The 230686-nt window shown below is 70.1% G+C and carries 218 protein-coding genes and 5 tRNA genes (2 of these 223 running past the window's edge); 87 read left to right on the forward strand and 136 right to left on the reverse strand.

Features of this window, described 5'->3' with window-relative positions:
- A protein-coding gene (locus tag BMY07_RS21120) for a S8 family peptidase (protein ID WP_143073575.1) crosses the window boundary here: on the reverse strand, window positions 1–964 show its 5' portion. Its footprint begins 137 nt before the window's first position; only the first 964 of its 1101 coding nucleotides appear in the window; the start codon lies at window positions 962–964; the stop codon falls past the left edge of the window.
- Window positions 965–1110: 146 nt separating this feature from the next.
- Here BMY07_RS21120 and BMY07_RS33785 point away from each other — a divergent pair, with 146 nt between their 5' ends.
- Entirely contained in the window at window positions 1111–1950 is an 840-nt protein-coding gene (locus tag BMY07_RS33785) for a hypothetical protein (RefSeq protein ID WP_143073576.1), read from the forward strand.
- Window positions 1951–2259: 309 nt separating this feature from the next.
- Here BMY07_RS33785 and yczR read toward each other — a convergent pair whose 3' ends face one another.
- Window positions 2260–3702 (reverse strand): MocR-like transcription factor YczR, encoded by a 1443-nt coding sequence (gene yczR, locus BMY07_RS21125; RefSeq protein ID WP_092781355.1) that lies wholly within the window; start codon window positions 3700–3702, stop codon window positions 2260–2262.
- A gap of 59 nt (window positions 3703–3761) precedes the next feature.
- Here yczR and yczE point away from each other — a divergent pair, with 59 nt between their 5' ends.
- From yczE to BMY07_RS21140, 3 genes are all read left to right on the forward strand, one after another.
- Window positions 3762–4403, forward strand: coding sequence for a membrane protein YczE (gene yczE, locus BMY07_RS21130; RefSeq protein ID WP_092781358.1), 642 nt, complete (start codon window positions 3762–3764; stop codon window positions 4401–4403).
- A 10-nt stretch (window positions 4404–4413) separates the two neighbouring features.
- Window positions 4414–5496 (forward strand): calcium:cation antiporter, encoded by a 1083-nt coding sequence (locus BMY07_RS21135; RefSeq protein ID WP_092781361.1) that lies wholly within the window; start codon window positions 4414–4416, stop codon window positions 5494–5496.
- An 85-nt stretch (window positions 5497–5581) separates the two neighbouring features.
- Window positions 5582–5944, forward strand: a complete 363-nt coding sequence (locus BMY07_RS21140) for a VOC family protein (protein ID WP_092781364.1) — start codon at window positions 5582–5584, stop codon at window positions 5942–5944.
- Between the two features lie 64 nt (window positions 5945–6008).
- Here BMY07_RS21140 and BMY07_RS21145 read toward each other — a convergent pair whose 3' ends face one another.
- Window positions 6009–6554, reverse strand: coding sequence for a Clp protease N-terminal domain-containing protein (locus BMY07_RS21145; protein WP_092781367.1), 546 nt, complete (start codon window positions 6552–6554; stop codon window positions 6009–6011).
- On the reverse strand, window positions 6555–6764 hold the full coding sequence (locus tag BMY07_RS21150; RefSeq protein ID WP_092781370.1) for a sigma factor-like helix-turn-helix DNA-binding protein: 210 nt from the start codon (window positions 6762–6764) through the stop codon (window positions 6555–6557).
- Window positions 6765–7086: 322 nt separating this feature from the next.
- On the opposite strand from BMY07_RS21150, the gene BMY07_RS21155 reads away from it, so the two are divergent.
- On the forward strand, window positions 7087–7896 hold the full coding sequence (locus tag BMY07_RS21155) for a hypothetical protein (protein WP_092781373.1): 810 nt from the start codon (window positions 7087–7089) through the stop codon (window positions 7894–7896).
- 77 nt (window positions 7897–7973) lie between these two features.
- Here the strand turns inward: BMY07_RS21155 and BMY07_RS21160 are convergent, their stop codons facing one another.
- Together BMY07_RS21160 and BMY07_RS21165 are read right to left on the reverse strand one after the other, a co-directional pair.
- Entirely contained in the window at window positions 7974–9281 is a 1308-nt protein-coding gene (locus BMY07_RS21160) for a UDP-glucose dehydrogenase family protein (protein WP_092781376.1), read from the reverse strand.
- 29 nt (window positions 9282–9310) lie between these two features.
- Window positions 9311–10696 carry a glycosyltransferase family 4 protein gene (locus BMY07_RS21165; RefSeq protein WP_092781379.1) on the reverse strand — a complete coding sequence of 462 codons (1386 nt, stop codon included), beginning with the start codon at window positions 10694–10696 and terminating at the stop codon, window positions 9311–9313.
- A gap of 197 nt (window positions 10697–10893) precedes the next feature.
- Between BMY07_RS21165 and BMY07_RS21170 the strand changes: the two genes are divergently transcribed.
- From BMY07_RS21170 to BMY07_RS21180, 3 genes are read left to right on the forward strand one after another with little or no spacing between them, the layout of a single operon-like run.
- Window positions 10894–12132 (forward strand): MFS transporter, encoded by a 1239-nt coding sequence (locus BMY07_RS21170; protein ID WP_092781382.1) that lies wholly within the window; start codon window positions 10894–10896, stop codon window positions 12130–12132.
- Window positions 12129–13094, forward strand: a complete 966-nt coding sequence (locus BMY07_RS21175; protein ID WP_092781385.1) for a TolB family protein — start codon at window positions 12129–12131, stop codon at window positions 13092–13094. The genes BMY07_RS21170 and BMY07_RS21175 overlap by 4 nt, the downstream gene beginning before the upstream one ends.
- 50 nt (window positions 13095–13144) lie before the next feature.
- The gene (locus BMY07_RS21180) at window positions 13145–13861 is read left to right on the forward strand and encodes a hypothetical protein (RefSeq protein WP_143073577.1); all 717 of its coding nucleotides are present in this window, start codon (window positions 13145–13147) and stop codon (window positions 13859–13861) included.
- A gap of 122 nt (window positions 13862–13983) precedes the next feature.
- Here BMY07_RS21180 and BMY07_RS21185 read toward each other — a convergent pair whose 3' ends face one another.
- On the reverse strand, window positions 13984–15153 hold the full coding sequence (locus BMY07_RS21185; RefSeq protein WP_143073578.1) for a right-handed parallel beta-helix repeat-containing protein: 1170 nt from the start codon (window positions 15151–15153) through the stop codon (window positions 13984–13986).
- Between the two features lie 263 nt (window positions 15154–15416).
- Here BMY07_RS21185 and BMY07_RS21195 point away from each other — a divergent pair, with 263 nt between their 5' ends.
- The 5 genes from BMY07_RS21195 (at window position 15417) to BMY07_RS21215 (ending at window position 22021) form a co-directional block, all read left to right on the forward strand.
- Window positions 15417–17048, forward strand: coding sequence for a hypothetical protein (locus BMY07_RS21195; protein WP_143073579.1), 1632 nt, complete (start codon window positions 15417–15419; stop codon window positions 17046–17048).
- 167 nt (window positions 17049–17215) lie between these two features.
- Window positions 17216–18208, forward strand: coding sequence for a YveK family protein (locus tag BMY07_RS21200; protein WP_143073580.1), 993 nt, complete (start codon window positions 17216–17218; stop codon window positions 18206–18208).
- A gap of 2 nt (window positions 18209–18210) precedes the next feature.
- Window positions 18211–19653: an O-antigen ligase family protein gene (locus BMY07_RS21205; protein ID WP_245782549.1), complete on the forward strand. Its 1443-nt coding sequence runs from the start codon at window positions 18211–18213 to the stop codon at window positions 19651–19653.
- On the forward strand, window positions 19650–21203 hold the full coding sequence (locus tag BMY07_RS21210; RefSeq protein WP_092781403.1) for an oligosaccharide flippase family protein: 1554 nt from the start codon (window positions 19650–19652) through the stop codon (window positions 21201–21203). Before BMY07_RS21205 ends, BMY07_RS21210 begins: the two co-directional genes overlap by 4 nt.
- Entirely contained in the window at window positions 21200–22021 is an 822-nt protein-coding gene (locus BMY07_RS21215) for a glycosyltransferase family 2 protein (RefSeq protein WP_092781406.1), read from the forward strand. The genes BMY07_RS21210 and BMY07_RS21215 overlap by 4 nt, the downstream gene beginning before the upstream one ends.
- A gap of 19 nt (window positions 22022–22040) precedes the next feature.
- Here BMY07_RS21215 and BMY07_RS21220 read toward each other — a convergent pair whose 3' ends face one another.
- The 19 genes from BMY07_RS21220 to BMY07_RS21310 all read right to left on the reverse strand — a co-directional run bounded on the left by BMY07_RS21220 (window position 22041) and on the right by BMY07_RS21310 (window position 42947).
- Window positions 22041–22847: a hypothetical protein gene (locus tag BMY07_RS21220; RefSeq protein ID WP_092781409.1), complete on the reverse strand. Its 807-nt coding sequence runs from the start codon at window positions 22845–22847 to the stop codon at window positions 22041–22043.
- 11 nt (window positions 22848–22858) lie between these two features.
- Entirely contained in the window at window positions 22859–23356 is a 498-nt protein-coding gene (locus BMY07_RS21225) for a SigE family RNA polymerase sigma factor (protein WP_092781412.1), read from the reverse strand.
- Window positions 23357–23891: 535 nt separating this feature from the next.
- Window positions 23892–24935 (reverse strand): glycosyltransferase family 2 protein, encoded by a 1044-nt coding sequence (locus tag BMY07_RS21230; RefSeq protein WP_092781415.1) that lies wholly within the window; start codon window positions 24933–24935, stop codon window positions 23892–23894.
- A gap of 18 nt (window positions 24936–24953) precedes the next feature.
- Entirely contained in the window at window positions 24954–28904 is a 3951-nt protein-coding gene (locus BMY07_RS21235; RefSeq protein WP_177215686.1) for a DUF4082 domain-containing protein, read from the reverse strand.
- A 500-nt stretch (window positions 28905–29404) separates the two neighbouring features.
- Window positions 29405–29983 carry an acyltransferase gene (locus tag BMY07_RS21240; RefSeq protein ID WP_092781421.1) on the reverse strand — a complete coding sequence of 193 codons (579 nt, stop codon included), beginning with the start codon at window positions 29981–29983 and terminating at the stop codon, window positions 29405–29407.
- Window positions 29980–31086: a DegT/DnrJ/EryC1/StrS family aminotransferase gene (locus tag BMY07_RS21245; RefSeq protein ID WP_092781424.1), complete on the reverse strand. Its 1107-nt coding sequence runs from the start codon at window positions 31084–31086 to the stop codon at window positions 29980–29982. The genes BMY07_RS21240 and BMY07_RS21245 overlap by 4 nt, the downstream gene beginning before the upstream one ends.
- Before the next feature lie 112 nt (window positions 31087–31198).
- Entirely contained in the window at window positions 31199–31840 is a 642-nt protein-coding gene (locus BMY07_RS21250) for an acetyltransferase (RefSeq protein WP_092781427.1), read from the reverse strand.
- Window positions 31837–33690 (reverse strand): asparagine synthase (glutamine-hydrolyzing), encoded by a 1854-nt coding sequence (gene asnB / locus BMY07_RS21255; protein ID WP_177215687.1) that lies wholly within the window; start codon window positions 33688–33690, stop codon window positions 31837–31839. The genes BMY07_RS21250 and asnB overlap by 4 nt, the downstream gene beginning before the upstream one ends.
- A gap of 2 nt (window positions 33691–33692) precedes the next feature.
- Window positions 33693–35825 (reverse strand): glycosyltransferase, encoded by a 2133-nt coding sequence (locus BMY07_RS21260; RefSeq protein ID WP_092781430.1) that lies wholly within the window; start codon window positions 35823–35825, stop codon window positions 33693–33695.
- Window positions 35822–36949 carry a DegT/DnrJ/EryC1/StrS family aminotransferase gene (locus BMY07_RS21265; protein ID WP_245782550.1) on the reverse strand — a complete coding sequence of 376 codons (1128 nt, stop codon included), beginning with the start codon at window positions 36947–36949 and terminating at the stop codon, window positions 35822–35824. Before BMY07_RS21265 ends, BMY07_RS21260 begins: the two co-directional genes overlap by 4 nt.
- Window positions 36949–37968, reverse strand: a complete 1020-nt coding sequence (locus BMY07_RS21270) for an NAD-dependent epimerase/dehydratase family protein (protein WP_092781433.1) — start codon at window positions 37966–37968, stop codon at window positions 36949–36951. Before BMY07_RS21270 ends, BMY07_RS21265 begins: the two co-directional genes overlap by 1 nt.
- Window positions 37965–39032 (reverse strand): Gfo/Idh/MocA family protein, encoded by a 1068-nt coding sequence (locus BMY07_RS21275; protein WP_092781436.1) that lies wholly within the window; start codon window positions 39030–39032, stop codon window positions 37965–37967. Before BMY07_RS21275 ends, BMY07_RS21270 begins: the two co-directional genes overlap by 4 nt.
- Window positions 39033–39124: 92 nt before the next feature.
- A complete protein-coding gene (locus tag BMY07_RS21280) occupies window positions 39125–40645 on the reverse strand; it encodes a sugar transferase (RefSeq protein WP_245782551.1) in 1521 nt (506 codons plus the stop codon).
- Between the two features lie 732 nt (window positions 40646–41377).
- Window positions 41378–41599 (reverse strand): type II toxin-antitoxin system HicA family toxin, encoded by a 222-nt coding sequence (locus BMY07_RS21285; RefSeq protein WP_092781439.1) that lies wholly within the window; start codon window positions 41597–41599, stop codon window positions 41378–41380.
- Window positions 41596–41817: a type II toxin-antitoxin system HicB family antitoxin gene (locus tag BMY07_RS21290; protein ID WP_092782231.1), complete on the reverse strand. Its 222-nt coding sequence runs from the start codon at window positions 41815–41817 to the stop codon at window positions 41596–41598. Before BMY07_RS21290 ends, BMY07_RS21285 begins: the two co-directional genes overlap by 4 nt.
- An 80-nt stretch (window positions 41818–41897) precedes the next feature.
- A tRNA-Phe gene (locus tag BMY07_RS21295) sits at window positions 41898–41971 on the reverse strand.
- 157 nt (window positions 41972–42128) lie between these two features.
- Window positions 42129–42202, reverse strand: a tRNA-Asp gene (locus BMY07_RS21300).
- A 30-nt stretch (window positions 42203–42232) separates the two neighbouring features.
- Window positions 42233–42305 (reverse strand) — tRNA-Glu (locus tag BMY07_RS21305).
- Window positions 42306–42701: 396 nt separating this feature from the next.
- Window positions 42702–42947 (reverse strand): hypothetical protein, encoded by a 246-nt coding sequence (locus tag BMY07_RS21310; RefSeq protein WP_092781442.1) that lies wholly within the window; start codon window positions 42945–42947, stop codon window positions 42702–42704.
- A gap of 232 nt (window positions 42948–43179) precedes the next feature.
- On the opposite strand from BMY07_RS21310, the gene BMY07_RS21315 reads away from it, so the two are divergent.
- The 4 genes from BMY07_RS21315 (at window position 43180) to BMY07_RS21330 (ending at window position 46601) form a co-directional block, all read left to right on the forward strand.
- Entirely contained in the window at window positions 43180–43476 is a 297-nt protein-coding gene (locus BMY07_RS21315) for a metal-sensitive transcriptional regulator (protein WP_092782234.1), read from the forward strand.
- 74 nt (window positions 43477–43550) lie between these two features.
- Window positions 43551–43724 (forward strand): heavy-metal-associated domain-containing protein, encoded by a 174-nt coding sequence (locus BMY07_RS21320; protein ID WP_425426338.1) that lies wholly within the window; start codon window positions 43551–43553, stop codon window positions 43722–43724.
- Window positions 43721–45934: a heavy metal translocating P-type ATPase gene (locus BMY07_RS21325; protein ID WP_092781449.1), complete on the forward strand. Its 2214-nt coding sequence runs from the start codon at window positions 43721–43723 to the stop codon at window positions 45932–45934. The genes BMY07_RS21320 and BMY07_RS21325 overlap by 4 nt, the downstream gene beginning before the upstream one ends.
- A 325-nt stretch (window positions 45935–46259) precedes the next feature.
- Window positions 46260–46601 (forward strand): hypothetical protein, encoded by a 342-nt coding sequence (locus BMY07_RS21330; protein WP_092781452.1) that lies wholly within the window; start codon window positions 46260–46262, stop codon window positions 46599–46601.
- A 93-nt stretch (window positions 46602–46694) separates the two neighbouring features.
- Here the strand turns inward: BMY07_RS21330 and BMY07_RS21335 are convergent, their stop codons facing one another.
- Window positions 46695–46898, reverse strand: a complete 204-nt coding sequence (locus tag BMY07_RS21335; protein ID WP_026425160.1) for a cold-shock protein — start codon at window positions 46896–46898, stop codon at window positions 46695–46697.
- Window positions 46899–47278: 380 nt separating this feature from the next.
- On the opposite strand from BMY07_RS21335, the gene BMY07_RS21340 reads away from it, so the two are divergent.
- Together BMY07_RS21340 and BMY07_RS35905 are read left to right on the forward strand one after the other, a co-directional pair.
- Window positions 47279–48487 (forward strand): L,D-transpeptidase, encoded by a 1209-nt coding sequence (locus tag BMY07_RS21340; RefSeq protein WP_092781455.1) that lies wholly within the window; start codon window positions 47279–47281, stop codon window positions 48485–48487.
- Between the two features lie 145 nt (window positions 48488–48632).
- Window positions 48633–49397: a helix-turn-helix transcriptional regulator gene (locus BMY07_RS35905; RefSeq protein ID WP_092781458.1), complete on the forward strand. Its 765-nt coding sequence runs from the start codon at window positions 48633–48635 to the stop codon at window positions 49395–49397.
- Here the strand turns inward: BMY07_RS35905 and BMY07_RS21350 are convergent.
- From BMY07_RS21350 to BMY07_RS21370, 5 genes are read right to left on the reverse strand one after another with little or no spacing between them, the layout of a single operon-like run.
- Window positions 49390–49908 (reverse strand): hypothetical protein, encoded by a 519-nt coding sequence (locus BMY07_RS21350; RefSeq protein WP_092781461.1) that lies wholly within the window; start codon window positions 49906–49908, stop codon window positions 49390–49392. The genes BMY07_RS35905 and BMY07_RS21350 overlap by 8 nt on opposite strands.
- On the reverse strand, window positions 49905–50645 hold the full coding sequence (locus BMY07_RS21355) for a hypothetical protein (protein WP_143073581.1): 741 nt from the start codon (window positions 50643–50645) through the stop codon (window positions 49905–49907). The genes BMY07_RS21350 and BMY07_RS21355 overlap by 4 nt, the downstream gene beginning before the upstream one ends.
- On the reverse strand, window positions 50642–50908 hold the full coding sequence (locus tag BMY07_RS21360) for a hypothetical protein (protein WP_092781467.1): 267 nt from the start codon (window positions 50906–50908) through the stop codon (window positions 50642–50644). Before BMY07_RS21360 ends, BMY07_RS21355 begins: the two co-directional genes overlap by 4 nt.
- Complete coding sequence (locus BMY07_RS21365) at window positions 50905–52122, reverse strand: WXG100 family type VII secretion target (RefSeq protein ID WP_092781470.1); 1218 nt, start codon at window positions 52120–52122, stop codon at window positions 50905–50907. Before BMY07_RS21365 ends, BMY07_RS21360 begins: the two co-directional genes overlap by 4 nt.
- On the reverse strand, window positions 52122–52574 hold the full coding sequence (locus BMY07_RS21370) for a hypothetical protein (protein ID WP_092781473.1): 453 nt from the start codon (window positions 52572–52574) through the stop codon (window positions 52122–52124). Before BMY07_RS21370 ends, BMY07_RS21365 begins: the two co-directional genes overlap by 1 nt.
- Window positions 52575–52789: 215 nt before the next feature.
- Between BMY07_RS21370 and BMY07_RS21375 the strand changes: the two genes are divergently transcribed.
- The 3 genes from BMY07_RS21375 to BMY07_RS21385 are packed head-to-tail and all read left to right on the forward strand — an operon-like array spanning window position 52790 to window position 55827.
- Window positions 52790–54061, forward strand: coding sequence for an MFS transporter (locus BMY07_RS21375; RefSeq protein WP_092782237.1), 1272 nt, complete (start codon window positions 52790–52792; stop codon window positions 54059–54061).
- Window positions 54062–54104: 43 nt separating this feature from the next.
- Window positions 54105–54686, forward strand: a complete 582-nt coding sequence (locus tag BMY07_RS21380) for a PaaI family thioesterase (protein ID WP_092781476.1) — start codon at window positions 54105–54107, stop codon at window positions 54684–54686.
- A 10-nt stretch (window positions 54687–54696) separates the two neighbouring features.
- Complete coding sequence (locus BMY07_RS21385) at window positions 54697–55827, forward strand: metallophosphoesterase (RefSeq protein ID WP_092781479.1); 1131 nt, start codon at window positions 54697–54699, stop codon at window positions 55825–55827.
- On the opposite strand, the gene BMY07_RS21390 is transcribed toward BMY07_RS21385, so the two are convergent.
- Together BMY07_RS21390 and BMY07_RS21395 are read right to left on the reverse strand one after the other, a co-directional pair.
- Entirely contained in the window at window positions 55824–56873 is a 1050-nt protein-coding gene (locus BMY07_RS21390) for an RICIN domain-containing protein (protein WP_092781482.1), read from the reverse strand. The two genes, BMY07_RS21385 and BMY07_RS21390, sit on opposite strands and share 4 nt — an antisense overlap.
- A gap of 126 nt (window positions 56874–56999) precedes the next feature.
- On the reverse strand, window positions 57000–59189 hold the full coding sequence (locus BMY07_RS21395; RefSeq protein ID WP_425426339.1) for a serine/threonine-protein kinase: 2190 nt from the start codon (window positions 59187–59189) through the stop codon (window positions 57000–57002).
- A 204-nt stretch (window positions 59190–59393) separates the two neighbouring features.
- Here BMY07_RS21395 and BMY07_RS21400 point away from each other — a divergent pair, with 204 nt between their 5' ends.
- Entirely contained in the window at window positions 59394–60323 is a 930-nt protein-coding gene (locus tag BMY07_RS21400) for a hypothetical protein (RefSeq protein WP_177215683.1), read from the forward strand.
- Here the strand turns inward: BMY07_RS21400 and BMY07_RS21405 are convergent.
- Window positions 60257–61231 carry a glutamate ABC transporter substrate-binding protein gene (locus BMY07_RS21405; protein WP_245782554.1) on the reverse strand — a complete coding sequence of 325 codons (975 nt, stop codon included), beginning with the start codon at window positions 61229–61231 and terminating at the stop codon, window positions 60257–60259. The genes BMY07_RS21400 and BMY07_RS21405 overlap by 67 nt on opposite strands.
- 11 nt (window positions 61232–61242) lie before the next feature.
- Window positions 61243–62565 (reverse strand): hypothetical protein, encoded by a 1323-nt coding sequence (locus BMY07_RS21410; protein ID WP_245782555.1) that lies wholly within the window; start codon window positions 62563–62565, stop codon window positions 61243–61245.
- 227 nt (window positions 62566–62792) lie between these two features.
- Between BMY07_RS21410 and BMY07_RS21415 the strand changes: the two genes are divergently transcribed.
- On the forward strand, window positions 62793–63020 hold the full coding sequence (locus tag BMY07_RS21415) for a hypothetical protein (protein WP_092781492.1): 228 nt from the start codon (window positions 62793–62795) through the stop codon (window positions 63018–63020).
- A gap of 13 nt (window positions 63021–63033) precedes the next feature.
- Window positions 63034–63627, forward strand: a complete 594-nt coding sequence (locus tag BMY07_RS21420) for a DUF5134 domain-containing protein (protein WP_092781495.1) — start codon at window positions 63034–63036, stop codon at window positions 63625–63627.
- 293 nt (window positions 63628–63920) lie between these two features.
- Here the strand turns inward: BMY07_RS21420 and BMY07_RS21425 are convergent, their stop codons facing one another.
- Window positions 63921–64730, reverse strand: a complete 810-nt coding sequence (locus BMY07_RS21425; RefSeq protein ID WP_092781498.1) for an MFS transporter — start codon at window positions 64728–64730, stop codon at window positions 63921–63923.
- A gap of 569 nt (window positions 64731–65299) precedes the next feature.
- Here BMY07_RS21425 and BMY07_RS21430 point away from each other — a divergent pair.
- Genes BMY07_RS21430 through BMY07_RS21440 form a run of 4 tightly spaced genes read left to right on the forward strand, consistent with a single transcriptional unit; the run spans window position 65300 to window position 67889 of the window.
- Window positions 65300–65683: a hypothetical protein gene (locus BMY07_RS21430; protein WP_092781501.1), complete on the forward strand. Its 384-nt coding sequence runs from the start codon at window positions 65300–65302 to the stop codon at window positions 65681–65683.
- Window positions 65683–65847 carry a hypothetical protein gene (locus tag BMY07_RS34455; protein WP_177215689.1) on the forward strand — a complete coding sequence of 55 codons (165 nt, stop codon included), beginning with the start codon at window positions 65683–65685 and terminating at the stop codon, window positions 65845–65847. The genes BMY07_RS21430 and BMY07_RS34455 overlap by 1 nt, the downstream gene beginning before the upstream one ends.
- A 12-nt stretch (window positions 65848–65859) precedes the next feature.
- A complete protein-coding gene (locus tag BMY07_RS21435) occupies window positions 65860–66546 on the forward strand; it encodes a response regulator transcription factor (RefSeq protein ID WP_092781504.1) in 687 nt (228 codons plus the stop codon).
- A complete protein-coding gene (locus tag BMY07_RS21440) occupies window positions 66543–67889 on the forward strand; it encodes a sensor histidine kinase (protein ID WP_092781507.1) in 1347 nt (448 codons plus the stop codon). Before BMY07_RS21435 ends, BMY07_RS21440 begins: the two co-directional genes overlap by 4 nt.
- Before the next feature lie 307 nt (window positions 67890–68196).
- Here the strand turns inward: BMY07_RS21440 and BMY07_RS21445 are convergent, their stop codons facing one another.
- The 3 genes from BMY07_RS21445 to BMY07_RS21455 all read right to left on the reverse strand — a co-directional run bounded on the left by BMY07_RS21445 (window position 68197) and on the right by BMY07_RS21455 (window position 70103).
- Window positions 68197–68937 (reverse strand): maleylpyruvate isomerase family mycothiol-dependent enzyme, encoded by a 741-nt coding sequence (locus BMY07_RS21445; RefSeq protein WP_092781510.1) that lies wholly within the window; start codon window positions 68935–68937, stop codon window positions 68197–68199.
- Window positions 68938–68971: 34 nt separating this feature from the next.
- Window positions 68972–69523: a hypothetical protein gene (locus BMY07_RS21450; protein ID WP_092781513.1), complete on the reverse strand. Its 552-nt coding sequence runs from the start codon at window positions 69521–69523 to the stop codon at window positions 68972–68974.
- Window positions 69524–69632: 109 nt separating this feature from the next.
- Window positions 69633–70103, reverse strand: a complete 471-nt coding sequence (locus BMY07_RS21455) for an Lrp/AsnC family transcriptional regulator (RefSeq protein WP_177215690.1) — start codon at window positions 70101–70103, stop codon at window positions 69633–69635.
- A 147-nt stretch (window positions 70104–70250) separates the two neighbouring features.
- Between BMY07_RS21455 and BMY07_RS21460 the strand changes: the two genes are divergently transcribed.
- From BMY07_RS21460 to BMY07_RS21470, 3 genes are all read left to right on the forward strand, one after another.
- The gene (locus tag BMY07_RS21460; protein WP_092781519.1) at window positions 70251–73682 is read left to right on the forward strand and encodes an indolepyruvate ferredoxin oxidoreductase family protein; all 3432 of its coding nucleotides are present in this window, start codon (window positions 70251–70253) and stop codon (window positions 73680–73682) included.
- Window positions 73683–73749: 67 nt separating this feature from the next.
- Window positions 73750–74265, forward strand: coding sequence for an OsmC family protein (locus BMY07_RS21465; protein ID WP_092781522.1), 516 nt, complete (start codon window positions 73750–73752; stop codon window positions 74263–74265).
- Window positions 74266–74445: 180 nt separating this feature from the next.
- Window positions 74446–76530, forward strand: a complete 2085-nt coding sequence (locus tag BMY07_RS21470) for an NB-ARC domain-containing protein (protein WP_092781525.1) — start codon at window positions 74446–74448, stop codon at window positions 76528–76530.
- A gap of 8 nt (window positions 76531–76538) precedes the next feature.
- Here the strand turns inward: BMY07_RS21470 and BMY07_RS21475 are convergent, their stop codons facing one another.
- From BMY07_RS21475 to BMY07_RS21485, 3 genes are read right to left on the reverse strand one after another with little or no spacing between them, the layout of a single operon-like run.
- Window positions 76539–77468, reverse strand: a complete 930-nt coding sequence (locus BMY07_RS21475; protein WP_092781528.1) for a carbohydrate kinase family protein — start codon at window positions 77466–77468, stop codon at window positions 76539–76541.
- Window positions 77465–77761 (reverse strand): hypothetical protein, encoded by a 297-nt coding sequence (locus tag BMY07_RS21480; RefSeq protein WP_143073583.1) that lies wholly within the window; start codon window positions 77759–77761, stop codon window positions 77465–77467. The genes BMY07_RS21475 and BMY07_RS21480 overlap by 4 nt, the downstream gene beginning before the upstream one ends.
- Window positions 77754–78866, reverse strand: a complete 1113-nt coding sequence (locus BMY07_RS21485) for a hypothetical protein (RefSeq protein WP_143073584.1) — start codon at window positions 78864–78866, stop codon at window positions 77754–77756. Before BMY07_RS21485 ends, BMY07_RS21480 begins: the two co-directional genes overlap by 8 nt.
- Window positions 78867–79155: 289 nt before the next feature.
- On the opposite strand from BMY07_RS21485, the gene BMY07_RS21490 reads away from it, so the two are divergent.
- Entirely contained in the window at window positions 79156–82053 is a 2898-nt protein-coding gene (locus BMY07_RS21490; RefSeq protein WP_177215691.1) for an AfsR/SARP family transcriptional regulator, read from the forward strand.
- 368 nt (window positions 82054–82421) lie between these two features.
- Here BMY07_RS21490 and BMY07_RS21495 read toward each other — a convergent pair whose 3' ends face one another.
- The 3 genes from BMY07_RS21495 to BMY07_RS21505 form a co-directional block, all read right to left on the reverse strand.
- Window positions 82422–82880, reverse strand: coding sequence for a hypothetical protein (locus tag BMY07_RS21495; protein ID WP_092781539.1), 459 nt, complete (start codon window positions 82878–82880; stop codon window positions 82422–82424).
- 92 nt (window positions 82881–82972) lie between these two features.
- Window positions 82973–83689, reverse strand: coding sequence for a Crp/Fnr family transcriptional regulator (locus BMY07_RS21500; RefSeq protein ID WP_177215692.1), 717 nt, complete (start codon window positions 83687–83689; stop codon window positions 82973–82975).
- Window positions 83690–83831: 142 nt separating this feature from the next.
- Window positions 83832–84695 carry an exodeoxyribonuclease III gene (locus tag BMY07_RS21505; RefSeq protein ID WP_218150721.1) on the reverse strand — a complete coding sequence of 288 codons (864 nt, stop codon included), beginning with the start codon at window positions 84693–84695 and terminating at the stop codon, window positions 83832–83834.
- 43 nt (window positions 84696–84738) lie between these two features.
- On the opposite strand from BMY07_RS21505, the gene BMY07_RS21510 reads away from it, so the two are divergent.
- On the forward strand, window positions 84739–85338 hold the full coding sequence (locus BMY07_RS21510) for a nitroreductase family protein (protein WP_092781548.1): 600 nt from the start codon (window positions 84739–84741) through the stop codon (window positions 85336–85338).
- Here the strand turns inward: BMY07_RS21510 and BMY07_RS21515 are convergent.
- Window positions 85335–86900 carry a methyl-accepting chemotaxis protein gene (locus BMY07_RS21515; protein WP_092781551.1) on the reverse strand — a complete coding sequence of 522 codons (1566 nt, stop codon included), beginning with the start codon at window positions 86898–86900 and terminating at the stop codon, window positions 85335–85337. The two genes, BMY07_RS21510 and BMY07_RS21515, sit on opposite strands and share 4 nt — an antisense overlap.
- A gap of 151 nt (window positions 86901–87051) precedes the next feature.
- Entirely contained in the window at window positions 87052–87828 is a 777-nt protein-coding gene (locus tag BMY07_RS21520) for a helix-turn-helix domain-containing protein (RefSeq protein ID WP_092781554.1), read from the reverse strand.
- A 102-nt stretch (window positions 87829–87930) separates the two neighbouring features.
- Between BMY07_RS21520 and BMY07_RS21525 the strand changes: the two genes are divergently transcribed.
- The gene (locus tag BMY07_RS21525) at window positions 87931–88341 is read left to right on the forward strand and encodes a hypothetical protein (protein WP_092781557.1); all 411 of its coding nucleotides are present in this window, start codon (window positions 87931–87933) and stop codon (window positions 88339–88341) included.
- Window positions 88338–89255, forward strand: a complete 918-nt coding sequence (locus tag BMY07_RS21530; protein ID WP_177215693.1) for an LLM class flavin-dependent oxidoreductase — start codon at window positions 88338–88340, stop codon at window positions 89253–89255. Before BMY07_RS21525 ends, BMY07_RS21530 begins: the two co-directional genes overlap by 4 nt.
- A gap of 142 nt (window positions 89256–89397) precedes the next feature.
- Here the strand turns inward: BMY07_RS21530 and BMY07_RS21535 are convergent, their stop codons facing one another.
- Both BMY07_RS21535 and BMY07_RS21540 read right to left on the reverse strand, forming a co-directional pair.
- On the reverse strand, window positions 89398–89943 hold the full coding sequence (locus BMY07_RS21535; RefSeq protein WP_092781563.1) for a snapalysin family zinc-dependent metalloprotease: 546 nt from the start codon (window positions 89941–89943) through the stop codon (window positions 89398–89400).
- Between the two features lie 569 nt (window positions 89944–90512).
- A tRNA-Lys gene (locus BMY07_RS21540) sits at window positions 90513–90585 on the reverse strand.
- Window positions 90586–90832: 247 nt separating this feature from the next.
- Here BMY07_RS21540 and BMY07_RS35910 point away from each other — a divergent pair.
- The 12 genes from BMY07_RS35910 (at window position 90833) to phoU (ending at window position 105334) form a co-directional block, all read left to right on the forward strand.
- Window positions 90833–91747, forward strand: a complete 915-nt coding sequence (locus tag BMY07_RS35910; protein ID WP_092781566.1) for a DMT family transporter — start codon at window positions 90833–90835, stop codon at window positions 91745–91747.
- Between the two features lie 36 nt (window positions 91748–91783).
- Entirely contained in the window at window positions 91784–92608 is an 825-nt protein-coding gene (locus BMY07_RS21550) for an isocitrate lyase/PEP mutase family protein (RefSeq protein ID WP_092781569.1), read from the forward strand.
- A gap of 20 nt (window positions 92609–92628) precedes the next feature.
- Complete coding sequence (locus BMY07_RS21555) at window positions 92629–93657, forward strand: saccharopine dehydrogenase (protein WP_092781572.1); 1029 nt, start codon at window positions 92629–92631, stop codon at window positions 93655–93657.
- A complete protein-coding gene (locus BMY07_RS21560; protein ID WP_092781575.1) occupies window positions 93650–94744 on the forward strand; it encodes a saccharopine dehydrogenase family protein in 1095 nt (364 codons plus the stop codon). Before BMY07_RS21555 ends, BMY07_RS21560 begins: the two co-directional genes overlap by 8 nt.
- 9 nt (window positions 94745–94753) lie before the next feature.
- Window positions 94754–95641, forward strand: a complete 888-nt coding sequence (locus BMY07_RS21565; protein WP_092781578.1) for a phosphotransferase family protein — start codon at window positions 94754–94756, stop codon at window positions 95639–95641.
- Between the two features lie 87 nt (window positions 95642–95728).
- The gene (locus tag BMY07_RS21570; RefSeq protein ID WP_143073585.1) at window positions 95729–96406 is read left to right on the forward strand and encodes a hypothetical protein; all 678 of its coding nucleotides are present in this window, start codon (window positions 95729–95731) and stop codon (window positions 96404–96406) included.
- A gap of 97 nt (window positions 96407–96503) precedes the next feature.
- Window positions 96504–97016 carry an O-acetyl-ADP-ribose deacetylase gene (locus BMY07_RS21575; RefSeq protein WP_092781584.1) on the forward strand — a complete coding sequence of 171 codons (513 nt, stop codon included), beginning with the start codon at window positions 96504–96506 and terminating at the stop codon, window positions 97014–97016.
- Between the two features lie 10 nt (window positions 97017–97026).
- Window positions 97027–98160 (forward strand): tRNA dihydrouridine synthase DusB, encoded by a 1134-nt coding sequence (gene dusB / locus BMY07_RS21580; protein ID WP_092781587.1) that lies wholly within the window; start codon window positions 97027–97029, stop codon window positions 98158–98160.
- Entirely contained in the window at window positions 98160–98606 is a 447-nt protein-coding gene (locus BMY07_RS21585) for a hypothetical protein (protein WP_092781590.1), read from the forward strand. Before dusB ends, BMY07_RS21585 begins: the two co-directional genes overlap by 1 nt.
- Before the next feature lie 164 nt (window positions 98607–98770).
- Window positions 98771–99703, forward strand: coding sequence for a GGDEF domain-containing protein (locus BMY07_RS21590; RefSeq protein ID WP_092781593.1), 933 nt, complete (start codon window positions 98771–98773; stop codon window positions 99701–99703).
- A 230-nt stretch (window positions 99704–99933) separates the two neighbouring features.
- A complete protein-coding gene (locus BMY07_RS35915; RefSeq protein WP_092781598.1) occupies window positions 99934–104598 on the forward strand; it encodes an LCP family protein in 4665 nt (1554 codons plus the stop codon).
- Between the two features lie 70 nt (window positions 104599–104668).
- Window positions 104669–105334: a phosphate signaling complex protein PhoU gene (gene phoU / locus BMY07_RS21600; RefSeq protein ID WP_092782248.1), complete on the forward strand. Its 666-nt coding sequence runs from the start codon at window positions 104669–104671 to the stop codon at window positions 105332–105334.
- A gap of 55 nt (window positions 105335–105389) precedes the next feature.
- Here the strand turns inward: phoU and BMY07_RS21605 are convergent, their stop codons facing one another.
- From BMY07_RS21605 to BMY07_RS21655, 11 genes are all read right to left on the reverse strand, one after another.
- Window positions 105390–106151: an ESX secretion-associated protein EspG gene (locus tag BMY07_RS21605; protein ID WP_092781601.1), complete on the reverse strand. Its 762-nt coding sequence runs from the start codon at window positions 106149–106151 to the stop codon at window positions 105390–105392.
- A gap of 6 nt (window positions 106152–106157) precedes the next feature.
- Window positions 106158–107834, reverse strand: a complete 1677-nt coding sequence (locus BMY07_RS34460; protein ID WP_177215694.1) for a hypothetical protein — start codon at window positions 107832–107834, stop codon at window positions 106158–106160.
- A 19-nt stretch (window positions 107835–107853) separates the two neighbouring features.
- On the reverse strand, window positions 107854–108408 hold the full coding sequence (locus BMY07_RS21615; protein WP_177215695.1) for a DUF3558 family protein: 555 nt from the start codon (window positions 108406–108408) through the stop codon (window positions 107854–107856).
- Window positions 108409–108440: 32 nt separating this feature from the next.
- Window positions 108441–108821, reverse strand: a complete 381-nt coding sequence (locus tag BMY07_RS21620; protein ID WP_092781611.1) for a hypothetical protein — start codon at window positions 108819–108821, stop codon at window positions 108441–108443.
- Between the two features lie 98 nt (window positions 108822–108919).
- Window positions 108920–109462, reverse strand: a complete 543-nt coding sequence (locus BMY07_RS34465; protein ID WP_177215696.1) for a DUF3558 family protein — start codon at window positions 109460–109462, stop codon at window positions 108920–108922.
- Window positions 109463–109921: 459 nt separating this feature from the next.
- On the reverse strand, window positions 109922–110698 hold the full coding sequence (gene pstB, locus BMY07_RS21630; protein ID WP_092781617.1) for a phosphate ABC transporter ATP-binding protein PstB: 777 nt from the start codon (window positions 110696–110698) through the stop codon (window positions 109922–109924).
- 8 nt (window positions 110699–110706) lie between these two features.
- Window positions 110707–111618 (reverse strand): phosphate ABC transporter permease PstA, encoded by a 912-nt coding sequence (gene pstA / locus BMY07_RS21635; RefSeq protein WP_092781620.1) that lies wholly within the window; start codon window positions 111616–111618, stop codon window positions 110707–110709.
- Window positions 111615–112544, reverse strand: a complete 930-nt coding sequence (pstC, locus tag BMY07_RS21640) for a phosphate ABC transporter permease subunit PstC (protein ID WP_245782556.1) — start codon at window positions 112542–112544, stop codon at window positions 111615–111617. The genes pstA and pstC overlap by 4 nt, the downstream gene beginning before the upstream one ends.
- Before the next feature lie 184 nt (window positions 112545–112728).
- Entirely contained in the window at window positions 112729–113856 is a 1128-nt protein-coding gene (pstS, locus tag BMY07_RS21645; protein WP_092781626.1) for a phosphate ABC transporter substrate-binding protein PstS, read from the reverse strand.
- Between the two features lie 206 nt (window positions 113857–114062).
- A complete protein-coding gene (gene mshD / locus BMY07_RS21650; RefSeq protein ID WP_092781629.1) occupies window positions 114063–114989 on the reverse strand; it encodes a mycothiol synthase in 927 nt (308 codons plus the stop codon).
- Window positions 114990–115018: 29 nt separating this feature from the next.
- Window positions 115019–115747, reverse strand: coding sequence for a winged helix-turn-helix transcriptional regulator (locus tag BMY07_RS21655; RefSeq protein ID WP_092781632.1), 729 nt, complete (start codon window positions 115745–115747; stop codon window positions 115019–115021).
- A gap of 463 nt (window positions 115748–116210) precedes the next feature.
- Between BMY07_RS21655 and BMY07_RS21660 the strand changes: the two genes are divergently transcribed.
- The 8 genes from BMY07_RS21660 to BMY07_RS21695 all read left to right on the forward strand — a co-directional run bounded on the left by BMY07_RS21660 (window position 116211) and on the right by BMY07_RS21695 (window position 121749).
- A complete protein-coding gene (locus BMY07_RS21660) occupies window positions 116211–117101 on the forward strand; it encodes an LmeA family phospholipid-binding protein (protein ID WP_092781635.1) in 891 nt (296 codons plus the stop codon).
- Entirely contained in the window at window positions 117101–117514 is a 414-nt protein-coding gene (locus tag BMY07_RS21665; RefSeq protein ID WP_177215697.1) for a thioredoxin family protein, read from the forward strand. The genes BMY07_RS21660 and BMY07_RS21665 overlap by 1 nt, the downstream gene beginning before the upstream one ends.
- A 260-nt stretch (window positions 117515–117774) precedes the next feature.
- Window positions 117775–118233, forward strand: a complete 459-nt coding sequence (locus BMY07_RS21670) for a DUF4395 domain-containing protein (protein WP_092781638.1) — start codon at window positions 117775–117777, stop codon at window positions 118231–118233.
- A complete protein-coding gene (locus tag BMY07_RS21675) occupies window positions 118230–119063 on the forward strand; it encodes a sulfurtransferase (protein ID WP_092781641.1) in 834 nt (277 codons plus the stop codon). The genes BMY07_RS21670 and BMY07_RS21675 overlap by 4 nt, the downstream gene beginning before the upstream one ends.
- Window positions 119064–119103: 40 nt before the next feature.
- A complete protein-coding gene (locus BMY07_RS21680; protein ID WP_092781644.1) occupies window positions 119104–119409 on the forward strand; it encodes a DUF1416 domain-containing protein in 306 nt (101 codons plus the stop codon).
- Window positions 119410–119622: 213 nt separating this feature from the next.
- Window positions 119623–120264, forward strand: a complete 642-nt coding sequence (locus tag BMY07_RS21685) for a heme-binding beta-barrel domain-containing protein (protein WP_092781647.1) — start codon at window positions 119623–119625, stop codon at window positions 120262–120264.
- 13 nt (window positions 120265–120277) lie between these two features.
- Window positions 120278–120892, forward strand: a complete 615-nt coding sequence (locus BMY07_RS21690) for a 5-oxoprolinase subunit B family protein (RefSeq protein ID WP_092781650.1) — start codon at window positions 120278–120280, stop codon at window positions 120890–120892.
- Window positions 120889–121749: a 5-oxoprolinase subunit C family protein gene (locus BMY07_RS21695; RefSeq protein WP_092781653.1), complete on the forward strand. Its 861-nt coding sequence runs from the start codon at window positions 120889–120891 to the stop codon at window positions 121747–121749. Before BMY07_RS21690 ends, BMY07_RS21695 begins: the two co-directional genes overlap by 4 nt.
- Window positions 121750–121752: 3 nt before the next feature.
- On the opposite strand, the gene BMY07_RS21700 is transcribed toward BMY07_RS21695, so the two are convergent.
- Both BMY07_RS21700 and BMY07_RS21705 read right to left on the reverse strand, forming a co-directional pair.
- Complete coding sequence (locus BMY07_RS21700) at window positions 121753–122040, reverse strand: hypothetical protein (RefSeq protein ID WP_092781657.1); 288 nt, start codon at window positions 122038–122040, stop codon at window positions 121753–121755.
- A 111-nt stretch (window positions 122041–122151) separates the two neighbouring features.
- Window positions 122152–122997 (reverse strand): aminodeoxychorismate lyase, encoded by an 846-nt coding sequence (locus tag BMY07_RS21705; protein WP_092781660.1) that lies wholly within the window; start codon window positions 122995–122997, stop codon window positions 122152–122154.
- Between the two features lie 107 nt (window positions 122998–123104).
- Between BMY07_RS21705 and BMY07_RS21710 the strand changes: the two genes are divergently transcribed.
- From BMY07_RS21710 to BMY07_RS21730, 5 genes are all read left to right on the forward strand, one after another.
- Window positions 123105–123485, forward strand: coding sequence for a transcriptional repressor (locus BMY07_RS21710; RefSeq protein ID WP_170224338.1), 381 nt, complete (start codon window positions 123105–123107; stop codon window positions 123483–123485).
- Window positions 123482–124600 (forward strand): CAF17-like 4Fe-4S cluster assembly/insertion protein YgfZ, encoded by a 1119-nt coding sequence (ygfZ, locus tag BMY07_RS21715; RefSeq protein ID WP_092781666.1) that lies wholly within the window; start codon window positions 123482–123484, stop codon window positions 124598–124600. The genes BMY07_RS21710 and ygfZ overlap by 4 nt, the downstream gene beginning before the upstream one ends.
- Before the next feature lie 241 nt (window positions 124601–124841).
- Window positions 124842–125690, forward strand: coding sequence for a beta-keto acid cleavage family enzyme (locus tag BMY07_RS21720; RefSeq protein ID WP_092781669.1), 849 nt, complete (start codon window positions 124842–124844; stop codon window positions 125688–125690).
- A 55-nt stretch (window positions 125691–125745) separates the two neighbouring features.
- A complete protein-coding gene (locus tag BMY07_RS21725; RefSeq protein WP_092782254.1) occupies window positions 125746–126315 on the forward strand; it encodes an RsiG family protein in 570 nt (189 codons plus the stop codon).
- Window positions 126316–126332: 17 nt separating this feature from the next.
- A complete protein-coding gene (locus BMY07_RS21730) occupies window positions 126333–127274 on the forward strand; it encodes an asparaginase (RefSeq protein ID WP_245782557.1) in 942 nt (313 codons plus the stop codon).
- An 843-nt stretch (window positions 127275–128117) separates the two neighbouring features.
- On the opposite strand, the gene BMY07_RS21735 is transcribed toward BMY07_RS21730, so the two are convergent.
- The gene (locus BMY07_RS21735; RefSeq protein WP_092781675.1) at window positions 128118–129002 is read right to left on the reverse strand and encodes a DUF8083 family protein; all 885 of its coding nucleotides are present in this window, start codon (window positions 129000–129002) and stop codon (window positions 128118–128120) included.
- Window positions 129003–129219: 217 nt separating this feature from the next.
- Between BMY07_RS21735 and BMY07_RS21740 the strand changes: the two genes are divergently transcribed.
- Window positions 129220–129402, forward strand: a complete 183-nt coding sequence (locus BMY07_RS21740; protein WP_092781678.1) for a DUF3073 domain-containing protein — start codon at window positions 129220–129222, stop codon at window positions 129400–129402.
- 117 nt (window positions 129403–129519) lie between these two features.
- Here the strand turns inward: BMY07_RS21740 and BMY07_RS21745 are convergent, their stop codons facing one another.
- The 4 genes from BMY07_RS21745 to BMY07_RS21760 form a co-directional block, all read right to left on the reverse strand.
- On the reverse strand, window positions 129520–130578 hold the full coding sequence (locus BMY07_RS21745) for an NADH:flavin oxidoreductase/NADH oxidase (protein WP_092781681.1): 1059 nt from the start codon (window positions 130576–130578) through the stop codon (window positions 129520–129522).
- 95 nt (window positions 130579–130673) lie between these two features.
- The gene (locus tag BMY07_RS21750) at window positions 130674–132146 is read right to left on the reverse strand and encodes a tripartite tricarboxylate transporter permease (RefSeq protein ID WP_218150729.1); all 1473 of its coding nucleotides are present in this window, start codon (window positions 132144–132146) and stop codon (window positions 130674–130676) included.
- Between the two features lie 21 nt (window positions 132147–132167).
- Window positions 132168–132695, reverse strand: coding sequence for a tripartite tricarboxylate transporter TctB family protein (locus tag BMY07_RS21755; protein ID WP_092781687.1), 528 nt, complete (start codon window positions 132693–132695; stop codon window positions 132168–132170).
- Window positions 132692–133672 carry a Bug family tripartite tricarboxylate transporter substrate binding protein gene (locus tag BMY07_RS21760; protein ID WP_245782558.1) on the reverse strand — a complete coding sequence of 327 codons (981 nt, stop codon included), beginning with the start codon at window positions 133670–133672 and terminating at the stop codon, window positions 132692–132694. Before BMY07_RS21760 ends, BMY07_RS21755 begins: the two co-directional genes overlap by 4 nt.
- 150 nt (window positions 133673–133822) lie before the next feature.
- Between BMY07_RS21760 and BMY07_RS21765 the strand changes: the two genes are divergently transcribed.
- On the forward strand, window positions 133823–135376 hold the full coding sequence (locus BMY07_RS21765) for a sensor histidine kinase (RefSeq protein ID WP_092781693.1): 1554 nt from the start codon (window positions 133823–133825) through the stop codon (window positions 135374–135376).
- Window positions 135373–136032 carry a response regulator gene (locus BMY07_RS21770; RefSeq protein WP_092781696.1) on the forward strand — a complete coding sequence of 220 codons (660 nt, stop codon included), beginning with the start codon at window positions 135373–135375 and terminating at the stop codon, window positions 136030–136032. Before BMY07_RS21765 ends, BMY07_RS21770 begins: the two co-directional genes overlap by 4 nt.
- Here BMY07_RS21770 and arfB read toward each other — a convergent pair whose 3' ends face one another.
- The 6 genes from arfB to purF form a co-directional block, all read right to left on the reverse strand.
- The gene (gene arfB / locus BMY07_RS21775; RefSeq protein WP_092781699.1) at window positions 136033–136461 is read right to left on the reverse strand and encodes an alternative ribosome rescue aminoacyl-tRNA hydrolase ArfB; all 429 of its coding nucleotides are present in this window, start codon (window positions 136459–136461) and stop codon (window positions 136033–136035) included. It lies immediately after the preceding gene.
- A 38-nt stretch (window positions 136462–136499) separates the two neighbouring features.
- The gene (locus BMY07_RS21780) at window positions 136500–137276 is read right to left on the reverse strand and encodes an ArsR/SmtB family transcription factor (protein ID WP_092781702.1); all 777 of its coding nucleotides are present in this window, start codon (window positions 137274–137276) and stop codon (window positions 136500–136502) included.
- A 71-nt stretch (window positions 137277–137347) separates the two neighbouring features.
- The gene (locus BMY07_RS21785) at window positions 137348–138124 is read right to left on the reverse strand and encodes a hypothetical protein (RefSeq protein ID WP_092781705.1); all 777 of its coding nucleotides are present in this window, start codon (window positions 138122–138124) and stop codon (window positions 137348–137350) included.
- Between the two features lie 60 nt (window positions 138125–138184).
- Window positions 138185–138694 carry a SigE family RNA polymerase sigma factor gene (locus tag BMY07_RS21790; protein WP_092781708.1) on the reverse strand — a complete coding sequence of 170 codons (510 nt, stop codon included), beginning with the start codon at window positions 138692–138694 and terminating at the stop codon, window positions 138185–138187.
- 411 nt (window positions 138695–139105) lie between these two features.
- Complete coding sequence (gene purM / locus BMY07_RS21795) at window positions 139106–140188, reverse strand: phosphoribosylformylglycinamidine cyclo-ligase (RefSeq protein ID WP_092781711.1); 1083 nt, start codon at window positions 140186–140188, stop codon at window positions 139106–139108.
- Window positions 140189–140221: 33 nt separating this feature from the next.
- A complete protein-coding gene (gene purF / locus BMY07_RS21800) occupies window positions 140222–141754 on the reverse strand; it encodes an amidophosphoribosyltransferase (RefSeq protein WP_177215698.1) in 1533 nt (510 codons plus the stop codon).
- A gap of 119 nt (window positions 141755–141873) precedes the next feature.
- Here purF and BMY07_RS21805 point away from each other — a divergent pair, with 119 nt between their 5' ends.
- Window positions 141874–142527, forward strand: coding sequence for a TVP38/TMEM64 family protein (locus BMY07_RS21805; protein WP_092781714.1), 654 nt, complete (start codon window positions 141874–141876; stop codon window positions 142525–142527).
- On the opposite strand, the gene BMY07_RS21810 is transcribed toward BMY07_RS21805, so the two are convergent.
- Genes BMY07_RS21810 through BMY07_RS21825 form a run of 4 tightly spaced genes read right to left on the reverse strand, consistent with a single transcriptional unit; the run spans window position 142524 to window position 145438 of the window.
- The gene (locus BMY07_RS21810; protein WP_092781717.1) at window positions 142524–142898 is read right to left on the reverse strand and encodes a sterol carrier family protein; all 375 of its coding nucleotides are present in this window, start codon (window positions 142896–142898) and stop codon (window positions 142524–142526) included. The genes BMY07_RS21805 and BMY07_RS21810 overlap by 4 nt on opposite strands.
- Before the next feature lie 8 nt (window positions 142899–142906).
- Window positions 142907–143704 carry an ESX secretion-associated protein EspG gene (locus BMY07_RS21815; protein ID WP_092782260.1) on the reverse strand — a complete coding sequence of 266 codons (798 nt, stop codon included), beginning with the start codon at window positions 143702–143704 and terminating at the stop codon, window positions 142907–142909.
- A 14-nt stretch (window positions 143705–143718) separates the two neighbouring features.
- Entirely contained in the window at window positions 143719–145047 is a 1329-nt protein-coding gene (locus BMY07_RS21820; RefSeq protein ID WP_092781720.1) for a PPE domain-containing protein, read from the reverse strand.
- 46 nt (window positions 145048–145093) lie between these two features.
- A complete protein-coding gene (locus tag BMY07_RS21825; protein WP_092781723.1) occupies window positions 145094–145438 on the reverse strand; it encodes a hypothetical protein in 345 nt (114 codons plus the stop codon).
- A 251-nt stretch (window positions 145439–145689) separates the two neighbouring features.
- Here BMY07_RS21825 and BMY07_RS21830 point away from each other — a divergent pair, with 251 nt between their 5' ends.
- A complete protein-coding gene (locus BMY07_RS21830) occupies window positions 145690–146286 on the forward strand; it encodes a type VII secretion system-associated protein (RefSeq protein ID WP_143073586.1) in 597 nt (198 codons plus the stop codon).
- Here BMY07_RS21830 and BMY07_RS21835 read toward each other — a convergent pair.
- The gene (locus BMY07_RS21835) at window positions 146228–147076 is read right to left on the reverse strand and encodes a helix-turn-helix domain-containing protein (protein ID WP_143073587.1); all 849 of its coding nucleotides are present in this window, start codon (window positions 147074–147076) and stop codon (window positions 146228–146230) included. The genes BMY07_RS21830 and BMY07_RS21835 overlap by 59 nt on opposite strands.
- Before the next feature lie 115 nt (window positions 147077–147191).
- Between BMY07_RS21835 and BMY07_RS21840 the strand changes: the two genes are divergently transcribed.
- The gene (locus tag BMY07_RS21840; RefSeq protein WP_342741549.1) at window positions 147192–147659 is read left to right on the forward strand and encodes an SRPBCC family protein; all 468 of its coding nucleotides are present in this window, start codon (window positions 147192–147194) and stop codon (window positions 147657–147659) included.
- A gap of 13 nt (window positions 147660–147672) precedes the next feature.
- The gene (locus tag BMY07_RS21845; protein WP_092781729.1) at window positions 147673–147852 is read left to right on the forward strand and encodes a hypothetical protein; all 180 of its coding nucleotides are present in this window, start codon (window positions 147673–147675) and stop codon (window positions 147850–147852) included.
- Between the two features lie 30 nt (window positions 147853–147882).
- Here the strand turns inward: BMY07_RS21845 and BMY07_RS35920 are convergent, their stop codons facing one another.
- The 6 genes from BMY07_RS35920 to BMY07_RS21875 form a co-directional block, all read right to left on the reverse strand.
- Complete coding sequence (locus BMY07_RS35920; RefSeq protein WP_177215700.1) at window positions 147883–148701, reverse strand: hypothetical protein; 819 nt, start codon at window positions 148699–148701, stop codon at window positions 147883–147885.
- 5 nt (window positions 148702–148706) lie between these two features.
- Window positions 148707–150032: a hypothetical protein gene (locus BMY07_RS21855; protein WP_092781735.1), complete on the reverse strand. Its 1326-nt coding sequence runs from the start codon at window positions 150030–150032 to the stop codon at window positions 148707–148709.
- Window positions 150029–150817, reverse strand: coding sequence for an ESX secretion-associated protein EspG (locus BMY07_RS21860; RefSeq protein ID WP_092781738.1), 789 nt, complete (start codon window positions 150815–150817; stop codon window positions 150029–150031). Before BMY07_RS21860 ends, BMY07_RS21855 begins: the two co-directional genes overlap by 4 nt.
- Window positions 150818–151336 (reverse strand): WXG100 family type VII secretion target, encoded by a 519-nt coding sequence (locus BMY07_RS21865; RefSeq protein ID WP_092781741.1) that lies wholly within the window; start codon window positions 151334–151336, stop codon window positions 150818–150820.
- Window positions 151337–151427: 91 nt separating this feature from the next.
- Window positions 151428–152342, reverse strand: a complete 915-nt coding sequence (locus BMY07_RS21870; protein ID WP_342741550.1) for a pentapeptide repeat-containing protein — start codon at window positions 152340–152342, stop codon at window positions 151428–151430.
- A 22-nt stretch (window positions 152343–152364) separates the two neighbouring features.
- Complete coding sequence (locus BMY07_RS21875) at window positions 152365–153156, reverse strand: lysozyme (protein WP_092781744.1); 792 nt, start codon at window positions 153154–153156, stop codon at window positions 152365–152367.
- A 335-nt stretch (window positions 153157–153491) separates the two neighbouring features.
- Between BMY07_RS21875 and BMY07_RS21880 the strand changes: the two genes are divergently transcribed.
- Window positions 153492–155582 carry a putative bifunctional diguanylate cyclase/phosphodiesterase gene (locus BMY07_RS21880; RefSeq protein ID WP_245782559.1) on the forward strand — a complete coding sequence of 697 codons (2091 nt, stop codon included), beginning with the start codon at window positions 153492–153494 and terminating at the stop codon, window positions 155580–155582.
- 72 nt (window positions 155583–155654) lie between these two features.
- On the opposite strand, the gene purL is transcribed toward BMY07_RS21880, so the two are convergent.
- From purL to BMY07_RS21900, 4 genes are all read right to left on the reverse strand, one after another.
- A complete protein-coding gene (gene purL, locus BMY07_RS21885) occupies window positions 155655–157928 on the reverse strand; it encodes a phosphoribosylformylglycinamidine synthase subunit PurL (RefSeq protein WP_092781747.1) in 2274 nt (757 codons plus the stop codon).
- Window positions 157925–158596: a phosphoribosylformylglycinamidine synthase subunit PurQ gene (purQ, locus tag BMY07_RS21890; RefSeq protein ID WP_092781750.1), complete on the reverse strand. Its 672-nt coding sequence runs from the start codon at window positions 158594–158596 to the stop codon at window positions 157925–157927. The genes purL and purQ overlap by 4 nt, the downstream gene beginning before the upstream one ends.
- Window positions 158593–158832 carry a phosphoribosylformylglycinamidine synthase subunit PurS gene (purS, locus tag BMY07_RS21895; RefSeq protein WP_092781753.1) on the reverse strand — a complete coding sequence of 80 codons (240 nt, stop codon included), beginning with the start codon at window positions 158830–158832 and terminating at the stop codon, window positions 158593–158595. Before purS ends, purQ begins: the two co-directional genes overlap by 4 nt.
- A 243-nt stretch (window positions 158833–159075) precedes the next feature.
- A complete protein-coding gene (locus BMY07_RS21900; RefSeq protein WP_092781755.1) occupies window positions 159076–159618 on the reverse strand; it encodes a hypothetical protein in 543 nt (180 codons plus the stop codon).
- A 111-nt stretch (window positions 159619–159729) separates the two neighbouring features.
- Here BMY07_RS21900 and BMY07_RS21905 point away from each other — a divergent pair, with 111 nt between their 5' ends.
- Both BMY07_RS21905 and BMY07_RS21910 read left to right on the forward strand, forming a co-directional pair.
- Entirely contained in the window at window positions 159730–160719 is a 990-nt protein-coding gene (locus tag BMY07_RS21905) for a Rossmann-fold NAD(P)-binding domain-containing protein (protein ID WP_143073588.1), read from the forward strand.
- Between the two features lie 124 nt (window positions 160720–160843).
- Complete coding sequence (locus BMY07_RS21910; RefSeq protein WP_177215701.1) at window positions 160844–166474, forward strand: Ig-like domain-containing protein; 5631 nt, start codon at window positions 160844–160846, stop codon at window positions 166472–166474.
- Here the strand turns inward: BMY07_RS21910 and BMY07_RS21915 are convergent.
- Together BMY07_RS21915 and BMY07_RS21920 are read right to left on the reverse strand one after the other, a co-directional pair.
- Window positions 166460–167149: a DUF2334 domain-containing protein gene (locus tag BMY07_RS21915; protein ID WP_092781765.1), complete on the reverse strand. Its 690-nt coding sequence runs from the start codon at window positions 167147–167149 to the stop codon at window positions 166460–166462. The two genes, BMY07_RS21910 and BMY07_RS21915, sit on opposite strands and share 15 nt — an antisense overlap.
- Before the next feature lie 50 nt (window positions 167150–167199).
- A complete protein-coding gene (locus tag BMY07_RS21920) occupies window positions 167200–168081 on the reverse strand; it encodes a phosphoribosylaminoimidazolesuccinocarboxamide synthase (protein WP_092781768.1) in 882 nt (293 codons plus the stop codon).
- Window positions 168082–168120: 39 nt separating this feature from the next.
- Here BMY07_RS21920 and BMY07_RS21925 point away from each other — a divergent pair, with 39 nt between their 5' ends.
- The gene (locus BMY07_RS21925) at window positions 168121–168933 is read left to right on the forward strand and encodes an SAM hydrolase/SAM-dependent halogenase family protein (protein WP_092781771.1); all 813 of its coding nucleotides are present in this window, start codon (window positions 168121–168123) and stop codon (window positions 168931–168933) included.
- Here the strand turns inward: BMY07_RS21925 and BMY07_RS21930 are convergent.
- The 3 genes from BMY07_RS21930 to BMY07_RS21940 form a co-directional block, all read right to left on the reverse strand.
- On the reverse strand, window positions 168930–170693 hold the full coding sequence (locus BMY07_RS21930) for a S8 family serine peptidase (protein ID WP_245782560.1): 1764 nt from the start codon (window positions 170691–170693) through the stop codon (window positions 168930–168932). The genes BMY07_RS21925 and BMY07_RS21930 overlap by 4 nt on opposite strands.
- Before the next feature lie 187 nt (window positions 170694–170880).
- On the reverse strand, window positions 170881–172629 hold the full coding sequence (locus BMY07_RS21935) for a S8 family peptidase (protein WP_092781774.1): 1749 nt from the start codon (window positions 172627–172629) through the stop codon (window positions 170881–170883).
- A 127-nt stretch (window positions 172630–172756) separates the two neighbouring features.
- The gene (locus BMY07_RS21940; protein WP_092781777.1) at window positions 172757–173401 is read right to left on the reverse strand and encodes an MBL fold metallo-hydrolase; all 645 of its coding nucleotides are present in this window, start codon (window positions 173399–173401) and stop codon (window positions 172757–172759) included.
- Between the two features lie 49 nt (window positions 173402–173450).
- Here BMY07_RS21940 and BMY07_RS21945 point away from each other — a divergent pair, with 49 nt between their 5' ends.
- Entirely contained in the window at window positions 173451–174893 is a 1443-nt protein-coding gene (locus BMY07_RS21945; protein ID WP_092781780.1) for an aldehyde dehydrogenase family protein, read from the forward strand.
- A 355-nt stretch (window positions 174894–175248) separates the two neighbouring features.
- Window positions 175249–175491, forward strand: coding sequence for a hypothetical protein (locus BMY07_RS33800; RefSeq protein WP_177215684.1), 243 nt, complete (start codon window positions 175249–175251; stop codon window positions 175489–175491).
- Between the two features lie 4 nt (window positions 175492–175495).
- On the opposite strand, the gene BMY07_RS21955 is transcribed toward BMY07_RS33800, so the two are convergent.
- The 7 genes from BMY07_RS21955 to BMY07_RS21980 form a co-directional block, all read right to left on the reverse strand.
- Window positions 175496–177109, reverse strand: a complete 1614-nt coding sequence (locus BMY07_RS21955; RefSeq protein ID WP_092781786.1) for an Eco57I restriction-modification methylase domain-containing protein — start codon at window positions 177107–177109, stop codon at window positions 175496–175498.
- Between the two features lie 109 nt (window positions 177110–177218).
- Complete coding sequence (locus BMY07_RS21960) at window positions 177219–177872, reverse strand: hypothetical protein (RefSeq protein ID WP_092781789.1); 654 nt, start codon at window positions 177870–177872, stop codon at window positions 177219–177221.
- A 75-nt stretch (window positions 177873–177947) separates the two neighbouring features.
- Complete coding sequence (locus tag BMY07_RS21965; protein ID WP_092781792.1) at window positions 177948–178409, reverse strand: DUF4365 domain-containing protein; 462 nt, start codon at window positions 178407–178409, stop codon at window positions 177948–177950.
- A gap of 181 nt (window positions 178410–178590) precedes the next feature.
- Window positions 178591–178968, reverse strand: a complete 378-nt coding sequence (locus BMY07_RS21970; RefSeq protein ID WP_092781795.1) for a helix-turn-helix domain-containing protein — start codon at window positions 178966–178968, stop codon at window positions 178591–178593.
- A gap of 1267 nt (window positions 178969–180235) precedes the next feature.
- Window positions 180236–180397, reverse strand: coding sequence for a hypothetical protein (locus tag BMY07_RS34475; protein ID WP_177215702.1), 162 nt, complete (start codon window positions 180395–180397; stop codon window positions 180236–180238).
- Between the two features lie 411 nt (window positions 180398–180808).
- Window positions 180809–183331 carry a GmrSD restriction endonuclease domain-containing protein gene (locus tag BMY07_RS21975; protein ID WP_092781798.1) on the reverse strand — a complete coding sequence of 841 codons (2523 nt, stop codon included), beginning with the start codon at window positions 183329–183331 and terminating at the stop codon, window positions 180809–180811.
- A 19-nt stretch (window positions 183332–183350) separates the two neighbouring features.
- Window positions 183351–185519 carry a DEAD/DEAH box helicase gene (locus BMY07_RS21980; RefSeq protein ID WP_245782561.1) on the reverse strand — a complete coding sequence of 723 codons (2169 nt, stop codon included), beginning with the start codon at window positions 185517–185519 and terminating at the stop codon, window positions 183351–183353.
- Between the two features lie 1287 nt (window positions 185520–186806).
- On the opposite strand from BMY07_RS21980, the gene BMY07_RS33805 reads away from it, so the two are divergent.
- Window positions 186807–189236, forward strand: coding sequence for a hypothetical protein (locus BMY07_RS33805; RefSeq protein ID WP_143073590.1), 2430 nt, complete (start codon window positions 186807–186809; stop codon window positions 189234–189236).
- Between the two features lie 637 nt (window positions 189237–189873).
- Here BMY07_RS33805 and BMY07_RS21985 read toward each other — a convergent pair.
- Window positions 189874–190245, reverse strand: coding sequence for a signal peptidase I (locus tag BMY07_RS21985; RefSeq protein WP_092781801.1), 372 nt, complete (start codon window positions 190243–190245; stop codon window positions 189874–189876).
- Between the two features lie 187 nt (window positions 190246–190432).
- Between BMY07_RS21985 and BMY07_RS21990 the strand changes: the two genes are divergently transcribed.
- A complete protein-coding gene (locus tag BMY07_RS21990; protein ID WP_218150723.1) occupies window positions 190433–191140 on the forward strand; it encodes a creatininase family protein in 708 nt (235 codons plus the stop codon).
- A 14-nt stretch (window positions 191141–191154) separates the two neighbouring features.
- Here BMY07_RS21990 and BMY07_RS21995 read toward each other — a convergent pair whose 3' ends face one another.
- The 6 genes from BMY07_RS21995 to BMY07_RS22020 are packed head-to-tail and all read right to left on the reverse strand — an operon-like array spanning window position 191155 to window position 194424.
- Complete coding sequence (locus BMY07_RS21995) at window positions 191155–191577, reverse strand: hypothetical protein (protein ID WP_092781807.1); 423 nt, start codon at window positions 191575–191577, stop codon at window positions 191155–191157.
- 29 nt (window positions 191578–191606) lie between these two features.
- Complete coding sequence (locus tag BMY07_RS22000; RefSeq protein WP_092781810.1) at window positions 191607–192464, reverse strand: helix-turn-helix domain-containing protein; 858 nt, start codon at window positions 192462–192464, stop codon at window positions 191607–191609.
- Window positions 192465–192488: 24 nt separating this feature from the next.
- Entirely contained in the window at window positions 192489–192860 is a 372-nt protein-coding gene (locus BMY07_RS22005) for a hypothetical protein (protein ID WP_092781813.1), read from the reverse strand.
- The gene (locus BMY07_RS22010; RefSeq protein ID WP_092781816.1) at window positions 192857–193312 is read right to left on the reverse strand and encodes a hypothetical protein; all 456 of its coding nucleotides are present in this window, start codon (window positions 193310–193312) and stop codon (window positions 192857–192859) included. The genes BMY07_RS22005 and BMY07_RS22010 overlap by 4 nt, the downstream gene beginning before the upstream one ends.
- A gap of 2 nt (window positions 193313–193314) precedes the next feature.
- Window positions 193315–193911 carry a hypothetical protein gene (locus tag BMY07_RS22015; protein ID WP_092781819.1) on the reverse strand — a complete coding sequence of 199 codons (597 nt, stop codon included), beginning with the start codon at window positions 193909–193911 and terminating at the stop codon, window positions 193315–193317.
- Between the two features lie 54 nt (window positions 193912–193965).
- Window positions 193966–194424, reverse strand: a complete 459-nt coding sequence (locus BMY07_RS22020) for an Imm1 family immunity protein (RefSeq protein ID WP_177215703.1) — start codon at window positions 194422–194424, stop codon at window positions 193966–193968.
- Between the two features lie 225 nt (window positions 194425–194649).
- Between BMY07_RS22020 and BMY07_RS22025 the strand changes: the two genes are divergently transcribed.
- Entirely contained in the window at window positions 194650–196308 is a 1659-nt protein-coding gene (locus BMY07_RS22025; protein WP_245782562.1) for a helix-turn-helix domain-containing protein, read from the forward strand.
- Between the two features lie 9 nt (window positions 196309–196317).
- Here BMY07_RS22025 and BMY07_RS22030 read toward each other — a convergent pair whose 3' ends face one another.
- Window positions 196318–197232: a phosphotransferase family protein gene (locus BMY07_RS22030; RefSeq protein ID WP_177215704.1), complete on the reverse strand. Its 915-nt coding sequence runs from the start codon at window positions 197230–197232 to the stop codon at window positions 196318–196320.
- A 514-nt stretch (window positions 197233–197746) separates the two neighbouring features.
- Between BMY07_RS22030 and BMY07_RS22035 the strand changes: the two genes are divergently transcribed.
- The 3 genes from BMY07_RS22035 (at window position 197747) to BMY07_RS22045 (ending at window position 201799) form a co-directional block, all read left to right on the forward strand.
- Window positions 197747–197965, forward strand: coding sequence for a WhiB family transcriptional regulator (locus tag BMY07_RS22035; RefSeq protein ID WP_342741551.1), 219 nt, complete (start codon window positions 197747–197749; stop codon window positions 197963–197965).
- A 788-nt stretch (window positions 197966–198753) separates the two neighbouring features.
- Window positions 198754–199842, forward strand: coding sequence for a hypothetical protein (locus tag BMY07_RS33820; RefSeq protein ID WP_143073592.1), 1089 nt, complete (start codon window positions 198754–198756; stop codon window positions 199840–199842).
- Window positions 199843–200056: 214 nt separating this feature from the next.
- The gene (locus tag BMY07_RS22045) at window positions 200057–201799 is read left to right on the forward strand and encodes a recombinase family protein (protein WP_092781835.1); all 1743 of its coding nucleotides are present in this window, start codon (window positions 200057–200059) and stop codon (window positions 201797–201799) included.
- On the opposite strand, the gene BMY07_RS22050 is transcribed toward BMY07_RS22045, so the two are convergent.
- From BMY07_RS22050 to BMY07_RS22090, 9 genes are all read right to left on the reverse strand, one after another.
- Window positions 201778–201864, reverse strand: a tRNA-Leu gene (locus BMY07_RS22050). The two genes, BMY07_RS22045 and BMY07_RS22050, sit on opposite strands and share 22 nt — an antisense overlap.
- A gap of 16 nt (window positions 201865–201880) precedes the next feature.
- Window positions 201881–202693, reverse strand: a complete 813-nt coding sequence (locus BMY07_RS22055) for an MOSC domain-containing protein (protein ID WP_092781838.1) — start codon at window positions 202691–202693, stop codon at window positions 201881–201883.
- An 18-nt stretch (window positions 202694–202711) separates the two neighbouring features.
- On the reverse strand, window positions 202712–203440 hold the full coding sequence (locus BMY07_RS22060) for an amino acid ABC transporter ATP-binding protein (RefSeq protein ID WP_177215705.1): 729 nt from the start codon (window positions 203438–203440) through the stop codon (window positions 202712–202714).
- Window positions 203412–204155 carry an amino acid ABC transporter permease gene (locus BMY07_RS22065; RefSeq protein ID WP_092781844.1) on the reverse strand — a complete coding sequence of 248 codons (744 nt, stop codon included), beginning with the start codon at window positions 204153–204155 and terminating at the stop codon, window positions 203412–203414. The genes BMY07_RS22060 and BMY07_RS22065 overlap by 29 nt, the downstream gene beginning before the upstream one ends.
- Entirely contained in the window at window positions 204155–204952 is a 798-nt protein-coding gene (locus BMY07_RS22070; protein WP_092782271.1) for an ABC transporter substrate-binding protein, read from the reverse strand. The genes BMY07_RS22065 and BMY07_RS22070 overlap by 1 nt, the downstream gene beginning before the upstream one ends.
- Before the next feature lie 160 nt (window positions 204953–205112).
- On the reverse strand, window positions 205113–206555 hold the full coding sequence (gene purB, locus BMY07_RS22075) for an adenylosuccinate lyase (protein WP_092781847.1): 1443 nt from the start codon (window positions 206553–206555) through the stop codon (window positions 205113–205115).
- Between the two features lie 11 nt (window positions 206556–206566).
- On the reverse strand, window positions 206567–207148 hold the full coding sequence (locus BMY07_RS22080) for a TetR/AcrR family transcriptional regulator (RefSeq protein WP_092781850.1): 582 nt from the start codon (window positions 207146–207148) through the stop codon (window positions 206567–206569).
- A 27-nt stretch (window positions 207149–207175) separates the two neighbouring features.
- Window positions 207176–207937: a hypothetical protein gene (locus tag BMY07_RS22085; RefSeq protein ID WP_092781853.1), complete on the reverse strand. Its 762-nt coding sequence runs from the start codon at window positions 207935–207937 to the stop codon at window positions 207176–207178.
- A gap of 17 nt (window positions 207938–207954) precedes the next feature.
- Entirely contained in the window at window positions 207955–208473 is a 519-nt protein-coding gene (locus BMY07_RS22090) for a SigE family RNA polymerase sigma factor (protein WP_092781856.1), read from the reverse strand.
- A gap of 134 nt (window positions 208474–208607) precedes the next feature.
- Here BMY07_RS22090 and BMY07_RS22095 point away from each other — a divergent pair, with 134 nt between their 5' ends.
- Window positions 208608–209645: a threonine aldolase family protein gene (locus tag BMY07_RS22095; RefSeq protein WP_092781859.1), complete on the forward strand. Its 1038-nt coding sequence runs from the start codon at window positions 208608–208610 to the stop codon at window positions 209643–209645.
- Here the strand turns inward: BMY07_RS22095 and BMY07_RS22100 are convergent.
- The 10 genes from BMY07_RS22100 to purD all read right to left on the reverse strand — a co-directional run bounded on the left by BMY07_RS22100 (window position 209611) and on the right by purD (window position 217781).
- Complete coding sequence (locus BMY07_RS22100) at window positions 209611–210360, reverse strand: potassium channel family protein (RefSeq protein ID WP_092781862.1); 750 nt, start codon at window positions 210358–210360, stop codon at window positions 209611–209613. The genes BMY07_RS22095 and BMY07_RS22100 overlap by 35 nt on opposite strands.
- Before the next feature lie 33 nt (window positions 210361–210393).
- Window positions 210394–210561 (reverse strand): hypothetical protein, encoded by a 168-nt coding sequence (locus BMY07_RS34480; protein WP_170224071.1) that lies wholly within the window; start codon window positions 210559–210561, stop codon window positions 210394–210396.
- Window positions 210562–210651: 90 nt separating this feature from the next.
- Window positions 210652–211806, reverse strand: coding sequence for a pyridoxal phosphate-dependent aminotransferase (locus tag BMY07_RS22105; RefSeq protein ID WP_218150724.1), 1155 nt, complete (start codon window positions 211804–211806; stop codon window positions 210652–210654).
- 46 nt (window positions 211807–211852) lie between these two features.
- Window positions 211853–213019, reverse strand: a complete 1167-nt coding sequence (locus BMY07_RS22110; RefSeq protein WP_092781865.1) for a WXG100 family type VII secretion target — start codon at window positions 213017–213019, stop codon at window positions 211853–211855.
- A gap of 10 nt (window positions 213020–213029) precedes the next feature.
- Window positions 213030–213329, reverse strand: a complete 300-nt coding sequence (locus BMY07_RS22115; RefSeq protein ID WP_092781868.1) for a hypothetical protein — start codon at window positions 213327–213329, stop codon at window positions 213030–213032.
- 64 nt (window positions 213330–213393) lie between these two features.
- A complete protein-coding gene (locus BMY07_RS22120) occupies window positions 213394–214158 on the reverse strand; it encodes an ESX secretion-associated protein EspG (protein WP_092781869.1) in 765 nt (254 codons plus the stop codon).
- A gap of 1 nt (window position 214159) precedes the next feature.
- On the reverse strand, window positions 214160–215407 hold the full coding sequence (locus BMY07_RS22125) for a PPE domain-containing protein (RefSeq protein WP_092781872.1): 1248 nt from the start codon (window positions 215405–215407) through the stop codon (window positions 214160–214162).
- 10 nt (window positions 215408–215417) lie between these two features.
- Window positions 215418–216023 (reverse strand): DUF3558 domain-containing protein, encoded by a 606-nt coding sequence (locus BMY07_RS22130; protein ID WP_177215706.1) that lies wholly within the window; start codon window positions 216021–216023, stop codon window positions 215418–215420.
- The gene (locus tag BMY07_RS22135) at window positions 216016–216429 is read right to left on the reverse strand and encodes a PE domain-containing protein (RefSeq protein WP_092781878.1); all 414 of its coding nucleotides are present in this window, start codon (window positions 216427–216429) and stop codon (window positions 216016–216018) included. The genes BMY07_RS22130 and BMY07_RS22135 overlap by 8 nt, the downstream gene beginning before the upstream one ends.
- An 83-nt stretch (window positions 216430–216512) precedes the next feature.
- A complete protein-coding gene (gene purD, locus BMY07_RS22140; RefSeq protein ID WP_092781881.1) occupies window positions 216513–217781 on the reverse strand; it encodes a phosphoribosylamine--glycine ligase in 1269 nt (422 codons plus the stop codon).
- 338 nt (window positions 217782–218119) lie between these two features.
- Between purD and BMY07_RS22145 the strand changes: the two genes are divergently transcribed.
- A complete protein-coding gene (locus BMY07_RS22145) occupies window positions 218120–219244 on the forward strand; it encodes a glycerophosphodiester phosphodiesterase (protein ID WP_177215707.1) in 1125 nt (374 codons plus the stop codon).
- 52 nt (window positions 219245–219296) lie between these two features.
- Here the strand turns inward: BMY07_RS22145 and BMY07_RS22150 are convergent, their stop codons facing one another.
- On the reverse strand, window positions 219297–219554 hold the full coding sequence (locus tag BMY07_RS22150) for a UBP-type zinc finger domain-containing protein (RefSeq protein WP_092781885.1): 258 nt from the start codon (window positions 219552–219554) through the stop codon (window positions 219297–219299).
- Window positions 219555–219568: 14 nt separating this feature from the next.
- On the opposite strand from BMY07_RS22150, the gene BMY07_RS22155 reads away from it, so the two are divergent.
- Window positions 219569–221161 carry a Na+/H+ antiporter gene (locus BMY07_RS22155; RefSeq protein WP_092781888.1) on the forward strand — a complete coding sequence of 531 codons (1593 nt, stop codon included), beginning with the start codon at window positions 219569–219571 and terminating at the stop codon, window positions 221159–221161.
- 136 nt (window positions 221162–221297) lie between these two features.
- Here BMY07_RS22155 and BMY07_RS22160 read toward each other — a convergent pair whose 3' ends face one another.
- The 6 genes from BMY07_RS22160 to BMY07_RS22180 all read right to left on the reverse strand — a co-directional run bounded on the left by BMY07_RS22160 (window position 221298) and on the right by BMY07_RS22180 (window position 226710).
- Complete coding sequence (locus tag BMY07_RS22160; protein ID WP_092781891.1) at window positions 221298–222443, reverse strand: LLM class flavin-dependent oxidoreductase; 1146 nt, start codon at window positions 222441–222443, stop codon at window positions 221298–221300.
- Window positions 222440–223507 (reverse strand): ABC transporter substrate-binding protein, encoded by a 1068-nt coding sequence (locus BMY07_RS22165; RefSeq protein WP_092781894.1) that lies wholly within the window; start codon window positions 223505–223507, stop codon window positions 222440–222442. Before BMY07_RS22165 ends, BMY07_RS22160 begins: the two co-directional genes overlap by 4 nt.
- Window positions 223488–224195: an ABC transporter ATP-binding protein gene (locus tag BMY07_RS22170; RefSeq protein WP_092781897.1), complete on the reverse strand. Its 708-nt coding sequence runs from the start codon at window positions 224193–224195 to the stop codon at window positions 223488–223490. The genes BMY07_RS22165 and BMY07_RS22170 overlap by 20 nt, the downstream gene beginning before the upstream one ends.
- Complete coding sequence (locus BMY07_RS22175) at window positions 224180–225004, reverse strand: ABC transporter permease (protein WP_425426335.1); 825 nt, start codon at window positions 225002–225004, stop codon at window positions 224180–224182. The genes BMY07_RS22170 and BMY07_RS22175 overlap by 16 nt, the downstream gene beginning before the upstream one ends.
- Before the next feature lie 75 nt (window positions 225005–225079).
- On the reverse strand, window positions 225080–225157 hold the full coding sequence (locus BMY07_RS36245) for a putative leader peptide (protein WP_121390957.1): 78 nt from the start codon (window positions 225155–225157) through the stop codon (window positions 225080–225082).
- Between the two features lie 266 nt (window positions 225158–225423).
- Window positions 225424–226710: an adenylosuccinate synthase gene (locus BMY07_RS22180; RefSeq protein ID WP_092781900.1), complete on the reverse strand. Its 1287-nt coding sequence runs from the start codon at window positions 226708–226710 to the stop codon at window positions 225424–225426.
- 101 nt (window positions 226711–226811) lie between these two features.
- Here BMY07_RS22180 and BMY07_RS22185 point away from each other — a divergent pair, with 101 nt between their 5' ends.
- From BMY07_RS22185 to BMY07_RS22195, 3 genes are all read left to right on the forward strand, one after another.
- Window positions 226812–227489, forward strand: a complete 678-nt coding sequence (locus tag BMY07_RS22185) for a hypothetical protein (protein ID WP_092781903.1) — start codon at window positions 226812–226814, stop codon at window positions 227487–227489.
- Window positions 227490–227703: 214 nt separating this feature from the next.
- Complete coding sequence (locus BMY07_RS22190) at window positions 227704–228330, forward strand: HNH endonuclease family protein (RefSeq protein ID WP_092781906.1); 627 nt, start codon at window positions 227704–227706, stop codon at window positions 228328–228330.
- A gap of 282 nt (window positions 228331–228612) precedes the next feature.
- Entirely contained in the window at window positions 228613–229137 is a 525-nt protein-coding gene (locus tag BMY07_RS22195; protein ID WP_092781909.1) for a hypothetical protein, read from the forward strand.
- On the opposite strand, the gene BMY07_RS22200 is transcribed toward BMY07_RS22195, so the two are convergent.
- Complete coding sequence (locus BMY07_RS22200) at window positions 229134–229544, reverse strand: DUF3151 domain-containing protein (RefSeq protein ID WP_092781912.1); 411 nt, start codon at window positions 229542–229544, stop codon at window positions 229134–229136. The two genes, BMY07_RS22195 and BMY07_RS22200, sit on opposite strands and share 4 nt — an antisense overlap.
- A gap of 104 nt (window positions 229545–229648) precedes the next feature.
- On the opposite strand from BMY07_RS22200, the gene BMY07_RS22205 reads away from it, so the two are divergent.
- Window positions 229649–230686, forward strand: partial view of a hypothetical protein gene (locus BMY07_RS22205; RefSeq protein ID WP_092781915.1) — the 5' portion only. Its footprint extends 99 nt past the window's final position; only the first 1038 of its 1137 coding nucleotides appear in the window; its start codon is at window positions 229649–229651; its stop codon lies beyond the right edge, outside the window.

The raw sequence follows: 230686 nt of genomic DNA on the forward strand, positions 1-230686 counted from the left end.
AGACCCGTTCGCCGTCGACAAGCCGCACATGGGCACTGACGATGTCGACGCCAGGTGCCGTGCGATCGACCCACTCACCGCAGTTGGAGAACGGCGCGATGCTGCCATCCGGACCTGTTGCGGCTACCGCTGTCACTGACGGCAACGCGGCAGGCCAGAAGGGCCTCGTTGTGCTGGAGTTGCCCGCTGCGGCCACGACAGTGGGCCAGAAAGCGAGTTCTTCGGCCAAGACCGGTGGACAACGATCATCAGCGGTATGACAACCCGCGCTGATCAGCAGAACGTCTATGCGCTCTCCCCGGGCAGCCGCCAGGTAGCGCGCTCTGCGCAAGGTGGTCGCCACGGTCCGGTCATCGGTTAGACCATGTGCCGACAGGACTGGGTACTGGCGAATCGTCACGCCAGGGGCGTGTCCCAGCAGGACGCCCGCGACGAACGTACCGTGACCAGCCTGCCGATCGGCGATCCCGTCACCATCGCCATCAAGCACCTCTAGACCCCATTGGCCGAACCAGGAGCGCCCGACGAACCACGGATGGGGATCGATACCGCTATCCAGGATGAGCACAGTCGCCTGTTTCGCCCACGTCTGTCGTGGGGGTTCCGCCGGTAGGTCTACCGGAATCGCCTGTGCTCCGGTGCCGTGCAGGACAGGTGCTCCTGTCAGGACCGTGTGGACGTGGTTGACCGATACCGGTACGCGATCGGCCATGTCAGCGGCCACTTGGACGCAGTCGACACCCGCGCGTAGTCGCACAACCGCGTGCTCGCTGGGGTCGACGGACTCGATCCAGCGGTCGAGTGCCCGAACGGCGGCGGGCAGGGACGCGCGCGGGACAACGAGTTGACCCCGACGGAGCAAGCATTCGCCCGGGCCATCCGGATCGTGCAAGACCAAATCGTGTTCGCGTTCGGCCAGACGGGACAGTGCCCGCGCGCCGCGGTCGGTGTGCACAACGGACACCGTGACGTCGTACCGGCGCACCCGCACGGAAGAGGCGCCACGTTCACCCGGTCCGGTGGAATCCACCGTGGGTGATCAACGCGATGGTGGGTTCGGCACAGCTGGCGCCGCGCACCGTCTTTCCGGGTGGAACACACGCGGTTAGGGTGCAGAAGGACGACCCGGTACTGGATAGTGGCCTGGTCACACCGGTCGGTGGCGGCTCGACGATGGGAACCGGGATGGCGGTGATGCACGTGGCGCGGTCACTCCGCTGGCCTCGGCTGCTGCTCCGGCTCGCCATCACCGGTGGGCTGATGGTGGCCGCGTGGGTGATGACCGTGCTCCTGGCGGGCACCGCGGCGGCCGACACGGGTGTCGAGATCTACCCGCTCTCGGTCGAGGTCGGGTCCACCCACGCCGGTGCCGTCACGAGCTCCTCCACCAGGCCACGCCCGATAAGCATGTCCGGTAGCGCGGCATCCATCGCGATTGCGTCGGCCAAGCCGACCGACCTGGCAGGCGCGGTCGCCAACCCGGTCGTGCTCGCACCACTAGTGGTAGAGGCCGTCGTTCTACCTCCCTCCGCCCCTCCAGCCGTCGCGGCTACCGAACCTGTCAAACCACAGGTCGCGCCCGCACGTAAGAGCGCGAAGACGCACAAGCACGCCACCAAGGCGCCACGCGCCGTTGTCGCGCATAGACCCAGCGCGGTGCCCCCACCTCAGGCGGCACCGCCTGCCAAGCCTCCGGTACCCGCTGATGGACCGCAGGCAGAGTCAGGGAAGACGCCCAAGCCACCTACCCCACCAGCGCCTGCGTGTCCGGCAGCTCCGGGGTCGGCAGCGTCACCGACGTTCGACAACAGCGGTCACGGCAGGACGCTGCTAGGCGTTCTCGGCGATCGTGCGCGAGTTCAGCCGCCCTACGCGACCGGCGTGGCGACGGCGAGCGTGACGCAGGACCCCGGTGATGTCACCGGCCTGCTCAGCTCCTCACCCGACTGACCCGGTCGGTCCCACAGGACTGGTCTGCCCACGACCGGTCATCCCCCAGGCGGTCGACCCGCCGCAAGAGCCATTCCCAAACCCGATCTGCCGACCGCGCCCGGTCAGATCGGGACCTGGCCCCGGCGCCGCGATGCCCCCGCGGCGCCGGGGCTCCCCCCTCGGCCACCCCTGGTGGTCGGCACAACGCGGGGCTGTGCCGACCACCGGGGTGCTACCGAGGTCGAGCCGCGGGTGGTGGCGAAAGGTCCAAACAACTACACCATCCAGCGCATTGGCTTTGTACCGCCTCGGCACGACCGAGGCCAGCTAGGCGACCGGGATTAGACCGTCGGAACCGAGCGTTCCAGGCGATCCGGTGACACGGGCGGCCACTGCTGCCAGTCTGCGCACGGCCTCGACCAGGGATGGCGCCGGTAGCGTGTACGGCAGCCGGAGCCTGCGTTCGAGGCCACCGTGAACGCTGAACCGGGACGCGGGCGCGACGCGAACCCCCACCGATTGCGCCGCCACGGCGATCCGGGTCCCGATCGCCGCGGGCAGCTCGCACCAGAGGCTGAGCCCGCCGCGCGGCACCTCGAAGGACCAGTCCGGGCAGTGCTCGCGCAAGGCGCCGACCAGCACCGACCTGGTGGCCGCCATCTCCGCTCGGCGCTCCCGCAGCATCGGCTCGGGGTCGGCGTAGAGGTGCGCGAGCACGAGCTGCTCGAAGACCGGGGACCCGAGGTCGAACGCCCGCCGCGACGCCGCCAGCCGTCCGATGACCTCCTCGGACGCCCGCACCCAGCCCAGGCGCAGGCCGCCCCAGTGCGACTTGCTGGCCGAGCCGACGGTGATGACCAGGTCCGCCTCGAAGCACCCCATGGGCGGAGGGCCGTCCATGGGGTCCCCGTCGAGGTCGAGTTCGACAAGGGTCTCGTCCACCACCGCGGAGGTGCGCGCCCGGCGCAGGATCGCGGCCAACCGCTCCCGGCCTTCGGCGTCCAACCTGCGTCCGGTGGGGTTCTGGAAGTCGACGATGAGGTAGGCCAACCGAGGCGCGGCCTGCCGAAGGACCACCTCGACGCCCTCTAGGTCCCATCCCTGCTCCGGCATGGGCACGGGAACCGGCATGACATGAGCCGAACGGATCGCCTCAAGCGAGTTGTTGTAGGTCGGCTGCTCCACCAGGACGCGGTCTCCCGGCACCGTCATGGCCCGTAGGACCAACGCGAGGGCATGGTGGGCGCCGTTGGTGACCAAGATCTGATCTGGCGTCGTAGGGAGGCCACGAGCGGTGAAGCGCTCGGCCAGGCGTTCGCGCAAGATCTCGACGCCGTAGCCCATATAGCCGTGGCGAGATAGCTCCAACGCGAAAGCCCCACGCACAGCGTCAACAGCGAGCCCCACGCCGGGTAGAGCGCCGGGTGCGGCCGTGGCCAGATCTAGAGGCTGTAGACGCTCAGGGAAGGGCGCGTTGGCGGGGGCGGCAGGCAGCGTTGTGCGCGACCCAGAGCCCCGCCTGCTGACGATGAGGTCTTCCTCCCGGAGTTGGTCCCACGCGGAGGCGACAAGGGTCCGGCTGACGCCGAGCGCGGCGGCGAGTTCACGCTCGGCGGGCAGGGTCGTGCCGGGCGCGAGCTGACCGTCGAAGAGCAGTAAACGGATCCCGGCAGCGAGACCGGCAGATCCGGCCTTGTTGCCTTGGTCACGCCACTCGCCAAGCATGCGGACCAATCTCGCAGCTGAGACCCGTCCTCCAGGGGGAAGCATGGGCCAATTATCGCAGATTGGCCCTCGATGAGAGGCCAATCTTCAGCAACGATGGGCGCATGGCCCCCACCAACCTGTCCCCCATCCCCGTGCGCATCAGCCCCGGCAGACGTCTACCGCAGCTGTTCGTGGGTCTCGTCCTCTACGGCGTCAGCACCGGACTGCAGATCGAGGCGGCGCTCGGGCTGTCGCCGTGGGACGTGCTGCACGAGGCTCTGCACAAGATCACCGGGTTGAGCTTCGGCACGGTCACCGCGCTCGCGAGCCTCGTGGTCCTGCTGTGCTGGATCCCCATCCGACAACGCCCCGGCCTGGGGACTGTCGCCAACGTCTTACTCGTGTCGAGCTCGGTTGACCTCACGCTGTGGTTGGCGCCAACACCGAGCAACATGGTCACCCGCATCGTGCTGATGGTGGTCGCCGTTGCACTCAACGGGCTCGCTACCGCCGCCTACATCGGCGTGCGCCTAGGACCTGGGCCACGCGACGGGCTCATGACCGGGATCGCCAGTAAGACCGGCTACTCGATCCGATGGGTGCGCACCGGTATCGAGGTGATCGTGCTCGCGTCGGGGTGGCTGCTCGGTGGCACTGTCGGCGTCGGCACGCTGCTCTACGGCCTCACGATCGGGCCGCTCGCGCAGGCGTTCCTCCCGCTGGTGACGTGGCGTCCGCAGGCCGAGGCCAAAATCGGACACTAGGGTCAGCGGTATGACCACCGCTCCCACATTGCCGCGCTGGAGTCTGGCCGTTCCACCGATCGCCCTCCTGATCCTCCTGTTCTCCTACGGCCGCGATCTCGGGCCGGTGCTGATAACCCTGGTGTGCCTCGGCTTGGGCGTGGCCGTCACCGCCGCCGTGCACCACGCCGAGGTGGTGGCGCACCGGGTCGGCGAGCCGTTCGGCACGCTCATCCTGGCCATCGCGGTGACGGTGATCGAGGTCGCGCTGATCCTGACCCTGATGGTCTCCGGCGGCGAGAAGGCGGCGTCGCTGGCGCGGGACACGGTGTTCGCGGCGATCATGATCACCACCAACGGGATCGTGGGTCTCGCGCTGCTGGTCGGCTCGCTGCGGCACCGGGTGCAGGAGTTCCGCGCGCACGCCTCCGGTGGCGCGCTGGCGGTGATCACGGCGATGGTGACGCTGAGCCTCGTGCTGCCGACCTTCACCCTGAGCACGGCAGGGCCCACGTACTCGGGGTCGCAGCTGGCGTTCGCGGGTGTGGCGTCGTTGGTGCTGTACGGGGTCTTCGTGTTCATCCAGACCGTGCGGCACAGGGACTACTTCCTGCCTAAGACAAGCGTGACCGAGGAAGACCACGCGGAAGCGCCTTCCTCGCGCACGGCGATTTCGAGTCTGGTTTTGCTCTTGGCCTGCCTTGTGGCGGTCGTGGGCCTGGCTAAGACGGTGTCGCCGACGCTAGAAGCCGCAGTGGAATCTGCCGGCGCGCCAGTGTCGTTTGTCGGAGTGGTCATCGCATTGCTGGTACTGCTACCGGAGACCGTTGCCGCTGTCCGGGCTGCATTGCGCAACCGCCTTCAGGTCAGCCTGAATCTGGCCCTTGGTTCGGCGTTGGCGAGCATCGGGTTGACCATCCCGGCGATCGCCGTCGCGTCGCTCTGGCTCAGCGGGCCGCTGACGCTCGGCCTGGGGCCCAAGGAATTGGTGCTGCTCGTGGTGACCCTGCTGGTGAGCATGTTGACGCTGGTCACCGGCCGAGCAACGCTGCTGCAGGGCACCGTGCACCTGACCGTGTTCAGCGCGTTCCTGTTCCTCGCCATCACGCCGTGATCATGCCTGTGGACAGGAGAACACGGGCTTGACAAAACTCGTGGAGACTCGGACTCGACACACCACAACCGGCGAGGAGATCACGATGTTCACCGAGACCAAGGCCTTCAGCGGCTTCTCCGTCGACGACATCCCGACCGCGGAACTGTTCTACGGCAGCACGCTCGGCCTGCGCGTCACGGAGGAGAACGGGATGCTGACCCTGCACCTCGGCGGTGGCGGCACGGTGCTGGTGTACCCGAAGCCGAACCACGCGCCCGCCACGTTCACCGTGCTGAACTTCCCGGTCGCCGACATCGAGTCCGCTGTGGACGAACTGGTGGGGAAGGGGGTGCGGTTCGAGCGGTACGAGAGCACTGATGAGCGGGGGATCATGCGGGGGTACGGGCCACCGATCGCGTGGTTCACGGATCCGGCGGGCAACGTCCTGTCGGTACTGGAGGTCTAGCGCGACGTGAGGTCTGTCGCGCCGGCTCTCGCTCCCCTGCCGCTGGGGGTGGGCTGCGACCGGGTCAGGTGGTGCTGAGGTAAGTGCTGACCTTGTCATGGGTGACCCCCAGGGACGTCAGTGCTTCCGCGGCTACCCCGCCTGCCTTGAGCAGGGCGAGGAGGACGTGCTCGTCGCCGATGGACTTGTCGCCGCGGGCCAGGGCCTCGCGGAGGCTGTACTCCAGGACGCGCTTGGCGTCGCGCGAGAACGGGACCCGCCACCGGGGGCCGATCGACCGGGGACGCTTGGGCGTGCCGCTGAGCGCACCCGTTCCGTGGGTCTGCTCGACCGCGGCGACGACCGCCTCGACGTCGATGCCGAACTCGCCGAGTGCGGCCGTGTCGGCCTCGGACAACCCGCCGCGCCTGCGGATGGCGTCGATGGCCGCCTTGGCCGAGGCCGTGGTCACGGCGTGGTGGGCGAGGACGTCGGTGCCGCGGCTGCCGTCCTGCTTGAGGAGCGCGAGCAGCAGGTGCTCGGGCTCGATCCGCGCCGCCTCGTCCTGCTCGGCGAGGTAGACCCCATCCCGCACGATGACCCTGGCCGCTGTGGTGAACCGCTCGAACATCTAATTCCTCCCGTACTTCTTGTGCACGGCCTGCTTGCTCACACCGAGCTCGGCCGCGATCTCCTGCCATGACCACCCATTGAGCCGCGCGCTGCGCACCTGCACCGCCTCCAACTGCTCGAGCAGCTTCCGCAGTGCGGCAACCGCGCGGAGCCCCACCCGGGGATCCCGATCACCAGCCGCGCTGGCCAACTGTGTCGCTTCAGCCATGCCGTCAACCTATGTTGACGGCGGCTATTTGTCAACCACAGTTGACGCCCGGAGATGGGGCCGCGAGGCGTGGATGCCGCATGTCCGCCAGCCAGCTTGGGCACGCAGCGCCGGGAATCGAGCTGAGGTGGCTGCCGCGCGCCCGGGGCGAGGGGTGGCGACGGGTGGGCGGGTTTCGTTCGGTCGGGGTGAGGCGCTGGGCGGGGTTGGGAGGTTGGGTGAGGGGAGGGATGGACCGAATGGAGGGTTGGCGCGGGTGGGAGGTGTTGATCTCGGGGTGAGTGTTGGGCGAGGTGATCAGGATGGTGGGAGCATCGGGGGTATGCCGGAGATCGCGGTGGCGGAGGCGGCGGGTGTGGGGCTGGGTGGCCAGTGGCGGCCCAGTGAGGACGTCGTGTTGGTGATGCCGGACGCGGTGGTGCTGTTGGACGGGGCCACTTCGATGCGGGATGACCTGCCCAGCGGGGGTGTGTTCGCGGGGGAGCTCGGGGCCCAGGTCGTGGCGCGGATGGCGGCGGCGCCGGAGTTGGACCTGGGGGACCTGTTGGCGGGGGCCATTCGGTCGGTCGCGCGGGGGAATGGGTTCACGCCGGGGGACAGTCCGTGTAGCACTGTGGCGATTGTCCGGTGGGACGACGAGGTGGTCGAGGCACTCGTGTTGGCTGACAGTCCGGTTGTGGCGTTCGCCCCTGAGGCGGATGTCTTAGCCGATACGCGATTACGGCACGTGCCGCGTGGGAGCTACCGCGACCGGTTACGTAGAGGTGGCGGCTATTCGGCAGACCACGTGGCCGCACTACGGGCCTCGGCTCGCAAGACCTCGGCTTTGCGGAACCAAGAGGGTGGTTACTGGGTGGCGGAGGCCGTGCCCGCGGCGGCGCACCGGGCGGTGCGGCGGGTGTGGCCGCGGCAGGACGTGCGGTCGGTGCTCATGGCCAGCGACGGAGTGTCGTGCGGCGTTGACGACTACCGGTTGTTCGGGTGGGAACAGGTGCTCGACCTGGCCACCGCCTCTGGCCCGCAGGCGGTCCTGGACGTCGTGCGGGAAGCGGAGCGGGAGGACCCGGAGGGCCTGAAGTGGCCCAGGCCGAAGCCGCACGACGACCAGGCCCTCGTGGTCATCTCCTTCTAGGAACACCGCGAAAAGGCCGGACCGCCGAGGGGGGAGGTCTCGGCGGTCCGGGAGAGGGAGAGCGGTGCTCAGCAGGCCTACGGCTTGCCCAGGCCGATCCACTCGAAGCCCGCCCGGCGAGCCACGGCCGGGTCCAGCAGGTTCCTGGTGTCCACGACGATCGGGTTGCGGACCGACTCGGCCAGGCGCTGCCAGTCCAGCGAGCGGAACTCGGGCCACTCGGTCAGCACGATGACGGCCTCCGCGTCCTTCGCCGCCTGGTACGGGTCGTCCGACACGGTGACCGAGGACAGGTCCGGGTTCTGGGTGTCCGGGCGCAGCGCCGGGTCGTAGCCGACCAGGTCGGCACCCGCCTGGCGGAGCAGCGCGGCCACGGCCAGGGCCGGGGAGTCGCGCAGGTCGTCGGTGCCCGCCTTGAACGTCAGGCCGAACAGGGCCAGCCTGCGGCGCGAGAGCGAGCCGTTGCGCTTGCCGGTGACCGCGAGCCTGACCTTCTCCACCATCCGCTGGCGCTGGCGGGTGTTGGTGTCGATGGTGGCCCTGATCAGCCGGAACTCGAAGTCGGCGGCGTCCGCGAGCTGCAGCATCGCCGAGGTGTCCTTGGGCAGGCACGACCCGCCCCAGCCCGGGCCGGGCTGGAGGAAGGCCTGGCCGATGCGCTTGTCGTAGCCCATGCCCTCGGTGACGTCGGTGATGTTCGCGCCGAGCCGGTCGCACAGCTCGGCCACCGCGTTGACGTAGGACAGCTTCATCGCCAGGAAGCAGTTGGCCGCGTACTTGACCAGCTCGGCGCTGGGGGCGTCGGTCAGCACCGTCGGCGCGCCGAGCTTGGCGTACAGGGCGGCCACGCGCTCGGCGGCGTCCTGCTTGCTGCCGCCGACCACGATGCGGTCCGGGTTGAGGAAGTCGAAGACCGCGCTGCCCTCGCGCAGGAACTCCGGGTTCGACACCACGGCCACGTCGGTGCGGTCGAGCAGCTCCTCGGTGCGGTCGGCGGTCCCGACCGGCACGGTGGACTTGTTGACCACCACGCAGTCCGCGGGCAGCAGCGCGCGGACCTCCTCGATCACCGACTCGACGATGCTCAGGTCCGCCACGCCGCCCACGCCCATCGGGGTGGGCACGCACAGGAACATGACCTCCGGCTCGTGCCGCACGGCCGAGGCCGCGCCGAGCACGAAGGTGAGCCGACCGGCGGCGATGCCCTCGGCGACCAGGTCGGCGAGGCCGGGCTCCAGGATGTCGACCTCACCGCGGGTCAGCCGGGCGACCTTGTCGGCGTCGACGTCGGCGCACACCACGTCGTGGCCGAGGGAGGCCAGGCAGGCCCCCGTGGTCAGCCCCACATACCCGGTGCCGATCACGGCGATCCGTCGTACGAACATCAGTACCTCTCCCCTGCGCTGGTGCGCAGTCAGCTCTGGCCGCGGACCGGCTCGGTCGCGATGATGCGAGTCGCGGCGAACTCGCGCAACGCCGCGTCGTCCCGCAGGTCGACGAGCTGGTTGCCCCACTGGTCGCGCAGCTCGTCGGTGGTGATCCCGGACCTGCGGTCCACGCTCGGCCAGCCGTCCGGGAAGGGTCCCGCCGACGGGAAGCCGAGAAGTTCGTCATACACCCCGACGTAGGCCTGCGCCTGCGGGCGCCAGTCCAGCACCTGCTCGGCCCGGCGGCGACCCGCGCTGCCCAGCTCGGCCCGGCGCTCGGGGTCGTCGGCCAGTTCGAGCACCGCGTCGGCGAGGCCGTCGCTGTCGCCCGGCTCGACGTAGACCGCGCAGTCGCCGCCGGAGACGACCGTCTCGGTCAGGCGGTAGGCGACGACCGGTAGGGCGTACGCCATGTACTCCATGGTCTTGTTCATCGTGGACACGTCGTTGAGCGGGCTGCGCGGGTCCGGCGAGAGGCCGACCGACGCCGCGGACAGGTAGCCGGCGATCTTCTCCGGCCCGACCCGGCCGGTGAACTCGACGTAGTCGTCGAGGCCGAGGTCGGTGCTCTGCTGCTTGAGCTCGTCGAGGCAGTCGCCGAAGCCGAGCAGCACGAAGCGGAAGTCGCGGCGGCCGTGGTGGTGCACGATCCGGTCGGCGGCGAGCAGCACGCCGTCGACGCCGTCCTGCGGGCCCATGATGCCCAGGTAGGCGACCAGGTGCTTGCCGCCGCGGCGGAGGTCCTGGTCGGCGTACACGGGCCGCATGACGGACGTGTCGGGGCCGGAGCGCACGACGGTGGTGTGCTCGCGCTTCACCCCGCCGCGGTTGACCGCGATGTCCTGGTAGGACGTGTTGGTGGAGATAACCCGGTCGGCCGTGCGGAAAGTCCGGCGCTCCAACCACTTGAGGACGGCGAGCTGGACCTTGCCCGCGAGCTTGGTCGGCTCGCCGAAGCGCGACCGGAACACCTCGGGGTTGAGGTCGTGGTGGTCGAAGACGAACTTCACCCCATCGAGCTTCCACGGCAGCGCGAGCGCCCAGTACGTGTCCGGCGGGTTGCACGCCTGCATCACGTGGAAGCGGGCGCGGCGGCGGACCTTGAGGCTCAGCGCCGCGGTGCGCAGCCAGCAGTAGACGAACTCCCATGCGTACCCGGCGACGCCGTCGGCCTGCTTGGGCGGGGCGTACTTGTAGAGGTGGACGCCATCGAGCACGGCGTACGCCGGGTCACCCGGCCCCTTCGGGCAGATGACCGACACCTCGTAGCCCGCGGCTCTGAGCGCCTTGCACTCCAACCACACCCGCCGGTCTAGCGGGACGGGCAGGTTCTGCACGATGATCAGGACGTGCGGGGCCCTCTGACGGCTCACGGGGACCTCTTCCTGGGATGGACCACTACAGCTGAGTTCGCTCGATCGGGTATATCGGTTACCGGCGGTGCGAGTTGACCGCGCGACTACCCACCAAAGATTCGGTCCAGTTCGGCACCTTGTTACACACCGTGGTCGTTTTCCGATACGCGGGTCGAGGCGCCGCGGCGAAGCGGTCTAGCTGCGGAGGTGTTCGGGTGTACGTTGCGTCGACCAGGCAGACCAAGGTGTCGCCGTCGGACGGTGGAGTCAGGCCGAGCCGGGTGCCGACCACGGTGGTGCTGCTGGGCACGGTGAGCCTGCTCACAGACATCTCCTCGGAGATGGTGACGGCGTTCCTGCCGATCTACGTGATCTTCAACTTGCAGATGAGCTACCTGCAGCTCGGCCTGCTCGACGGCATCTACACCGGCGCGACCGCGGTGCTGCGGCTGGTCGGCGGGCACGTCTCCGACCGGGTGCACCGGCACAAGGCGGTCGCGGTCGTCGGGTACGGCATGTCGGCGGTCACCAAGCTGGCGTTCCCGGCGATCGGCGCGTCCTCGGTCGGCCTCGGCGGCGTGCTGGCGGTCGACCGGGCGGGCAAGGGCCTGCGCACCGCCCCCCGCGACGCGCTGATCTCCCTGGTTACACCCAAGGAACGGCTCGGCGAGGCGTTCGGCGTGCACCGCACGATGGACACCGTCGGCGCGCTGCTCGGTCCACTCGCGACCTTCGCGCTGCTGAGCTGGGTGACCACCAGGCCGGACCCGATCTTCATGATCAGCTTCTGCTTCGCCGCGCTCGGTGTGATCGTGCTCATCTTCTTCGTCCGCCAGCCCAAGCTCGAGCGCGTCCCCGGCAAGGTGGTCACCCTGCGTGCCACCGCGGAACTGCTGCGCAACAAGGGCATGCGCCGGACCACCATCGCCGCCGGGCTGCTCGGCCTGGCGACGATCTCCGACGCGTTCGTGTTCGTGGTGCTCCAGCGGGTGTCCGGGGTGTCGCCGACCTGGCTGGCGCTGATGCCGGTCGGCACCGCGCTGACCTTCCTGCTGGCCGCGACCCCGCTGGGCAAGCTGGCCGACCGGGCCGGGCGCTGGCGGATGTTCTTCGCCGGGCACGTGCTGCTGCTCGCGGTGTACCTGCTGCTGCTCGGGCCGATCTCCGGGGTGCCGCTGGTGCTGGTCACGGTCGCGCTGCACGGGCTGTTCTACGCCGCCACCGACGGCGTGCTGATGGCGCACGGGGCGACCCTGGTGCCCGAGCACCTGCGGGCGAGCGGCCTGTCGATCGTGCAGACCGGCCAGGCCCTCGCGCGGTTCGCCTCGTCGGTGTGCTTCGGTCTGTTCCTCACGAGCTTCGCCTTCAGCACGGCGGTGCTCATCTCGATCAGCACGATGACGATCGCACTGGTCGGCGTGTTCCTGCTCATCCGCCCGGAGGTCTCGCGGTGAAGGACTGGTTCGTACGGAACCGGATCGTGGTCGGGGTAACCGCGATGGTCGTGGTGATCGCCCTCGGGGTGGTCTACGTGGTGGCGACGGTGCGCGACCAACAGGCAGCGGCGACGCAGCCCGGGGCCGCGGTGGCCAGCGGCCTGACCTTCGTCGACAACGGCGGGGGCCAGAACCTAGTGTCGACATTGGACGCTTCCGGCAAGAGGACGCCAGGGTCCCTGAAGTGTCTACGCGTGTACACGGCCGCTGGTACGACCGTCTGCCTGCGGATGGGCCTACCTGGCGCGTACGAGGCCGCGGTGTACGTCGACGGCAAGGAGGTCCGGACGGTGCCACTGCCTGGTACGCCTTCGCGCGCGCGGGTGTCGGCGTCCGGCAAGATCGTGTCGTGGACCGTGTTCGTGACCGGTGACTCCTACCTGGCGCCGGGCGGGTTCTCGACCCGTACTGGGGTGCTGGACCTGCGCTCTGGCGAACTGGTGGAGTCGCTGGAGGCCTTCTCGATGACGATCGAGGGCGTGCCGGACAAGCGCGTCAACGAGAACTACTGGGGCGTCACAGTGGCCTCGGACGACAACACGTTCTACGCGACCCTGGGGTCGAGCAACACCACCTGGCTGATCAAGGGCGATCTCAAGGCGCGGTCGATGGTGACCGTCCGCCAGTCCGCCGAATGCCCGTCGCTGTCCCCGGACCAGACCCGGGTCGCGTACAAGAAGCGCGGCGGACGGCTGGGGACTTGGCAGTTGTTCGTGCTCGACCTGGCGTCGGGCAAGGAGACGCAACTGCCCGGGTCCGATGGGGTGGACGACCAGGCTGCTTGGCTGAACCCGACCACTTTGGCTTACGCGAAGGTCCAGCAGGGCGGCGCTCCCACGATTTACGAATCGGCCGCGGATGGCTCGGGGCAACCACGGGAATTGGTCGCAGCCGCTTCTTCGCCGGGACCGGTGGCTTAGCAGTTTCGGCCGGCAAGGCCACACAAAGCGATGAATTGAGAGTCGAACCCGTGTCATCAGCGAAGACCCTGGACTTGCAAGGACTCCACGTGCAGGAGTCCTTCGCAGGCCTCGATGTGGACCACTTCGACGCGATGTCGGCACGGTTCGACCGGTGCGCTTTCGACAACACCAGAATCCGTCGCGCCTGCTTCGGGTCGGGGATCGAGGTCACCGAGTACGTGGACTGCTCGTTCGACGGCGCTCACATCAGCGCCCCGTCGCCTGGGGTGGCCCGCTTCGAGCGGTGCACGTTCCGCGGCAGTCGCTTGGTCAAGTGGCTCTGCGACTCGGTCGAGTTCATCGACTGCGTGTTCACCGGGCGGATCAGCGAGGTCAACTTCACCGCGGCCGTCCCGCCGATGGACGCACGCCTCATCGGTCGAACGACCAACCGCTTCGAGCGCAACGACTTCAGTGCCGCCACCCTGGCCCACGTCGCGTTCCGCGACGGCATCGACCTGCTCGACCAGCGGTTGCCCACGACTGGCAGCTACCTGGTGGAGGACGGCGATGTCGTCATCCCGAAGATGCTCGCGCTCGCCAGGGCCTGGCCGGAGTCTCGCGCCAAGGACGCGGTCGTGGCCCACCTGGAAACGAAGTCGCTCTACCGGGGCGTCAGACAGCGGCATGTCCTGTTCACGGCCGCGAGCTGGGAGGGGAAGGCCTTCGCCGGGCTGGACGGGTACGAAAGGCTGGTGGACCTCGCCCGCCTCGCGGGCGCGTGAAACGCAGTCCGGAGGTCGTCCCCGGCTGACACGTACGCCCACGGGACGTGGCAGAGGTAGGCACAGCAGAAAGCCGCCGTCACCCGGGGGAAAGTGACGGCGGCTTTCGGGGAGCCCTGGACTCAGCTGGGCTTGTTGATCTGCTTGTTCGACGAGCTGACGTTGTTCGACCAGGCGGCGATGGTGGCGCCCTTGTCGACGAAGGTCTCGCCCCAGCCGCCTGCTGTGGTGCCGAACTTGTTGTCCGTGATGACCGCGGCGCGGGCGGAGGCGCCTACTCGCATGATGTAGCCGCCGCCTGCGAGGTAGTTGCCGACGATCTGGAGGCCGGTGGTCTGGCCCGCGTCGCCCTCCATGATGAACACGGCGGCGTTCTGGTGGGTTCCGTCGTAGGCCTTGCCGTCCGCGCTGATGTCGATTCGGTTGAACCGGATCACCGTGTTCGGGCCGCCGTAGGACTGGATGCCGTCGTTGTGGGTGTTGTTCGGGTAGGTCCCGGCGCGGAGCAGGTCGTGGATGTAGTTCTGCTCGATGGTGCTGTTGCCGGGGCCGTTCTGGATGCCGTCGGGCGTGCCCGAGATGTCACAGCGCTGGACGGTGACCGTGGCGTCACCGTGGATGGCGCCGTTGCCCCACTGCGGGCCCGGCCACTGGTCGTCCTTGTACGTGATCGTCGTGTCGCTCACGTTGATGTGGCCGCTGTTGCCCAGCAGGGGCGCCCAGCTGTTGTGGTTGCCCTCGATGACCGAGTTCTTGATGGTCAGCGTGCCCTTGCCGTTGTACTCGATGCCGCCCTTGACGTAGACGTTCTCCAGGGTGACGTTGCCGCTGAAGCGCAGCGCGCCGGAGTTCCACGTGGTGCCGGGCGGGGCGGAGCCGGGGCCGTCGACGACCTTGAGCTTCGCCCGGTCACCCCGGAAGCCGACCTGGCCGGGCTGGGGCGCCGAGCCGTTGGGCGGTGGCGTGCCCGGCTGCGGGGCCGTCGGCTTGGGGGTGGATGGCTTGAGGGTCGACGAGGCGGTCGGTGAGCCGCTCGACACCGTCGTGGTGGACGGTGGAGCACTCGTGGTCGTCGGCGTCTCGGTCGACGTCGGCGCGGAGGTCGGCGCCGGGATGGTCGAACTCGTCGGGATGGTCGGTACGGGCGGAGCGGGCTTCCCGGCCACGGGCTTGCACCCGGATGCCAGGACCAGCGCCCCCAGGGCCAGTCCGGTCGTCAGGGCGATGTCACGCGCCCGTCTCAGACCGTGCCGCTTGCCTAACTCCGCAGACGTGTGATGTCGAGCGGACATGAGATCCTTCCGGTTGGCAACAAGTCGCCCCCGTTACAGGACAAGGGTTTCAGCTCGGGACAACGTGCCCCGGAGCCGCTGGAACTCTAGGCACATCCACCGCCAGATCACAATGGAGTCACGAAGCCGGGCGGCTCTTGATTACCAAGCGTGGGATCCGTCACTCATCCGAGCGAGGCGACGCTGCGTAACGATTCCGCCCGGCACGCGATGCCTGCACCGAGCACATCTGCTCACCCCCCACCAGGCAGCCGGGAGCTGGGATGCGCACGAGCGCCCGACCGACACCCGCCCCGGACCGGCCCGCGGCCGGGCCAGGGGCCAGCACGCGATCGCCCGTGTGGCTCACCGCCACGGCGGTGGCCTGCGTACTCGCCGTCATCCGGATCGCGGTGGTCGCGGTCACCCCGTACTCGACCGCGGTGGGCCTGTTCGACGACGACGCCTTCTACTACTTCGGCGTAGCCGGACATATCGCCGCGGGCGACGGTTCGACCTTCAACGGGCTCGACCCGACCAACGGATATCACCCTCTGTGGCTGTTGATCCTCGTACCGGTGTTTTCGATCACGAACGGTAAGGCCGCGTTGGTTGCTGTGACGCTGGTCTCATCGGTGCTGGCGATTGCCTCCGGACGGCAGATCGACCGAATCGGGGTGATCACCGGCCGTCCGGTCGTGGTCACGCTCTGCGCGGCCCCGCTCCTGGTGGTCGGCGCCGCGGGTCCCTCGTTCTGGTACTCGGGCATGGAGACGGGCCTGCTGCTGTTGGCCCTGCTCTGGCTCGCCGCGACCTACCTGCGCACCGACGGCTTCACCGCGGCCGACTTCGGCCCGGCCGCCGCCCGCAAGGTGGGCGTCCTGGTGGCCATCGCGGTCCTGGCCCGGCTCGACACCGTCTTCCCGATGGCCGTGCTGGCTGTCGTGGCCGTCGTCTCCTGGAACCGCGCGGGCAAGCCCTGGCTGCGGCTGGGCCTGTCGATGGCCGCCGTGCCCGCCGCCGCCCTGGTGGCCTACCTGGTGGTCAACCAGGCGCTGTTCCACACGCCGCTGCCGGTGTCCGGGCAGGCCAAGGCGATCGGCAGCAGCGGGTTCAACACCGACACGATCGGGCAGTTCCTCACCTCGCCGGTCCTCTTCGGCCAGTCGACCTACCTCGACGCGATCGGGCTGGCCGTCGTCATCGGCGCGCTGGTGGCCAGGGCGACCGGCGGGATCGGGCTCGCGGCCCGGTTCGGCGCCGTCGTCCTCGCAGGCGGTGTACTCACGGTCGGTTACTACGCGTTTACCTCCTCTTGGCAGCTGTGGCCCTGGTACTTCTCCTCCGCGCCACTCGCCGTCGCGCTCGCCGGACCGGCCGTTGTGGACAAATGGGCGAAGTGGGTGCCCGCGCGCAAGGTCGCCGCGCTCGCCCTGGTGCTCGTGGTCGTCGCCGCGGTCGGTGCCAACGCGGTCCGCTCCGGCAAGGGCGGTGTGGCCCGCTCGGCGTTCATCGAGGCCGGACCCGCCGTCGCCGCGCAGATCGACGCGCTCGCGCCTGCCGGGGAGCCCATCGCGATGGGCGACCGCGCGGGCAGCGTGGGCTACCACCTGCACCGACCGGTGGTCCACTTGGAAGGGCTGGTCAACTCGGCGGAGTACCTCGACGCCCTCAAGAACGGCACCGTGCACCACTTCCTCGCCACGCGGGGGGTCGCCCTCTACGCGCGTGGGGACAACGATCCGGGCACACCGGACGAGAACAACCCGGGTTGCGTTCGGTTCACCGAGCCGCAACAGGGTGGCGGGACGAAGGTAGACATAGTCGTCTGCGATAAAGACCTGTTGCTTACAACCCCGGTGGCAGACGGTACGTCCTACCGGGTGTGGAGGTACGAGGTGAACCTGAACCGGTAGATCGGTCGCTTAGACCGTTCAGCGGAGCAGGTGCGCGCGTAGCATCACCTGGAGTAACGACTTTCTTCGCATAGCGATGAACCTACAAGTAGGCGACCGGACCGGTAGCTCGTGTCACGTCGTGTGTTGGGGCGCAGATGATGGATTTCTTCAAGACACTGCTGCTGATGTTGAAGCGGTGGTACATCGCGCTCCCGGTGTTCGCCGTGACCGTCGGCGCCGCCGGGGGCGCCTACGTGGCGATCCCGCTGCATTACGAGTCGGTCGGCACGATGGTCCTCACCTCGCCCGCAGGCGGGGCGACGAGCGTCACCGACAAGGTGCCCGGGCAGACGAACCCGCTGTTGGCATTCGAGACCAGCCTGACCATCTCGGCCGCCATCGTGATCCAGAGCATCAACACCCCCGAGGTGGTCAAGTCGCTCGGCGGTGACTCCCCGGACCACAAGTTCGTGCTGACCGGTGGCGGCGACGGCGGCCCGTTCATCACGGTCAAGACCGAGAGCGCGTCCGAGCCGGGTGCCCGCGAACTCGCGGTGAAGGTCCTCGACCGGGTGAAGGCGGAGCTGGCCAAGCGGCAGCAGGCGCTCAACGCGCCGCCGAGCACGTTCATCGGCGTCGACGACGTCGTCCCGCCGACCAAGCCGGAGCCCCTGCGCGGCGGCAAGCTGCGCGGTGCCGCGGTGGCCCTGGTGCTCGGCCTGGCCGCGAGCCTCACCGTCGTCTACTTCCTGGAGACCCGCCGGGAGCGCAAGCGCCTGAAGGACAACCCGGACGAGGACGAGCTCGACGGCTACGACGACGAGCTGGACCCCGAGGACGACCGCGCCGAGCCCGCCCGACCGGCCCGCCGCGAGCCCGAGCCGCCGCGCCCGAACCTGCCGCCCGTGACGCGCACCCCGCAGACGTTGGGGTCGTCCGCGTCCGAGCGGACCCAGATGCTGCGCCCGGCCCAAGTGGAGCCCGGCACCAAGAGCACGCCCAACGGCCGCCCGGCCAACGGTGCCCCCGCGACCGGTTCCAAGAGTGGACAGTTGCCCGCGCCCGGTAGCGCTTCCAACCGCCGCCCGGGACAGGGCAACCGCTCGCCCGAGGAGTACCGCGAACCCCCGACCGTCCGCGTCAAGCCCGCGCAGGCACCGCAAGAACCGCGTGGCTGACCGTGTCGGCCGACCAGCTGCCTGACCAGACCGGGGGCAAGGCTCGGTTCGACGGCGCCACCATCGCCTGCGTCTACGCGCTGGCGATGACCGTCATCCCCGCCGCCCTGGTGATCAAGGGCCTGCCGATGTCGCTGACCCCCGGGGTGGCGATCGGCCTGCTGATGGGCGTGCTGTGGTTCCTCGCCCAGATGGTCAGCACGCTCGGCGTGGCCAAGGGCCGCAACGCGGCGCGCACGGCGCTGTTCCTGTTCGTCTGCTCGCAGCTGGCGACCTACGGCTACGCGACCTACGGCTACCTGCCCGGTGACGAGCTGGCGGCGGCGGACCGGACGCTGATCACGGTGATGGCGGTGGTCGCGGTCGGCATCGCGGTCACCGACGGCGTGCGCGGGCTGGCCAGGATCGACCGGGTGCTCAAGGCGATGATCGTCGGCGCCACCTTCATGGCGTTCGTCGGCATCCTGCAGTTCATGGCCGCGCTCGACCTCACCCAGTACCTGGTGCTGCCCGGTCTGCGGGCCAACGGCTCGATGTCCTACGTGCTGGAGCGGTCGAACTTCCGCCGCCCCGCTGGCACTTCCGGCCACCCGATCGAGTTCGGCGTGGTCTGCGCGATGACCGTGCCGCTGGCCCTGCACTACGCGCTGCGCGGGGTGGACCACGGCGGTCAGACGAAGCGGTGGTGGCTGTGCCTGGCGATCCTGGCGGTCGCCTCGATGCAGTCGCTGTCGCGGTCGGCGATCCTCGGCCTGGCCATCGCGGCGATCTTCATCATCCCGGCGATGGCGCCCAAGCGCCGGGTCAAGGCCCTGTGGGGGATGCTCGGCTTCCTCGTCGCGATGCGGTTGATGGTGCCCGGCCTGGTCGGCACCCTGCTGAGCCTGTTCACCAGCATCAGCGTCGACCCGAGCGCCGAGAGCCGCCGCCGCGCGGTCGAGCGGGCGGGCAAGGAGATCCCCGAGCACCTGTTCCTCGGCCGCGGTCTCGGCACGTACCTGCCGGAGAAGTACGGCTGGCTGGACAACCAGTACCTGGGCACCCTGGTGCAGAACGGCGCCATCGGGCTGGCCCTGCTGATCTTCCTGTACCTGGCGGGCATGTACTGCGCGTTCCGGGCGCGGCTGGCGAGCAAGGACCCGCGGATCAAGGACCTGGGCGTCACGCTCGCGGCGTGCATCGCGGTGCCGGGCATCTCCTCGGCGACCTTCGACCTGATCGGGTTCGCCGTCGCCACCGGCTACACCTTCCTGCTGATCGGCATCGCGGGAGCGCTGTGGCGGACGGTGCAGGAGCAGCCGGGTGGGATTCCGCCACTGTTGACGCCTCCGGCGCAACGCCCGAGGCGGTTGCGACGACGACAAGACCGGGGCGGGCCGACCACCCGGTCGAGACCTGATCGTCCCCGCACACGAACTGACAAGAGACCTGAGGTGTCCGCGTGACCGGTGACGCCCCCAAGGCGCCGCACCAGCCGTCCGGCAACGAGTCGGACCCGCCCGCGGCCAGAGCGGTGGCGACCGAGCTGGGACCGGCGGCGCCCCCGCTGTCGAGCGAGCCCGCTCTCGCCGAACCGACGGTCGGCAGCAAGGTCGGCCGCGGCATCATGTGGAGCCTGCTCAACACCGTGGTGCTGCGGCTGGGCATCTTCATGGCGGGCATCGTCATGGCCCGGCTGCTCACCACCGCCGACTACGGCGTGTTCGCGATCGCGGTGACCGCGCTGACCGTGCTGCAGGCGTTCAACGAGCTGGGCGTCAGCCTGGCCGTGGTGCGCTGGGAGCGCGACGTGCGCGAGTTCGCGCCGACCGCGATGACCATCGCCGTGCTCAACTCGCTGCTGATCTACGGGCTGCTGTTCGTGCTGGCGCCCTGGTACTGCGACCTGATGGGCAACCCCGAAGCGGTGCCCGTGGTCAACATCCTGTGCCTTGCGGTGGTGATCGACGGCATCGCGATCGTGCCTGCGACCATCCTCAACCGCGAGTTCTTGCAGCGCACCAGGTTCTTCTGCGACGCGGCCTCGTTCGTCGTGGTCACCACGCTGACCATCACCCTCGGCGCGTCCGGCGCGGGCCCGATGAGCTTCTCGATCGGGCAGGTGGCCGGGGCGCTGGTGTCGATGAGCTGCTACCTGTGGCTGTGCCCGGTGCGGGTCCGGCCGGGCTGGGACCCGGTGGTGGCCAAGGAGCTGATCAACTTCGGGTTGCCGCTCGCCGCGGCCAGCCTGCTGACGCTGTCGGTCACCCAGGTCGACAAGCTGGTGGTCGGCGGCATCATGGACGCCGCGGCGCTCGGCCTGTACCTGATGGTGTTCAACCAGTCGAGCCTGCCGCTGCAGATCTTCTCCGAGGCCGCGCGCCGGGTGTCGCTGGCCGGGTTCTCCCGGATGGCCGACGACAAGCGGCAGCTCGAGCAGGCGCTGGCCCGCGGCGTCGGGCTGATGATGGCGGCGGCGCTGCCGGTGTGCGCGCTGCTGGCCTGCTACGCGGCGCCGATGCTGGAGATCATCTACGGCGCCAAGTGGGTGCCCGGCTCGGTGGCGCTGCAGTTCCTGGCGATCCTCGGCCTGGCCAGGATCCTGCTGTTCATCGGCTACGACCTGATGGTCGCGCTGGACGGCAACCGGGTGCTGATCGGGTTGCAGGGCCTGTGGCTCGGCGCGGTCGTGCCCGCGCTGTTCGTCGGGACCTACCTCGACGGGATCCGCGGCGCGGCGATCGCCCAGGCGGCGGTCGCGGTGCTGATCGTGCTGCCCGCCTTCGCGTCCATGGTGGCGCGGCGCGGGATCCGGCTCGCGCCCTCGCTGCGGGCCTGTGTGCGGCCGCTGCTCGGCGGCGTGCTGCTGGTGGGCTCCGCGGTGCTGGTGCGCGGGGTGTTCACCAACGTGTACGCGCAGATGTTGATCGGCGGCCTCCTGGCCGCAGTCGTCTACCTCCCGGTGGTGTACCCGATGCGCAAGATGCTCCCCGGCCGCTCGGGGGTGGCCGCGTGACCGCCCCCCTCAAGGACCGCAACGGCGTCTCCGCCACGGTCCGCCGCGCCCTCCGCGACACCTTCGGGCTGTGGCCGATGCACGAGGCCAAGACAAAAGTCCACTTGGGACGCAAGGTGCCCGCGCTGCGCAAGTTCGAGGACGGCGAGGTGGCGCGGCTGCGGTCGGTCGTCGGCGACCGGCCGCAGGCGCTGGTGGCGACGGTGATGCCGACCTACAAGCGCCCGAAGCTGCTGCCGCTGGCCGTCGAGTCGGCGCTGGCGCAGACGATCGACGACCAGGTCGTCATCGTGGTCGACGACGGCGCGGGCCTGCCGACGCTGCCGTCCGACCCGCGGTTGGTGGCGGTGAGCCTGTCGCGGAACTCGGCGGTGCTCGGCCTGGTGCGCAACGTCGGCATCCGGCTGACCCGCTCGAAGTACCTGGCCTTCCTCGACGACGACAACACCTGGCGCGAGGACCACCTGGAGCAGACCCTCGCCGCGCTCAGCCGCGGCGCGGACCTGGTGTACTCCGCGGTCGAGCGGCGCAGGGCGGACGGGTCGGTGCTCGACGTGCTGTCCGAGGAGTTCGACCGGCGCACCATGGTCGACGACTCGCCGTACGTCGACTCGAACTCCATCGTGCTGCGGCGCGGCGACGACGTGCTGTTCAGCCGGATCCCGCGGGTGAAGAAGACGCTGCCCAAGGAGGACTGGGAGTTCGTGCACCGGATGGCGCGCACGCGGGTCGTGCAGCACGTGCCGGAGCCGACGGTGCGGTACCTGGTCAACGAGGACAGCTACTACACGGCCTGGACGCCGGAAACCCCCGCCTGAGCCAGGCGGGGGTCCTCGGTCAGCGCAGGGTGAGCCTGGGGTCCATCGCCAGGGCGGCCAACTGCTGCGGGGTGAGCGGGTAGGCGGCGAGCGGCTTGACCGCCGGGGTGAACTCCTGGGCCTGGGTGACGAGCACCCGCACGCCGTCCGGGTGCAGGTAGGTCGCCCACTGGAACGTCCCCCTGGTCGCGGTGTGGACCGGGATGTAGTTGTCGCCGACCTTGGTGGTCTCGCACGACGCGTCCATGCCCTCGCGCGGGACGTCGCACCCGACCGCGCCCTGGAACGACGGGATCACCTCGACCACGAGCCTGCCCCAGCGGTCGTCCTTGCCGATGGCCGTGTACGCGGTGTACTCCCACACCTCGGCGTTGTCGTCGACGACCTGCGCCTGGTGCGCGCGCGCCGGGATGTCGCTGCCCGCGACCCGCGCCGGGGCCGAGTAGCCGCCGGGCACGACGGCGAGGACCCGGTCGAGCAGGTCCTTGCCGAGATCGGCGTGCGGCCCGCTGGTCTGGGTGCGGTCGGTCTGCCCCTCCGGCAGCTTCGGCCTGGTGCCGGAGGCGGTCGGGCCGGTCGTCGTCACGGTCGGGGTGCTGCGGTTGCCCACGGTGATGGTGTCGCCGCCACCCAGCCCGGACAGGGCGAAGGCGCCCACGGCGACCACCACCACGGCGGCCGCTGAGGCGAAGCCCGCGAACTTCGCCCGGTGCGCCCGCTTGGCCTGGCGCGCGTCGTGCAGCACCTGCTCGCTGTCCATCGCGGGCGGCGTCGGGGTCCCGCTCATGGCCTCGTGCAGCGCGGTGCGCAGGGAGTGCTCGTCCATGTGGTCCTTCTTCAGAGAGTCACGGTGGGGGCGGGGAGCAGGCCGCGCAGGTTCACGAGCCCCCGAGCGGCCTGGCTCTTCACCGTGCCCTCGGAACAACCCATGACCCGCGCGGTCTCCTCCAGCGAGAGGTCTTCCCAGTACCGCAGGACCAGTGCGGCACGTTGCCGGGCGGGCACCCTGGCCAGTGCCCGCAACAGGACCACCCGGTCTTCCACGCTCCCGCCACTGGGCGAGGCGTGGTCCCCGGGGTCCTCCGTCACCGTTTCCCGTTTGAAGAACCCACGACGGGTCTCATCGAGAAACGACCTGACCAGGATCTGCCTGGTGTAACCATCGAGCTTCCCGCGCTCGGCGATCCTGTCCCAGACCCGATAGAGCTTGACGAACGCGGTCTGCACCAAGTCCTCCGCCCGGTGCCAGTCGCCGCACAGCAGGAACGCCGTACCGCGCATACTGGTCGACCGCGCCGCGAAGTACTCGGCGAAGTCGCGATCCCGATCGCTCATCGAACCCCCTGGCCAGCCTGTAGCTACCCACTACTCACGCCCGGACCTACCACGAGGGTTGCACGGCTTCCAACCAACGTTGCCCCCACCAACGTTGGCCCACACGTGCCCCTCACGGGCGATGGTCCTCAACGTGCCCTTCTACGACGTTGGCCGAACATCGCTCCTCGGAGTCGCTGGTGCCAAGCCGGCTCGATGGGGTGGACTTGTTTTGTGTGGGGGGGACGGCACCCGTAGCGTCGTTCGCGGCAGGGCCTGCTTTTCGGCCCCTGCTTTGTGGTTCTGCCCGGGTGTCGTAGGGGCCCCGCGCAAAACGAGTTCGCCCCATCGAGCACAGCTCGAAACTCGCGCCCGGACCAATGCCGCAGGCGAGGCGTTCCCGTCGACGCCGCAGGCGAGACCGAGAGCCGGAACACCCCCAGCCCAAGATCAAACCCGCCAAAGCACCCCCCAATACACAGCCTACCGAGGAGTGGAGACCAAACAGGGCGGCCCGAAGGCCGCCCTGTGGACAACTCACGATCTTCAGCGCCTGCTAGATGCCCTCACGCTGCCACTTCAGTACCCGCGCGTGCTGCCGAATACGCCGAGCAGGCGCCGTCAGCACCAGCGGGGACAGCGCACGGGACCGCCGCGCACCAAGCCGCTGGCGGAGGCGCAGCGTGTGCCACTCGGGCAGTCCCTCGATCTCGCCGTAGGACTCGCGGGCGAAGTCGATCAGTTCCTCGACCGGGTCGGTCTCGCTGCGGCCCTTGTCGAAGGCTCGGCCTGCTCGGCGGAGGGCATCGCGGGCTAGGACCCTGCGTACGGAGCGGTCCATGTCGAGGCGGTCGGCGAGGTTGTTGTCCGGGCGGGTGGTGATGGCCGTGTAGGCAGCCAAGCGCTGGCGGAGGTCGGCGACCACGGATGCGTAGTACGCCGCGGACATGTTGTTGCCGTGGACGCGGTAGTACGCCTGGTCCACGCCCTTCAAGTAGCCGACGTCGGCGTGCAGGGCGAAGCGCATCCACATCTCGATGTCGCCGGTGTGGCGGAGTTCGGGGTCGTAGCCGCCGAGCTTCTTCTGCAGGGTGGTGCGGACGACCACCTCCGGGGAGGTGATGCAGCCCTCCCCGAGGGCGAAGCGGCGGCGGAGCCAGGAAGGTCCGTTGTAGACGGTCCAGCCCTGGTCCTCGGTGCGGGCCTGCGGCAGCGGGGTGCTGCCGTCCCAGTGCAGGGGGCGGCCGTAGACGAAGCCGACCTCCGGGTGCGCGTCGAGCAGGCGTGCGGCCCGCAGGAGCGCACCCGGGGTCAGTGCGTCGTCGGCGGACAGGAGAGCGCAGTAGTCCGCGCTCGCCCAGTCCATCAGGCCCTCATTGTACGTGGCGATGTGGCCCTTGTTCCGCTCGTGCTCCAGAACGCTCACCCGACTGTCCTGTGCGGACAGTTCGCGGGCCACATCGGCACTGCCGTCACCGGAGCAGTCGTCGATCACGAGCACCCGGACGTCCACGCCCGGCTGGTCGAGAACACTGCGCACGGCGGTCGGCAGGACCGACCCGTACTTGTAGCACGGGATCACCACGTCAACGCTGGCCACTGCAATAGCCCCCTCGTACTAGGACAGACTCGTCGCGAACACTGCGTCGACCCAGTAGTTGGTTCCGTTACCGGAGCCGTTGGGGAACAGGCCTCCACTGCCGTAACGGTAGACGCCGTTGGGCGCTGCCTCCGTGCTCGCGGGCGCGGTGAGCGGCCCGTTCGTCCGGTCGGTGGTGAAGTACTGCGTGGTGTAGCCGTAGTGGCCCGCCGAACCCCAGTAGGAGACCACGTACGTGGTACCCGCCGTCACCTGGACCGGGGTGTCGAAGGTCAGCGTCTGCCACCCGCTGCTGGTCTCACCGACGAAGGTGCCGGTGGCCAACTGGGCGCCCGCGTTCGTCCACAGGGTTCCGGTGTGCGTGCCCGGGTCACCCGCGGGCTTGTAGAACCGGACCCCGCGGATGTAGCCGTTCTGGCTCGGCGTGATCCGCATGCCCAGCTCGACCGTGGCGTCCGAGGCGGAGTTCGCCGGGGCGTCGGTCGGGCGGAACAGGTTGCACGGGCACTGGCCAGCGGCACCGGTGGTGAAGTTCCACGTGTACGGGGCCGCCATCTGGTTGCCCCAGGCGTCGGAGGCCCGCACGCTCACCGCGTACTGCGTGGTGCCTGCCAGCACGTCGGTCGAGGCGAAGGTGACGCTCCGGTTGTCCGCGGCGATCTGGGTGGTGCCCGGGACCGTGGTGCCGTTGCGGGTGACGCTGAACTGCAGCGTGGCCGGGTTGATCGGCTCGGAGAAGTTCGCCGTGACGCCGGTGCCGGTGGAGACGCCGGTGGCGTTGGCCGCCGGGGTGGAGGAGCTCACCGACGGCGGGGTGGTGTCCGCGCCGAAGGTGTCCACGACCGGGTCGACCCAGTAGTTGTTGGCGTTGTAGCTGCTGTTCGGGAAGCCACCGCCGTAGACGTACACGCCGTTGCCGTTCGCCGCGGGGGAGCTGGGGGCGGTGAGCACACCGCGCCCGGCGCCCTGGTTGGCGAAGTAGCCGGTGTCGACCGAGTAGTGCCCGCTGGGCGCCCGGTACGAGGCGATGTAGGTCTGGCCCGCCTGGATCTGCACCGGGTCGGCGAAGGTCAGCGTCTGCCAGCCGGTCGCCGTCTCGTTGGTGAAGGTGCCGTTGGCGATGCGCTGGCCGCTCGTGGTCCAGATCGAGCCGGTGTGCGTGCCGGTGTTGTTGAAGTTCTTGTAGAACCGGACGCCGGTGACCTTGGCGCTGGCACCCACGGTGAACTTCACACCCAGCTCGACGTCGCTGGCGTCGCCTGCGTCGGCGGTGGCCGGGGTCCGCGAACCGAACAGGTTGCACGGGCACGGCTGCAACGTGGTGCCGGTGGTGAAGCTCCACGTCTTGGGCGCGGCGAGTGCGTTGCCGTAGCCGTCGGTCGCGTTGAGCGTCACGTTGTGCACCGTGCTGGCGGGCAGCAGGTCGGTCGGGCTGAAGGTGACCTTCTTGTCGTCCACGCTGACGGTGCCCGGGATCGGGCTGCCGTTGGCCTGGACGGTGAACTGCACGCTGCCCGGGTCGACGGCCTCGTTGAAGGTCGCCGAGACGCTGCCGTCGCGGTAGGCGCCGGTGCCGCCCGAGGTCGGCGCGGTCGAGCTGACCACCGGCGGGGTGTTGTCCGCGCCGTCGGTCGTGATGACCACGTCGACCCAGTAGTTGCCGCCGTTGTAGGAGCTGTTCGGGAAGCCCGAGCCGTAGCGGAACAGGCCGTTGCCGCCCGGGGTGTTCCCGGTCGCCGGTGCCGTCAGCGGGACGATGCCCGCACCCTTGGTGTTGAAGAACCCCGGGTCGACCGAGTAGTGGCCGTTGGGCGCGGTGTAGGAGACGACGTAGGTCTGCCCGGCGCGGATCTGCTGCGGGCTGCTGAAGGTCAGCGTCTGCCAGCCGGAGGCCGACTCACCCGAGAAGGTGCCGGTCGCCAGCTGCTGGCCCGCCGAGGTCCACAGGCTGCCGGTGTGGGTGCCGGTGTTGGTGGCCGCCTTGTAGAAGCGGACACCGGTGACCGTGGCGTTCACCGAGGTCGTGAACTTGGTGCCGACCTCGATGGCCGCGGCGTCGCCGCCGTCGACGGTGCTCGGGGTCTGCGTGCCGAAGATGGTGCACGGGCACTGCTGCGAACCCACGGTCACGTCGCGGGTGACGGTGGCGCCGAGGGTGGCGCCGTCGTCGGAGGCGCGGACCTTGATCGAGACCGGGCCGAGCGTGCTCGGGGTCCAGGCGTACGACCAGGTGTCCAGGCCGGTGGCGCGGTGGTAGGTGGCGCCGCCGTCGACGGAGACCTCGACCGAGCCGACCTTGCCGCCGCCGGAGTCGACCGCGGTGCCGGTGATGGTGCGCGGGGTGCCTGCCGGGACGGTCGAACCCGCCGCGGGCGAGCTGATGGTCACGACCGGGCCGGTGGTGTCCGTCGACTTGGTGGCCAGGGCCAGGCCCGCCATCAGCGTCTTGGGCTGGGCGCCCATGTCGGCGAGGAGGTTGACCGTGGCCTGCTGCATCGCGGTGCTGGTCGGCGCGGTCGCCGGGGCGCCAGCCGGGAAGGTGTGGTCGGCGTCGAGGCCCCACGCCCACTGCACGGTCGCCGCGGAGAACACCAGCGCCTTGCTGACCTGGTCCCGGTAGATGATGAGCTTGTGGTTGGCGGGTCCACCGCCGTAGATGTGGCCGTAGTCGAGCAGCAACTGCCCGTTGTCAACGGTCACGGTGGTGTCCGACAGCGGGACCGAGCCTGCGGGCCGGTAGCCGTTGTCCGGGTCGCCGTCCCACTCGTAGCCGAGCGTGCCCTGCGGCAGCACGGTGGTCGTGTTCGCCGTGGCGATGGAGGTACCGCGCCAGAACCGGTTGCGACCGAACGAGGACGGGACCTCGATGGAGTCGGCCCGGTAGCCGTTGACGTTGAACAGCGTGCCGACGAGCTCGTTCTCCGGGCGACCGGCGTCCGAGGGCGGCGACTGGCGCGGGTCGCGCCAGGTGCCGGTCCACAGCGGGCTCGGGTCGATCTTCGCGCCACCGGTGGCCTTGGTCTCCTTGTAGCAGACCATCGTGCGCAGCGCGGTGTTCGACGAGTCGATGGAGTTCTCGAACCGGGTCTTCCAGAACATCGTGTTGCCGGTCGAGAAGAACAGGTTCACGCCTGCGGCCTTGGCCGCCTCGATGCCCGCGCGCTGGGTCGCGTTGACGTACTCGTCGTGGCCCGAGGAGAGGTACACCTTGTGGTTCTTGAGCAGGTTCGGGTTGCGCGTGATGTCGACGCCGGTCAGGTAGCTGACGTCGTAGCCGTTGCGCTCGAGGAACCGGATCATCGGGTACTCGGCGTTGAGGAAGTTCGAGGTGCCCGCGTTGCGGTACGGCCGGTTGTAGCTGACCTTGAACGCACGACCGTCCGGCGAACCGGAGAAGCCGCCCTCGTACAGGTTGTACTCGTTGACGCCTTCCTTGTCGCCGTACTTGTTGTAGGCCTGCCACGTCTGGTCGGAGGTCTGCACGACGATGTCGGAGGTCGAGGAGTCGTTGCGCACGACGAACGGGTACTGGCCCGCGCCGTTGCCGTCGTTGCGGATGAAGTTCGCGACGTAGAAGCCGGGGACCGCGGTGCTCGGCACGTACCAGGACGCGGAGACGCCCCAGTTGCCGCAGTCCACCATGCCGGTCGTCGACTGGTAGAGGCACGCGGGCTGGGTCTGCGGCAGGTGCGCGGTCGGGACCAGCGTCTGCTGGAGGCGACCACCGGTACCGCCGTAGTAGCCCAGGCGCACGATGTCGATCTGGTAGTCCGTGCTGGGGGTCTTGACCTTGAAGTCGAGGCGCTCGCCCGGCTGGATGCTCGGCGCGGTCGCGTAGCCCTCGATGTCGCCGTAGTGGCTCTCGATGAACCAGTCGGCACGCGGCGTGCCCGGCTTGGAGTTCTCACAAACAATGGGGTTGACCGGTGCGTCGCACGGACCGGCGGCAGCCGGTGACGCAACGAGCACGGGGAGTCCGACAACGACAAGTAAACCTGCGAGGGCAGCGCGCACTGTGCGCCCTGCCCGACCCCGAGCGCGTGCGGCTAGCCTCGCACGGTCCATCCGAGCCTCCACGGTGAGTAACCGCTGTTAGGTAAAATCTGAAGTTGGCACCGAATAGGGGACGCGCGACAGGGTTCGCGGTTCCTATTTACCTGCACATCGTCACATACGATGACACCGTTACCCCCATCTGGGGTAGAGCCAGCCAAAGTCCAGCCAGCAACCGGGTTGTTCACCGTCCCGAGTGGATCTGTTGCCGCGGGTGAGCCAGGCCGCTCCCAGCGAACACCCAGTGTCCTTTGGGGAATCCGTTACCCGCTCGACTGTCCGGTGAGGCCGGTCACCCACCGGCAGCCCCCGACCGGTAATCACCTGATCGGCGCACAGGATGGCGCTCGGCAACACCGGGAAAACCCGAATGGCCGCCGATGGTGATCGGCGGCCATTGGGTGAAACGTGAAAGCTCAGGCTCGGGTCAGGCCTTTGCCCGCTCCGGCGGCGCGGAAGTCCAGCCCGCACTCGGCGCAATGCAGATCTTCGTCGAGCCGGGCTGCGCATTCGCAAACCCAGCCCTTGCGGGTCGCGGGGTTGCCCACGACAAAAGCGTGCGGCTCGACGTCCTTGGTCACGACCGCGCCCGCACCGGCGAAAGCGAAGGCGCCGATCTCGATCCCGCAGACCACCACGGTGCCCGCGCCAAGGGTCGCGTTGTGCCTGACCACGGTGCCAATCAGCTGGTCAGGGCCCTTGCGGATGTGCGCGCGGGGCCGGAAGTCATTGGTGAACAGCACATTGGGGCCGAGGAAGACCTCGTCCTCGCAGGTGACCCCGCCGAAGACCAGCGTGCCGTTCTTGACCGTCACCCGGTCGCCCAGGACCGCGCCCGTTTCGACGAACGCCCCGTCGCAGATGTTGCAGTCCTTGCCGACCCGCGCGCCGGGCAGGACGTGCGCGAAGGCCCAGACGCGGGTACCCGCGCCGACCTCGTCGCTCTCGCACAGTCCACGTTCGTGGACGAACACGCTCGATGACACCGCGGTCACCGCACGGCCTCGGAGAGCACTGACACGACCCGCTCCTGCTGCGCCTCGGTGATCTCCGGGAACAGCGGCAGGGACAGGATCTCGGTACCGAGCCGCTCACTGGCCGGGAACGCGCCCTCGCCGAGCCCGAGGTCGGCGAACGCCCCGGTCAGGTGCACGGGCGTCGGGTAGTGGATGCCCGCGCCGATGCCCTCGGCGTGCAGCTTGCCCAGCACGGCGTCGCGGTCGGCGACCCGGATCACGTAGAGGTGCCACACCGGCACGTTGCCCTCGGCGACCACCGGGGTGGTCACACCATCCACATCGGACAGCAACGCGGTGTAGCGGTCGGCGGCGACCCGGCGCGCGGCGTTCCAGCCTGCGAGCCTGCGCAGCTTGGCCGAGAGCACGACGGCCTGGAGGGTGTCGAGCCGGGAGTTGAAGCCCAGCACCGGGTGCTCGTACTTGCGGGGCGAGCCGTGCGCGCCCAGCAGCCGGACCCGCTCGGCCAGGTCGGCGCGCGAGGTGGTGACCGCGCCCGCGTCGCCGTAGGCGCCGAGGTTCTTGCCCGGGTAGAAGCTGGTGGCGGCGATGTCGCCGAACGACCCGGCGGTCTGGCCGTTGCGGGTGGCGCCCTGCGACTGGGCCGCGTCCTCGACGATGGCGACGTTGGTCGGCAGCACCGCGCGCAGCTTCTCGATCGGCGCGACCTGGCCGTAGAGGTCGACCGGCAGCACCGCGCGGGTGCGGGTGGTGACGGCGGCCGCGGCGGCGTCGACGTCGATCAGCGCGGTGTCGAGGTCGCAGTCCACCAGCACCGGGGTGGCGCCGGTGCGGGCGACGGCCTCGGCGGTGGCGATGAAGGTGTTGGCCGGGACGATGCACTCGTCACCGGCGCCGATCGACAGCGCGCGCAGCGCCAGCTCCAGCGCGTCGGTGCCGTTGCCGAGGCCGATGCAGTGCTCGACCCCGGCGAACGCGGCGTACTCGCCCTCGAACGCGGTGACCTGCGGGCCGCCGACGAACGCGGTCTTGGCGAGCACGGCCGCCCAGCCCGCGGCCACCTCGTCCGCCACGGCGGCGTGCTGGGCGGCCAGGTCGACCAGGGGGATTGGGCCGGTCATGGTGAGCTCTCCTCGGGTTTCAAGGCGGGTTGGGTGGGGTGGATCAAGGGCGGTCGAGGCGACGGGCAAGCGGGTCACCCGCCACCGCGGTCGAGGCAGGCGAAGGGGTGGTTCAGGACGGGGTGAGCGGTCTGGCCGGTACCCCGACCCAGGTCTCGCCGTCGGGCACGTCGGACAGCACCACGGCGCCCATGCCGACCACGGCGCGGGAGCCGATCCGGACGCCCTGGCGGACGAGCGACCCGGCGCCGAGGTAGGCCGACTCGGCGACCACCACGCCGCCCGCGAGCGTGGCCCGCCCGGCGCAGGTGGCGAAGTCGCCGACTAAGTCGTCGTGGGTGAACAGCACGTGCGGCATGGCCAGCACGTGCGCGCCGACCCGCTGGGGCGCGGTGATGACGGCCCCCGCGAGCAGGACGGTCCCCTCGCCGAGTTCGACGCCGTGGGCGACGGAGGCGGCGGGGTGGACCAGGGTCGCGTAGCGCTCGGCGGGCAGGTCGAGCCTGCGGACCACGTTCGCCCGGCCCTCCGGTCGGCCGGGCGAGGCGACGCAGACCAGCACGAGCGCGTCGGTGTGCTCGTGCACCAGCTCGGACCCGCCGAGCACCGGCACGCCGTCCACTTCGGACCCGTGCCTGCCCGGGTCGTCGTCGAGCAGGCCGATGGTCGTGAACTCACCCGGCAGTGCGCGCGCGGCGGCCAGGACCTCCCGCGCCAGACCACCCGCACCGACGAGCAGCAGCGGCTGGGTCATGCGCCGACCTGGGAGGCCTTGGCGAACTCGCGGTGCCAGACCTCCAGAGAGAGCAGCGTCCACAGCCGGGGCTGCTCGTTGCGGGTGCCCGCGTGGTGCTCGTCGAGCAGCTTGCGCACCGCGGCCGGGTCCAGCTGGCCCGCCACGAACGACGACGGGCCGGTGAGCAGGTCGTTGGCCATCTCGCGCAGGCCGTCGCGGAACCAGGCGTCCAGCGGCACCTTGAAGCCGGACTTGGCGCGGTCGACGACGTCACCGGGCAGGTGCGCCCTGGCGACCTCCTTGACCACCCACTTGGTCACCCCGTTGCGGACCTTGACCGAGCTGGGCAGCGAGAACGCCAGCTCGACCAGCCGGTGGTCCAGGAACGGCGGCCGCAGCTCCAGCGAGGCGGCCATGGACATCCGGTCACCGCGCTCGAGCAGGTTGTCGGCCAGCCAGGCGTGCGAGTCGGCGTAGAGCATCCGGCTCAGCGCGTCGCCGCGCCCCCGCTGGTACGGGGCGATGGCGCTGCGCACGGCGGGACCGCCCAGCAGGCCGTCGCGCTCGCGCTCGGTGAACGGGGCGAACCAGCCGCGCATGCGCTCGGCGGAACTGCCCTCGCCCATCGCCCGCACCGCGACACCGAGCCGCGACTGGGACGCGGGCAGCGCCCGCTCCAGCCGGGGCAGGATCCGACCGCGCAGCGGCGCCGGGATCAGCCCGGCCCAGCGGGTCGCCTGGGCGAAGCGGTACTTCGGGTACCCGCCGAACAGCTCGTCGCTGCCCTCGCCGGACAGCACGACCTTGACCTGGGTGCGGGCCAGCTCGGCCAGCTTGAACACCGCCACGTCGGCCGGTTCGGACAGCGGCGCGTCGCGGTGCCAGCTGAGCTTGTGCCAGTTGTCCTTGAAGTCCTCGGCGGTGACGATCACCTCGTGGTGCTCGCTGCCGACCAGGTCGGCGACCTTGCGCGCCCAGTTGAGCTCGTCGACCCTCGGGTCGCCGAACCCGGCGGAGAAGGTGTGCAGGCCCTCGCCCCGCTTGGCCTTGGCGGTCAGCGCCGAGATCAGGCTGGAGTCGATGCCGCCGGACAGGTAGGCGCCCACCGGGACGTCGGCGACCAGGGCGTCGGCGATGGACGCGTCGAGCGCGTCGGCGACCAGCCGGACGGCGGCCTCCGGGGTGACGTCGCGGTGCGCGGCGTCGGCCGGGATCTGCCAGTAGGCGCGCAGCCGGACCTGCCCGTCGCGGCCGAGGGTCAGCCGGTGGCCCTGCGGGACCTTGCGGACGCCGTCGACCAGCGTGTACGGGGCGGGCACCGACCGGTGCGCCAGGTAGTCGTGCAGGCTGGCCACGTCGACACCGCGCTGCCCGATCGCCGGGAGCAGGGCCTTGATCTCCGAGGCGAAGGCGAAGACCTCGTTGTCGATGTAGTAGTACAGCGGCAGGATGCCGAGCCGGTCGCGCACCAGGTGCAGCTCGCCGGTGTCGGCGTCGCTGATGGCGTAGGCGAACTGGCCGCGCAGCTTGGTGACGCTCTCGACGCCGTGCCGGTCGTAGAGCGCCAGCAGGGTCTCGGTGTCACCGCTGGTGCGGAACGGGTAGTCCAGCTGGTCGCGCAGCTGCCGGTAGTTGAGGATCTCGCCGTTGAAGGCGATCACCTTGCGCCGGTCCGGGGTCGCCATCGGCTGCACCGAGGCGCCCAGGTCGATGATGGAGAGCCGGGTGTGCGCGAAGCCGGTGGACCCCTCGATCCAGGTCCCCGCGTCGTCCGGGCCGCGGTGGTGCAGCCGCCTGGCCATCTCGACCAGCACGGCCGGGTCCACCGGCGCCCCGTCCAGCCTGCGCACTCCGGCGATTCCGCACATCGCTACCGCTGCCCTTCGGCCAGGTCCATCAGCTGCCGCGCCCGCGAGTCCCACGAGGCCGGCAGCACGGCTTCCCGCCTGCCCTCCACAGTGGACAAGCCGCCGTCGGTGAGAGTCTGCCGGACGGCCGCGACGAACGCGTCGTGGCCCTGGGCGATCCTGATCAGCTCGGGGTACTGGTGCACCTCGGGGAAGTCGGTGCTGACCACGGCGAGGCCGAGGGCCAGGTACTCCTTCATCTTGATCGGGTTCGCGTGCTTGATCCAGTCGTTGTCCAGCCACGGCATGATCGCCACGTCGAAGCCGGTGCCGTAGGCCGGGATCTGGGCGTACGGGCGGAAGTCGAGCCAGTGCACGTTCGGGTACTTGGCGAAGCGCTCCATCGACAGCGTCGCGTCGCCGATGAGCACCAGCGAGGCCTCGGGGAACTCCTGGGCGAGGCGCTCGAGCAGGTCGAAGTCGACCAGGTAGTCGTCGAGGCTGCCGAAGAACCCGATGCGCGGGCCGGGGATGCTCGCGATGTCGGCGGGCAGCTCCGCCCGGCGGCGGAAGTGCTGCAGGTCGACGCCGTGGTCGAGGAAGTGCGCCCGGTCCTGGGTGAGGCCGGACTCCTCGCCCTGGAGCTGGCGGCTGACGTAGAGGACGTGGTCGCTGCCCGCGAGCAGCTTGTCCTCCAGCGCGGCGATGGTGCTCTGGTCGGCCTCGGGGAACGCCGAGTGCCGGTCGGAGCGGTTGAACACCAGCCGCCGGTGCTCGAAGCCCTGCACCACGTCCCACGCGGTCGGGATGGTCGCCACCACGATCGGGTTGGGCATCCGCAGCACCGCGCACACGGCCCGCACCTGCGCGCGGACCAGCTTGGCGCCCAGGGCGCGGACCCGCTCGCTGCCGTAGAAGGGCAGCGGCAGCGGGGTCATCACGTAGTAGCCGGGCACGTCGGGCAGCGGGCGGCGCACCAGCTTGGCGACGCTGCCCGCCTTGCGCAGGATGCGGCGGACGAACTGGGTGCTCTTGCCCGGCGTCGGCATCCGCAGGCCGATGCTGTTGACCAGCAGGACCTTGCGGTGCTCGGCGACCCGGCGCATCAGCTGGAAGTCCGAGTGGGCCTGGTTGTGGTACCACCAGTCCTGCGCGGAGAAGCAGACGTACGGCGGAGCGTCCTTCGAGGGCTTTGCTGGGGCGGACAAGGGCGCGGGCCAGGCGCGCTGGGTGAGCAGCGCCTTGACGGCGGCCTTGTGCGTCGCCGAACCGCGCGCGGCCCTCGGCAGGCTGTTGAGCAGGGACGCGGCCCACATACCGGCGGCGGCGACCTTGCCGTGCCGCTCGCGGTGCAGCCGGACCTTGTTGGTGACCAGCAGCGACCACAGGCGCGGCGACGTGCCGGACTCGCCACCGAGGTGCACGGCGCGCGCGGCGGGCTCGTAGTAGGTCTTGAAGCCCTTCGCCCCGGCGCGGAGCATGAACTCGGTCTCCTCCGAGTAGAGCAGGTAGCGCTCCTCGATGGGCCCGATGGCCTCGATGCACTCGCGGGTGACCAGCCACGCGGCGCCGGTGGCCCAGTCGACGAAGCCCGCGCGCTCGTAAGCGGCGGGCTTGGTGACGGTCTCGCCGAGCGGTCCGAACCGCCCGGCCCTGCGGCCGCCGAGGACGGCCTCGCCGAGGGTCCGCAGCACGGTCGGGGTGCGGCGCAGCGAGTGCTGGATGCTGCCGTCCGGCTCGGTGAGCTTCGGCGCGACGACCCCCACACCCGGCTGGACCGCCGCGCGCAGCGCCTTGACCGCGCCGGGGGCCAGCCGGATGTCGGCGTTGAGGACCAGCACGTCGCAGCCGTCGGCGTGGGCGAACCCGGTGTTGACGCCCGCGGCGAAGCCGTCGTTGCCCGTCCGGTGCACGACCTTGACCTCGTTGTCGGTCAACGCGACCACGTCGGCGGTGCCGTCCTGGGACGCGTTGTCGACCACGATGATCCGCGACTCGCCCGCGCCCTCAAGGGCGGCGGGCAGGGCGCGCAGGCAGTCCGCGATCACCTCGGCGCTGTTGTAGGTGACGATGACGATCGCGATGGGGCGGGAGGGCTGGGTGGAACCAGCGACAGGGCGGGAGGGGAGTCCAGCACCGCCCCGAGCGGAGGTCATGACGCCACCAGGCCCAGGGCGTCGGCGAGGGCGCCGACGATGTGCTTCTGGTCGGCGTCGGTGATCTCGTGGTGCAGCGGCAGGATCAGCGAGCGGGTCGCCAGCTCCTCGGTGCCGGGCAGCGGGGCGTGCGGGTGACCGGCGTAGGCGGGCTCCATGTGCGCGGCCATGATGCCGCGGCGGGCGGAGACGCCGGCCTCGGCGAGCTTGCCGAGGACCACCAGCAGGTCGGGGGCGCCGTCGGGCAGCGCGACCCAGAACGACTGGTAGTTCGTGGTGCCGTGCGCCGGGTCGGTGACCGCGCGCAGGCCGAGCGGGGCGAGCAGCTCGTGGTAGCGGGCCGCCAGCGCGCGCCGCTGCTCGATGATCCCGTTCAGGCGCCCGAGCTGCACCAGGCCCATGGCGGCCTGGATGTCGGTCATCCGGTAGTTGAACGCGGTCTCCACATAGGACTCGACGACCGCGCCGCCTGCGGCGTGCCGGTCGGCGGCCGACATGCTCATGCCGTGCTCGCGCAGCCTGCGCAGGCGGGTGGCCCACTCGGCGTCGTCGGTGGTGATCATGCCGCCCTCACCGGTGGTGAGCAGCTTGCGCGGGTGGAACGACCAGGCCGCGAGCAGCGCGCCGGTGCCGACCGGGTTGCCGTCCAGGGTGGACCCGGCGGCGCAGGCGGCGTCCTCGACGACCGGCACGTCACCGGCGATCGCGCGGATCGCCTTGACGTCGGCCGGGACCCCGCCCTGGTGCACGATCATGATCGCCTTGGTGGCGGGGGTGATCGCGGCCGCGACGGTCTCGGCGGTCAGGTTGCCGGTCAGCGGGTCGATGTCGGCGAACACCGGGGTCGCGCCGCAGTAGCGGACGGCGTTGGCGGTCGCGATGAACGACAGCGACGGCACGACGACCTCGTCGCCGGGGCCGACACCCAGCAGGTGCAGGCACAGGTGCAGGCCGGTGGTGCAGTTGGACACGGCGACGCCGTGCGCCGCGCCGACCCGCTCGGCGAAGGCCTTCTCGAACGCGGCGACCCGCGGCCCCTGCGCCACCCAGCCGGACCGGACGGTCTCCGCGACGGCGAGGGCCTCTTCCTCACCGAGCAGCGGCTTCATCACGGGAATGGCCATCAGGCGGCACCCCCAGCAGTGTCGACAACTGCGGCCTTCGCTGTGTTGATCTTCTCCGTACGCCACCACTCGACGAGCCCACGCAGGCCCTCGTCCAGCTTGATCTCCGGACGCCAGCCCAGCTCGCGCTCGGCGGCGCTGATGTCGGCGAGGCGGCGGGTCACGCCGTTGACCTTGCGCTCGGGGCCGTGCTCGACACCCAGGTCCGAGCCCATCGCCGCGAGCAGCGCCTCGGCCAGCCCGAGCAGGCTGGTCTCGGACGAGCTGGCGATGTTGTAGACGGTGTCGGTGACGTCCGCGCGGGCCGCGAGCAGGTTGGCCCTGGCGATGTCGTGGACGTGCACGAAGTCCATCGTCTGCGCGCCGTCACCGAAGATCAGCGGCGCCTTGCCGTCGACGATGCGCTCCATCCAGCGGATGAGCACCTCCGTGTAGAGGCCGTGCACGTCCATACGCGGACCGTATACGTTGAAGTAACGCAACGCGACATAGTCCAGGTCCTGCATGGCCTTGAAGCTGCGCAGCATGCCCTCGTTGAACGCCTTCGCGGCGCCGTAGAAGGTGTCGTTGTTGTACGGGTGGTGCCGCTCGTCGGTCGGGAACGTCTCGGCCAGGCCGTAGATCGACGCCGAGCTGGACGCGATGACCTTCTTGACACCCTCGGCCGCGGCGGCCTCGATGATGGTGAAGGTGCCGTCGACCAGGCTCTCCAGCGCCAGCCGGGGCTCCTCGGCGCACTGGGTGATGCGGATGGCGGCCAGGTGGAACACCAGGTCGACACCCTTGGTCAGCGAGCCGACCAGCGTGCGGTCGTTGATGTCGCCGTCGACCACCTTGAGCCGGTCACCGGCGGCGGCAGCGGCGTCGGCCAGGTTCTCCCGGCGGCCGCGCACGAAGTTGTCCAGCACCGTCACCTCGGCGGCACCGGCGGCGACCAGCTGGTCGACCACGGACGAGCCGATGGTCCCCGCCCCGCCGGTGACCAGGATGCGCTGGCCCTCGATCGGCTGCGCGCTCATGCGTTGACTCCCTCGGTGCTTGTTTCGACAGAGCGGATCGGCAGGAAGACCCCGCCCTTAGCGAGGCTCGCGGACGCGGCCTCCAGGATGGAGAGCACGCGCAGGCCGGAGCGGCCGTCGGTCAGCGGCGGGCGGCTCTGGGTGATCGAGTCGCGGAACTCGGCCATCACCGCGCGCAGCGCCTCCTTCTCGGGCAGCGCGGGGGCGACCATGTCGCCGGTCCGGTAGGACACCATCGTCTGCGCGCGGGTCTGCTCGCCGATCTCGGTGGCGTCCTTGCGGTCGACGCCGCGGTCGTAGATGGCCAGGCGCTGGGCCGGGTTCAGGTCGTCCCACACCACGGTGCGCGAGGAGCCGCCGATGATCATCGTGCGGACCTTGGTCGGCGACAGCCAGTTCACGTGCACGTGGGCCATGGCCCCGCCGGTGAGCTCGATGGTCAGGTGCGCGACGCAGGCCCGACCGGCCCCGATCGGGTCCGACCCGTGCGCGGCGACCGCGATCGGCTGCACGCCGTCGGGCAGGATCGACAGGAAGATCGACAGGTCGTGCGGCGCGAGGTCCCACAGCACGTCCACGTCCGGCTGCACCAGGCCCAGGTTGATGCGCACCGAGTCCAGGTACTGCACCGACCCGATGCCGCCGCCGCGGACCAGGTTGCGCAGGTGCTCCACGACCGGGGTGTAGCAGTAGGTGTGGTCGAGCATGAGGGTCAGGCCGCGCTTGTCGGCGGCCTCCACCAGCAGGCGGCCCTCGTCGTAGGTCGCCGCGAGGGGCTTCTCGACCAGCACGTGCTTGCCTGCCTCGAGCGCCTTCATGGCGACCGGCAGGTGCGTCGCGGCCGGGGTCGCGATGGCCACCGCGTCCACCGCCGGGTCGGCGAGGACCTCGTCGAGGGAGTCGGACACCGCGACGGTGGAGTACTCGCCGAGCACCTTGCGCGCCCGGTCGGCGTCGAGGTCGCACAGGTACTGCAACCGCAGGCCGGGGGTGGCCTGCGCGTTGCGCACCAGGTTCGGCCCCCAGTACCCCGCGCCGATGACGGCTAGCCCGATGGTTCCCACGCTGAATCCCCTTAGTCAGTGCTGATTCCCACCCGCACCGGCCCCTGCGCCGGTGCGGGCGTGTCGAGTTGGATCCCCGGGTCGCGGGGGTGTTAGTAGGCGCCCTGGCCGGTGAACACGGCCCGGAACGTCTTCCACAGGATGACCGCGTCCAGCGCCAAGGACCAATCCTCGACGTAGCGCAGGTCCAGTCGGACCGCTTCCTCCCACGGGAGGTCGCTGCGGCCGCTGACCTGCCACAACCCGGTCAGGCCCGGCTTGACCAGCAGCCTGCGGCGCACGTCGGGGGCGTAGCGGGCGCTCTCCTCCGGCAGCGGCGGGCGCGGCCCGACCAGCGACATCGGGCCTGCGAGCACGTTGAACAGCTGCGGCAGCTCATCGATGGAGTAGCGGCGCAGGATCGCACCCACCCGGGTGACGCGCGGGTCCTTGCGCATCTTGAACAGCAGGCCGTGGCCCTCGTTCTGCTCGGCGAGCTGGGTGACCAGCTTGTGCGCGTTGACGACCATGGTGCGGAACTTGATGATGGTGAACTCGCGGCCGTCCTTGCCGACCCGGCGCTGCTTGTAGAACACCGGCCCGCGGGTGTCGATGGCGATCGCCAGCATCACCGCGATCATCACCGGGGACAGCAGCGTCAGCAGGAGCGCGGCGCCGACCTTGTCGAAGACGTCCTTGACCACGCGGCGCACACCGGTGAACGAGGGGGCCGACACCCGCAGCAGCGGCATGCCGAGCACGGCGTCGACGTGCAGGCGGGGACCGGCGACCTCCATGAGCACGGGGGCGACGACCATCTCGGCGCCGGAACCCTCGAGCTTCCAGGCGAGCTGCTGCAGGCGCTTGGGGGTCCAGTAGGCGTCCGGGGTCACCGCGACGATGCGGTAGCCGCCACGGCGCGCGTGGGTGGCCAGGTCGCGCAGCTGGCCGACCACGGGCACACCGTCGATCTCGGTGACGTCCTCGCCCATGCCGTCGGTGGTGCAGACCGCGGCGACCCGCCAGCCCAGGTGGGTGGCGCCGCGGGTGCGGGTGATGAGGTCGCGGATGGTCTCGACGTTGCCCGCGGCCATCACCGGCAGCAGGCAGCGGCCCTCGCGGCGGGCGCGGTGCAGGAACTGGCGCAGCACGTAGCGCATCGGGAAGACGAGCAGCGCGGTCGCCGGGACCACGATGAACACCCACGGGCGGATGCGGGTGATGTCGAAGAGCAGGCCACCGAGGGCCAGCACGACGGACGCGGCCACGAAGGCGCGACCGAGGCGGCGGAACTCCTCGGCGCCCTGGCCCAGGATTGCGAGATTCCACACCCGGTTAACCATCAGGGACACGACGAGGACGCCGAAGGTGACGACAGCAGTCGGCGTGAGGAGCGGGCTGGTGGGGTCGACCCGGTAGGTGACGAATCCACCGACGACCAGAACCCCGAACAGCACGGAGAACAGGTCCGACAGCAGGACGCCGGTGCGGTAGCGAGGCTCCCATCCCGCCACGGGCGGGTACGAGGGCTCGCCCGCAGGCAGGCTGCGACGCGGCTTGGTGCCACGGCGCTGGCCGCCTGGCGCTGGCCAGAGGGACGTTCTGCGGCGCGGGAGGCCGACTTGGTCACGCATCGTGTATCCCCCGTTGTGGGTGGATCGGGCATGCACGGGCACGGGGCATCCCGTGACTCGTAGCGGTGGTCTTGAAGAGGGGTGAGCTGGCCCCCGAGCTGCGGCGATCTGGGGCGTGGCTGCGATAGCTCATTCGTTTGGTTACCCGGGGCCGTTACACGGAGGGTTAGTTCTTATGTAACCCGTTCGGCGTGGTCTCTGGTGTGTAGGCAACCGATTACACAGCGCGTAGCAATCGCTGATGCACAGCCGTGACCTGCAACTGGTCTCCGCCGCAGGTGGGGTTACATCCCGTGAGCACATGGGACAGTCCACGCTGGACAGCCAGGCAGGTGACAGAGCGTATAACCTGCGCCCCAGTTGACTGGTGAATTCGCACCAGCGAGTGAGTTCCCAGCCGTCCAGCGTGACACAGGCAACGTCCCCCGCCTGCCGCCGTCCAGCCCCACCGCCTTTGCACCAATCGCGAACGCGGATAGCCCTCATCAGGTCAATTACCCCCGTGACCTGCCCAATCGCACAAAGCAGCCACACCGTTCACTGATCACACAACGTGCCGACCCCCCGTGCCGCCCCGGGGTGTTCCATACCACTCCCCTTATAGGCAACACCTATCTGTGTCCCGCCTCACACATCAACTTCCCCCAACCCGCCCAACCCCCACTACCACACCCAGCCCCATACCACTCCCAACGAATCCCCAACCCGAAACACAGGGGGATCGTCCAGGCCCTAGAGCGCCTCGAGGAGCTCGGCAGGCGTCAACCCGGCCTGCCGGACGATGGAGGCGAGGGTTCCGCGCTTGACGGTGCCGTGCATCGGCACGATGACGGTGCGGCCGTCGCCGCGGCGGTAGACAGAGTGGCTGCCCTTGGTGCGGACGTGCTCGAAGCCGAGCGACTCGAGGACACGGATGACCTTGCGGACGGAGAGGTCCGACAGGGCAGGACTCACGCGGCGGTCCCGGGAACCTGGAAAGAGGTCACGAGCGGCGTGGCGGACACCTCGGCCTCGGGCACCTCGGCGAGATACAGCTCGACCGCTTCCCTGAGGTTGCCCAGTGCCTCGGGGATGCTCGCCCCCTGACTGGCCACATCCACCTCAAGGCACTGCGCGATGAACCAGTCTTCTTCCTGGTGCACCGCAGCCGTCAACGTCCGCAGCTCACTCATACCCACAGTGTCGCACCCCTAACACGAAGAAGGCCGACCCAGGTTCGCGCTCTCCGCGAACATGGATCGGCCGTCGTCCGTGGCCAGGGGCGGGGTCGAACCGCCGACCTACCGCTTTTCAGGCGGTCGCTCGTACCAACTGAGCTACCTGGCCAAGTAACACAACACCCCCACCAGCAGCAGCTGATGAGAACCCAGACGAGCTGGGTCAGTCACCAACCGCACCGTGGGGGTCTGGGGGGTCGCCCCCCAGAAGCTAAAGCGAGCGCCCATGCCTACGCTCTCCGTAGGCATGGGTACGCCAAAGCTTGCGACCCTGACGGGACTCGAACCCGCGACCTTCGCCGTGACAGGGCGACGCGCTAACCAACTGCGCCACAGGGCCTTGCGTCACTACTTCTACTACCGTACTACGTGCTCCCAACGGGATTCGAACCCGCGCTGCCGCCTTGAAAGGGCGGAGTCCTAGGCCGCTAGACGATGGGAGCCCGACCAATTCCGGGCGAACCGATCGACCGCGCTTCCAGGTTCCCCGGTGCTACCGACCCGGTTCCTCTGGGAGCACCGATAGCTTAGGGCACGTACCCCGATCCTCCAAAACGGCCCCCCTCAACGGGGTCCTACCTGCACAAACACCGCTGCGGTCGATCTCGTCGGGAGGTCCGGCGGAGATCGTCTCCAGCGGGGGTGGTCGACCCCCGTCCGCGGCACCGGACGAGGGTCACGCTGGGTTACCTGCTTGATCGAATTGCGCGATTCCGGGGAATCGCACCGGGCGGACGGGTGGAGCCGGTTCGCGGCGCTGACGGTAAATGATCTTCGGGGGCACCCGGTGGTCATTTACCGACGGTCGGATCCGATCTTGGAAACCGTACGGAAAACGGTCAGCGGCAGACGGCGGGAGTGCCGTCGTCGCCGTCGACGAGGCCGAGCATTTCCAGCAGCTCACGGCAGTCCTCAACGGACTGGGCGCCCATCGCCACGGCCAGACGGGCGCGGTGGACCTGCTCCTCGGAGACGCGTGCGCTTTCCCCCGAACGGGGGGCCGGGACGCCGGTCGAGAACTGGTTCGACCCTCCAAGGCTGTCTTGCTGGAGAAGGAAACTGCGCACTTCGAGTGACCCGCTCATGGTGCCTCCCCGGCTTTTGTTTGGCGTGAGGCTATGAGACAAGTCGCCGCGCACACAGCCCCCCGAGGAGTGAACCGCAGTGCACCCTCGGTAGCCGTCCGTGACATCTTTTCCGACAGCGGCCGATCGAGCGCCAGGAGTTGACCACGGCAGACCACCCGACAGGGGGTTGCCGGGAGATGATCGACACAGCCGCCACCCACCCCTACCCCCTATGGGTATCCTCGACGGCATGGAGCACGAGCACACGCACCGCCCCAGCGCCAAGAAGGACGCCCACCTGCGCAGGCTGCGCCGGGTGGAGGGGCAGGTCCGCGGCCTGCAGCGGATGGTCGACGAGGACGCGTACTGCATCGACGTGCTCACCCAGGTCTCCGCCGCGACCAAGGCGCTGCAGGCCTTCGCCCTCGAACTGCTCGAGGAGCATATGGCCGGCTGCGTGGTCGACGCCGCGCGCCAGGGCGACGAGGCCGCCGCGGCGAAGGTCAGGGAGGCGGCCGACGCGATCGCCCGCCTGGTCAAGTCCTAGAGCGCTCCAGACAGAAGAGTCCTACGGGGAGGAACACCGAAGTGTCCGAGCAGACCACCTACACCGTTGCCGGGATGACCTGCGGCCACTGCGCCGCGTCGGTCACCGAGGAGCTGACCGCGATCGGCGGCGTCTCCGGCGTCGAGGTGGACCTGGCCACCGGCGCGGTCACCGTGACCAGCGCCGCCCAGCTGGACCGGGGCGCGGTCGCCGCCGCGGTGACCGAGGCGGGGTACCAGCTGACATGACCACCGTGGAGCGGCCGCCCCAGCGGGTCGAGCTCGCCATCGGGGGGATGACCTGCGCCGCGTGCGCCGGTCGGATCGAGCGCAAGCTGAACAAGCTCGACGGGGTGCGCGCGTCGGTCAACTACGCCACCGAGCGCGCCACCGTCGAGGTCCCGCCCGGGTACCCGACCACCACGCTGGTCGACACGGTCAGCAACGCCGGCTACCAGGCGAGCCCCGTGCCGGACGAGCCAGCGGAGGACGGCGCCAGCGTCGACGACGCGAAGCTGCGGTTCTTGCTGTCCGCGGGCCTGAGCGCACCGGTGATCGCGGTGTCGATGGTCCCGGCCTGGCAGTTCCCGACCTGGCAGTGGGCCGCGCTGGCCCTGTCGTACGTCGTGGTGCTGGTGTGCGCGTGGCCGTTCCACCGGGCGGCGGCGGTCAACCTGCGGCACGGCGCGGCGACGATGGACACGCTGGTGTCGATGGGCGTGGGCGTCGCGTTCCTGTGGTCGGTGTACGCGCTGCTCTGGGGCGGCGCGGGCGTGCCGGGGATGACGCACGAGTTCAGCCTCTTGCCCGCGGACCACGGCCGGGCCGACATCTACTTCGAGGTTGCCGTCGGCGTCACCACCTTCCTGCTGCTGGGTCGCTGGCTGGAGGCCCGCTCGAAGCGGCGGGCCGGGGCGGCGCTGCACGCGCTGCTCGCGCTCGGCGCGAAGGACGTGGCGGTGCTGCGCGACGGGGTCGAGGTGCGGGTGCCGGTGGGCGACCTGCGGGTCGGCGAGCTGTTCGTGGTCCGGCCCGGGGAGAAGGTCGCGACGGACGGGGTCGTCGAGGACGGCTCGTCCGCGGTGGACCGGTCGCTGGTCACCGGGGAGTCGGTGCCGGACGAGGTCGGGCCAGGGTCGGCCGTGGTCGGCGGGGCGGTCAACACGAGCGGTCGGCTGGTGGTGCGCGCGAGCAGGGTCGGCGGCGACACCCAGCTGGCCAGGATGGCGCGGCTGGTCGAGCGGGCGCAGACCGGCAAGGCCCAGGTGCAGCGGCTGGCGGACCGGATCTCCGCGGTGTTCGTGCCCGTGGTGCTCGGGATCGCGGTGCTGACCCTGGCGGGCTGGCTGGTCGCGGGCGCCTCGGCGGACAACGCGGTGACCGCCGCGGTCGCGGTGCTGGTCATCGCCTGCCCCTGCGCGCTCGGGCTGGCGACGCCCACGGCGCTGCTGGTGGGCACCGGGCGGGGCGCGCAGCTGGGGATCCTGGTGAAGGGTCCCGAGGTGCTGGAGTCGACCCGGCGCGTGACGACCGTGGTGCTGGACAAGACCGGCACGATCACCACCGGGCGGATGTCGGTGGTCGACGTGGTGCCCGCGCCCGGGGTCGACGCCGAGCGGCTGCTGCGGCTGGCCGGGGCCGTCGAGTCGGCATCGGAGCACCCGATCGCCCAGGCGATCGCGGCCAGGGCAGTGAGCACGGCGCGGGTCGAGGAGTTCCGCAACGCGGAGGGGCTCGGGGTGACCGGTGTGGTGGACGGCAGCCGGGTCGTCGTGGGGCGGCCGGGGCTGTTGGCGCGGCACGGGATCGAACTGCCCGAGGTGCTGGTGTCCGCGATGGCCGAGGCGGAGGCGAGCGGTCGCACGGTCGTCGCCGCGGGTGCGGACGGCGTGGCGCTCGGGCTGGTCGCGGTGGCGGACACGGTCAAGCCGACCAGCGCGGAGGCGGTCGCCCGGCTGCGCGCGCTCGGGCTGCGACCGGTGCTGCTGACCGGCGACAACGAGCGGGTCGCGCGGGCCATCGCGGCGGAGGTCGGCATCACGGACGTGGTCGCCGGGGTGCTGCCCGCGCAGAAGGTGGCCGAGGTCGAGCGGCTGCGGGCCGGGGGGGCCGTGGTCGCGATGGTCGGCGACGGGGTGAACGACGCGCCCGCGCTGGCCGCCGCCGACCTCGGGTTGGCCATGGGCACCGGCGCGGACGCGGCGATCGAGGCGGGGGACCTGACCATCGTGCGCGGCGACCCGCGGCTGGTCGCCGACGCGATCGCGCTGTCGCGGCGGACCCTCGCGACGATCAAGGGCAACCTGTTCTGGGCGTTCGCCTACAACGTCGCGGGCATCCCGCTGGCGGCCCTCGGACTGCTCAACCCGATGATCGCGGGGGCGGCGATGGCGTTGTCAAGTGTCTTCGTGGTCGCCAACAGCCTGCGGTTGCGCGGATTCCGCCCGGCAGCGGATTGACAGCTGGGGTCGGCCGGTGCCGTCGGAAGATCATTTCCGCAGGTCACTACCGGTGGGAAGGCCACAAGGCAAGGCGAACATCAGGTGAACATTGCCGGCAAATTTTCGCACTGAGGCCTCCCGTGGAGACCCGTGCGCGTGCAACAATCGTGGCGCTGACACACCCCCGGTCAGCACCTGTGGAGATCCCCTCCGGCCCCCGCGTTCCTCCCCCTGGCGCGGGGGCCTCTCCATACCCGCAGGTCAACGCGCCGGGGCCGCCGAGGTTGCTGTGTCGCCAGTCACACCCGCTGCGGCCTCGCGACCGAAACGTTATCGTGTCCCGGTGCCTTTTCCCTCTTTCGGACGCAGCCGGACCGATCTCAAAGCGGTCGGCACCAGCACCGGGCGCCACCGCACGGTGGGGCAGCAGCAGGTCGAGGACACCCTGCCCGACCACGAACTGGAGTCCTACCTCGCGGCGCTGTCCCCGGACTCCGACGCCGAGACCACCGGCTCCGGTCGCCGCTTCGGCTCCGCCGAGGTCTTCCAGCTGCGGCTGTCGCTGATGGCGACCGAGCAGCTGCGCGAGCTGGCCGCCTACCGCCAGACCTCCCCGATGGCGCTGGCCCAGGAGTGGGTCATGCAGCGCCTCGAGTGGGAGGCGCAGCAGCTGCAGCGCCGCTAGCCCCCGGACGAACCCACCACGAGACCACGACGGTGCGAAGGCCCCGAACCCACGCGCGGGTTCGGGGCCTTCGCCGTTGTCCAGCGCGGTGAACTACAGCGGGACGACGTTCGTCGCCTGCGGGCCCTTGGTGCCCTGCCCGACCTCGAACTCGACCCGCTGGTTCTCCTCAAGGGTGCGGAAACCCTTGCTCTGGATCTCCGAGTAGTGCACGAAGACATCGGCGCCGCCGTTGTCCTGCGCGATGAAGCCGAAGCCCTTCTCGGAGTTGAACCACTTGACAGTGCCCTGTGCCATAAACCTGCCTCCATCGCAGGAGCATGGGGCTGCACCGTGCAACCCCGGGCCGCCCTCGGGCGATACTCCCGCCTACCTCAGCGGAAAAGCAGCGCGCCCGCGTAGTCGTTCCGCGAGCGTGAATCGCACGAACACAGAAACCACGGCCTGCAAACGAAAGCGTATCGGCTCGGCAGGGGCCGCACTACTGCCTGACGGGCGCTCGGCTAGCCCAAGCGGGTGATCTGCTCCAGCACGCTCCGAAGTGGTCGCATCGCTCTCCGGATTCGGGTGTCCGGCAATGGAAAGTGACACGAGTCACACTTGTTCCGGTCAACGATCCTCCCCGCCGCGGCGTCGTTATCAGTGTTCGAATGGCTTGTGGGGGAAGGGAAGTCGCGATGGGTGCGTGGGGCGGACGACGGCGGGGGCCAGTGGTCGGGTTGGTCGGCGCGGCGCTGGTCGCCGTGCTCGGCCTGAGCGGCTGCACGACGGGGGAATCGATCGCCGCGACGGGGGGACCCGGCGCGGTCGAGCAGACCACCCAGGCACCGGCGAAGCCGTCCGCGAAGGTCACCGCGACGCCCGCAGCCGACGCCAAGGACGTCAGCCCGGGCGGCCCGATCACCGTGGCGGTCGCGGACGGCGCGCTGGAGGCGGTCACCCTGACCAACCCGGATGGCAAGCAGGTCAAGGGAGAACTCGCCGCCGACAAGAAGTCCTGGGCGGTCACCGAGCACCTCGGCTACGGCAAGACCTACACCTGGGCGGGCACCGCCCTGGGCACCGACGGCAAGAGCGTCGCGCTCGCGGGCTCGTTCACCACGGTCAAGCCCAAGCGGACCGCCAGGGCGAGCCTCAACACCGGTGACGGCCAGACCTACGGCATCGCGATGCCGGTCGCGGTCGTGTTCGACGCGCCGGTGAAGGACAAGGCCGCCGTGGAGAAGGCGATGACGGTGACCACGACCCCGGTCAACGAGGGCGCGTGGGCGTGGCTGGACGAGAGCACCGCGCACTGGCGCCCCAAGGAGTACTGGAAGCCGGGCACCAAGGTCGAGGTGGCCGTCGACATCTACGGCGTCGACCTCGGCGGCGGCACCTACGGCCGCGACGACGTGACCTCGGCGTTCACCATCGGTCGCGCCCAGGTCGTCAAGGCCGACACCAAGACCCACCGGATGCTCGTCTACCGCGACGGCGTGCAGACCCACGACTTCCCGGCCTCGATGGGCCTGGAGTCCGACCCCGGCCGCGTCACCAAGTCCGGCACCCACGTGGTGATGAGCAAGCACGCCACCTACGGCATGACCAACCCCAAGTACGGCTACGAGAACGTCGTCGTCCCCTGGGCCGTCCGCGTCTCCAACAACGGCGAGTTCGTCCACGGCTACGCGGGCTCCATCCCCGACCAGGGCAAGCGCAACGTCTCCCACGGCTGCGTCAACCTCGCCCCCGCCAACGCCAAGATCTACTACGACACCGCCCTCGTCGGCGACCCGGTGGAGATCACCGGCAGCACCCAACAACTCAGCAAGGCCGACGGCGACTACTACGACTGGGCCCTCTCCTGGGACAAGTGGACCTCCATGTCGGGCGCCGCGAACTGACCACTGCGGTACCCGAGGGTGGCTTCCACTGCGGAAGCCACCCTCGGTCGCGTTTGAGGGCCTTGTCGCGGCCGGATGGGGTCGCCCGACGCCTGGTTGTGCGTGTTCCCGGGCTGGTGCTCGCGCGGCGGCTAGGTTGTTCGGTATGGAGGCTGAGGTTGCTGCCGGGGAGTTGGTGGTGCGGGCTTCTGGGGCGGCCGCGGCGGTGATGGCTATTGAGGGGCGCGAGCGGGCGGAGCCGCGGCAGGTGCAGGTGTTGTTGCGGGCCGGGGTGGGGCGGGTGCCTGCGGCGGGGGTGGCGTTGGGGTTCGGGGAGTGTTCGGTTCGGGTGCGGGGTGGGGTGGTGCTCATCTCGGTGGCGGCGGGGAAGTTGTCGGTGGGGTTCGGGGAGTTGCGGCCGCTGTTGTTCCAGCCCGTGCCGTTGGGGCGGGGGTTGCAGGCGTTGGTGGCGGCTTCGGTGGGACACCTGGTGGCGGCGTCGGGGACGTTGGACCCGCACGGGGCTCGGGCGTACGTGATCGGGTTGGCGGAACTGGTGTTGCGCAGCGCCTTGCGGACCGAGCTCGACCGGGCCGACGCGCTGGCGACCCGGCGGCGGGCCGCGGTGGACTACATCCGCGAGCACCTGTCCGATCCGGCGCTCGCCGCCGACCGCATCGCCGAGGCCCTGTTCATCTCCCGGCGCAGGCTCTACCAACTGTTCGACGACGGCGACGGCGTCTCCGGCCGCATCCGCGCGATGCGGATCGAACGGGCCAAGGAACTGCTCGCCGACCCCGCGCAGGGGATTCGTGGGATCGGCGAGATCTCGCGGCAATGCGGTTTCGCGAATGCCGCCCACTTCTCGCGGACGTTCCGCAAAACGGTCGGTGAGTCCCCCAGTGACTACCGGGACAAACTGCTCAGGTGAACTCCAACGAGGTCACCAATTGGCCGAGGAGTCCAGCCAGTTCCCACCAACCCCGCCCCGTCGCCGAGTGCAGGGTGAACACCGCGACCCGGCGGGTTCCCGGGTCGAGCACGACAGCCTGGAGTTGGCAGCCGGGAGACGCGGTGATGCGCTCGACCACCACCACCGGGTAGCCGCGTTCGGTCTGGGACTCGGTGACGTCCGCGATGTCGTCCTGGCCGAGGTGGGCGCAGAGATCGGCGGCGGTGCTGGAGGCCGTGGGTGCGTCCGTGGTGGTGAGGAGCGCGGTGAGGACGGCCGGGTCGGCCGCCGGGTGGGTGATGGTGGCGACCAGTCCGGCGCCGCTGCTGTGCGCGAGGTCGGCGGCTTCCTGAGCGGACTGGGCGACGCCGGGGTCGTGGCAGGCCTCTTGGCCGCGGGTGGCGAGCATGAGCGCGGTGAGCTCGGCGGCGGTGCGCTCCGGGGAAGCGAGCGTGACCGGCGTGATCCCCTCGACCGCGGCCAGTCTCACCGCGGGCGCTCGACGACGGTGATCGTCCCGCCCGCCGGCGGCGCCGACCGCAGCCCGGCGGCGAACGCGCCCACGGCCCCGGTCGGTCGTGACGCGCTCGCGGGGGCCGCGATCAGACCCGCCATCGCCGACGAGGTGGTGGACATCCGGTGCAGCAGGTCCGCGATGGACCGGACGGCCGAGGTGGCCTCGATCGCGTTGCCGCGCAGGGAGTCCAGCTGGTCCGCGACCCGGTCGGCCGCCAGTTGGTGGTCGGCGGCCAGGGTCCGCGCCTCGCGGAGCACGGCGTCGAGGCGGTCGCGCAGGTCCCCGAGCGCGGACTCGGCCGCGGCGTGCTGGGCGGCGGCATCCGCGGACCGGGTGAGGTCGACCTCGTCGCGCCAGCGGTCCACATCGTCCTCCGCACTCGCGATCCGACGACGCAGCGCCGTGGCCTCGCGGTCGAGTCGCTCGGCAGCCGCCTTCGCGGCCACCAGGGTCTGCGCCCATCCCATGAGGACAGTCGCCGCTTCACGCAACACACCCACCCGCGCCGCGGTACCACCACCCCGCACCCGGTCGGCGAACCCCGATGCCGCGGCACCGGTCCACCCGGAGGCCGCCTCGCGCCCCCGCTCAGCAGCCAAATCCCCCTGCTCCAACGCCTCCGCCGCGGCGAGGTATCCCCGGGCCAGATCCGCAACGGCCTCCGGATCGCCAGCAGCCGGATCAAAACCCAAGCCGGAGTAGGTGCTCATCGGAGGCGGTTTGTGGTGGTGGTGTCGTCCTGCAGGTAGGCGTCCCGGGCTGTGGTGATGGTGTCGGCGGTGGCTCCGAGTGTGGAGGCTAGGGAGGTCAGGGCGTCCTGGGTGTCGGTGGTGAAGGCGGCGACTACGCCGTTCAGCCTGCCGGGGCCTGCGTTGATGTGGTCTAGGTGGACGTCGGCGAGCGAGGTGGTGGCGTCGCGCAGGATTGTGGTTGCGGTGGTGAGTTCGCCGGGGTCGACGGTGTAGCCGGTCATGCGCCGAACACCTCGGGGTACGCGGGGGGCAGGTCGTCGAAGAAGTCCATGCCCTCCATGTAGCGGTTCTTGTGTTCGAGGTCGTCCTCGCCGTTGGCGCCGGCGCCGCCCATCGGTGGGTACATGCCACCCGCGGCCCCCGCACGTCCAGGCGTGCCCTCAACTAGACCGCCGCCTGCACGGCCACCACCGAGTCCGCCCGTGCCGGAGAAAGCGCCCCCACGCGGCACCGCGTCACTACCGGTCCGCGCCCCGCCGAAGCCGGGCCCGAAACCGCCACCGCCGTACGCGCCACCAGCCTGACCAGCGCCGTAACCAGTCGCGCCGGGGCCGTAGCCGGACGACGCGTTGGGCCCGTAGCCCGTGGTCGACGGCGGCGCGTAGTTGGACACGTCAGTCCCGCTGTCCGGACCGTTCGGGTCGTTCGACTCAGGCGGGTTCGGGGGCGGGACGGGCGGGACCGGTGGGACCGGCGGCTTATTGGGCCCGGGGGTCGGCGGCGGCCACGGCGTGGGCTGGGGGATCGGGGTGTAGTTGATCTTCGGGACCTGGTTGTCGCCGGGGCGCGGGGCGGGGGCGGCCGCGGTGTAGTCCGGCAGCGCGGTCCGCACCTCCTGGCTGTGCGCGGCGAAGGTGTTCATCACGCGCACGGCCTCGGCCTTGGCGTTGTCGTGCTCCGCCTGCTTGGGCTGCTGGTCCTCGGTGAGCGCCTTGAGCAGGATCGCGTCGCTCGGGTCGCGGTCGACCTTGATGTCGTAGCCCGCGTCGAAGTGCTGCCGCGCGTAGTAGAACACCGGCTCCGGCATGGTCTTCTGCGCGTGGACCACGGCGTCGGTGAAGTTCGACAGGCCCTCGCCGATGCGGTCGGTGGTGTGCGCGGCCTCGCCCGCCCACTGGGTGAGCCGGGTGTTGGACTCGGCCGCGTTGCGGGCCGCGGGACCGCGCCAGGTGCCGAGCAGGTTCTGCAGGATGTCCTGCACCTCGCCGGTGGTGCCCGCGATCCGCTTGGACAGCGCCGCCCACTGCTCGGCGCGCTCCCCCAGCCGCCCCGGCTGCGCCTTCATGACCATGTTGTAGAGGCTGGCGTGGTCGTAGTAGTCCCAGTTGACCTCGTTGAGGTCGTCGAGCTCCCGGTTGCGCGCGCGACCCTGCTTGTCCCGCAGCTGGGCCGCCGTGGGTCCGTGGTCGTCGCCGTACGCGTGGTGACCCGCCATCAGAGCGCACCTCCCGCGTGCCGGATCGCGTTCTCGGCGTGCTCGTCGACGCCGCGGTAGGCGGCCAGCGTCGCGCTGATGGTGGCGCGCACCTCGGCGAGCTCCTCCAGGTAGTTGGCCAGGACCTTGCGCAGGCCGTCGGTGGTGTCGGCGCGCCCGAGGAACGTCCGCGACATCGTCGCGGCGATCGGACCGGCACCCGCTGCGAGCGGCTCACCGAGGTCCTCGGCGGCCCGCAGGTGGGCGACGAGGTCCCTCTGCAGTGCGGCCAGCTCGGTCTCGGCCCGCTGCAGCGCCGCGTAGTCGACCTCCAGCCCGTCAGTGCCCGACCCCGTGATGGTGAAGTCCCCCCGGGGACCGGCCACCACATCGACCACGAGCTCTGCCCGGGTCACCGGTTTGAGCTGGGCGCGAAGCGCCTCGGCCTCGCGCGCGTTGTGGACCCACGTCATGTCTTTCCTCCACCCGCCTCTCCACCACCAGCGTGACCGACGGTGAACCCGCGTTCTACCCAACCCGGGCGCTTGTGCACAACTGGGCACGTCCGGCGCTCACACGGTCATCAGCGCCGGTGAATCAGTGACGTTACCCTCCACGAGTGAGTGAATCAGACACGACGGAGAAGCCGGGGACCCCCGCAGTGCGCCGCGCGGTGGCCGCGTCGGCGATGGGCAACTGCATCGAGTGGTACGACTTCGGCGTCTTCGGGTTCATGCCCGCCGTCCTCGGCGCGGTGTTCTTCGACGCCGCGACCCCGACGGAGAACGTGCTGGGCACCTTCGCGGTGCTGGCGGTCGCCTTCGTCGCCCGGCCGTTCGGCGGGTTCGTGTTCGGCCCGCTCGGCGACCGGATCGGCAGGCGCAGGGTGCTGGCGGCGACGATCGTGCTGATGTCCGGGTCGACGTTCGCGATCGGACTGTTCCCCTCGTACCAGACGGCCGGTGTGCTGACCCCCATCCTGGTGGTGCTCGCCCGGCTCGTCCAGGGCTTCTCGGCGGGTGGTGAGTACGGCGGCGCGGCCACGTTCATCGCCGAGTACGCCCCTGACCGGCGGCGCGGCTTCCTGGGCAGCTGGCTGGAGTTCGGCTCGCTTGGCGGGTACCTGCTGGGCGCGGGCGTGGTCACCGCGTGCACGATCGCGCTCGGCGACGCGGCCATGGCGGACTGGGGCTGGCGGGTCCCGTTCCTGCTCGCGGGTCCGCTCGGGCTGGTCGGGCTGTACCTGCGGACCCGGCTGGAGGACACCCCGCTGTTCGCCGAGATCACCGCCAAGCAGCAGGTGGAGGCGTCGCCGCTCAAGGCCGTGCTGCGCACCCAGTGGCGGCCGATCCTGCACCTCATCGGCTACATCGTGCTGCTCAACATCGCCGACTACGTGGCCCTGACCTACATGGAGTCCTACCTGACCACCACGTTGGGACTGTCCGGTCGGACACCGCTGCTGGTCATCATGGCCGTGATCGTGGGGATGATGGCCCTGGTCGGCCCGGTCGGCGCGCTCACCGACCGCCTCGGCCGCAAACCGTTCCTCTACGCCGCGTGCGCCGGGTTCCTCGTCCTGCCGATCCCGGCCTTCACGCTGATGGACGCGGGCAGCACCATCGCCCTCGTCGCGGGCCTGGCACTGATCGCGCTGCCACTGACGTTCCTGCTCGCGACCATCCCCTCCGTCCTCCCCGCGATGTTCCCCACCCGCGTCCGCTACGGCGCGTTCGCCATCGGCTACAACCTGTCGACCGCTCTGTTCGCCGGGACAGCGCCGTACATCGTGACCAAGCTCGTGGCCTCGACCGGCGACCAGCTCGTCCCCGCGTACTACCTGATGGGCGCCGCCCTGATCGCCGCCGTGCCCATCCACCTGCTGCCCGAGACCGCGGGCAAACCCTTGCGCGCCCTCGACGACGACCCGGCCCCGGCGGAACCCGCGCGGGCCCGCTGACCGTGTGCGCGGCCACAGCGGGGTCGTTGCCTACTCTTCGGTAATGAGTCGAACCGCTGATGCGTGGCCGCCCGTGGCGGTGGAGTTGCCGGAGCGCCACGAGGACACCCCGGCGCCGGGGACGGACCTGCCGCCGCACTACGCGTACTGCTTCGGGTGCGGCGATCGGCAGGAGGACGGGCTGCACCTGCGGGCGTCGGTCGGCGAGGGGCACCACATCCGGTCCCGGTTCACCGTCACCGAGGCCCACCAGGGCGCGCCGGGACTGGCCCACGGCGGGCTGCTGGCGTGCGCGTTCGACGAGGCGCTGGGCACGACCGTGGGGAACCTGCTGCGCAGGCCCGCGGTGACCGGCAGGTTGGAGACGGACTTCCTGCGGCCGGTCCCGGTGGGCACGACGCTGGTGATCGACGCGCGGCTCGACGGGGTCGCGGGGCGCAAGGTCTACGTGAGCGCGGAGGGCCGGATCGACACCGAGGACGGGCCGGTGGCGGTGCGGGCGCGGGCGCTGTTCGTGCTCGTGGAGTTGAAGCACTTCATCGACAACGGGCGCGCCGAGGACCTGCGGGCGGTCGCCGCCGACCCCAGCCTGCTCGGGTCACGGCCGGTGGAGCTCAATCCGTAGGCTGGGCAGCATGTTCATGGCCGTGGTCGGGCTCGGTGTGCTGGCGCTGCACCTCTACCTGTGGAAGCGGCTGGTGCGCGACACCACCAGGACGGCGCGGGCCAGGCGGATCGGCACGGTCGTGCTCGGGGTGTTCGCGCTGCTGGCGGTCGCCGCGCTGGTGCTGCCCCGGTTCGTGGGGATCGCGGCCGCTGAGTGGTTCGCGTGGCCGGGCTACCTGTGGCTGGCGGTGTTCTTCTACCTGCTCCTGCTGCTGGCCGTGCTCGAACTGCCCCGGTTGGCGCTGCGCAAGTGGACCAAGCCCAACGGCGAGACCGACGAGAGCAGGCGGCTGTTCCTGGCGCGCGCGGCGGGCGTGGTGGCGGGTGCGGCGTCGGCGAGCATCGTGGGCGCGGGCACCGTGTCGGCGCTGGGCCCGCCCGCGGTGAAGCGGGTGGCGGTACCGATCGGCGGGCTGGCGCCCGGGCTGCGCGGGTTCCGGATCGCGGTGGTCAGCGACATCCACCTCGGCCCGCTGATGGGCCGCGCGCACACCGAGCGGATCGTGCGGATGATCAACGAGACCCAGCCGGACCTGGTCGCCATGGTCGGCGACCTCGCCGACGGCACGGTCGCCGAACTGGGCGGTGCCGCTGCCCCGCTCGGCGACCTGGAAGCGCCGACGTACTTCGTGACCGGCAACCACGAGTACTACTCCGGCTACCAGCCCTGGATCACCGAACTGGAACGGCTCGGCCTGAACTACCTGCACAACGAGAACACCCAGATCGTGCACAACGCCACCGCGTTCACCCTCGCGGGCGTGACGGACGTGACAGGCAAGACCTTCGACGACGGCCCGGACATGAAGAAAGCCCTGGCAGACAAGGCAGGCGCGACCGTCCTCTTAGCCCACCAACCCGTCCAGGTCGAACAGGCCGCCCACCTCGGCGTCGACCTCCAGCTCTCCGGCCACACCCACGGCGGCCAGCTCTGGCCGTTCCACTACGTCGTGCGCGCGGCCCAGCCCGCGGTGTCCGGCCTCTCCAAAGTGGACAACACGTGGCTCTACGTCACCAACGGCGCGGGCACCTGGGGTCCGCCGGTCCGCGTCGGCGCCGCGCCCGACATCTCGGTCGTCGAGCTGACTCCGGGCGCCTAGCCCTTGCAGTCGGTCGGCGGGGTCTTGGCCGCTTTGAGCACGATCGAGCTGAGCTTGGAGTCGGTCCCGTCCTTGGCCGGGATGATGATCGCGGCCTTCTGCGTCCAGCTCTGACCGCCGATGTCCAACGTCCAGGTGCCGGTGACCTTCTTGACCAGCGCCGCCCGCGTCACCCAGCCGTACTCGCCGGGCGCGAGGGTGATGGACACGGTGTCGGTCACCGCTTCCGAGCCGATCCAGCTGTGCGCGTAGTTCGCCTGGATCTGGGTGGTGACCTGCGCCTTGATGCCCAGGCTGACCCCGACCTGGACCGACACGGAAACACTGCCGCCCACGGTGTTCTGCCACCCGACGGTCTGGTTCCACGCGCGCGAGTAGGTGGCGTTGTTCGGGGTGCCGTTCTTGACCAGCAGGCTGACGCAGGCGACCGGGGCGAGGTGCGCCGGGTACTTGGTCTTGTCCTCCTTCCAGCCGCAGGTCTGCGGGTTCTTGTCGCACCGGTCCATGGCGTACTTGACCGCCAGCGTCTTGGTGCCGGGGAGGTTGCTGGTGACGCCGAGCTTGAAGGACTGCTGCGCGTTGCCCTTCACGCAGTCGTCGACGTAGACGTACCCCTCGTCGTCCAGCGTCCAGCAGTAGCCGGTGTCCTCCTGCTTGAGGTAGAAGCTGGAGAAGTCGTCTGCGAAGGGCACCAGGTGCCAGCGCTGGCTGGACTGGCCGACGCACTCCCACTGGTCGAGGTAGTCGTTGGTCCGCCAGACGTCGACGCAGTTGCCGCTGGCCAGGTTGCGGATCCGGAAGGTGAAGTCGGCGTTCTGCTCGACCTTCCAGAACGACCGGTCACCGAGCGCGCCGCCGAACTGGAGGTAGGAGTGCGCGTCGCCAGGATCCTCGATGTCGAGCCCACCGGCGAACGCGGCGCTGGTGAACTGCAAGCAGTTGAGCGAACCCGGCGACGCACACCCGGCCGGGGCCGCCGTCGCCGCCGTGGGGGTGATGACCGCCGCCACCAGGACGAGCAGCACGAGCATCGCCAGTCTGCGCATCGCCGACCCGCTTTCGGTTGTCCTATCCGGACTTCCGATCGTGGGCTCCGCGAGGAGGGGCAGCAATCCCCGGGAAGGGTCGCTGAACCACCTCTTCTAGCTACAGCGCCCACCTTGCGGGGGACATCAGGTCAGCGTTCGCGGGCGGATGGCGTTGGCCTGGTCCACCAACGCATGCCGCTGCTCCGGTGAGCTCGCGAGCCGCGCCAGTGCCCGGTAGCAGCGTTCGAGGCCGAAGCGCAGCTCCCGTTCGGACAGTTCGCAACCCAGCACGGTGCGCTGCGCGTTGGACGGGTTGGCGCCCGGCTTGCCCGCCTTCACCCAGCCGTACGCGGCCTCCAGCACCTCCGCCGCCAGCCGGGTCCTGCGCTCGGCGTCCAGCGCCAACCGCTCCAGCCGCTTGGCGGCGTCGTGCAGCTCGTGCTCGACGACCCGCTCCACCTCGTGGCCGCGCGCCTTGACCTTGATCGCGGCGACCTGCGCGGCGACGTGGTGGCTGGAGGTGTCTGGCACCGCCTCCAGCACCTCGATCGCCCCGGCCCGGCCGCCCTGCGCGAGGTACACCCTGGCCAGCCCGAACGCGGCGCTGACGAAGGAGTGGTCGGTGCGCCAGACCAGCTCGTAGAACCGCGCCGCGGCGAAGTGGTCGCCAGCCAGCTCGGCGCTGACCGCGAGGGCCAGCTTCGGCGCGATCTCGCCCGGCACCGCGTCGTAGACCCGTGCAAACGCCTCCCGCGCCGCCTTCGGGGCGTTGTTGGCGAGCGCGAGCAGGCCGTGGAACCAGTCAGGCCGCCAGTCGGCCGGGGACCTCGGCATCCGGCGCACGGCGTCCAGTTCGGCGCCCGCCGCGCGCAGGTCGCCCTGGTCGAGCCGGGCCTTCACCATGCGCAGGCGGACCTCGATCGAGTCCTGCGGCGCGCTGGCCAACGCGGCGACCAGCTCGGCGGGTTCGGTGGCGGTGATGCTCGCCAGCGCGACCGCGGCCGGGTCGTCGGCGTCCACCAGCGGTAGGGGCAGCACGGTGGCCACCTCGGCCGGGCTGGGCACCGGCAGTGCGTCGGACGCACCGAAGGTCTTGGTCTCCAGACCGAACACAGTGGACAGACCGGGGCGCGGTTTCCCGCTGCCGAGCGCCATCACCTCGCGCAGCACGCCGGTCAGCTGGTCGGCCATCTCCTCGGCGGAGGTGAACCGGCGGGCCGGGTCGGCGTGCGTGGCGCGGTGCAGCACCCGGTAGTAGCTGCCGAACAACGCGAACAGCGGCTCGGCGTCCGGACCGGGCAGCGTGTGCTTGTAGCGGGTGGTGTAGCCGGCGAACTCGATGGACAGCACGGCCAGGGTCCTGCCGACGGTGTAGATGTCGGAGGCGATCGTGGCGCCCTCGGCGGCCAGCTCGGGGGCGGCGTACCCGGCGGTGAAGAACAGCGGGCTCTCGTAGTCGTCGGTCTTGCGCACCGCGCCGAGGTCGATGAGCTTGAGCTGCTCGCCCGCCTGGATCACGTTGTCCGGCTTGAGGTCGCAGTAGAGCATGTCGATGCTGTGCAGGTAGCCGATGGCGGGCAGGATCTCCAGGCCGTAGGCGATCACCTGGCCGATCGGCAGCGGCTCGGCCCGACCGGTCTGCCGGTGGTGCTCGAGGGCGAGCTGGCGCAGCGACTGGCCGCCGACGTACTCCATGACGATGTAGCCGACCATCGAGCCGGTGTTGGGGTCCGGGTGCTCGACGAAGTTGTAGATCTTGACCACGTTCGGGTGCTCGACCTCGGCGAGGAACCGGCGCTCGGCGACCACCGAGGCCATCGAGGTCGCGTCACCGGTGTCGATCATGCCCTTGAGCACGACCCAGCGGTCGCTGACGTTGTGGTCCTTGGCCAGGTAGATCCACCCGAGGCCGCCGTAGGCGATGCTGCCGAGCACCTCGTACTGGCCGCCGACGAGATCGCCGCGGAACAGGCGGGGCCGGAAGTTGAAGTCCTGCCCGCAGGTCGCGCAGGTGCCCTCCGCCTCGCCGGGCGCGCCGTCGACACCGCGACCGACCTGGGCGCCGCAGTTGGTGCAGAACCGCTTGTTCTCCGCGACGACCGGGTTCTCCAGCACCGCGCTGGCCGGGTCCTTCACCGGGACGACCGGCACCTCGACCAGACCGGCCCCCAACCGTCCCCGGCCGGACGCGCGCGAACCGGTCCGCCTGCCGGTGCCGGGGAACGAGCCGGACCCGGTGTCGGACCGGGTGAGCAGCTCGGTCTTGGGCGGCTCCTGCTCGTCCTCCGGCTTCGGCGGCACGATGCTCTGCGTCAGCGTGGTCTCGGCCAGCACACTGGTCAACGGCGAGTCGTCCGGCGGGGCGAACGGGCTCGCCTCGTCCGGGATGGAGTGCCGATCGGTGACGTCGGCCGCGCTGGTGTCGGGCCTGGGGCGCGGACGAGCGGGCGGACGGGTGAACTGTCCTGAGTGGCCCCCGGGCGGCGGCGGGATCGGGTGCGAACCGGTCCGCGAACCCGGCCCGGCGGGCGGGAACGGGTGCGGCCCACTGGAGAACTGGCCCTGCTGCGGGAAAGCGTGCGGCCCGGTCGACTGACCACCTGGGGCAGCATGCCGACCCGGCCGCCGCGCGGGCGGGAGCTGGGACTGCCCACCAGGCACCCCTCCGGGCGGCGGATACTGCTGCGCCTGCCGAGGCCGGGGCGACGGCCGAGACCGCGGCCCCTGCTGACCTGGCTGCGCAAGCTGACCTGGTGGGAAATGCGGCATCGGCTGGGATTGCTCACCCGGGGCAAGCGGTCGAGAGTGCGGCCCTGGCCGCACGTGCGGCATCGGCTGCGACTGCTCACCGGGCGCAGGTGGCCGGAACTGCTGTCCTGTCTGCGGCGGTCGGAACTGCGCCGCAGGCTGGGACTGCTCGGCGGGGGCAGGCTGCCAGGCTTGATCGCCCTGCCCCTCGGGCCGCACCTGCGCTTGCGGGAAGTGAGCGACCGGCTGGGGTTGCCCATCCGGCACCTCGGGCCGCACCTGCTCGTCCACCTGCTCAGCGGGCAACGGCTCCCCCACCGGAACCCGCTCATCGGCCTGTTCGGTCTGGTCATGCCCAGCGGGCTGAGACTGCGTCGCCAGTGGCTCGTCGGTCTGCGCCGGGGAGGGCTGAGCGTCCGGGAGCGAGCCGGGCGCGTGCTCGGTCAGCGGTACCTGCTGTCCACCCGCGACCTGGCCCGCAGGCACCTGCCACACCGGCTGGGCCGGGCGGACGACCTGGGTCGGGGGGGCGGGGTCGTCGATGGGGGACTCCTCGCGGGGGTGGGCAGGCGCGTCGAAGTTCCAGCGGGCCGGTTTTGGGGTGGGTTCCGGCTCGCCCGGCGTGGTCCTGTGCGTCATCGCGGCACCTCCGCTCAGTCCCGGTACCTGGCGGGCGGCGGCGCGGCGCGGTCGCCAGCCTGGGCCAGCCACTTGGTGTAGCTCGACACCCAGGAGCCGTTGGTGACCGAGCGCTCCAGCACCCCGTTGACGAACCGCACCATGTCCTCGTACTGCTTGGGGATGCCGATGCCGTAGGGCTCCTCGGTGAACCGGGGGCCGACCATCTTCACGTTCGGGTCCTGGGCGACCATCCCGGCCAGGATGGTGTCGTCCGTGGACACCGCGACGACCTGGCCCTGCTGGAGCATCACCAGGCAGTCCGACCAGTTGTCCACCGCCACGATCTCCGGCGGGGCAGGCGACTCGCGCAGCCGGGCGATCGAGGTGGACCCCTTGCTGGCGCAGACCCGCTTGCCGCCCAACTGGTCGATGCCGGTGATCGGCGAGGCGCGGTCGACCAGCACGCGCTGGCCCGCCACGTAGTAGGTGGTGGAGAAGTTGATGTCGACCCAGCGCGAGCAGGTGGCGGTCATGGTCCGGACCACGATGTCGACCTCGCCCTTCTTGAGCGCGTCGATGCGCTCGGCCGAGGTGATCACCTTGTACTGCACCTTGTTCGGGTCGCCGAAGATGGCGGCGGCGACGTCGCGCACCCGGTCGATGTCGAAGCCCTCCAGCGCGTTGCTGGTGGGGTTGCGGAAGCCGAACAGGAACGTGTTCTGGTCGACGCCCGCGATGAGCCGCCCCCGGTCCTGGATGGCGCGCATGGTCGACCCGGTCGGCATGTTGCCCGGCTGCGGCAGCGTCGTGCCCGGGCGCAGGCTGGCGGTCGGGTCGCACGGCGGGACCTGGGTGGCGGCGCCGGTGGTGGTCGGCGGGTTCACCTCGACCCCGACCGGCTGCGGTCGGTCCACAGAGGACACCGTGGCCAGGTCGACCGGCCTGCCGGAGGACGCGCAGGCCGTCGCGCCGAACGCCAACACCAGGGTGAGCAGGACACCCCTCATCGCAGTGCCCCTCATCGGTACTCCCGCAGCCGCTCGCGGATGCCGAAGGTGATCCCGGCGGCCGCGACCACGGCGAGCACCGCGATGCCCGGCACCAGGCCGGTGAGCGCGTTGCCCGCCCGCGTGGTCTGGGTGAAGAACTCCTCGCGCCCGGCGTTGAGCGCGGTGATCAGGTTCTTGTCGAGCTTGCCGAACGCGACGGCGGCGCTGTCGGGCGCGTCGCCGATGGCTACCTTGACCGCCTCCTCGTACTGGCCGCCGTCGTCGAGCTCGCGGATCTTGCGGTGCGCGTCGGCCCAGGCCTGCGCGTTCTGCACGGCGAGCTGGACCTCGCCTGCCATCGCGTCGCTGGAGGCGAGGTCCTTGGCCTGGCGCAACAGGTTCCCCTGCCCGTCGCCGGTGATGGACGCGGCCAACTGCTGCCACTCCTGCTCGTAGCCGGGGCCGTCGCCGCGGGCAACCAGGGTCAGCGTCTCGTCCGCGCGGCACTTGAGCGAGTTGATCCTGGCCTGGACCAGCACGTCGACCTGTTGGGCGCCACCGCGTTCGGCGTCGCCGACGTGGCTGGACAGGACGATCATCGCGATGGTGCCCCAGATCATGGTGAGCGCCACCGCCGCGGTCGCCGCGATCAGGCCGATGTTGAGCAGCCGGTTGGTCCGGCGGGTCAGGTACCGCTGGGTGAGCACCAGGGCCACCACCAGCGCGGCCATCAGCAGGATCGGCGCGAGCGGGATGGAGCGGGCCGACTCCTGCTCGGCCTGCAACCGGTCGTAGTTGATCTCGTAGAGCTGCTCGGCGGCGGGCAGCAGCTTGGACCGCATCAACCCGGACGCCTCGCGCAGGTACGCCGCACCGGCCGGGAAGCCCTGCCGGTTGTTGGCCCGCGCGGTCTCGACCAGTCCGGCGTAGACGGGCAGCTGCTGCGACAGGATCTCGACCTGCTCGGCGGCCTTGAGGTCACCGCCGACGTCGGCGGAGGCCTTGCCGAGCGCGGTACCGGCCTGCGAGATGTCGAACTCGTAGCGGGTGCGCAGCGGGGCGGGCTCGACGCCGCCGGAGAGGAACGCGCTCGCCGCGGTCGCGTCCGCGTCGGACAGCGAGCGGAAGATCTGCTGGGCCGCGGTCGCCAACGGCTCGCGGTGGGCGACCAGGTCGTCGAGGGTGTCGCGCTTGGCCTGGGCGGTCAGCGCGGCCACGATCCCGGTGACGGCGGTGAGCACGAGCAGCGCGACGGCCACCAGCGACAGCCGCCCGGGGGTCGTGTTCGCCGAGCGGGTCACCCGCCCGAGCGCCGAGGGACCTGCCGACCGCTGCGGCGCCGCCGTCACCACGGGGTCACACCCAACCGCACGTCCCCGCCGCCTTCCCCTCCGCTGCCCGGTCGAGTCGAACTTAGTGCAGCGGTATGCCCCGAGCCACCAAGTCGGCGATGTCGACGACCAGGTCGTGATCCGGCGGGGGTGGACACAGGCGGTCACCGGGGGGTCCCACTTGTGCGCGCGGTAGTCGCTCGGTTGCTGTCTGGATCGCCGTCCGCCCTGGTGGGACCGTGACTGGCATGAACGGGAACACTGAGCACAGCATGAAGCACATCGCGACGTTCTGCGGGCAGTGCAACTGCGGCTGTCCCGAACTGTGGATCGACCCCGACGCGCCGGAGGAACGCCGCGTGGTGATCACCGACGACTTCGGCCAACGCATCCAGATGAGCCTGGGCCAGCTCAGCGACCTCGTCGACGACGTCAAGAACGGCGTGGTCGACCAGGTGCTGGTGGCGGGCAGGTAACCGGCCGGACGACGTGGCGGACCCGGTATGGCTCGGCTGGCTGCTCACCGCGGCGTTCCTCGCGATCGCCGGGTACGGCGTTGCCCGGCTGGTCGTCGCGGCACGGCTGCCCGCCGCCGGTTACCGGGGCTGCCACCGGGCGGTCGACACCGCCCACACCACCATGGCCCTCGGCATGGCGGTGATGTGCTCCCCGGTCGGCGGCCCGCTGCCCGCCGCCGGGTGGCAGGCTGTGTTCACGCTGGTGACCGCTTGGTTCCTCGGTGCGACCCTGCTGCGTGGCCACCGCACCCCGATCGGCTGGCACGGCCCTGACTGGCAGCACGCCGTCGCCGGGCTGGGCATGCTCTACATGCTGCTGGCGGTCCCCCACACAGCGCACTCGATGTCCGTCTCGTGGACCGGTCCGCACACGGGCTCGGCGGCGCTACCCGCGCTCGGTTGGGCTTTCGTGGCCTTCTTCGCCGTCCAAGCCGTCCGGTTGGGACCGGCGGTCCTGCGCGGCGGTGACCGGGGCACCGGTCTGCTCGCGGACGGCCGCGTCGCCGCCGCGTGCCAGTTCGTGATGGCCCTCGGGACGGGGTACGTCATCTTCGTGATGCTGTAGCCCCCTGGCCAACAACGCAGCGCCGACTCCGAGCGCCGCGAGCAGGGCGAACGCCAGGACGGGACTGCCGAGCAGTGCTCCGACGGCGAGGGACACCACCACGCCGCCCGCGTTGCCGGTCATCCAGATGAGGGACGTGACCGGCCCTGCCGTGGCCGGGTCGGCGCGTTCGACCATGGCCAGGGCGACCGGGAGCGCGGAGAGCAGCAGGAACCCGAGCGGCAGGCTCGCGGCGATCCCCGCCGTTGGAGCGAAGCCGAGCGCTATGCACGCGAGCGCGGTGACGAGACCGGTCAGTTGCAGCACACGCGGCTCGACAGCCTTGCGGGCGGCGAACGGTGGCACGAGGACACACCCTGCGACCCCCGCAACCAGCATGACCAGCAGCATGAGCCCCGACGTGTCGGCGGTGACGTGCGCGGGCGCGAGCAACGGCTCCAACCAGGTCGCCAGCGCGACGAAGATCCCATCCCGAGGAACACGATCGCGGCCAGCACAGGCACCCCGGGCACCCGAACCACCCTGAGCGGCGAGACCTCGGACGCGGGACGCCACGGCGGCTCACCCCGCAGAGCGAACAGACCCGCGACAGCGGCCGCGACCGAGATCGCCCCACCGACCGCCACGACAGCGGGCACATCGGTCGGGATGGCCGTGCCGACCCCAATGGCGATGATCATGCCGAGGTAGGTGGCCCCGGCCCCGACCGCAATCCCCAGCGGCCGGTGTTCTGGCCTGAGGTACGCGGCCGCGACCCTGGTGATCGCATTCGCCAAGATCGGCTGTGCCACTGCCGCCAATGCCTGCCCCACGAGCGCGGCCCAATAGGCATCTTGGGCAACCCTCAGCACCGCCCCCGCAGCAATGAGCACCGCCCCCACCGCAAGCGTCGGCCTGAGCGCCCGATCAAGCGCCATCCCGGTCGGCACCGCGAGCACCACGAAGAGCAACGGGAACAGATTCGCCAACCACCCGACAGCCTCCTCGGACACCCCGAAATGCCGCGCGGCAACAGTCGTGGTGGCCGCATAAGCCAACCAACTCACCTGCGTAGCCACACCGAGCGCGGCAAACGCAACCACAACCGGCCACCGAGAAGACATGGGCGAGTATCAAATATCCCTCATGCCCCCGTCAACGCCCAACAAGACTCGGCGACGTCGGCCCCGAACACGCCCCTCCACAGCGTTGGTCCAACGTGCCCCCAAACGACGTTGGCCCGAAACCGCTCCTCGGATCCGCTGGTGCCAACCCGGCTCGATGGGGCGGACTTGTTTTGCGTGGGGGGACGGCACACGTAGCGTCGTTCGCGGCAGGGCCTGCTTTTCGGCCCCTGCTTTGCGGTTCTGCCCGGGTGCCGTAGGGGCCCCGCACAAAACAAGTTCGCCCCATCGAGCAAAGCTCGAAACTCGCGCCCAGGCCAATGCCGAAGGCGAGCCGTTGACCGTCGACGCCGCAGGCGAGACCGAGAGCCGGATCCACTCAGCTCAAGATCAAACCCGCCACAGCAGCCCCCGATATACAGCTTACCGTGAGGCACCCACAGAACGCCCCGATCAAGCAGGCAGCCTGTGGACAACCGGCCTCCTTACACAACCCGAACCTCGCACCCCCACCACCCTTAACCGCCACCCACCAAGGTCATCCCCATCACCACAGCGGGAGGACCCACATGCGAGCCAAGTCAGCCGCCATCATCGCCGCCATCACGATCGGGGTCGGTCTCACCGGAGCCGGGACGGCAGCAGCCCAGCCCAGCACGCCGGTGACCATCACGCTCAGTCCGGAGCAGGTCACGAACATCTGCCAGAAGCGGATCCCCAAGATCGAGCAGCGAACCACCAAGCTGCTGGACCGAATCAACGGCACCGCCGACGTCAAAGGCTCAGCAGCATGGCTCCGAGCGCGGGCCGACAAAGAGCAGGCCGCCGGAAGGGAGACATCAGCCAGCCTGCTCCGGGAGCGGGCTGAGCGGCGGGCGGGCAGGGTGGATCAGCTGAACAAGGTCAAGCAGCGGGCTGAGGAGTTCAAGGCCAAGTACTGCGGGTCCAAGTGATGCGACGGGCGCTCGTCGCGGCCGTGCTGCTGCTCGGGTGCGCGGCCTGCCAGGACACCGGGCCCGCGGGTACCGGCCCCGGGAGCAGCGGGTCGGTGGAGCAGGAGCTGGGTGGGATCGAGTCCACACTGGACAACGTCGAGTCCGAGTTGGCAGGCGACTAGTACGGTGCGCGCATGACCGCCGATGTCGGACGTGGGCTGGTGCTCGTCGTCGAGGATGACCGGGCGATCGCGGAGTTGGTGACGCTCTACCTGCGCCGCGACGGGTTCGGGGTGCACGTCGAGGTGGATGGGCTGGGGGCGATCGCTGCTGCGCGGCGGTTGCGGCCGGTTGCGGTGGTGTTGGACATCGGGCTGCCCGGGGTGGACGGGGTCGAGGTGTGCAGGCGGATGCGGGCCGCCGACGACTGGACGCCGGTGTTGTTCGTGACGGCGCGGGACGACGAGGTCGATCGGGTGCTCGGGCTCGAACTGGGCGCCGACGACTACATCACCAAGCCGTTCAGCCCGCGCGAGCTGGTCGCCAGGGTCCGGACGGTGCTGCGCCGGGCGAGCGGTCCGGTCGGCGGTGAGGTCCTGCGCGCGGGCGGCACCCGGCTCGACCTCGGGCAGCGGCGGGTGTGGAGCGGGGACGCCGAGGTCGCGCTGACCACGACCGAGTTCGACCTGCTCGCACACCTGATGCGCCGACCGGGGCAGGTGTTCGAGCGCGCGCAGCTGCTCAGCGCCGTCTGGGGGTACGCGGCGGCCGCCGGGACGCGGACGGTGGACGTCCACATCGCGCAGCTGCGGGCGAAGCTGGGCGCGGGGAGTCCGATTCGGACGGTGCGCGGGGTCGGCTACGCGGCGGACCGCGGGTGAGGGGCACGCTCGCGGTCCGCGTCACCGCGCTCTGCCTGGCGGTGGCGGGCGTGGTGGCGGTGGTCGGCGGGCTCATCTCGGCGCGGCTGGTGGTGTCGACCGCCCGCGAGGTGACCCAGCAGACCCTGTCCGACCAGGCCGACGTGTTCGTCAGCCAGTTCGCCGACAACCGCATCGGCCTGCGCCGGATGGTCGAGGTGCTCAACGGGCAGGGCGTGGCCGTGGTGCAGGCCAGGCCGAACGGGGTGGTCGTCACCGGGGACGCGACCGCGGAGAAGGCGGCGCGGCAGGCCGGGCTGCTGGACCTGACCGGGCCGGCGCACCAGGTGGTCGAGGTGGGCAACCGGACGCTGCTGGTGGAGCTGCGGCCCGCCGACGCGCGGGGGGCGATCGCGCTGGTGCGGGAGGCGGAGACGGTCAAGGGGTCGGGGCGCAAGCTGATCCGCAACATCGTCGTCGCGCTGGGCATCGGCCTGCTCGTCGCCGCGGTCGCGGGCCTGGTGCTGGCCAGGCGCCTGGCGCGGCCGCTGAGCCGGACCGCCGCGGTCGCGTACTCGATGACCCACGGCCGCCGCGACCTGCGCGCCCCGGTCGACGGTCCGCGCGAGGTGGCCGAGGTCGCCGCCGCGGTGAACGACCTGTCCGACGCGTTGCACCGCAGCGAGTCCCGGCAACGCGAGTTCCTGCTGTCGGTGTCGCACGAACTGCGCACCCCGCTGACCGCCGTGAAGGGCTTCGCCGAGTCGCTGGCCGACGGGGTCGTCACCGGTCCGGCGGCGACCGCGGCCGGGCGCACCATCGAACAGGAGGCCGACCGCCTGGACCGCCTGGTCGGCGACCTGCTCGACCTGGCCCGCCTCGGCGCGGACGACTTCCGCCTCGACCTGGTCCCGGTGGACCTGACCGCGCTGGTCGCCGAGTCCGCCCGGGTGTGGTCGACCCGCTGCACCGCGGCCGGGGTCCGCTTCGCCGTCGAATCCCCGCCCACGCCGGTCTGGGCGACCACCGACCCCCGGCGGCTGCGGCAGGTGGTCGACGGCCTCGCCGAGAACGCCCTCCGCGCCACCCCGCCGGGGCGCCCGATCGTCCTGTCGCTCACGAGCACCGCCACCGAGGCAGTCCTGCAAGTGCGCGACGGCGGCCCGGGCCTGGCGCCGGAGGAGTACCCGATCGCCTTCGAACGCGGCGTGCTCAACGCCCGCTACGCAGGCACCCGCCCCGTCGGCACCGGCATCGGCCTCGCCCTCGTCCACGGCCTGGTGACCCGCATGAACGCCACCATCACCGCCTCCCCCTCCCCCGAAGGCGGCGCCGCCTTCACCGTGCGACTGGCCACCCAGTAGCCACCAGCACCGGTACCCAGCCAAGCCCCGGTAACCCCCCACCACCAGACCGCCCCAACGGCCGCAGGTACCCCCACCAAACCCGCCTCGCGCGCGGTCCCGACCCTGCCCAGCCCCCACCCTCACCGGGGGGCGTCCCAGGTCCCACTCTACCGGCACCCCCCGACAGTGGATCTTGAAACGGGGGTCGACAAGATCCAGATGTGGATAACTTCTGTCGCTGAACCGGGTGAATTGACGGCGGGCGGCGCCCGTCACGCCAGACGCGAAGGACCCGGCCAGCGAGGTGAACAAGCGCGGGGACCGGCTACTGGGTGGCCGACTTCAGCAGGTCGTACAGGGTCGACACCAGGAGTTTGTCGCCTTCGACCGTGACGTTCTCGTCGTCGGTGCGGCGCCAGAGCCAGCGGAGGATGGTGTCGGGTTCGCCGCGGAGGGTGGCGGCGGCGGTGCCGCTGGGGGCGACGGTGATCGTGGGGGCGAGGGTGACGTACCAGGACGAGGCGCCTGCTTCGACGCGGACGGTGCGGCCGTCGAGGGTGTCCAGGGCGCCGCCGAAGCCGGTCGGGTAGGCGGCGGAGGCGAAGGAGAGGAAGGTGATCAGGACCTCGTCGATGCCGTCGGTGGCCAGGTCGGCGGGGACCACCGCGGACTCGACGCCCGCGGCGAGTTCGGCGTCGATGCGGTGGATGACCGCTTCCTGCGCCATCCGCCTGCCCCAGAAGCCGACCGTCTGGTCCGGGTCGTACCAGGTCAGGCTGTGCGCGGCCGGGTCGCGGCCCTCGAGTTCGGCGATGACGTCGGCGGCGGCCTCGTCGAAGGTCGTCAGCGGGTCCTTGCCGGTCAGGTCCGGCGGCCACGGCTGCGGGTAGGCGCCCAGGCGCATGGTCTGCGCCTTCTCCAGGTACACCTCGGCGACGTGGTTGAGCAGGTCGGCGCCGGTCCACCCGGGACAGCTGGGCACCGGCCGGTCGAGCGCGTGCGCCGCGGCGACCCGCAGCCTGGCGTTGTCCGCCCGCAGGTGGGCGAGGTACGTGGCGTGATCCATGGCCCGACTCAACCACGCCGCACCGACACCCGCCCTACGCCGTGATCCAGAAGAACCCGCCGCGCCGGTCGTACTCCGCGATGCGCGCCGTGGCCCCGGTGCGCAGCGGCCGCTCGCCCGCCTGCCGCACCTGGACCAGCACCGTCCGACCGTCCGCCGTGGTCACCTCGGCCGCGCCGAAACTGCCGTCGACCCGCCCGGTGCGCACGACGCAATCCGTTCCCACGAGATCGAGTCGGGCGGGCAGCAGCGCGTTCAGCACCGGAATCGTGAATCGGGTTCCGATCACCGCGGCCGCCAATGCCACAACGAGAACGGCGACCCCGGGAAACAGCGGTGACGGTTCGGCGGAACCGAGCACCAAATCGCCCGCCATGCTGGTCACCCAGGCGAGGACCGTCACCATCGACAGCGCCACGCTCAGTGGAACCCGCCCCAGGCCGAAGGCCTCCGGGTCCGCGGCGCCAACGGCGTCCACACTGGACACTCCTAGTGCGACCAACAGCCAGTACCCGGCGACCACCACGAGGAGGAACGTGAAAACGACTGCAGGAAAGCTGAAAGCCGCGACCAGGAGACGGTCCACAGGCGGATCCCTTCGCCGGATGTGGCTCGAAAACCTACTGCAGCCGCGGAGAACGGGACCGGCGATTTGCCGAACGATATCCGGATGTGACCAAACGGGACGGCCGCGCTCACCCGTCGATCGACCGCTCCACCGCGTCGAGCAGGGGCGCCACCCGGAACGGGATCTGCTCGGTCATCGCGACCGCGGTCGTGCTGCGGATGACGCCCCGGCAGGCGAGCACCGCGTTGATCACCTCGTGCAGGTGCCTGGTGTTGCGGGCGGCGACCCGGACCAGCAGGTCGCCGTCGCCCGCGATGCCGTGCGCCTCCAGCACGAACGGCACCGCGACCAGGTCCTCGATGGCCGTGACCAGCCGCCCCTGGGCGACCTGCACGGTCACGAACGCGGTCACCTCGACCCCGATCCGGGTGTAGTCGACCGCGCGGCCCCTGGTCCCGACCACGCCCTGGCGCTCCAGCCTGCCGACCCTGGCGTGGGCGGTGTTGCGCGCGATGCCGAGGCGTTCGGCCAGCTCGGTGATGCCGACGCGCGGGTTCGCGACGAGCTCCCGGATGACCCGCAGGTCGAGACGGTTCACCATGCCCACGATGCGCAACCTTCCCCTATCGAGCGACTTGCTTTTGAGCGATCCGCTCAAGTATCAGGGCAGACTCTTGCACAGCGCTCATAGAGAGCCGTCTCCTTGCCAGAAGCGCGCAGGGCGCACGGAAGAGGTGTGGACGCGATGACCGGGTTGCTCCCCGAGCTGGCCAGCGACTACCGACCGGGTGACGTGGTCAGCCGCGACAGCGGGCGCGGCGCGATGACCGGGGTCCAGGCGCTCGGCAAGCTGCTGGTCGACCAGCACCGGGCCGACCAGGCGCGCGGCTGGAAGACCGCCGGGCTGGTGTCGGGCTACCGCGGGTCGCCGCTGGCAGGCCTCGACCTGGTCCTGGACCGCAACGCGGAGCTGCTCGCCGCGCACGACATCGAGTTCATCCCCGGCGTCAACGAGGAGCTGGGCGCGACCGTCGTCTACGGCTCCCAGCTGGCCCCGCAGCTGCCCGGCTCGCGCTTCGAGGGCGTCTTCGGCCTCTGGTACGGCAAGGCCCCCGGCGTGGACCGCTCGGTCGACGCGTTCAAGCACGGCACCTGGATGGGCACCACCCCCAAGGGCGGCGTGCTGGTCGTGGCCGGTGACGACCCGGCGAGCAAGTCGTCGTCGCTGCCGTCGAACTCGACGATGGCGCTGGCCGAGTCGTACATGCCGGTGCTGGCGCCGGTCGACGTGGCCGACGTGCTGCGGCTGGGCCGCTTCGGCTTCGAGATGTCCCGGTTCAGCGGCGCGTGGACGGCGTTCACCGTGGTCACCGCGATCGGCGACGCCTACGAGGTGGTCGACCTCGGCGCGGTGCCGGACATCGTGGTGCCGGAGTTCGAGTGGAACGGCCGCCCGTGGCAGCCGACGTTCAAGGCCGGTGTCGGCATCCCCGAAGCGCTGGCCCTGGAGCGGGAGGTGCTCGAGGGCAGGCTCGCCGCCGCGGTCGCGTTCGGCACCGCGAACGGGCTCAACCGGATCGAGGGCGCGGTCAGGGACGCCCGGATCGGGCTCATCGCCTCCGGCCACACCTACGCCAGCCTGCGCGACGCCCTGGGGCGGATGGGCCTGACCGAGGGTGAGCTGGCGCGGCGCGGTGTGCGGCTGCTGCGGCTGGGCATGGTGCACCCGCTCGACGAGGCCCTGGTCGGCCGGTTCGCCGACGGCCTGGACGAGGTCGTGGTGGTCGAGGACAAGCGCGCGTTCATCGAGACGCTGGTCAAGGAGGCCCTGTTCGACCGGGCCGTGCGGCCGAGGGTCTACGGCAAGCGCGGGCCGGACGGCAAGGCGCTCATCCCGGTCACCGGCGCACTGGAGGCGGACCGGCTGATCACCGTGCTCGGCCCGCTGCTGGCCGACCGGCTCGGCAGCGACCACGTGCGGCTGCCGCAGCGCAAGACCCGGTCCCAGATCGCGCTGACGGTGGTCAACCGCACCCCGTTCTTCTGCTCCGGCTGCCCGCACAACCGGTCCACCGAGATCCCCGACGGGTCGCTGGCGGGCGCGGGCATCGGCTGCCACGCGCTGACCACGTTCATGGACCGCAGCGTCGGCTTCACCCAGATGGGCGGCGAGGGGGTCAGCTGGGTCGGTGCGGCGCGGTTCACCGACACCCCGCACTTCTTCCAGAACCTCGGCGACGGCACGTTCTTCCACTCCGGCAGCCTCGCCGTGCGCCAGGCCATCGCGGCGGGCACGAACATCACCTTCAAGCTGCTCTACAACGCCGCCGTGGCGATGACCGGCGGCCAGCACGCGGACGGCTCGGTCGACCCGGTCGCGGTCACCCGGATGCTGCACGCGGAGGGCGTCGCCAAGACCGTCGTGGTCACCGACAACCCCCGCAAGTACCCGCGCGGCACGTCGTGGGCGCCCGGGGTGCGGGTGCGCCACCGCGACGACCTGGACGAGGTCCAGCAGGAGCTGCGCGACACCGCGGGCGTCACGGTGATCCTCTACGACCAGGAGTGCGCGGCGGAGAAGCGGCGCAAGCGCAAGCGGGGGCTGGCGCCGGACCCGGTCACCCGGGTGCACATCAACGAGTCGGTCTGCGAGGGCTGCGGCGACTGCGGGCGCAAGTCCAACTGCCTGAGCGTCGAGCCGGTGGAGACCGAGTTCGGCCGCAAGACCCAGATCGACCAGACGTCCTGCAACAAGGACTACTCCTGCTTGCTCGGCGACTGCCCGTCGTTCATGACCGTGGTGCCCGGCGACGGCAAGAAGAAGCCCGCCGCCCGCACCGAGCTGCCCGCTGACCTGCCGGAACCCGCGTCCCGGCCGACCTCGGCGGCGCTGGTCATGGTCGGTATCGGCGGCACGGGCGTGGTCACCGCGAACCAGGTGCTCGCCACCGCCGCGCTGATCAGCGGGATGGACGCGCGGGCACTGGACCAGACCGGCCTGAGCCAGAAGGCGGGCGCGGTGGTGTCGCACCTGCGGATCTCGCCGGTGCGCGACGAGCTGCCCGGCCTGGTCCCGGCAGGCGCGGCGGACGGGTACCTGGTGTTCGACGCGCTGGCCGCGACGACGGAGGCCACCCTGTCGAGGTGCGCGCCGGACCGCACGGTCGCGGTGGTGTCGACCGCGCAGGTCCCGACCGGCCGGATGGTCGTCGACCACACCGTCGCCTTCCCCGGCGACCTGGTGCCCAAGATCGCCGCGAAGACCAGCGACCTGCGCGCCTTCGACGCGCTCGACCTGGCCGAGCGCCTCTTCGGCGGCACGGCGGCGGCGAACTTCCTGGTGATCGGCGCGGCTTACCAGCTCGGGGTGCTGCCGCTGACGGCCGAGGCGATCGAGAAGGCCATCGAGATCAACGGCGTCGGCGTGGCGACCACCACGCAGGCGTTCCGCGCGGGCCGCAAGGCGGTGCTCGACCCGTCCTGGCTGGACGAGTCGACCCCCGACTCCGTCCCGGCGCACCCGCTCGCGGAGGGCTTCTCCGGGGAGCTGCGCAGGCTGCTGGACGTGCGGCTGCCGGAACTCGTGGCCTACCAGGACGAGGCGTACGCCCGGCGCTACCTCGGCGTCGTGCGGCGGGTGGCCGAGGCCGAGCAGTCGGCTGGGCTGCCGACCGCGCTGTCGGAGGCGGTCGCGCGGAACCTGTTCAAGCTGATGGCCTACAAGGACGAGTACGAGGTCGCGCGGCTGCACCTGGCCGCCCAGGCCGAGGTCGAGGCGAAGTTCGGCGCGGGCACCCAGGTCGGGTTCGCGCTGCACCCGCCGGTGTTGCGGGCCATGGGGATGCGCCGCAAGATCACCCTCAAGCGCACCGCCCGCCCGGCGTTCGGGGTGCTGCGGGCGATGCGGCGGTTGCGCGGCACGGCCGTCGACCCGTTCGGGCACGCGCACCTGCGCAAGGTGGAGCGGGAACTGGTGACCGAGTACGTGGCGCTGGTGCCGAGGCTGGTGTCCGCTGTGGACCGCTACGACCTCGCGGTGGAGATCGCCGGGCTGCCGGACGTGGTGCGCGGCTACGAGGAGATCAAGCTGGCGAACGTGGAGATCTATCGCGAACGGTTGGCGCAGCTGCTTTCCCGGCTCGACTCCGTGTCAACCGGAACGCCCGCCGTCCCATAACGCGGTCCGCGGTTGCGCCGGGTCGCCCACCGCCGGACGCTGTCGTCACCTACCTCGGGGAGTGACGATGACGGTGGAAACCCGGCTCAACGACGTCAACATCGAAGCGGTCGGCGCCCTGGTCGCCGCCATCACCGAAGACAGCGCCAAGGCCAGGACGACCTGGGCGTCGCACGTGCGGTGGCAGGGCGGTTTCCAGTCGACCGCCCGGGTGCGCGGGTTCGCCGAGACACCCTCGGACGAGCCGACCACCCTCGGCGGCGAGGACACCGCGCCCAACCCGGTCGAGCAACTGCTCAGCGCGCTGGGCAACTGCCTGGCGGTCGGCTACGCGGCGAACGCCACCGTGGCGGGCATCCCGCTGGACTCGGTGGCCATCGACCTGCGCGGCGACGTCGACCTGCACGTGTTCCTCGGCCTCAAGCAGGGGCACGCCGGGTTCGACTCGATCACCGCGAAGGTCCGCATCTCCTCGCAGGCGCCCGCCGAGGACATCGCGGCGTTGCACCAGAAGGTGATCGCGTCCTCACCGGTCGGGCACACCCTGGGCAGCGCCGTGCCCGTGTCGGTCGACCTGGTCTGACGGGCCGCGAATCACCCGCTCAGCGGTTCCACTGGGCCGACGGCACCAACGCCGCTGCCCCGTGTGAGCGGAATCGCTGCCGCCGCACCGGAAGAACACCACCCGGTTCACGCCAATCCACCCCCGCGGTGCGATCCTGCTGCGTTACGCTCGGCTTTCCGCTGAAAGCCGGGGGGCTGGATGGGAGAGGACAGGCCTGAGACCGGGAACACCATCTCCGGTCCCGTCGGTGGTTCCACCGTCCAAGCCGGACACATCCACGGCGACGTCTACTTCGGTCCGGTCGCGCCTGCCCCGATCGTGCCGCGGCAACTGCACCCACCGCCGCCGCACTTCGTCCCCCGGCCGAGGGAATTGACCGAACTCGGCGACTCGATCAGCGGCGAGAACACGGTCGCGCCCAGGGTCGTGGTGCTGCGCGGGGTCGGCGGGGTGGGCAAGACGGCGCTCGCCCTGTGGTGGCTGGCGACGATCGCCGACCGGTACCCGGACGGGCAGCTGTTCGCCGAGCTCACCCAGTCGACCGGGGAGCCGATCCCGGTCGAGGACGTCCTCGGCCGGTTCCTGCGCGCGCTGGGCGTCCCCGCCGGGTCGATCCCGCCGTCGCTGGCCGAGCGGGCCGCGCTGTACCGGTCGCTGACGGCGGGCAAGCGGCTGGCCGTGCTGCTCGACGACGCCACCTCCGCCGCGCAGGCCAGGGTGCTGATCCCCGCCGCGCCGGGGAGCCTGGTCGTGGTGACCAGCAGGCGCCAGCTGATCGCCCTGGCCGCCACCGGCGCCGTCGCGATCCGGGTCGACCCGCTGGACCAGGACCGGTCCCTCGGGCTGCTCGCCGCCTTCGTCGGCCGCGACCGGGTCGACGCCGAACGGCCCAACGCGAAGCTGCTCACCCGCATGTGCGGCGGCCTGCCGATCGCGTTGTGCGTCACCGCCGCGCTCATCGCCGCCCGCCCCCGCCGCTCGCTGGCCTGGATGGTCGACCGCCTCCGCGACGAACACCGCCGACTCGACGTGCTCTCCACCGAGGAGGACTACTCCGTGCGTGCCGCCTTCGACCTCGCCTACCAGGACCTCCCACCCGGCGCCGCCACCGCCTACCGGGCCATCGGGCTCAGCCCCGGCATGATCACCCCCGAACTGGTGGCGTGGACGACGGGGACGACGACCCAGGACGCCGCGGACGCGATCGACGACCTCGTCGACGCCGGTCTGGTCGACCCGCTCGACGAAGGGTGGTACCGCCCGCACGACCTCGTCCACGTGCACGCCAAGGCACTGGCCGCCGACCGCGGCGACACCACCGCGGTCCTGCGCCGGACGGTCGACTGGTACGTCGCCGCCACCCGGGCCGCCAGCGCCGCGCTGATGCCCAACCGACCGCTACCGGAGTGGCCGGGGCACGTCCAGGTCCCCGTCCCCGGCAGCGCGCAAGACCACACCCGTGCCGTCGAGTGGGTCGACCGGGTGCGCAACGACGTGGTGGTCGTGATGCGGACCTGCCTCGACCAGGGCTGGCCGGAGGAGGCATACCTGCTCGGTCACGCCATGCAACCGTTGTTCGCGATGACCAGGCAGCTGATGGCGGCCATCGAGGTCTGCGCGCTGGCGAAGTCGGCGGCGGAAGCGTTGGGGGACGCGAGGTTGACCGCCAAGATGCGCAGGCGCCTGGCCAGGCTCTACACCAGCACGGGGCGCCACGACAGCGCCGAGCGGGAGATCACGATCTCCTTGGCCGACGCCCGCGATCGCGACGACCAGCGGGCCTTGGCGAGCGCGTACAAGAACCTCGGCCTGCTCCACCACACGCGTGGGGCGGGCCAAGCCGCGATAGCCGCGTTCGCCGAGGCCCTGGTGGCGATGCGGCAGTGCGGTACCGCGCGTGAGGTCGCCCTGCTGCTGATCGAGTTCGGCGTGGGCGAACTCGCGGCCGGGGTACCCGAGGCAGCCGCGGCCCACTTGGACGAAGCGGTGGCACTGCTGGACGGGTTGCCCCAACCCGACCCGTACAACGCCGCACGCGCGCGCCGCGGGCTCGGCCGAACGCGGCTCGCGCTCGGGGAACACGACGCGGCGGCGGCGCTGCTGACCACCGCGTTGGCCGTCTTCGACCGGTACGCGGCCCGGCACGACGCCGCGACGACCCACCAGGCACTGGCCGAGCTGGCGCGCACGCGCGGCAACCCGGAAGCCGAGCGGCAGCACGACGAGCGGGCGGGAGCACTGCTCGGCCACGGTCAGGCCCCGCCCAGCGCGGACGAGGCCTGACCGTGGTGTCACCGGAGCCTGCGGACGGCGGGGAGCCCTAGAGCGGCCACCAACTCCTCCAGCACCGCTGCTGTGGGCGACCGTTCGCTGTCCGGATCACCTCCGATCGCCCAGCCCGCACCGAGTACCGCGTGGCGCAGGGCGGTTACCGCGTCGCCGGTGGTGGCGTAGTGGTGGGCGAAGGAGCCGACCAGGGTGTCACCGGCGCCGCTCTGGTAGCGGATGCCGCGTGGTGTCACCGCGGAAACCTGCCAGATCCGGCGGCGGTCGCGTAAGCCGATCACCGAGCCGTCGGCGCCGCAGCCGACCACGACGACCGGGGTGCGGTGCGTGCGCCACATGTCCTCGACCCAGGCGACCGGGCCGTGCGGCAGACGCTCGTGCGAGCTGGCGACGACGTGCGCCGCCGCCATCCACTCGCGGTTGTGCCGACTGTCCACTGTGTCCACCACGTGCGTGTCGGTGATGAACGGGACACCGCGGGCGGCGGCCGCCCGGATGAGCGGCCGGGTGAAGGCGATGTTCGACAGCACGGCGAACGCGCAGCCGTCGAGCATGCCGTCGAACACCGGGACCGGGTAGCCCAGGCCTGGGGTGTCACCCAGGTCGGTGGTGCCGGACCTGACGCCGGTCGAGTCGAAGAGCGTGACCGACCTCGGCTGCTTCGCGCACACCTGCACCCCGGGACCGTAGAGGCCCTGTTCCCGAAGGTCCTGCGCGGCCATGAGGCCGAGCAGGTCGGATCCGACGTAGGTGGCGAACGCGACCTGGGAGCCGAGCAGCGCCGCCGTCTTCGCCACCGTGTAACCGGTGCCGGAGAGCCGGAAGTGCACGCCACCGGTGAGCCGCCTGCTGGAGACCAGCGGCACCGGGAACGACGGGACGAGGCAGGCGGCGCCCGCGGTGACCACGCCGGCGACCGCGATCTTGGCGGTCACGCGACCACCTCGCCCAACGCGGTAGCGGCCGCCGACGCCAGGTCGGTGTCGACGGGTCCGGTCAGTTCAATCCACAACGGACGTCCACTGTGGAGTCTTGCGACGGCCACGAGCCCGCCGTCGTGGTGAGCGGCGGCGACCAGGCAGCCGGGGAACTCGGCGAGAGCCCGTTCGGCCCACTGGCGCGACCGTTCCCGGTCCTGCCGCTCGGACAGCAGCACGTCCGCGCTCTGCCGCGCGGCGCGGCTGGCGTTCGCCCAGTGGACGAGCACGATTTCGGTGCGGTTAGGCAAAGTTCCTCCCCTCGAAGGCCTGATCCGGGACCGGGATCGGCTCTGGACCTCGGTGCCTGCCCTCGACCGGGAGGTCGAGCAGTTCGTAGAGCCGTTCGCGAAGCACGCGGTGCGTGGCGCTCGGCCGGGACGTGAGCCTGGCGGCCACGGCGGCTGCAAGGTCCGGGTCCGCCTGCCGGAACTGTTGTCCCACTGGGCGACACGGCTCCCACCTCGGTGCCGCGCCCGCGAGCAACGCCTGCGGCGAGTCCGGGTCCAGCCCGTCCGCCGGGCCGCCGGTGATCAGCACGGACCTGCCGATCGCCGCCGCGTACACCCCCGTCGAACCGTGGTCGGTGATGACGTGGTCCGCCGCGATCACCGCGGGCCGCCAGTCCTGTTGCGGCTCGACCAACACCATCCCGCGCGCCAGCGGCCGCGACAGCCAGGACCGCAACTGCCGCTGCCCGTGGCCGAACCACACCGCGGGGTGCACGGTCGCGGCGACCTGGTACCGCCGCGGGTCCAACTCCTGGGTCACCCGCGCGTACAGCGGCAACTGCTCCCGCACCAAGGAAGACGCCCCCCAGGTGGACGCCACGACGACGAGTTCCCGCCCACGCCGCACCCCCAACGCCGCCCGGTACCGCGCACGCAGACCGGAACTGGCGATCATCCGGTCGTAGCACGGATCCCCGGCCACCAGCGCCACGTCGACCGCCTGCGGGCACTGGTCCCGCAACACCTCGCGCTGCCGCTCGTGCGACAACACCAGTACCGACGGCAGAACCCGCCCATCCCGCACCAACCGCGCGGCGTCGAGCCCGTAGACCGGACCACCCGCACCGGTCCTCTTGCCATACGCCGCACCGTGCGGCAACAACACCAGCGGCCCGTGCACCCGCTCGACCCCACCACCCGCCGCGGCGAGCACGAGGTCGAACCGCTCCCGCACGGCCTGCGCCCACGGGATCCGAAAAGCCCCCGCCTCGGCCAAAAGCCGGTCAACACCCCCACCGAACACATCCGGCGCCCGCGTGTAGACCACCTGCACCCTGGGATCCGCCTCAACCAACCCCACGACGTCGAGCAACCGCTGACCCGACACGACGGTGTGCACTACCACCAAGACAGTGCACCGCGTCCGCACAGTCCGCCACCGCCCCGCGTCTATCCCCACGGGCACCGAGGCCCATTCGATCTCTTCCACCCTTCCCCACCCCCTGTGGTCACTGGACTCACCCGCCCAACGGTGGCGGTGGGACCGGACAGTTCCCTTTCAGTCGGCTGTCGGACGCCGATCACCCGTGGTAACGATTCAGTAACGCCGCCCTGGTGCGGTGCGACGCCGGTCACAGTCGCGCGACACTCGGGGTTCACCAGCCCCGGCACGCGCGCCGGAGGAGGAAGCGCCGGTGGACATCCGCATCCTTGGCCCCATCCGGCTGCACGGACGGATCTGGCGGGCCACGCACCTCAAGCCGCGCAGCCTCATCGCGCTGCTGCTGGTCCACGCCAACAAGCCGGTCAGCAGGGACCGCATGATCGAGTACCTGTGGGACGACGACTGCCCACCGGACGCCCGCCAGACGCTGAGCACCTACGTGGCGCGGGCGAAGCGGGCCCTCGAACGCGCGGTGGCGGGCGCGCGGATCACCAGGATCAGCGGCGGGTACTCGCTGCTGCTCGACGCCGACCGGGTGGACTTCCACCGGTTCCGCTCGCTGGTCGCCGAGAGCGAGGCGGTCGACGACCCGGTGCGAGCCGCGCAGCTGCTGGAACTCGCGGTCGACCTGTGGCGCGACGGGTACCCGCTCGGCGAGAGCGACACGTCCTCCGCCAGGCGCATGCGCGACGACCTGGTCCGCGGCGAGCTCATCCCCGCCTACCGGGCGCTGTTCGACGCCAAGCTCGCCGTCGGCGACCACGGGTACGTGCTGGACGAGTTACCCGCGGTCCTCGACCAGCGCCCCTACGACGAACACCTGGCCGCGCAGCACATGCGCGCCATGGACGCCGCGGGCCGGGCCAGGGACATCCCCGACTTTCACCGCGCCTTCGTCGAGCGCTACACGGCCGAGTACGGCAGCCCACCGGACCTGCGGGTGCGAAAGCCGCAGGACAGCGCGGTGCCCGAGACACCGCGCCCCGCCCTCGCCGACCTCCCGAGGGACAACCCGTACTTCATCGGCCGCGACGACGTGCTGCACCGGCTCGACGAGGCGACCACCCGCCGCGACGCCCTGGTCGCCATCGACGGCCCACCCGGCATCGGGAAGTCCGCCCTGATCGTGCACTGGGTGCGGGCCAGGATGGACCACTTCCCGGACGGAGTGCTCTACAAGAACATGCAGGGCTTCTCGGCCTCCGCACCGCTGGACCCGGCCGACGTGATGGCCGACTTCCTGCTGTCGCTGGGCACACCGAGCACCGAGGTGCCGCCGAAGCAGAACCGCGCCGCGCTGCTGCGGCGGTCGGTCAGCGGCAAACGGCTGATCGTCGTCCTGGACAACGTGAGCGACGCCGACCACGCGCGGCCGCTGCTCGCCGCGACGAACCTGTGCCCGGTGATCATCTCCAGCAGGCGCTCGCTCACCAGCCTCGCGCTGTCGGACAACGCGTACCTCATCAACCTGCAACCGCTCGCTGACCGGTTGCGCGTCGAACTGCTGCGCGGTCGGCTCGGCCCCCGGATCGCCGCGGACCCGACCGCTGCCAACGCGATCGCCGCGCTGACCGACGGGTTCCCGCTGGCGCTGCTGATCGCCGGGGAGCACATCGCGACCAGGCCATCGGTGTCCCTGCGCGACCTGGCCGCCCAGTTGCGGGACCGCATCCTCGACGCGGGCGGCGCCGAGGACAACACCCTGCGAACGGTGTTCTCCTGGTCCGTCAACCACCTGGGAGCGGCGGAGCGGCGGCTGTTCGACCTGCTCGGCGTGCACCCGCTGCCCATGTTCAGCGGCTCGGTCGCCACCGCGATCAGCGGGGCTTCCCGCGCGAGCACGGAACAGGCCGTCGACCGCCTGCTCAGCGCGCGGCTGTTGGAGCAGGAAGGCGCCGACCACTACCGGATGCACGACCTGTTGCACGTCCTCGCCGCGGAGCGGTCGACCGAGCACGCCGATCACGGACAAGCACGGCAGCGCATGGTGGACTGGTACGTCCTGTCCGCCAACGCCGCCCGCCACCACGCCACCCCCGACAGCAACGAGGTTCCCGAACTCGCCGCGACGAGCGAGGTCGAGCCCATGCACTTCACCGACGCCGAGTCCGCGCTGACCTGGTTCGGCGTGGAGCGGCCGAACCTGATGGAGGTCATCCGGCTGGCCTCGCGGGCGGGCATGGGCGCGCAACTGTGGCGCCTGTCCGCGGCGGTCTACGAACCGATCCGCAGGCTGGGGTACCTGCACGAGGCGATGGAAGCCAGCAGGCTCGGGATCAGCGGCGCGGAGGCGGACGGGGATGTCATCGGCCAGGCGGGGAGCGTCAACAACCTCGGCCGAATCTTCGAACTCCTGCACGAGGACACCGAGGCGACCAGGCAGTACGAGCGGGCGCTCGACCTGTTCCTCTCCATCGGACACACATACGGGCAAGCCGTGTGCCTGCACAACCTCGCCACGGTGGCGATGCGGGGCAACAACTTCTCCGACGCCGTGGAGCACTACCGGCGCAGCCTGACACTTCTCGAACAGACCGACGGTTCGACGTGGGCCATCGCGAAGGTCCACAGCCGACTCGGCGACCTGTCCGCCAGGCTCGACGACGTCGACGAAGCGCGCGTGCAGTACCACCTGTCGCTGGGCCTGGCCAAGCAGATCGGGGACACCGCGGGCGCCGCCACCACGGTGACCGCCCTCGCCCGGCTGCACCTGGGCGTCGAGCAGTTCACCACGGCTGTCGACTACGCGACGGCGGCGCTGCCGATGCACCAGCAGGTCATGAACCGAGCGGGCACGGCGACGACCCTGTTGGTGCTCGCGGAGGCCTACCTGGAGCTCAACGGCGGCGGCACGGTGGAAGCCGAGGCGGCAGCGGGGATCTACCAGGAGTTGCAGGACCAGCACGGACGCGCGGACGCGCTGGAGGTCCTCGGTCGCTGCCACAGCTCCGCAGGCGCTCACCTCCGCGCGGCCGCGACCTGGCAGGAGTGCGCGAAGTTGTTGGCGCCGTTGGACAAGGTCAGGGCACAGCGGGTGAGCGGCTGGGTCCACGAGGCACAGGCCCGGGTCGCCGGGAGCGTCCCCGACCCACGACTACCGACGCCGCTGGACGACTCGGCGGAGCCCACTCGCCCGATGCCCCGCTAGGACATGTCGAACCAGTTCGTCACAAGCAGAACCAAGTTGCCGAATCCGCCGAGCACACCGAGCTGGGCAATGTGGTCGATTGTCTGCAGAATCAATTTGTGTCCCTGTAGTGGTGGACTTCCCCGTCGGCGTGGCGAGTTGCCGCGCTTCTGCGGAGTTTGACACACCACAACCACAGGGATTTCAGGGGGTCACCAGTACGAGCGTCACACTTAAGTGGTGCGCCGACGACGTTCGGGACGCTCCGATGCATCTCAGCCGAGAATCGGATCGTCAACACACGTTGAGGCCATGAAGGCGCATCTCGGCACGCCGTGATGCATTCGTGCATCAATTCGCGCGGCTATGGCGCGCGATTGGACAACCGCTCAGCGCCAAAGAGGCGTGGGGGACTGGCGGTGGGCTGGGCGCCAGCCTGGGGTCCAGAGCCAGAGCGAGGTGGTGTGGCGGTGGAGCCTGTGGAAGTCGGGAGTGGGGTGGGCGGTTCTGGGGACCTGGTCGGAGATGAGGACGGCGAGGGTGGCGTCTGGGGCCTCGTCCAGGGCGTCGGTCAGGGCGGGGGTGGCGAGGAGGGCTCGGGTGGCCGCGGGGTCGCCGAAGTGGAGGGTGACGCGGAGGCGGAGGCGGGAGCGGTGGGCGTTGTGCTCGGCCAGTTCGACGTCGACGGCGCGGAGGAAGCGGTCGACGCCGCCGGGGACCGGGCCGGAGGCGGTGAGGGTGCCGCTGAGCGGCGGGCCGGGTTGCCAGCGGACGGTCAGTCCGGCGGCGTCGACGGCGGTGGTCACGACCTTCTCGGCGTCCGGCGCACAGGACCCGATGGCAGCCACGCAGAGTCGTGGAACCCCTCCGCCGATCGGTGCCATGGATTGAGCCTTTCGTGTCGCCAAGGGATGCGATCGACACTCTCCGGCACTTGAGGCTAGGGCACTACGCACGGGGGCGGATTCTCGCCCCAGCCCGCGATCCGGCTCAGCCGCGGCAGGTCGGTGATCCGGATCCGGCGGTAGGCCTTGCTGATCACCTGCTCTTGTTCCAGGTCAGCCAGGGCTTTCTCCACGGTGCGGTTGGCCAGGCCTGCCATGTAGCCGAGCTCGTGCTGGGTGAGCTGGATGCGCAGTTCCCAGTGGTCACCCACCCGTTCGCCGTAGTAGGTGGCCAGCTCGACCAGCAGCCTGGCCAGCTTCACCCGGCCGTCCTTGATCGTGGCGTCCACCCGGCGGCGGTTGGCCCACCTGAGCCGGGAGCTGATCATCCGGCTGACCTCGATCCCCAGGTCGGGGTACTCCGTGAGCAGGGCGCGCAAGCGGTTGCGGTGCACCGAGCGGACCACCAGCGCGGTCGCCGCCTGGACCGTGGCCGAGCGGCGGGCCTCCGGGTCGATCGCGCCCATCTCGCCGACCATGTCACCGGCGACGCGGATGCCGAGCAGGCTCTTCGTGCCGCTTGCGGTCTCGACGAACACCTTCACGGCGCCCTCCATGATCAGGAAGGCGATGTCCCCCTCTTCGTCCTGGCGCACCAGGTAGTGGTTGCGCGGGTACCGGATCTCGGAGCCTGCCGCGAGCAGCGCGGCCCGCGTTCGCTCCGAGAGCGACCCGAGCAGGGTGGTCGACGGCCAGTCGGAATCAGCACCCACGTCGTCTCCCGTCTGTCGTACGGACGACGGTAAGAACGAACGCACCGGACCCGCCGAAGCAGCGCGGCGCTGTCACCCCGATGCCGACCGGGTGTCCCGGATCAGCCCACGATGACCGGGGAAACGTGCACTCCGCGTGTCCCTATTGAGACTGAGGGAGTTTGGCTGTCTTACCCGGAGCGGACGGCGGTGGCACTACCGGGCCGATGTCGCCATCAGGGGCTACATCGAGGTCGACGATCACCGGTGCGTGGTCACTAGGACCAGTTCCCTTACGCGCCTGGCGATCGACCCAAGCGGCGGCAACCCTACCGGCCACCGGTGAGCCTGCCAGCACGAGGTCGATGCGCATGCCGAGGTCCCGATGGAACATGCCGCCGCGGTAATCCCAGTAGCTGAAGAACCTGCTATTAGGCCACCTGTCGCGGACAACATCGTGCAGCCCTGTATTGAGCAATTCGGCGAGGGCAGCGCGCTCTGGCGGAGTTACGTGGGTGTGGCCGACATACGCCGCCGGATCGAAGACGTCCGCGTCAGTTGGCGCAATGTTGATGTCACCGCACACCATGACCTCATCCGGTCCAGCGGCAATCTCGTCTCGGAGCGCGGCGAGCCAGGCGAGCTTGTAGTGGTAATGGTCGGAGTCAGGCTCGCGTCCATTAGGCACATAGACGGAGTGGACGCGCACACCGCCGCAGGTAGCGGAAACGGCGCGCGCCTCCGGATCGGGGAACCCCGGCCCGCCAGGGATTCCGCGCACCACATCTTCTATGCCTACCCGCGACAGGATGGCCACACCATTCCACTGCACTTCACCGTTGAGCGCGATCTCGTACCCGCGCTCCGCGAGAGGCTCACGCAGCAACTTCGCGAACGCCTCGTCGGCGAGTTTCGTCTCCTGCAGGCACACCACGTCGGGTGACCGTTCGTCCAGCCACGGCAGCAACCTGGGCAGCCGCTGCTTCACCGAGTTCACGTTCCAAGTCGCCACGCGCACCCGGCCCACGTTAGCCCTAGCCAGGCCGCGCTGCGCGAGTACGTTGACGCGTATGGAGTTCTCCGAGGTGGTCCGACGACGTCGGATGGTGCGCCACTACTCAGACCAACCGCTCGCCCCCGAGGTCATCGACCGCGTTCTGTCCAACGCGCTGCGCGCACCCTCGGCCGGGTTCTCCCAGGGGTGGGCATTCCTGGCTCTTACCGAACCTGAGGACAGGGCGCGGTTCTGGCCGTACGTGCCCACGCGCGTGGAACAGACGCCCACGATGCAAGACGCGCCGCTGGTCGTTGTCCCTCTCGCGCACAAGCAGACCTACCTGGAGCGGTACGCCGAGCCGGACAAGGGTTGGGAAGATCGCGCGGAGAGCCGTTGGCCCGCCCCTTACTGGCACATCGACACCGGCATGGCAGCGCTACTGATGCTGCTGACAGCCGTGGACGAGGGCCTCGGAGCGTGCTTCTTCGGGATCATGCCCGAGAACCTCGACCCCGTCCGCACGGAGTTCGGCATCCCCGCCGAGTACCACCCCATCGGCGCCATCACCGTCGGCTACCGCGCGGCAGACCTACCGGACCAGCCCGCTCGTATCGCTGAACGCAGGCGTGGCGCCGGTGAGGTCATCCACCGCGGGCAGTGGGGCAAGCACTAGTAGGAGAAGGTGCCGATGAGGTCGTTGACCTGACGGGCGGTCGCGGTCAGCGTCGCGGCCGACCGCTGGGTCGCCGCCGCGCCGTCCGCGGTGGACGTGGCGCTGCTGGAGATCCCGTCCAGCGACTCCCTGATCTGCCCGGTGGTGCGGCTGACCTCGCCGACGCTGGTCGTGATGCCCTGCGTGGTGCGGGTCTGCTCGTCGACGGCGGTGCCGATCTCCTGCTGGCCGTCGTTGATCCGGGTGATCACCGAGCGGATGGAGTCGATCGCCTCGACCGCCTCGCCGGTCATCACCTGGATCACGCCGATCTTGGTCTTGACGTTCTCGGTGGCCTGCGCCGTCTCCTGCGCCAGGTCCTTGACCTCGCTGGCGACCACGGCGAAGCCCTTGCCCGCGGCGCCGGCCCGCGCGGCCTCGATGGTGGCGTTGAGGGCGAGCAGGTTGGTCTGCTCGGCGATCGAGGTGATCGCGCGGACGATCTCGTCGATCTCCCTGCTCGCCGCGCGCAGCCGCTGCACCCCGTTCGCGGTGTCCTCGGCGGCCCGCACGGCCTGCGCGGACACCGACTGGGCGTCGGAGCTGGCCTTGGACACGCTGTCCACCGACGACCCGATCTGCGCCGACGCGGCGGCGATCTCGGTGATGGTGGTGGTCACCCGGCCCGCGGACTCGGCGACCTCGTTCGTGCGGGCCAGCGTCTCGGCGGCGGCGGTCCCCAGCCTGCCGGACACCTGGTCCAGGTCGGCGCCGGCGGCGAGCAGGGTCGCGGTGCCCTCACCCATCGACGTCAGCACCTCGCTCATGGACGCCGCCGTCGCGTTGAAGGCCTCGGCCATCTCACCGAGCTCGTCGCCGCGGACCAGGTCGACGCGGGTGGTCAGGTCGCGAGCCGCCATCGACTTGAGCGCGCGCACCATGGTCATCAGCGGGCCCCGGATCGCCCGGATCGTCCACGCCGAGATGGCCACGAACGCCACGGCGGCGGCGAGCCCGCAGAGCAGGATCAGGAGGAGGTTGGTGGTGCCGACCGAGTCGGCGCCGGCGCGCTGCTGCTCGACGGCGGCGGAGAGCTGGTCGTCGAGCGAGCCGAGCTTGTCCTCCAGCTGGCTGAACGCGTCGAGGAAGGCGGGCACGAGCGCCCTGGCCGCCTGCGGGTCGGTCTTCGCCGCCGCGACGATGTCCCCGGCCTTGGCGGTGTAGTCCAGCACCGCGGCCCGCGTCTGGGTGAACCCGGCCCGCAGGTCGTCCGGCGCCCCGGCCGTGGCGGCGTCGAACTTCGCCACCATCGTCTCGGCATGCTCGGCGACCTCCGCCGCCCCGAAGTCCGCCACATCAGCAGCGGTCTGCGCGGCGATCGCGGCCATGACATCACCGCGGATCGCGTCGTGCATCATGTCGGCGTTCCACTGCGCGCTCATCGCCGCGCTGACACCCGCCAGCTCATTGGTCGTGTCCGACTGGTCGTGGGTGGCGTTGGCCGCGACCCCCGCCATCGCCCCGAGAGCGGCAAAGCCGACGCCCGCCATCACCAGCAGGCGAAACCGGATGCTCAGGCTCATGACACTCCCTCTCGGTACACGTGTCGGAGGTATTGGCACCGGCGTGCGTGAGCTGAAGGTTTCCCCACCCAGCCGCCCGAACGGGGCAGCGAGGTGACGCTGCGTACGGGTCTATCCCCAGGTCAGCCCAGCGACCGCGACCAACTGGCCATCACCACACGCCTCTGTTCGATGCCGAGCGGCGCAGCAAGGTCGCGGTGGGTTCGTCCGCGGGGAGAAACGCTTCCAGGCGTAGTTCCGCGACTGTCACGTCCACTGCCGTGGCGAAGTGGGTAAGCGTCGTCAGCAGGTGCAAGTCGCCGCTGGTTGTCCGCAAGTGGAGTGGTGTGGCGAACCCGAGGCTGGATGTGGATGGCCGCGCGGGTGCGTACGACATCAGTTCGGCTATCAGCGCGTCCAGTTCGGGGTCCGGTGCGCGGGCGGCCTGGGTCGACAGGGCGTCGATGACGTGCCAGGACCATTCGGGGAGGTTGGTGATGGCGGGGGCCAGGCCGGTGGGGTGGAGCAGGAGGCGGGGGATGTTGGTGGGGGGCTTGAGAAGGTCGGGGGCGGCGGCGCTGGTCAGGGAGTGGAAGGCGTTGTTGGCGGAGATCAGGTTTCCGTGGCGGTTGACGACGATGGCCGGGTACGGGTTGTGGGCGTGCAGGATCTGGTCGACGGCGGCGCGGATCGGGGTCAGCCGGTGGTCGTCCCACGGGGTTTCCGGGTAGGCCGGGGCATAGCCCGCGGAAAGCAGGAGGAGGTTCCGCTCGCGCAGGGGGACGTCCAGCGATTCGGCGAGGCGGATGACCATGCCGCGGCCGGGGGTCGAGCGGCCGCTCTCGATGAAGCTGAGGTGGCGTTGGGTGGTGCCCGCGCGCAGGGCCAGGTCGATCTGGCTGATCTTGCGGCGGAGGCGCCAAGAGCGCAGGTCGTCGGCGAAGCGCACGGTGTCCTGTGTAGTCCTGCGGGGACCGCTCGGCTATTCCTCGCCGGGAATTGCCCGGCCGCGGGCATCGCGGGCACGGTGACCGCGACCCGAGGAGGAGTCTTGTCCGATCTCATCGACCTGGCCGACCGCTACGTGGCGGTGTGGAACGAACCCGACCCGGACGCGCGCAGCGCTGCCGTCGCCGGGCTGTGGGCTGTGGGTGGTCGTCACGTCCTGCAACCGCCGCAGGAGGTGGTGCGGGTGGCGGCGGAGCTGGGCCTCAGCACCACTTTCGAGGCACAGGGCCACGGCGAGCTCACCGAGCGGGTGCGCCTCGCCTACGAGGAGTTCGTGGCCCCCGGGCTGTACGCGTTCCGCCGCAGGGACGACGTCCGGCGCCTGCGTGACCTCGTCAAGTTCACCTGGGAGATGGTGGCGGCCGATGGCGCGGTGGCGGGTGTCGGCACCGAGGTGCTCGTGCTCGACGCCGAGGGTCGGATCGTCGCGGACTACCAGTTCATCGAGTCGTGAGCGCGAGCTTCGGGTACCTGCTGCCCACCTTCGCGCAGGCAGGCCTCGACGACCTGGTCGAGCTGGGTAGGCAGGCCGAGGACCTGGGTCTCGACGCCGTCTGGGTGCCCGACAGCCCGCTGGTCTACGGCCTGCCGGACCCGCTGGTGCTGCTCTCCGCCCTGGCCGCGACCACCGAGCGGATCACCATCGCCACCGGCGTGCTGCTCGGCGCCCTGCGCCACCCCGTGCTCCTCGCGCACAGCCTCGCCACTCTGGACCGCCTGGCCCGCGGTCGCCTGGTCGTCGGGCTCGGCTCCGGCTTCACCGATCCGGCCACCGAGCGCCAGTTCGCCGCCCTCGGCGTCCCGTTCCGCGACCGCGGCGAGCGGCTGGCGGAGTCGATCACCGTGCTCCGTTCCCTGTGGACCGGGGCGCCCATCACCCAGGCGGGCAGGCACTTCACCTTCCACGACGTCGCGCTGTCCCCACTGCCGCACTCCGCCTCGGGCCCGCCGATCTGGCTCGCCGGGTCTGGTGCGCGGGCCGAGGCGCGGGTCGGTCGCCTGGCTGACGGCTGGCTGCCCTATCCGCCCACAGTGGACCGTTTCGTCGACGGGTGGCGACGCGTCCAGGCCGCTGCCGCCGGACGCACCGACCCGCCCGTGCCGGGGTTGTACGCCACGATCGCCGTCGACTCGTCGGCCGACAAAGCCCAGCAACGCCTTCGGACCGTGGTTGAGCAGTGGTACGGCTATCCGTTCGACGCCGTGTCAGCGCTTCAGGCCATGTTCGCGGGCACTCCGGCCGGAGTGCGTGACTGGTTGGAGCCGTACCTGGAGGCAGGCGTGCGCACGGTCGTCCTACGGGTTGCCGACGACCAGCTGCGGCGTGGGCTGGAGACCGCGGCCGCCGTCCGTGCGCTGTTCACCTGATGCTTCACCGGTTGCGGGGGTGGGAACGTGGTGGGAGCGGGTCCGCGCCGGGTGGTTCTGTTGTGCGGGCCCGCTCCTCGGGGAAGCGGGTGTGAAGGGGTGCCACAGGAGCGGGTCACTGGCCCGCTCCTGTGGCTGGGGGTCACGCCGCGGCGAAGACGGCGCCCTCGAACGGAGCGGGCGCGGGGGCGGCCACGCGGCCGGTCCAGAAGCGTTGCACGGCGGCCAGTTCCGCGGTGCTGGGCTGGGCGTTGGAGCAGCGGCCGCCCGCCATGACCTTGGCGCAGTTGCCGATGTCGGAGGGGTGGTTGAGGCTGAGGATGTGGCCGAACTCGTGGACCACCACGCGCAGCGAGCTGGCGCCGGAGCTGGTGATCTGGTTGCGGTAGAAGTAGATCTGGCCCCGGGTGCAGCCCACGCAGCTCGCGGTGCCCGGCGCCGAGCCGTTCTGCGCGGTGGTGATCGTGATGCCGCCGGTGCCGCGGACGAGCTTGACGCTGGTCACGCCCGCGTTCCAGATCTGCACGGCCTGGTCGACGGTCGAGGCGAGCTCGGCGGCGCGGCTGGAGTCGTAGTAGATGGTGCGGACGAGGGCCTGCTGGGGCGCCGCGGTCGCGGCGGGCGGGGCGGCCAGCGCGACGACGGCGAAGACGCCGAGGACCGCGGCCAGGAACCTGCTTCGGGACATGGGGAAAAGCTCCTTCGACGTTCCCGTGGGACGTGGAACACTGTGCGGGGTGTGTTCCCGGGTCTTCCCAACCTAAAGGCGAGCCTGCGGAGCGGGGACCCAACAGGGCGGCATAACTCTTCCCATTGTTCGCGCCCAAGCGTGCGCACACGTGCTCGGCCCGGACGACTCGTGCCTGGTCAGGGCATCACCGGTTGCGGGTATGGGAACGCCGAGGTGGCACACCCACTGCCAGGCCTAAGTTCGTCTCGTCTGCTTTTCCGTGGGCAGACAGGCGCGGGAGTGGGCGGAAGGCCTCATCACCACTCCCGTTTCCACTCCCGCGCCATCCATAGCACTTTTCCATAGGAATTCCCGCTGGCCAGCGTTGGCGATAAACCGGTGTTCCCCTGGTCAGGCCAACCCCGGAGACTCCTCACTGCGGAGAGGGATGTGCTCCGCCCGCAGGGTGCGCGCTGCGATGGGTCTTGGAGGCTCGGCCTCGCCGAGACGAGCCCTCGTGAAGCCGCGAGCAGACCGTGGACAATCACCCACCCACAGCGTCGAAACCGCTGCTGACCTGCGAGAAGTGGGCCGCCTGGGGCTCGAACCCAGAACCTACGGATTAAAAGTCCGCAGCTCTACCAATTGAGCTAACGGCCCAGGGGGCCGAGTGTAGCGGCTGGGGTGGGGGCGGTGGGTGGGTGGACGACCGGGGTTCGGGGGGTGGTGTGGGTCACAGGGTGGGTACTGGCGGGAGTCGGGTGTTGCTGGAGAGTGATCGGGGGTGCGGAAAGCAGCCGGCGGGGGTGGGGATTCTGCCAATTCGGACAGGGGTGTGAATAAGCCGGTTGACGGGTTTAGAAGGGGGTGGGAGGCTCCCGGGAAACTGGGGTAATGGGGAGGCGTTGTGGATCGGCGGGCCGGGTGGGCGGCGGGGGTTTCCGCGGTTTTGTGGGCTTCTGCTTTTGTGGTGATCAGGGACGCTGCCCCGCATTTCTCGGCGGGGGCGCTGGCGCAGGGGCGGTTGGTCAGCGGGGCGTTGGCGCTGGTGTTGTTCCTGGTCGTGCAGCGTGAGGGGCTTCCGGGGCGGGGGGCTTGGCCGGGGATCATCGGGTCGGGGGTGTTGTGGTTCGGGGGGTACATGGTCATTTTGAACTGGGGGGAGAAACTGGTCGACGCGGGGACCGCGGCTATGGTGGTCAACATCGGGCCCATTTTGATCGCGGTACTCGGCGGGTGGCTTCTGCAAGAAGGATTTCCGCCTCGGTTGGTCGCGGGGATGGCGATTTCGTTCGCGGGCGCGATCGTGGTGGGGGTGTCCACTTCGCAATCCGGGACCGCGTCGGTGTTGGGGATCGTGTTGTGCCTGGGAGCGGCGATCAGCTACGCGGGCGGGGTGGTGCTGCAGAAGCCCGCCCTGCGGCACGGGTCCGCGCTCCAGGTGACGACCTTCGGCTGCGTGATCGGCGCCGTGGCCACCCTCCCGTTCTCCGGGCAGCTCGTCGACGGGCTCCAGACGGCCCCCACCAGTTCCATCGTCGGCATGGTCTACCTGGGCCTGTTCCCCACCGCGCTGGCGTTCTACACCTGGGCGTACGCGCTCTCCCGGACCACCGCCGGGCGGATGGGCGCCACCACCTACGTCGTGCCCGCGCTGGTCCTGCTCATGTCGTGGCTGTTCCTCGGCGAGGTCCCCACCGCGCTGACCCTCGCCGGTGGCGCGCTCTGCCTGGCCGGTGTCGCGGTCGCCAGGAGCAAGCCCCGGGCGGACCGCTCACCCGTTCGGCTCACGCGAACGCGCCCGGATGGCGATGTGATCTAGCTTGGGCACCCACCCAGCCACCAGAGAGGGGCACCGATGTCCACCCAGCGCGATCGGGCCGAGGCGTTCGCCCAGCTGCACCGGGGGCCGGGCGCCTTCGTGCTGGCCAACGCGTGGGACGCGGGGACCGCGCGGCTGCTGGCCGGGCTCGGCTTCAGCGCGCTGGCCACGACCAGCGCCGGACTGGCGTTCGCGCTGGGTCGGGCGGACGCGGCGAACCAGGTGAGCAGGGACGAGACGCTGGCCAACGCCGAGGCGATCATCGCCGCGACCCCGCTGCCGGTGTCCGCCGACCTGGAGAACGGCTTCGGCGACCGGCCGGAGGACACCGCAGAGACCATCCGGCGGGCCGCGGCGGTTGGCCTGGTCGGCGGGTCGATCGAGGACGCGACCGGGCGCGAGGACGAGCGGGTCTACGACTTCGGGCTGGCCGTCGAGCGGATCGCCGCCGCCGCCGAGGCCGCCAGGGCGCTGCCGTTCCCGTTCACCCTCACCGCCCGCGCGGAGAACTTCCTCAACGGGCGGCCGGACCTCGACGACACCATCCGCAGGCTCCAGGCCTTCGCCGACGCGGGCGCCGACGTGCTCTACGCTCCCGGCCTGCCCGACCTCGACGCGATCAGGGCCGTGTGCGCGTCGGTCGACAAGCCGGTCAACGTGCTGGCCGCCGGACCGGCCGCGCGCTGCTCGGTCACCAAGCTCGGCGAACTCGGCGCCCGCCGGATCAGCCTCGGCTCGGCGTTGCCCAGGGCCGCGCTGACCGCGGCCGTGCTGGCCGCGCAGGAGATCGCCGAGTCGGGCACCTTCACCCTCACCACCGGCGCCATGAGCTACGCCCAGGCCGACGACCTGATCGACTGACCAGCCACGGAGGACGCCCGATGACCCACCTGTGGATGCGGCACGAGGTGCGACCCACCGAACGCCGCGCCCCGATCGTGCCCGACGACGCGCGCACCCTGGTCGACGCCGGGATCACCGTGACCGTCGAGGACTCCCCGCAGCGCGTGTTCGCCACCGACGACTACGCGGCCGCCGGGTGCGCCACCGCGGAGGCGGGGTCCTGGGTCGACGCCCCGGACGACGTGTTCGTGGTCGGCCTCAAGGAATTGCCGGAAACCCCGGCCGAGTTGCGCCACCGACACGTCTACTTCGGACACGCCTACAAGGGCCAGGACGGCGCGGCCGCGCTGCTCGACCGGTTCACCTCCGGCGGCGGCGCGCTGCTCGACCTCGAGTACCTGACCGACGCGAACGGCCGCAGACTGGCCGCCTTCGGTTACTGGGCCGGGTACATCGGCGCCGCGCTCGCCGTCCTGCACCTGCGCGGAACCCTCGACACCCCGTTGCGCCCGCAGACCCGCGACGAGCTGGACGCCGCGCTGCGGGGCACCGACGACATCCGCGCCATCGTGGTCGGGGCGCTCGGCCGCAGTGGTCGGGGCGCGCGCGACGCGTTGGCCGTCGCCGGGCTCGACGCGACCGCGTGGGACCTCGCCGAGACCCGCGACCTGGACAAACCCGCGCTGCTGGGGCACGACCTGCTGGTCAACACCGTGCTCACCACGACGCCGGTGCCACCGTTCGTCACCGACGCCGACCTCGACACCCCCGGCCGCAGGCTCGCCGTGATCTCGGACGTGACCTGCGACGTCACCTCCGACTGCAACGTGCTCCCGGTGTACGACCGGATCACCGACTGGGACGAACCGGCGCGCAGGCTGCGCACGGACAACCCGGTCGACATCATCGCCATCGACAACCTGCCGTCGCTGCTGCCCAGGGAGGCGAGCGTGGCGTTCTCCGCGGACTTGGCGCCCCTGCTGCGAGACCTCGACCACGGCGACGAGTGGGCCAGGGCGCTGGAGCACTTCCGCACCGGCGTGGCGAAGGAGGCCATCAGTGGCTGACACCGTGCACTGGGTCGGCACCGGCCTGTCCACCGGCGGCGGGGTCCGCGTGCTCGCCGACACCACCGACGTCGTCCTCTATGGACGGACGAGGGACAAGGCGGCCGCGTGCGTCGACCGGCTCGGGCTCACCGGCCGCGTCACGCCGCGCGCGCTCGACGAGCTGGAGCCGGGCCGCGGTGACGTCGTCGTGTCGATGCTGCCCGCGACGGAACACGTGCGGCTGCTGGAACTGAGCCTGGCCAACGGTTCCCACTACGCCAACACCAGCTACGTCTCCGACGAGATCGCCGGGTACGCCGACGCCGCCAAGGACGCCGGGGTCGTGCTGCTCACCGAGGCCGGGCTGGACCCGGGCATCGACCACCTGCTGGCGCACGACCTGGTGGCGCGCGCCGAGGTCGACGGTCCGGCGACGGCCGCGTTCACCTCGTACTGCGGCGGTATCCCGGCCGTGCCCAACGAGTTCCGGTACCGGTTCAGCTGGGCGCCGCGGGGCGTGCTGACCGCGCTGCTCTCGCCAGCCCGCTACATCGAGGGCGGCGTCGAGACCGTGGCCGAGCGGCCGTGGGAGGCGACCACCGGGCACGTGCTGCGCGGCGAGCGGTTCGAGGCGTACCCGAACCGCGACAGCCTGCCGTTCGTCGAGCAGTACCACCTGCCGAGCCGGTGGCGGCTGGAGCGGTTCGTGCGCGGGACGCTGCGGCTCGACGGCTGGCTCCAGGCGTGGGAGCCGGTATTCGCCGAATTGCGCGACCCCGATCCCGACCGGATCACCGCACTGGCAGCGGATCTGGCCGCCCGCTACCCGACGACCGAGACCGACCGGGACCGGGTCGTGCTGGCCGTGGCGCTGACGGTGCGCGGCGACGACGGCACGGAGTGGTCCGGCGAGCACGTGCTCGACGTGGTGGGCGACGACAACGACAGCGCGATGGCGCGGCTGGTGTCGACACCACTGGCCGCCGGGGTCGGCGACATCCTCGCCGGGGCACTGGAACCGGGGCTGCACCGGGCGGCGGAGACCGTCGACACGGCCAGGCGGTGGCTCGAAATCCTGGTGCGGCAGGGGATCGGCGCCAGCTAGGTTCCCCGGGTGGACATCGAGACGTGGCAGTCGGCGGCCTGGCAGGCCGGCGCCGTGGACTGGCTCGACGAGCGACTGGCCGACGCGGGGATCACCCGGGTCGGCCCGCTGGCCGAGCGCAAGGTGCGGTCGTGGGCTGGGGTGTTCACGGCCCCCACCACCGCGGGACCGGTGTGGCTCAAGGCAGCCAACCCGCACATGGCGGCGGAGGTCCGGCTCTACGAGGTGCTGCACGCGGCCGTGCCGGAGCGGGTGCTGGCGCCGATCGCGACCGACCCGGCGCGCGGCTGGCTCGTGCTGCCCGACGGCGGGCCGACGCTGGCGGAGATGGGCGAGATGGTCGACTACCTGCCCGCGTACGGGCAGATGCAGCGCGACCTCGCCCCGCACACCGACGCCGTGCTGGCGGCCGGGGTGCCCGACATGCGGCCGTCGCGGATGCCGGAGCGGTTCACGGAGGCACTCGCGGTGGTCGACGACGTACCAGCCGACATCGCCGCGATGGGGCCGAAGGTCGCCGAGTGGTGCGCCCGTCTGGCCGAGTCACCGGTGCCGGTGAGCATTGACCACAATGACCTGCACGCGGGGAACTTCTTGCGGGACGGGCGTTTCTACGACTGGGGCGACAGCGTGGTCGCGCACTCGTTCGCCTCGATGCTGGTGCCGTTGTCGCTGCTCGGCACCGATGGCGACCGGGGCCGCGACGCGTACCTGGAGGCGTTCACCGACCTCGCGCCGCGCGCCGAGCTGCTGGCGGACCTGGCGCTGGCCTGCCGGGTCGGCAAGATCGCCAGGGCGCTGACCTGGCACCGGGCCCTCGCCGGGCACGGCGGGCCGTGGGCCGACGCGCCACGGGCCCACCTGGTTGCCTTGGCGAAACCGTCCTTTTTCGACTGATTCGCCACTACGATCCCGGCGACGGCGCGGAACCGGGTCGGGGGGATGGCCGTCTATCCCGATGACTTCGACCCAGAGGGGGCAGACATGGCGGACATCGAATACCGCTTCGGTACCGGGGAGAGCGCCCCGAACGTGCACCACGGCCAGGCGGACGCGGACGTGGACGGCGACGGCACCAACGACGCCATCGCGGTCGACTTCGACGGCGACGGCCGCTACGACGACCGCATGTGGGACTCCGACGGCGACGGCGTCGCCGACACCGCGCTGCTCGACTACAACGACGACGGCGTCGCCGAGTCCGCCTACAACGACCCGACCGGGCTGGGCACCTGGAACGAGAAGGGCATCGGCGGCGACGAGGCGGACACGCACCCGACCACCCCGGACGCGCCCGCGAACGACCAGACCCAGGACGTGCCCAGCGACGTCCCGGACGACGGCGCCGACCTGCCGCCCGCGCACCCGACGACCGACGACCGCTCGACCGACATCGAGGACGGCGGCTTCGAGAACCAGCCGACCGACGACACCGCCGTGGACGACGGCAGCGGGCCCGACGACAACACGGTCGAGGACGGCAGCGGGCCGGACGACAACACCGTCGACTCGCCGTCGGACGACTCGACCTCGGACGGCGGTTACGACGACCCGAACAGCACCGGCCTCGACGACTCCGGCCTGGACGACGGCTACGACTCGTGCTCGCCGGACGACTCCTCGGAGGCCACCGTCTCGGACTGGTACTCCGAACTGTCCTGACCGGCGGGCCCTGTCCCACCCCCGGGACGGGGCCACCTGCCGTTCGCTGCGCGAGAACCCTGGCCGTGTCCGCCGGGGGATCGGCCAGGCTGGACCCATGACCCGACTGGAGATCGCCCTCGGCGACATCACCGAGGAACACGTCGACGCCCTGGTGAACGCCGCGAACGAGTCCCTGCTCGGCGGTGGAGGTGTCGACGGCGCGATCCACCGCGCCGCCGGACCCGCCCTGGCCAGGGCGGGCGCCGCCCTCGCCCCGTGCGCCCCGGGTGACGCCAAGGCCACCCCCGCCTTCGACCTCGCCCCGGTCAAACACGTCATCCACACCGTCGGCCCGGTCTGGGAAGGCGGCCGGTTCGGCGAGGACGACACCCTGGCCTCCTGCTACCGCCGCAGCCTCGCCCTCGCCGACGAACTCGGCGCCAACACCCTCGCCTTCCCCGCCATCTCCACCGGCGTCTACCGCTTCCCCGTCGACCGAGCCGCCCACATCGCCATCACCACGGTCCGCTCAACCCCCACCACAGCCACCCTGATCAGGTTCGTCGCCTTCGACCAGGCCAACTACGACGCCCTGAGCACCGCACTGGCCGAGAACCCGAACAGCTAGCCTGGGCCTCGTGTCTGCTGTTGCCTCCTCGTTCCGGATCGGGCCCTATGTGGTGAGTCCGGCGGTGGTGCTCGCGCCGATGGCGGGGATCACGAATGTGGCGTTCCGGCAGTTGTGCCGGGAGTTCGGGAGTCCGACCTCGGTCTACGTGTGCGAGATGGTGACCGCGCGGGCGATCGTCGAGCGGGACTCGAAGACGATCGAGATGATGACCTTCGGGGCGGACGAGCACCCCAGGTCGTTGCAGCTCTACAGCGTCGATCCGAAGAACGTCACCGACGCCGTCACGATCATCGCGGGCGAGGGGCTGGCCGATCACCTGGACATGAACTTCGGCTGCCCGGTGCCCAAGGTGACCCGCAAGGGTGGCGGCGCTGCACTGCCCTACAAGCGGCGGTTGTTCGCGGAGATCGTGCGGGCCGCGGTGCGGGCGGCGGGGGACATCCCGGTGACGGTGAAGTTCCGGGTGGGGATCGACGACGAGCACCTCACTTATCTCGACGCCGGGCGGATCGCGGAGGCCGAGGGCGCGGTGGCGGTCGCGTTGCACGCGCGGACGGCGGCGCAGCGGTACTCGGGGGAGGCTGACTGGTCGCGGATCGCGCGGCTCAAGGAGGCTGTGACGGGCGTTCCGGTGTTGGGCAACGGCGACATCTTCAGCGCCGACGACGCGCTGCGGATGATGCGGGAGACCGGGTGCGACGGGGTCGTGGTCGGGCGGGGGTGCCTGGGCAGGCCGTGGCTGTTCCGGGAGCTGCACGCCGCGCTGACCGGGCAGCCGGTTCCGGTGGGGCCGACGTTGGGGGAGGTGGCGGCGATCCTGCACCGGCACGGCGTGCTGCTCGCCGACCACATCGGCGAGGAGAAGGGCCTGCGCGACCTGCGCAAACACATGGCCTGGTACCTGCGGGGCTTCCCGATCGGGGCCGACCTGCGCCGGGCGTTCGCCATGGTGTCCGGGTTGGCCGAGCTGGAAGACCTGCTGGGCAAGCTCGACCACGACGCGCCGTACCCCGCCGAGGCCGAGGGGCCGCGCGGGCGGCAGGGGTCGCCGGGGCGGGTGGTGCTGCCCGAGGGGTGGCTGGACGACCCCGAGGACGCCGCCGTGCCCGAGGGTGCCGAGCTGATGCACTCGGGGGGCTGATGCGCGCGCTGCCTGGCGTCCTCCTGGTCCTGCTCGCCGCGGCCGGGTGCGCCACCACGGTCGAGGGGACGCCGGTGCCCGCGGCGGGGGTCACCTCCGGGCGGGACGTGGTCAGCAAGTACTTCACCGAGCTCAACGAGGCCGGTGCGGACGGCGCGAGCGCGCAGCGGGACTTCCTGCGGCGCACCCAGCACCCCGACTTCGACTCCCAGTGCGAGCTGGGCAACCTGACGCTGCGGATCGAGCCCGCGCTCTCGACCCTGCGCACCGACCCGAAGTGGAAGCCGGAGAAGTCCACCAAGACCCCGCGCGGCACCGTCTACGTCGTGGGCGTGTCGGTGCGGATCCGGCGCGACAGCGCGACCCTGGCCGAGCAGATCGGGTCGCAGCGGGTCGTGGTGCTCGACGGCAGGGCCTACGGCTTCACTCCCTGCCCGACCCGGTGACTCCGAACGGGTGATACCGAGCGTGCGCGGATCGCGACCGCCGTGCTGGTCAGTCACTTGTTTGGAGCAGCGTGGGGTCCACCAGTAGGGGGAATTCCTGCGTCCATGCGTCCCGGTCGCTCAAGCGCGGCGTCATTCCGGACGACACACACGTACGTAGGGAGGTGACCGCGGTGGCCGTTCTGGGACGAGGTGTCGCCAAGCCCGAGCCCGACCAGCGGGACAGCCCGTGGCGGGACCACCGGGTCAGCGAGCCGACGGTGCCGCTGCGCCACCCGGCGATCACCGAGCGCACCGAGAACCCGGACGACCCGCCAGCGGACACGGCCAACCTGGTCAGCCTGCACGAGTCGATCGCGGCGCTGCTCGCCTCCCGCGGCCAGTACCGCCAGGCGTACCAGCACCTGCGCTCCGCGCTCGACCTGATGTCGGAGATGAGCGCCCCGCCGCAGATCCCCGAGCAGTTCCGCCGCGAGGTCGACCGGCTGCGCCGCGAGCACGCCGAGGCGCACGAGCAGAGCATCCGCGACAGCCTCACCGCCAGCTACAACCGCCGCTACCTCGACCAGCGGCTGGTCGACCTGGTCGCCGAGCAGGGCACCGCGAACGGGCTCGCCGTCGCGCTGGTCGACCTGGACTGGTTCAAGCAGGTCAACGACACCTTCGGCCACCTGGTCGGCGACCGCGTGCTGCAGCGCGTGGTGGAACTGCTGCAGGACGGGCTGCCCGACGGCGGGTTCTGCGCGCGCTACGGCGGCGAGGAGTTCGTGCTCGTGCTGCCCGGGATCGACCAGAACGCCGCGGTCGAGATCGCCGAGGCCGCGCGCGGTCGGGTCGAGCGGTACCCGTGGTCGAGCCTGGTGCTGGGGCTGCGGGTCACGGTGAGCATCGGACTGGCGCACGAACCGGCCATCCGAGTGGCGGACAACACACCGGCGGCTCCGGAGCGTCAGCTCCGCGAGGCCGATGCCCTGCTCTACACGGCGAAGCAGTCCGGGCGCAACGCCGTCGCATATCTGCTGGAGGGCACCGCTCACCTGGCCGGAGCGGCGGCGGGCAGGCGCGCGATCGTCACACCACGAGCGTCAGCGCGATAAGTACCTCGCCCGACCGGGGCTACCCTGATCGGGCTAGAGCCATGCGCGGAACTCCGTACTGATAGTGAACGAAACCCGGTCTGCCATCGTCACGAGGGACAGCCATCCGTACTATCGCTCCGGCAGCGTGACACGATCGGGTAGGCAACCGAACGCGGCACGGCAACGTGTTGATAACCAACCGACAACGGTTCGCACACAGCGGAGCCTCTCGAGGGAATGGAGCACGGGTGTCCGACGACCACGACCGCGCCCCTGGCTCCTCGTCCGGCGGCAAGCGCCGCGCCCCGGAACCAGCCGAGCAGCCGCGACGCAGGCGCCGGTCGATGGAGGGTGCGGGCGGGGTCAGCGTCTCCGACCTGGTCGAGCGGCACAGCGGCTCCCGGTCGAACCTGATGCCGATACCCGAGGCGGACGAGCCGGACGAGGTACCGAGACACCAGGGCGGCCGCCGCGCCGCCCAGGAGCCCGCCTCCCGGCACTCCGCCGCCCGAGAGCACGCCGCCGCCCAAGAGCACGCTGCCCGGGACGGCGCCGAGCCGGACGTGCACCGCAACGTCATCAGCTCCGGTGGCCGCCGCAGCGCCCCCGAACTCCCCGCGCCCGAGCCCCCGCCGCCGCCGCGCCAGGAACCCCCGCGCGCCGAACTGCCCCGGCGCAGCCGGACCGCCACGCACGCGGTCCCCGCCGACATCCTCGCGCAGTCCACCGGCCAGCCCGTCGAGCGCGCGCCCCGGCCGAAGCGGGACGACGACGAGCGCCCCACCTCGGTCGCCGACCTGCTCGGCCCCGCGGCGAGCACCGGGAAGCGGGCCAAGAAGGAAACGTTCGCCGAGTCCGCGAGCCGCGGCCGCGCCGACGCCAGGCGCTCGCTGCCCGGCAACCCGCCGCCGCCAGTCGCCCGCCACGCCGACGAGCCCGCCACCGGCCGCCGCGCCCGTCAAGACCCGGTGGTCGACGAGCCCGCACGCCGCGCGCGGCCCGACTCGGCACTGGACGAGGCCACGCCCTCGGAGTCGCGCCCCAGTCCCGAGCCGCGCCGCGGGATCCCCGAGGCCTTCCGCCGCACGAGGCCCGACTCCGGTTTCGCCGAGTCCCCCGAGCAGAGCGGACAACCGCGCCGGGGCAGGCCCGAGTCGGCGCTGGACGAGCAGACGCGGTCCGACCGGCACCGCCCGACGTCCGGTGAACCACTGCGTCGCCCCAGCTCGGTTCCCAGCGAGCCGACCCTGTCCGAGCGGTACAGCCGCGCGCTGCCCGACTCGTCCCGGCCCGACCGCCGGTTACCGGAGTCGGCTCTCAACGAGCCCAACCGGTCCGAGCCCGTGCGCTCGGCGCTCAGCGAGCCGTCCCGGTCGGAGCCGCGGCGCGGCCCGGCGCACCCGGTCGGCACGCCCGACTTCCCGCTCGACGACCGGCAGGTGGGTCGCCCGTACTCGGAGAACCGGCCGCCGTCACCCGGGCGCCGCGGACCGCAGGAGCCCGTGGGCCGCCGTCAGCCCGGCGGCCGGGTTCCCGAAGGTCCGCTGGACGCACCGCAGGGCACCGGCTCGCACCCGGCCCCGGGCAGGCCCCGCGACCTCGACCACCCGCTCGAGTCACCGCGCGGCACCGGCTCGCACCCGGCCCCGGGCCGCCGCCCCGCACCCGCGCCGACCGGCCAGCACCCGATCCCCGGACCCCCGCACGCCACCGGCCAGCACCAGGTCCCCGGCCCCCAGGCCGCAGGCCCCCGCCGCGCCCAGCCGGACCAGGCCATCCCCGGCCGCACGGGTGCCCACCCGCTCCCTGACGCACCCGGACGCCCGGACTCTCGGTTCGTCGAGCACGACGTGCCCGGCCGCAACGGCCGCCCAGACCCGCGCCGAGAGCACGACGCCGCCGGGCGACAGCCGAGTGCCGGGATAGACCCGCGGCGCGAGGGTGATGGTCCGGGCAGCAATGGTCACCCTGATCCGCGTCGAGCGGGCCAGGCCTACGACGCTGCCGGGCGCAACGGCGGGCACCCGATCACCGGGCCGGACGTACCTGGCAGCGGCAGTCGGCCGGATCCGCGTCGGTCCCGACCGGAGCAGAACGCGGCCGGACGCAACGGCGCCCCCGGTGCCGATCCGCGCACCGGTGCGCACCCCCTACCCGGGCGGACCGGGTCGCATCCCCTGCCGAGCCCGGACGCCCGCCGCACCGGTCCGGAACACGACGGCCGCAACGGTGCGCCTCGCACCGGCGCCCACCCGATCCCCGGACCCGACGCCCGCCGACCCGAACACGACGTCCCCGCCCGCAACGGCCACCCGGACGCCCGCCAGCCCGGTCCGGAGCAGAACATGCCCGGCCGCACCGGCTCCCACCCGTTGCCCGGTGTCGACGCGCGCCGACCCGAGCACGACGGCGCCCCGCGCACCGGCCACCCGGACACCCGCCGACATGGTCCTGATCAAGATGTGCCCGGCCGCACCGGATCGCACCCGGGTCCCGGTCTCGACGTCCGCAGGCCCGAGCCCGAAGGCCCCGGTCGCAACGGCCACCCGGATACCCGGCAGCCCGGCCCGGGTCAGGACGTGCCCGGCCGCACCGGCTCCCACCCGATCCCCGGACCCGACGCGCGCCGACCCGAACACGACGTCCCGGCGCGCAACGGCTACCCGGACGCCCGCAGGCCAGGTCCGGCGGACCAGGACGTGCCCGGTCGCACTGGGGCGCACCCGATCCCCGGACCCGACGCGCGGCGACCCGAGCACGATGGTCCCGGTCGCACCGGTGCGCACCCCGTGCCCGGCCCGGACGTCCGGCAGAACCGCGCCCCGATCCAGGGCCAGCCCGGTTTCCGCGGTGGGCCGCTCGACGGCCCCCAGGGCACCGGCTCCCACCCGATCCCCGGCCGCGGTGAGCCGGTGGAGCAGGGGCGCAGGCTCGACTCGCCGCAGGGCACCGGCAGCCACCCCGTCCCCGGCCCGCAGGGCACCGGGAGCCACCCGGTCCCGGGCCGCGGTGAGTCCAGTGGTGGGCACCCGGTCGTCGAGGGGCAGCCGAAGCCGCGGATCCCCAACCAGCAGCCGCCGGGGCAGTCGTCGATGCCGCCCGCGCCGGACGGGAAGTTGACGCCGCCGAGCGGGGTGTCGCCGCAGGAGCTGGTCGGGCTCACCACCGAGATGGAGCCGATCGGCGAGGCCGTGCAGAAGCGGCGGCGGGTCGACCAGACGCTCGCGCGGTTCTCCAAGGTGCACGACGAGATGCGGGCCGAGGAGAAGGCCAAGAAGTCCAAGCGGATCAAGACGCCGTGGGGCTCCGAGGCGGCCGAGCTCGACGACAAGCTCGACGAGCTCGCTGCCATGCCCGCCGAGCCGACCGTGGTGGTCGAGCCGGTCGACCGCGGGCCGGACGGCGACGCCGACACCGATGGCGACGACGACAAGCCCAAGCGCGGCCGGTGGTCGCTGCTGGCGAAGGTGTTCTCCGGGTCGGCCGCCGTGGTCGTGTTCGCCGCGGCCGGGGTCGGCTGGGGCATCAAGCAGTGGGCCGACAACGCCATCGAGCAGGTGCGCGCGCTCGACCCCGGGTCCGAGTCCATCCAGAACGCGGCAGGCCAGCGCGGCGACGAGAACTTCCTGCTGGTCGGGTCCGACTCCCGCGAGGGCGCCGACGCCGAGGAGGGCGTCGGCAACTCCAGCGACGTGCCGGGGGCCCGCTCGGACACCGTGATGATCGCGCACATCCCGGCCGACCGCAGCCGCGTGGTGATCGTGTCCTTCCCGCGCGACCTGGAGATCAACCGGCCCGGCTGCGAGCGGTTCGACGCGAAGGCGGCCAAGTACACCGGCGAGCAGGTCGAGCCGAAGAAGAACGCGAAGATGAACACCGCCTACCAGGTCGGCGGGCCGCTGTGCGTGACCAAGGTCGTGCAGGAGCTGTCCGGGCTGCAGATCACCCGGTTCGTCGGCATCGACTTCACCGGCTTCCGCGGCATGGTCGACGCGGTGGACGGGGTCAACGTCTGCGTCGAGAAGCCGATGTTCGACACCAAGCTCAACAAGTGGATCGTCAAGGACGCGGGCACCGAGGTGGTGCTGCGCGGCGAGCAGGCCCTCGACTTCGTCCGGGCCAGGCACGTGCGCGGCGACCCGACCTCCGACTACGGCCGCATCAAGCGCCAGCAGCGGTTCCTGTCCTCGCTGCTGCGCAAGGCGATGTCCGGCCAGGTGCTGCTCGACCCGTCGAAGCTGACCTCGTTCACCGGCGAGGTCGCCAAGTCCACCTTCGGCGACAACATCGGCGTCGACTCGCTGATGCAGCTGGGCCAGTCGCTGCAGAACCTGGAGGCGGGCCGGGTCACCTTCATCACCGTGCCCACCGTCGGCACGTCGAACTCGCGCGGCAACGAGGTGCTGCGCAAGGACGACGCGGACCGGCTGTTCCGGGCGATCATCAACAAGGAACCGCTGAGCGGCGAGGCCCCGCCACCGCCCGCGACCGACAACGGCGGCACCCAGCAGCAGGCGGCGCCGCTGCGCGAGCCGGTCGACCCGAAGACGCTCAAGGTGCAGGTGCTCAACGGCGGCAACGAGACCGGCGGCATCGCCAAGCGCACCGCCGAGAAGCTCGAGGCCTTCGGCTTCACCGTGGTCCAGGTCAACCCGACGGCGCCCGTGGCGCGGACCGTCGTGCGCTACGGCAAGGGCCACGAGGCCGCCGCGCAGACCCTCGCCTCCACGATCCCGAACGCCACCATGCAGGAGGACCCGTCGATGTCCGCCGCACTGGTGCTGGTGATCGGCCCCGAGTTCACCGGCCAGGTCGTCGCCCCCGGCACGCCGGGCACGCCCACCCCGACGCCCGCCCCGAAGCCGCTGCCCGACCTGTCCACGGTCAACGGCTCCGATGTGAAGTGCGCTTAGTCGCGCCGCGTTCACCTTCGCTTCACCTGGGGATGGCGCATCTCCGCGAACGGGCCTCTAGGCTGTGCGCATGCGTGAGGCCTACCATCTCGAACTCGGTCAGCTGGCCACCAATCTCGCGGGCATGTGCTCCAAGGTCGCTGATGCGATGGAGCTCGCCACGCGTGCGCTGCTCGAGGCGAACCTGAGCATCGCCGAGCAGGTCATCAGCGGCGACGAGGCGATCGACGACGCCCGCTCGGAGTGCGAGGAGCAGGCGTACGCGCTGCTCGCGCTGCAGGCGCCGGTCGCCACCGACCTGCGGACCGTGCTCGCCGTCATCCACGCCGCGGAGAGCCTGGAGCGGATGGGCGACCTCGCCCTGCACGTGGCCAAGGTCGCCCGCAGGCGGCACCCGGCCCCCGTGCTCCCCGAGCAGGTGCAGGGCTACTTCGCCGAGATGGGCCGGATCGCGGTTGCCCTCGCGCGCAAGGCCGAGGAGGTCATCCACAGCCGGGACGTCGCCGCGGCGCGCGCCATCGAGGACGCCGACGACGAGATGGACGACCTGCACCGGCACCTGTTCACCGTGATCATGAACAAGGAGTGGGAGCACGGCGTCGCGTCCGCTGTGGACGTCACCCTGCTCGGCCGGTTCTACGAGCGCTACGCCGACCACGCGGTGTCGGTGGCCAAGCGCGTCGTGTTCGTGGTGACCGGCCGGATGCCCGGCTCGCTCACCGGCGACGACCTGTAAGACCCCCAAGTCCGCACCGCCCCGCTCGGGTTCGCCCGGGCGGGGCGGTCTCGCGTCACCGCCTCGGTGTCGCGGTGGTGATCAGCTCGTCGAGCTGGCGGGTCAGCCTGGTGGCGTCGGCGGGGGAGTACGTAGCGCGGATAGCGCCGTCTGGCTGGGGCCTGGTCACCGACAGGTAGCGGCCGGACTCGGTGTCGATCCAGCCGACCGTGCCCACCTCCACCTCGCGGCCGTGGCGGCCCTTGCCGCTCACCGAGTAGAACCCGAACCCGGTGCGCGGGCGCTCCAGCATGGTCGCCGCCAGCCGCAGCTGGGTGTCCGAAGTGGACCTGGCGGCGCGGACCGGGCGCACGTAACCGCTCTCCTGCGCCTGCGGGGCCTCGGTCACCATCACCGACTGGCCGGGACCGGCCTGCGCCTTGGGCAGCAGCTCGACCAGCGCCCTGGCCACCGAGCTCGGCGCCATCAGGTCGAACCGGATCGTCTGTCCCTCTTGGACGGCGAGAACCGCTGTCGCGCCGAGGATCGCGGCCCGTGCCCTGATCGGACGGTCTTTCTCGACGGTGCCCATCACCCCGATGCCGACGTCGTGCTCGCTGGTGATCCGCAGCGCCGTCTCGACGTCGTGGTCCACCTCGTCGCGGCCGATGAGTCCACGACCGTAGAGGTCGGTGAACACCGCCTTGGCGATGCGGGCGCGGTCGTCGAACAGCCTGCCGAAGCTGGGCACCTCGAACGGGAACAGCCTCGGGTTGACCCTGAGCACCTGGCCCAGGGTGTCCACCGCGGCCAGCGACAACGTGAACGAACGGGGCATCGAGTGCTATCCGCCGATCACCGGTGGCGCGGTCATCTCGTCGGTGCCGAAGACCTCGTCCGGGTCGGCCTCGACCAGGTACGACGGACGGGTGTGCTCCTCGTCCTCGCCGCCCTGACCACGGCCGCCGCCACCCATCCCGCCACCCATGCCCGCGCCGCCACCGCGACCGGCCGCACCAGCGGCACCGCCGCGGCCCATCGCCGCCTGCTCCGCGGCGAGCGCGCCCGCGCCCGCACCCATGCCGGGGCCGAGCGCGCCGGACCTGGCGCCGAGGCCACCGCCACCGGTGCCCGCACCGCCACCTCCGCCGCCGCCCGCACCACCACCGGCTCCGCCGCCGAAGCCGCCACCGGGGCCGCGTCCGCCGCCGAAACCACCGCCACGGCGGGTGATGTCGTCACCACCGCCGAACGAGCCGCCGGGCATGGGCGCGAGGCCGCCGGGCAGGGTCGGGTTCGGGTTGGGATTGGGGTTCGGATTCGGGTTGGGGAACGGCCTGCCGGGGTTGGTGCCGGGGTCGCCGGGGTTCCAGGTGCCGGGGTTCGTGCCGCCGGGGTTCGTCCCACCCGGGGTCGTGCCGCCCGGGTTCGCACCGCCGCCGGGGCCGGTGCCGGGCTGAAAACCGCCGCCGGGCACCGGGGAGACACCGGTGCCGTTCTCGCCGTGGCCGCCGTTGGGGCGGTAGCCGCCGGTCGGGCTGTCCTTGCCGTTGTGGCGGAGGTTGACGTCCTGGTTGCCGGGGTCCTTGACGCCCTTGCCGTCGTCGAGGGTCTTCGCGTCGTCGCCGGTCGAGTCGCCCATCTGCGGCGGGGCGGCGAAAGCGGGCATCGTCGAGGACGTGCCGAGGGAACTGTCGTAGGTGGTGACGACCCTGGCCGCTTCCTCGCGCGCGTTCTGGCTCTCGCGGTAGTCGTTGACGTACATCGCCGACTTGCGGACCAGGTCCAGCGGGTTCGTGGTCGTCATCAGGTCCCGGCTCGCCGCCGACGCGTCGAACGGCACCTCGTCGGGCATCGAGTTCTTCGCGTCCGCCAGCGCCGTCGACTGCAACCCGGCCTGGGTCCCGGCCAACTGCGCGCTCTGGCCCGCCGTGCCCACCCAGTTGCCGATCCCGACCATGAACAACCGCGCCGAGTCCCCCGCCTCGCCCTTCCAGTCCGCCTGGCTGTCGTTGACCGCCGACGCCACCTCGGACTGGAACCGGGTCATCGCGTTGCCCGCGTTCAGGTACAGCTCACCCATCTCACCGACCTGGTCGGGGTCGACGTCCTGGGTCACCATCGGCTTGAGGTCCCCGTGCGCGAAGTTGGCGTAGTTCGTGCACTGCATCCCCGGCGGCTGCCGCGTGTCCACCCCGGCGGCCAACTCCCGCGCCTGCGCCGACATGTCCTGGTTGTACTGCTGCTCCACATCGCTGTTGCGGTTGAACCGCTTCCACAACCCCGGCCAGAACGGCGCGTCGTCGATGTCCTGGTCGACCTGCTGCTCGGCCCGGTCGTGCACGTCCGCACTCGTGTCGGAGGTGCCCTTGCGGTCGATGTAGAACTCACTGCTGCTGTCGTAGGTCCGGTCGTACCCGGACGCCCCGGGGTCGTAGTTCGGACTACTCGGATCGGAGACGTCCACCGTCCCCGGGTCCCCCCGGTGCGGCGTGTACGCCGTCCGCGCCTGACCAGGCATGACCTACCTCCCAGCTACCTCAGGGCAATTCAGGTTCGACAAGCTTCGCCGCGTCCAACGCGGGCGCGCACAGCTTCTGCCCATCACCACCGGTGGCGACCACGTCGACCCTCGACTTGGCACCCAACTCGAGCGCGATGAAGCAACTCGACTTGCTCGGACCGAGGAAGCGGGCGGCCTTGCGGGAACCGACCTCGATCCGCTCGACGCTACCGGAGGCCACGGCGTCATCCAGGCCGACGTCGTCGTGGACGGCGATGCCCACCAGGTAGCTGTCGGCGACGCTCCCCTTGTCGACCCGCCACTCGCACGACGGGGTCGACCCACCTTTCGCCTTCCCCGAGCCGGACACACCGATCGCCGCCGCCGCCGAAGAGGTGAGCAGCTCACACGGCTTGAGCGAGTCGACGGGCGAGGCGGAGGTGGTCGTCTTGGAGGTGGTCGGCGCCGTGCTGGGTACGCCCGTCCGACCAGCGTCCCCGCTGGGAACCGGACTGCCCCCCTCGGCGCTCGTGCAAGCACCCGCGGCCAACGCCAGCACAGCTACCGGAACGAGCAATAACGTCCTTCTCACGAGCCCCCCATACCCTTCCAGTTCGCGCACACTCAGTACTTGGTCGCGTTCGAGTCGTCCGTGGCACGGTAGTTGGCCATCGCCTGCTTGATGCCCTCCTCGGCCTTCACCAGCGACTCCCTGAACTGCTTCAACTGGGTGACGAAACCCCGCTCATCCCCGGCGACCTGCTGCAGGAAAGGCTTCATGACCTCGGCGTTGTTCGAGCTACCCAGCTTGGGCGACTGCAGCAGGAGATCGAACCCGAACTGCTGGCCATCGACCCATTCGGCCATGTTGCGAATGGCGGTCAGGAGGGCTTCGCCGCCGCGTTCGTTGACGGAGAAGCGGCCGGAGGCGGCGTTGCCCGCGAAGTCGTCCATGGCGCGGCCGATGGCGCTGAGCGGGGCGCCCGGCCCTTCGTCGATGTACATCGTTGCCCCCGAATACCGTTCGGACTCCGGGGGCACCGTACCAACAGCCCCGCGGGCGCGTCCTGGTTGTGACGCATCCGGGGTGGGGGGTGGTTCCGTCAGGGCAGGGCGGGTTCGACCTGCTTGGCGGCCTCCAGGGCCGGGCCGCACAGTGCCTCGGGGTCCTCGCCGGTGACCTGGACGTCCACCCGGGAGGTGGGGGTGATCTCCAGGCCGAGGGCGCACCCGGCGCTGCCGCGGGTGAAGAAGCGGGCGGCGGAGTGGGCGCCGACGTTGAGGTACTCGATCTCCTTGTCGGTCTTGATGTCGGCGACGCCGGTGGACTCGTAGATCACCACGGCGATGGTGTAGCTCTCCGCGACGGTGCCCTTGTCGACCCGCCACTCGCACTGGCGGGCCTTGGAGGTGCTCGCGGGCTTGCCCACGCCGGTCACACCTAGAGGCCTGAGGGCGGCGGCGGGGAGCAGGTCGCAGGGCTGGGCGGCCTGCAGCGCGCGCGGGTCGGGCTGCGGACGGCCGTTGGTCGAGGTGGTGCCCGCAGGCGCGCCCGGGGCGGGGAGGGCGGTACCCCCGGTTTGCGTCGTGCAGGCGGCGCAGAGCACCACCAGCAGGGCGGCCGGGACATGCCAAGGACGGCTCACTGATCTCCCCAACGGTGTTGACGGTGAGCGGACCCCGTTGGGGACGGTATCAATGCGGGTGGGGCGGTGGTGGGGGGAGTTGGGAAGTCGCCCGTCTGGGCCAGTACTGGTTGCCGGTGCGGGGTCGGCTCGCCTGCGGCATTGCGTGGGGGACGGCTCGGCTTCGCCATTGCAGGGGGACGCGAGTTTCGAGCTGTGCTCGATGCGGCGAACTTGTTTTGCGCGGGGCCCCTGCGACCTCCTGGGAAGAGCACAAAGGCGGGCCTGAAGAGACGGCCCTCCCCCGCGCGGAGAGCTTACGGACGCCGCCACCCCGCACAAAACAAGTCCGCCCCATCGAGCCGGCCTGGCACCAGCGACTCCGAGGAGCGCTTGTCGGCCAACGTTGTTGACCCTAGGTACAAGAAAAGGCAGGGGGCCGGGTGCGTGTGCGCCCAGCCCCCTCGCCGACAGAAATGATCAGCCGAAGCGGCCGGAGATGTAGTCTTCGGTGGCTTTTTGGCTGGGGTTGGAGAAGATGCGCTCGGTGTCGTCGAGTTCGACGAGGCGGCCGGGTTGGCCTACGCCTGCGAGGTTGAAGAAGGCGGTTTGGTCGCTCACGCGGGCGGCTTGCTGCATGTTGTGCGTGACGATGACGATGGTGAAGTCCTTCTTCAGCTCCTGGATGAGGTCCTCGATCGCCAGGGTGGAGATGGGGTCCAGGGCGGAGCAGGGCTCGTCCATCAGCAGGACGTCGGGTTGCACCGCGATGGCGCGGGCGATGCAGAGGCGCTGCTGCTGGCCGCCGGAGAGGCCGCCGCCGGGGCGGGTGAGGCGGTCCTTGACCTCGGCCCAGAGGTTGGCGCCGCGCAGGGCCTGCTCGGCGACCTCGTCGAGCTTCTTGCGGTCGCCCTCGCCTGCCAGCTTCAGCCCGGCCACCACGTTGTCGCGGATGGACATGGTGGGGAAGGGGTTGGGGCGCTGGAAGACCATGCCGATGGTGCGGCGCACGGAGACCGGGTCGACGGTGGAGGCGTAGATGTCCTCGCCGTCGAGCAGGACCTTGCCCTCGGCGCGGGCGCCGGGGATGACCTCGTGCATGCGGTTGAGCGAGCGGAGCACGGTGGACTTGCCGCAGCCGGACGGGCCGATGAAGGCGGTCACGTTGCGCGGCGGCACCGCCAGCGACACCCCGTCGACGGCGTGGAACTTGCCGTAGAAGAGGTTCAGGTCCTTGACATCGATGCGCTTGGCCATTGTCCCGCCTACTTCGTCTTCAGAGAGGTCAGCCGCGAGATCAGCGATCCCAGCAGGTTGAACACGGTGATGATGAGGATCAGCGTGACCGCCGCGCCCCAGACCCTTGCCTCGCCGACCTCGTTGGTGGTCAGCCGCTCCGAGGTCATCAGCAGCGGCAGCGACGCCATCGAGCCGCCGAACGGGTCGTAGTTGATGAACGTGGTGTAGCCGACCAGCACCAGCACCGGCGCGGTCTCACCCATGACGCGGGCGATGGCCAGCGAGACACCGGTGATGATGCCCGAGAGCGCGGTCGGGATGACGATCTTGACGATGGTCTTCCACTTGGGCACGCCGAGTGCGTAGGCGGCCTCGCGCAGCTCATCGGGGACGATCTTGAGCAGTTCCTCGGTGGTGCGCACGACGACCGGGATCATCAGCAGCACCAGGGCCAGCGACACCGCGAACGCGCTGCGCGGCATGCCGAGGGTGGTGATGCACAGCGCGTAGATGAACAGCGCGGCGACGATCGAGGGGACACCGGAGAGGATGTCGACGGTGAAGGTCACCGCCTTGGCCAGCCGGGAGCGCTTGCCGTACTCGACGAGGTACACCGCGACGAGGATGGCGATCGGGACCGCGATCACCGCGCAGATCAGGCCCTGCAGCAGGGTGCCGATGATCGCGTGGTAGACGCCGCCGCCGAACTGGCGGGAGGTGAGCCCGGCCAGCGACTTCTGCCACCAGTCGGCGTTGAGCACGTGCTGGAAGCCCTTGGCGATGACGGTGATCAGCAGCCACACCAGCGGCGCGAGGGCGAGCACGAAGGTGCCGCCGACCAGGATCGTGGCGAGCCGGTTCTTGAACCGGCGGGACGCGTTGATCTCCTGGAACGCGGGGGGCGCCGCAGGCCGGTTCAGGTCGGTCGCGGTGCTCATTCGTACTCCTTGTGACCGGCGATGATGGCCCTGGCGAACGCGTTGACCACGAAGGTGAGCACGAACAGCACCAGACCGGCCGCGATGTAGGCACCGGCGCCCCGCGGGTCGTTGAACTCCTGCGCGGCGCGGGCGATCTTGGAGGCGATGGTGTCGCCGCCGTCGAAGAGGCTGAAGCCGAAGTGCGAGGTCGTGGAACTCAGGATGATCAGCACCGCGATGGTCTCGCCGAGCGCGCGGCCGAGGCCGAGCATCGAGGCGCTGATGTAGCCCGCGCGGCCGAAGGGCAGCACGGTGGTCCGCACGACCTCCCACTTGGTGGCGCCGAGCGCGAGCGCGCCCTCGACCTGCATCGACGGGGTGCGGTCGAACACCTCGCGGCTGATCGCGGTGATGATCGGCAGCAGCATGACCGCCAGCACGATGCCCGCGGTGAAGATGGTCTGCCCGATGGCCAGGTTCGAGGTGCCGGTGGCGAACAGCGGGATGAACCCGAGGTTCTCGTTGAGCCAGGTGCTGATCGGCGACAGCGCGGGCGCCAGGACGTAGGCGCCCCACAGGCCGTAGATGATCGAGGGGACCGCGGCGAGCAGGTCGACCAGGTAGGCGAACGGCCTGGCCAGCCTGCGCGGGGCGTACTGGGTGAGGAACAGCGCGATGCCCAGCGAGACCGGCATCGCGATGATCAGCGCGAAGACCGCGCTGAACACGGTGACCAGGAGCAGGTCGAGCACGCCGAAGGCGAGGCCGCCCTCGGGGTCGGCGTCCCAGTCGCGGCCGAAGAGGAAGTTGGCCTGGTTGTCCGCGAGCGAGGGGATCGCCTGGATGAGCAGGAAGATCCCGATGAGCGCGATCATGGCGACGACGAACACGCCGGAACCGACGGTCAACGCCTTGAAGATCTTGTCACCCGGACGGGTGATCACCTTGGGGGGTTGGGTGGGGGTCCCACCAGAACCCTTCGGAGTGGAAATCGGTGCCTCCGGTGCGGTGTCGGGCGCCGCGCCGCCCCGGGGGCCCCTGGCTAAACCAGGGGCCCCGGGGCGTCCGACCGTGTCGGAATCGCTCATGTTCGGTCGTCGTTCTCGGCTCGCAGTGTGCCAGGTGGACTTACGCGATGGCCTTGATGGCGTCGAGCAGCTTGACCTGGAACTCGTCGGGCAGCGGGACGTAGCCCGCGTCGGCCAGCGCGCTCTGGCCGTCGGTGGCGGCCACGGTCAGGAACGCCTTGACGGCCTTCGCGGTGTCGGCGTCGTAGCCCTTGGAGCAGACGATCTCGTAGGTCGCGAGCACCAGCGGGTAGGAACCGGCGGTGTTGCTGGCGTAGAGGGCGTCGAGGTCGAGGACCAGGTCGTTGCCGGAACCCTTGACCTTGGCGGACTTGATGGCCGCCGCGGCGCCCTCGGCGCCGAGCTCGACCGCGCCAGAGCCGCTGTCGAGCTTGGCGGCGGAGAGCTTCTTGTCCTGGACGTAGGACCACTCGATGTAGCCGATGGTGCCGTCACCGGCGCTGATGGCGTCCGCGACACCCGCGGAGCCCTGGGCACCCTGGCCGACGCCGCCGTTGAACTTCTTGCCTGCGTCCTTGGTCCACGCGCCCTTGCCCGCGGCCTTCAGGTACTTCTGGAAGTTGTCGGTGGTGCCCGACTCGTCACCGCGGTAGATGACGGTGATGGCCTTGTCCGGCAGGGTGGCGCCGGTGTTGGCGGCGGCGACGGCCGGGTCGTTCCACTTGGTGACCGCGCCGCTGAAGATCTTGGCGGCGAGCTCCGGGGTGAGGGTCAGGCTGGTGACGCCGTCGAGCTTGTAGGCGATGCCGACCGGGCCGAAGACCAGCGGCAGGTTCCACGCCGGGTTGCCCTTGCAGCGCTCGGCCGCCTTGTCGACCTCGCCCTTGTCCTTGTTCAGCGGCGAGTCGGAGCCGCCGATGTCGACGATGCCCGCGTTGAACTGCTTGACACCGGCGCCGGAGCCCGAGGGGGTGTAGGCCAGCTGCTGGCCGGAGCACTTCGCGCCGTAGGCGGAGACGAACGCCTCGATGGCGCCCTTCTGCGCGCTGGAGCCCTCCGCGACGAGGTCCTTCTTGCCGCCGCACTCGACGGGGGCCTTGGCGGTCGGTGCGGGAGCAGCGGAGTTGTTCCCACCCGGCGTGGTGTTGTTGTCGCTGCCGCACGCGGTGAGGGCGAGGGCGCCCGCCGCCACGAGGCCGAGCACGGACACTGGCCGCTTGCTGATCACGGTTAATTCCTCCAGGCAGGAGAGTTCTCAGGTCGCGACGTGACCCTACGTCCGCCGCCTCGCCGCGACGCTAGGCAGCACTAGTGGACGAATGCCCTTGAAGTGGTGAACGCAGGGTGAACAAGCCCGTTTTCGTGACCGTTGCGATACGCGCGTCGCCTGGTCGTGGCTTTGTCGTGACCTGTACGTATGCGCTGAGTAACCGGCTAGACGCTCGGTGCTTCTGCACGTGCATATTGAACGTCGGCGGCCGAACGGGTGAACCCCAATCGGCTGTAAACAGCAACGGCGGGGGCGTTGTCGGACTCGACGTAGAGGATGACCTCACCCAGCCCGAGCGCCCGCAGGTGCGCCAGACCGGCGAGGGTCAGCGCTTTGCCGAGCCCGCCCCCCTGCGCGCCCGGGTCAACGCCGACGACGTACACCTCCCCGATTCTCCCGCCCTCCCGCCCCTTTGCGCCGACGCCGCCGGAGTGCACCTTGGTCCAGTGGAACCCCAGCAGCGCGTCGTCCGCGGCCACAGCCAGGAAGAACCCCGCCGGGTCGAACCACGGCTCGGCCTCGGTCGCCTCGACGTCGGCGACGGTCAACGAGCCCTGCTCGGGGTGCCAGTCGAAGGCGCGTTTGTTCACCTCGACGACGGCGGCCTCGTCCCGCCCCGGCTCGAAGGTCCGCACCCGCACGCCCTCGCGCCACACCGGCTCGGGCAGCTCGGCCGCGGCCAGGTCGATGCGCATCGTCAGCAGTTCACGAACCCGTGACAACCCCCGCGACCCGGCGATCCGAGCCGCCCCGGGGTGGTCGCCGTGCGCCCAGAACCGGGTGCCCTCGGCGGCACGGGCGATGACCGCGTCGACCAAGGCCGAACCGACCCCACGACGGCGCGCGTCCGGCCGCACCAAGACCTCCGCGACCTGGCGACCGAACGAGTCGCCGTCGGTGTCGAGGTGGGCGTACCCGACCAGCTCGACCCCATCGGTGGCCAGCAGGTGCTCGCCGCCGCGGAACTCGCGCGGCAGCGGACCGTCCGCCGCGACCTCGGGTCTGCCGTCCACCTCGGCGACTGCGCGCAGCAGCGGGCGGAGCTCAGCCGCGGCGTCGGGGCTGTCGGGGCGCCAGGTCAGGTCGGTCACACCACCGAACCTACCCAGATCGAGCAGGTCTAGGCGTCCACGCGCCTGCCGCGGTCCGCGTCGTGGGACAGCTCGCGCCGGGCACCGGCCTTGGGCGGCTGGACGAACTTGTAGCCGACGTTGCGCACGGTGCCGATGAGCTGCTCGTGCTCGACGCCGAGCTTGGCGCGCAGCCGCCGGACGTGCACGTCCACGGTGCGGGTGCCGCCGAAGAAGTCGTAGCCCCAGACCTCCTGCAGCAGCTGCGCCCGGGTGAACACCCGGCCCGCGTGCTGCGCGAGGTACTTGAGCAGCTCGAACTCCTTGTAGGTGAGGTCGAGCGGGCGGCCGCGCAGGCGGGCCATGTAGGTGGCTTCGTCGATGACGAGCTCGCCGAGGCGCAGCGCTCCGTCCACCGGGGCACCTGCGGCGCCGCGGGTGGTGAGCAGCCGCAGCCGGGCGTCGACCTCGGCCGGTCCGGCGGTGGGCAGCAGGATCTCGTCGATACGCCAGTCGCTGTTGATCGCGACAAGGCCGCCCTCGGTGACGACGGCCAGCACCGGGCAGCTGTCGCCGCCGCTGGTCAGCAGCCTGCACAGGCTCTTGGCCGCGGCGAGGTCGGTGCGCGCGTCGACGATCACGGCGTCGCGCGAGCCCGCCTCCAGCAGGGCGGTGACCTCGGGGGCCTGGGTGCGCACGGTGTGCGGGAGGAGCATCAGCGACGGCACCACGGTCGCGGGCTCGGGGTCGGCGGTCAGCAGCAGCAGGTCGAGGCTCATCACGAGTCCGCCTCTCTTGCGTGATTCCGCGCCGCGGCGTTGGGGTGCGGCCCCAGGGTCGGGGTGGCGTTTTCGGCTGGCCAGGACAATAACCCGGGGTCGAGGCGAATGTCGTGCCCGTGACGCCCGCGTCACACGCCGACCGGCGTTCACCGGGGTGGACGCCCAGCTCAGGGCGCTCGTGTTACGACGCCGTAAATCCTGCGTCCACCAGTGCGCCACCCGCGATCGCTGGATTAGCGAGAGGGTCCGAATTCGATTTGTGAATGCGGTGTTACCGCGCCGACGACCGCCGGGGGGCAACGCCGCGCGGGCCTGGCACGTCCACTTGGCGACGCGTCCGGGGCGGCCGGAACCGGCTGCGGAATCATGGGGGACGTGCCGTACCGGCGCGCAGCGGGTAGGTAGCAGTCGTGCGGCGGGTAGGCAGCAGTGGACGTGACGGGACAAGACGGGTGACGGGATGACGACGATGACGAACTCCGGCGCGAACACGGGTGGGCCGTCCGCGGCCCCCCGCCGCCGTTCGAAGGCGGTGCGCAGGCTCGTCATCGCGCTGCTGGTGCTGGTGGCGCTGCTGGTCGCCGCCGACTTCGGCGCCGCCGCGGTGTTCGAGCACGAGGTGTCCAAGCGCGCCCAGCAGCAGTTCGACCTGCGCGACCACCCGTCGGTGAAGGTCGGCGGGTTCTCCTTCCTGCTGCAGGCCGCCTCCGGCGAGTACGACCTGGTGACCATCGACGCGAAGGGGGTCCCGGTGAAGGACACCCTGCGCGACGTCGACGTGCACGCGGACCTGCGCGGGGTGCAGGCCCCGCTGTCGGACCTGGTGAGCGGGTCGCTGACCCAGGTGCCGATCCGCGAGGTCGAGGGCCAGGTGCGGATCAAGGCCGCCGACGTGAACCGGGCCATCCAGGAGAACTCCAACGAGGTCGTGTCCGCCATCACGAACCTGACCATCGACCCGGTCAGCGAGAAGGCGGTCAACACCGCGCCCGCCGAGGGTGAGGAGACCGAGGAGGACGGCGCGGAGGTCGCCGACCAGGAGGGCACCACCGCCGGGGTGAAGCTGTGCGGCACCGTGGCGATCGCGGGCCAGGAGACCGAGCTGTGCGTGTTCTCGATCGTCTCGCTCGACGGCGGCGCGGTGACCATCGCCCCGAAGCGGCTGGAGCTGCGCAACGGCGGGTCGGACGTGAAGCTGCCCACGGCCATCCAGGGCAAGGTGCTGCAGCTGTTCACCCGGCGCCTCGACCCGGGCAGCCTGCCGTTCAAGGTGACGCCGACCTCGGTCACCGTCGAGCGGGGCGTGCTGTCGGTCAAGGGCAAGGCCGAGAACCTGGTGCTGGGCCGCTGATGACGGGTCTGTATGTCGCCCTGGGCACCGTGGCCGTCGCCATGGTCTTCGGTCTCCTGGTCCGAACGTTGGGCGGCCGGGCCAGGCCGTCGACCGCGGGCGCGGTGCCCGACGAGCTGCGCGCGGCGCTCGACCCGGGTGCCGCGGTGACGCTGGTGCAGCTGTCCACCGAGTTCTGCGGCACGTGCAAGCAGACCCGGGTGTTGCTGGCCGAGATCGCCCACGGCACCGCGGGCCTGGCGCACGCCGAGGTCGACCTGACCGAGCAGCCGGAGTTGGCCAAGCGGCTCGCGGTGTTGCGGACGCCGACCACCATCGCGGTGGACGCCTCGGGGAGCGAGCTTCTGCGCGTCGGCGGAATCCCGAAACGTGAAGAGCTGCTCACCTCGCTGCGGCCGCACCTGCCCGCCTAGACCGGCCACCACCTGCGCATTCACCGAGCGCAACCCCGACATCACCCGTCCCACCCACTGGACAGGCCTTCTCATGCCCGGGCGGGCGGCGGGTACTCTCGCCGCCGTGTGCAGCATCCTGACCAGGCGCCGCGCGGTGGACTTCTGCCGCGTGCACAGCAGCCTGTGTCGGAGCGGCTGACCGGGCGATCCACCCGCGGCGCCGACGCGCCCGTGGCCGCCCTCACCGGACCCCACCCGTGTGCAGGTCAGGAGGCCACATGCCCACACCCCCCGATCCCCGGCCGAGCGTCGACCCCAGAGGTCCGCGCTTCGCCGCCTGGCTGACCAGCGCCGTCCTCGTCGTCGTGCTGGCCACCGGCTGGTGGCCGCTGCTCGCGGCCCAGGCCGTGGTGTTCGCGCTCGGCGGTTTCGCCGGGCTCCGCTACTCCCCGTACGCGGCGCTGTACCGGGTGTTCGTCGCGCCCAGGCTCAAGCCGACCGACGAGCGCGAGGACGCCGCCCCGGTGCGGTTCGCGCAGAGCGTCGGGTTCGGCTTCGCCGTCGTCGGCGTGCTCGGCTACGCGCTCGGGATCACCCCCCTCGGCATCGTGGCGACCGCGTTCGCCCTGGTGGCCGCGTTGCTCAACGCCGCGTTCGGGTTCTGCCTCGGCTGCGAGGCCTATCTGCTGATCAACCGCCTGTCCATCAAGCAACGGAAAGTGGGAACCGCCCGATGAGCCGCGAAGACGTGCTGGTTTCGGCCGCGTGGGCCGAGGAGAACCTCACCGCAGGGGGGGTGGTGTTCGTCGAGGTCGACGAGGACGCCAGCGCCTACGACACCGGGCACATCCCGGGCGCGGTGAAGATCGACTGGCGCAACGACCTGCAGGACCCGGTCCGCCGTGACTTCGTCGACCGCGCTGGCTTCGAGAAGCTGCTCTCCGCGCGCGGCATCGGCAACGACGACACCGTGATCCTCTACGGCGGCAACAACAACTGGTTCGCCGCCTACGCGTACTGGTACTTCAAGCTCTACGGCCACCGGTCCGTGAAGCTGCTCGACGGTGGCCGCAAGAAGTGGGAGCTCGACGGCCGCCCGCTCGACGCCGACGCGGTGACCCGCGAGGAGACCACCTACACCGCCCAAGAGCAGGACCTGTCGCTGCGCGCGTTCCGCCAGGAGGCGGTCGACGCGATCAACACCAAGAACCTGGTCGACGTGCGCTCGCCCGACGAGTTCTCCGGCAAGCTGGCCGCCCCCGCGCACCTGCCGCAGGAGCAGGCGCAGGTCAAGGGCCACATCCCGACCGCGATCAACGTGCCGTGGAGCAAGGCGGCCAACGAGGACGGCACCTTCAAGTCCAACGACGAGCTGCGCGAGCTCTACAAGGACGCGGGCCTCGACGAGGGCAAGGCGACCATCGCCTACTGCCGCATCGGCGAGCGCTCGTCGCACACCTGGTTCGCGCTGCACGAGCTGCTCGACTACTCGGACGTGAAGAACTACGACGGGTCGTGGACCGAGTACGGCTCCCTGGTCGGCGTGCCGGTCGAGGTCGGCGCCTAAGCACTTCCCGGCCAGACCGGTCGGGACGGAAAGGACAGTCATGAGCTCTTGTGGAGCACCGGAGCAGGGCATCGCTCTTCCCGCGAACGTGGACGCGGGCAAGGAGGTCGTGCTCGACGGCAAGGTGACCAGCGGTGACACCCCGGTCGAGGGCGCGTTCGTGCGCCTGCTCGACGCGAGCGGGGAGTTCACCGCCGAGGTCGTGTCCTCCGCCGGGGGCGACTTCCGGTTCTTCGCCGCGCCCGGCGAGTGGACCGTGCGCGCGCTGCACCGCAGCGGCAACGGTGAGGTCAAGGTCAGCGCGGACGGCCCCGGGCTGCACAAGGTCGCTGTCTCGGTCGGCTAGTACAGCCGGTCTTGGTCGGTAGTGGTGTGGGGAAGGCCCCGGGCACGTGCCCGGGGCCTTCCCCGTGGGACCAGCGCCACGCGTGGGCCGGGCCGCCGGGCGGTATCCTCTGCCCGTGGAAATCTTCTTCACCTCGCTGTTGGTCCTGGTGGGCCTGTTGACCACCTGGTTCGCCGGGTACGTCGTCTACCGCCTCTACGCCGACCAGCGTTGATGCCCGCTGACGCGACCGGGCCGGTGCCCGGCAGCGGTGACGCGGCCATCCAGGCGGCCGCGGAGCGCGCGGAGGTCACCGGGCACCGCAACATCCCCCAGTTCGACGACCTGCCGATCCCGGCGGACACCGCGAACCTGCGCGAGGGCCCCGAGCTGAACGACGCCTGCCTGGCGCTGCTGCCGCTGGTCGGCGTGTGGCGCGGGGAGGGCGAGGTGGTCTACCCGACCATCGGCGGGCCGTTCAAGTACGGCCAGCAGATCACCTTCGCGCACGACGGCCGCCCGTTCTTGCACTACGAGGCGCGTGCGTGGCTGCTCGACGACGAGGGCAAGGTCATCCGCCCCGCCGCGCGGGAGACCGGGTTCTGGCGCCCGCAGGCCGACGACACGATCGAGGTGCTGCTGGTGCACGCCACCGGCATCTCGGAGATCTACTACGGCTCGCCGCGCACGCAGACCTCGTGGGAGCTGGACACCGACGTGGTGCTGCGGACCTCCTCGGCGAAGGAGGTCAACGCGGCGAAGCGGCTCTACGGGCTGGTCAACGGCGGTGACCTGGCCTACGTCGAGGAGCGGGCGATGGTCGGCCAGGAGCTGCAGCCGCACACCTCGGCGTACCTGCGCCGCGTGGTCGGCTGACCCGAGCACCCGGATGCGGCTGCGGCGGTGTGGGCCGGACGCGGTGCTGGTCGAGGTCGACTCGCTGAGCGAGGTGGCCGCTGCCCGGGCCGCGCTCACCGGACTGCCCGGTCTGGTCGAGCTGGTCCCCGCCGCGCGGACGGTGCTGGTGTCGTTCGAGCCGGGTTCGCCCGGGTCGCGGCAGGTCCAGGCGGTGTTGGACCAGGCTGATCTCTCGGCGGCGCCGGTCGGTGACAGCGCGGACGTGACGCTGCCGGTGGTCTACGACGGCGCCGACCTGGAGTTGGTCGCGGAGACGGCGGGGCTGAGCGTCGATGAGGCGATCGCCCTGCATTCGAGCGCGGACTACACCGTGGCGTTCTGCGGTTTCGCTCCCGGCTTCGCGTACCTGACTGGACTACCCGAGCTGTTGCAGCAGCCTCGGCTCGGTAACCCCCGCACGCGCGTTCCGACCGGGTCCGTTGGCGTGGCCGGGGAGTTCACCGGCATCTACCCGCGCTCGTCACCCGGCGGATGGCGGCTGGTGGCAAGACTCGCCGATGACGCTGCCGCGCTGTTCGACCCGACTCGTGAACCGGCCGCTCTGTTGTCCCCGGGCGATCGCGTCCGCTTCGAGGTGGTGTCGTGAGCCGTGTGTTGACCGTGCTCGCCACCGGCCCGTTAGCCCTCATCGAAGACCTCGGCCGACCCGGCCACGCCCACCTCGGCGTACCCCCGTCCGGCGCGTTGGACGTCCCGTCGCTGCGGCTGGCGAACCGGCTGGCGGGCAACCCGGAGGACGCGGCGGGCATCGAGTGCGTCCTCGGTGGGCTCTCGCTGCGCGCGGGGTCGTCCTGCACGGTGGCGGTGACCGGGCCGAGCGTGTCGGTGCAGGTCAACGGGCGGTTGGTCGACTCGCACGCGCCGGTCCACCTGCGCGCCGACGACGTCGTGGCGCTGGGCACACCGTTGTCCGGGGTCCGCACCTACCTGGCCGTGTCCGGTGGGATCACCGTGTCGCCGCAGCTGGGGTCCCGCTCGACCGACCTGCTGTCCGGGATCGGCCCCGCTCCGCTGGCCGTGGGGGACGTGCTGCCGGTGGGCGACCCGGTCGGGCCGCCGGTCGGCGAGGACGCGGTGCCGCCGCCGAGTCCGCCCGACTTCCTCGCGGTGCCGGTGGTGCTCGGACCGCGCGACGACTGGTTCGCCGACGCGGGCGCCCAGCTGGCGGCGGCCGTGTGGTCGGTGTCGCCGGAGAGCAACCGGGTGGGGTTGCGGCTGCTCGGCGACCCGCTGCGGCGCGCGCCCGGGTTCGAGGGCAGGGAGTTGACCAGCGAGGGCGTGGTGACCGGCGCGATCCAGGTCCCGGCCAACGGCCGCCCGGTCGTGTTCCTCGCCGACCACCCCACCACCGGCGGTTACCCGGTGGTGGGGGTCGTCCCGGAACGGCACCTGGCCGCGTTGGCCCAGGCCAGGCCGGGTACGCGGATCAGGCTGCGCGGATGACGACTAGGCCTTGGCGAGCAGGTACTGGTCGTTCCACCAGCAGTTGGACGAGGCCCTGGTCGCGGTGTAGGTCCAGCCCGCAGGCACCCGACAGGCCCAGAGGCCGGGCTCGGGCAGGGTCACGTAGTACAGCGGTTCGCAGCCGACGTCGGCCCGCACCATGACGTAGGTGTAGCCGGCGGGCACGGTGCGGCACGACCACCGGTATTCGGCCGCGCTCGCTTGCGTGGATAACGTGGTGGCCGCGAACACGGCGGCGAACACGACTCCGAGGACTTTGCTGGGTTTCACGAGTCCCACCTTTCGCACGGGAGACCCCGCTTTCGGGGCTGCCCCAGCACAGCAGGACCGGGCGCTCGTGATCATCCGCCAATTGGTTGAACCAATTGAGGGGTTGTCCGGTTACCGGTATTCGGCCTCGTACAGGGCGTTCAGCGCGGTGCCGAGCTCGGTCGCGTCGGGCAGCGCGGCGCCGTCGAGGGTGTGCACGCGGGTGACCTTGCGGACGCTGGAGACGACGAACAGGCCGTCGGCGGTGGCCAACTCGTCGGCGCGCAGCGGCTCGACCTTGGTCGACCACCCCGCCCGCTCGGCGGCGCGGAACAGCGCGCCCTGGGTGGTGCCGGGTAAGACGCCGCTCGACGGCGGCGGGGTGCGGAGCGTGCCGCCGCTCGCCACGACGACCGTGGACGTCGGTCCCTCGAGGACGGTCCCGTCGTCACCGACGAAGATCACCTCGTCCACGCCCAGCTTCTCGGCGTGCCGCATGGCTGCCATGTTGACCGCGTACGACAGCGTCTTGGCGCCGAGCAGCAGCCACGGCGCGCGCTCCACGACGGCCGGGTCGAACCCGCGCTCCAGGGTCACCGCGGTGACGCCCGAGGTCCGGTTGCGCACCGCCCGACCGCCGATGGGCAGGCCGATCGCGTACCCGGTCGGGCCGCCGCCGCTGTACTCGGGGCCGCGGGTGTAGACGAGCTTCACCGCCATCTCGCCCGGCTCGGTCCACGCGCCGATCACGATCCCGACCAGGCGCTCCCAGGCCGCGAGGTCCGGTGCGGGCAGCTCGAGCATCGCCGCGGACCGGCTCAACCTGGCCAGGTGCGGACCCAGTTCCCGTGGCTGCCCGTCGACGACCAGCACGGTCTCGAACACGCCATCGCCCCTGGTCAGGCCGAGGTCGTCGACCCTGATGTGCGGGGCACCCGGGTCGGCGAGGGTTCCGTCGAGCATCGCCAGCACGCGCATGCGGCGAACCCTACGCGGGCGCAGGCCCTAACATCGAACAGGTGGACACCGCCCACTCGCTGGAGGACCGACGCGCGCACCTGCGGGCCACCCTGCACGAGCGCGGCATGCGGATGACACCGCAGCGCCAACTCGTGCTCGACGCCCTGCTGGTGCTGGAGCACGCGACCCCCGAGCAGGTCTGCGCGCACGTCCAGCGCGCGACCCCCACGGTGAACATCACCACGATCTACCGCACGCTGGAGCTGCTGGAGGGCCTCGCCCTGGTCCGGCACACCCACCTCGGGCACGGCGCGCCGACCTACTCGGTGCACGAGCACCAGCACGTCCACCTCGTCTGCCACCGCTGCGGCCACGTCGTCGAGTCGCCGAAAGCGGTCATGGACCAGCTGTGCGGAACACTGCGGGCCACCCACGGGTTCGAGCTGGATGCCAGCCACCTCGCGCTGTCCGGAACGTGCCAGACCTGCTCCCAGGAGACCCCGTGACCGACCGCTCCCCGATCCTCGACCAGCAGGGCGCCGTCCCGGCCCCCGAGAGCGCGGCGTCGGCGGTGCCGTGGCACTTCGGCGACCCGTTCGCCGAGCAGCGCAGCGCGGCGCGCAAGGTCGCCGTGGTGGACCGCTCCGACCGCGAGGTGATCGCGGTGCCCGGCCAGGAGCGGCTGACCTGGCTGCACCTGGTGATCTCCCAGCACGTGACCGACCTCGCCGACGGCGCGGGCACCGAGGCGCTGGTGCTCGACGGGCAGGGCCGGGTGGACGCGCACATGCTGCTGGCGCACGTGGACGGCACGGTCTGGCTCGACACCGAGTCCGGCGCGGAGGCCAGCGGGGTGCGCGGTGAGCCGATGCGGCTGCTGGAGTACCTCCAGCAGATGGTGTTCTGGTCCAAAGTGGAGCCACGGGACGCGACGGCAGAGCGGGCGGTGCTGAGCCTGGTCGGCCCCGAGACGCCGGACCTGCTGGCCACAGTGGACCTCCCGGTGCCCGCGGCGCCGTACGGGGTGGCCCTCGCCCACGACGTGGTCGTCCGCCGGATGCCGTGGCCCGGCCACGACGCGGTCGACCTCCTGGTCCCCAGGGCGGAGCTGGTGGCGTGGTGGACCCGGCTCACCGAGGCGGGCGCCCGGCCGATGGGCAGCCTGGCCTTCGACGCGCTGCGGGTCGAGTCGCTGCGGCCCCAGCTCGGGGTGGACACCGACGAGAAGACGATCCCGCACGAGGTGAACTGGATCCACGTCGCCGCGCACGTCGCCAAGGGCTGCTACCGGGGCCAGGAGACGGTCGCGAAGGTGCACAACGTCGGCCGCCCGCCGCGCCGGATGCTGCTGCTGCACCTCGACGGCGCCACCGACGTGCTGCCGGACACGGGCGCCGTGGTGTACGCCGGTGAGCGCGCGGTCGGCCGGATCGGGTCGGTGGTGAACCACCACGAGCTGGGCCCGATCGCGCTGGCGCTGATCAAGCGGTCGGTCGAGCCGGGCACGGACCTGGTGGTCGGCACCGGCGAGGCGACCACCCAGGCCTCGATCGACCCGGACTCCGTACCCGACGACACTCCCGCGCTGGGCCGCAAGGCAGCGCAGGGTCTACGCGGGTAGGTCGCGGGGGCAACTCGATACGGCGAACCTGCTTCGCGCGGGGACTCCGGCGGCGTCCAGCGAAGCACGAAGGCGGGGCCGGAAGACGGCCCTCCCCCGCGCGGGAGGGCCTGCGGACGCTGCCCCCACACGCAGAATCGAGCGTCGGGTACCAGAGACTTCGCGGCAGCCGGGTGAGAGTGCCCGGTCCGGACGCCACGAGGGTTGTGGGTGGGCCGGGCGGCTGTGCCAGTATCGCGCCATGTCACCGTCGACGCCCCGTCCTGGCAGCTCCGGCACGTTGATCACGGTCGCCCCCACCGGGGCCGAGCACAGCAAGGCGGATGTGCCGAACCTGCCGGTCACGCTGGAGGAGTTGGTGCGCACCGCGCGCGACTGCGAGCGGGTCGGCGCCGCCATGATCCACATCCACGTCCGCGACGACGACGCCAGGCCGACGCTGGACCTCGGGCGCCTCAAGGAGACGGTGGCCGCGGTCCGGGAGAACACCCGGCTGATCGTCCAGCTGTCCACCGGCGGCGCGGTGACCGACCCGGAGTCCGCCAGGCTGGGCGTCCTCGACGCCATGCCGGACTCGGCGTCGTGCACCATGGGGACGGTGAACTTCGGCGACGACGTGTTCCTCAACCGCTGGGAGTTCGTCGTCGCGCTGCACAAGGGCATGCAGGAACGCGGCATCGTGCCGGAGTACGAGATCTTCGACCTCGGCCAGCTGACCGCGCTGCGCAGGCTCATCGACGAGCACGGCCTCCCCGCTGGCGGGCACGTCCACCTCGACCTGGTGATGGGCGTCCCCGGCGGCATGCCGGGCGACACCGAGACGCTGGCCGCCGCGCTGCGGTTGGTCCCCGACGGCGCGACGTTCTCCGCGACCGGGGTCGGCCGCACGAGCCTGCCCGTGCTGCTGGCGAGCCTGTCCGCCGGTGGCCACGTCCGGGTGGGGATGGAGGACACGCTGTCCTACGCCAGGGGCGAGCGGGTCCGGGACAACGCCCAGCTCGTCGCCAGGGCGGCCGGGCTGGCCAAGATCGCGCAGCGGCCACCGGTTGGTCCGGAGGAGTCGAGGGTACTTCTGGGGGTGGCGAGCTGAACGCGGTAGTCGTCAAGATATGGCGATCGAGCACCGAGTGGCGGAGGATGTGCCCGTGATCGAAGTCCGCCCTGGAGGGCGCAGGCGCATCGACAGGGTGTTGTCGCCTGAGTACGTCGAGGGGCTGGCCGGGCTTGGCCTGGTCGAGGTCCGCGCGCGCCGCGACGACGCGGCGCAGGAGGAGACCGACCTGTCCTACCTGCGCAGGCTGCTGCACGGCCGGATCGACATCGTGCGCGCCGAGCAGCGCCGCCGGGCCAACGGCGAGTCCACCTCGGTGGTCGACCAGCTCGCGGTGATCCTCGCCGACAACGCGGTCGGCCCGGCGACGGGCTCCGGCCGCTACCAGAGCATGGAGCCGTCGCGGGCGGAGGCGCACCGCAGGCACGTGGAGGCGCTGGTGTCCGACGCGGACCTGTCGGACGTGGGCGCGCTCGCCGACGACCGGCTGGCGCTGGCGCTGCTGACCTACCAGCAGGAGGAGGCCTCGGTCTCCCAGCGCAGGCGCGAGGTGCAGAAGGTGATGGACCTGCTCAACGACGAGATCGGTGGCCGGTACCGCGCGGGTAGCGCGTCGGTCGACGACCTGCTCGCCGCTGAGCGCGGCAAGGGAGAGCAGCGCTGAACCCCGTCCTGGTCGAGGTGTTGCGGTCCGGTTTCGTCGAGTCGATCCACCGGGGTTCGGTGGTCGTGCTCGACCCCGACGGCCGGGTCCGGCTCGCCCTCGGCGAGGTCGACGAGCCCGTCTTCACCCGTTCGTGCAACAAGCCGTTGCAGGCCCTCGGGCTGCTGCGGGCTGGTCTTGACCTGCCGGACGACGCCGATCTCGCGGTCGGCTGCGCGTCGCACAGCGGCGAGGCCGAGCACGTCGAGCAGGTGCTGGGGATCCTGGCCAAGAACGGGCTCGCGGAGTCCGACCTGGGCTGCCCGCCGGACTGGCCGCTCAACCAGGCGGCCCGCAACCGGGTGATCGCGGGCGGCGGCGGCAAGCGGGCGGCGGCGATGAACTGCTCCGGCAAGCACGCCGCGATGGTGGCGACCGCAGCGCAGCAGGGCTGGTCGGTGCTCGACTACCTGGACCCGGACCACCCGGCCCAGTCCGCCATCGCCGACGCCGTCGAGGACATGACCGGCGAGCGGATCACCTCCATCGGCGTCGACGGCTGCGGCGCCCCCCTGTTCGCGCTGACCCTGCGCGGCCTGGCCACCGGCTACACCCGCCTGGTCACCGCCGCCCCCGGCACCCGCCGCCGCCGCGTCGCCGACGCCATGCGCGCCCACCCCCACCTGGTCGGCGGCACCGACCGCGACGACACGGAGCTGATGCAGGCCATCCCCGGCCTGCTGGTCAAGGGCGGCGCGGAAGGCGTCCACGCCATGGTCCTGGCCGACGGAACCGCCATGTCCATGAAAATCGACGACGGCGCCCCCCGCCCCAGAACACCCATCCTGGTAGGCGTCCTCCGAGCCCTGGGCTACGACGCCCCCGAACTAGAAGAAAAAGCCGAACGCGACGTCCTAGGCGGCGGAGTCCCCGTAGGCGCCGCCCGCCTAACCGATGGCCTACTAGACACCCTCGTCTAGCCCTCCCGCAGCCCCCACCTCGCTGCGACCCTCCCGCCGCTCAAGATCAACTCCGCCCCGGGGACCCACCCTCCCGGGGCCCGGGGCCCCATCTCTGAACCTATCGACCTCGGCGGTTTGTCAATAGGCCTCGGCCGGGTTCTGTGGATGGTTGGTGGGGTTGTGGACAAGTGTCCGTTCCGTTCCGAGCACCGCCCAGGTGGACCTACCGGCCGAGGGACCTGCGGGCGCCACAGCTCGCCCGCCTCCGACCAGCGCGAACGATCATCGACTCGACCCCACCGATCCAAGCCGGGCGAAGACCCAGCGACGGTGGTCTGCGCCCGGCCTTCACAGACGTTGGCCAACCACGCACCCTCACGGACGTTGGCCCCCACCCGGCCTTCACAGACGTTGGCCAACCACGCACCCCTGAACAACGTTGGCCGACACGCGCTCCTCGGAGTCGCTGGTGCCAACTGCTCGATGGGGTGGACTTGTTTTGTGTGGGGGAACACCAGTCGTAGCGTCGTTCGCGGACAGGGCCATGCTTTTCGGCCCCTGCTTTGCGGTCCTGCCACGGCTGGTGTCGGGGCCCCACGCAAAACAAGTCCACCGCATCGAGCACAGCTCGTAAATCGCGCCCGGGCCAATGCCGAAGGCGAGGCGTCCACCGTCGACGCCGCAGGCGAGCACGAGAGCCGGACACGCCCCCAGCTCAAGATCAAACCGCCCACAGCAGCCCCCGATATACAGCCTACCGAGCAACACCGACAATCCGGGCAGAGCGAGCAGGCCCCTGTGGACAACCACTGTGGACACCCAACCCACCGCAGGCCCCACCCGAGCCCACAGCCCTAGAACTCAGTTCCGCTGCTCCCGCTGCGCCAACCCCGACCAAAACGCCCGCAACCGATCAAACCGCTCCCCCACCGGCCCCGGATCCGACGCCTCAATCGCGTCCAAGATCGCGTGCACGTCCTCAGCAGACGTGTCCTCCATCAACTCCTCGTCCGACAGCAGCTGCACAAGCCCCCCATAGTCGAGCTCCACTGCCGACCCGTCATCGAAGTTCTCCAGCCACCGGGCGGTATCAGCGAGGACCTTCGTAGGCCCCGTCTCGCCGAACGTCTGCACCGCGAGTTCATGCGCTCGCTCCACCCGCCGGAGGGCGTCGCCGTGGCTGGAGCGCCAGTAGAGCTGGCGGCGGGGGTCTTCGCGGGGGGCTAGGACGATGTGGCGTTGGGCCGGGTCGAAGAGGGCGAACCAGGGCAGTGGGACGGTCCAAGTGGTGGAGACGACGTGGACGGCGCCGCTCGGGAGGTTGGCGAGGACTCGGGTGGCCTGCTGCCTTACCCGGTCGGGTGACGCGGTCAGTACCGCGTCGCGGAGGGCAGGGCCCGCGGTGGCGAGGAAGCCGACCATGGCGGCGGCGGAGCGGGCGCGGAGGTCCAGTGGGCAGACCAGCGGGCCGGGGCCGCAGGTGGCCTCGCCGGTGGGGACCTCGGCCGGGTCGATCACCAGGAGGTCTCGCAGGGCGCTCGGGGAGGGTCGGCCGTCGCGCGACTCACCCGGGAGGGCTGCTCCGATCTGGTGTGACTTGAGCCATACCTCGCGCTCCCGGACCGGGGCGTCCAGCCGGTCCACCGGGCCCGCCTCGATCGCGGCTCTCAGCAGGTCAGCGAGGGGTTCGTCGAACGAGGACAACGGTTCGTACACCCGCAGGTAGGCGACGAACGGACGAGGCACCAGCCCATCGTTTCACGGACCGCTACCGCGGCGGCGTCCAGGAAGGTGAACGGGTGGTGATCCGGGCGGCGTTCGCGGCGATGTCAGGTTCTGCACACCGTGCCGCGTCGCATCGAACCCCTTCGGCACGGTACGGTAGTTAGCAGGAATCAACTGTCGACATCTACGGGGCCGCCGTTCCCCCGGCCGCCCCGTCACTGTGCGAGGGGGTCGAGCCATGGGGCGCGGCCGAGCTAAGGCCAAGCAGACGAAGGTGGCCCGGGAGCTCAAGTACAGCTCACACCACACGGACTTCGACGCCCTGCAGCGCGAGCTGTCGGGCGGTCAAGAGGACGGTCACGAGAGCAGTGACCGGTTCGACGACTCGTCCGACGACGAGTACGACGACTACCGGCGGTGAATCCGGGGTCCAGTGCCCCGGTGCTGGACCCCTGACCCCGCTTACCCCCTCACCTGCCCCGTGCGGCTGCCCCACGCCCCGGTAACTCCCGGATGGTGGGACAGCCGCGTGGCACGCTCAGAACGCCCGCGCGTACTGGGCAGGCGGGGTGTCCTCCGCACCCAGTGCGGCTGCCGCGCGCCTCGGCCAGTACGGGTCGCGCAGCAGCTCACGGGCCAGCAGCACCAGGTCGGCAGCCTCGTCCGCGAGGATCCGCTCGGCCTGGTGCGGTTCGGTGATCATGCCGACCGCCGCGGTGGCCACCTCGGCCTTGCGGCGCACGGCGTCGGCGAAGGGGACCTGGTAGCCCGGCCCGACCGGGACCCGCGCGGTGGCCACGTTGCCGCCGGTCGACACGTCGATCACGTCGGCGCCCGCGTGCGCGAGTGCGCGCGCGATCTCCACGGTGTCGTCGACGGTCAGCCCGCCCTCGGTCCAGTCGGTGGCCGACACCCGGACGAACACCGGGAGGTCGGGTCCGACCGCGGCCCGCACGGCGCGGACGACGGCGAGTGGGAAGCGCAGCCGTCCGGCCTGGTCGCCGCCGTACTCGTCGGTCCTGGTGTTGCTCAGCGGCGACAGGAACTGGTGCAGCAGGTACCCGTGGGCGGCGTGCACCTCGACGACCTCGAAGCCCGCCGCGACGGCGTTGCGCGCCGCCTGGGCGAAGGTCTCGACGAGCGCCTCGACGTCCGCGGGGGCAAGCGCTTGCGGGACGGGGTAGCTCGCGCTGAACGGCTGGTCGGTGGGTCCGACGGTCTGCCAGCCGCCCTCGGCGACCGCGCCGTCGCCGTCGTCCCACGGCCGGTAGACCGACGCCTTGCGCCCGGCGTGCCCGAGCTGCACCCCGGGCACCGCGCCCTGCGCCTTGATGAACGCGGTGATCGGCCGCCACGCCTCGACGTGCGCCGCCGACCAGATGCCGGTGTCCTGCGGGCTGATCCGCCCGGCCGGTTCGACGGCGGTGGCCTCGGCGAACACCAGGCCGGCGCCGCCGACCGCGCGCGACCCGAGGTGGACCAGGTGCCAGTTGTCCGGCAGGCCGTCTTCGGCGCTGTACTGGCACATCGGGCTGACCACGATCCGGTTGGGCAGGGTGACCGACCGGATGGTCAGCGGGGAGAAGAGCAGGCTCACGGGTCCTCCAGGAATCAGTTCGCTCGGTGACGAACTTCCACGTCGACCCTAGTAAGCCCGCCCGGCCCCCGGTCTGTTCCCGTCCGGGTTCCTGGTCACACCCGCGCGGCCCGGCGCTTGCGCAGCGCGTTCGCCGCGGGCCAGAGCAACACGACGGCGACGACCGCGTAGACCACGATCGAGAACGGCGTGTTCACCAGCCCGGTCAGCGACCCGTCGGAGAGCTGCAGCGCCCGGCGCATCTGCTGCTCGGCGGCAGGCCCGAGGATCACCCCGAGCACCGCGGGCAGCACCGGCAGCCCGTAGCGGCGCATGGCCAGCCCGATCACGCCGATCACGAACAGCACCAGCAGGTCGGCCACCTGCCCGCTGACCGCGTAGGCCCCGACCGCGGCGAAGAACAGGATGCCCGCGTACAGGTACGGCCGGGGGATCTTGAGCAGCTTGGCCCACACCGGGGCCAGCGGCAGGTTCAGCACCAGCAGCAGCACGGTCCCGACGAACAGGCTGGCGATCAGCCCCCACACCAGGGTCGGCTCCCGCTGGAACAGCAGCGGCCCCGGCTGGATCCCGTACTGCTGGAACGCGGCCAGCATGACCGCCGCGACGGCCGTGGTCGGCAGGCCGAGGGTCAGCATCGACACCAGGGTCCCCGCCGCGGACGCGCTGGCCGTGGCCTCCGGTCCCGCGACGCCCTCGATGGCGCCGTGGCCGAACTCGCTCTTGTCCTTCGCGAGCCGCTTCTCCACCGCGTAGGACAGGAAGGTCGGGATCTCGGCCCCGCCTGCGGGCAGCGCCCCGAACGGGAACCCGATCAGCGGCCCGCGCAGCCAGGGCTTCCACGAGCGGCGCAGGTCGTCGCGGCCGAGCCAGGCCCGGCCGACCGGGATCGGCTCGGCGGGGCGGCGGCGCAGGTGCAGCGCGACCCACAGCGACTCGCCGACGGCGAACAGGCCGACCGCGACGATGACGACGTCGATGCCGTCGGCCAGTTGCAGGGAGCCGAAGGTGAGCCGCTGCTGCCCGGTCATCTCGTCGAGCCCGACGAGGCCGATGACCAGGCCGATCAGCAGGGCGGCGAACCCGCGCACCCGGGAGGTGCCCAGCACCGAGGTCACCGCGATGAACGCCAGGACCATGATCGCGAAGTAGTCCGGGGCGCCGATGCCGACCGCGAGCGCCGCGACGGTCGGGGCGAGCAGGACCAGCAGGGTGGTGCCGATGAGCCCACCGGCGAAGTGCCCGATGGCGGCCGCCGCGAGCGCCTGGGAGCCGCGGCCCTTGCGGGCCATCGGGTTGCCCTCGATGGCCGCGACCACCGCCGCGCTCTCACCGGGGGTGTTGAGCAAGATCGATGTGGTCGAGCCGCCGAACATGCCGCCGTAGTAGATCCCGGCGAACATGATGAACGCGCCGGTCGGTTCGAGGCCGTAGGTGACGGGTAAGAGCAGCGCGACCGCCATGGCCGGGCCGATGCCGGGCAGTACACCGATGAAGGTGCCGAGCAGCACGCCGATCGCGGCGAGCGCGAGGTGCGTCGGGGTCAGCGCGGTGCCGAACCCGGACATGAGCAGGTCGAAGGATTCCACTCACAACACCCCCATCAGCGGTCCACCGGGCAGGGGCACCCCGAGCAGGTTGTTGAACACGACGTAGGTGACCAGCGCCATGCCCGCCGCGATGAGTGGGTCCCGCACCAGTTCACGACTGCCGAGCGCGTAGGCGGCGCCCCAGAACAGGACCGTGCCGGAGATCGGGAACCCGAGCAGCCCGATCAGCGCCGCGTTGGCCAGGAACGCCCCGGACAGCAGCAGCACGGTCTTCCAGTCGCCCGGTTCGGACAGGTCGACGTCCTCGCCCGCCTCGGCCTCGCCCTTGCCGCCGCGCAACACATCCCTGGCCAGCAGGGCGGCGACCAGCAGCAACAGGCCGCCGACCAGCACGGGTACCGCCTCGGGGCCGACCGGGCCGCGCTGGGCGAAGTCGGTGGGGATGCTCAGCGCGTCGGTGAGCACCAGGACGCCGAGCGCGGCGAGCACCACGCAGACGCCCAGTTCGGAGTGCTCGCGCAGCCACTGCCGGTCGAACCGCGGCCGGTTCCCGGTGAGCGCGCTCATGCCAGCCCCAACTCCCTCAGCACGTCGGCGACCCTGGCGTTCTCGGCGGCGAGGAACCTGCCGAACTCCGGGCCGGTCTGGAACGCGTCGGTCCACCCGTTGCGCCGCAACGACTCCTGCCACGCGCCGGAGCCGTGCAGGTCGGTGAGCAGCGTGACCAACCGGTCGCGCGCCGTGTCGGTGATGCCGGGCGGGGCGACGACACCGCGCCAGTTGGTGAAGTCGACGTCCACACCGGACTCCTGCAACGTCGGGGCCTGCACGCCGGGGATCCGCTTGCCGCTGGTGACGGCCAGGACGCGCAGCTCGCCCGCCTGGATCTGGTCGCGGTACTCGCCGATGCCGGACACACCGAAGGCGACCTTGCCGCCGAGCACCGAGGCGAGCAGCTCGCCGCCACCGTCGAAGGGCACGTAGTTGACGTCCCTCGGGGCCAGCCCGACGGCCTTGGCCATCAGCATCGGCGCGAGGTGGTCGGGTCCGCCGGGGGACGAGCCGCCGCCGACCGGGACCGCGCCCGGGGTCGCCTTCCAAGCCGCGATCAGCCCGGCCAGGTCGGTGTAGGGCGAGTCCTTGGCCACCACCACGATGTCCGGCTCCTCGATGAGCCTGGCGATCGGGGTGGTGTCGGCCAACGACGAGGGCGACTTGTTCGTGTAGACGCTGCCGACGACGCCCAGGCCCATCGACATGATGAGCTTGTCGTTGCCGCGCTCGTTCACCAGGCGACCGAGGCCGACAGTGCCACCGGCGCCAGGCAGGTTGAACACCTCGATGCCGCTGGACAGTCCGCTGTCCTCGATCGACTTGACCGCGGTTCTCGCCGTGATGTCGTAGCCACCGCCTGGCGAGTTCGGCACCAGCACGCGCAGGCCGCGCACACCGGTGCTGTCGGAGTCTCCCGAGCTGAGCAACGGGGGCACCAGCAGCACCGCCGCCAGGGCGGTCAGCGCGGCGGCCAGCGGCGATACGCGCACTGTGCCTTTCATACGGTGACCCGCCCCTCATTTCGTCGAATGCAAGCATGTTGCCCCCGAGTTACGGCTGTTGTCTCCTTGCGGCCACAGCGGTCGTTGTGGTCCTTGTGTTCACGGGCTGAGCCGGGTGAGTCAGGGCACACTGGTGCGATGGCTGGACGGGGCTCACTGGCGCGCCAACTGCTCGGTTGGCAGGTGGTGGTCGTGGTGACCCTGCTCGGCGCGGTCGCGGTGTTCTCGGCGATCCAGGCGCGGTCGGCGTTCCAGACCACCGAGGGCCGCCGGATGCTGTCGGTGGCCGAGGACGTCGCCGCGACCCCGGGCGTGCGGGCCGCGCTGGCCGACCCGCTGCGCTACCACCAGCTGCCGCCCTTCGCGGAGAGCGCGCGCAGCCTCTCCGGCGCGGACGGCGTTCTGATCGCGTTGCCCGCGTTGCGGGTGCTGACCTCACCGGACCCGGCGCAGGTCGGCGGTCCGCTGCCGATCGGGGACAGCACTGTCCAGTCAGGACGGTCGTGGGTCGGCGAGGTGGGACCCTACCTGGTGGCGCACGTGCCGGTGATCGGCGACGACGGCACGGTGATCGGGATCGTCGCGGCCGAGGCGGACCGGCCCTCGTTCGTGGCGGGCGTGGTGCACTCGCCCGGCGAGGCGCTGCTGATCCTCGGGGTGGCGACGGTGCTCGGCGTCGGCGGGTCGCTGCTGGTGGCCAGGCGGGTGAAGCGGCAGACGCTGGGGCTGGAGCCGACCGAGATCGCCGGGCTGGTCGAGCACCGGGAGGCGATGCTGCACGGGATCAAGGAGGGCGTCGTCGGCCTCGACCAGCAGGGCAGGGTGACGCTGGTCAACGACCACGCGCGTGCGCTGCTGTCGCTGCCCGACGACGCGGTCGGGCGGCCGGTCACCGACTTCGAGTTCAACGACCGCGCGCTCGACGTGCTCAGCGGCCGGGCCGAGGGCGCCGACCAGATCGTGCTGCGCCGCGGCCGGGTGCTGATCATGAACCGGATGCCGATCGGCGGCGGGGACGGCGGCGTCGGGTCGGTGGTGACCTTGCGCGACCGCACCGAGATCGTCGCGCTGCGGCACGAACTGGACGCCAACCGGGCCACCACGGACACGCTGCGCGCGCAGGCGCACGAGTTCTCCAACCGGCTGCACACCATCGCGGGCCTGATCGAACTGGGCGAGTACGACGAGGTCCGCCGCTACGTCGACCGGGTCAGCCACACCCGGTCCGCGTGGCAGTCGGAGGTCGGTTCGCACGTGGCGGACCCGGCGGTGGCCGCGCTGCTGGTGGCCAAGTCGAGCCTGGCCGCCGAGCAGGCCGTGGGGCTGCGGCTGGCGCCGTCGAGCCGGTTGGGCCCGGTCGACGAACACCTGTCGGCGGACCTGGTGACGGTGCTGGGGAACCTGGTGGACAACGCGCTGGACTCGGTGCGCGGCGGTGGCGGCTGGATCGAGGTCGCGCTGACCCACGACGACGGGGTGGTGCTGGTGGTGGTGCGCGACTCGGGGCCGGGGGTGGCGCCGGACCTCGCCTCGGAGGTGTTCCGGCACGGGTTCACCACCAAGGCGGCGGAGGAGGGTGGGCAGCGCGGTCTCGGGCTCGCGCTGACCCGCCAGACCTGCCTGAGCCGCGGCGGCACGATCGAGGTCGACGGCGCCGTGTTCACCGCCCGGCTGCCGGAGGTGCCCGCGTGATCAGCGTTCTGGTGGTGGACGACGACTTCATGGTCGCGCGGGTCCACTGTGGATACATCGAGCGCACGCCTGGCTTCAGCGTGGCCGGGGTCGCCCACACCGGTGCCCAGGCGCTGGCGCTGACCGCCCGGCTGCGCCCGGACCTCGTCCTGCTCGACATCTACCTGCCGGACATGGGCGGCCTGGAAGTCCTGCGGGAGCTGCGCAACGGCCAGGCCCAGCCGGACGTCATCGTCATCAGCGCCGCCACCGACGTGGACACCGTCCGGGGCGCCCTGCGCGGCGGCGTGCTGCACTACCTCGTCAAACCGTTCGCCTACACCGCGCTGCACGACCAGCTGCGCCACTTCGCCACCGTCCACACCAGACTCGGCGAGCTGACGAGCGCCGACCAGGCCGCCATCGACGAGGTCTTCGGCGCCCGGCCCCGCTCCGCGCTGCCCAAGGGGCTCACCGAGCAGACGGCCGCCCTGGTCGAGCAGGTCCTGCGCGCCGCGGACCCGGACATCTCGGCGGCCGAGTGCGCCGCGCGGTCGAACATCTCCCGGGTCAGCGCCCGCCGCTACCTGGAGCACTTCGTCGACGCCAACCGCGCCGAGGTCCGCCTGCGCTACGGCGGCACCGGTCGCCCAGAACGCCGGTACCGCCTGCGCTGACTAGTCGTCCGGCGGGCGCTTGCGCGTCTGCTTGGTCTGGGAGCGTTGCTTCTTGGCCGTGAGGCGGCGTTCGCGGGAACCGCGGGAGGGTTTGGTGTCGCGACGGGACGGGGGCGGCGGAGCGGCGGCCTGGCGCAGCAGGGCGGCCAGCCGCTCGCGGGCCGCGGTGCGGTTGGCCAACTGCGCCCGGTACTCGCTGGCCGCGATGGTCAGCACCCCGTCCACCAGCCGGTTGCCGAGCCTGGCCAGCATCCTGCCGCGCAGCGTGTCCGGAATGGACGGTGACCTGGCGACGTCGAACGACAGCTCCACCCGGCTGTCGGCGGTGTTCACGCCCTGGCCACCGGGACCGGACGACCGGGAGAACCGCTCACGCAGCTCACCCGCCGGTACGACCAGCGTCGCGGACACCACCAACTCATCAGGCACGCGTACCAGGATGCCTTAGCGGGCAAACGGGTTTCCGCTCAGGAGTACAAACCGGTGCCGGTCTCCAGCAGCGTCTTGAGGTCGCTGAGCACCTGCGGCCAGCCGCCACCGGCGTTCTCGACCTCGCCTGCGACCTGGGCCCCGGTCTGCGGCGCACCGTCGACGTCGTGGGTGAGGGTGAGCGAGCACACGCCGTTGTCGCCCTCGGCGATCTCGTAGGTGAGCCGGGTGACGGGCTCGTCGAGCCAGGTCGGCCGCCAGGTCTGCACCAGGCGGCGGGGCGGGTCGGACTCGATGACCTCGCCCTCGACCACGCACGCGGTCGACTCGATGCCGGGCATGTGGTCACCGGCGAGGGTCTTGAACACGCCGCCGGGGCGCAGGTCGTAGTCGACGACGCCGCGGTAGCCGTAGCGGGTCGACCACTCGGGGTCGACGATCGCGGTCCAGATCGCCTCCGGGGTGGCCTTGATGTAGACGCGGTGCACCTGAACGGTGGTCACGGGGTTCTCCAGTGTGTGTTTCAAGTGGACGAGCGCGGCCAGCCCGGGCTCGGTGTACTTGTCGATCCAGCGGTCGTGCACGAGCCGGATGGGCACGGCGTTGAGGAAGTGCAGCTTCTCCCGCCCGCGGCGCCGGGTGGTGATCAACCCGGCTTCCTCGAGCAGCCGCAGGTGCTTCATCACACCGAACCTGGTCATGTCCACATCGGACTCAAGCTCGGACAGCGTGCGCCCGCCCCCGGCGAAGAGCCGGTCGAGCAACCGCCGCCTGGTCGGGTCGGCCAGCGCCTTGAAGACCAGGTCGTCGCTCACCCGGTCGAAGATAGGTGACCATATGGTCACATGTCAACGCGGACGAGGGCCAGGCACGGGATCGCGCGTGGTCAGGGGGTGATGCCGGGCAGCGTCGCGATCTTGACCAGCATCGAGTCGGGCAGCACCTGGTCGAGGCGCCCGTGCGTGCCCGCGGTCTCGGTGACCTCGACCGTCACCGAGTCGGACCGGTCGGCGACGACCTGGACCACGGTGGGGCCGTTGTCCGGGAAGTCCCTGCTGGTGCGCACCTTCGCGCCCCCGACGGCGGTGGTCGTGCAGTGCGGCAGCGGCTTGCCGGTCGAGGGGTTGACGCAGTCCATCATGTGCGTCAGCGCCGCGGTGAAGTAGACGCTGATCTGGAGCAGGCGATCACCCTTGGGCGTCTCCAGGGTGACCTTGAGTTCACCGCCGTCGAACTCGTACCACTGGCGGCCCGCGGTGATGGCGACCGGGCGCACCCCCGCGGGCCAGGGCAGAGCCGAGTCGCGCAGCGCGTAGTAAGACCGCTCCAGGGTCTTGGTGGTGACCGTCGTCCTCGGCGTCTCGGTCGGCGCGCCGGGCAACAGCACCGGGGAGGTCGGCAGCGGCTCGGGCGTCGCCGTGGACACCGGGCCGGAGGGGGAAGCGGGCAGGACCGAGGGCCCGCTGAGGCCGAGCGCGCCACTGGACAGCACCGCCGCGCCGAACACGGCCACCGCCACCGCGGCCGCCACCCCGCCGGTCGCCGCCGCCCTGCGCCGCCGCAACCGCCGCCGCCCATCAGCGACGACCCCGTCCCGGTCGAAGCCGAGCGGCGGCTCGGCACCGAACGCCCGACCCAGCAGGTCACGCACCTCGTCGGTCACAACTGCCCCTCCACCCGATCACGGCCACCCTCCGTCGCACGCCCCCCGATCCCGTCCCGCTCACCGCTGCCCCTCGACCAGGATCCGACCGTCCGCCAGGTGCTTGCGCAGCGCCGCCAACCCCTTCGCCGCCTGGCTCTTGATCGTCCCCTCGCTCTTGCCCAGGGCCTGCGCGGTCTCGGCGACGCTCAGGTCCTCCCAGTACCGCAGCACCACGACCGCCCGCTGCCCGACAGGCAGCAGCGCCAACGCCCGCCGCACGTCCACCGCGTCGTCCACACCCACCGGGTCGACCCCGACCTCGGGCAACCGCTCGACCACGTTCTCCCGCCGCCGGAACGCCCGCCGCGACTCGTCGATCGCCGACCGCACCATCACCTTGCGCGAGTAGGCGTCCACCCCGCCCTCGCGGTTGAGCCGGGGCCACGCCACGTAGATCTTCGCCAGCGTCGTCTGCACCAGGTCCTCCGCGCGGTGCCAGTCACCCCCGCTGAGCAGGAAGGCGGTCCGGCGCATGACAACGGCCCGGCTGTCCAGGTACTCCCCGAACTCCGCGTCCCGGTCCGGCACGAGTACCTCCCTAGGTCGCCCTTTAGTACGAGCGGACACCCCAGCAGGTTGCCCCGCCCCCCATGGTCATCTCCACCTCCAGCGGCGAACCCACAGCAACCCCACAGTCCCTTGCCGCTCCCCGCCGCTTGCTGGCCTTGCTGGCCTTGCTGGCCCAGGATCACCCGGTTCAGCGACAAAAGTTATCCACATCTGGATCTTGTTCACGGTGCGTTCAAGATCCACTGTCGGGGGGTGCCGATAGACTGGGACCTGGGACGCCCCCCGGTGAGGGTGGGGGCTGGGCCGGGTCGGGACCGCGTGCGCGCGAGGCGGCTGGGGCGGGGTAAGGGGCGGGCTTCGGGGTGACTGCGGCGGGTATGGCGAAGGCCCGGCGGCGCTGGGGAGCGCGGCCGGGCCTTCGAGGTGGGCTTAGAAGCGGGGGTGGTCGCCCGTGAGGGTGGCGCGGGGGGTGGTGGGGTCCTCGGCGGGGCGGACTTCGCCGAGGATCCAGGAGGGGACGTGGCGGGCGGTGAGGACGGCGAGGGCTCGGTCGACGTCTTCGGGGGCTACGACGGCGACCATGCCGACGCCCATGTTGAAGGTGCGCTCCATCTCCTCGCGGGCCACCCGGCCGCGCTGGGCGATGAGGGAGAAGACCGGCTGCGGGGTCCAGGTGCCGCGGTCGAGCGTGGCGTGCAGGCCGTTGGGGATGACCCTGGCCAGGTTGGCCGCGAGGCCGCCGCCGGTGATGTGGGCGAAGGTGCGGACCTCGGTCTCGGCGGCCAGCGCGAGGCAGTCCTTGGCGTAGATGCGGGTCGGTTCCAGCAGTTCCTCGCCCAGGGTGCGGCCGAACTCCTCGACGTGGCCCGAGAGCGGGATGCGGCCGATCTGCAGCAGCACGTGCCGCGCCAGCGAGTAGCCGTTGGAGTGCAGGCCGGAGGAGCCCATGCCGATCAGCACGTCGCCGGGGCGGACCCGGTCCGGGCCGAGGATCTGGTCGGCCTCGACCACGCCGACACCGGTGGCGGACAGGTCGTACGCCCCGTCCGACATCAGGCCGGGGTGTTCGGCGGTCTCGCCGCCGAGCAGGGCGCAGCCCGCCTGGACGCAGCCCTCGGAGATGCCCTTGACCAGTGCCGCGATCCGGTCCGGCAGGACCTTGCCGACGGCGATGTAGTCCTGTAGGAACAGCGGTTCCGCGCCGCAGACCACCAGGTCGTCGACCACCATGGCGACCAGGTCGACGCCGACGGTGTCGTGGATGTCCAGCGCCTGGGCGATGGCGATCTTGGTGCCGACGCCGTCGGTCGACGAGGCGAGCACCGGTTCCCGCCAGCGGTCCAGCTTGAGCTTGAACAGGCCAGCGAACCCGCCGATGCCGCCGAGCACCTCGGGCCGGTTGGCCTTGGCCGCCCACGGCTTGAGCTTCTCGACCGCCTCGTCACCTGCTTCGATGCTCACGCCTGCTGCGGCGTAGGTGGCGTTGGACTCGGGTGAGCTGGTCTCAGTCATGGCTCGAATCAGGTCGGAGGGTCAGGACGGTGGTCACGGGCGCCGGAGGGCGTCCTCGGCACCGTACCCGGCTGGCTGCAGCGGCGCGGCGGAGCCCGCCACACCCTTCTCGATGCCCTCGAGCAGGTGCTTGCCGATGAGGGCGTCGTCGGGCAGTTCGATCGGGTACTCGCCGGTGAAGCACGCCGCGCACAGCCGCGTCTTGGGCTGCTCGCTGGCGGCGATCAGCGCGTCGAGCGAGACGTAGCCCAGCGAGTCCGCGCCGATGGAGCGGCGGATGCCGTCGAGGTCGAGGCCGTTGGCGACCAGTTCGGCGCGCGAGGCGAAGTCGATGCCGTAGAAGCAGGGCCACTGCACCGGCGGCGACGCGATCCGCACGTGCACCTCGAGCGCACCGGCCTCGCGCAGCATCCGGACCAGGGCGCGCTGGGTGTTGCCGCGCACGACCGAGTCGTCGACCACGATGAGCCGCTTGCCCCGGATGACCTCGCGCAGCGGGTTGAGCTTGAGCCGGATGCCGAGTTGGCGGATGGTCTGCGACGGCTGGATGAAGGTGCGCCCGACGTAGGCGTTCTTCACCAGCGCGGTGCCGAACGGGATGCCGCTGCCCTGCGCGTAGCCGATGGCCGCTGGCGTGCCCGATTCCGGCACCGGGACGACCAGGTCGGCCTCGACCGGGTGCTCGTCGGCGAGGCGGCGGCCGATCTCGACCCGGGTGGCGTGCACCGAGCGGCCGGAGATGGTGGTGTCCGGCCTGGCCAGGTACACGTACTCGAACAGGCAGCCCTTGGGTTCCGGGCTGGCGAACCGCGACGAGCGCAGCCCGTCGGTGTCGATCGCGATCAGCTCGCCCGGCTCGACCTCGCGGACGAACGAGGCGCCGACGATGTCGAGCGCGGCGGTCTCGCTGGCCACGACCCAACCGCGTTCGAGGCGGCCGAGCACCAGCGGCCGGACCCCGTGCGGGTCGCGGGCGGCGTAGAGGGTCGACTCGTCGGAGAAGACCAGGCAGTACGCGCCGCGGATGGTCGGCAGGACCTCCAGCGCGGCCTGCTCCAGGCCCTTGTCTGCGGCGCTCGCCGCGAGCAGGGCGGTCATGATGTCGGAGTCGGTCGTCGCGCCGTTGCGGGAGGTCACGCCGAGCTTGGTGGCGCGGTCGCGCAGTTCGGCGGTGTTGACCAGGTTGCCGTTGTGGCCGAGGGAGAGCCCGCTGCCGGTGGCGGTGGTGCGGAAGGTCGGCTGGGCGTTCTCCCAGGTGGTCGACCCGGTGGTCGAGTACCGGCAGTGCCCGACGGCGACGTGGCCGCGCAGCGAGGACAGGACCTGCTCGTCGAACACCTGGCTGACCAGGCCGAGGTCCTTGAAGACGACGATCTGGTGGCCGTCGGCGACCGAGATGCCCGCCGCCTCCTGCCCACGGTGCTGGAGTGCGTACAGACCGTAGTAGGTGAGTTTCGCCACTTCCTCGCCTGGGGCCCAGACACCGAAGACCCCGCATTCCTCGCGGGGTTCGGGCTCGGGCTGGTCGAAAGTGGGGATAGGGCCAGTCGTGAACTGGTCGGCCACCAAGCGCTCCCTGGGGGTGGAGTGAGGGCTGCACCCCAGTGTAAGCGCTGCTCGGCGCACCCAAGTCCACCGCACGGTGGCGCACATCACCCGGCAGTCCTTGCCGTTACCGTGGTGGAGTGCCTGGTGGTCGAGCCCTACTCCTCCTGCTGGCCGCACTCGTGATCCTTGTCGTGGCCGGATCTCTCACCCCGATCCCTAGCCCCGTGCAGGTCCGGGTGTGGGCGGAGGGGCTCGGTTGGGCGACCCCGGTGATCTTCCTGGTCGGCTACTCGTTGCTCACGGTGGCGCCCATCCCGCGCACCGTGTTCAACCTGTCCGCGGGTCTGCTGCTCGGCGGGGCGGTCGGGTTCGTGGTCGCGATGGTGGCGACGACGATCGCGTCGGCGGTGGCGTTCTCGCTGGCCAGGGGCCTGGGGCGGCGGTGGGTCGAGCCGCACATGGAACGCGGTGTGGTGCGCGTGGTGAACTCGCGGCTCGCGGGCGGCGGGCTGGGCGCGATCACCTCGCTGCGGCTGGTACCCATGATCCCGTTCGCGCCGATGAACTACTGCTGCGGCCTGTCGACGATCCCGTTGCGGCCGTTCCTGGTCGGCACGTTCCTGGGAAGCCTCCCCGGCACGGCGGCGGCCGTCTTCCTCGGTGACGCCCTCACCGGCACGACCCCGCCCGCGCTGGTGGCCGTCTACGCGGTCCTGGCGGTCGTGGGCGCCATCGGATTCGTCTTGGTCATGCGCCGCACCAAGCCGGAACGCGAACTGGTCGACGCCTAGAACCTCAGCAGGGGCAGCAACGCGGACAGATCCGCGCGCGCTCCCGAAGCTGCCACCCGCCCACCGGTCACCGCGTCGTCCCAGCTCACCCGTCCGACCGCCAGGTCGAGCCAGGTGCGTGGATCCATCTCGATGACGTTGGGCGGCGTCCCCCGCGTGTGCCGGGGACCTTCGACGCACTGCACGGCCGCGAACGGCGGCACCCGCACCTCGACGCTGTGCCCCGGCGCGTGCTGCTCCAGGGTGCGCAGGCTCAGCCGGACAGCGGCGGCGAGCACGGGACGTGCGGGCTGCTCGCCGCCGTCGAGCCACGGGAGGGTGGCTGCGACGGCGGCGCGGAGCTCTGCGGGGTCGATGGCCTTGCGCGGCACGGGTCCGGCTAGCCCTCGATGTCCCTGACCACGTCGTCGAGGACTTCCTCGACGAGGTGCACCAGCTTGCGGTTGTCCGCGGGCGAGATCGTCGTCCACAGCGTCTTGTCCGGAGCAGCTCGGCGGACCTGGACGTAGCGGCCGCCATCGGTGTCGAAGAACGACACGACCCGGTCGCCGCGGACCCGGCGGCCGAGCCGGTCCCGTGCTGCGGCGCCGAAGTTCCCGGTGCCGTGCACGTCGCCGATCATCTCGGTCAGCGTGGTCGCGTCCTCGCCGCGCACACCCCGGGCGTGCAGGGCGAGCTCGAAGCTCTTCTGCGTCCCGTCGGTGCTCTTGGCCGCGGCCTCGAAGTCGTCCGTGCGCAAGGTGATCGACCGACCCGGACCGGCTTGCAGCGCGGGCAGCACGCCGACCGCCGCGCTCGCCAACCCCGCGGGCGAGGTGCGGCTGAGCGTGATCCGGTCGTCGCTGAGCACCGCGAGCGCGGCCTGGTCGCGCCCGGCGGAGCACGCCAGCAACCGCACGCCGCGGCCGACCCAGGTGCGGCCGTCGACCTCGCGGTCGGGCCGGGCCAGCAGCCGCAGCAGGTGCTCGACCTCCGGGTGCACGTCGACCTTGCGGCCGAGGCCGCGCTGTTCGAGACCGGCCCAGACCTCGTCCTCGATCCGGGCCCGCTCCTCGTAGGTCTTGCCCGGTGAGGGCACCTTGACCACCAGGGGCATGGTCCCCGGGGACAGGTGCTCCCACAGGACGTCGAACTCCAGCGCGGAGAGCGACACGGGGGTGCTCGTCACCTCAGCCACGACGCCGAACGTGGTCACTCGTCGGCGCCGAGGACGGCCTGCGACACCGCTCGCTCGTCGCCGAACACGTCATCGGTCTCGACGAGGTAGCTCGCGGTCTCGAACTCCTCCTCGTCGTCCTCGCCGTTAGAACGGTTCTGGCCGCCGGGACCACCGAGTCCGCCCTTGCCCGCGACCGCGCCGTTGGAACGGGTGCCCATGACGTTGTCGCCCGCGCCGCCGAACCCACCGCTGCCGGACATGCCGCCGCGACCGAGCTGACCGCTCTGCCGCGCGCTCTCACCGGTCGCGCCCGGGGTGCCGATGGACGAACCAGCGCCACCCTTGCCGTTGACGCCACCGCCGGACTTCGGGCCCTCGGCGCCGCTGACGCCACCGGTCGGGTTGAGGGAGCCGTTGAAGTTCCCGGTGAAGTTGTTGTTCTGGTTGAACCTGGCGTCGCCGCCACCCGTGTTCAGGTTGTTGGTGAACTGGTTGTAGTTCAGGTTCGGGCCCTCGCCACCGGTGACCGGGACGTAGCCGGACGGCGCGGTCCAGCCGTTCGGCCTGGTGAAGCCGGACGGGGTGGTCGGGCCGGGGAGGGCGCCGGGGTGGGTGAACTGCGCGTTGCCGCCGCCGTGGCCGGGCGCGGTGTAGCTGCCGCCGCCGAAGTGGCCGACGGTGCTCGGGCTGTAGCTCGCGGTGTTGGTGCCGGTGTCGCCGTTGGCGCCGGAGAAGTTCGACACGAAGTGGCCCGCGGCGTAGCCGGTGCCGCCGGAGGGCTCCGGGGTGGAGACGACGACGTCCGGCGGGGGCACGAACTCGCCGAGGGTGTTGGTGTTGAACCGGCTGCTGGACTGGTAGCTGTCCATGGCGTCCACGGCCTTCTGGGACGCGGCGTCCTGCGCGGCCTCCTGGGCCTCGTGGTCCTGCGCCTGGTTCACGACCACCGCGGCCGGGCCGGGGTTGCCGGTGAGCAACGCGGCACCGGCGGCGAGCTTGGACCACCCGGACGGCGCGGGCGTGGTGACCTCGACCGGCTCCGGCACCTCGGCGCGGGCCCTGCCGACGATGTCGGCCTGGTACTCGGTGGAGGCGCGCATGCCCGACGCGCCGGACTGCGCGTCGGCGGCCCACGCCTGCAACGGGGTCAGGCCGGTCTGCGCCTGGTCGGCCGCGCCACCCTCCCAGCTGGCGGCGAGGGTGCCGAGCTTGGCGTTGAGGTCGGCGTCGATCTCGGCCAGCTCGGTCTGCAGCGAGTCCCAGTACTCGGTCTGCGGGGTCGACGCGGCCGGACCGGGGCCGCCGTTGATCATCTTGTGCAGGGTGGGGTGGTCGTACCCGCGCCACCTGTGCATTGCCATGTTCGGATCACCCTCGGTAGACAGCTGCTGGGATCAGGGGAGCGGGTCACGCCTGGTGGGTCTTGCCCCACATCGCGGAGTTGGTGCCCTCGGTGGCCAGGTAGCCGCGTTCGGCCTGCTCGAGCGCGGTGATCGCCCGCTGCAGCTGTTCCTGGTAGCCGCGCAGGCACTTGCTCGCCGAGTCGTCGCCGCCGCCGTTGGTGCGCTGGGTGAACTCGTGGGCCGTCGTGCCGCTCACCGGGTCGTTCGCCCACTCGGGCACCTGCAGCGCGTCGAGCGCGGTGACCTTCTCCGACACCCTGGCGTGCGCCTCGCGGAACGCGGCGAGCGCGCCGGGGATGGCGGAGGGTTCGACGCGCAGTGTCTGGGTTCCGGCGTACGCGGGCTCCACCGGGAGGGAACCCCCACCGCCATCGGCTAGAAACACCGTCCTGACCCCCTGGTCCTGTGCATTTGCGACGACTCTATCTCTGATGACCGACGTCGTGGAACGGTTCCCGCGTTATTGGTCGACTTCGTGGGGAATTCCTCGCGCGGTGGCGGTGGGCGCCCGTCCGATCACGCGAAGTGAGCACCCGCTCTAGGATGACGCGCACCCACCCCGCGCCATGGAGGTACCGCCTCCGCGCCAAGGAGGCGACGATGGACCAGCCGGAGATCACCCTCGAGATGCGGGCCAGCGCCCGCTCCAACCCCGACAGCTGGCTGTACGTGATCGACCCCGAGTTCAGCAGGCACGAGGACGTGCCGCCGTGGGGGGTCGTCGGCGCCTACCCGGTCGACGAGCGCGGCCAGATCGGCGAGCGGTTCCGCGCCAACCGCGACTACCGCCCGTCACCCACGGCGTTGCGGATGCCGGTGCCCGCGAACCGGTTGGAGAAGGTGTTGCAGCTGATCCACACCAGATACCGCCCGCAGGCGGATTTGTTGCCGGAGCTGCACGACGCGACATTGTTGATCTTTGCGCGGTCGTCGAACGACGCCGGGGTCACCGGATTCCCGGCCAGGGACGGCACGGTGATGGTGCCCGCGTGCACCTCGGCGGTGCACGTGCCGCCCGCCTGGCCCGCGTGGCGGGAGGTGCGCGGGCACGAGGTGGCCGCCCTGCTCGGCGGCCACCCCCTGGTGGTCAACCCGGAGAGCCCGATCACCGCGGTCGTGCCCGCCGCGCACCTGGCCGCTACCCGGCCGTCCCCTCGGCGAGCGCGACGAGAAAAGCCCGCGACTCATCGGGCGTGAGCGCGGACTCGGCGAGCGCGGCCAGCACCGACCGGTACCCGGCGACCTCGTCGGTGCCCTCGATGAACTGGCAGGACGTCTCGCTCTCCACGCACACCACCGGCTTGAAGTCGGCGAACTCCAGCAGCCGGAACGGCCCGGCCGCCGACGCCGTGACCCCGCGCTCGGTCGGCACGACCCGGATGGTGATGTTGCGCCGGTCCGACATCCGGACCAGGTCGCGGGCCTGGTCCGCGCGCAGCTCGGGACCGCCGATGGGCAGCCGCAGCGCCGCCTCGTGGATGTGGAACACGCACGCGGGCGGCAGGTCCCGCTTGACGAACTGGCGCCTGGTCAGCTTCGCCACCACCCGCGCGTCCCGCTCGTTGGGCGGCACGGTCACGTCGGCGGCGACCAGCGCCCTGGCGTAGTCGTCGGTCTGCAGCGGGGCGGGCACCACCAGCAGGTCCAGCCCGCGGATGGTCACGGCCTGCTCCTCGTGGTCGATGAGCGCGTGCAGGTGCCTGGGCAACCGGCCCGCCTGCTCGCGCGACCAGGCGGGGGCGCGCAGTTCGGCGCAGATCGCCAGCAGCCGGTCCCGCTCGACCTCGCCGACCTCGCAGACCCGCAGGAAGTCGACGAGGTCGGCGTGGGAGACGCCGCGGGTGCCGAGGAACATCCGGGACAGCTTGCTCTTGGACCACCCGAGCAGCGCGCACGCGCGCACCCCGTTGAGGTTGGCCCGGACCATGGCCAGCCGCATGCTCTCGCCCAACTCCCTGGCCCGGATCGTGGGCTCGCGTTTATCCATGTCCGTATGGGTCTCATGTTGCCCGCAGGCAAGGAGACCCGGTTGACGCCGCCGCAACGTGCTCGATTGGTGGATAGTTGCCGTTCCCGCTGGTCACCCGACCTATAGTCGGTCCGTGACCGACCCGCTCCGCCGCACCGACGCCTGGACCCGAAACGACCCCATCGCGTCGAACGACCCGGGCCTCACCCAGGACGCGGGCTGGCAGATCGGCGTCTCCCGCACCGTGGCGCACCCGCTGCCCAAGGTCTGGGACCTGATCAGCGGCCCCACCGGCCTGTCCATCTGGCTCGGCCCCGGCGCCACCCTGTCACCGACCCGGGGCGCCAAGTACACGACCCGCGACGGCGCGGTGGGCGACGTCCGCGGCTACCGGGAACGGGACCGGATCCGCGTGACCTGCCGCCCACCCGGCTGGGACCACGTCACCACCATCCAGGTCACGGTTTCCGCCAAGGGCAACCAGACCCTGCTCCGCTTCCACCAGGAATGGCTCGCCAACGCCGCCGAACGGGCCAGCCAACGCGACCACTGGCAATCCATCATGACCCGCGTCGCGGGCGCGCTGGACTCGACCCCCTGAGGACGAACTGGCGGTGGACGTCAGCCTGCTGCCGCAGGCCACTGTGGACAAGACGCCCAGTGCGGGGATGGTGGCGCTCCAGGACATCACCAGGGATATCCGCCGGATACAGCGCGAGCGCGCTCGGCTTGTCAACAGGCTGACCGGAGGCGCAAAGGCGCTCACCGAGGCGAACGACGATCCGCAGCCTTGACCTCACCCGTTCCTGTCGACCGAGCGGGGATCACTTCACCGGGGCGCAGGTCGTGGTGGTGGCGGTGATGGTGAGTTCCAGGGTGCCCTCCCCGGACTTGATCATCATGGCGGAGAGGGTGGTGTCGTCGCGGGTGGCGGTGAAGTACTCGGGTTGGGTGGGGCGGGGGTCGATCTTCCAGCCGGTGAGGGCGTCGATGGCGGTGCGCTTGATGGTGGCGAGGTCGGCGTCCTGGGTGAGGGGGGTCTTGCTGGTGGCTCGCCACTGGGCGCCGTTGGTGGTGGGGGTGGTGCAGGTGTAGAGGTTGGCGGTGGTGAGGGTGCCCGCGGTGGGGAAGGCGGCCTCGTCGGCGGGGACGTTCGCGGCGGTGGAGATCTTGCGGGCGGCGGTGGTGGCGCGGGCGAAGCTGGGGCCGAGTACCGCGCGCTGGGCGTCGGTCAGGTCGGGGCGCAGGGGCATGGTGAGGTCCTGGTGGCGGCCCGCGATGGAGCACTTGGCCTTCTCCGCGCGCAGGTGACCCCGGCGCAGGCCGACCCGCGCGTCCGCCGGGCCGACGAGCAGCACCGACCAGTCGTCGACCGGGATCTGCGGTTGCCAGCCAAGGGAAACAGCCGCGGTCCGCAGGTCGTCCGGGGAAGCGGCCAGGTCGACGTCGGCCCACATGGCCACGCTGTCGTCCGGGTTGCCGTCGAAGATGCTGCCGCAGGTCATCGCCGAGAACGAGGGATCCGCCTTCCCCCCGGCCTCCCGCACGAGTGCGGTGACCGCGTCCTGGAACTGCGGGCTGACCGATGTCGGCTTGGATTCCGCGCACCCCGCCACCAGCAGGACCACAAAAGCCAGTGCCACCAACCTCAACGCTGTCGCACCACTTTGTACTGTTCGGTGGTCACGGACTCGCCGCCGAAGAAAACCCCTGCGCTGTCCCGGAAGCGGACCACGGACGGGTCGGTGCTGGAGTCCAGTTGCCTGGCCGCCTCGGTGTAGTTGCCGTTGATGGCGTGGTTGCCGCCCGCGGTGCCGGTCTGGTGGTCGAACTTCACCGTCGTGCGGTTGTCGCTGTTGGGGTTCTCGGCGGCGTCGAGGTGCGGGACGATGTCGCCGTTGTTCTCCAGCGACAGCATCTGCACCCGCTCGTCGATCGGGATGCCGCCCACCGGCGACCCGGCGGTCACCACGTGGGTGATGTTGTAACCGCTGGCCAGCAACGGGTCGACCGAGCGGGCCGCGACGATACCGCCCTGGCTGTGGCCGACCAGCATCAGCGGCGCGTCCTTGGGCACCTTGGCATCGATCAGCGCCTGCTGGATGCCCTCCTGCAGCACGGTCGGGTTGCCCGCGATCGCGTCGACGTTGGTGCCCATGTCGTTGGCGCTGCCCTGGTCGTTGGTGAAGGGCAGGTTCCACACCTTGGTGCCGGGGATGTCCACGATGTAGGCGATCGTGCCGTCAGCCTGCTTGACCGCGCGGATGTCGATGTTGGCGTCGGTGCCGTTGCGGTGGTCGAGGCCGTTGAACAGCTCGGCGAGGTTGTCCGGCGGGTCGGCGGCGATGTCACTGGTGTCGCGGCCCGCGTAGGTCACCTTCGGGTCGCCGTCCGGGTAGGTGGCGGCGACGAGGTCGGTCAGCGTGGCCAGGTTCGACGGGAAACCCAAGGCGGACAACGCACCCGGCGTCATCCCGAGCAGGTCGTCGACCATGCCGGGGTGCTCGACCAGCCACCGCTGCCAGTCGCCGTCGTAGTTGACCAGGATGTCGGCGCCGATGAACGCCCCCACCCCGATCGCGGCACCCGGCGCGGCGACCGCGGCGGCGCCCGCCAGCCAGCGGCCCGCCTCCAGCGCCTTGGCGTTGAGGTCGTCGACCAGGTGGTAGGCCTGGTTGGTGGCCTGGAAGGTGACGCCGCGCAAGCCGATGCCCGCCGAGGTCGCGGTCAACCCGGACGGGCCGTCGAGCGCGCCGAGCATCGCGAACTCGAACCGCGCCGCGCCGACCGGGTTGAGCACGGCCGAGGCGAGCAGGTCGGGGTCGGCCAGGTAGCGGTGGCTGGTGACGGCGATGCCGAGGGTCTCACCCGCGATGTCGTCGGTGAGGTCCCCCATGGCAGCGAGGTCCTCGTAGAACGCCTCGGTGCCGCCCGCGCCGCCGCCGACGGTCAGGTTGGTCACGGGGTTGCTCATGCCAGGGCCTCCGCCAGGTAGGGGGTCACCCAGACCCCGAGCTCATCGCGTCCGACCGGGATCAGCTCGACCAGTTGGCGGCCACCCCCGTGCGCGGCGGGCTGGACGCCGACCCAGCCGGTGTCGCTGTGCAGCCAGTACACCCGCGCGCTGCGCACGGATCCGTCGACGACGCCGGTGACCAGGCAGGTCAGCACGCCATCGGTGCGCCGCACGACCTGGAGGGCGAACTCGGCCTCGGCCTTGGGCAGCTTCAACTCGGCCAGCACGTACCCCGGCGCGTCCGGGTCGGCCTCGCGCAGCAGGTCGGCGACGCCGAGCTCGTGCAACGCGGCCAGCGGGACGACACCGCGCAGCGGCTCGACCTCGTCGTCGGCGTCGAGCGCGGCACCGATCCCGGCGGCTTCCTCGCCGGGCACCGCGCGGACCAGCTCACGCCCCAGTTCGACCGCGGCGAACAGCGACAGCTCCACGCCCGCGTCCGGCAGCAGGAACAGGGACGCACCAAGGTCACCGGCGACCGCGTGCAGGCTGCGCGACCCGCGCGCACCCGCCGTCGCCGTGGTCTCCAGGAACACCCGCGGCGCGGCGATGACCCCGATGTTCGCGGCGACCGAGGGGTGGATCCCGTCGTCGCGCAGGACCCCCTTGGCGGCGAGGTCACCGACGTCGGCGATGTCGGGCGCGGGCTTCCAGTCCGGCGGCATGTCCGCGTCGAGCTCGGCCACGACGTAGGCGTACTCGGCCGCGGTGAGGGTGAGCCGGTGCGGTGCTGGGGCGCTCATCTACGCGACACCCCGCGCCTGCATGAACTTGCCGACGTCGAGCCACTGCTTGTCACCAGCCGGGGGCAGGGAGTGCGGCTGGTACTGCCAGCCCTCCCACGGCGGCCGGGGCGGCTGCGGCGGCGACCCGCTGATGCCCAGGCCCGAGGCGACCGCGTTGGCGATGTCGCGCATGACCTGGTTGAAGCGGTCGACGGCCTGGTTGAACCGGTCGATGGCGCCGTTGAACCAGGTGACCACGGCCTCGCCGATCCGCTTGATCGCCGCGATCAGCTCGCGGACCTGCTGGGCGTGCCCGCGCAGCGCGGCGGCGGCCTCGTCGAGCTTGGTGGCGACCGCGTCGAGCGCCTTGCGGTCCCCGTCGACGGTCTCGCGGCACCGGTCGGCGGCGATGGACTTCCAGCGCATCGCCTGGGCCTGGCGCACCATGGTCGAACCGTGCGCGCGCACCTCGTCCGCGTGCCGCTCGATCCGCCCGGCGAGCCGGTCGAGCTCGTCGGGATCGCCGTAGAACGACATGTCCACCCCCAGCTGTGGGCCAACCCTTCGCCCGCGTCAGACGTCCCCGGTGGCGGGGCGGTTCCCACCGCGGGCCGACTTGGTCAACTGTTCACCGGACCCACTCCAGGAACCGGGCGCCCGTGAACGTCGTCGGGCCGAGGAACCGGGTGTTCGCGACCCGCAGCGGGCCCTCGAACCGGGTCCCGCTGAACCACGCGCGCTGGTGGAACACCATGTCGTTGGCGTGCAGCATGCCGTGGCTGACCGCCTTGGTGAACCAGGCGTCACCGTGGATCTGCGTACCCCACAGCGCGTTGGACCGGTGCAGGTGCGCCCAGCGCAGGGTCAGCGTGCCGATGGCCCGGCCGGACAGGTCGAAGTACTCCAGGTCGGCGCCGGTCAGGTCCAGGTCGAAGTGCGGGCCCGGGTGGTCGGCTGGCGGCAGCAGCGCGGAGATCAGGCTCTGCGCGGTCTTGCGGACCTGGGCCTCGCTGTCGCCTTCGGCGGTGCGCTCGTAGGGGATGCGCAGGTAGGAGCAGAAGACGTCGAGGACGGTCTGGGTGTAGGCCGGGCGGGAGCGGGCCAGGCCGTGCAGCACGTGCAGCCCACCGATGCGGACCTGGTCGGCGCTGTTGCCCAGCAGCTCGACCGCGCGGGCGAACCGCTCATCGGCGACGCGCTCCCGGTCGAACTCGGCGCGGTCGCTCTCCAGGTCGTGCCGCTTGCGCTCGATGTCCTGGCGGCGTTCCTCGACCCGTCGGCGCCGGTCGTTGAGCCACAGCGCGTAGAGGGCCACGACCGCGCCGCCCGCGAGGCCGCCGGTCTTGAGCGCCTCACCGCGGTTGGCGTTCGACTCCATGAGCAGCCAGCCGGACACCACGCCGAGCAGGCCGATCGACACGAGGACGACGGCGGGCAGCCACCGGCGCTCCCTCGGCGCGTCCCGACCGAGCACCGAGCCGATCCCGATGGCGGCGCCCGCCGCGAACACGACCAATCCGGTGATCAGGAAGCCCAGGCCCACGGCGGGTGAACCTACCCGACCATCACCCGTTCGCGAGCACCCTGAGCCGGTCGGTGGTGCCGTTGAAGTAGTTCTGGTCCAGCGGCGACGAGGTGTACTGCCAGAAGGTCCAGTACGGCCAGTTGTAGGGCAGGGTGCCCACGGTCGAGGAATACCTGGCGACCCACAGCGGGTTCGCGGTGGCGAAGGACGCGGAGCCGACGCACTGGGACCACCAGCTGGTGCTCGTGTAGATCACCGCGTCGCGGCCCGTGCGGGTGCGGTAGGTGGTGGTGAAGTCGCGGATCCACGAGGCCATGGCGGCCTGGGTCTTGCCGTAGCAAGTCGCGCCGTACGGGTTGTACTCCAGGTCGACGACGCCCGGCAGGGTCTTGCCGTCGCGGGACCAGCCGCCGCCGTTGGTGGCGAAGTAGGTGGCCTGCGCGGCGCCGGTGGACCGGTCCGGCAGGGCGAAGTGGTAGGCGCCGCGGATCATGCCGACGGTGTAGGAGCCGGTGTACTGCTGGGTGAAGAAGGGGTTCTTATACCCCGTGCCCTCGGTCGCCTTGACGTACACGAACCGCTTGCCCTGGCTCCACCAGTAGTTCCAGTCGACGTTGCCCTGGTAGCTCGCAACGTCCATGCCGGACACCGTGGCCAGGGCGACCGGCGGCGCGGCGACCATCCGCTGCACCGGTTCGTGCACGCGGATCTGCGAGCCGAGTGGGTGGTCGGTCGGCACCGGTGCTGCCGCGGCGGGTAGGGCCGCCACCAGCGTCGCCGCGACGCACAGGACGGCCGCCGCGGCGGATCTGGCCCCGAGGACAATGGACATGGTTGATCGTCCTTTCCGAGTGCCCACACAATGATCAAGGAAGCCGGAACGGGTACTCGTGGTAGCCGCCCGTGCGTCGATTGTGATCGGATAACCATCCACTTGTCACGCTTAAGCGTGAAGGATTCACCAGAGCAGGGGTGAACTGGGGTGATGTCGTTCAGGGGTGGTGGGAAAGAACCGCACGGTCCACACCGAACGGACGCTTTCCGTAGTCGCCCGAGTGCGCTATGTCAACTCAGGACTCCCGGGGCGATTGGGGCCGCATCCGGGCTGGCTACCTGGCGTTGAACAGGTGAGACTTTGCGTTGACGGTGGGCGGGGAAGGGAGAGTGGTGGGCGGACCCGACGCGTTCGCGCGCATGTGGGCGGCCGTGCTCACCGAGACGGGCTACGTCGCCATGGATCGTCGCGGCCTCGTCGAGCAGATGCGCGAGTACACCGACGTGCTGCTGGCGGGCCTGCGGTCGGACCGGTTCGCGCCGGAGCCGGTGGAGCGGGTCGGCGCCGGGCTGGTCGGCATGCGGCTGGCCGGACCGGAGACGCTCCGAGCGTCACTGCAGCTGCTCGGTACCGACCTGTTGCGGGTCACTGGGGCGGGTGAACTGCGGGCCGAGCTGTTGCCCGCCGTGCAGGGGGCGTTCGCCGCCGGGTTCGCCACCGCGATGCAGGAGAAGATCTTCCGGGACCAGGAGACCATCCGCAGGGCCGCGCTGGAGGCCCGCCGCGGTGCCGAGTCGGCGCTGCTGGCCAGCGAGAACCGGTTCCGGGCCATGTTCAACCAGGCGGCCGTGGGCATCGCGATCGGGGACGCGGACGGGACCCTGCTGGAGGTCAACACCGCGCTGGCCGACATGCTCGGCTACCGGGTCGACGAGCTGCGCGGGATGAACGTCGACGACCTGCGCTTCCCGGACGAGCCTGCCGCCATGCGCAGGCCGTTCGACGAGGTCAGCTCCGGCGCGCGCGACCACTACCGGATGGAGCGGCTGCTGCGCCGCTCCGACGGCAAGCCGCTGTGGACCGACGTCACCGTGTCACTGGTGCGCACCGAGACCGGCGAGCCGCAGTACCTGGTCGGCATGATCGAGGACATCACCGACCGGCACCTGCTCGAGGAGCGGCTGCGCCACCAGGCCAACCACGACCCGTTGACCGGCCTGGGCAACCGGGCCAGGTTCACCGAGCGGCTCACCACCGCGTTCGGCTGCGACGACGACACCAGGGTCGGCGTCTGCTACCTGGACCTGGACGGCTTCAAGGTCATCAACGACAGCCTGGGCCACGACATCGGCGACGAGCTGCTGGTGGCGGTGGCGGCCAGGCTGGACCGGCTGGTCACCGCGCCCGGCCGGATCGTGGCCAGGATGGGCGGCGACGAGTTCGTGGTGCTGGTCGAGCGCAGCTCCGGCCGCGCCGAGCTGGTCGACCTCGCCGACCGGATCCTGGCCGCCCTCGCCGAACCGTTCCCGATCGGCGGGCACCGGCTCGCGGTGTCGGCCAGCATCGGCCTGGTCGAGCGGTCCGTGGTCGACGCGACCCCGGCGGAGACCATGCGCGACGCCGACGTGACCCTGTACTGGGCGAAGGCGGACGGCAAGAACCGCTGGGCCGCTTACGACCCGGACCGCAACGCCCGCGAGGTGGCCCGCTTCACGCTGTCGGCCAGGATGCCCGCCGCGGTGGAGAGCGAAGAGTTCTATGTGGACTACCAGCCGATCGTGCGGCTCAGCGACGGCCACCTGATCGGCGTCGAGGCGCTGGTGCGCTGGGCGCACCCGGAGTTCGGCAGGCTCGGCCCGGACCAGTTCATCGGCCTGGCCGAGGAAACCGGCCTGATCGTCCCCTTGGGACGGTGGGTGCTGCGCGAGGCCACCCGCCAGGCCCGCCGCTGGCACGACGCCTACGGCGACCGCGCCCCGATGGTCAGCGTCAACCTCGCCGCCCGCCAGACCGAGGAACCCACCCTGGTCGCCGACGTCGCCACCATCATCAAGGCCGCCAACGTGCCGCCCTCGACGATCCAGCTGGAACTCACCGAGAGCGCCATCATGAACACCACCGGCGGCCCGCTGCGCACCCTGCGCGACCTGGCCGACCTGGGCATCCGCATCGCCATCGACGACTTCGGCACCGGCTACTCGAACCTGGCCTACCTGCGGCACCTGCCGGTCCACGCCATCAAGCTCGCAGGCTCCTTCATGGAAGGCCTCCGCGATTCCCCCACCGCCGACCCCGCCGACGCCCAGATCGTCACCACCCTGGTAGCCCTCTCCCACGCCCTGGGCCACGTAGTCATAGCCGAGGGCGTCGAAGACCCCGAACAAGCCGACCGCCTCCGAGAATTCGGCTGCGACAGCGCCCAGGGCTGGCTCTTCGCCAAACCCGGCCGCCCCGAGGAAATCGAACGCTGGCTGGAGAAGTAGCGCCTGCCCGGGGTCCGGAATGGACAAAGGTGCGGCCCCGGCGGTGAGCCGGTGCCGCACCTTTGCCTCAGATCAGCCGAACAGAGCGGGCAGGGTGCCTTCCCAGGCCTCGCGGAGTTCTGCGAGGGGGAGGTCGCCGACGCCTTGGATTTCCAGGGATTGGGAGTCTGGGTCCACGACTCCGGTGCGGCGCCAGGGGAGGCCGCGGGCGGTGCACATCTCGGTGAAGCGGAGTTCCTCGGAGCGGGGGACCGCGACCAGGACTCGGCCCGCGGATTCGCTGAACAGCTGGACGAACGGGTCCTGGTCCTGGTCGAGGAAGATCCGGGCGCCGACCTCGCCGATGAGGCAGGTCTCGACCAGGGTCTGGGCGAGGCCGCCGTCGGACAGGTCGTGGGCGGCGGAGATCATGCCGTCGCGGGAGCCCGCCAGGATGATCTCGCCGAGGAGCCGTTCGCGGGCGAGGTCGACCTTCGGCGGGAGGCCGCCGAGGTGACCGTGGGCGACGTGCGCCCACTCCGAGCCGCCGAACTCGTCGCGGGTGTCGCCGAGCAGGAGCAGGGACTCGCCCGCCTCCGCGCCGATGCCGGTGGGGATGCGGCGGCGGACGTCGTCGATGACGCCGAGGACGCCGACCACCGGGGTCGGGTGGATGGCGGTGGTGCCGGTCTGGTTGTAGAAGCTGACGTTGCCGCCGGTGACCGGGATGCCGAGTTCCTTGCAGCCCTCGGCGAGACCGCGCACGGCCTGCTCGAACTGCCACATGACCGCCGGGTCCTCCGGCGAGCCGAAGTTGAGGCAGTTGGTGACCGCGAGCGGGGTGGCGCCGGTGACCGCGACGTTGCGGTACGCCTCGGCCAGGGCCAGCTGGGTACCGGTGTACGGGTCGAGCTTGACGAAGCGGCCGTTGCAGTCGGTGGCCAGGGCAACGCCGCGGCCGGTCTGCTCGTCGACGCGGATCATGCCCGAGTCCGACGGCTGCGCGAGGACCGTGCCGCCGCGCACGTAGCGGTCGTACTGCTCGGTGACCCAGCGGCGGGACGCCAGGTTCGGGCTGGCCGCCATCCGCACGACCTCGGCCCGCAGCTCGTCCGGAGTGGACGGACGGGCGAGCTGCTCGGGTCCGTTGCCCTGCAAGGCGTCCTGGTAGTCGGGGCGCGCGATGGGCCGCTCGTACATCGGGCCCTCGTGCGCGACGGTGCGCGGCGGGACGTCCACCACGGTCTCACCGTGCCAGGTGATGACCAACCGGTCGCCGTCGGTGACCTCGCCGATCTCGGTGGCGATCACGTCCCACTTGGCGCACACCCGCATGAACGCGTCCACATCGGACGGTTCGACGACCGCGCACATCCGCTCCTGCGACTCGCTGGAGAGCACCTCGGCGGGCGTCATCCCGGTGGCGCGCAGCGGAACCCGGTCCAGCTGGACCAGCATGCCGCCGTCGCCCGCGCTGGCCAGTTCGCTGGTCGCGCAGGACAGGCCCGCGCCGCCGAGGTCCTGGATGCCGACGACGATGCCCTCGGCGAACAGCTCCAGGCAGCACTCGATGAGCACCTTCTCGGTGAACGGGTCGCCGACCTGCACGGCGGGCAGCTTCTTGCGTCCCGTACCGCCCTCGTCGCCGGAGAACGTCTCGCTGGCCAGCACAGACACGCCGCCGATGCCGTCGAGGCCGGTGCGCGCGCCGAACAGGATGACCTTGTTGCCGGTGCCCGACGCGTGCGCCAGGTGCAGGTCCTCGGTGCGCATCGCGCCGACGCACAGGGCGTTGACCAGCGGGTTGCCCTGGTAGGACGCGTCGAACACGACCTCGCCACCGATGTTGGGCAGGCCGAGGCAGTTGCCGTAGCCACCGACACCGGCGACGACACCGGGCAGCACGCGCTTGGTGTCGGGGTGGTCGGGGGCGCCGAAGCGCAGCGGGTCCATCACCGCGAGCGGGCGGGCGCCCATCGCCATGATGTCGCGCACGATGCCGCCGACACCGGTCGCCGCGCCCTGGTAGGGCTCCACATAGGACGGGTGGTTGTGCGACTCGAGCTTGAAGGTGACCGCCCAGCCGTCGCCGATGTCGACCACACCGGCGTTCTCGCCGATCCCGGCCAGCATCTTGGCCTTCATCTCCGGCGTGGTGTTGGCCGACCAGTGCTTCCAGTGCACCTTGGACGACTTGTACGAGCAGTGCTCGCTCCACATCACCGAGTACATGGCCAGCTCGGCGTCGGTGGGGCGGCGGCCGAGGATCTCGCGGATCCGGCTGTACTCGTCGTCCTTGAGCCCGAGCTCGCGGAACGGCTGCTCCTGCTCGGGCGTCGCCTTGGCGTTGTCAACGGTGTCGATCACGCGGCCACCACCGAGTCGAGGACGGACAGGAACATGCCGAGGCCGTCGTCGGACGGTCCGGTGAGCGCGTCGATGGCGTGCTCGGGGTGCGGCATCAGGCCGACGATGCGGCCGGTCGGGTCGCTGATGCCCGCGATGTCGTCGGTGGAGCCGTTGGGGTTGAGCCCGGCGTAGCGGAACACCACCCGGCCCTCGCCCTCCAGCTCGTCCACGACGGACTTCGGGGCGGCGAAGCGGCCGTCCATGTTCTTGATCGGGATGATGATCTCGGCACCGGCGTCGTAGCGGCTGGTCCACGCGGTGCCCGCGTTCTCGACCTTGAGCCACTGGTCGCGGCAGACGAAGTGCAGGCCCGCGTTGCGCAGCAGCGCGCCGGGCAGCAGACCGGCCTCGCACAGCACCTGGAAGCCGTTGCAGATGCCCAGCACCGGCAGCCCACCGCGCGCCGCGTCGACGACCTTGCCCATCACCGGCGCGAACCGGGCGATGGCACCGGCGCGCAGGTAGTCGCCGTAGGAGAACCCGCCCGGCAGGACGACCGCGTCGACCCCCTTGAGGTCGGCGTCACCGTGCCAGAGCGCGACCGCCTCGGCACCGGACGCGGTGATCGCCCGGATGGTGTCGCTGTCGTCGAGTGTCCCGGGGAAGGTGACCGCGCCGATCCTCACGCCTGCACCCGCCTCACCACGAAGTCCTCGACCACGGGGTTGGACAGGAAGCCCTCGGCGATCCTGGCCAGCGTCTCGTCGTCGACGGAGTCGTCGACCTCGAGCTCGAAGTGCTTCCCCTGCCGGACATCGGACACCCCGTCGAACCCGAGCCGGGGCAGCGCGCGGGCCACCGCCTGACCCTGAGGGTCCAAGATCTCCGGCTTGGGCATGACGTCAACGACAACTCGGGCCACGGCGGGCTACTCCTCGAGTTCGAGAGGCCAATACCCCGGAAGCCTACCTGACCTGGGAGTTCACCCCACCGCCCCCGCTGACCTGCGACACCCCACCCAACCCCCACGATCGTGTGAACCGGCTGATTGCCACTTGGCGAGCCGGGTGGGCGCGGCTAGTCTTCTGGTTGTAGCTCTGGCCCGTAAGCCAGGGAAGTGAGCCCGGTTCCCGTCCGGACGGTCGGCAGCCGGGCTTCGCGCTGTCTAGTGCACGTCGCGCAGGTCGACCACCTTGGTGAGCAGCGGACCGATCCGGCGCTGCCAGTCGCCACCTGCCCCGTAGCACCAAGCCGCCGCGTCTGCGATCCACATCAGCGCGTCCTGGGTGCTGTCCAGGTGCTCGTAGACCAGGGCGGTGTCCGCGGACCGCTCGCCGAGAACCCGCCGGATGACCAGCTTGTCATCGGCATCGCGCACCTCACGGCTGTCCAACACGAGCCTGCTCACCTGGAGATCGACCAGGTTGTCCACCAACTGCGCCAGGGACTGCCTGCGGGCACGCTCCTCACCTCGCTTGCACGAGGAGATGTAGACGAAAACGGCCGCCTCTGCCCCGGCGAGCTGGGAGATGATCGCCTTGCGGCGCGTCGGGGTCTCCTTCTTGAAGTGCAATTCGCGCTGCCCGGGCATGAGCATCCCCGTGAGCAACTTCCGCAGGGGTCGGAGGTTGCGCGGATCGATCACGGCCGCGGCGATCAGGTACTGGTCGTTGCGACGGGACTCGTCGACGAAGGCGTGCAAGGTCACCTTGGACAGATCGGCGGTGGTCGAGTCCGGCTGGACTACCTGAACGGGTGTTCGATGTTCGCCGGTGGCGAGAAGGGTGGCATTAAGGCTGGGGGCGGGTGAGGGTGGGGTATGCGGATTCTGGTGTTGGGCGGCACGCGGTTTGTTGGGTATTCGGTGGCGGCTGAGGGGGTGCGGCGCGGGCACGAGGTGGTGTGCGCGGCGCGGGGGGAGGCCGGGCGGGTGCCGGAGGGGACGGCGCTGGTGAGGGTTGACCGGGACCTGGAGGACGGGCTGGCGCCGCTGGCGGGGGAGCGGTTCGACGCGGTGGTGGACGTGGCGACGATCTCGTACGAGTGGGTGCGGCGGGCGTTGGCGGCGTTCGGGGGCGAGGTGGGGCACTGGACGTTCGTGTCGTCGATCAGCGCGTACGCCGAGCCGGGGGCGCCGTCGAGCGGGGTGGGTGACCGGTTGTTGCCGCCGAAGGCCGTGCACGGGACGCGGGAGGCGATGAAGGACGACCCCGACCTGTACGGCTCGGTGAAGGTGGCCAGCGAGCAGGCGGTGACGGCGGCGGTCGGTGACAAGGCGTTGATCGTGCGCGCGGGTCTGATCACCGGGCCGGGTGACGAGCACGACCGGTTCGGCTACTGGCCGCAGCGCCTGGTCCGGGGTGGGCGGGTGGTGGTGCCCGATGTCGACCACGAGATCCAGTACGTCGACGTGCGGGACCTGGCCGCGTGGATCATCGACGGCGCCGAGCAGGGGATCACCGGGGTGTTCGACGGCATCGGCCCGTCGACGCCGCTGCCCGCGCTGCTCACCGCGATGGCCGACACCCTGGGGGCGGACGTCGAGTTCGTGCGGGTGAGCGAGGAGGAGCTGCTGGAGCGGGGCGTCGCGCCCTGGTCCGGCCCCCGCTCGCTGCCGTTGTGGCTGCCCGCTTCGCACAAGTACATGGGCTCCCGCGACGCCGGTCCCGCCCTGGCCGCGGGGCTGACGCCGCGTTCGCTGGCCGACGCGCTCGCGGGTGCGCTGGACCACGAACGCACCCTCGGCGTCGACCGCCAGCGCAAGGCCGGGCTGACCCCCGAGGACGAGGCCGAGATCCTCGCTGGGTAGCGGCCGCGTCACCCGCCGGGTGGGATCACCGGCACCGAACAGGTGCTTGTGCTCAAGCTGACCGGTCCGGTCAGCCGATGGCGAGCGCGGGATGGTGTCCGGTCGTCGCTCCGAGGGAGAACGAATGCGCCACGGGAAGCCCTGGCGCGCCGTCGCCCGCCTCTTGGTCGTGCTGCTCGTGGCGCTGGTGGCGGTACCCGGGCTGGGTGGACCGGCTGAGGCAGCCCCACCTCGGTGCGGTGGACCCGGGACGCCCTCGGTTGTCGCGCTGCACAGCAGTCACTTCTACGTCGACAGCAACGCGCAACTGCTGTCGGGGTACGCGGGCTACCGGGTCGCCTCTTCGACCGCGCGCAGCGGGTTGTGGCTAGGGGTGAGCGGCTTCACCGGCGGGGTGGTCGCGCCCGCCACGGACCAGCCCACCACGGTCCCGGTTCCTGACCTCACCGAGGCCGGGGTGGCGCGGTACCTGCTGTTGACCGCGTCGACCACGACCACGGTCCCGCAGTCCCACACGGTCACCGTCTACACCGGCCCACCAGGCGTGGGGGTGATCGTGTGCAAGAGGACCTTCACCTACGCCGACGTCGTTGACACGATCAAGCTGGTGGCCAACAAGGTCGACGGCGTCACCTCGACAGCGACCGGTCAGGCCACGCTGGGCGACACGGTGACTCTTACCGTCAACGGCCACACAGGCACCATCGGCGCAGGTCCCGCGAACGACCCTGGCGTGCTGTCTTACGCCCCCAATGCGCTGTCGACTTTCCCGGTCACCGCATGGCGGCTTGAGCGCACAGAACTGGTGATCTCCCCTGATGGAGTCGCACCTCCCGAGACCTACGTGGATGGTTTGACGCTCACCGGCGCCACAGGACCGACCCGCTCTTACACCGCGCGGTACACCTTCCGCGCGATCGGCCCGACAACCGTATCCGCGTCAGTACGGCCGGTCCAGTACGTCGCGAACGACTCCCAGGTAAAGCACACGAACACAGGGTCCTCAGCGGCCAGCTCGCTTCCCACGGTGTCGAACTCGGCCGCGGTGACGGTGTCGAAAGTGGTGACATCACCTGCGGGTGGCGTGCTGCCCGGCGCCGGGGGCACCGCGACCTACACAGTGCGCCTGGTCAACTCCAGCGCGAGCAGGCGAACGGTCGACTGGGTGTCCGACGTGCTGCCGACCGATGCTCTGTACTCGTCCGGCAGCCTCACCCTCGACGGTCGACCGATACTCGACCCCCTAGTCAACAACGGCGTGCTGACCGCCCCAGGCCCGATAGCTGTACCGGCAGCAGGAGCAACCGAGCTCACCTACTCAGCGCAGCTCAGCGCGACCCCCGGGCCACACACGAACTCGGCGACAGCGCGGTTCGGGCAGGCGACGCTCGACACCACGGCTGACGTGACCGACTCTGCGCCCGCCACAACGACGGTCACCGTCGTGGGGTCATCGCCCATCACCTTGGTCGACGACGCGGCCACCACTCCGTCAGGTACCTCAGTCAGCGTGTTGGCACTGGGCAACGACTCCTCGCCGTCAGGCCTACCGCTGACGATCACCTCGCTCAGCCCGCCGAACCGGGGCAACGCGATCCTTGCCGCAGACAACTCGATCACCTATACATCAGCGTCGGGTACTTCAGGCGTGGACAGCTTCACCTATACCGCGACTGACGGCTATTCATCAGCCAGTGCGACGGTAGTGCTGACTGTGACTCCCGTCCTGGCCCAAGACGTCTACAGCACCGGCGAGAACACCACGCTCTTCGCGACCTCAGTGTTGCCCAATGACGCTTGCGGTGTTTGCACGGCGAACACGTCCCTAACGAGTCCGCCGGCGACCGGCAGCGCCACGATGGCGTCAGACGGTACCTTCACCTACGTCCCGGCGAGCAACACGACAGGGCCGGTCACCTTTACCTACAGCGCAACGGATATCGCGGGAAACAGCAGCGACGGCATCGTCACGGTCTATGTCGCTGATCTAGCACCGGACTTCAGGACGACCTCTTACGGCGATCCCGTCGTGGTGCCGGTCAAGAACAACGACGCCGGATGCGTGGGCGGCTGCGAGCCACAAGCTGACACAGACGGCACCCGGGGGACAGTCACGTACTTCGGCACCAGCCCGGTAACCGTCACGTACACCCCAACGGCAGGTCTATGGGGACTAGATAGCTTCACCTACGGGACCACAACAGGCAGTACGTCCACTCCTGTCACGGTCATGACCGAGCCACCAACAACGGTTCTCGAGACCACCTACGGTCTAGCTGCCGTAGCGCAGCTTCCGGCGGACGGTTCCTGCACCGGGTGCGTGTACTCGCTGGATTCTCCTGCCACGCACGGCGCGGTCACCATCGACGCCACAACAGGTACGTCTACCTTCACGCCCGAGGTCGGCTATGTAGGAGTAGACGCTTACACCTACGTGGTGGAAGACCCCGCTAGCGGTCTGCGAGTCCTCGGGCTCGTCGACGTCACCGTTGGCCCGTTGGCCCAGGACGACTCGGATGCGGTTCTGTTGGGCGCAACCCTGAACGGCGATGTGTCCACCAACGACGTCTGCCCGGCAACATGCACACGCACCAAGCTGACCGACCCCACCTCCGGCACAGTCGTCTTCAACAACGACGGCACCTACACGTACACACCTGGGTCAGCCATCGGCACGTTCACCTTCACCTACCGCGTCAGCAGTTCGGTCTCGGCATCGGTCAGCGACGACGCCACGGTGACCGTAACCGTCCGTGGGGCGGTCAACGACGTCGATAGCACCGCCCCGAACACACCTATCGACATCGCCGTGCGCACCAACGACCCCTGTGCGTCGTGCACGCTGTCCGTTGCAGGCAGCCCCAACTCGGGAACCGCAGTGGTCAACGGCCAGATGGTCCGATACACGCCTGCACCCGACCTCTCCGGTGAAGCAACCTTCTCCTACACCCTCAGCCAGGGCGCGGTCACCAGCACCGCCGTCGTGACCGTCACCGTCACCCCGCTCGCCGTCGCCGACACGGCCATCGCGGTCACAGGTAAGACGGTCGACGTCGTGCCGCTCGCGAACGACCTCTGCGCCAACTGCGCCATCACCTCCCTGGGCACACCGACATCCGGTTCGCTGCAGCAGAACGGCAACGTCGTGACCTTCACCCCGTCCGGCTCCGGGACAGCGACCTTCACCTACGACGCGGAAGACGGATCCGGCAACACGGCGACCGCCACCGTCACGGTGACCGTTGTGAACCCGCCGGTGCTGGTCGCCGACACGAGCACCGTCGCCTCCGGTCAGCTCGCGCCGATCCCGGTGCTGTCCAACGACACCTGCCCCGGCTGCGTGGTGACCGTGGCCAGCGACCCGCTGAACGGCTCGATCACGTTCGACGCGCAGGGCCAGGTCGGGTACACCGCCGCGCCCGGGTTCAGCGGGACCGACTCCTTCACCTACACCGCGACAGACCCCGCCACATGTGCCCACGCGAGGGAGACGGTCACGGTAACCGTGTCCCCGGTCGCGCACGACGACACGGCGATCACGCCGGTAGAGGTACCGATCACCGTTGACGTGCTGGCCAACGACGCGTGTAAGGCGTGCACGCTGGCGGTGGACACGACGACGGGCGATGTAGTCGCGAACATCGTTGCCGGGCAGGTAGAGGTAACGCCGAACACCCAGTGGACAGGTATCGCGACCGTGGAGTACACCGCGACCGATCCGGCAACGGCTCTTACGACCACGGCAACACTGACCGTAGAGGTCAACAACGCTCAGCCCGACGCGACTACCGTCGCCGCAGGCGCGAACGTCACAGGCCTGGACGTGCTCGCGAACGACCTGTGCGCGGGCTGCACGATCACCTCGGTCACCCCGGCCACGTACGGGACCTCGATCAACGAGGGCAACGCGGTCGGCTGGACTCCGCCCGCTGATTTCGCCGGTCTGGCGACCTTCGGCTACACGGCGGGAGACGGGTCCCAGGTCGTGTCCTCGACCGTGCGGCTCCTGGTGACCCCGCCGCCGTTCCCGGTCAACACCACCATCGACCAGGACGTCGCGGTCCAGCCCCCTGCCACCGTTTCGTGCCCTGGCTGCACGCTGCTCATCCGATCGTCCGCGAACCAAGGCGACGTGGACTACGACGGAAGCGGCTTCCGGTACACGCCCGCGCCGGGTTACAGCGGGCTGGACAGCTTCAACTACCGCTTGACCGACCCCGTGTCGCAGCTATGGGTGCAGTCCAGTGTGGACATCACGGTCGCGGCGCCGGTAGTGCTACCTGCCTTGAGCGTGACTGCGACACCACCCAGCGCGGGAAGTCAACCGCAAGCAGGTGATGTGCTGGCCTGGTCGTGGACCGTGGCCAATACGGGCAATGTCGCTCTTACCGCTATCACGCCCACAGGTGCGACTTGCGCCGCCACCACGCTCGCGGTCGGCGACAGCCTGGTGTGCACCGTCAACCACACGCTGAGCCAGTCAGAGGTCGACGCGGGTCAACTGACCAAACGCATCGACGTCACGGCGAACAGCACAGGCGGCACGGCGTCCGGCTTCGACGAGACCACCATCCCGCTCGCGCGCGTGCCCGGGCTGGACGTCAATGCCACGGCTTCACTGCTGAACGACGACATCACCGTGACCTACACGGTGGACAACATCGGCAACACCACACTGTCGTCGGTAGGCGTAACCCTCACTGACAGCACGGTCTTGAGCTGCACGGCCACCTCGGTGCTACCGAACGCACAAGTGCCGTGCACCGGTACGCACACTGTCACCCTTACCGATATCCAGGCGGGCTTCTGGTCCAGCTACGGCACCGCTAGCGCCACCGCACCCGGCACCGCGCTCCCCTTGACCGCGACTGACTCCACCACAACCCCACTGTCAGCCCCACCAACGACAACAACCACCACAACGACAACAACCACTACAACAACGACCACGACCACGACCACGACCACGACCACGACCACGGAACCGCCTACGACCACGACCGAACCACCCACGACCACCGAACCACCCACGTCCGCCCAAGTCGCAGGCGCCGTGTGGTTCGACCGAAACTTCGACGGCCGATTCCAAGCCGACGAGTGGCCACTACCCGGCATCCGCGTGTCCCTGACCAGCACCAGCCAGCGGATGGCCATCGCCGAATCCGCCGCTTACGCCACCTCCGGACCAGACGGCCACTACACCTTCGCCAACGTCCCCCCAGGCGCGTACACGATCGCGGCCGTCTACCCCAAGGACGGGTTCGCCTACACCTCCGACCCGGACTGGTCCGCCGCGATCGTCGTCACTGGCTCCGGCGTCACCGCTGTCGACTTCGCGGGCGTGGGCCAGGGCATCATCAGGGGCACCGTCCTCACCGGCAGCACTCAGGTGCCCGTCGCGGGCGCCCAGGTGAGCTGCCGCTGGGCCGGGCTGGACGAGGCCCTCAACACCCCCGACGACGTCCTCATGGCCGCCACAGCGACCACAGCGGGCGCGTTCGACCTGCCCCAGCTGCCCTACGGCGTCTTCTCCTGCACCGCCGTCGACCCGGCATCCGGCGACACCTCCGCGGCTGCCCGGGTCATCGTGCGGTCCACAACCCCCGTGGTCGTCGAGCTGGCGATAGGCCAAGCCCTGGCCGACACCGGGCTGAGGTCACTCAGGGTGGCGTGGCTGGGCTGCCTGCTCGTGGTGACAGGAGCGACTCTGCTCCTGGCCACGCGCAGGCAGCCTAAGAACTCAGGCCGCGGATAGCGCCGTCGCGGCACGGTAGGTAGTCGGAGTCGCGCCATTGTCCAAAGCGGAGTCGATGGCGTCGAAGTAGGCCGCGCGGTGAGCCGGTCGAGCTAGGTCTACCGCGTCGATGGCGAGCCGGAGGGCGCCCGCGCGGCGGGCGACACGGGTAGCGGCCAAGACCAGGGCGAAACAGCGCCAGGTCTCGGCGCGTTCGTGGCTGCTAAGACTCTGCACCCGGGCCCGCAGCGACCCGCCGGTGCGCAGGTCGTGGATCGACGCGAGGTCCGCGCACAGGGTGAAGTCCTTGCGCTGCAGGGCGATCAAGGTACCGCGGGACGCCAGCCACCTCGGCGGGGCGAACCCGGTGGTGTGCAGGCCCGCGCGTTCCATCGCGGACATCGCCGCGGTGAGGCGCAGGCCTGCCTCGTGGGCGGGCAACGAGGCGAACTCGGGGCGGCGCATCGACACGGTGCGACCACGCGGTTCCCGGGTGTGGTCGAAGCCGTGCAGCAGGACGTCGTCGCCCGCGAGGCGGCGGGTGCGGACCCAGTCCACGGCCGCACCGGCCAGTCGAGGGGCTACCAACAGGGACAGTGGCACCCCGCGCCTGCCCAGGTGCTCGGCGAGATCGGCGCAGTGGTGCAGGGTCCGGGCGTCGATCCCGGACAGCGAGACCAGCAGTCGAGCCGTCACCCCACCAGCACAGCGCCACCGGGTGACTACCAGGTGTCGCCGGTGGTGCCTCAGCCGATCCAGTCGGCGAACTTCCGGCCGGTGACCTGCTCGTACGCCTCGACGTAGCGGCCGCGGGTGGCCTGGGCAACCTCGTCGGGCAGCGGCGGCGGCGCGGTGTTGGACGCCCGGTCCCAGCCGGAGGCGGGGGAGGTCAGCCAGTCGCGGACGAACTGCTTGTCGAACGAGTGCTGCGCCCGGCCCGGCTGGTAGCTCTCCAGCGGCCAGTACCGGGAGGAGTCCGGCGTGAGCACCTCGTCGCCGAGCACGACCCGGCCGTCGAGCAGGCCGAACTCGAACTTGGTGTCGGCGAGGATGATGCCCCGCTCGGCGGCGTGCTCGGCCGCGCGGCGGTAGACGGCCAGGGTCAGCTCCCGCACGACGGTGGCGTGCTCGGTGCCGATGACCTCGGCGATCTCGTCGAAGGTGACGTTCTCGTCGTGCTCGCCCAGCGGGGCCTTGGTGGCGGGGGTGTAGATCGGCTCGGGCAGCTTGGAGCCCTCGACCAGGCCGGGCGGCAGGGTGATCCCGCAGACCGCGCCGGTGCGGTTGTAGTCGAGGGTGCCGGACCCGGCGAGGTAGCCGCGGGCGACGGCCTCGACGGCCAGCATGTCGAGCCTGCGCACGACCAGCGCGCGGCCGCGGACCTCGGTCGGGATGCGCGGGTCGTCCCAGGCCACCAGGTGGTTGGGCACGAGGTCGCCGAGCAGCTCGAACCAGAACACGCTCATCGCGGTGAGGATGCGGCCCTTGTCCGGGATCGGGGAGTCGAGCACGAAGTCGTACGCCGAGATCCGGTCCGAGGCGACCAGCAGCAGGTGGTCGTCGTCGATGGCGTGCAGTTCGCGGACCTTGCCCGCGGCGATCTTCGGGTATTCCTCGAGCGTGGCCACGTTTGTGCAGCCTACGGATTCGTGCCGCACACTTCGGACGTGGGGTACGACTGGGTTTGCTTCACCACGGACTACGGCCGAGCGGACGGCTTCCCCGCCGTCTGCGAAGGCGTCATCGCCCGCACCGCGCCGCACGCGCGGGTCCTGCACGTCAGCCACGAGGTGCCGCGCCAGGACGTGCGCGGCGGGGCCGACCTGCTGGTGCGGTCGGTGCCCTACCTGCCGCGCGCGGTGCACCTCGCGGTGGTGGACCCGGGGGTCGGGACGGCGCGCAGACCGGTCGCGATCGTGTCACCCGAAGGGGTACTCATCGGGCCGGACAACGGGCTGCTCCCGGCGGCCGCGGAAGTGCTCGGTGGGGCTATCGCGGCGTATGAGATCACCGAGTTCCACTTGGAACCGGTCTCCGCGACCTTCCACGGCCGCGATGTGTTCGCCCCCGCCGCCGCGCAGGTGGCCAACGGCGTCAACCCCAACGCTCTAGGCCCCGCAGTCGACCTCGACACGCTGATACGCCTGCCTGAGCCGGTCACACACATCGAGCCAGGGCGGGTCACCACGGAGGTTATAGGGGCGGACAGCTTCGGGAACGTGCAACTGGCCGTCACAGACCTGGTCGCCGACCCGGGCACGGTGGTCCATGCCCAGGTCGGCGACCGGTCGTTGGAAGCCGTGGTCGGCCGCACGTTCGCCGACGCCCGCTCGGGCGACGCCGTGGTGCTGCTCGACTCGGCGGGCCGGGTCGCGATCGCGGTCAACGGGGGTTCCGCCGCCGAGATCCTGTTGCCGCGACCCGGTGACCGGGCGGTGCTGTTGCTGGCAGCCGCCCCAGCACCGCCCGCTCGGTCCTAGAAGGTGACCTTCCAGGAGTTGATGTAACCGGTGTCGTAGGTGGCGGTGTCGCGGACCGACAGCTTCCAGGCACCGTTGGCGACCTCGCCGGAGAGGTCCACGGTGAACTGGGTGGTCAGGTTCGCGGACCCGTCACCGGGGTTGGCGCGGCGCAGCGAGTAGCTGGTGCCGTCCGGCGCGATCAGGTTGAGCTCGAGGTCACCGACGTAGGTGTGCACGATGTTGACGTCGACCTTGGTGGCCGCGGGGGCGTTGCCGGTGCGGCCGTCGATGGTGACGGTCGAGGTGGCGGCGGCGCCGTTGTCGGCGATCTGCACGTCGTCGGTGTTCTCCCACGGGCCACCCGGCTGCGGGTTGGGGTCGCCGCCCTGGACCGCGGCCAGCGCGTCGACGCGGCCCTCGCCGTAGAAGGTGTTCTTGGCGGTGGTGCCCTTGCAGCGGCTGTCGCTGCCGCAGGCCAGGTCGTCGGCCTGCTCGGCGATCTTGGCCTTGATCTGGTCCACCGTGGCGCTCGGGTTGACGCTCTTGATCAGGGCGGCGACGCCGACCACGTGCGGGGTGGCCATCGAGGTGCCGGACATCTGGCCGTAGTTGCCGCCGGGCAGGGTCGAGTACACGTTGTCGCCGGGGGCGGCCACGTTGACCTTGTTGGCGAAGTTGGAGAACGACGACTTGGTGTTGCTGCTGGTGATCGAGGCGACGGTCAGCGACGACTCGAGCTCACCCGGGACGATCTTGCAGGACGCGGTCACCGGGCGGCTGGACGGCGTGGAGTCGTCCGGGCTCAGCGTGTCGGTGGACTTGTTGTCCAGGTCGGTGTTCTCGTTGCCCGCGGCGACGACGTTGAGCACGCCCTTGCCGGTGGCGTAATCGGCGGCGCGCTTGACCGCCTCCAGGATCGCGGCCTGGTCGACGTTGTTGGGGCAGTTCGCCCACCACGGGTCGGTCCAGTAGCTGTTGTTGGTCACCGCGAAGCCGTTGTCGCCCGCGTACATGAGGCCGCAGACCACGTTCTCCGGGAAGAACAGCTGGCTGGTCGGCTCGGCGACGCGGATCGAGGCGATGCGGACGCCGGGCGCGACGCCGACCATGCCCTTGCCGTTCTTGGCCGCGGCGATGGTGCCCGCGACGTGCGTGCCGTGGTCACCGACCGGACGCCACGCGCCGGTGCGCGCGTCGACCTTGCCGTAAGCGCAGGAGACCGACTTAGAGGCGTCGAAGTTCGGCTTGAGGTCGTAGTGCTGGTCGTCGACACCGGTGTCGACGACGCCCACGAGGACGTTAGAGCTACCGGTGGTGACGTCCCAGGCCTTGTCGGCGCCGATCTGGGTCATGTCGACCCGGCTGGTCTCGGCCGCGGTCGGCGTGGTCTGCGACGGCGAGGTGGGGATCGCCGGGTTCGAGGACGCGGCGGGCACGTCGGAGGTGCGGGAGGCGCCGACCTGCTGCACCCCGGAGACCGAGCGCATCTTCGAGGCGAAGTCGGTGGCCGTCGAGTGCGCCACGATGACGCCGATGGCGTCGTAGGAGGCGTAGACCGTGCCGCCGTTGGTGCTCACGGCCGACTTGGCGCCGCTGGTGTTGTTCGGGGCGGTGATCACCAGGTAGGCGCGCAGGCCCGCCGCTGCGGCGACGGACTTGCCGGTGCCCGGCTTACCGGGGCCCGCGGCGGCGACACCCGCCATGGGCGTGATCAGGCCGACGCTGAGCGCGGCGATGATCGCCGTCCGCCTCAGCCCGGCGCGGGAACGCAGGAACACGATGTCCTCCGGGGCGTTTCGATCAGGGGCAGGGAGACCCTGTGCGCGCCATGATGACCACAAACACCCGCCGGAAGAATCCTTGGCGAAAAATGGGTTCGAACGGCCCAGAGAAAGTGGAAAAAACAGAAGGCCGTCCTGGGACAAACAGGACGGCCTTCAGGGTATTACCAGGTAGCGCGGGTGCTTAGAAGGTCAACTTCCACGAGTTCAGGTAGCCGACATCGGAGCGGTAGATATCCTGGACGCGCAGGTTCCAGGTGCCGTTCGCGACCTCGGTGGAAGCGTTCACGGTGTATGTCGCGATGACGTTGTCCGCGGAGTCATTCGTCGACGAGCTCTTGAGCCGGTACACCGAACCGTCCGGCGCGACCAGGTCGATCACGACGTCGCCGCGGTACGGGTGCACCACGTTGACGTCGACCTTGAGGGTCGTGGGCGCGTTGCCGGGGATGCCGGTGACGGTGATCGGGCTGGTCACCGCGGCGCCGCCGTCCGGGATCTGCACGTCGGTCGGGTTCTCGAAGGACCCGCCGGGGGTGGTGCCGCCGCCGACCGCGTCCTTGGCGTCGACGCGGCCGTCGCCGTAGAAGTTGTTCTTCGCGGTGGTGCCCGCGCAGCGGCTGTCGGAGCAGGCCAGGTCGTCGGCGTCGCCTGCCAGCCGGGCCCGGACCTGGGCCGGGGTCAGCGACGGGTTCACGCTGAGGATCAGCGCGGCCACCCCGGCGACGTGCGGGGAGGCCATCGACGTGCCGGAGGAGTTGCCGTAGGTGCCGCCGGGCAGCGTCGAGTACACGTTGTCACCGGGGGCGGCGACGACGATCTTGTCGGTGCCGAAGTTGGAGAACGACGACTTCACGTTGGAGGAGTTGATCGACGACACGGCCAGCACGCTCGGCAGCTCGTTCGGCACCGCGAGGCAGGCGTTGGTCACCGGGCGGTTCGCGGGCGTCGAGTCGTTGGGGCTGGTGGAGTCGGTCGTCTTGTTCGCCAGGTCGTAGTTCTCGTTGCCCGCGGCGGCGACGTTGAGCACGCCCTTGCCCTCGGCGTAGGCGGCGGCGCGCTTGACGCCCTCCAGGATCGCGGCCTGGTCGGCGTTGCTCGGGCAGTTGAACAGCCACGGGTCGGTGTAGTAGCTGTTGTTGGTGACCTTGAAGCCCTGGTCGCCGGAGAACACGAACGCGCAGATGGTGTTCTCGGCGAAGAACAGGCCGCTCGGCGCCTCGGCGATCCGGACCGACGCGATCTTCACGCTCGGCGCGACACCGACCATGCCCTTGCCGTTCTTGGCCGCGGCGATGGTGCCCGCGACGTGCGTGCCGTGCGTGCCCTCGGGCCGCCACGAGCCGACGCGGGTGTCGAGCTTGCCGTAGGCGCACGAGGCCGACTTGGAGGCGTCGAAGTTCGCCTTGAGGTCGTAGTGCTGGTCGTCGACACCGGTGTCGAGGACGCCGACGGTGACCGAGGGGGACCCGGTGGTGATCGCCCACGCCTGGTCGGCCTTGATCTGGGTCATGTCGACCCGGTTGGTCTCGGCCGCGGTCGGGGTGGTCTGGGTGGGGGAAGCCGGGATCGGCGGGTTGCCGGCCTGCGCGGGCAGGTCGCTGGTCCGGGTCGCGCCGACCTGCTGGACACCGCTGACCGCGCGCATCTTGGTCGCGAAGTCGGTGGCGGTCGAATGCGCCACGATGACGCCGATGACGTCATAAGAGGCGAAGACAGTGCCACCGTTGGTCGCTACCGCCGACTTGGCGCCCGCGGTGTTGTTCGGTGCGGTGATGACGAGGTAAGAGCGCAGACCAGCCTGAGCCGCTGCGGGTGCGGCAGGGGCAGCGGGGACCGCTGTCGCCGGGACGGCCAGGCCGACCACGGCGCAGGCCCCGACCGCGGCGGCGATCGCCGCGCGGCGGAGCCGGGAGTGTGAACGCAGGAACACGGCTTTCCTCCACAGGTGAAGGGACCCGGTCGCCGATGACCGGGTGCAGGGTGAACCCTTCACCCACACAGGAGGAGATTGTCATGCCAATGGGACGCCTGACCGGAAGAAATTACCCTAACGGGGCTTAGTTCAACTCGATCGTTGTACCCACCGGGTGAACCTCGAACCGAGAGTTCGCAGGCCCCAGCGTGCTGAACCGATAATGGGCGATGTCGACCCCCTTCTGGCTGGCGGTCTGGTCGTGGATCGGCACTGCGATCTTGGGCGAGACCGCGCGGTAGAAGTCGATCGCCTCGCCGAGACGCAACCAGGGCGCGTCCACCGGCAATCCCAGGATGGAGATCTCCTGGTCGGGCACGAAAAGCGAGTCGCCGGGGTGGTAGAAAGCGCCGTCGTCGACCACGTAGCCGATGTTGGGCGGGACCACGATGTCGGCGTGGATGAGCGCGTGCACGCCGCCCACCGCGGTCACGGCGGTACCACCGAGGGTGATGACGTCGCCGGGGTTGGCGGTGCGGGCCTGGAGGCCGAGCTTGGCGACCTCGGGGGCCGTGCCGGGGTCGATGACCAACTCCGCGTGCTGGTTGGTGGCCAGCAGCGCCGGGAGCCGCTCGGGGTCGAAGTGGTCGAGGTGCTGGTGGGTGATGAGCACGCCGTCGAGGTCGCGCAGGTCCTTGAAGCCGTTTGACCAGACGCCCGGGTCGATCAGCAGCCGGGCGGACCCGGTCTCCAGCAGCACACACGCGTGGCCGAGATGAGTCACCTTCACGTCCGCCAGGGTATCGCCAGGGTGACGTACTGACCGGTAGCTTCCCGGTATGACGTTCGAGTCGCTCAACCCGGCCACCGACGAGGTCGTCGGCACGCACCCGGTGCACTCCCCGGACGAGGTCGAGGCGGCGGTAGCCCGCGCGCGGACCGCGGCCGGGTGGTGGGCCGAGCTCGGGTTCGCCGGTCGGGCCGAGCGGCTGACCAGGTGGAAGGGCGTGCTGACCAGGCGCGCGGCGGAGCTGGCCGAGGTCGTCAGCGCGGAGACCGGCAAGCCGCACGCGGACGCCATGCTGGAGATCATCCTGGCGATCGACCACACGGCGTGGGCCGCGCGCAACGCGCCGAAGGTCCTGGGCCGCAAGCGCCGCCCGGCCGGTCTGCTGATGGCCAACCAGTCGGCGACGGTGGAGTACCTGCCGCTGGGCGTGGTCGGGGTGATCGGGCCGTGGAACTACCCGGTGTTCACGCCGATGGGGTCGATCGCTTACGCACTCGCGGCGGGTAACGCTGTCGTGTTCAAGCCGAGCGAGTACACGCCCGGCGTCGGTCAGTGGCTGGCGGAGACGTTCGCGTCGGTGGTGCCGGAGCAGCCGGTGTTCCAGCTGGTCACGGGGTTCGGCGAGACGGGGGCGGCACTGTGCCGGTCCGGGGTGGACAAGATCGCGTTCACCGGGTCGCCGGGGACGGGCAAGAAGATCATGGCCGCGTGCGCGGAAACGCTGACCCCGGTGCTGATCGAGGCAGGCGGCAAGGACGCGCTGCTCGTCGACTCCGACGCGGATGTCGAAGCCGCAGCCGACGCAGCCGTGTGGGGCGGCATCTCTAACGCCGGGCAGACCTGTGTGGGCATCGAACGGGTCTATGTGCACGCGGACGTCTATGACCAGTTTGTGTCCCTTGTGGTGGCCAAGGCACAGGCTGTCGAAGTGGGCAAGCAGATCGGACCGATCACCATGCCCGGCCAGGTCGACATCATCCGCGGCCACATCACCGACGCTCTCTCTCGTGGCGCCCGCGCACTCGTCGGCGGCAACGGCTCAGGCAGGTTCGTCGAGCCGACCATCTTGGTGGACGTACCGGAAGACGCTGCGGCGGTGCAGGAAGAAACCTTCGGCCCGACTCTTACCGTCACCAAGGTCTCGTCCATGGACGAAGCAGTCACCAAAGCCAACAACACCCGCTACGGCCTAGGCGGCGCTGTCTTCTCCCGCACCAACGGCGCAGCCCTAGCCCGCCGCCTCCGCTCCGGCATGGTCTCCGTCAACTCGGTGATCAGCTTCGCCGGAATCCCCTCCCTCCCCTTCGGCGGCACCGGCGACTCCGGCTTCGGCCGGATCCACGGCCCAGAAGGCCTCCGCGAGTTCGCCCGCCCGCAGGCCATCACCCGCCAACGCTTCCGCGCTCCGCTGACCCTCACCTCGTTCCGCCGCCCCGAGAAAACCGACACCCGCGTCACCAAACTGATCACCCTCCTGCACGGCCGCCGCTGACGGGGAGTCATCCGGCGGTAACGCGACGCTCGATTGGCCGATGCAACGGGGGCGTATGTCGTTCAGCCGCTGGGAGTGCACCATGATCGTCCCCCGGAGAACCAAGGTGGCGGCCCGCCACATGGGACTACTTGCCGGAGCCTTACTTCTTACCCTGACCGCTTGTGGTTCCCCCACCGCAAGCCAGCCAACGGTCTCGCCTACCTCGACGACGACCACCACAACCACGACGACCACTACCACCACAACGCCGGTCACGACCACCACGACGACGACCACTGTGGTCCCCCCGCCGCCACCCCCACCCGCGCCAGTCCCCGCGCCCGTAGTGACCACAGCGGTGAAGAAGCCCGCGGTGACAACGACAACCGCGCGCCCCGCACCCAAACCGGCGTCCCCCAAGCCCACGACGACGGTGGCCAAGCCCGCGTCGAACTGCAACCCCAACTACTCGCCGTGCGTCCCCAACGCCAGTGACGTCGACTGCGCGGGCGGCTCCGGCAACGGCCCCGCGTACGTCACAGGACCCATCCGCGTCATCGGCTCGGATCCCTACGGCCTCGACAACGACGGCGACGGCATCGGCTGCGAGAAGTAGGCCGCTAGAGACCGAACGCCCGCTCCACCAGGCCATCGACGGCGGTTGGATCGCCGCGGCCCTCGATCAGCTCGCTTACCGCGTCCACAAGCTCTTGTGCTGCCGCGGTTCTCGGGTCAGGTAGGGGGAACCGCTCCACGTACTGGGTGATCCACCGCCGTCGGCCGGAGTAGAGGCGGTTGCCGCAGACCTCGTCGTAGAACCGAAGTCCCAGGGCCGAGTTCGCTACGCCCAGCATGAGGTAGGCCAAACGCTCGTCGCCTATGTCTGCCAACGAGATCCAGTAGCAGTCACCGTTCACGACCACGCCGGACCGGTCGTACGCGAACCGCGCGCGCTCACTGATGTCCGGGAACACCACCTTCGGCACCGCCCACAAACCGGGCCGCTGCGGAACCCAGATCTCCCACCACTGCCTGCCCGCGTCGGTGACGTACTTGCGCCCCTTCAAGCGTTCCGCATGGGACTCCAGGTAGGCGGTGGTCTTCGGGTACATAGTCAGGTCTACCGGCGTCCGTCGGACCTGACTGAGGTCATACGGGTACAGCACCTTCGTCCGCGGTTGCCCTACCTGCCATGGCGTGACGTCCTCGTGGGTCACCAGAGGTAGCACCAACTCCGGCTCTACGTCAGGCCAACCCTCCCGGATGAACACGGCGTCAGCGGTGGTCTTGACCCCGACCCGGATCTTGCCGACTGCGCCGAAGGTCTTCCAGGTCGCCGCCTCCACGCGCGCCAGCCAGTCGTGATCGTGCTGGCTGAACCGCCACGGCTGCGCGGGGTCGTCCCGGTCGGCGAGCTCCCCGACCCGCACCGCCACCGGCTTCCCACCGTGCTCGACCACGCTGTCGACGTCGGACCGCAGCGCCTCGAACAGGGTGTCGCCGCTGGTGCGGGTCGCGCCCTCCGCCCGGTACGCGGACACAAACCGGCAGGTCACCGGCCCGCGCTCGGCCGTCGCGATGACGATGGCGGGCAGCACAGCGGCGGCGAACAACCTGGTGTCCCCCAGGTCGTACACCTCGACGGGCTTCAGCGCGCCGCCCAGCGTGCTGCGCACGTTCGCCCCGGCCCTCGTGCTGAGGAACCGGTTCGAGCACAGCAGCCCCATCACCCCACCGGCCCGCAGCAGCCTGGGGAACGTGCTGATGAACGGGTGCGTGAGGTCGATCCGCCCGACCAGGTTGAAGTCCCGAGCCAGAACCCGAGCCGCCGCGGCCCCCAACTGCTGCGTACGCACATACGGCGGGTTGGTGATGACCACGTCGAACGACCCACTGGGGATCTCCCCCGCCACCGCCACGAAGTCCCCCTCGCGCCAATCCCCGACCACCCCCCGCTCCGCCGCCCGCTTCTCCGCAACCCCCAACGCCTCCCCATCGACGTCAAACCCCGTCACCTCGACCGCCACCCCCGGCCGAACCCGCCCCAACACCCCCGCGATCCCCAACAACAACTCCCCATCCCCACACGCCGGGTCCAGCACCCGCACAACATCCCCCTCAGGCAGATGCCGCACCACCCCCGCCGCCAAGAACCCCGCCAACCCCACCGGCGTGTAATGCCTGCCGTACCGCTTGACCTCGGCCGCACCCGCCTTGCCGCGCCTGACAGCCATTGCGCTCCTCGGAGATGGCGACCGGTTGAGCCGCCACCGGCGACCTCGGCAATTGTGCTCGGACGCGCAGCACGACGCGGGCCAGGTCGCCCCGACGATCAGACGGAGATCAACAACCCCGCCACACCGGCAACATCCGGCGGCGCTGGGCGGGGGAGGCGGGCAACCGGGCGAAGGACCCGTCGTCGGCGAGTGACACGCAGTCGATCCCGACCCGGTGCAGGAGGTCGAGGCTGTGCTCGCCCGGCAACTCGGGGAACAACGCGGTCAACGTCGTCACCGGGCGTGGGCTGTAGACGGCGTAGTCCAGGAGTTGGGCGACGGCCTCGCGGACCTTGCGGTGCGTCGCGGAACTCTTCGCCTCGATGATCTCCACCTCGTCACCCGCCTCGCGGTAGAGGTCAGCGCGCAACGCCAGACCATCCACCCGCAACGCCGAGAACTTCTCGGTGGATAGCACCCGTTGATAAAGCTCGACCAACACCGCCTCCACCCGCTGGGTGAGCGACTCGGAGGCGTTCGTGGTCCGCGGGACAGTGCGCGTGGTGAACTTCTCCACCGGCGTCACCCGCGAGGTCATGAGGCGCCCGATCCGCTCCTCCGTCGCCTCCTCGGCTCGCTCTTGGAGCAACGCGGGCTCAATCCCGAACTCGACCATCACCTTGTCCACATCGCTGCCCCGCAGGAAGCGCTGGCCTGGAAAGTCGTAGTTCGGCGCGTACCCGCATAGGACGGCCAGGTCGCTCTTAGGCCGCTCCACCATCCGAACGTTGTGGACGCTGTAGACGTAACGGAAGCTCTCTTAGTCAAGTGCGTGTCCACCCAATGGACTAGTCGATCAACCGAGGCGGGCGCCAGCTGGCCTGTCGTCGATGTACTCACGCAGGTCCCGGACGAAGGCCTCCACCGAGGCCAGGTCGAGCACTGCTGAGCGCGGGATCTCGATGGACCGGAGACTCACCGCGCTGCGGAGTTGCTCAGACGCGTTCGCCCAGTACAAGAGGTCGGTTGTGGGGTCGTAGACAACGCAGACGACCGGGGCGTTGGCCTTCCGCCAAGACTCGGCGTGTTGTCTGACTCTTACCCGGTACCCGCGAGCGCTCCGGTAGGACAACCCGCCCTTGACCTGGACCGCGATGGTGTAGCCGGTAGGGCGGCATGACTCGGTGAAGCTGACGTAGAGGTCTTCGCCGAAGTCGTTGTGGCCGTCGATCTTCTGCACGACGTGGCCGCTCTCCTGGAACAGCGACGTGACCCGGATGACCGCGCGGTCCTCGAGCACCCGCCTGGCGTCGACCACCCCTCACCCCTGGCCAGCCAGGGCTAATGGCTGATAACAGCGCGATCCAGGGCACCGCGCGCTGACGTTCATCCAGGTCTCCGCACCGATCGTCGAGTCGAACGGCAGCAAGTGAACCAGCGCCGGCTGATATCAGCCGGCCCCGTTGCCTTCGCCCCATCGGGTTGCGGACACGCGCGGATCAGCGCTCGCCGTCGTGCCTGCCCAGGTTGTGCAGGTGGACCTGGACGTCGTGCAGCCGTTCGAGGATCTCGGTGAGCCGCAGCTCCAACGAGTCGAACCGCGACTGCATCTGCCCCTCGTCCTCCGGTGCCCCGTCCGGCCGCGACGGCACTCGCCCCTGCAGCACCGCGCTCAGGTGGTCAGGGTGCAGCCCGAGGGCAGCCGAGAGCGCCTCCAACGTGCGCGCACTCCGCCGCCGCTCCACCGTGTGGTACTGCAACTCCCGGATGATCGCCTGCGACACCTGCGACCGGTCCGCCAGTTCCCGCTGCCGCCACCCGAGCTCCCGCAGCCGCCCCGAGATCACCCTCGCGACCGCCGCCCAATCCTCCGACACGCATTCCTCCGCGCTTCGCCGTCACGCGGAGATTAGCCCTTGACGGGCTGATTTGTGCCCACCACCCGGCCCGTGTCGAATACCGAAACTCGAACTGGCCGATATCAGCCAAGGCACGCTGAAATCCTTAAATGCGCGGCCCTAAGAGGTTGTGATTGGCGTTACCACACACACGAGCCCACCCATCCAAGGTAGTCCTATCTCGAAGAAATCGACACTAGAAGGAATCGACAGTTCTCCGTAGTAGCGCACCCAAGTGGACGGTCACGCGCGACCAGCGATTCCCCAACCCCATCCGCACCACCTGGCGCTGTGCGAGACTCGTCCGCGGCCGAGCGCAGCGGCAAGGGGTGGCCGTTGAGCGCCGACATGGAACGGCTTGCCACGGAGCTCGAGAGGTTCCAGGCAAGGATCAAGGACGTGAGTTGACCAAGCACCTGGGCACCTACTCGGCAGGCTGCTCAACCGGTTCATCGGCTTCTTCCGCACCACGACAGGCAGGGGGCAGACCCGCGCAGGCATCTGCGTCGATAAGCGGGTCGAGAAGGGCGAACGAGCCTTCCCGCTGGTCTGAAAGGTGGCCGATCGCTCGGTCTTCATGCCGAGCAGGCGCGTGGTGACCACGACGTTCGGCACTCACGCGGGCGTTGGTCCGCTGGTGACCGGGATCAAGGCGGGTATCGGCGGACAAGGGGATAGCAGGCGAAGCGGCCGACGAGTTGCACGGGCCCGGGCCAGCAGTCGACAAGAGCAGCATCAGCGGCGGCCACGACGTTGACGAACCCACAAGAACCTGGACATGTAGTGGACTACGCAAATCTCACGGTCGAGGACCACCGCGAACGAGTGCTCCCTACGCCGCGGGCTTGTGGGTCGAGCCCGTGACCGTCGTCTTCCTCAAACAAGGCAAGCCGGACTACGTGGTCCCCGGCCGACGGAAGGACGGCACGATCGCGGGAACCCGACCGTTGGGCAGCTTCTTCTGAAACCTCCCGCGCGGCACATTCGGCACCATCATCAGCATCGCTCCGCCCCTGGGCGGCGGCGAGTTCGTCAACTTCTTCAGCCGCGAAGGCCAAGTCACCGGCCCAGCCAACGCCCAAGCCCTGCCCATGGTCGACGTCGCCAAATCCGCACCCACCCTGGCTCGTCTACTCAGCCGGACGCCTGGCAATCGCCATGACCGCATCCTCGGGCAGCCACGCTTTCCATGCGGACCCGACTCCGAGTGCGCAGATCGGCCTCGGCCGACCGTTAAGTCCCCAGGCTAGAACTGCAGCAACCAGTGCTCGAAATGTTCGTCGAAGTTGTCGCCCACCGGCCCTGGTTTCACCGACCAGGCCTCAACCGCGACTTTCGCCCAGTGATGAGTCCCCGCACTGGTCAGGTAGACACCATCGACCCCCGTGCGCATGGTCTCGATATCCACCAACCCCGACCACGACCGTTCTCCCGGAGGAACCGGTCATTGTGAGCGATGCCGAACTTGTTCCACCCGACCTTGACGGTGTCGTCCACACGCGCAATCGGTTCCATCACCAGGGTCCTTACCCAAGCGATGACAGCACATCGTCGTCGCCGGGTTCGGCACCGACATGTGGGTGGGTGGCGATCTGGACACCGCGGGCTTCACCCACACCCTCCACATCCTCGAAGGCATAGCTGCCAAATGCCGCCACTGGATGGCAAGCGCCCCATGCCAACCCTACCGCCACTTACCCCCCGCCCCCACCCACAACCACGATCTAGCACGCGACTGACGCCTGCCGGACATGGTGCACTACAGCGCAATCCCGGCCTCGGGTCGCCTGCGCACCACCGCTGGCGACCCGAGCTTCTGTCACAGAGCTTGTTGGCCTGTGGTGGCGACCTCGTGGAACCAGCCGAGAGAATGGACGAGGCTTTCCCGCGCAGGCGCGTCCAGCAGCACGCCGAGGTCGAAGCCCGGACGCAGGTTGATCTTCGATTCGGGGAGCTCGACACCGTCGATGCTGTTGAGCCGTCGCCTGAGTTCTTCGCGCTGTGCCGGGTCGTTGAACGGCGAGCGCCTGCTCAGGTGCTGGAACACCACCTCGAACTTGCCGCTCGGGTAAATGGTGGCGGGCCAGATGTTGCCGTCGGGGTGCGCCTTGTCGCGGGACATCAAGAAGCACGATGTCTCGTTCTCACGGCCGAACTCGAGGTGTCCGCCTCGTTCGACCCATGCCTCCATCACCTGGCATACCGCCTCGGCGATGTCGCGACCCTGCCGCTCACCGAGCAGGCTGACGAACCGGTCGGGCAGCGTTGCATCCTCGCCGGGTTCGGGCACCGGACCCAGGTCTGGCACTTCGGCGCCGATGAACACGGCGAGCTCCTCGGTGCTGATCCGCTGAGCGCGGTCCGCGCGTCCGTGGCGGTCGAACACCACCCCCTCGGCCTCCAGCGTAATCCGGGGGTCGTCGGTGCGCGACACGTCGAGCCAGGCGAAGTTTGGCGAGAGCTTGCCGTCGAACTGCAACACCCGGTGCGCGTTCGGAGCGGGCGTTGTCGCGAGTCGCGCTCCGATCGCCACGGGATGGCTGCCGATCAGCGCCGCGAGGTCGCCGTATGTCGTCCAGGCCCCGGCGGGCAGCTCGGCTAGGGCCTGGTTCATCACCCCCCACGCCGTCCCCGCCGAGTTGTCGTCGGCTATCGCTGGTCCCGGCCACTCGGCGATCACCAGCTCGGCCAAGGCGTCGGCGCGTTCGTGGATCTGCGGTTTCCCCCACCGCTCCTGCTTGGCGATCTCCTGATTCATGCGCAGGCCGCTGCTCGCCAGCTTCGGGCGCTTCACCTCGAACGCGCCGTTGCTGAGCGTGGAGTTGTAACCGGTCAGCGTCAGGTTCCCCAGCGTGTGCACCAGCGCCTCGTGCGCCTGGCCGAGATCCTCGCCGTCCTCGAGGTCCTCAGCCAGCACCTGCCGCCACTGCGGGGTCGGTGACTGAGGCAGCACGTGCTCGATCGTCAGCGACGTCAGGTCCACCGGCTCCTTGCTGCCATGGGCCTCCTCCAACCACCGGAGCACCAGCGCCCGCTGGTGCGGACGCCCGTTCAGGTAGTAGGGCACCGACCGCACGGCTGCGCGGACTTCACGATCACTCGCGTAGTGCTTGCGGCCGATAGCCAGGTAACCGCGAACGGCTTGGTCGACCGGGCTTTCGGGGTCCATCTCGGTCACGATGGACAACAGCGTCCTGTTGATCCCGGCTGTGGCACGGCCGATGAGCAGGCGCCGGACGAAGTAGCTCTCCAGGTGCAGCATCGCTGTCGCGATCTGCGCCGAGCTCGCCGTGCCCGCTGCCCGCCGGTCCAACAGGTGCAAGAGCACGGGGTAGACGGTGGTCGTTCCCCACGCACCAAGTCGGGTCAGACGGTGCCGCACTGCGGTATCCGGTTCGCGGGTCGGGTCGAGGATCGTCCGCAAGAACTCCCCGAGCCTGCTGAACCGCTCGACCTCGTGCTTGATCTCCTCTTCCGAACGCAGCCTGTCCAACCGCCGCTGCTGACCGGTGTAGGTGTCAGCCTGTTTGACGCGCGGATCGCGCTGCACCAGGTCAAGCCAGAACAGCAACTCCAGCTGATCGCGCAGCAGGTACTTCTGGAGCGGCAGCCACAGGGATTCGTAAACGGCCTCGCCACTGGTGGGCAACCGCATGAACAGGTAGTTGCGCAGCAGATCTGCCTGGGTCAGCCGCAAGCCGGTGTTGTTGAGCGATTCGAAGATCCGGTGCGGGTTGTCGCCCTGCTGTGCGGTGACCGAGACCAGCGCGAGACCCGAGAAGACGGCGTCCTCGATCCGCTCGATGTCGTAGGTGTCATCGGGATCGTCAGCGCTCGCCAACCGAGCCAGGAAGAACCGGTAGGCAGCGCCGATGCGGTCGGTTCCGCCTGCCTGTGGTGTCGAGTCGACGCAGGCCAGGTAGGCGCCGCGGTCAGCTTGGGTCGGCACGAGCTTCAACCGCTGCTTGCCCGGCTTCCACTTGTTGACCAGGTACTGCTCGTTGATCCGCTCCTTGTGTTCCGCGCCCTCCCGTGCCGCTCGGTGGTCACGGATCGCGCACAGCAGGATGGAGAGCGTAGTGAGCCGCTGCTGCCCGTCGATCACCAAGTACTCGGGCACACCGGTCGGCCCGTTGGCCGGGCTGGGTGTGAGCACGACCGAGCCGATGAAGTGGGTCAGTTCCCGGTCGTGCGCGCGGTCCTCGGCCAGCTGGGAGATGTCTTCCCAGAGCTGCTTGAGCTGGTTGGTCTCCCAGGAGTAGGGCCGCTGGTAGAGCGGGATCTGATATTGCTTCGCTCCCTCCAACAGCTCTTGCAGGGATGTCTCACGCGCCACGACCATGTGTTCCCCCAATGTCGGTTCAGGATTCAATGCCGAGGCGGAGCTGCTCGGCTCGGATGATGCGTTGCTGGAGTGGGATGGCCTCGTCGTCAAGGAAGTCCGGGCGGTGTTCGCTGGTGTCGACCGACCGCAGGTCGGCATCCTTGGCATCGCTCTTGCGGGCGAACTCGGCGAACAAGAGGCTCTTGCGCTCTTGGACCTCGCGCAGGCGCTCGTCGACGCTGCCCTTGGCCAACAGCCGGTGCACCTGAACCTTGCGGATCTGCCCCATCCGGTAGGCGCGGGCGATGGCCTGCTCCTCGGTACTGGGCTTCCACTGGGGCTCGGCGATGATGACCACGGACGCCGCCTGCACGTTGAGCCCAACCCCACCAGCCTCGATCTGGCTGAGCAGCACAGCATGACCTTCGCGCTTGGAGAAGGTGTCAACGAGCTGCTGTCGAGCCACTGGCTGCACAGACCCGGTCAGCTCGCCGACCACGGACTGGCCAAGCCTGCTGTGGATGATCTGGAGCACGCCGAGGAAGTACGAGAAGACCACGACCTTGCGCCCATCTTCACGCGCCTCGTCCACGATCTCGGCGAGCCGTTCGAGCTTGGCGGAACCAGCAGGGCGAAACGCCGCTTGGCGCATCTGCATGAGGTTCTTTGCCCGCACCGCCGCGGTGTAGGCGGCGATATCGGACTCCGAGAAGTGCACCCAGTCCTCGACCTCGATCTTGTCGGGCAGCTCGGTGAGCACGTCTTCCTGGTTGCGCCGCAGGTAAACCGGTGCAACCGCGCGCCGGAACCGCTTGGCCCCGGTCACGGCGTCGGCGACGTCCAGATCGCGCGCGACCCTGGGCTGCAAGTAGTGGACGAGGTTGCGGAACTCCTCGACTCGGTTCTCCATCGGTGTGCCGGTGAGGAACAGCGCCCGCTGTGCCCTGGCGACGATCGCGGCAACGTGCTGGGAACGCTGGGACTCGGGGTTCTTGACGTAGTGGGCCTCGTCCACCACTAGCAGCGCGATCCCAGCGTCGGCGATGCCGTGGAGGCGGCCGAGGGTGGTGAAGGTGGTGACCGCGACACCGCCGGTCCGCAGCCAGTGGTGCGTGGCGACCGCACGGTCCGCGCCGTGCAGGCTGTGCCCGGTGAGCGTGCTGTGCTTGCGGATCTCGTTGAGCCAGTTGATCTGCACACTCGCGGGGCAGACCACGAGGAAGCGCGCCTGCCCCATCGCCGCCATGTGCGTCATCGTGGCCAGGGCCTGCACGGTCTTGCCGAGACCCATCTCGTCACCGAGGATCGAGTGCTTCTGGTGGATCGCGTACTGCGCTCCGAACACCTGGTACCCGCGCAAGGTCGTCTTCAGCAGACTCGTGTCCAGGGGAACGGCGGTGATCTCTTGGCGCAACTCCTCCGGGAGGAAACCCTGCGCGGCCTCGCCGTCATCACCGTCACCCTGCCCACCGAGTGTGGAGAGCAGCGCGTTGAAGCCGGCTGCGTCCTGGGAGTACTCCAGCCACAGTTGATCAGGCGCGTAGGACGCGGGGTCAACCGCCCGCTCTTGCTGGCCCACCGTGTGGAGCAGCCCTGCTGTCCGGGGAGCCGCCAGCAACGCGTCCAGCCGGGCCAATGCGGCGAGTGCGGTCCGCTTTCGCTTGCCGAATCGGAAGAGCATGCCCGCACGACTGGCCGTCGGCTCCGCTTCCTGCACCAAGCGCGCAGCTTGCGTGGTGAACTGCTGCAACGGCTCTTGCAGGGCACCTCGGATGCTGTCAGCGTGCCGGGCGGCGGCGAGTGTGGCGAGGAGTTGCGTCGCTCCGGGGTGGCGCTGGTCAGGGTCGAACCGAACTCGGGTCTCCAGCCGGATCTCGCGCGCGAGCCGGTGTGCCGCGGCCGACACCTGCTGAGCCGATTGCAGACCGATGCCCGGTACAGCCTGCAAGCGGTTCGGACTCACCCTGACCACGTGCCCGACTGTGCGGTAGCCGGCATCTGCAAGAGCACCGAGCCGAGCATTCTTGCCCGCGAGGCCCCGCAAGTCTGTGATCGGACGGGTGGCCACAACGGCCTGGGCCTGCTGGTCAGCCAGGATGTCGATCTGCTGCCGCGCACTTTCCCGCAGTGCATCCGGCGCTGACACCAGGGCCGTGGCCCGCTCGGCGAACTTGCGCACGTTGTCCAGCAAGGTCCTGGCAGCCACGCCCACCTTGCCCCTAGCCGTGTCGATCGCGGCCGCGTCGACACCTGCCAGCTGGCTGTGTGGCTCCTGTTCCCCGCTAGTCACCCGGTCCCCCTCCGTGCACCCCGCCCGTGCCGTCGTCATGTCGACCCAACCGGTGAGTCGCTGGTTGGTCAACTTCGGATACGCAGGACGGGGCTTCTCACCTCGTCGCAATCACCAGCGGTGACGTTAGCCTCGGGCGAGATCCCAACCACGTCTGGGCATCGTCGAACTCCATCGCGGCAAGACCCGCATCGGCGACCGCCTTAAGCTCGGCTGTCTGGTCGATCACCTGGCACACGTCATGCCGCCTCGGAGGTCGCCCACTAGCCAAGCAGACAGCCACGGCCAGGCAGACGAGGCCGTCAGCGCCCCACCCGCCGAGTTCGACGAGCCGCGACCTGCGCAGTTAGCCCTGCTGTAACCATTGCGAACGTCACACGAGGATCACCGTCAAGAACCGCATCTATGCCGCATGCCCCACTGCATTGCCCAATCGAGAACACCTATCTCCCGAAAGTGCGGTATTTGCCCACGTCAAGAACCGGATCAATGGACTACTTGTCCCCAGGAACCGAGACCCAACGTCACACCCCCCGGTAGGCGCGCAATCCGGCGCCACGATCAGCACCCTCCGACGCCGCATCACAGCGCTGAGACCCACGTGCACAGGCTCCAGGCAACGATCGAAGCGCGAGCGAACCCCCGCCACCCTGATCGACACACTCAACCGCACACAAGCAGAACGAGACACCGCTCGCGTCAAACTCAACTCCCAAGCGACCGGACAACCAGCGCCGCGGAGGTCGCCGTCCTGATCAACACCATCGCTCGCCAGCTCAACGACGCCAGCCCCGCCAACCTGCAAGAGCTCTACACCGCCCTTGACCTGGAGCTTCTCTACAACGCAGAAGACCGGATGCTCGACGTCAGCATCCGGTCCGGTAGGGGTAGTAAGCGTGTCCGAGGAGCGAGAGACGCACTACTCACCCGCAGGTTGCTAGGCCGGTCTTGTCGTCCCAAACCGTCTCGATGACCGCCTACCCCCATCGTTGCGGTCGTGAGTAGCCACTGCTCCACAGCTGGCCGACGGAGGGGCGAAGCATGACTGATCGATGGAACGAACGCAAGGGTGGCTCACGTAATGGCGCAAAGCTACAGGTCAGGTTGATACGCCGTGGCCAGCGAAGTCCAACGAGCTGGCGACTGTAACAAGGCGCGTAGTCGATGCGACAGTCGCTCATGACTGCTCTCCGTGGAGGATCCATGTCGAAGGAAAATCAGAAATCCGCCAGCGAACTCGCCAAGATACATAGTGATCCGCAATGGCGGATATCATTGATCAGATTGATCAACCTGACAGCATTGATGCGCGAGTCCATCATCGGAAGGGACTACCGAATCTCCGATGATCTCAACAATGCAATCTACCTCACGAGGGAGGGTGATGCTATCAAGAAAACGCTCATCACAAAGCATGAAGTTCCGGCAAAGGAGGCCAAGCTCATGTGCTTCCTGGTCTTTGCATACCGAGATCTATTCGTCGATGTCGAGGCTACTAACTATGTAGCACTAGTGCGAGAGATCGGAAAGCAGGTGAAGTCGGGTTCGATTCGCCATCCGTTCGTGTTTGGTCGCGCATTGTACGATAAGGCAGCAGAACTGTTTCCAGATGAACGTCGATACCTTAGTGTTGCAGATACTATGCGCCTTCTGGACGAAACGCCCTATGGGGTTTGGCAGGCTGGCGATCTAGTTACAGGCCCATATGGGATCATTCGGTCTAAAGTGCATAGAGACCTCCCGCCCTCAACCGAGGTTCCTTTGCAACACTGTGCGGATCTCACATGCAACACGATCCATTATGTTCGTCTTTCCACGGCTTACGACGCACCTGTGAATGCGCACAGACCGAAATTGACACGACTTCTCGAGGGCGATGGAATCGAACCATCCGAGTGGAACAGATTCATTAGTGAACTAATCTACGAGAAGGTATCAGTCCACGATGACTCCACTTTGCAACCACTTACGAACCTTCTAGGAGACGGTCTGGACGAACCAGAGCTGCGAATACTCCTAGCACGATTGCTGGATTTGACCGGTGAAGGGTTGAGAGAAGTAGCGGCTAGTGTGGGACTTCGAGGTAAGGCAAGCTCGATGGTGGCGGAGCTTTCGCGGGCGGAACTCCTTCAGCTGACGCTTTACTGTTCAGACGATGAAATTTTGCGGAATCTAGATGAGCTTGTTCGAACGCGGGAGATAGTGGTTCCTCCAGGGGAGCAACGGAGGGCCCGGGTGAACGGACGCGAGTGGATAGGAGCATGGCAGTTGGAAGCTGTGCTCGGCCATCAGGGGGTCACTGTTCGTGCGCCAAGTTCTCGGTTGGCCGTACTTCGAATGCATCGACTTGTAAAAGCGCTATACAAGGTCGACAAGGTCGACGATATGCACAACCTCGACTGGCAACTTCGCGGCCTCGATGCAGTAACTCCAGCAGCCAAGCTAGCCGAGTATCTGCGATCGGTTAGCCCTGAAGCTGTATTGAGGAACCTGATTCTAGCTCGGCGAGAGAATGCGGAATACGCTTGTACTACACTTGGTCTGCCAGACATCGACCAACTCGGTGATGACGAACTTGTAGCAATGGCTCTATGGAAGCTCGGATTCAGCACAACTGAACTCGAAGTACCTCACGGCAAGTTCTTTGAACATCTTAAAGAGATGCTGGGGCTAGCAAAGGCAGCTCAGCTTAGCTCCAGTGTAGACGAGGAGCCGATCCGTCGCGCCTCTGTGGTGCTCTACGAGAAGCTGGAGGGTCTCCTTGTAGATGTGCTGGCTTATGTGACGTGGGCGCTTATCAATGATCATTATGCGAGTGATCGGCCATTTGAGTTCCGGGGTAATCTCGAATTTGAAACCTCTTGCGCTGTTCTCAACGCAAGCTCAGCGAACGCCGGCACTAATGGCGTGGACTTCAGCGCGCCTCTGACGCTGAACCCACTGATACGCGGCCTAGGAATACTGTCTGAACATCTGGATGGGCTTCGCGAAGGATCCGAGAAGTATCTTCGCCCGAAGGATAGTATACCAGACTATGTTCGCAGGACGAGCATACAGGAATTTCCGTTTGGGCACGTCCATCCGTTTCTTGATTTGGATGGCCGCGCGCAAAAGACAATAATCGATGGTCTTCAAAAAGTTCGTCATACCATGGAGTCGAACAATGTAGCCAGCAGTCGCAATGATCTGAGCCACTTTCGCAGATCTAGTGTGGACATGACAAAGTTAGTGGACAGCCTTGAGGCTATGAATCAAGCGGTCGGCCTACTCGACTCGCTGGGGTTTGTCAGACTGCCGTTCATACACGAGCAGACCAAATCTGACGAATGGGGCAGGAGGACTGTAATACTCAAGTCCCCCACCGGTCAGAGGGTGTCTTTCAGTCGACCGTCGGCTTACGACTCCCTACTTCTACCACGTCTGGACGAGCCGCAGTACCTGATGCATTCGGCGACATTTGCCGAGCCCAACGAAGTCCTACGTTTCCGTCCCGGCTTTGATTCTCCTTATCAGGATATGTGGGTCGACTTTCCTAAGCGAAGGATGGCCAATCGCTCGATTGTTGCCAATCAATCCGAGTCTGGAGCGGCCAATGCCGATGGGACGAACCGTTCTAGTTCAAGGCTCGGATAGTGGTAACCGACCTATTAGTTGAGTCAAGCGGCTAGTAGCGAGCACGCTCCGGTAGAGACTTTGATACGGCCGAGAGTCAGCGACGGTCATTGCGTCAGAGGTGTCGACCGCCATCCATGACGCAGTTGTCGGGGCGAGTGAAAGTATAGATGTTTCAATGGGGTCTATGCGGAAGCGGTCATCGATTAGGATGAGGATGGTGGCGCGCTGGATCGTCGGTGGTCCAGATGAGATGTTTTGGCCGCGCGGGATGGGTGGCCCATTTGAACTCGATGTCTTTCGTTTGCGGGTGGGTGCTGAAGTGGTTGACTAGCCAGCCAGGCCGATAACGGGGCCAAGGCTTTAGATCCATTAAGCGCGTCTTTCTATCGACTCGACTATCTTCATGGTAGCCTACTGAAACGGCTGGGTGCCGCTCATTCAGTGGCCGAATCCCCGGCTGCCAGGGCGGCTTTGGTCTGGTCGTCTAGCCAGATCATGGCTTGTTCGAGGTTGGGGGTCTGACCACGGAACTGGTCGAGGTGGTGTTCAGGGTGGGCTCACACTTAGTTTGGTCTTTAATGCCAGACTAGGTGCTGATGCCAGCACTGATTAGGGTTTCCGCCGGTCTTGCGCCGGATTGCTGTCGGTGGAGTGGCTAAGCGGCCGAGGGCCAGCGGACGGTCATGACGATGGAGTCGGCGAGGGCTTCCCAGGAGTGGTCGACTCCGGCGCCCCACATGACGTAGTCGCCGGGGCGGGTCATGGCGTGGTGGCCGCCGGTGAGGTCTACGCGGAAGTGGCCGCTGACCAGGACGACCAGGGTCGTGCGTTGGTCGTCGGAGGTCCATTCGGGGCGCTTGTCGCCTGCTGGGTGGGTGCCCCATTTGACCTCGACGTCCTTGGAGGAGCGGACGCCTTCGGATGGGTCGATGAAGTGGCCGACTAGCCAGCCGCGGGTGTTGGTGGTGTCGTCGGCGGCGTTGCCGCTGGTCCAACGTTGGGTGGGGTCGTTTGGTGTGGGATGCATTGGCGGGATTCTAGGGTGGAAGCGAGGGCATTGTCGGAGCTGCGGCGCAGTGGTGCCGTTGAGTTCGGCGCAACTGGGGATGTGTGTAGGGCGCAGTCGGGGGAAGTGGGGGTGTAGTGCTGTGCGTGGGGTTGGGGGTGTAGCTAGGGTCGCTGCGTCTTGGTGGTAGCGATTGCGGGGTGTTGGTGTGCTTACTGATTGGACTTCTCGGGATGCGGGTCGGTGGAATTCCGAGGTTGCGGTGATGGCGGTGGGGAGTTTTGAGCAGCATGGGGGGCATTTGCCGTTGGTGACGGATACGGTTGTTGCTGAGGTGATTGCGCAACGGTTGGCGGAGAGGTATGGGTTGTTTCGGTTGCCGCCGGTGACGATGTCGTGTTCGCATGAGCATGAGGGGTATCCGGGGACGGTGAGTCTCAGTGCGTCGACGGTGATCGCGATTATTCGGGATGTGCGGGCGTCGTTGGCTGAGGTGCATACGAACACGCGTCTGGTGTTGGTGAATGGACATGGCGGTAACTATGTGTTGTCGAATATCGCGCAAGAGGCGAATCTGATCGGGCCGTCGATGGCGTTGTTCCCTGGGCGGCGCGATGTGGAGGTGGCGCGGGAGGCAGCGGGGATGGAGTCGACGGCGAGTGAGGACATGCATGGTGGGGAGTGGGAGACCTCGATCCTCTTGCATGCGTATCCGGAGCTGGTGCGGCCCAGCTACAGGGAGGCCGACTACGAGGCGCCGGAGCGGCCGTACTTCCATCTGACGGGGATGGCGGGGTACTCGAAGACGGGGATCATCGGGTACCCGTCTAAGGCAACCGCGGACAAGGGGGCCAGGGCGCTGGACTCGCTGACCGCGTCGTTCCGGGGAATCCATGACCTTCTGGTGGCCGACTGACAGGCCACATGCGGTCATTCAGTGGCCGCATGCCTGGCTGTCAGGGCGGTTGATGCCTGCTCGTGGAGCCAGAGCAAGGTCTGGTCAGGGCTAAGAGCCTGGTCTCGGAACTTGTCCAAGTGGTGTTCGGGGTGGGCGCACACCTGGACCTCGGTGCGGTCGGGGAGTCGGCCGTGGACCTGGATCTTGGCTGTGTAGTCGTCTGTTTCGCCGAGAAGTCTGGGTTGTGGGTTGGTGAGGGTGTTGGCCCAGTGCAGGAGGGTTGCGGCGATGATGGGCAGGCTCTCGGAGTGGATCATCACCCGCGCGTAGTCGCTGGGGCGTCCACCCACGGACAGAGTGATGAGGTGCGGGGTGGGCAGTGAGTAGGTGATCAGGTGCTGGTCGAGTGCGCTGGTCATCCTGGTGAGGGCTGCGGTGATGGCGGTGCGGCTCACTGCGGGGGTGTGCTTTCTGCGGGTGGGTGTCAGGCGGGGATGCGCTGGGTTCGGTAGTCGGCGAGTGCGCCGAGCGGGCGGCTCTGGCGAGCGAGGTCGGTGAGGAGCGATTCGTAGATGCGGACGGTGTGGGGTTCTTCGGTGTAGAGGTTCGCGGTGTGTGTCGGTAGGTGGAGGACCTTGGCGCGGCTTGTGGTGGTGAGCAGTTGGAAGGGTGTTGTGAGGTGGGGGCTGGCGAGGGCGGGGAGGTCGAGCACCCGGATGGAGATGGTGGGGGCCGAGGCGAGGGTGTGGAGGTGGTGGAGTTGGTCGGGGAAGACCTTCTCGCGGTTCGCGGCGGTGAAGAGGGCCAGGTTGCTGAGGATGACGGTGATGGCGGGCGGCGTTGTCCTGGTGAGTAGTCGGCGGCGTGCGTGGTGGGTGGCGAGGTGTGCGGGGATGGTGTCGGCGGGGACCAGGGGTGACGCGGTGAGTAGGGCGTGGTGGTAGTCGGGGGTGTGGACGATGTCGGGTAGGGACGTCGGGGTGTAGTAGGTGATGGCGGTGGAGTCGTGTTCGAGGTCGGTGAGGGTGTTGGCGTAGAGGCCGGTGTCGTGGTGGTCGTGCCAGTGACGCGGGGTGTGGTGGTCGGCGGCGAGTGCTAGGAGTTGGTCGCGGTCGGTGCGGTGGGTGTGGCCGCAGGCGATGAGCAGGTGCACGAGGTCTGCTGGCGGGATGTGGCGTTGGCCGTTGACGTAGCGGGACAGGGTGGCGGGGTGCCAGCCCAGGTGGCGGGCGAGGTCGTTGTTGGTGTGGCCTGCGTCGGTCATGATGCGGCGGAGTTCACGACCGAGGATCCAGGTTCGTAGGGATGTGGCAGAACTGGGGCCGCGGTGGCTGGTGGGCATGGGCGGACATCCTGGGTTCGGCGGTTACCGCTTCGGCTGGTCTGGGTTGAGTGCCGTGTGGATCTCATCGAGGCGTTGGCGCAACGCCAAGACGTGTTGTTCCACAACAAGCAGGCGGGCGAGTGGGTCCAGCCGGGGTAGTGGAGAGGTTTCGCGGCTGGGTGGCGTTCGTCCGGTGAGGACTGCGGCGAGGTGGCCAGGGTGAAGTTCGAGGGCGACGGAGAGCGCTTCCAGGGTTCGGCTGTTTCGCCTGCGTTGGACGGTGTTGTACTGGAGCTCGCGGATGGTGGCGGGGGCGACCTGTGACCGTTCGGCGAGCGCCAGTTGGGACAGTCGGAGTTCGCGTGTCCGGGCGCTGATGGTGCGGGCGACCGCGTTCCAGTTTCTGGCCGTCATGAGACCGCTTTGTGGTGGGTGATGGGCATTCGGTCGGCTAGCTCGCCGGTGATCACTGCTAGGGCCGTGGCGGTGTGGTGGTGGTAGGTGAGAGTGAGTTGGTGGTTGCGGGTGGCGCTGGTCATGGTGATGCCGTCGGGCGCGTGGGTGACGGTGAGTCTTGTTCCGGTGCTGGTGAAGGTGGCCGTTCGTCCCTGGGTGTGGCAGACGGCGGTCAGGCGCACGGTGTCGGTTCGGGTGAGTACGACGCTGTAGGTGGGGATGGCGGCGGGGTGGAGGTGCGCGGTGGACAGACCGGGGTCGAGATCGAAGATCGTGGTCGCTTGCGTGCCATCGGGGAGTTCGGCTTTGAGGCACCAGCGGTGGGCGAAGTGGTCGAAGACGGGGCCGTGGCGGACGATGAGTGCTTCGGCTTGTGGGGTGGGGCCGGTGGGTCGTCCGCGCGGGGGCATGGTCAGTCCACGATGGTGCAGTCGCCGAGCAAGCGGACGAGGTTGTGGGCCAGGGTCCACACGACGGCGGGGTCGGTGTAGTCGAGTAGGACTTGCTCGCCGGGGGTGATGCCGGTGCGGCCGGGGTGGAACTGGAGGCCCTGGATTCCGGAGATGTCGTGTTGGCGGGATCGGATGACGATGTGGCCGCGGCGTAGGGCTGGGCAGTGTTGGGTGGCCACGTCGATACAGGGGCGGCAGATGGGCGGTTCGGTGACCCCCATGCCGTGAGGCCAATCGGGCCAGTCGTCGCGGTGGTCCAACAACAGCCACAGGACACCGTCGGGGGTCTGGTCGGCGGGGTTGGCGCAGACCTGGCACAGCAGGCGACGCATCGCGCGGCGTTGGCGGGCTGGGTGGATCTTGCCGAAGCTGGGGCGGCCAACGGTCGGGGCGGAGTTCGCTCGTGCCCAGAGGACACCGTGCTTGTCGCGGTCGCCCAAGGCCTCGTCCCGGTAGGCGATGCCACGGCCGGACGGGCGGCGGGTGAGCTGGCCGAGGGCAGTGGCTTCGGTGCTCCACCTGGTGATGTACGGGACGGTCAGTGTTGGGGTAGACATAGTCCGCTCGTGGGGTTGAGTCGAGTGGGTGATGGAGCGCGCGCCTGGCAAGGGTCAGTAGGTCTTGAAAGGGCGCCACTGAATGCAGGTGGGCCGCTCGCGCGTGCATAGCCACTGATGGAGAGCAGCCCGGGCGTCGGGGATCGGGATGACAGCGGAGTGGGGAAAGATGGCTCCGGTGGCGCCGTTGAAGATCAGGTCGACATCCGGTGGTGGCTGTCTCGGGTTGTGTGAGATGGCGAGAACAAGTTCCGGGTCGGTGTGGTCGGTGTAGTTCAAGGCCGCGAATCCCAGGGATGGCCGGACGCTCAGGCGCATTTGGTGATCGGGGTAAGGACCGTCTTTCGTCTGATGGAACTCGATGTCGCCGATCGCGAGGACGGTTTCCCAGTCGGTGTGTTCCAGGGTCAGGATGTGGTCGATCAGGCTGGTGGACGCCGGTAGTCCACTGGTGACGTGAACGACGCCAGTGGTCAGCGACGCGGTGACGACGGGGCGTAGGGGGTCGGCCATCGTGGGGCGGGTACCTGTCTCGGAGGTGGTGGGACTGCCACAACAGTCGCCCGGCCTGGTGGGACCACCTATATCGCTGCGGGAATGCCACATTCTGAGCGGGAATACGGCCGCAGCGCGGCTACTGTGCGGCGACTCGTTCACCCGTTGGTGGGGTGTACGTTTCCGCATGTACCCTGGTCAACGGACTGGCAGCGGCTCCACACCCGGGACAGGGGAACGAGGATGGGCGCACCCGATCACGCAGCGGCGGGTGAGCGGCGGTGTCCGGGATGCGGCGCGGCACTGGCCGCGGCCAACACCGGGCGCCTGTGCATCAAGTGCCACCGGGAGCACTACGACCAGCTGGACAAGCCGCCCGTCGACCTGGGCGAAGACTTCTTCGACACCGACGAGTTCCGGGCCGCCTTCGAGAGCCAGCACATCGGCAAGGTCTTCAGGGCCTACCGCTACCACATGCGCCATCTCTGGCTCTTCGGGAAAGCGCTGAACCAGGAACTGCTGGGCCGGTGGCTAGGTCTCACTCAAGCACAAATCAGCAAGCTGGAAAAGGGCAAGCCGGAACAGAACCTTGAAACGCTCCGATACTACGCCAGAACGCTGCACCTGCCCCAACACCTGCTGTGGTTCGACCTCTCCACACAAAGCCGGATCGAACGACCACGGCGGATCACAGCACACCAAGTACCGTTCTCATCCCGGGAAGCCGGGTCCGTGGACCTGGCCGAGACAAGCGAGGCGTTCGGACCCGAGATCGCCGAGCACATCCGCCGCAGCCAAGCAGAGTGGCTTCGAGTCCGCCGTGTCGGGAGCTCCCGTGGTCGCGAGCTGGCTGAGACAGCGGCATGGCTCTATCCGTCTGGCCAACGCGCACTCGGCGGTCATGTGCTGACTGGACCCGGTTGGTTGCTGGAAGAACCCGTGGAGTTGGACTCGGTGAAACTAGCCTTCTCCGACGCCGACCAGCCCACACCTCACCTTGGACCGGTGGATCACGTTCTGCCGCTGAGTGACCGAGGTGATCGCTACGGGAGCTACAGTCGCGCGGTGCGCGACCTGGTTCGGCCCCGGCTGCTGGAGAACCGACTTAGCTACCGCCTTCTCGACGTGTCCACCGCGGGCGGATACGGGCTGACCTTCGGGACCACAACGTTCTTCGAGGTGTTCGACGCCAAGGAATACCTCGCTCACGAGTTCAAGGCCGCGTGGCTGGCAGCAGGCGGGTCAGTGCCCACATGGGACGCTCTGCCGCTCAGGTCAGCGCTCGGCGACCCCTTCGATCCCGCCAGAATGCTGATGTCACCAGGTATCAGCACCTTGACCATCCGCAAGGACACACACGGGGAGCATCGCTTCGTGGTGCACCAGCGCGACGGCAGCGCTGTCGCTGACGGTGGTGGCATGTGCACCGTCATGCCGTCAGGAGAGTTCCAGCCATCATCGTTCGCTGCGGTCGATGTGGACAACGACTTTTCGTTGTGGCGCAACATCATGCGCGAGTACTCCGAAGAGTTCCTTGGCAACCCCGAACACGATGGTTCCGGAGCGAGATCCATCGACTACGCCGGGGACGAACCCTTCCGATCCTTCGAGCAAGCTCGCACCGACGGCCGCTTCCGACTCTGGCACTACGGCCTGGTGATGGACCCCCTCACCCTGGGCGCGAGTCAACGGACGGTTGCCGTCGTGGACGGCGAGGTGTTCGACCGGTTGTTCACCGGACTGGTGGCGACTAACGACGAAGGCCATATCGTCGGCGAGGGAGGCCGAGCGGACATGCCCTTCACTGCCGAGGCGATCAGCCGGTTGGAATCGCGATTCTCAGCCAGCTCCCTGACCTTGCTCCGACTGGCCTGGCGCGATCGACACCACTTGCTCGGCTGACCAGCTGGACTAGAACGGCCGCCACCGAGCCCCAGGCTGCTGTGACCGGATGGTGCGCATCCTGGCCGCGAACTCCTCGGCGATCTCGTGGGACTGGTTGATGTTCTGCATCAGCCAGGTGGTCATCTTGATCTCGTGTACCTGCCGGAGCACATCGAAGCCAGACCAGTCGGTAACGTCGAAGCCGTACGCGTCAACGAAAGCAGCGTATTGCTTGGGCGACCACCACTGGGCTGTGACGTACTCGGTGGCGGTCATCGCCAAGTCCCACTCGGATTGACCGAACCCCATGTTCTCGAAGTCGATGAGCACCGGGTTGCCGTTGACGACCATGACGTTCTTGATGTGCGCATCGCCGTGGACGGGCGACTTGTCCAGCGGAAAGGTTAGTTCGTCGACCTGGTCGCTGAGTTCCTTGAACTTGGCGAGGAGGTAGGACTTGTCCCTGTCGGCAGCCGGAGCTGTTTCTAGGCGCCTGGTGACTCGCTCCGCGAAGTCGTACCCGGGCAGCGTGAAGTGTGCCGGTGCGGGTAGCGAGTGGAGTCGGCGGAGGAGTTGCGCCAGTTTGGTGATGTCCTGCGGGCCTGCGTCATTGCCTGGGATGAGCCTCCAGAAGGTGACGGGGTGTCCACCGACTTCAATGGGCTGTACCAGATCGGCGACTACGGCAGCGGCAGGGTAGTCGACGTCGGCGAGCCACTCGGCTACGTGGACCTCGTTGGCGGACTGGTGCCAGTAGTCCATAGTGCGAGCGATCCGGACGATAATAGGCTCATTCGCCAGTCTATATAGGGCGTTCTCGCCGATTCGCACGAGCGTGGCGTCCGTCGAGTCGAAGCCTGCATCAGTGCAGGCAGCGTCTAGAACCGCGCGGGTGACCTGCGGGGAGAACACCTCGGCGCTTTCGCTCGCATGGTCGATCACGGGTATCAGGCTACCGGGCGAGATAGATCGACATTCAGCCTGGGAATATTGCTGGCGAAGTATTCTTTCTTGGAATGTTCGATCAGTGCTGTCATATGGCGACCTGCGGATATTCTCGACGGGAATTGTCGCATCCCGAACGGGCATGGGTTTCGTTCTAGCTTTCGGTCCTACTGGACTCGGCGGCTCGCAGACAGCGGGTCACGAGCAAAGGACTCGAACCAATGAGCAGCAAATCTTCTCGGCATGCTCCATGCCTGTTGTCGGTTGCGGCGGTTGCGTGGGTTCTCGGTGTTGATCGGGCGCGGGTGAGTCGGGCTATTCGGGTGGGGACATTGCGGGTTGTTCGGTGTGGGCGTGGGGTGGCTGTTCCGGCTCATGTGCTGGCGCATCTTGCGGATGAGTCGGGTGATGCGTGATGACGGACTTCGAGCGCATCGCGGCTGGGTTGGATCGGTATGAGTCGGTGCCTGATGACGTGTTGTGGGCGGTGGTGACCCGTGATGGGGCCTGCATGGAGGTCGGGCGGGAGCCGGTGTGGTCGGGGGATGACCTGGGTGATCGTGAGTTGGCGGCTCGGGTCTGTGCTGGGTGCCCGGTTCGGCGTGAGTGCCTGGAGCTTGAGTTGCGGGCGTCCGGTGGCCAGGTGTTTGGGGTGTGGGGTGCGCTGTCAGCGGATGACGTGCGTGCGCTGTATCCGGTGTGGCGGGAGCGCCGTGGCGGTGGCCGATGAGCGGCGACTGGTTCAGGGATGCTCGGGGCTGGCTTGTGCACGTTGCGCCGGGCCTGTTGGTGCGGACGGTGTGGCGTGGGGCGTTCCGCGCTGGCCGGTGGTTTGTCGTGCGCGGGGTTCCCGGGGTGGCGAGGTTCGTGGGCCTGGCGGTGGTCGGCGGGTGGTGGCTCGCTCGGTGCTTGGGGCGCTACCTGCTGGCCTATCGGGAGTATGGGCCGTTGGTGCGGGAGTTGGAGGTGGAGGCCGGGCGCGCTCACCGGGCGAAGACTGCGCGGGAAGCGTGGCGGCGGGCCGCCTACCGCAGGTTGTGTCTGGTCGGAGGAGTGTTGGTCGGCCTGGTGGGTGGCCTGGCCGTACTCGGGGACCGGTATGGCGCCTGGGTGTCGTGGGCGGCGTGGTCGACGCTGGCGGTTGTGTGCGCTGCGGTGGGTCGGGCGCGTCGACCTGCGCGGCCACGGGCTGACGTGGTCGCCGGGAGCGTCCTGGTGCCGAATGAGCCGTTTCCGATCGCTGATGCTCACACGCGGGGGCAGGCGGCGGACTGTGTGGCGCGGGCGGTGGCGGCGGAGGGGATCGAGCTGCGCGGGGTGGAGGGCGCTCGGCGTACGCCGTGGGGGTGGGAGGCGGCGGTGGTGCTCAAGCGCGGGACTCCGGCTGGTCTGGTGGCGAAGGTGGCGGAGTTGGAGACGACGCTGGATCTGCCGTCGGGTGGGGTGTTGGCGGCGCCGGATCGTGGGCGTCGGGCGCGGGTGGTGTTGCGGTTGGCGGAGCGGGATCCGTTCGCGGGGTTGGCGGTGGCGCCGGATCGCGCGGCGGGGTCGTTGTCGATCAAGGACGCGCATGTGGTCGGGGCGCGGATGAGCGGGGATGACCTGCGGCTGTCGCTGTATGGGGTGCACGCGGTGGTGATCGGTGGGCCGGGTGCAGGCAAGTCGCAGACGATGCGAACCCTGGCTGACGCGGTATCGGCGTGTGCGGACGCGGTGGTGTGGGACCTGGACCCGGCGGGGAACGGGCTGGAGGTGCTCGGTGGTGGCGTCGAGCGGGTTGAGCGGGAGCAGGCCGGGATCGAGGCGGCGCTAGCGGACGCGGTGGCGATGGCGCAGACGCGGCCGAAGCTGCTGACCCGGTTGGGGATGGGTGACGCATGGGACGCGTCGCCGGAGCGACCTGCTGTGGTGGTGTTCTGCGACGAGTATCCGCGCCTGTCGGATCAGGCGAAGGCGCTGGCCGTTGACCTGATCCGGATTGGGCGGAAGTCGCGGGTGACGCTGGTGTTGGCGGCAAGTGAAGCCACGTCCGACGCACTCGGGGCCGCGGTGGCGGAGATCGCGGCGTTGAAGATCATGCACGCGTGCCGTCATGCGGATGTGCGGCTGGTGCTCGGGGCGAACATGATCGGCGAGGGTTGGCGGCCGGATCGGCTCAACCCCGCGACCGGGGAGGCGCCGGAGGACGCTGGCGTGTGTTTCGTGCACGCGGCCGGGTCGCGGGATCCGATCTTGAACAAGATCCGGCCGGTGCCTGCTGGTCGGGCGCGGTTGAACGGCCCCCGGAGAGCCGCGCAAGGGTTGCCGCGCATCGACGCGGACAGCTTGGCTGGCGCTCGACCTGTTGAGGACTCGGTGGACCGGGTGGCCGTGGTGGATGTGCTGGCGGTGTTCGGATCGGATGATCGCTTGTGGACTGACACGGTGCTGTCCCGGCTGGCCACCGTCGATGGTCGGTACGCGGCGTGGACGGCAGAGGATCTGGCGGCGGTGTTGGTGCCGTTGGGGGTGCGGCCGGGTCAAGTGAAGATCGGTAATCGTAACCGCAACGGGTACCGTCGCGCGGTCCTCGGGGACGCGTGGGACCTCTACCGGGGTGGCCGATGAGGTCTACCCGGGTAGAGGCCGGTAGGGGCGTCGATAGTGGCGCTGACCTGGGCGGTAGGCGGGTAGAGGCCCGAACGCTAACTGTGTACCGGCACGGGCTGGTGGTGCGTCGTCCGAGTGAACCTCCGGTACTGACCAGGCGGGGCTACCGGATTCTCCTTGCGCTTCTCATGGGCTACACCACCATGGGAGACCCGGAGAGGGGGAACCAGTCATGAGCGGTAGTCCGTGGTCGCGGTTCGATGAGTTGTTCGGTGTGGAGGTCGCCACCGACCCGATGGGCGACGAGGTCGGCCCGGTGGCGTTCTACGGCCGTTGCTCCACCGAGGACAACCAGGACCCGGAGACCTCACTCGGCTGGCAGCGCGGCAACGCTGAGAAGTTCGTCGGCCCTCTCGGAGGTCGGCGGGTCGCGACATTCTTCGACATCGGCCAGTCCCGATCAGTGCCGTGGGAGCGCCGAGAGGAAGCCTCGGCGCTGCTCGCCGGGCTCAAGGACCCGCGACGCACCTGGACCGGCGTGGTCGTGGGTGAGGGGACCCGGTGTTGGTTCGGCAACCAGTTCTCCCTGATCGCACCCCGGTTCGCCGCCTACGACGTGGACCTGTGGGTGCCGGAGCTTGGCGGCAAGTACGACCCACGCAACCCCTCTCACAAGATGCTGATGAGCGTGCTCGGCGGCATGAGCGAGTCCGAGCGCCAACACGTCCAAGCCCGGGTTCGCGCGGCGATGGACGCACAGGTCGTCAACGAAGGCCGCTACCAAGGTGGACGCGCACCGTATGGGTACAAGGTCGTTGACGCTGGCCTGCACCCCAACCCGCGGAAGGCGGCGGAAGGCTTTCACCTGCGCGTGCTGGAACTGGACGAGCAGGCCGCCGAAGTGGTGCGCCGGATCTTCGCCGACTACCTCAACGGCATGGGCGACCGGGCCATCGCCAACGCACTCAACCGCGACGCGATCCCCTGTCCCTCTGCGGCGCGGCCGGAGCAGAACAGGCACCGGATCGCCGATGGATGGCAGGGCGGCACGATCAAGGCAATTCTCGACAACCCCCGCTACACCGGTTACGCGTTCTTCGGCCGGTGGACGCGGCGGGAAATGCTGCTCGATCCCGACGACGTGAGCGCTGGGCATGTGGTGCGGTTCCGGCGAGCGGCGGCGGACAAGGTCGTGCGCTCACGAGAGCAGGCGCACCCGGTCATTATCCCAGTGGAGTTGTTCACCGAGGCCCAGTTGCGGCGGCGCGGGAAGGCTATCGGCGGTCTACGCACGGCGCGAAGGACTGAGCGATCGGGGAGGCCGACCAAACACACGTACCTGTTCCGCGGTCATCTTCGGTGCGGGGTGTGTTCCCGGAAGATGGAGGGCAGCCCGCGCAAGCACAGCATGTACTACCGCTGCCCGGCACGAACCTTGGCGCCCGGCTCCCCGTGGCTGGCGAGTCACCCGCCCACGATCTACCTGCGCGAGGACCCGCTACGCGACATCGTCAACGAGTGGCTAGCGGAGTTGCTGCACCCCGGTCGCGTGGACCGAACAGTGCAAGCCTTGGTCGATGCCCAGGGCGGACCAGGCGCGTTCGACCAGGAGGCCGCGCGGGCACGGTTGAAGGAGGCTGACGCCCGGCTACGGCGCTACCAGGACGCCATCGGCGCCGGAGTCGACCCCATCGCCTTGGTCGACGCTGTGAACCAGGCACAGGCCGAGCGAGAGGCGGCAGCAGCGGAGTTGGGTAAGGGGCTCGATCCCAGCGTGGTCACCGCGGAGGAGATCTACGCGAAGTTCAGCTCGCTGGGCGATGTACAAGCCGTGGTCGACAGCGGCGACCCGCTCACCCTGGCCAGCCTGTACAACGAGATGGGCGTGGAGATCAACTACCACGCTGGGGAGGAAGCCGTGGACATCACTGCGTCTCCACGGGTGAGTAGTGCTGGTGTCCGAGGGGGGACTTGAACCCCCACGCCCGTTAAGGGCACTAGCACCTCAAGCTAGCGCGTCTGCCATTCCGCCACCCGGACCAGGTGTGCGGACAGTCTACCCCTCGACCACGATGGCCTCGTCGTTGAGGTGGAGGGGGCCGGGGGTGAGGACGGCGTACTTGGCGCCGAAGGAGAGGCCGGGGCGGTCTGGGTCTCGGCGGTAGGTGGCTAGGGTGCGGGTGGGTTCGGGGCCTTTCTTCTCGCCGGTGGACTGGTCGACGGTGGGGACGGCGCAGCGGATGGCTCGGGTGGAGAAGCCGAGTTCTACCGGGCCGATGCGCAGGCGGATGGCTCGGTCCTCGGCGTGGGCTGGCCAGTCGGTGAGGGTGATGTTGGGGCGGAAGCGGTCCATGGGGACCGGGGGTTCGCCGGTGGCGGTGATGCGGGTGTTGAGGTCCGCGAGGGACGCCTCGGTGATCAGCAGGATGGCGTGGGCGTCACCGAAGGCGACCTTGCCCGGGTGCAGGCCCCAGCCGTCGCGGGTTTGGGTTGGGGGGAAGCGGACGAGGCGGACGTCGCGGTCGAGGGCCTGGCTGCACCACTTGGCGGCCAGGTCGCCCTGGTCGATGCCGTGGCCGTACCACTTGTTGAACATGCTGACCTCGCGCACCGGGCCGTCCGGCACCACCTCGACCAGGTGGTCGTCCAGGCCGTCGAGCGACAGCAGCAGGCCGCCGTCGACGACGGCCGCGCGGGCCGCGGCCATGGCCGGGACCTTGCGCTGGCTGATGAAGCTGCCGTCCGCCGCGTCGACGACCATGTACTGGCGGTCGCCGACCAGGCCGGTCTCCACGACGTCCGCGCTGGTCACCGGGACCGCTCGGAAGCCCTTCACCGGGTAGTACGCCAAACCGGACACTCTCGCCACGGCCTCGACTTTACCGAATCAGAGCACCTGGTCCAGGAACCTCCGCAGCCTGGGACTCGACGGTGACTCGAACACCCGACCCGGCGGCCCCACCTCGACGACCCGGCCGTGGTCCATGAACGCGACCTGGTCGGCGACCGACCGCGCGAAGCCCATCTCGTGCGTCACCACCACCATGGTCATCCCGGTGGCCGACAGCTCCGCCATCAGCCCCAGCACGCCCTTGACCAGTTCCGGGTCCAGCGCGCTGGTGGCCTCGTCGAACAGCATCACCTCCGGCCGCATGGCCAGCGCCCGCGCGATCGCGACCCGTTGCCGCTGACCGCCCGACAGCGCCGAGGGCCGGTACGGCGCCTTGTCCGCCAGCCCGACGTCGCCGAGGTGCCCCAGCGCCCGCTCGCGTGCCTCCTCTTTGGACAGCCGGAGCACGGACCGCAGCGGCAGCACCAGGTTGTCCAGCACGGTGCGGTGCGCGAACAGGTTGAAGTGCTGGAACACCATCCCGATCCGCCGCCGCAGCGCGTCCGGGTCGGCGCGCACCACGCTGACCTCGTCGAGCAGAACGTCACCGCGCGAGGGGCGTTCCAGCTGGTTGATCGCGCGCAGCAGCGTCGACTTGCCCGAGCCGGACGGCCCGATGACGCAGGTCGTCGACCCGCTCGGCACCGCCAGGTCCACCCCGCGCAGCACCTCCAGGGTGCCGAACGACACGTGCAGGTCAGCCACGCGCAGGCTCGAGTTCGTCAAGGGTGTCACCTCCCCGCACCGGTCGACCCTCGCGCAGGCGGCGGTCGACGGCGTTCACCAGGTGCGTCAGCGGAACCGTGATCGCCAGGTACACCAGCCCGGCGGCGACCAGCGGCGACTGGTTGCCGGTGTTGGCCGCCAGGTCCTGCCCGATGCGGAACAGCTCCCGCTGCGAGACCAGCAACCCGAGGAAGTACACCAGGCTGGAGTCCTTGACCAGCGAGATGAACTGGTTCACCAGCGCGGGCAGCACCCGCCGGATCCCCTGCGGCACGACGACGCGGGCCATCGTGGCGGTGTGCGTCATGCCCAGCGCCCGCGCCGCCTCGGACTGTCCTTTGTCGACGCTCTGGATGCCTGCGCGGAAGATCTCGCCGATGTAGGCCGAGGCGATCAGGCTCAGCGCCAGGATGCCCAGCGGGTACGGGTTGGTGCCGACCAGCGGCCTGGCCACGACCGCGAGACCCTGCCCGACCAGCAGGATCGTCACGATCGCGGGCAGGCCGCGGAAGATGTCGGTGTAGACCCGCGCGGGCCAGCGCAGCCACCGCCGGTGCGACAGGCCGAGCAGCGCGAGCCCCAACCCCAGGACCGTGCCGAGCACCGCCGAGAACCCCGCGAGGACCAGCGTGTTGACCAGGCCGGTCTTGAGCAGGTCCGGCAGGACCTCGGCGATGTAGTCCCAGTTGAGGAACGTGTCGAGCAGGTCGGACATCAGGACTTGGGCTTGAACTTGTCCGGCACCGGCACGCTCGGGATGAACTTGTCGTGCAGCTTCTGCCAGGTGCCGTCCGCGATCACCGCGCGCAGGCCGTCGTTGAGCTTGCCGCGCAGTTCGTCGTTGCCCTTGCGGACGGCGAACCCGTGCGGCAGGTCGTTGGCCTCGATGGTCGCGGTGACGGCGAGGGTCGGATCTTCCTTGGCGTACTTCTCGGCGATGGTCAGGTCGACCACCCAGGCGTCGGCGTTGCCGTTGCGCAGGCCCGCGATCGCGGTGTCGTAGCTGGGGAAGCGGACGACCTGCGCGCCGGGCACGGTGGCGCCGAGGTACTTGTCGCCCACGGTGGCCTGGATCACCGCGACGCGCTTGCCGTCGAGCAGCTTGGCGTCGGTGATGCCCTTGTCCTTGCTCAGGATCGAGATGTACTCGTAGTTGTACGGATCGGTGAAGTCGACGGTCTTGCGCCGCTCCTCGGTCTGCGCGATGGCCGACGAGCCCGCGTCGTAGGTCTTGTTGGCGACCTGGCCGAGCAGGGCGGAGAAGTCGGTGCCGACGAACTCGACCTTGTACCCGGCCTTGTCGGCGACGGCCTTGAACAGCTCGTTGTCGAACCCGGTGTAGACGCCGTTCTCCTGGTAGACGTTCGGCGGGGCGTCGCCGAGGGTGCCGACCCGCAGCGTCTGGGCGCCGCCCTGGCCCGCGTCCGAGGACGAGCCGCACCCGGTCAGCGCGGTCGTGGCGGTGATACCGGCAACGGCGAGCGCGACTACGCGCAGCAATGAGGTTCGCATCCGTCTTCCGTCGTTCATGTGCTTGTCGCACAACAGGTTCACGAGGGCGGGGAGGTCTGATCCCCGCCCTCGTTCGTCACCGACGGTATGCACGTGTCCGGGCGCGCGCCAAAATCGGGCGAATCTCTCACATACCGGGACCGCGATCGGGTGATGCCGGCTACAGGATGGCGCCGGGTGCGTAGCCCGCCGCCTCCGGGAACCGGGCCAGCACGGCCTCGACCCGCTTGGCGACCTCGGCCACCTGCGCGCCCGCGACCCCGGTGAACGGGAGCCGGTCGGCGAGAAGTGCGTCGAGCGCGGCGCGGTCGAGCGGGATGCGGTCGTCGGCGGCGAGCCGGTCGAGCAGGTCGTTGTCGGCCGCGCCGCGCTCGCGCATGGCCAGCGCCACCGCGACGGCGTGCTCCTTGATCGCCTCGTGCGCGGTCTCCCGGCCGACCCCGGCCTGCACCGAGGCCATCAGCACCTTGGTGGTGGCCAGGAACGGCAGGTAGCGGTCCAGCTCGCGGGCGATCACCGCGGGGTAGGCGCCGAACTCGTCGAGCACGGTGAGGAACGTCTCAAGTAGACCGTCGATGGCGAAGAAGGCGTCCGGCAGCGCGACCCGGCGCACTACAGAGCAGGACACGTCGCCCTCGTTCCACTGGTCGCCCGCCAGCTCGCCGGTCATCGACGCGTAGCCGCGCAGGATGACCGCGAGGCCGTTGACCCGCTCGCAGGAGCGCGTGTTCATCTTGTGCGGCATGGCCGACGACCCGACCTGGCCCGGCTTGAAGCCCTCGGTGACCAGCTCGTGCCCCGCCATCAGCCGGATGGTCTTGGCCAGGCTCGACGGCGCGGCGGCGACCTGGACTAGAGCCGTGACGACATCGAAGTCCAGCGAGCGCGGGTAGACCTGCCCGACGCTGACGAAGTGCTCCTCGAAGCCCAGGTGACCGGCGACGGTCTGCTCCAACCGCGCCAGCTTGTCCTGGTCACCGCCGAGCAGGTCCAACATGTCCTGCGCGGTGCCGACCGGGCCCTTGATGCCACGCAGCGGGTAGCGCGCGATCAGCTCGTCAAGGCGTACGAACGCGACCAGCAGTTCGTCGGCGGCGGTCGCGAACCGCTTCCCGAGCGTGGTGGCCTGCGCGGCGACGTTGTGCGAACGGCCCGTGATCACCAGGTCCGCGTGCTCGGCGGCGAGCCGGGCGAGCCTGGCCAGCACCGCGGCGACCCGGACCCGGATCAGCTCCAGCGACCGGCGGACCTGCAGCTGCTCGACGTTCTCGGTGAGGTCGCGCGATGTCATGCCCTTGTGCACGTGCTCGTGCCCGGCCAGCGCGTTGAACTCCTCGATGCGGGCCTTCACGTCGTGCCGGGTGATCCGCTCACGTGCGGCGATACTCACCAGGTCGACCTGGTCGAGCACGCGCCGGTAGTCGTCGACGACACCCGCGGGGACCTCGATGCCCAGCTCGGCCTGGGCGGCCAGCACGGCGAGCCACAGCTCGCGCTCGAGGGTGACCTTGGCCTCCGGTGACCACAGCGCGGCCAGCTCGGTCGAGGCGTAGCGTCCGGCGAGGACGTTGGGGATGCTGGGCTTCTGCTGAGCTGCGGTCACGTCTGCCCAGCTTACGCGAGGGCGTCGCGCAGCATTCGCTTCGCCGCCGCGCGCGGATCCGGGTTGACCTCGATGAGCGCGTTGACCACCGCGCCGTCCACCAACGCGATCAGCTGCTCCAGCCGGACGTGGTCGAGTTCCGCGCCCGCGCGCACGCAGGTGTCCATAAGGAGCGTGCGCAACTCCGCGCCCAGCTCAAGCATCAACGGGCGCAGGTAGGGCCGACGGCCAGTGGCCACGAGTCGCTCGTACCGCAGCAAAACGGCCTCGGCGTCGTTGGCATTAACCGGGCCGAGTAGCTGATCGATCACCAGCTCGACGAGATGGTCAACGCCGCGCGGTGGCTCGGTCATCGCCGCTAGCACCGCTCGGCCCCTGGCCAGTTCAGCGCGACCGTGCTGCTCGATGGCGGCGCCGATGAGCTCGTCGAGGGACTCGAAGTAGTAGGTGGTCGACGCCAGCGGCAACCCCGCGCGCTCGGCGACGGCGCGGTGGCGGACCGCGTCGAAGCCGCCCTCGATGAGCAGCTCGACGGCGGCCGCGACGAGTGCGTGCCTGCGGCGCTCGCCCTTGGGGGTGCTGGCGGTGGTCATGGGGGGATTGTGCCGCCGGCCGCCCGGTCAGTACCGGGTAGCCAGCTTCCCGGCGATGGACCTGAGGTCGTCCTCGGTGATCGGCGGCGCTGCGGAACCCGAGACACCCTCGACGCTGAGCACGAGCGTCGCACCGGACTTGGTGGCGCTGACGGAGCCGGTCGCCCCGCTGCGGTCGCCCCACGGCGGCTGCAGCATCTGGCCGGTACCGGCGGGGGTCAGCATGATCGACACGAGGCCGCGCAGCGGGCCCTCGGTCACCTCGAAGGCGGCCGACCGGGACCCGGTGGGGCAGCTCAGCGGCGAAGAGCGGTCCTTGCCGCGGGAAACGGCGGACGGGAGCTCGCCCGCGAGGGCAGCAGCGAGCTCCCCGTCCACCGTTCCGCACCCGCCAGGGGTGCCGTCGGCACTAGGGCCGACATCTCCACTCGTCGAGCCCCCCTGCTTGGGCGTCGACGACGGAGAGCCTGGATCCGCCCCGGCAATGCGCGGGCCGTTGTCAGTGGGTACCTCGTTCGGAACCGGATTCGTGTTACGTTCCAGCACCGAGGCGGGCGGGGCTGCGGCCGAATCGTTATTCGACCCACCGGATGGCCCGGACCAGATCCCGACCCCGGCGATGACCCCACCGACCAGCAGAGCGAAGCCTAGCGCCGAACCGGCGACCAGGCTGTTCCTCTTTCGGGTCAACCTGGCCGACCGGGCGAGGACGTCACCGTGCTCGAACGACGGCGGCGGCACGTCACCGACCGCGGCGTGGAACACCTCGGAGATCTTGCGCTCGTCCACCTACATCCACCTCCCCGTCACGAAGTCGACCGAAGGTCGTCAACCGAGTCGCCCAGCACCTCGCGCAACGTCGCGAGCCCCCGGGCGGTCTGGCTCTTCACGGTCCCCTCCGAACACTTCAGCGCCTCCGCGGTGGAGGCGACGTCGAGCCCTTCGAGGAACCTCAGGACGAGCACGGCCCGCTGCCTCGGCGGCACCTTGGCCAGACCGTCCACCAGCGCCGAGCGGGTCGCCACCGACTCGCCGACATCGGTGTCGGTGGTGGCCTGCTCGGGGACCGCGTCGACGTGGCGCTCCCGCCGCCACGTCCGCCTGGTCTCGTCGATCATCGCGCGGAGCACCGACCTGCGGACGTAAGCGTCCAGGGCCCCGCGGTCCCGGATCTTGCGCCACCGGCGGTGCAGCGCGACGAACGCCGTCTGGGTGAGGTCGTCCGCCCGGTGCCAGTCACCGCAGAGCAAGTACGCGGTTCTTCGCACGGCGTCACGCCTTGCCGTGAAGTACTCCGCGAACTCCTGCTCCTCGCGCTGGTCCACGCGGACGCTCTCCGCTCGTCTTGTCTACGGGTAGGGGACGGACGTGCCCCCGCTAACGGTTGCACGCGACACCGCAGAGACATACGCCACCCCCACCACCAGCCGAATGGACGACGCTGTGGTGTGATCGGATCGTGACTTACGCGCGCCGGATCGATCTCCGCTCGGACACGGTTACCCAGCCCGACGAGACCATGCGGGTGGCGATGTCCTCCGCCCAGGTCGGCGACGACGTGCTGGACCACGACCCCACGATGCGCAGACTCGAGGAGGAGACCGCCGCGCGGCTGGGCATGGAGGCGGCGCTGTGGGTGCCCAGCGGGACCATGGGGAACGTCATCGCGATGGTCATCCACCTGCGCCGCGGCGACCGGTTCCTGGCACCGCGGGCGGCGCACGTGCTGGAGGCGGAGCTGGGCAGTTCGGCGTGGTTGGCCGGGGGGATGCCGCAGCCGCTGGAGTGGACGGTCGGGCCCGGTCGGATCAACGCGGAGGACGTGCGGTCGTACGCCACGCAGTCATCCCCTTACTACGCGCTCACGACTCGGTTGCTCTGCCTGGAGAACACGCACAACTTCGCGGGCGGAACGGTTACGCCGCCTGACGAACACGCCTTGCTGGTGTCTGCGGCGCGCGAGGCCGGTCTGCTGGTTCACCTTGACGGGGCCAGGTTGTGGAACGCCTCGGTCGCGCTCGGGGTCCCTCCGGCGGCGCTGACGGTGGGCGTGGACACCGTGCAGGTCTGTTTGAGCAAGGGGCTTGGTGCGCCCGTTGGGTCTGTCGTCGCCGGTTCGCGGTCGTTCGTGCAAGAAGCGCGGCGGGTACGGAAGATGCTCGGCGGCGGGGTCCGGCAGGGCGGTGTGCTCGCGGCGGCCGGTTTGGTGGCGCTGGAACGGATCGACGACCTGGCGACCGACCACGCGAACGCGGCCATGCTGGCCGAGGGGCTGGCCGAGCTGGGCTGGGAGGTCGGCAAGCCGGAGACCAACATCGTCATCGCCGCGGTGCCGGACACGGCGGCGGCGCTGGCCGGGCTGGACCGGGTCGACGTGCTGGCCACGGCGGTGCCGGGGGGTGTGCGGTTCGTGACGCACCGGGACGCGCCGGAGCTCGACGTCGCCGAGGCGCTGCGGCGGATCAGCGCGGCGCGGAGTCCGGCTCCGGCCGCGTGAGCTCGGCGCGCAGCAGGGCGATCTCCTCGCGCAGCGCCTGCACCTCGGACCGGGTGGTCGCCTCGATGGACGCCTCGGCGCCCGCGATCTTCTCCACGAACCAGGAGGCGATCACACCGGTCACCACACCGAGCAGGGCGATCCCGCCGACCATCAACGCGCCCGCGACCAGCCTGCCCTCGGTGGTCACCGGGTAGCGGTCGCCGTAGCCGACGGTGGAGATCGTGGTGAGCGTCCACCACAGGGCGTCACCGAAGCTGGTGATGGTCGCGTTCGGGTCGTTGCGCTCCGCGTCCAGGACGGCGAGCGCGGCACCGAAGGCGACCATCAGCGTCGCGCCACCGACGTAGACGCCGACCTGCCCGCGCAACCCGCTGCCGAGCCTGCGGTTGATCACCTTGAAGACGGTGACCAGCCGCAGCGCGCGCAGCTGCCGCACCATCGGCAGCGCTACCACGACCAGGTCGAAGAGGTGCTTGCCGACGAACCGCCACTTCCGCTTGGCCAGTCCTAACCGGACCAGGTAGTCCACAGCGAACACGCCCCAGACCACCCATAACCAGACCTCTAGCCACCACTGCACCCGCGGCGAGTTGGCGGTACCCAGCACTTGCCAGGCGTAGGCCACCAGGAAGGCCACCGCGAGACCGGTCAACGGCCACTCGGTGCGGGCTTCCCAGGCGGCCAGCCGCGCCTCGTCGGGGTTCTTGGACACCCCGACATCCTCACCCGAACGGGCTAGCCCTGGCTAGCGGATCTGGCCGCGGGACTTGCCCTTGATCGCCCCGTACGCGGCGATGCCCACCGTGGCCACCGCGGCGATGATGAGCAGCGTGCCGACGGCCTTGAAGAGGAAGCCGATGACGCTGAACGCGATCCAGATGACGATGATCGCGCCGATGATCTTGAGGAGCATGTCCGCCGCCTTTCGGGGTTCTCACCAGGTCAACGCGGGGGTGGGGGTGGTCGTTCCCAACGGACCCGGGTTCTCTTGGACCCTGGTCCGCTAGAGCCAGGCGGTCAGGCGGGCCAAGGCTTCCTTGATGTCGTGGGTGGCACCCGCGAAGGAGAAGCGGACGTAGTTGCCGCCGGTCTCCGGGTCGAAATCGATACCCGGGACGATGGCGACACCGGTCTCGGCAAGCAGGCGTTGGCAGAAACTCATCGAGTCATGGGTCAGGTGCGAGACATCCGCATAGGCATAGAAGGCGCCATCAGCCGGGGCCACTCGGGTTATGCCTGCGGCGGTTAGGCCGTCCAGCAGGAGCGTGCGGTTGGCGGCGTAGTGCGCGACGTGGGCGTCTAGTTCCGTGTAGACCTCTGGGTCGAACGCCGCGACGCCCGCGTGTTGGGCGATGGCCGGGGCGCAGATGGTGAAGTTCCCGGTGAGGCAGTCGACCGCGCGGTGCAGGCGCTGGGGGACGAGCAGCCAGCCGAGGCGCCACCCGGTCATCGCGAAGTACTTGGAGAACGAGTTGACGACCACGGCCTCGCGGGAGAACTGCCAGGCTGACGCGGTCTCGGCGCCGTAGGAGATGCCGTGGTAGATCTCGTCGCTGACCAGCTGCACGCCGCGCTCGGCGCACCAGCCCGCGATGGCGGCGAGCTCGGCGGGCGCGAGGACGGTGCCGGTCGGGTTGGCCGGGCTGGCGATGACCAGGCCGTCGATGGGGCCGATCTCGTCGAGCATGTCGACCGTGGGCTGGAACCGGGTCTGCTCGTCGCACGGAAGCTCGATGACGTCGCAGCCCAGGGCGGTGAGGATGTTGCGGTACGCCGGGTAGCCCGGGCGGGCGAGGGCAACCCTGTCTCCCGCGTCGAACGCTGACAGGAACGCCAGCAGGAAGCCGCCGGAAGAGCCGGTAGTGACAACGACGTCCTGCGACGAGACGTCCAGGTTGTACCGGTTCGCGTAGTGGCCCGCGATCGCCTCGCGCAGCTCGGGGATGCCCAGTTGCTCGGTGTAACCGAGTGGCTGCGATCCCAGGGCCTCAGCAGCGGCGATCTTCACCGCCTGCGGGGCGCCGCTGGACGGCTGGCCCGCGGCGAGCGAGATCATGTCGCCGTGGGTGCGCTGGCGGACGTTGGCTGCCGACACGACATCCATCACGTGGAACGGCGGGACGGCGGCGCGGTCGGCCACCTTGAGCAGCGCGTGCATGGGGTCAGCCTAGTGACGAGCGCCAGTCGCGACGAACCAGCGACGCTCAGTAGCCGACGTAGCCGCCACCGCCGTGCGTGGCCTTGATCCCGGGGACGTTGGACAGCGAGCCGTAGCGGGAGACCGCGTAGTTCACGCCCGCGCAGATGTTGTCGACGGGGTTCCAGACGTTGTTGTGGCCGGGTAGGGCGTAAGAGTTGAAGGTTGGGTCGATCGTCTGCATGAGGCCCTTGGACGGGGTGCCCTTGGCCGCGTTGGAGTCCCAGTTGTTGATCGCGTTCGGGTTGCCGCCGGACTCGTGCTGGATGATCTCCCAGATGAGCTGGGCGTCGGCCTCGGTGACGTTGATGCCCCTGGCGCGCAGCAGCTCGATGGCCTGGCGGATCCACTCCTGGACGTTGCCGGGGGGAGGGCTGCTGGGCGGGCCGCCGCTGGACCCCAGGCCGCCGCTATGGCCCTGTCCGCCGCCTCCGCCGTGGCCCTGTCCGCCGCCGCTGTGGCCTTGTCCACCGCTGTCGCTGTGGCCGCCGCCGGTAGTGCTACCTGCCGCCTGTGGGGCCTTCGTGGGGCCGTCCGGAGTGGACTGCGCCGAGGTCGTCGCGGTGGTGGGAGTCCACTCGACACGCTTGCCCGGCGCGGGGGTGAAGGCCTGGGTGTTGGGGTCCGGGAGTTCGGAGAACTTCGGGCTTGGCTTGTGGGCATTCAGCGCGGACGCGGCGGTTGAGACTGCCTGCTCGGCGTGGTCGATCTGCGCGGTGACACGGCTGCGGTAACCGCTGGCCAGTCCATCGACGTAGCTGCGCTTCTCTTGCTCTGTCGCCTCTGGGTTGGCGTTGAACCAAGAGGTGGCGTTGTCGTATAGCTCGCCGAAGATGCCTTCTAGCGTGTCTCGCGCTGCCTGGAGTCCCGTAGCGGCGGTACGTAACTCTGCTGCGGCGGCGGTAAGAGCCTCGTTGAGCGATTGGCCCGCTTTGGTGAAGTTGGCCATGTAGGCGACAAATCCGTCTGCGGAGGTGCCTTGCCACGCGCCATCTAGCTGCTTGACCGAGTTGTCGACCTTGCCGACAGAGTCAGTGCTACCGGTGGCGGCTTGAGTGAACTTGGCGGCTAAGTCATTGATGGCACCGGGCTGCGCCGAGTAGACCTTGTTCGCGCTCTCGGCCAGTTCCGCGGCGATGCCACCGAGGCCTGCGGCGGAGTCCCTCGCGTTCACGTCGCGCTCCTCAGACCGTCAGCGACCGCGCGGCGGCCTGCTCGTTGTTGGCCACCGTCGTCCCGATGGCGTCCAGGGCCCGGTCGACGGACCCGAGCACCGCTCCGGCCCGGTCCAGCTCGTCGCCCGCACTGGTGGCGAGGGTGCGGACGGCGGTCGCGAGGGCCGCGGAACTGGGCAAAGTGCCGAAAACGCCGCCATCGGCCTCACGCGGCAGGGCGTCGCCCGCGGCGGCGACCGGTCCGGCCTGGCCCGCGACGGCGGCCCGGCACTGCTCGATGGCTTGCAGGTTGTAGTCAGCGCCAGCCACAGCTCCCCCTTGGCAAATCGGTGCTCGACTCAGACGGCGGGGGCGGGACGCCGGTTCCAGTCGATCACGCGTCGTTGAGGAGGTCCCAGACCGCGGCGGCGAGTCGCGCGTTGTCGGCAGGGGCGACCGTGCTCCATACCTGGCCGTCGTTGCTGTTCTTGGCGACGTGCACGTACCGGCCCTGATGGGTGTCATGGAAGGCGACAACCCTGTCGGCCCGCTGCTTGCGTTGGTCGCGGCCGACGCGCTCGAGGCCGAACTGACCGCGTACGCCGATGCCCGAGAACATCAGCGCCATGGCTTGCGCTTCATAGAGGGGCAAGCCTGCGCGTTGGAGCGGGGTGACCAGATTGTGCGGTTCGCCCCCGGCACGCCTATCGGCGTCGATGAGGACATCCCGCAAGAGGCTCACCGAACGACCGGGGCCAGCGGGAGCCTCACCTGCGACAGATACCGCTGCCTCGGCCAGTGCGGTCGTACGGGCCGGGATGAGCCAGACCTGATCGTTGTCGACTACAGCTAGACCCGCTTGATCACCGGATGCCACCGCGAGTGCCTTGATCTCACGGTCGGTCCACACCCAGACATCAACGCTGACCTGGGCGTGCGCAAGGAGGCTAAGCCTGTCTGCCAGCTCCGGCTCCGCGCGGCCGCGTGCGGCTAGACCACGGCGTTCCAAGTCGCGGAACGCTGCGGCGACCAGGTCGGCGCGCTCGGTGTGGGTCTTACCGGGGCTGGGGACGTCGATGGCCACGTGCCGCAGCGGGAGCCGTTCGGACTCCCAGAGGACGTCGAACTCGAGGGCGGACAGGACGATGCTGGCGGACAAGTCAGTCGTCTTCGCCGAGGACGGGGGCGATCACCAGGCGGTCGTCGCCGAAGAGGTCCTCGGAGTCGATGCCGTACTTGCGCACGTGCTCCTCGTCGTCTTCGCCGTTGGCCGCCGCACCCGCCGCGGGCTGCATCAGCGACGAGGCAGGCTTACCGCTCTTACTGCCGCCGATCTTCTCCGCGCTGCGGGCCGCACGCGCCTCTTCCTCCGGTGCGCCTGCGATAGGGCTAACGGGCCGCTGCTTGCCTTGACCGCTCTGCGGACCTTGCGTGCTACCGCCGCGCACGACCTTGTCCTTCTCCAGCGCCGAGCCTGCCGCCGCACCCGCGCCACCGGCCCCAGCGATGCCCGCTGCGGTCGCGATCTCGCCCATCAGCTGACCGGAGAAGCCTGTGCGAAAGACGTTGAGCGCGTTGGTGGCGACCGGGAGACCGCCCATGGGCGGCATGACCGGGCCGATGCCGGAGACGCGACCGAGGGCGGGGAGCTGGGAGGTGCCCGGGACGGGGTTGAGTCCGACCGTGGGCGCGGGGCCCGAGTGGATCGGGCTGGCGCCGGTGAAGTTGCCGGGTAGCGGTGTCCCTAGCTGTGGACGGTTGGTGCTACCGCCGCCGGTGGGGGTGAACGGGTCCTGGCCGCCGTGGAAGCTCTGGACGCCGGTAGTGCCCTTCGAACCGGGCTGCTGCGTTCCAACTCCTACCGCGGGCGGGACAGGGAGGTTCTGGAAGTTACCGAGCGCGTTCTGGCTACCGCGGGCGTAGTCGTTCATCGACCCGATCGCCTGCTGGCGCGCTGCTTGCGTGCGCTGCACCTCGGCGGCGTGCGGTGTGGTGTGACCGACCAGGCCCATCCCCTTGTCCCACATGTTCATCTGGGTGGCGCCGCGCAACTGGCTGCCATCGGGCGCACTGTTGCGCGTCGTGGAGAACGTGTCCCCCTGCTCACTGACCCCACCAGCCGAATGCGCCACCGTCGGCACCGCGTCCGCCGCGTACACACTCGACTGCTTCGTCGCCTCGACACCCCCATCGGCGGCGGCACCCTGCCACTCGACGCCGATCTTCGCGAGCTCCTCGCGCAACGCCCGATCGGTATCGGCCAACCCGTCCGCGATCTGCATCAACGCCCGCACGGCCTTGAACAAGCTCTCCGACCCGGGCCCCTGCCGCAACCGATCGACCTGATCAGCCAACGCGTCGTAGTCGTAACCCTCGAACCGCAGGTCAGCCAGCCCGCTCTCCGCCATCGTCAGCCCCTCACACCAGCGTCTTCAACGTGGTCAACGCCAGACCGGCCGCCTTCTCACTCATCCGGCAGACCTCGTCCTGGGTGAAATCCTTGCCCATGGTCGACGTCGTGACCTGGAGCTGCTGCCCCTGGGCGACATCGATCGCGGTTGTGCATGGAGCGCTGTTCGGACCCTCGCCCCGGAGTCGGTAGGTGGCGGCGCCGTAGTCCTGAACGGAACCCGGGTGTACTTCGACATTGCGCTTTTCGGTGAGCCACGCCTCAACGCCCTCCGTGGTGACGAGGAGCGCGTCGTAGTCGTAGAAGCTGCTAGCGGTGACTTCGAAAGCGCATCCCTTGGCGCCTTTGTAGGTCTCCGATGTCGACGAATAGGGACGGACGCGATTCACCTTCAGCTCATCTTGCTGAGCAGTGGCAAGCAGCTTGCAGGGGTCGACCGCGTCCAGCTTGAGGTCGCGGGGCCGTTTGGGCAGCTCGGCGGTGGGCTTGGTCGTCGAGGTCGGCACCTCCTCGCCACCACTGGATGTGGGCGAGGGCGACCCCTGTTCGGCCGTTGTGCATGAGGAAAGCAGCAGCACGCCGGTGGCTGCGACGAGGACCAGACGACTACTCAACGCGCGTTCCGATCGCCGTGGCGATTTCCTGCTCGGTGTAGCCATAAGTCTTCGCGCTTTCCTGGAGTTGCCGCACCAAGTCGTTCAGCGAAGACATGTATTCCACAACCCGTTGCCGGTAGGAACCGTCCTGCTGGCTGAGGCGCTCGTTCCACTCCTGGGCGACCTGGACGCTGACGTCGTCATCACCTGGCGGCACGACGTTGAGGTCGACCAGCGCGCCCTTGATGCGGTCCTGCAGCGAGTCGATCTGCGTCTGGATGACCTTGGCGGCGGCCAGGACGTTGTCGTGGTTGATGAGGAACTGGCCTGCTGAGGTGGCGGTGGGGTGGTGCAGGGAGTTGGCGGCCATGCGGGCGTTGGCGGTTACCGCTGCTAGCGCGCCGGACTGGGTGGTGTCGGTCATGGCCGGGTACCCCCTGGGTCGTCGTCTCCCGTTCGAGGTTACCAACGCGGGTGCGGTGGTCACCGTGAGTTCGCGAGAAAGGCCTAGTTGGTGACCGGGACGCCGATCTCGCCGTTGATGGCGCGCAGGGCGATGTCGGTGCGGTGGTGGGAGCCGGGGAGGTGGACGGCGGTGACCTTGCGGTACGCGTCGTCGCGGGCGGCGGGGAGGGTGTCGCCGGTGCCGACGACGGCGAGGACGCGGCCGCCTGCGGAGATGAGGGCGCCGTCGTCGCGGCGGCGGGTGCCCGCGTGCAGGACGCCGTCGGCCTCGGCGCCGGTGATGGTGTCGCCGGTGCGGGGGCGGCCGGGGTAGCCGTCGGCGGCGATGACGACCGTGACGGCGGAACCTTCGGCCCACTCGAGCGGGGGGTGCTCGGCGAGGCGGCCCTGGGCGGCGGCGAGGAGCAGGCGGGACAGCGGGCTGCGCAGCAGCGCCAGGACGGACTGGGTCTCCGGGTCGCCGAAGCGGCAGTTGAACTCGATGACCTCGGGGCCGTTGGACGTCAGCGCCAGGCCCGCGTAGAGCAGGCCGGAGAACGGGGTGCCGCGGCGGGCCATCTCGGCGACGACCGGCTCGATGATGCGGGTCACGACGTCGCTGACCAGGCCTTCCGGCACCCACGGCAGCGGCGCGTACGCACCCATGCCGCCGGTGTTCGGGCCCGAATCGCCGTTGCCGACGCGCTTGAAGTCCTGCGCGGGCAGCAGCGGAACCACGGCGCCCTCGGCGTCGACCACGCAGAACAGCGACACCTCGGGGCCGTCGAGGAACGACTCCAGCAGCACGGGGTGGCCGTCGTCGAGCAGGGTCATGGCGTGCGCGCGGGCGGCGTGCACATCGGTGGTGACCACGACGCCCTTGCCCGCCGCGAGGCCGTCGTCCTTGACCACCCAGGTCGGGCCGAACCGGGCGAGGGCGGCGTCGAGGCGCGCGGGGTTGTCGACGATCTCGCTGTGCGCGGTCGGCACCCCGGCGGTCGTCATGACGTCCTTCGCGAACGCCTTCGACCCCTCGATCCGCGCGGCGTCGGCACCCGGCCCGAAGCAGGCGAACCCAGCCGCCCGCACCGCGTCGGCCACACCGGCGACCAGCGGACCCTCCGGCCCGATCACCACCAGGTCGGCCTTCCACCGCCCCGCCAACCCGACCACGGACTCCGCGTCCACCGCGTCGACCCCGTAGGTCTCGGCGAGCGACGCCGTACCCGCGTTACCCGGGGCGCACGCGAGCGCGACCACCTCCGGGTCCTTGGAGAGGGCCAGGACCAGGGCATGTTCGCGGGCACCAGACCCGACCACCAGGACTCGCACGGTCAGCCAGGGTAGATGCCCGCCCGGCCCCTCCCGCCGCCACCCCTGTGAACTGGGAACACGGGGAGCGGAGTGGGGAGTTGATCACCGGCTGGGGTGGGAGTGGGTGGGTCGTGCTGAGCAGCCCCGTTTCCAGCCTTCCGGGAGGGCGGGGCGGGGGCCAGGGTGAAGTTGGGGTTGTGGACAGGTGGGCGGGATGTGGATGGCGGGGGCGTGAGGGGGTGGGTGGTGTTGGGCGTTCATCCGTGCTTGGGGCAGGTTTCGCCGGGGGGTGGTTCCGATTTCGCGGGGTGGGGCGAGGGTTGCGCGGGTCAGTTCGCGGGCTATGAGGAGGAAGAATGCCTGCTACCCGGACCATCGGCGTTGCCGTGTCCGCGCTCGCTCTGCTGGGGGTCGCGACCATGAGCACGGCTAGCGCCACCCCCGACCAGGGTGACGACCGGCACGGGCACCGGGCCACCCCGCTCGTGCTGGGGCACCGGGGTGCCTCGGGGTACCGGCCGGAGCACACCCTGGCCAGTTATGAGCTCGCGGCGCGGATGGGTGCCGACTACATCGAGCCGGACCTGGTGTCCACCAAGGACGGGGTGCTGGTCGCCCGGCACGAGCCGGAGATCGGTGGGACCACCGATGTCGCCAAGCACCAGGAGTTCGCCGCGCGCAAGGCGACGAAGGTGCTCGACGGGGTGAGTGTGACCGGGTGGTGGACCGAGGACTTCACCCTGGCCGAGCTGAAGACGCTGCGGGCCGTGGAGCGGATCCCGGACGTGCGGCAGCGGAACACGATCTACAACGGCCGGTTCCAGGTGCCGACCTTCCAGGAGGTCATCGACCTGAGCAAGCGGCTGTCCCGGGAGTTGGGCCGCGACGTCGGCATCTACCCCGAGACCAAGCACCCGACGTACTTCCAGAAGCTGGGTCTCGACCTGAACCCGAAGGTCGTCGAGGCCCTCAACCGCAACGGGCTCAACCGGCCCGGGGCGAAGGTGTTCGTGCAGTCCTTCGAGGTCACGAACCTGCAGGAGCTCAGCCGCAAGCTGCGGGTGCCGCTGATCCAGCTGACCTCGGCCTCCGGCGCGCCGTACGACTTCGTCGCCAGTGGTGACAAGCGGACCTACGCCGACCTGCTGACCCCGGCCGGCCTGCGCGGGGTCGCGAAGTACGCCTACGGCATCGGCCCGGCCAAGGACCAGGTCATCCCGCGGGACGCGGCGGGCAACCTGGCGCAGCCGACGGCGCTCGTCGGTAACGCGCACGCGGCCGGTTTGAAGGTGCACCCGTACACGTTCCGCGCGGAGAACGTCTTCCTCCCCGCGAACCTGCGCTCCTCGGCCGTGCCCGCCGAGTACGGCGACCTGTTCGGTGAGCTGTCCGCGTTCTGGGCGGCAGGCGTGGACGGTGTGTTCAGCGACAACCCGGACATCGCGGTGGCGTCGCGGGCGGAGACCTTCCCGCGCCGCTGACCCGTTGACCAAGGCGGTCCGCCACCGGCAGGGGGTGGCGGACCGCCTTTTCTCACACGATCCGGTTGTCCACGTAGCACCAGCGCCAGTCCTCACCGGGCTCGTGGGACTGGATGACCGGGTGGTCGGTCGCCTTGTGGTGGGCGGTGGCGTGCTTGAGCGGGCTTGAGTCGCAGCAGCCGACGTGCCCGCAGGTCAGGCAGCGGCGCAGGTGGACCCAGTGCCGGTTGCCCGCCGCGACGCAGTCCTGGCAGACGTCGGCGTCCGCGGTGACGCCGGTGGGCAGGGCCTGGACGTGTTCGCAGGTCATGACCCGCTCCTTTCATGCGGCAACTCGCATGGGCAATCCTTGCGCACGAGGACGAGGAGGCGGGTGTGGAACTTCTGCTGCTGTTCGCCGGGTCACTGGCGGTCGCCGCGCTGTCACGACGGGTCGACTGGCCCGCGCCGCTGGTGCTGGTGGCGGTCGGGCTGGCGGTGTCGTTCATCCCGGGGGTGCCCGAGTTCCGGCTGGACCCGGAGTTGGTGCTGGTCCTGGTGCTGGCGCCGCTGCTCTACTCGGCCGCGTTGGACAGCTCTTACCTGGACATCAAGGCCAACATCCGCCCGATCGGACTGCTGGCGGTCGGCCTGGTTCTAGTGTCGACAGCGGTCGTTGGTGTTGTCGCTCACATGGCCCTACCGGACCTGCCTTTGGCGTCGGCGCTGGTCCTAGGCGCGGTGGTGGCCCCACCTGACGCGGTGGCGGCGGTGTCCATCGGACGGAAGCTAGGTCTACCGCGTCGCGCTATGACCCTGTTGACCGGCGAGAGCCTCGGCAACGACGCGACAGCGCTAACCGCGTTCAAGGTCGCGGTAGCGACAGCGACGGGCGTAGCGGCGTTCTCCTGGTCCGACGGCATCGTCACGCTGCTCGTCACCTCGGTCGGTGGCGTGCTGGTCGGCCTGGTGCTCGGCGTGGTCATCCACAAGATCCGGCTCCGCCTCGGCGACGGCGTGCTGGAGAGCGCGCTCGGCATGCTCGTCCCGTTCGGCGCGTACCTGCTGGCGGAGGAGCTGCACACCTCCGGCGTGCTCGCGGTGGTCGTCGCGGGCCTCTACCTCGGCCACAACGCCCCCGCGGCGGGCTACTCGACCCGGCTGCAGGAGACCGCGGTCTGGAAGTCGGTGGACGTCCTGCTGGAGTCGCTGGTGTTCGCCCTGATCGGGCTGCAGATGCGCACGATCGTGTCGGCGGCCGACCTGGACACCGGGCTGGTCACCGCCGCGGTGCTGGTGCTGGTCGCGGTGATCGCGGTGCGGTTCGTCTGGGTCTTCCCCGCCGCGCACATCCCGCGGTGGCTGTTCCCGCACATCCGCCGCCGCGAGCCCGCGCCGAGGTGGCGCCACCTGACGGTGATCTCCTGGGCGGGGATGCGCGGTGTGGTGTCGCTGGCGGCCGCGGCCGCGATACCGCTGGACATGCCGGGCCGCGAGGTCGTGCTGCTGCTGACGTTCGTGGTGACCGTGGGGACGCTGCTCGTGCAGGGCACGACGCTGCCGGTGCTGATCAGGAAGCTGGGCGTGCGGGCCGAGGACGGCCAGGACCGGGTGCTGGCCGAGGCGCAGGTGCAGAACTCGGCGGCGCGGGCGGCGGTCGACCGGCTGGACGAGCTGGTGGACGACGACGTGCCCGAGCACCTGGCGCACAAGCTGCGGGCGATCGCCGAGCACCGGGGCAACGCGGCGTGGGAGCGGCTGGGGCGGCAGGAGCAGGAGAGCCCGGCCGCGGCGTTCCGCAGGCTCCGGCGCGGGATGCTGGCCGCCGAGCGCGAGGTGTTCGTGACCGCGCGCGACCAGGGCGAGATCGACGACGAGATCCTGCGACGCGTGCAGCGCGAGCTGGACCTGGAGGAAGCGGCGCTGGACCGCGAGTAAGCGCTACCTGGTGTGTCTGGAGCGTGGGGTTCGACGGCGCGCGGTAGGTCCAACGCGTCCGGCCGGAAGGTCCCAGACGACACCAATTCGGGGACTGCGCCTAGGGCCGACCGCGGTGGCGGTCGGCCCTAGGCGGCTAGGACGCGGCGATCCGTAGCGTTGACGCGGGTGCGGTCTCCTGCCCTGCCAGCAGGCCGCGCCTGGCCAACTCGGGGCGCACGCCCTCGCCGAACCAGTACGCCTCCTCCAGGTGGGGGTACCCGGAGAGGACGAACTCGGTGATCCCGATGCCGTGGTACTCCTCGATCAGGTCGGCGACCTCGGCGTGGCTGCCGACCAGTGCCGTCCCCGCGCCGCCGCGGACCAGGCCGATGCCCGCCCACAGGTTCGGGTACACCTCCAGGCCGCGCACCCCCTTGTCCAGCGCGCCCTGGTGCAGCTCCAGCATCCGCTGCTGGCCGACCGACTGGCTCTTCGCCAGCTGTGCCTGCGCCTCGGCGACCTGGGTCGGGTCGAGCGCGTCGAGCAGCCGCTGCGCCTCGGCCCAGGCGGCCTCGGAGGTGTCCCGGGAGATGGTGTGCAGGCGGATGCCGAAGCGCGGTGTGCGGCCGAGCGCCTCGGCCTGCGCGCGGACCTTGGCGATCTTCTCCGCGACCTGGGCGGGCGGTTCGCCCCAGGTCAGGTAGACGTCGGCGTGCCTGGCGGCCACCGGGATGGCCGCGTCCGACGACCCTCCGAAGTAGACGGACGGGATCGGGTCGGGCGCGGCGACGGTGGTCGCGCCGACGACCGTGATGTGGTCGCCGTCGAAGGAGAACGGCTCGCCGGACCAGGCGCCGCGAACGACGGTGAGGAACTCGTCGGTGCGGGCGTAGCGGCTGTCGTGGTCGTGGAAGTCGCCGAAGCGCTCCTGCTCGACGGAGTCGCCGCCGGTGACCACGTTGAGCAGCAGCCTGCCGCCGGAGATCCGCTGGTAGGTCGAGGCCATCTGGGCGGCCAGGGTCGGCGAGATGACCCCCGGCCGGAACGCGACCAGGAACTTGAGCGTCCTGGTCTCCCGGATGAGCGCGGCGGTGACCAGCCAGGCGTCCTCGCAGAAGGTGCCGGTGGGGGTCAGCACGCCGGTGAAGCCGAGCTGCTCCGCGGCCCGCGCGACCTGGGCCAGGTAGTCGATGTCGGGTGCGCGGCGGGCCGAGCTCTCCGCGCGCTCGGCGTGGAACCGCTCCACCACGTTGCGGCCGTCGCCCGAGGTGGGGAGGAACCAGTGCAGGGTGACGCTCATTTCTGGGCTCCAGAGTCAGCGACCGCGGCCACGTCGGCCGCGTAGCGGTTGTCGACGAAATCAGCGAACGTGAACTTGGTCGGCAGGACCTTGGCGGCCACGAACGCGTCCGCCAGCTTCTGCTCGTCCGCGATCACGGTGTCGTCGAGCTTGATCGGCCGGTCGAGACCTCGCTGCGCGGCCTCTAGCGCTACCTCGGGCTTGAGGCCGGTTTCCTTGGCCCACGCGGTAGCGCGCTCCTCGACGTGAGTCTTGGCGTAGTTGAGGGCCTTGGCGTAGCGGACCACGTAGTCGCGCAGGGCGGCGTTCTTACCCGCATCGGCCAAGGCGGCCTTACCTGCGACGAGGAAGCCGTAGCCGCTGGCAAGGGAATCCGGACCTGCTTCGGTGTTGGGCTTACCGCCGCCGGGGGTGCCGGTGCCGTCGATGAGCACGCGCGCCTTGGTGTCGCGGAGCGCCTGGGTGGTGTAAGGGTCCCAGATCGACCACGCGTCGAGCTTCTTCTGGGTGAACGCGGCGAACGCGTCCGAGGGCTGCAAGAAGCTGAGCGTGACGTCGGCGGGGGTCAGCTTGGCGGCGTTCAGCACGGTGAGCACCAGGCCGTGCGCGGAGCTGCCCTTGGCGACGCCGATGGTCTTGCCGCGCAGGTCCTCGACGGTGCGAAGCGGCGAATCCGCTGGCACGAGGAGGGCGTCGCTGGAGACGTCGCCCTTCTGCGCGGACACGACCGCGATCTTGGCGTTGGCCGCCGCGGCGAACAGGGGCGGGGTGTTGCCGACGGAGCCGATGTCGATCGCGCCCGCGGAAGCGGCCTCCAGCAGCGGCGGGCCACTGGTGAAGGTCGACCACTCGATCTTGTACGGAACGTCCTTGAGCAGGCCGGCCGCCTCTAGGTACGACTTCTGGCCGCCCTTCTGGTCGCCGACCTTGAGGGTGACCTTGGCGAGGTCGGCAGCGCTGACGGACTCAGGTACCGCCGCGCTGGGGGTGTCAGAGCTACCGCAAGCCGCTAAAGCCAACGCCGCTACAGCGAAGGGGATCAGGTTACGCAGTCGCACGTTCATTCACTCCCAGATCGCGCAACACCTGTGCGCGGACGTCAATGTGGTCGGATAGCTCTCTCGGCCTCGGGTGGCCCAAGATGTATTCGCTGGCGATACGGCCCTCGTCGAGGACGAGGACGCGGTCGGCCAGCAGGAGTGCCTCGTCGACGTCGTGCGTGACGAGCAGGACGGCCGGTTTGTGCTGCTGCCACAACGTCTCCACCAGGCGGTGCATCGCCATCCTGGTCAACGCGTCCAGTGCGCCGAACGGCTCGTCGAGCAGCAACAGTTCGGGCTCGCGGACAAGAGCGCGGGCGAGCGACACCCGTTGCGCCTCACCACCGGAGAGCGTCCGCGGCCACGCGTCGGCGTGGTCGGCCAGACGCACCTCGTCCAGTGCCTTGAGCGCGACATCCCTGCCGACGACCGGGTGCAGCCCCAGCACGACGTTGCGCCACACCCGCCGCCACGGCAGCAACCGGGGCTGCTGGAACGCAACGGAGACCTGTCCGTCCACAGTGAACTCACCGGTGACCGCCGTGTCGAGCCCGGCCAACACCTTGAGCAACGTCGACTTGCCGGACCCGCTGCGGCCCAACAGTGCGACGAACTCGCCCGGCGCGATGTCGAGGTCGAGCTCGCGCAACACCGCGCGGTCGCCGAACTCCTTGGTCAGACCGCGAACCTCGACGGTCAGGCTGCTCGCCACCGCAGTGCCCTCCTCTCGACCAGGCGCACGATCGCGTCCGTCACCAGCCCGAGTGCGGCGTAGACGACCAGGCCGACGACGATGACGTCGGTGCGCAGGAACTCCCGGGCGTTGTTGATCAGGTAGCCGAGGCCGCTGCTGGCGTTGACCTGCTCGCCGACGATCAGCGACAGCCACGCGACGCCGAGGGACTGGCGCAGGCCGACCAGCGTGTTGGGCAGCGCGGCGGGCAGCACGACGTGCACGAGCCGCTCGGTGCGGGTGAAGCCGAGCGCGGTCGTCGCCTCGACCAGGTGGTCGTCGACGTTGCGGATGCCCGAGTGCACGTTGAGGTACAGCGGGAACGCGACCCCGAGGGCGACCAGCGCGATCTTCGGCTCCTCGCCGATGCCGAACCAGAGGATGAACAGCGGGATCAACCCGAGGAACGGCAACGTCCGCAGCATCTGCACCGGCGGGTCGACCAGGTAGTTGCCCCAGCGCGACAGCCCGGCAACGATGCCGAGCACGATCCCGATCAGCGCACCGATGCCGAACCCGATGCCGACCCGGGTGGTGGACACGACGAACGCGTCACCGAGTTCCCCGGTGCCCGCCAGTTCGATCCCGGCCTGCAGCACCGTCCACGGCGAACTCAACTTGTCCGGCGGCAGCACACCGGTCTCACAGGCGATCTGCCACAGCGCGACGATCGCCAACGGGCTGATCCACCGGCGCAGATCCGGCAATCTTCGGCGGGACTTCTTGACGGATAACGATTCCGGGGCCGATTCCGCACGCGCGGGGGCGCCCAGGGTCGAGATGGACACGGGTGTCTCCCGGTGGGGTGGGGACCGCGCGCCGCGCGCGCAGGAGGACCGGCCGCTGACGGCCGAGGCGGGACGTCAGGCCGGACAGATCGCGCTGGCCTGCCGCCGCAGGTCGACGTGCAGGCGGTACACCAGGGGTTCGCCGCCGTTCATGGTCCTGAGTCTTGGAGCACGCGCGGGTGAAGTCAACGCTCGGACAGGGCGTCCCGAATCCTGGAAACAGCATCGCGAATGGTGCGGAAACCGCCGAATTCTGCCAGGTCGGACGAGTGCCGGGGGCGCCGATTTACTTTCAGCGCGAAATGAAGGGCCGATTCATCCCGGCGGCGGCTTGCGCGGCGGCCGGTGGGCAGAAAGCGAGAACGGGGAGGGCCTGGGGTGGCCCCCGGAGCGTCGTTGGTCCGGGGGCCCGGGGTCGATCAGGCCATGTCGTGGCGCACGATGGTCTGGTCCCGGCCAGGGCCGACGCCGATGGCGGAGATCCGGGCGCCGGAGAGGGATTCCAGGCGTTCCACGTAGGCGCGGGCGTTGGCGGGCAGTTCCTCGTAGGTGCGGCAGTGGGTGATGTCCTCCCACCAGCCGGGGAGCTCCTCGTAGACCGGGATGGCGTGGTGGACGTCGGTCTGGGTCATCGGCATGTCGTCGACCCGGCGGCCGTCGACCTCGTAGCCGACGCAGACCGGGACGGTGTCGAGGCCGGAGAGGACGTCGAGCTTGGTGAGGAAGTAGTCGGTGATGCCGTTGACGCGGGCGGCGTAGCGGGCGATCACGGCGTCGAACCAGCCGGTGCGGCGCAGGCGCTTGGTGGTGACGCCGATCTCGCCGCCGACCTTGCGCAGGCGCTCGCCCATGTCGTCGGTCAGCTCGGTCGGGAACGGGCCGGAGCCCACGCGCGTGGTGTACGCCTTGAGGATGCCGATGACGCCGGTGATCCGGGTGGGGCCGATGCCCGAGCCGGCGCACGCGCCGCCGGAGGTCGGGTTGGACGACGTCACGAACGGGTAGGTGCCGTGGTCGACGTCGAGCAGGGTGCCCTGGGAGCCCTCCAGCAGCACCGTCTCGCCGCGCTCGAGGGCCTGGTTGAGCAGCAGGCGGGTGTCGGCGATGCGGTGGCCGAACTTCTCCGCCGAGGTGAGCACCTCGTCGACGACCTGGTTGGCGTCGAGCGCCTTGCGGTTGTAGATCTTGACCAGCATCTGGTTCTTGACGTCCAGCGCGGCCTCGACCTTCTGCCGCAGGATCTTCTCGTCGAGCACGTCCTGCACCCGGACCCCGACCCTGGCGACCTTGTCCTGGTAGGCGGGGCCGATGCCGCGACCGGTGGTGCCGATCTTGGCCTTGCCCAGGTAGCGCTCGGTGACCTTATCGATCGCCACGTGGTACGGCATGATCAGGTGCGCGTCGGCGGAGATCAGCAGGCGCGAGGTGTCCACGCCGCGCTCGTCGAGGCCGGACAGCTCGGTGAGCAGGACACCGGGGTCGACGACGACGCCGTTGCCGATGACGTTGGTGACGCCGGGGCTGAGGATGCCCGAGGGGATCAGGTGCAGCGCGAACTTCTGACCGTCGGGCAGCACCACGGTGTGTCCCGCGTTGTTCCCGCCCTGGTACCGCACGATCCACTGAACGCGGTCGCCGAGCAGGTCGGTCGCCTTGCCCTTGCCCTCGTCGCCCCATTGGGCGCCGATCAGCACGATTGCCGGCATGTGAAACTCCAGGTGTTGGCAGTGTGGAGAAACCCTTGGACACCCGTACCCGTGCTGCCTCGGGCGAATGCCGGTGACTGAGACTAGACCAGGAGACAGCAGTGAGCGCACTCGTGCTGGCCTGCGGAAACGCGGCCGACACCGGCCGCCTGCCCGCGCTCACCGAGCGTGACGGGATCAGCTGGCGGCCGGTGGCCGCAACACCCGGCCGGGCGGAGCTGGACCCGCTGCTCAAGGCCACCGGCGGGGGTCGCGTCGTGGTCGTGGGCACCGACGCCGACCTGGCCGCGGTGGTGCTGCGCGTGATGCGCCTCGACCGGCTGGCCGACACCCCGATCGGGTACGTGCCGGTCGACCCGGGCGGGTCCGCGATCCCCGACCTGTGGGGGCTGCCCCGGGACCCGGCCGCGCTGGTCGAGGTCGCGCTCGGCGGCGAGATCGACCCGTTCCCGCTGATCCGCGACGACGCGGGCGGGGTGCTGGTCGGCCTCGGGGTGATCGACCAGCCGCAGGGTGTGGCCTATTGCGACGACGCGGTGGCCCTGCGCGGCCGGGCCAAGCGGATCGAGGTGACCCCGGACCCGGACGGCGGCACCGGCCTGGTGGCGCGGGTGGTGACCGGCTGGTTCGGCAAGAAGGTGACCGCGCTGACCGGCCGGGCGTTCCAGATCGGCTGCGTGCGCACCCTGCTGACCCGCGACGGCGTGCCCAAGGACGTCGCCAAGTGGACCTGGTACCGGCACACCGAGGACCTGCGGGTGGCGCGCGGCGTCGTGTGACCCGGCGTGCACTGCTGTTGACTCCGCGTGCACTCCCGGTGCCACCCCGTAGCGATCAGGAGGGCTACTGGGGGCAGTGCCCCCTGCCCCCAGCACCGGGCCCGACCCAGCTCTTTCACTGTCCGTCCTCGTGCTGTCACCCACGGGTGTGACGCGGGCCATCTCGTCGCACCACGGTGAGGGACGGCCCTCCCCCTGCCAACCGGAGGAAACGATGTCGACGAAGACCCGCGCGGGCGCCCTGCTCGCCGCGCTGATCGCCGTGTTCGCCCTCGCCACCCCGGCGGGCGCCACCCCACCGGGTATCCCGAGCGAGGCGACCGCCCGCGCCGAACTGGCCGCGCTGACCGTCCGCGCGGACGGCTCGATGACCGGCTACTCGCGCGACAAGTTCCCGCACTGGGTGACCATCTCGGGCGCCTGCGACACCCGCGAGACCGTCCTCAAGCGCGACGGCAGCGGCGTGGTCACCAACTCCTCGTGCCAGGCCACCTCGGGCAGCTGGTTCAGCCCGTACGACGGCGCCACCTGGTCCGCGGCGTCCGATGTGGACATCGACCACGTCGTCCCGCTCGCCGCGGCGTGGCGCTCCGGCGCGTCGGGCTGGTCGACCAGCCAGCGCCAGCAGTTCGCCAACGACCTGAGCCGCCCGCAGCTGATCGCGGTGACCGACAACGTCAACCAGGCCAAGGGCGACAAGAGCCCGGAGAGCTGGAAGCCGCCGACGACCGGCTACTGGTGCACCTACGCGAAGATGTGGACCCGCGTGAAGTACAGCTACAGCCTGAGCGTGAACTCCGCGGAGAAGTCGGCGCTGCTGGGCATGCTCGACCGCTGCTGAGCCACGACGGCGACGGGTGGGGCGCGCCAGCCCCACCCGTTTCCCGCTCTCCCAAGGTGATCACCAAAGTCGGCCGGTTCGGCACCTCGGCCCCTTGGGGGACGCGATGACGTCGCCGCCCCGCTGAGGGTCACCACCACGACCGCGGCCACCGGCGGGTTCGACTCCAGCCGCCCGTTCGACGGCAGCCTGGCGGCCACCTGGGCCGAGGGTGAGGCCGGGGTCGCGCTGCCGGAGGCGGCACCGGTCGGCGCCCACTCGGCCGAGCAGGTGCGAGCCGCCTTGGAACTGACCAAGCGGATCGTGGTGACCGGCAGGCTCGACCGCGCCGTGATCGAGGGCGACGACGCGGAGAAGGTCCTGGCGCTGATGGCACCCGCCGCGCGGGAGATGTGGCGCGAGCAGTTGGCGGCCAACCCCGCGTCGGTCGGCTCGCTCTACACGAAGATCGACCCCAGGTACCCGCTGCTCCCCGCGACGCCCCGGGTGAAGGGCACCATGTCGGTGCGCGAGTTCGACGGCTCGCTCGTGGTGCACGTCGACTACTCCATCGCTTACGCGTTCGCCGCCGACAACCCCACCAGGGCGTCCGACATCGTCGCGATCCGCACCACGAGGGCCGACCACCACCACGTCGCCAGGTCCAGGGTGTCGCCGGACAACGAGGGCGTCATCCCGGGGGAGTCCGCCGACTACAGCTTCTCGATGGCCTGCGAGCCCGCCAAGCGCGGGGTGCTGGTGCCGCTGATCACCGACCCGGCGTACCGGTCGGGGAGCCTGGACGACTCCCCGACCGAGTGCTGCTAGACCAGGCCGAGCGCGGCGGGGGCGGCCGGGTCGGAGTCGGCGAGGAAGGTGGAGCAGCGGTCGTACTCCTCGGTCTCGCCGATCTCCCGCGCCGCGGTGGCGAGCGCGGCGAGCGCGCGCAGGAAGCCCTGGTTGGGGCGGTGCGACCACGGCACCGGGCCGAAGCCCTTCCAGCCGGAGCGGCGCAGCTGGTCCAGGCCGCGGTGGTAGCCGGTGCGGGCGTAGGCGTAGGCGGCGATCGGCTCACCGGCGGCGAGCGCCCCCTCGGCGAGGGTGGCCCACGCCTCGCTGAAGTCCGGCCAGCGGGTGGCGACCTCGACCGGGGAGGTGCCGCCGTCGAGCGCGGCCTGCGGCTCGGCGCGGTCGGGCAGCAGCGTCGGCTCTGGGCCGAGGAGGTTTCCGTGCATGCCGCCATCCTGCCGTACCGGACGGTGCGTGATCGGGTGACTACCCGCGGCCGGATCGGACACCCGGACTACCTCGGGCGGCCAACCGGGGTCATCATGGCCCGGTGAGACAGGGTGTGGAGATCGGCGGACCGGTCGCGCAGTTCAAGGCGTTCTTCCGGTCGCACTGGACCAGGGGCGCCGCCGGGCGCGAGACGCCGGACTGGGTGTGGCACTTCGCGTACCGCACCTGGCTGCTGGCGCTGCTGTTCAAGCTGCTCGGGTCCTCTTGGGACGAGTCGTGGCACTTCAAGTTCCTGCGCGACGACCTGGCCCCGCCGCACCTGATCAACAGCGTCGGCACCGGGATCGCGGTGGTGCTGGTGGCCATCCACACCTTCACCGGGATGGCCGCCACCAAGCGGGCGCAGCGGCTGGCGCAGGCCGGGCTGGCGGTGTTCCTCGTCGCCGCGCCGCTCGACGTGATCAACCACCGGATCAACGGCCTGGACCTGACCGCGTGGAGCCCGTCGCACGCGTTGCTCTACCTGGGCACCGCGCTGATGATCGCAGGCCTCATCGACGGCTGGTTCGCCGCCGGTCCGCGCGGCCCGGGGTGGACACTGGTGCTGGGCACGCTGTGGGTGTTCTTCCTGGAGAACACGCTGTTCCCGAACGGGCAGCAGGAGTACGGCTCGCTGGAGATGGCCTCCTGCACGCCCAACGGGGTGCTGGACCCGAGCAGCTGCTACGCCGAGCGGGAGTTGCTGGAGTTCGCCGCGCAGCAGCTCGGTCGACCGGTGGACTACACGGCCATCGAGCATTTCGCGTTGCCGATCCCCTCGTGGGTCTACCCGTTGTGGGGCATCGGTGTCGCGGCGTTGGTCCTGGCGGTCGCGGCGAAGACGATCGGTAAGACGTGGGCCGCTACCGCTGTCGCGGGCGCCTATGTCGCCTACCGCGCGGTGATCTGGCCGATGTTGGTCGCGGCTGACTTCCCGCCTTCCGCGGTGCCGTTCTACTTGGTGTTCGTGGGCCTCGCCATCGACCTCGTCCGCCGCTTCGGCCTACCGCACCTCGGTGAAGCTGCCGCCGGTGCCGTCGCGGTTACCGCACTCGGCTACGGCGCCCTGTACGCCCAAGACCAACTCCTGGCCGCCCCT

The organism is Actinokineospora terrae (assembly GCF_900111175.1).
GTDB classification, from domain to species: Bacteria; Actinomycetota; Actinomycetes; order Mycobacteriales; family Pseudonocardiaceae; genus Actinokineospora; species Actinokineospora terrae.

Bases quoted from the DNA above. Each gene is read 5' to 3' on its own strand.
- yczR (WP_092781355.1), bottom strand. From the start codon at position 3,702: ATGCTTCCCCCTGGAGGACGGGTCTCAGCTGCGAGATTGGTCCGCATG.
- yczE (WP_092781358.1), top strand. From the start codon at position 3,762: ATGGCCCCCACCAACCTGTCCCCCATCCCCGTGCGCATCAGCCCCGGC.
- BMY07_RS21135 (WP_092781361.1), top strand. From the start codon at position 4,414: ATGACCACCGCTCCCACATTGCCGCGCTGGAGTCTGGCCGTTCCACCG.
- BMY07_RS21140 (WP_092781364.1), top strand. From the start codon at position 5,582: ATGTTCACCGAGACCAAGGCCTTCAGCGGCTTCTCCGTCGACGACATC.
- BMY07_RS21145 (WP_092781367.1), bottom strand. From the start codon at position 6,554: ATGTTCGAGCGGTTCACCACAGCGGCCAGGGTCATCGTGCGGGATGGG.
- BMY07_RS21150 (WP_092781370.1), bottom strand. From the start codon at position 6,764: ATGGCTGAAGCGACACAGTTGGCCAGCGCGGCTGGTGATCGGGATCCC.
- BMY07_RS21155 (WP_092781373.1), top strand. From the start codon at position 7,087: ATGCCGGAGATCGCGGTGGCGGAGGCGGCGGGTGTGGGGCTGGGTGGC.
- BMY07_RS21160 (WP_092781376.1), bottom strand. From the start codon at position 9,281: ATGTTCGTACGACGGATCGCCGTGATCGGCACCGGGTATGTGGGGCTG.
- BMY07_RS21185 (WP_143073578.1), bottom strand. From the start codon at position 15,153: ATGTCCGCTCGACATCACACGTCTGCGGAGTTAGGCAAGCGGCACGGT.
- BMY07_RS21195 (WP_143073579.1), top strand. From the start codon at position 15,417: ATGCGCACGAGCGCCCGACCGACACCCGCCCCGGACCGGCCCGCGGCC.
- BMY07_RS21200 (WP_143073580.1), top strand. From the start codon at position 17,216: ATGTTGAAGCGGTGGTACATCGCGCTCCCGGTGTTCGCCGTGACCGTC.
- BMY07_RS21220 (WP_092781409.1), bottom strand. From the start codon at position 22,847: ATGGACGAGCACTCCCTGCGCACCGCGCTGCACGAGGCCATGAGCGGG.
- BMY07_RS21225 (WP_092781412.1), bottom strand. From the start codon at position 23,356: ATGAGCGATCGGGATCGCGACTTCGCCGAGTACTTCGCGGCGCGGTCG.
- BMY07_RS21245 (WP_092781424.1), bottom strand. From the start codon at position 31,086: ATGACCGGCCCAATCCCCCTGGTCGACCTGGCCGCCCAGCACGCCGCC.
- BMY07_RS21250 (WP_092781427.1), bottom strand. From the start codon at position 31,840: ATGACCCAGCCGCTGCTGCTCGTCGGTGCGGGTGGTCTGGCGCGGGAG.
- asnB (WP_177215687.1), bottom strand. From the start codon at position 33,690: ATGTGCGGAATCGCCGGAGTGCGCAGGCTGGACGGGGCGCCGGTGGAC.
- BMY07_RS21260 (WP_092781430.1), bottom strand. From the start codon at position 35,825: ATGACCTCCGCTCGGGGCGGTGCTGGACTCCCCTCCCGCCCTGTCGCT.
- BMY07_RS21265 (WP_245782550.1), bottom strand. From the start codon at position 36,949: ATGGCCATTCCCGTGATGAAGCCGCTGCTCGGTGAGGAAGAGGCCCTC.
- BMY07_RS21270 (WP_092781433.1), bottom strand. From the start codon at position 37,968: ATGAGCGCGCAGCCGATCGAGGGCCAGCGCATCCTGGTCACCGGCGGG.
- BMY07_RS21280 (WP_245782551.1), bottom strand. From the start codon at position 40,645: ATGCGTGACCAAGTCGGCCTCCCGCGCCGCAGAACGTCCCTCTGGCCA.
- BMY07_RS21290 (WP_092782231.1), bottom strand. From the start codon at position 41,817: ATGAGTGAGCTGCGGACGTTGACGGCTGCGGTGCACCAGGAAGAAGAC.
- BMY07_RS21310 (WP_092781442.1), bottom strand. From the start codon at position 42,947: ATGAGCGGGTCACTCGAAGTGCGCAGTTTCCTTCTCCAGCAAGACAGC.
- BMY07_RS21315 (WP_092782234.1), top strand. From the start codon at position 43,180: ATGGAGCACGAGCACACGCACCGCCCCAGCGCCAAGAAGGACGCCCAC.
- BMY07_RS21320 (WP_425426338.1), top strand. From the start codon at position 43,551: ATGACCTGCGGCCACTGCGCCGCGTCGGTCACCGAGGAGCTGACCGCG.
- BMY07_RS21325 (WP_092781449.1), top strand. From the start codon at position 43,721: ATGACCACCGTGGAGCGGCCGCCCCAGCGGGTCGAGCTCGCCATCGGG.
- BMY07_RS21335 (WP_026425160.1), bottom strand. From the start codon at position 46,898: ATGGCACAGGGCACTGTCAAGTGGTTCAACTCCGAGAAGGGCTTCGGC.
- BMY07_RS21340 (WP_092781455.1), top strand. From the start codon at position 47,279: ATGGGTGCGTGGGGCGGACGACGGCGGGGGCCAGTGGTCGGGTTGGTC.
- BMY07_RS35905 (WP_092781458.1), top strand. From the start codon at position 48,633: ATGGAGGCTGAGGTTGCTGCCGGGGAGTTGGTGGTGCGGGCTTCTGGG.
- BMY07_RS21355 (WP_143073581.1), bottom strand. From the start codon at position 50,645: ATGAGCACCTACTCCGGCTTGGGTTTTGATCCGGCTGCTGGCGATCCG.
- BMY07_RS21360 (WP_092781467.1), bottom strand. From the start codon at position 50,908: ATGACCGGCTACACCGTCGACCCCGGCGAACTCACCACCGCAACCACA.
- BMY07_RS21365 (WP_092781470.1), bottom strand. From the start codon at position 52,122: ATGGCGGGTCACCACGCGTACGGCGACGACCACGGACCCACGGCGGCC.
- BMY07_RS21370 (WP_092781473.1), bottom strand. From the start codon at position 52,574: ATGACGTGGGTCCACAACGCGCGCGAGGCCGAGGCGCTTCGCGCCCAG.
- BMY07_RS21375 (WP_092782237.1), top strand. From the start codon at position 52,790: ATGGGCAACTGCATCGAGTGGTACGACTTCGGCGTCTTCGGGTTCATG.
- BMY07_RS21380 (WP_092781476.1), top strand. From the start codon at position 54,105: ATGAGTCGAACCGCTGATGCGTGGCCGCCCGTGGCGGTGGAGTTGCCG.
- BMY07_RS21385 (WP_092781479.1), top strand. From the start codon at position 54,697: ATGTTCATGGCCGTGGTCGGGCTCGGTGTGCTGGCGCTGCACCTCTAC.
- BMY07_RS21390 (WP_092781482.1), bottom strand. From the start codon at position 56,873: ATGCGCAGACTGGCGATGCTCGTGCTGCTCGTCCTGGTGGCGGCGGTC.
- BMY07_RS21405 (WP_245782554.1), bottom strand. From the start codon at position 61,231: ATGAGGGGTGTCCTGCTCACCCTGGTGTTGGCGTTCGGCGCGACGGCC.
- BMY07_RS21415 (WP_092781492.1), top strand. From the start codon at position 62,793: ATGAACGGGAACACTGAGCACAGCATGAAGCACATCGCGACGTTCTGC.
- BMY07_RS21425 (WP_092781498.1), bottom strand. From the start codon at position 64,730: ATGTCTTCTCGGTGGCCGGTTGTGGTTGCGTTTGCCGCGCTCGGTGTG.
- BMY07_RS21430 (WP_092781501.1), top strand. From the start codon at position 65,300: ATGCGAGCCAAGTCAGCCGCCATCATCGCCGCCATCACGATCGGGGTC.
- BMY07_RS34455 (WP_177215689.1), top strand. From the start codon at position 65,683: ATGCGACGGGCGCTCGTCGCGGCCGTGCTGCTGCTCGGGTGCGCGGCC.
- BMY07_RS21435 (WP_092781504.1), top strand. From the start codon at position 65,860: ATGACCGCCGATGTCGGACGTGGGCTGGTGCTCGTCGTCGAGGATGAC.
- BMY07_RS21445 (WP_092781510.1), bottom strand. From the start codon at position 68,937: ATGGATCACGCCACGTACCTCGCCCACCTGCGGGCGGACAACGCCAGG.
- BMY07_RS21460 (WP_092781519.1), top strand. From the start codon at position 70,251: ATGACCGGGTTGCTCCCCGAGCTGGCCAGCGACTACCGACCGGGTGAC.
- BMY07_RS21465 (WP_092781522.1), top strand. From the start codon at position 73,750: ATGACGGTGGAAACCCGGCTCAACGACGTCAACATCGAAGCGGTCGGC.
- BMY07_RS21470 (WP_092781525.1), top strand. From the start codon at position 74,446: ATGGGAGAGGACAGGCCTGAGACCGGGAACACCATCTCCGGTCCCGTC.
- BMY07_RS21510 (WP_092781548.1), top strand. From the start codon at position 84,739: ATGGAGTTCTCCGAGGTGGTCCGACGACGTCGGATGGTGCGCCACTAC.
- BMY07_RS21515 (WP_092781551.1), bottom strand. From the start codon at position 86,900: ATGAGCCTGAGCATCCGGTTTCGCCTGCTGGTGATGGCGGGCGTCGGC.
- BMY07_RS21535 (WP_092781563.1), bottom strand. From the start codon at position 89,943: ATGTCCCGAAGCAGGTTCCTGGCCGCGGTCCTCGGCGTCTTCGCCGTC.
- BMY07_RS21550 (WP_092781569.1), top strand. From the start codon at position 91,784: ATGTCCACCCAGCGCGATCGGGCCGAGGCGTTCGCCCAGCTGCACCGG.
- BMY07_RS21555 (WP_092781572.1), top strand. From the start codon at position 92,629: ATGACCCACCTGTGGATGCGGCACGAGGTGCGACCCACCGAACGCCGC.
- BMY07_RS21570 (WP_143073585.1), top strand. From the start codon at position 95,729: ATGGCGGACATCGAATACCGCTTCGGTACCGGGGAGAGCGCCCCGAAC.
- BMY07_RS21575 (WP_092781584.1), top strand. From the start codon at position 96,504: ATGACCCGACTGGAGATCGCCCTCGGCGACATCACCGAGGAACACGTC.
- BMY07_RS21585 (WP_092781590.1), top strand. From the start codon at position 98,160: ATGCGCGCGCTGCCTGGCGTCCTCCTGGTCCTGCTCGCCGCGGCCGGG.
- phoU (WP_092782248.1), top strand. From the start codon at position 104,669: ATGCGTGAGGCCTACCATCTCGAACTCGGTCAGCTGGCCACCAATCTC.
- BMY07_RS21605 (WP_092781601.1), bottom strand. From the start codon at position 106,151: ATGCCCCGTTCGTTCACGTTGTCGCTGGCCGCGGTGGACACCCTGGGC.
- BMY07_RS34460 (WP_177215694.1), bottom strand. From the start codon at position 107,834: ATGCCTGGTCAGGCGCGGACGGCGTACACGCCGCACCGGGGGGACCCG.
- BMY07_RS21620 (WP_092781611.1), bottom strand. From the start codon at position 108,821: ATGTACATCGACGAAGGGCCGGGCGCCCCGCTCAGCGCCATCGGCCGC.
- pstB (WP_092781617.1), bottom strand. From the start codon at position 110,698: ATGGCCAAGCGCATCGATGTCAAGGACCTGAACCTCTTCTACGGCAAG.
- pstA (WP_092781620.1), bottom strand. From the start codon at position 111,618: ATGAGCACCGCGACCGACCTGAACCGGCCTGCGGCGCCCCCCGCGTTC.
- BMY07_RS21655 (WP_092781632.1), bottom strand. From the start codon at position 115,747: ATGAGCCTCGACCTGCTGCTGCTGACCGCCGACCCCGAGCCCGCGACC.
- BMY07_RS21660 (WP_092781635.1), top strand. From the start codon at position 116,211: ATGACGACGATGACGAACTCCGGCGCGAACACGGGTGGGCCGTCCGCG.
- BMY07_RS21665 (WP_177215697.1), top strand. From the start codon at position 117,101: ATGACGGGTCTGTATGTCGCCCTGGGCACCGTGGCCGTCGCCATGGTC.
- BMY07_RS21670 (WP_092781638.1), top strand. From the start codon at position 117,775: ATGCCCACACCCCCCGATCCCCGGCCGAGCGTCGACCCCAGAGGTCCG.
- BMY07_RS21675 (WP_092781641.1), top strand. From the start codon at position 118,230: ATGAGCCGCGAAGACGTGCTGGTTTCGGCCGCGTGGGCCGAGGAGAAC.
- BMY07_RS21680 (WP_092781644.1), top strand. From the start codon at position 119,104: ATGAGCTCTTGTGGAGCACCGGAGCAGGGCATCGCTCTTCCCGCGAAC.
- BMY07_RS21685 (WP_092781647.1), top strand. From the start codon at position 119,623: ATGCCCGCTGACGCGACCGGGCCGGTGCCCGGCAGCGGTGACGCGGCC.
- BMY07_RS21690 (WP_092781650.1), top strand. From the start codon at position 120,278: ATGCGGCTGCGGCGGTGTGGGCCGGACGCGGTGCTGGTCGAGGTCGAC.
- BMY07_RS21705 (WP_092781660.1), bottom strand. From the start codon at position 122,997: ATGCGCGTGCTGGCGATGCTCGACGGAACCCTCGCCGACCCGGGTGCC.
- BMY07_RS21710 (WP_170224338.1), top strand. From the start codon at position 123,105: ATGCGGATGACACCGCAGCGCCAACTCGTGCTCGACGCCCTGCTGGTG.
- BMY07_RS21720 (WP_092781669.1), top strand. From the start codon at position 124,842: ATGTCACCGTCGACGCCCCGTCCTGGCAGCTCCGGCACGTTGATCACG.
- BMY07_RS21740 (WP_092781678.1), top strand. From the start codon at position 129,220: ATGGGGCGCGGCCGAGCTAAGGCCAAGCAGACGAAGGTGGCCCGGGAG.
- BMY07_RS21750 (WP_218150729.1), bottom strand. From the start codon at position 132,146: ATGTCCGGGTTCGGCACCGCGCTGACCCCGACGCACCTCGCGCTCGCC.
- BMY07_RS21755 (WP_092781687.1), bottom strand. From the start codon at position 132,695: ATGAGCGCGCTCACCGGGAACCGGCCGCGGTTCGACCGGCAGTGGCTG.
- BMY07_RS21765 (WP_092781693.1), top strand. From the start codon at position 133,823: ATGGCTGGACGGGGCTCACTGGCGCGCCAACTGCTCGGTTGGCAGGTG.
- purM (WP_092781711.1), bottom strand. From the start codon at position 140,188: ATGACTGAGACCAGCTCACCCGAGTCCAACGCCACCTACGCCGCAGCA.
- BMY07_RS21820 (WP_092781720.1), bottom strand. From the start codon at position 145,047: ATGGCAATGCACAGGTGGCGCGGGTACGACCACCCCACCCTGCACAAG.
- BMY07_RS21830 (WP_143073586.1), top strand. From the start codon at position 145,690: ATGGACCAGCCGGAGATCACCCTCGAGATGCGGGCCAGCGCCCGCTCC.
- BMY07_RS21835 (WP_143073587.1), bottom strand. From the start codon at position 147,076: ATGGATAAACGCGAGCCCACGATCCGGGCCAGGGAGTTGGGCGAGAGC.
- BMY07_RS21855 (WP_092781735.1), bottom strand. From the start codon at position 150,032: ATGAGCAACCCCGTGACCAACCTGACCGTCGGCGGCGGCGCGGGCGGC.
- BMY07_RS21860 (WP_092781738.1), bottom strand. From the start codon at position 150,817: ATGAGCGCCCCAGCACCGCACCGGCTCACCCTCACCGCGGCCGAGTAC.
- BMY07_RS21865 (WP_092781741.1), bottom strand. From the start codon at position 151,336: ATGTCGTTCTACGGCGATCCCGACGAGCTCGACCGGCTCGCCGGGCGG.
- BMY07_RS21875 (WP_092781744.1), bottom strand. From the start codon at position 153,156: ATGTCCATTGTCCTCGGGGCCAGATCCGCCGCGGCGGCCGTCCTGTGC.
- BMY07_RS21905 (WP_143073588.1), top strand. From the start codon at position 159,730: ATGCGGATTCTGGTGTTGGGCGGCACGCGGTTTGTTGGGTATTCGGTG.
- BMY07_RS21910 (WP_177215701.1), top strand. From the start codon at position 160,844: ATGCGCCACGGGAAGCCCTGGCGCGCCGTCGCCCGCCTCTTGGTCGTG.
- BMY07_RS21945 (WP_092781780.1), top strand. From the start codon at position 173,451: ATGACGTTCGAGTCGCTCAACCCGGCCACCGACGAGGTCGTCGGCACG.
- BMY07_RS21955 (WP_092781786.1), bottom strand. From the start codon at position 177,109: ATGGCTGTCAGGCGCGGCAAGGCGGGTGCGGCCGAGGTCAAGCGGTAC.
- BMY07_RS21960 (WP_092781789.1), bottom strand. From the start codon at position 177,872: ATGGTGGAGCGGCCTAAGAGCGACCTGGCCGTCCTATGCGGGTACGCG.
- BMY07_RS21975 (WP_092781798.1), bottom strand. From the start codon at position 183,331: ATGGTCGTGGCGCGTGAGACATCCCTGCAAGAGCTGTTGGAGGGAGCG.
- BMY07_RS33805 (WP_143073590.1), top strand. From the start codon at position 186,807: ATGTCGAAGGAAAATCAGAAATCCGCCAGCGAACTCGCCAAGATACAT.
- BMY07_RS21985 (WP_092781801.1), bottom strand. From the start codon at position 190,245: ATGCATCCCACACCAAACGACCCCACCCAACGTTGGACCAGCGGCAAC.
- BMY07_RS22000 (WP_092781810.1), bottom strand. From the start codon at position 192,464: ATGCCCACCAGCCACCGCGGCCCCAGTTCTGCCACATCCCTACGAACC.
- BMY07_RS22005 (WP_092781813.1), bottom strand. From the start codon at position 192,860: ATGACGGCCAGAAACTGGAACGCGGTCGCCCGCACCATCAGCGCCCGG.
- BMY07_RS22010 (WP_092781816.1), bottom strand. From the start codon at position 193,312: ATGCCCCCGCGCGGACGACCCACCGGCCCCACCCCACAAGCCGAAGCA.
- BMY07_RS22015 (WP_092781819.1), bottom strand. From the start codon at position 193,911: ATGTCTACCCCAACACTGACCGTCCCGTACATCACCAGGTGGAGCACC.
- BMY07_RS22020 (WP_177215703.1), bottom strand. From the start codon at position 194,424: ATGGCCGACCCCCTACGCCCCGTCGTCACCGCGTCGCTGACCACTGGC.
- BMY07_RS22025 (WP_245782562.1), top strand. From the start codon at position 194,650: ATGGGCGCACCCGATCACGCAGCGGCGGGTGAGCGGCGGTGTCCGGGA.
- BMY07_RS22035 (WP_342741551.1), top strand. From the start codon at position 197,747: ATGGAGGTCGGGCGGGAGCCGGTGTGGTCGGGGGATGACCTGGGTGAT.
- BMY07_RS22045 (WP_092781835.1), top strand. From the start codon at position 200,057: ATGAGCGGTAGTCCGTGGTCGCGGTTCGATGAGTTGTTCGGTGTGGAG.
- BMY07_RS22065 (WP_092781844.1), bottom strand. From the start codon at position 204,155: ATGTCCGACCTGCTCGACACGTTCCTCAACTGGGACTACATCGCCGAG.
- BMY07_RS22070 (WP_092782271.1), bottom strand. From the start codon at position 204,952: ATGCGAACCTCATTGCTGCGCGTAGTCGCGCTCGCCGTTGCCGGTATC.
- BMY07_RS22080 (WP_092781850.1), bottom strand. From the start codon at position 207,148: ATGACCACCGCCAGCACCCCCAAGGGCGAGCGCCGCAGGCACGCACTC.
- BMY07_RS34480 (WP_170224071.1), bottom strand. From the start codon at position 210,561: ATGCTCCTCAAGATCATCGGCGCGATCATCGTCATCTGGATCGCGTTC.
- BMY07_RS22105 (WP_218150724.1), bottom strand. From the start codon at position 211,806: ATGCACGCGCTGCTCAAGGTGGCCGACCGCGCCGCCGTCCCGCCGTTC.
- BMY07_RS22125 (WP_092781872.1), bottom strand. From the start codon at position 215,407: ATGGCGGAGAGCGGGCTGGCTGACCTGCGGTTCGAGGGTTACGACTAC.
- BMY07_RS22135 (WP_092781878.1), bottom strand. From the start codon at position 216,429: ATGACCGACACCACCCAGTCCGGCGCGCTAGCAGCGGTAACCGCCAAC.
- BMY07_RS22145 (WP_177215707.1), top strand. From the start codon at position 218,120: ATGCCTGCTACCCGGACCATCGGCGTTGCCGTGTCCGCGCTCGCTCTG.
- BMY07_RS22150 (WP_092781885.1), bottom strand. From the start codon at position 219,554: ATGACCTGCGAACACGTCCAGGCCCTGCCCACCGGCGTCACCGCGGAC.
- BMY07_RS22155 (WP_092781888.1), top strand. From the start codon at position 219,569: ATGCGGCAACTCGCATGGGCAATCCTTGCGCACGAGGACGAGGAGGCG.
- BMY07_RS22160 (WP_092781891.1), bottom strand. From the start codon at position 222,443: ATGAGCGTCACCCTGCACTGGTTCCTCCCCACCTCGGGCGACGGCCGC.
- BMY07_RS22165 (WP_092781894.1), bottom strand. From the start codon at position 223,507: ATGAACGTGCGACTGCGTAACCTGATCCCCTTCGCTGTAGCGGCGTTG.
- BMY07_RS36245 (WP_121390957.1), bottom strand. From the start codon at position 225,157: ATGAACGGCGGCGAACCCCTGGTGTACCGCCTGCACGTCGACCTGCGG.
- BMY07_RS22180 (WP_092781900.1), bottom strand. From the start codon at position 226,710: ATGCCGGCAATCGTGCTGATCGGCGCCCAATGGGGCGACGAGGGCAAG.
- BMY07_RS22190 (WP_092781906.1), top strand. From the start codon at position 227,704: ATGTCGACGAAGACCCGCGCGGGCGCCCTGCTCGCCGCGCTGATCGCC.
- BMY07_RS22200 (WP_092781912.1), bottom strand. From the start codon at position 229,544: ATGCACGGAAACCTCCTCGGCCCAGAGCCGACGCTGCTGCCCGACCGC.